Genomic DNA, 230,686 nt, shown 5'->3' on the forward strand with positions numbered 1-230,686 from the left:
TAAACCATGAACTTTTTCATCAATATTCTCTAAATAAGCAGCCTCTCCTCGTCCCATTACACTGGAATAGACTGAACTATATTTACAAGGAATATCTCCACCTGAAACGAGAGCCTCATCATCACCATGAATTTCGATAAATACATGGGGGTTCACTTTAATCAAACTAAACTTCTTCCCCTCATGATGTCCATGCACAAAAATATGAAGTACATCATCTATAAATTCATAGCCGAAATGCAAAGGTACCACGTAAGGGTAATCACCATCCATCATCCCTAAGTGAATGATGCGAGTGCTATTTAAAATACCTTTAATTTCATCTATATTTGTAACCATACGATCTTGACGTCTCATAATAGCCTCCACAAGAATCGGAAAATTGATATACCTTACGCTTCATGTAATCTGCCAAGAAGATGTTTAAATTGAGCCTCATCACTATTCAGCTTTCCGAAAAAAACTTCATCAATTTGTTCAACTAATGGAACTGCTTTTTGTAATATTTCACTGCCCTTTTCATTTAAAAGAACCGCTTTCGCACGTGTATCTCTAGAGTGCTCTTTTCGCTCTACAAAACCACGTTTTTCCAATAAGCTCAATATTTGAGATACCGTCATAACATCTATCCCTGAAAGTTTTGAAATCATAACTTGTGTAACTTCGTTATCATGTTGTGATAGATAAGCGAGAGACGCTAAAACAACAAATTGAGGATGTGTTAAGTTCAACTCTTTTAACGCTTGTTTTATAGTAAAATGCCATTTATTATACACCCTCATGAACAATAATCCTGTTGATTTTTCTGAATTGTCTTTATATTTTGATGTAAACAAACAGCAATCACCTTATCTTTCTAAACAATTTTTTAGAATAAATATAGATTGAGGAACATCCGAAAAAACTTGACTTAAAAATTCCAAATGTTGCTTATCTTCACTTTCTAAGCTTACCGTATGCTTTACATTTACACTTCCGTCATGATTATCAATTATTTGATGTCCGAAAAGTATAGCACCAAATGGAGTTTCAGTCTTATCCCAAAACTCTTCAAAAGGTTTTACAAGAGTAAGTTGATATTCCATAGGTGGCATACCTTCAAGCTCCATTGTACCACATGAACCGGTCTCAAATTTACCGTTTAATGTAATATTTTTTAGATCCTCTTCCCAATCATACCATTTTTCGATATTCGCATAATACGCCCACACAGCTTCTTTTGCCGCTTTTATGTTCAAACTAAAACTAAATTCCATTTTATATCCTCCTTTTATTATAAGTGTACTTATTATAAAATATTTTATATTATTCGTCAATTTACTTCAAGAAAAGGTTATTCTATGTTTTTGTCAATATAAGGGTATACTCTCATCAGAAAATCATCACGCCTTTTGTCCACTGTAAAAATACATTTGACTTTTTAGAATAGATACTGTATTATAAAAAAATAGTTTTAAAGATTCTATAGATTGTTAAAGCTATGGTAATCCATAGCCTTTATATTTATAGATAGTTTGTAGAAAAGAGGTCTTTATTATGTCTGATACGCATCAGTTAAAACGGGGTCTTAAGAACCGGCATGTACAGCTACTCGCCATCGGCGGTGCTATTGGTACAGGCCTATTCTTAGGCTCCGGTCGCGCCATTCACTTGGCTGGTCCATCCATCATATTCGCCTACCTAATAACAGGTGTTATGTGCTTCTTTATTATGAGAGCACTAGGCGAGTTATTGTTATCTAACCTAAATCACCACTCTTTTATCGACTTTGTAGAAGATTACTTAGGGGATCGAGCAGCCTTTATCACGGGATGGACATACTGGTTCTGCTGGCTTTCACTAGCCATGGCAGATTTGACAGCCGTAGGCCTCTACATGCAATACTGGATACCGTGGCTTCCTCAATGGATACCAGCCTTACTTGTTCTAGTCGCCTTGCTGTTAATGAACTTGACAGCTGTAAAATATTTTGGCGAAATGGAATTCTGGTTTGCCTTGATTAAGGTAATTGCTATTATCGCTCTTATCATTATCGGTATCATCATGATTGTTACTGGTTTCACCACAGATGCTGGCGTCGCCGCCTTTAGCAATATGTGGAATTACGGAGGATGGTTTCCGAATGGAACGATGGGCTTTATCCTATCATTCCAAATGGTTGTATTTGCTTTCACAGGCATAGAACTCGTAGGTTTAACGGCTGGCGAAACAGAAGATCCTGAAAAGGTTATTCCAATGGCCATAAACAATATCCCATTGCGTATTATTTTATTCTATGTAGGCTCTTTAGCTATCATCATGAGTATTTACCCTTGGACTGCCGTTAACCCTGCTGCTAGTCCATTTGTAGCCGTATTTACTGCCGTTGGTATTACAGCCGCTGCAGGCATCGTAAACTTCGTTGTTCTTACTTCTGCAGCCTCTGCTACAAACTCTGGTATCTTCAGTACAGGCCGTATGATTTATGCCTTGGCAAAACGCGGTCATGCACCAAGTTCAATGCGGCGCTTGACCCACAGCAGTGTACCATATCAAGCAACGATTTTCTCAGCTGCCGTATTATTGATTACTGTCGTACTCAATTATGTAATGCCTGAAGCTGTATTCGTTATGATTACATCAATCTCCACATTCTGCTTCATCTTTATTTGGGCCATGATGGTTATCTGTCACCTTAAATATCATAAGAAAAATCCTGAACTAGCGGCACAATCTAAATTCAAAATGCCTCTATACCCTGTAATGAATTACATTATCCTAGCTTTCTTTGTTTTCGTTCTAGCCATTCTAGCCTTAAATGAAGATACGCGAATTGCCCTCTTGTTCACACCAATATGGTTCATCATTCTTTGGGCCTTCTACTCCATGCTCAACACGGATGATGAAGATGCTCTTGGGGAAGAACTCATCGAAATGGCTGGTGTAAAAGAAATTTACAAAAAATCTAAAAAAGATGATTCCGATGATTACGTAATCTAACAAAACGCCCGTGCATGCACGGGCGTTTCTATTACTTCATAGTCGGGAAGTTTTCTTGTTCATATTGTTGTTGATACGCTGGTAGATTATTTATATTTTCATTGTAATTAAAGATAGTCTTAATGCGATAGCCTTCTTGAGTAATGATGATATCAATAGAGGATGGTACTTCTTGACCATTCTGTTGCAAATGGTTAACTAATTCTTGCAATGCCTCTATTTGACGTAAAGAACCAGCCATATATTTACCCTTGGATAGGCCTATATTTCTAACGACTTGTCCATTATATACTTGCCCTCTATTATCTTTGTAATAGAAGCGCACAGCATCCTTATCCCCCGCAGGAACGGCTTTAATATAAATAATCTTCCAATTCTTCTTAATCATCACTTTTGTAGCTTGTGCTAAATTATTAGACAAACGTCGTGTTTCTTGATTAGTAGATTTAGATACACCATTAACCTGTTGAATTTCATCATTCATAGGCATTTCAATAGGTGTCATTACTGGATCTTGTTCTACCTTTTTTGCATCTACAGGCTGAATCGCAAACACACCAACAACCGCCATTACAGCTAATGAGGTAAGAGCAATTTTTTTCATTCCATCTCTCCTTAGAGAATTTATCAACACAAATTACATTTTATAAAATTAGTTACTAAAATCCGTATCCACAATAGCGAATTGTGTATAGTCAGGGTACCGTTTTTGCATTTCTGCCTTGATTTTTTCCAATGTACCATGTGGATCTTCTTCGTCAAAGTCAAAGATAATATCGTAGTAAATAACCTTCTTTTCTTCTTGTACGTAGAAGGCATGTACTTGTACTACATGTGTATATAAACTAGTAACTTGATCAAGAGCTTTTCTAATTTCAAGTACTTCTACACTTGGTTTATTTTCAGCATATACACCAACGGTCATATTGATGCCAAACTTTTTATAAAGATGAACCGCAATGCCCTTTGTTAGAGGATGGACTTCTGCCATTGTCATAGAATCTGGTACAGAAATATGAACGGAACCGATTGTTTCTCCCGGACCATAGCTATTTAATACCAAATCATATACACCACCCACATTTGGATGCTGTGCAATAGTTTCTTTAATATTACGGATTAAATTATCATCTGCTCGAACACCGAGCAAATGGTTATACATTTCACGTAAAATATCATACGCTGCTTTTAAAATCAAAACAGAAATAACAGCGCCCACATAACCTTGAATATCAAAGTTAAAGAAAAATACTAAGCCTGCAGATACCAATGTAGCAAAGGTAATCACTGCATCAAAAAGGGCATCTATACCAGATGCTACGAGTGCATCGGATTTATATTTCTCACCTTGTGCCTTGATATAACGACCCATCACTACTTTCACAACGATGGCAACAGCAATGATAACAAGACCTGGAATATCAAATGTAGATACCTCAGGGTGGATAATTTTATCCACAGATTCCTTAAGGGATCCAATACCTGCACCGAGAATGATGAAAGCTATGGCCATGGTAGTCATATATTCTATACGACCGTGGCCAAATGGATGCTCCTTATCAGCCCCTTTAGCGGCTAATTTCGTACCCACAATAGTTAATACAGAGGACAATACATCTGTTAAGTTATTTACCGCATCAAGGATGATGGCGATGGAATTAGACGCAAGGCCCACAATCATTTTAAAAATAACGAGAACGACATTACCTATAATGCCTTTTATACTGGCAAGCGTAATCCCCCGATTACGTGCTGCACTATTATCTTGTAAAATCATACTACACCTCTTACATTCTGATTTATAGTTTTTAAATTGAACTATATCGATTTACTTATATTCCTATTATAGCTTATCGATTATCATTTGTCATTATTTTTCTTGAAAAATATTTTTAAACTTATTGATTTTGCTGAGTTATCAATAATTCTCATTTCTCAATTAGATTGTTTTAGGTATTGTGACTTCACAATATATAATACAGACCTATTATCAAACCAGTACTTAGGCTCGCGTAATGATTTAAGGAAATCAGATTATGCCGTAACCGTAATACGCTCGCCTGTGCGCATATGTGTAAATACTACCTTTTGAGCCCGTAATTGGAATGGCTGTCCCGTAGGTTGTGCACCGTATAAGATATCTCCTACAAGAGGGTGCCCTATATGGCTGAAAGCTACTCGAATTTGATGTGTTTTCCCTGTGTACAAACGAACTAAAACCTCAGAATATCCACATTTATTGGACTTATACACAGTTTTGTCCACATTTTGATTGCTTTTATCAACATCTCCCAAGTTTATATCCACATTTTTTGGTGCTATATCCACAGAATTTTTAGACTTATTCACAGAGTTATCCACAGTCTGCGAAGAATGTCTACATAGGACGGAAAAATCTGTACGTGTCCCTTTTCCCTTAGGATTCACTTCGTAATGAACCCCATCAGCACTGCGTTCCATAGGAAATACCAAAGAATCTTCATCGGCTTCTACAATGCCTTCTACAGTCGCCATATACCACTTTTCAAAGGTATTATCATCCATTTGCTGTTGATAAATACTTTGTGCTAAACCACTTTTTGCAATGACAATGCAGCCCGTCGTATCTCTGTCGAGACGGTTCAAGAAACGTACCTTTCGCTTGATACCATGATCTTTAAAATAATGCGCCACACCATTGGCAAGGGATATTTGATCTTTAGAGTTTACCGTTACACCACTTCGTTTATCCACAATAAGGAGATCAGTATCTTCATACAGAATGCGTAAGTCCATTTCGATAGGGTCATGATCTATTTTTTCCTTCGCCATAGCAATCCAAATCTCGTCGCCTTCATAGATTGCATCTTTTGGCGTAGCCTTATGACCATTAATGTGGATTAATTTCTCTTCAAAGAGTTTAACTAAGGACTTTCTAGGATATCTAGTATCTAACACTTCACCAAGTGAAATATTGCGTATTTCTCCAATATGCTCGGAACCACGACTTGATATGTCTTGATTACTACTCGATATATCTCGATTTTTACTTGATATGTCTTGACCATTACCTACTAGCTTTTGTCTTGCATTTTTCTTGCTAAGTACAGCTTCTATATCTACAGCTGTCACGGTCCACAGAATATCATCGGGGCGATGTGTTTTTCGCGCCATTAGTATCTCCTTTCTACGAGTTCAGGATCTCGTGGCATATAGTTGAGTAGCGAACTAGGTTGAACTGCTCTACCTCGTATATTCGTCTGTTCAAAGGTAATGGTCAATTCTCGCTTAGGTCGAGTGATGGCCACATAGAACAAACGCTTTTCCTCGTCTTCACGACCTTCTGCAAGGGCAAAGGGACTCGGGAAAGTTCCTTCATTTAGTCCGGCCAAGAATACATGGTCAAACTCGGTGCCCTTTGCTTGGTGAATGGTAATGATAGGAATGCGATCTTCATTTCGTACCTGTTGTGCTGGCTCACCCGCCGTAAGGGCCGCCATCTGTAAGATTTGGTTTAATCGAGCCAAGCCAGCAGGCCCTTCATAAGCCACATCTAGTTTTTCCATGATGCGATACAAATCGCGTATATGCTCTACCTTTGCCGCTTCTCCATGAGATTTGTAGTATTCTAGAACCCCCATTTGGTTCATGATATACACCAATAATTTCGTTGGCATCTCCGTATAGGCTTTTCTACGCAAGGTCGCCATTTGAGAGGCGATATCCGTGAAAGCTGCTTTATATTTATTAATCGCTACCATGCGCCCCGTTGTGGTCGGTACGATTTTTTCTTTTACCGCATAAATTAAAAGCTGTGCAGTGGCTAATATATCGTCCATCGCATTATGTGTTGGCTCATGGTGTATAGGGAACTTAGATGCTAGGAAACCCAATTTATGATTTGGCAAATTAGGATAGAAACGACGGTAGATATCGAGTGTATCGTAAATAGCCTTGAACTCAGGATTACCTAAGTTATGACGCGCCAATTCATTCGTAAAGATGGTCACATCATAGTTTACATTGTGACCTACGATAATAGCATCCTTAGAAAACTCCTTAAACGCTTTGAGTACTGTAGCCGGATCTTCGCCGTGCTCTTGTAAATACGCATCGGAGAAGCCGTGTACCTCTTCGGATTGACCAACAGGTATACCAGGATTGATAAAGCGTTCAAAGGCCTCTAAAACCTGTCCATTTTCATCGATGCGGATAGCTGCAATTTGAATGATGCGGTCTTGAGACGTATCTGTGCCGGTGCTCTCCACGTCATAAACAACTACTTCGTGCTGCTCTAAGCCACTGACAAGCTTTGCATAAGGCTCCGCCTCAAAGATAGGCATATCCATAAAATCTGTCAATTTTAAACCTACTTGGCGCGTCTCTGGGCTTTCAATCGCAGCGATACGAGCGTCACCAATACCAGCAACATATCGCTTGATAATGCGCTTCGCACTGACAGAGTCGTTTGGATTCATGAGCAGTTTGAAGTAGGCCATAACATCTTTAATTTCTTGACGTCTAAAGAATTTAAACTCGTCGATAATCATGAAGTGACGACGTTCCTCTTCAGGTCGTTCGCCGTTAAGACGTTCAAAAGAATCACTTAGCTGCTGTGCTTTTTTATTGTCTCTCACAAGAACGCCGATATTAGCATCCTTCGATAATGCACAGATAGCTTCGTAGATATATCGGCCCTCAAGGTAGCTATTTTTACAACCTTTAATGAGAACAGGCTTACCCTTGCTTTCACTATTGGCACGAGGCAATTCAGTGTAGATAGACCCAACTAGGTCAGGGAACATATTTTGTAAGGTTTTGAAAGCCATCGTAAAGAGCGTCCAATTAGAACGATAGTTTTCGTAGAAGATGATTTTTAAAGGCTTGAAATCCGCATCAAATTGCTTGAGTAAGCGGAACGGATTGGAGCCACGCCATTCGTAAATCGTTTGGAAATAGTCACCACATAGTAGCACGTGATTACCTTCCCACAGCATTTCTAGAACTTTGTACTCTAGTACGCCTGTATCTTGCATTTCATCTACAGAGATATAGCTATAACGACTGCGCCAGCGCTCACGAACTACAGGGTCTTGAAATAGGCGATGAACACCGCAGATGAGATCTGTAAAATCTAGGCCGTGCACGGAAGCTAAGCTTTCATCATACGCAGCAATCCATTCGTGACCATGGTTCAAGAAATCATGGAGTTCACTGTAGAGGACATTACCAAAGCTAGAAAAGAGCTGCTCAATGGCTTCGCGCTGTTCCTTCTGTAAGCGTTCGATTGTCCGCTTGTAGTCACCTACGAGATCATCAGAATAAAAGCCATATAAGGAACGATATTCTTTCACCATGGAGATAACATTAGCAAAGGACATTTCTCGCAATTTACCAGGACGGTACGGTTCAGATAGTTCCTTGCAATCTTCTTCGTCAAAAATGGTCACGTCCGTGTACAAAGTTTCGTTGCGCTTCCCCTCTTGTTGGAGCACGAAAAAGCAAAAGCTGTGGAATGTACTAACCTCCACAGCCTTTGCAGGACTGCCCACGAGCGATTGAATGCGGCCTTTCATCTCGTTTGCGGCCTTGTTCGTAAAGGTCATGCACAAGATATTCTCCGCCTTCGCATAGCCACCCTCGATGAGATGAGCCACCCGATAAGCAAGTGTATTCGTTTTTCCCGTCCCAGCGGACGCTAACAAGAGGATATTCTGTTCCACTTCATCAATAACGCGTTGTTGTTCACGATTGATAAGCATAAAAACCTCCTGTTATTTAATGCCGTAATATATAGCAGCTAAGACCATAGGAATAGGGCCTAAAATTGCTGTTAATGCCCAAATACCCACCCCAATATCCATTGGAATATTAAGTATATGAACGCATACCCAGTAGGTTAACCCACCAATCACAACATTCATAGCCACCCGTTTAATGGTGAAAAATGCTACTTTGAAAGCAATGTAGGCTACAGCAATGGAAATAACCGCCGATATAATCGGTGATGCTAATAAAGCTCCCATACTATTATCCTTTCATTTCTTGACGGTTCACTACGGCACCGCCTAGCGTTAATTCATCGGCATATTCGATATCGCCGCCCACAGGAACACCGCGGGCAATGCGCGTTACCTTGATGCCACTTGGACTTAATAAGCGCGCCAAATACAGAGCTGTTGCTTCCCCTTCGACATCTGGGTCTGTCGCGAGGATAACCTCTTGTACAACACCATCACGAAGGCGTGCAATCAACTCTTTTACGCGAATATCGTCAGCACCAATGCCCTCCATAGGGGATAAAGCGCCTTCCAATACATGATACAAGCCCTTATAATCACCACTGCGCTCGATAGCAATCACATCACGAGATGTTTCAACAACCATAATCGTCGTTTGGTCGCGATTTGGATTGCTACAAAATTCACAAGGATCTTGAGCTGATAAATTAAAGCAAATAGAACAGTGACGCGTAGCCCCCTTCGCTTCTACGATGGTTTCCACGAGGCGGTCTACCTCTTCCTTCGGCATTTCTACCAAATGATAAGCCAAGCGTCTAGCCGACTTGGAGCCGATGCCAGGCAAGCGGCGCAGCTGTTCTACGAGCCGTTCTAAAGCGTTTGTCATTTAGAATAAACCTGTTGGCAAGTTTAGACCACCAGTCACTTTGCCCATTTCTTGAGCCAAGAGGTCGTCTACTTTTTTGCTAGCTTCGTTTACCGCAGCCATTACTAGATCCTCTAACATTTCTACATCTTCAGGATCAACAGCTGTAGGATTCAATTTCAAAGATTCGATGATTTTTTCACCGTTCATCACAACGGTTACTGCACCGCCACCTACGGAAGCTTCTACAGTACGAGTTTTTAACTCTTCTTGCATTTTCTTCATGTCTTCTTGCATCTTTTGAACTTTTTTCATCATGCCAGCCATGTTGCCCATACCTTTACCAAACATTATATTTCCTCCTTTTAAGACATCGTCCTATACTAACATTCTAAGTCCACATCATTAACAATATATGACATAGATTTATAACATATGTGTCACCTAATAGCCCCAAGGCCAAAGGTTATTATCTAACAATTAATTTTTTATCTATTCTTCGATAACCTCGACTATGATGTCATGGTCTTCAGATAATTTTTCTAACGTTTCCGCCAAGAGAGGATTGTTTCGTTCCTCTTCTGTCATATGCTCTGGATCCCAAGCGTATTCTCGAGCAACCGTAACACTATCGATAGCCTCTACTTCAATAGGTGCTGCTGAAAGCATATCAATATCATCACCTTGATGCGGGGTTACCTCACGAGGTTCACCCCCATCAGACTTTGGGACAGCTTCAACCTCGATATGCGCACCGTTATCCATAGGGCGCTCTAACACTTCGCCATCCTCGCTGATAACAGTCACACTATCTAATGGATGTGGCGGCATATCATCTAAGGATGATACATAAGAATCCTCCATATCATCTACAGGCACATCATCAAAGGAATGAACTGGAATATCATCCCCTTCTATAGAACCTGCTAGAGACTCAATAGGAATTTCACCATCTGGCACCTGTGTCGCAGGACTACCATCAAAGGATGTAATTGGCACATCACCACCAAATGTTGGCTCTGTCTCTACACCAGCTCCTAATGCAGTTTCTGATGCAGCTATTGTAGTTGTATTCTCACTATCACTAACTACCGTATTTGCAACGGTACCGCCGGTTTTCTTAGCTAAGAATGCCATCGCCGCAGCCTTAGCCGCGTCCACGGCTGCAGAATCAGGCTTACTCTCTTGCGGATTATTGGTTAAATCCATTTGTGTCGGTTCCGCACCGGAGGTCGTCTTTACGTCAACCATCGGTTCTTGTGGTCGTTGGGGTGCTTTTACTTGGCGTTGTGTGGTGCTACCAGCAGCCTTTTTATAGTCTTTATAAACTTGCGTGAGAGCATCCACGATTTCTACATGTACTGCATAGCCCAGTGTATAGGTGAAAGCATCAGCCGCCTCCGCCAAGTTCACTTCATTGGTCATTACATTGAGATGCAATGTATTTTTAAAGGCCATGACCGCCTTGCTTTGGTCTACGTACACCAGCTGACCTTGACCGATAACGGTAGAGGTCATATTGCGATTACTATCCTTCAAGTATTTAATCACATTGGATTGTACATTGCGATACTCTTGAGCAGACAAGATTTGGTCACTAATGATGGCCTGTGTACTAATGCCTTTTTTACCGCGACCTTTAGCTTGGTTTTTTGTAGGTTTTCGGGAAGCCGTATCCCCATTGTTTGGCGGTGGCACCATGCCAACGCCACCCATTGGTGGCAGAGCCATACCCACTCCATTCATCGGAGGAGGTGTACTACCTGGTGCTCCCATCGATGGTGGAGTCATACCTACACTCGCAGTCGGTGGAGTCATACCCACATTCGCAGGCGGTGGTGTCATGCCTACGCTGCTTGGAGGTGGCACAGTGCCAACAGCAGTATTTTGAATACTACTTATGGAAGTATTCTGTACAGCAGCATTATCTACAGAAACAAAGCTGTTCGCATAGCCGCTAGGTGGACCAAATGCATTAGCACTATAAGCTGGTGTAGGAGCCGCTGGGCCTCGTTGTTCCAATTGAGCCATGCGGTTCAATAAATCATTTCGTTCAGATCGCTCAGCACTTTCTAGAGCATATACACGATCTTCTAAGCTTTCATCAATAGAGCCTAATTTAGCACAAAGCACTAGTAGACCCATTTCGATGATGGTTCGTGGATTGTCCACTTGTTTCGCATCATTCATGATGGATTGAGCACTGCGTACATATTGGTTAAGTTCATTGAAATCAACACTATTGGCCTGAGCTAGGAACTCATTCTTAAAGGCATCGTATACCTTGAGCTCATCCGCATCAGGAGCCACCTTACCAACGAGCAAAGCACGCACATGTTGAATGAGGGCTTCCATAATCTGCGTCGCATCGCGACCTTCCGCCAATGCATCGTGAACGTAGGATAATACTTTAGGCCCATCGCCGTTGCGCAAAGCATCTAGGAAGTGAATAATCCATTCCTTACTTACGAGACCGATTAACTCTTCCACCACTTGCGGTGTAATAGAGCCCGTTGCCATACCTGCACATTGGTCTAGAATACTCAAGGCATCACGCAAACCACCATCTGCATGAACAGCAATGAGCTGCGCCGCTGCAGAATCAAGGCCAAAGCCTTCTTTTTCTGCTACATAGGATAAACGCTGAGCGATATCATCAGATGTAATGCGTCTAAAAGTGTACCGCTGACAACGAGACACGATAGTAACAGGCAATTTTTCAATTTCTGTAGTAGCAAAGATAAACATCACATGAGCAGGAGGTTCTTCTATGGTTTTTAAAAGCGCATTCCACGCCTCTGTAGTAAGCATGTGGGCTTCGTCTATGATGAACACCTTTTTACGCCCCTCAACAGGCATAAATTTGACGCTTTCACGAAGAGCACGAACCTCATCGATACCGCGATTTGATGCGGCGTCAATTTCAAGAACGTCCATGGACTGTCCACTCAAAATCGATTTACAAGCACTACATTCGTTGCAAGGGTGATCCGTTGGGCCCTGCTCACAGTTAATAGCGCGCGCAAAAATCTTCGCCATACTCGTCTTACCAGTCCCCCGAGGACCGGCAAATAAATAAGCATGAGCTACCTTATCCTCCCGGATAGCGCGCATCAACGTATCAGACACCTGATGCTGACCAACTACATCAGTAAATGTCTGCGGACGATACTTACGATATAGCGCAATATATGCCATTGGAACACCCCCTTTTTTCCGAAACTTACAATACTTTATTATACCATATTCAAGAAAATCTGACTCATTTTATAGAGTTTTATCAGTAATTTACACTAGTCATTTGAGCCCATCAATTAGACATAAAAAAAGCGGCCCCACAGGCCGCCTTGCAATATTCGATCACGACAGCCCCCGGGGTCCCCGTGGCACATGAAGGTTACCGCTTAGTGCTGCTACCTCTCAGTCCTGACACGATTCACAGGCCCCCATTGCACAGGCCCGAGAACTGCCATGATCCAATATTGCAATACAAATATTATACATGAAAAAGCCTCTATAGTCAAAGCTATAGAGGCTTTTCATATATCCTATCCAAACGATATTCAATCAAATTAAAAATTATTTTGCATATTTCTCTTTAAATGCAGCCAATTGTGCTTCTTCCAAGGACAATCCTTGTTCTTTGAAGCGTTCAATAGCAGCTTGCATTTCTTCATAGGCTACAGGCACAACTTTTGTAAATCTATTTACAAAGTTATTCCAGTTTTCTAAGATGTGACGGCCTTTAGCGGAGTTAGTATGCAATACATGTTGTTCTATCAGTTCTTTAATGCGTTTAAGGTCATCATTATTAGCAGTACGTAATTCTACGAGACCTGTGTTAACATAGCGTTCATCGCAATCAAGGATATACGCATAGCCACCAGACATACCTGCTCCAAAGTTACGACCAATTTTACCAAGCACGAGCACTTCGCCACCAGTCATGTATTCACAGCCATGATCGCCTACACCTTCTACAACAGCAGTGATACCACTGTTACGTACGGCGAAACGTTCACCGGCCACACCATTGATGTAGGATGTACCAGAGGTTGCACCATAAAATGCAACGTTACCGATAAGGATATTTTCATCCGCTTCAAAGATGGATTTCTTAGGTGGGTATACAGTGATGGTGCCACCGGACAAGCCTTTACCGAGGTAATCATTCGCATCACCTTCAAGTTCTAGTGTCATGCCTTTAGGGATGAAAGCGCCGAAGGATTGACCAGCAGAGCCTTCGAAATTCAATTTGATTGTATTGTCTGGCAAGCCGCTTTCACCATAACGACGAGTCACCTCAGAACCGACCAAGGTACCTACAACACGGTTAATGTTAGTGATAGCCAATTTAGCGCGAATCGGTTTTTGGTCCTCAATAGCAGGACGGCACATACGCAAAAGCTTGGACATATCCAAGGTGCGTTCCAACTCGTGATCTTGGTCAATCGTGTGCATATGGCCTACAGAGGCATCGATGTACGGACGGAACAATATACGTTTAAGGTCAACACGGGACAATTTGAAGTTATCGTCTTGCGATTTTTGACGAACAAGGTCGATACGCCCAACGAGTTCTGCTACGGAGCGAATACCTAGGCGAGCCATGATTTCACGCAATTCACGCGCGATAAAAAGCATCAAGTTTTCAACATATTCGGGTTTACCTGTGAAACGAGCACGCAATTTTTCATCTTGTGTAGCTACGCCGTAAGGGCATGTATTAAGATTACATACACGAGCCATTTTACAGCCCACCGCAACGAGTGGCAATGTGCCAAAGCCGAATAGCTCAGCACCGAGCATAGCTGCTACAGCCACATCGAAACCAGTCATCAACTTAGAGTCTACTTCTAATTGAACACGGTCACGCAATCTATTGAGCATCAATGTTTGATGAGTTTCAGACAAACCTAATTCCCAAGGCACACCAGCGTGTTTAACAGATGTACGACCTGCCGCACCAGTACCACCATCGTATCCGGAAATCAAGATATTATCCGCTTTCGCTTTCGCAACACCAGCAGCAATCGTGCCAACGCCTGCCTCAGATGTCAATTTAACGGAAATACGCGCATCTTTGTTGACGCATTTCAAATCGTAAATCAACTCAGCCAAGTCTTCGATGGAGTAAATATCGTGATGTGGTGGTGGAGATACAAGCTCAACGCCAGGAGTGGAGTGACGAGCTTTCGCGATTTCAGGATATACCTTTTTGCCTGGTAATTGACCACCTTCACCTGGTTTTGCGCCTTGAGCACATTTAATTTGCAACTCTTTTGCATTAATCAAATAATTCGCTGTTACCCCGAAACGACCAGATGCAATCTGTTTTACTTCGGAGTTCATGCTGTCGCCGTTTGGCAATGGTTTGAAACGAGCTACGTCTTCACCACCTTCCCCAGAGTTAGATGTAGAGCCTAAACGATTCATAGCGATAGCAATGGCTTCATGTGCTTCTTTACTGATGGCACCGTAACTCATAGCGCCCGCTTTAAAGCGTTTTACGATAGACTCTTCCGGTTCAACCTCTTCGATAGGAATACCACCACCTACAGGATAATTCAATTCCATCAAGGAACGCAATGTAACGTGGTAATCATTGCGAATCGCTTTGGAGTATTCTTTATATTTTGTATAATCCTTTTCGATAAGGGATTCTTGTAACAGATCGATAGTCTTAGGGTTGAATAGATGCTCTTCCCCATCTTTTACAGGACCATACCAACCGCCTGGTTCGAGTACAGTTTCATCGGATTTGAAAGCCCGTTCATAACGAGCCAAGGCTTCGTGTGCTACACCGCCAAGACCAATGCCGCCGATACGCGTTGGCGTATTTACAAAAAACTTATTAATGAAGTTAGTATTCAAGCCCAAAGCTTCAAAGATTTGTGCACCGTGGTAAGAACGAACTGTGGAAATACCCATTTTGGACATAACCTTCATGATGCCACCCACAGCGGCTTTAATATAGTTCTTTTCTGCTTGTTCTGGTGTAATATCACCAAGACGTTTACGAACTTGCAAATCGCGAACTGTTTCAAGCGCCAAATATGGATTGATAGCCGTTACGCCATAGCCAATTAATGTACAGAAGTGATGTACTTCGCGAGGTTCACCAGATTCAAGAATGAGGCCGATTTCTGTACGCAATACTTTATTAATCAAGTGATTATGAACAGCTGCTACAGCCAACAATGCAGGAATTGGAGCGTGGTTTTCATCGACGCCGCGGTCGGATAAAATCAACACATTTTGATCTGTACGAGCAGCTTCTTCTGCCTTTTCGCATAAATCATTTAGTGCATCTCGCAAACCTTCAGCACCCTTAGTAGGATCGAAGAGAATTGGCAAGGTTACGGATTTCATGCGACGACAATCAAGAGCCTTGATGGACGCCAACTCTTGGTTCGTAAGGATTGGTGTACGCATGGACAACGCATAGGTTCCTGCTTTGTTAGGATCTGTTAGATTACCAGAGTTACCAAGCATAACCCGTGTAGATGTAACCATCTCCTCACGTATAGAGTCGATAGGAGGATTTGTTACTTGCGCAAACATTTGCTTGAAGTAGCTATATAGCAATTGTGGTTTATCAGACAAGATAGCTAAAGGCGCATCGGCACCCATGGCACCTACAGGGTCTTTACCATCTTTTGCCATAGGCACAATCATGCGAACAAGGTCTTCTTGGGTATAACCAAAAGCTTGTTGTTCTTTGAATAAATCATCTACTGTTGGAATTGTACTTTCATCGGCTTGCGTAATTTCAGATAAATGAATAACGTGTTCCTTTACCCATTCATCATATGGTAATTCAGTAGCGACGCGATGTTTGATTTCTTCATCAGAGATGATACGTTGTTCATCAGTATCGATGAGAAGCATTTTACCTGGTTCTAAACGACCTTTAGCGCGGATGTTTTCAGCGTTTTCGTTTACAACACCAACCTCAGAAGCCATGATAACGCGGTCATCTGTTGTCACATAGTAACGAGCAGGACGCAAGCCATTACGATCAAGAACGCCACCGATAACAGTACCATCGGTAAAGCCCATAGCCGCAGGACCATCCCAAGGTTCCATCATAAAGCTATTGAACTCATAGAAATCATGTTTTTCTTGGCTCATGAGATTATTGCGTTCCCAAGGCTCAGGAATCATCATCATGATCGCATGAGGCAAGGAACGACCTGTCATGTGCAAGAATTCCAATGTGTTATCAAACATAGCCGAGTCAGAACCGCTATCATCTACTACGGGGAATACCTTTTTGATATCTGGGAACAATGGAGATTCCGCTTTACCTTCACGAGCATTGATCCAGTTTACATTACCGCGAATTGTATTAATTTCACCATTATGAACTAAGAAACGGTTAGGATGTGCCCGAGCCCAACTTGGAAATGTATTCGTACTGAAACGAGAGTGAACCATTGCCAACGCAGATGTAAAATCAAGGTCGCTCAAATCAAGGTAGAAATCACGCAATTGACCAGGTGTTAGCATACCTTTATATACGATTGTTTTAGAAGACAAAGATGCGATATAAAAATCGCTAGATAATTCCTTGCTTAATGGAATGATGCGTTTTTCCGCCAATTTACGGATGATATATAATTTGCGTTCAAATTCCCTATTGTTCGTTACATCGGGGCCTTTGCCGATGAGGATTTGAATCATCCAAGGGCGAATCGCCGCTGCCTCTTTACCGACCTTTGTACCATCAACCGGTACTTCACGCCAGCCGAGGACAACTTGCCCCTCTTCGCGCACAACCTCTTCGAGAATTCGTTTTTGCTCGTTACGGAGACTTTCATATTTATGGGCAAAGACCATACCTACGCCATATTCGCCAGCTGCAGGCAGATTAATGCCAAGCACTTCACACTCACGCTTGAAAAACTCGTGCGGAATTTGCACCAAAATACCAGCACCATCCCCTGTGTCCTTATCGGCACCGGCACCGCCACGATGTTCAAGGCGCTCCAAAATGCGCAAACCATCGTCGATAATATCATGGGATTTTTTTCCCTTAATATTAACAACGAAGCCCATGCCACACGCATCCTTTTCAAATTGGCTGCTATACATGCCATTGGCCTCGAGTCTAGCTTGATCTAGACGTTGTTGCTCTATTGTGCTTTGCTTCATATCCATAACGTGCACTCCTTCATATCACTTGATTATTCCAAGCACTGCGGCATCGTTCCGTTCGGTCTTGGTAAAAGTATAACTAACAAACTATTTCTCTATAAAATTATCAATTTAATATTCTATAGAATTTTATGTCTATACACAGTATACTCCTGTCCACTGTGAATTGAAAATATAAAAAAAACATAGTCTATGCTTTTCATGCATAGACTATGAGTTTTTATCACTATTGTTTTTTGTATACAAGGATACAGAAAAAATAAGCATCTCGTCCGATAGATATGATAGGCTTATTATTTAGAGTAGTAAAATCTACAGTTATTATTCTCGACCAAAATTATCCCCTAATTCACAAGTAATCGTGATAGCTTCGTCCTTACCATACGGCACGAAGGTTAGCTCCGATGCATGTAAACATTGGCGTGTATAGGGCTTATTGCGCATACCATACATAGCATCACCAATAATAGGATGTCCAATATGTTTCATATGTACGCGAATTTGATGAGTTCTACCAGTCAACAACTTAAAACGTAACAGAGTATTGTCACCTTCATAACCGAGAACGGTATATTCCGTTTGAGCCGGCTGACCCAATTCATCGATAACACGGCGATTATCAAATACTGGATCTACCCCAATAGGCGCATCTACCATGCCATCCGCATCAATATGACCTTCTACAAGACCTGTATAAATACGGTCGATACGACCTGCTTGTAGCTCATCCGTATAGTATTGTTGTGCTTCTTTTGTTTTACCAAAGAGAATGCACCCCGATGTATCTCGGTCGAGGCGGTGCACAGGTCGAACCTTATGAACTACGTTTTTCTTCGCATAATACCCTGCCACATAGTTACTCAATGTACAAGACTTCGTTTGCCCTGCAGGATGAACGAGCATAAAGGGATCCTTATTTACAACTAACGTATGCGCATCTTCATAGAGAACTGTAATCGGTCCCTTTTCTACATCAATCCCATAATCCTTATCTTGTGGTAACTCCAAGGTTAATACATCACCCTTTTTAAGTGCTCGCTGCGAATGAGCCACACGGCTATTAACTTTTACCCGTTTCTTGCGAAATACCATTTGGATATCCCGAGAGGATAGGGAAAATCGTTCCTTTACATATTTAGAAACCGTCAACTCAGTAGGTTCTTTCACCGTATACGTTTTCCAGCTCATATTACCACCATTCGTTAATATATGTTTTTTGTTCAGGATAGAGAATATCGAAATAGTCCAACCATTCTTCGCTTACTGATAGTTTCCCTTCAAAAGCAAGGTCTCGAGCCGTAAGTGTGCCCATTAATAACTGGCTCAATGCACCAACTTCAACGGTAACATCCGCTTCGCCATCCAATGTATCAGAAATCTTTTTAACGGATGGAGTTAATGCACCGCCATATTGTACTTCATAGCGACCTTCGTTCCAACTGCAAAGTTTATCTTTTACAGCAAAGGTCATTGTTATAGGCATCATCAATGCCTCTTGATTAACAGGAATTGCTTCAAAAGCAGCTTTTACATCTACAATACGACTCATCATATATGGCATGGTAGCGTGACCAGTTCTACCATCAGGATAGAAGCGATAGTATGTATCATGAAGACCTTCATTCCAACGGATAGACGTACCTTGAGAACGGTGATTATAGAAGTAGTTCAATAATGCACGTTGTGCACGGCGTGTCATGTAAACCAATTCAGAAACAGGAATTTCAGGCTGACCTAAACGATACACTGCATAGCCTTCAATGACGTTATCATCGTTGCGCACTACAGCAATGTTTACACCTTCTGCAAAGAAGCTGCCTAATAATCGTTTCCATTCCTTTTCACCGCGCTCTGCGTAGCCGGAAAGACGAGCCGTATATGTTTTATATACTGGATCTAACAAAGTCCATTGATCTACGCTATTTAGCAAGCCAAAGCTCAATGTTTTATCTGTCATAGGGCGCAAGTCTTCTAGCGACATGGTGTTCACCCATTGATGAGCATAAAGTTCCCAACCATATTGTTGATAGAATGCCGCCTTGGATGGCATCAAAATCGTCATAGCTTGGCCGCGTTTACGAAGCTCATCTAGTGCAGAGGTCAATAATGCACCGCCTACTCCACCACGGCGAGCCGCAGGATGCGTTGCAACGCCTACCATATAACTCGTAGGTAATACAGCCCCGCGAACGTTAAGATTGTATTGACGCAAATGAACGGTACTCAACAATTGATCCTGTTCTAGGCCGACCATTGTATTCTCTGGTTCATAGCAATTTGTAAAATAATATTGGAAGAATGGATCTTCCTTTGGTTCAAAGCAGTACGCCCATAGATTTTCCACATGAGGCGTATCTTGAACCGTCGCAATTCTAAATTCCATGTTTATATCCTCGTTATATCATAAGAGCCGTTATCTATCTATTGCGTCACAGCGTATAATATCTAATCTAAGCACATCGCATCGCCATATCGCCATATCGCCATATCGCTATGATGATACGATAGTTACATTCAAATAGATAGGCTAACAATTCTATTATAACAAAATGAGCTATGAAGCACATCGACTTCATAGCTCAGATTTTATTTACCACCTGTCGCATTATCTGCTTCGTTAGCATATACTGCGTCATATTTTTCAGCAAAATGATCTGGGTTATAAGATTCTTTTGCTTGACGAAGACCAGGCAAGCCCATATCTTCTTCACGGTTGATGAATTCTACTTCGCTAAATTCATGACGAATGAATTCATTATTGATAGCTTGATACAAACCACGAATATCTGGATTTGCTTTTTCAATGTGAATCAAAGCAATTCTGTCATTGAGAAGCTCACCGATACTAAAGGCCTCGACACGGCCGAATAATTTAATGGCACCGCCTTTAAGACCCAACACATCCCAGTTATCAAATAATAAATTGATGGCTACCAATTCATCTTCGATACCTTCTTCATGATGCGTTTCTACCCAAGATGCTGCCGTTTCACGACATAATGGGATGATATCATCTGTAATTGGCACATATTCATAGTTAGAATATTGCATGCGGAATTGATTTAAATGGTTTTTCTTTTGACGGAATTTCTTACCAGACAAGTTGATAAGATCTTCGGACTTGTAAATGTATTCGTAGTTGTCGCGGTCAGGTGTAAATGCATAGCGACCAGGACATAGGTCTTCCATGCGTTCTTTTACATCTTTGCTAACGCCTTTAAAACGGAACGGCAATTTATTTTCTACGAACCATTCTTTAGCACGCAACAAACCATCAAGGAACTTTGCATCTTTACCAGCAAATGGAGGCAATAGGAATGGCTCACGCTTGCCGCCACCTTGGATATACAATACGCCATTCTCTTCAGCCCAGCGAATACCGTATGGATCTTGCCACATAAACAATGTAGTAAAGCAATTATCGGATGCTTCATAATGATGTTGTTCAAAATATTTGTCGATTAATGGTTTATCTCTCAATTCAAAACGTTTAAATTCTAAAATAATAATCCCTCCTATCAGATTCCTCTTTTGAGGTTACTTTCACAATCTGTAAAAGTTTTGATTCCATCACATTTAAACATAATGCTAACAATCTAGTACTAAAATCTTAGGTCTCATAATTACAATTTTACAAATTCACCTAACACAAAGGTGCCATCCGTCGTAATAACCTTATCACCTTCGTTTAAGCCAGAAATAATAGCTACATCATCGCCTTCAGTGATGCCTACCTCAACAACACGTACATCAACTGTATTATTCTCAGTCAATACATATACATATTTCCCATCTTGATTTTCCCGAACCGCCTTAGTTGGAACGGTCAGCATCTTGGCTTTCACATTAGATTCAATAACGAGTGTATAGAATTCACCAGCCTTGATTAGGCCTTTCTCATTATTGAAAGTGGCTTTCACAAGAACACTTGGCACATTTTCAGGTTGAGTAATATCTACGTAAGTCAATTCACCTGGTAATTCTTGGTCACCTACCTTGAGAAGTACCTTCATGCCATTCTTCGCTTCAGGTGTACCTAATTTCATAGCCGCATCACGAGGAATGCTGAGGGATGCAACCATCGGCGTAGATTGCTGAATCATCATAAATGGACGGTCTGCAATCGCCATTTGACGGTCTTCGTTATAGATAGATGTTACAGTACCTGCTATAGGAGCCACGATTGTAGATGCCGCCATCTGAGCCGATACTTGTGCGATTTGTGCCTCAATGGCCGCCGTATTGATGCCTCCGCCACCACCGGTTGTAACTGTTGTAGTTTGTGGTTGAGATCGTTCCAAAATACGATCATATTCTTTTTGTGTGATTATGCCCGCTTCACGCATGCGTTGAGCCTGTTCCAGTTGAGTACTGTCTATAGATGCTGCAGTCGTAGTCGTCACAGCTGAGGCATATGATTGTGATTGGGCTTGCGCTAATTGTCCTTGCAAGGATGCTAGCTGTTGTTGTAAAGCCGATGTATCTACAGTTGCCACAGTTTGACCTTGCTGTACTTGATCGCCTACTTTCACGGCATACACGACCTGCCCCGTCAAGGTCGGCGTTATCGTCGCCTTATTAAGGGCCGTTACATTGGCATCATTATGAATCTGCAACGGCATATCCTTGTACGTTACCTCTGCGACGGATACGGTTTTCGTACCACATCCCGCAATAGCGAGTGTCATAATCATAACACCAAGGATAGCAATTACAGAGCAAAAACGATTTATTTGCATTCTGTCACTTCCTATCATATTGATTTTTATCAATACCTTAGTATATCATAAAATCAGTTAGAATTGTATGAAAGCTAATTTCTCTAATTTATGGATATAACGGAGGTTCTCATGGAAGAACGGATGGACTTTAGGATTTTAAATAATGGTAGCTTCATTCCCTCCATCGGTTATGGTACCTATAAAACAGGTACCGAAGGAGAGACTGAACAAGCTGTTGCCAATGCACTTGGCGTAGGCTATCGTTTACTCGATACGGCCGCCTATTATGGCAATGAAGAAGCCGTGGCTAAAGGAATCAGAGCATCTGGTATCAAACGAACAGATATAATCATCACTACTAAAATTTGGCACACTGATGCAGGCTACGATAATACGATGCGTGCTATTGAAAGTTCCTTAAAGAAATTAAATACCAACTATATTGACATCATGCTGGTGCATCAACCACTGGGTGATTACTACGGTTCTTGGCGCGCCATGGAAGAATTATACGATCAAAATGTACTTCGTGGGTTAGGCCTATGTAACTTCTACGAGGATCGCCTCATTGACTTGTTGTACCACTGCAATGTAAAACCGGTGGTCAACCAAATCGAATGCCACCCGTTCAACCAACGTCACTCCCTCTTACAATTGATGAGAAAGCATCAAGTTGTAGGTATGGCATGGTCTCCATTTACCCGTGACCGCCAACCAATTTTTGACCATCCAATCATCAAAAGCTTGTCGGAAAAATACGGTGTTTCAAAACATCAAATCATCTTGCGTTGGCACATCCAACGGGGCATCATTCCATTGCCAAAGGCAAATAACGTGAGCCATATGGAAGCTAACTTTGATGTATTCGATTTCAAATTAACTAACATCGACATGGACGTTATGGAATTATTAGACCAACAAGACTTCTTGGAAGACCATCATACTGCACCAGGTCTTGAAAGACTATTACAACTTAAATAGAATATACTAACATTTATTTATAATTGGCAATAGTTAAAATAAATATTACAACTATGCTGTCTCAATAAATAAAACAGTACATAAATAACAAAACCACTTATATCTAATTTAGGAATAGATATAAGTGGTTTATTTTAGTGTGCTTTATTCTATTTAGGTACATTAAATACGGCTTGAACAAGTATCATATATACTACAGTGCCTGCTCCAATAGACATGAACATATTTCGTTTCCATACATGCATGGCAACGGTCACTAATAAAGCGATAAGTTCCGGTACTCCATATGGATAAGAAAGCACAATTGTATCTTTAAAGGTATACACAACAAGCATCCCCATAACAGCTGCAGGTAATGCCTTGCCTAAATACTGTACAAAATCTGGGGCCTTCCTACCAGGTGGGAAAATAAGAAAAGCAGAGAAACGTGTAAGTAATGTGCCCGCTACAACAATGGCAACGGTAATGACTATTTCAAAACTAGTCAAGATGTACACCTCCCCACTTATACGCTATATAACATACTACGAGCATACACCCCATAGAAGCAAGCATAAATAAGGATTTTCCCGTTAATAAAAGCATTGCTAGGGCTACAACGGCTCCAACAGCACCTAAGCCTCGAATATTATTACTTTTAGCATTAAATAACATTTCAAGGAATATAACAATAAATAAGCCAGGTAATACAAAACCAATACCTCGCAAATCTACAGATGCTAATAAATCGCCGAACAATCCCCCTACAAGAGTACTCACAACCCAGAAGATATAATTAAGCCACGATACATGGAAGTAGAACCATTTTTCATCTACATCATCGGGTAACTTCGTAGATACATTAATTGCAAAACTTTCATCACACATCCACGCAACTGTAGGAAACCACTTCCATCCCATATGCACATATCGCTGTAGTGCAGATAGACCATAGAAGAAATGACGCCCATTGACAAACAAGGTCAACATAAAAGTATTCACTGGATCAAAGCCTGCCATTAACAGCCCAATAGTTACGAACTCCATGGAGCCTGCAAATATGGTACTAGCTAAAACAGGAGCGGTCCACCAAGGAAACCCTTGACTGGTAGCATACAAACCAAAGCCTACTCCAAGAAAGAGGAAACTAAGCCCCATGGGAATCATAATAGGAAGTGCAAAAGAAAATGCACTTCTATTTTTTATTTTATTTATAGGGAGCGCCTCCTTTCCATATCATACAAGTTTACACTGTTAATCCCCTTAATTATAAGGCACGCATTAAAATCTCGCGAGCTACTTCTGGTGTTACATCACCATTTTCACCAAGTTGTGTCATGCCATGGTCCTCTAATTGTTTCACAATTTTATCAACTGCTTCTTCACCAAGACCATAGTCTTTCAAATGCGTAGATACGCCAAGGGACTCGAAGAATTCACGAGTTTTAGCGATAGCCTTGTCCGCTTTTTCTTCGTTTGTACCTTCTGTAATATGCCATACCCGTGTAGCATATTGTGCCAATTTTTCAAGTTTGTCTGCTTTTTTCACTTCTAACAATGCAGGTAATACGATAGCCAATGTAATACCATGGTCAAGATGGTACGCCGCAGTTAACTCATGGCCAATCAGATGAGTTGCCCAGTCTTGTGGCACGCCGGCACCAATTAAACCATTTAATGCCAATGTAGAGGCCCACACGTGGTTAGCACGAATATCGTAGTTTTCTGGATTTTCTACTGTTTCTTTGCCGATTTCAATCATAGTTTTTAAAATACCTTCGCTGAAACGATCTTGAATACGACCTTCTACAGGGTATGTTAAATACTGCTCTGTGGTATGCACAAAGGTATCGATAACGCCATTCTTAACTTGTCTTTCAGGCAAGGTGAAAGTCAATGTTGGATCAAGCATGGAGAACTTAGGGAATACTAAGCTACTGAATACAGGGTATTTACCGTCACCATAAGTAATAACTGCACCATTGTTCATTTCGGAACCAGTTGCAGGTAGTGTCATAACTGTGCCAAATGGTAATGGATTTGGTACCATGTCTACCGGAACCTCTGGCACACCAGCTTTCATTACCTCAATAACGGGACCATCATAGGTAGCACCCATAACGATAAGTTTTGTAGCATCTACTACAGAACCGCCGCCTACAGCGAGAACGAAATCTACGCCATGTTCTTTAATGAAAGCTACCGCACGTTCACAAGTTTCAAGAGATGGGTTTGGCTCAATACCACCAAACTGCTCAACCTTGCGGTTACCAAGAGCTTTCACAATGCGATCAATAAGACCACTGTGCACAGCGGAGCCACCACCATAAGTAATGAGCACCTTTGCATCCTTTGGTACCAATGTATCTAATTCATCTAAACGGTCTTTACCAAATACGATATGTGTAGGGTTATAAAAATCAAAATTATACATACATCCTCCATTAATCCGACATATAGATATATGAATCCATATTAGAATTATACAAAAATATTTAAAATATAAATTTACTACCTAGCGATCACACATTCAATATAACACATTAATCAATATATTATATTGAATTGTATTATAAATGAGCTAGAATTTCACCATAGTTTTAATCTATAGCTAACTGATATGCTTTTATCATATACAAATCCCCTTCATCCATGATAGGATATAACCATTATAAGACTTGAAAGGGATGATTATATGAAATTAAAAACATTGTTAGCACCATTACTTATCGGTGCTCTTGCATTTGCTATCGCTGGTTGTGGTAGTACATCAAATCAATCAACACAAACACAAAAAGAAATCAAAATAGGTGCTACATCTGGTCCTCATGCACAAGTAGCTGAAGCTGTAGCAAAAGAAGCTAAAAAACAAGGAATCGATCTTAAAGTAGTTGAATTCTCAGACTATGTAACACCTGATAAAGCCCTTGCAGATGGCGATATTCAACTGAATGCTTATCAACATGTACCATTTATGGAAAACTTTAACAAACAAAATGGTTCCAACTTAGTAGCAATCGGTAAAACAATTTTGGTGCGTATGGGCTTATATAGTAATAGCGTACACAGCGTACAAGATGTACCTGAAGGCGCTACTGTTTCTATCCCAAATGACCCTACTAATGGTGGTCGTGCATTAGCATTATTAGCTAAAGCTGGATTAATTACGTTAAAAGATGGTGTCGGCTTCAAAGCAACAGTTGCAGATATCACATCTAACCCGAAGAATATAAAGATTCAAGAACTAGAAGCAGCTCAATTACCTCGTAGTCTAGATGATGTAACAATTGCAGTTATTCCAATGAACTATGTGCAAAGTGCTGGTCTTAGTGTAGAAAAACAAGGTTTCTTCTTCGAATCTAAAGATGAACCACTAACAGTTATCGTACTTGCAGTTCGTAGTGAAGACAAAGACAACGAAACATACAAAAAAATTGCAGATATTTACAAATCTGATGCTATTAAACAATACATCGACGAAACATTCAAAGGCACTATTACAACTGCCAACTAATAAAGTTTATATCGTCACTATATAACTAAAAAGAGATGCCCCAATGATTACAATCATTGGGGCATCTCTTTTTTACTCTTCTGTATCAAATGTAACATCTAATGGTTGACGCTCTACAATATTGCGATATCGTACTTTAGGATATCCCATAAGAATGCCACCAGCTACAATTTTATCATCAGGTACACCTAATTCATCTAATAATGGTTGGTATTCAGCTTCTCCAGCATGTTCAAAGAAACCAGCCCAACAAGTACCAAGGCCTAAAGTCGGCGCATATAGCTCAGCATAAGACAAGCAAGAGTGACCACTATCATGGGTACGATGAATATCTTTTTTAGAGCCAATTGCCACTACGAGAGCCGGCGCATCGCGCAAGATATACTCCTTGCCTTTATCTACCTCTGCTTGAGCAGCACGAGCATAGAGACGCATAATCGGTACTGTTTTTGCAGCCAGATGCATCCACTCTAGAACAAGATCAGCAATACGGCGCAACGTTTGTTTATCTCGGATTACTATATACGAAATACCTTGTGTGTTAGTCGCTGTTGGCGCCATTCTTGCAACGTTTAGCACTTTGCGAATGAGCTCTACAGGGACTGGTCTATTTTGATAGTTACGAATAGAGCGACGACTACGCATGAATAGCTCAGCTTGCTCAGGCGTTAACTTAGGTTCCTTTGTAATATCGATTTGCTCCTTACGCGGTGTCATATCGCTATCAAGAGCAAGCGTTGGGCATACGGAAATACAATGCCCACAGGAGATACAACCTCCCCTGCCAGTTACAGGTCCAGCATCGGACATCACCAGCAATCCGGTCGGACAGTCAGCAACGCAAAGGCCGCATCGTGTACAGACTTCTGTATTGACGGTAAATAACATCTGAATATCCTCCAAATACTACTATAAAGCCTATTATAACATACAAAATCAAGTCATATCTAGTTTTAAACAATTATTCTAATTGTAATGGAGCTAATCCCTGTTCCTATATTTGCCTTTTGGATGGGGCCCCGTTTCATTAATACAACTTGGTAAAAAAAGTAAGAATACGCTTGCTTGCTCCGTTCTTCGCAAAGTCGTTGCACAAGCGTATTCTTACTTTTTTATCACTGTATTTATAAAGATGCCCCATCCAAAAGCGTAAATAATCTAGCTAATACTTATATAGAGTCATTACAATTACACCTTGAAATAAATCATAGAAAACACTATCATTTTACACATTATAATAAACTTTATAGTAGTGGCGCCATGCCCACCGTATGGGAAGGACTAGCCAGAGGCTAATCTACTGGCTTGTCTTGATGCAAATTCAGTCAAAACTACTTAACCGCTCTCGCCTCTCCGCTCCTCTAATTATAAAAGCATATTGAGTAAATATCGAATGTAGCTTGTCATGGGGCCGCTCCGTATATTAGTAGGGTAAGTCGCTTTGCTATGGGACTAATTTACATCAGGTGTTATAAAAATGAAACTGGATACCCCTGCAGCGACTTTACGAAGGACGGAGCAAAGAGGTACCCAGTTTTATTTTTAATTAAGTTGTCGCAATGAAACGGGTCCACATAGCAATCGACGTAGAAACTACTTATATGCTAGGGCCCCATGACAAGCGGAAACCACATTTACTCAAATGCTTTTATAAGTTCCATGTATTGCGCTTTGTGTGTCATTCTCCATGTCCCAAAGTCTGGTTCTGGAGATTCGTTTAGAATATTTGCCAAAGATTCCAAAAATTCTGGAATTTTTGTAGCTACAATATTGCCAGCCATTTTACCGAAGTTTTCAGAACCCATGTGTTCTGATCCACCATCTACAAGGATGAATGCTACCATAGGTTTTTTATCTACTAATTTTACAGCACCATGGAATCCAATTTCACCGATTTGGTGTGTACCACAAGAATGTGGACAGCCGGATATATGTAAACGAGGTAGTTTTCTTGTGTCTACACCCTTTTTTTCAAGGTATGCGAAGATATCTTTTAACAGACCGTTAGAGTCTTGCATACCAATCTGACATATAGTAGAACCAACACAAGATACGGAACGGCGGAAATCATTTTCGGCACTATCATCAGTTATTTCCGCAATTTTGCGTGCTTCATCAGCTGTAAGATTAATGAAGAACAATGCTTGGTCTGGCGCAATACGTGCTTCTACTTGGTCAAGTGTCACTGCATAGTCAAGGGCAGCCAACAAGTGTTCTACGTTCGCATCACCACCTGCTGGATGGTATTCTACGTAATATAAACCTTCTTGTTTTTGACGGTGAATACGATAATTTTCCACAGAATCATCACGCTTACCAGTTTTTGTAATTTCATAAGCATAATCAGCTGGATTAATAGTTAGGTGTTCTACTTCTTTTACCATAGCTAGAGTTTCTTCATAGATCTTGATGAAAGCTTCCGCCCCACCCATTTCAGCAGGCATATAACGGGTACGAGCCTTACCGCGGTTTTTGAAGTTACCATGGTTAGCAAAAACCATAAGCATAGCTTTCACATGGTACAAAACATCCTCAGGCGCTACATCATGTGCCACCGGAATACCAATGCGAGGATTAGGACCAATACCACCACAAGCATACACATCAAAAGTATTGTGTTTTGTTAAGTTAAAACCTAGGTCCTTGAACGTAGAATGTGGGGTACTATCAAAACCATTATCTATACCCATTTTAAATTTGCGAGGGATCTTGATATAGAACATTTGCTCCATAAGAAATACGCTAATAGCTGTTGCATATGGCGTAATATCTAAAGTTTCACGAGGATCAATGCCACGTAAAATACTAGCCACCACATTGGGATTGTCACCGCCAGCGCCACGGTTATAGATACCGTGGTCATAACATTCCTTATAGAGACTCAATATAGTATCACCATCAAGGCCATGCATTTGTAAGCATTGGCCGGTAGTGAAATGTACGTGTTGCAGGTTATATTTACGAATGGAGTCCGCTAAAAACTGCATGTGCTCGCGCGTCATGCGACCACCGTTGAAGCGCCAACGGCTCATGCCAGTATTTGCACCGCGCTCAGCGTAACTACCATAAGCACCAGATTGTCCTTTATAGTCTGCAATGGATAGTTCTTTCTTATAGAACTTATGTGTCATATCCTCAAACTTTGGATAATCTGCAATTAATCGATCTTTCAATTCTTGTGTAATCATACTATTACCCTCTTGGCTTATATTTATTAAGCATAATTCGTAACTTTATAACGCTTAGTATACCATATATGCATAAGTATGTTAGTAGCTAAGCTCACAATTTCAATATCGATTATTAATAATATAGTTTACAATCTGTAATAATTATCACTTTTAAAAAGCAAAAGAAGCTGTAACCAAATGTGGTTTTACCACATTCAGCTACAGCCCCTTTTTATAATAATTATATGATTAAGTGTTGCTAGTTTTTATACGCGACCTTCGTTAGGATTATTGTATGCATCCTTATCGATGGTTCCCATAATTTTGTCTACTACCAAAGCATTTGTTAAGGACCCAGATACGTTCAAACATGTACGTCCCATGTCAATCAATGGATCGATAGCTAGAATTGGGCTAATGGAGGTGAAGTACGCTCCAAGGCCTGTACCACTAAGGGATACAGATGCCGCCATTGTAGCCGTACCTGGCACGCCTGCGATACCAACAGAACCAATAGCAATAACGATAACACTCATGATATACATAGTCATATCGAATGGAATATTGGCTACATTAGAGATGTACACCACAACAAGTGCTGGGAACACGCCCGCACAACCTTGCATGCCCGCAGTAGTACCGAAGGAAGCTACTGTATTAGCAGTTGTAGCATTTACACCAAGACGTTTTGTCAAGGTCTCTACAGTTAATGGCAATACCCCCATCGAAGAACGAGAAGTGAACGCCAATAAGAGTGGTGCTTTCGCTTTCTTGAAGTATGTAATCGGATTGTAACCAAAGCTAGTAATCAAGATCGCTTGTACAACAAACATAATCAAAAGACCAACGTAAAGTAATACTACGAACAAGCCCATATCAAGAATAGCTTGTACACCGCGTGTTGCCAATGTAGAAGCTAATAAGGCAACTACACCATATGGCATAAGACCAATAATGAAATCAGCTACCCAGGAAATCAACTGATGAAGTTCATCAAATAGTTTTGTGAATACCTCCATAGAGTTTGTCCCTGTTTGTTTTAATAGACGAGCTACGCTACCCAAGATAATTGCAAACACAACAATGCCGATAACATTTGTTTCAGCAGCCGCTTGAATTGGATTACTTGGAATTAGTGCTCGGAATGTATCAACCATAGGTTTGATTTCACGAATCTTCTTACCAGATTCAACAATATCAAAACCTTGCCCTAAACCGAAGGCATTCCCCAAAATTAGACCGACTATAGCAGCAACGGCTACCATGCCAAGATTCGTAGAAATCATAGCAACTACTAACTTTTTAAGATTAGCACCTGCCTCCATGTGCAAAATAACGTGAACAATAGAGATAAAAACGATAGGAATAACAAGCATGCGGATTAAGTCGATGAAACCGCCCCCTACGAGAGAGAACCACTTTGTACTTTCCTTAATATAAACCACTTTGGATGGATCATCAGGGAAGCCTGCAATAATTTGGACCGCTATACCAAGTACGGCACCGGCAATAGTACCAATAATAACGAGATTACCGAAGGATGTGCCCTTGCGTTGCAATACATAAATACCTATTAACACGAGCACGAACACCGCGATAATACCAATACTTAATGGATTGCTTAACATGAGGTAATCTGTAAAGAATGGAATATTCATAATACACCTCTTTAATTCATATCACAACAATAGGTTATGAATTTAGTATAGCATATATCGAAAAAAATACAAGTATAATATTTAATTTTTGGTAACATTTAATGTATTCTGTAATATATGCACCAAAAAGGCGATTTTCCAAAAGAAAATCGCCTTTAGTAAATCTAGTTATTATATTATCTATTAACTAAGATATAGGTTACTTGGATAGGACCATGAGCACCATCTACAGTTACCAATTCGATATCCGCCGTACGGGATGGACCAGAAATCAAGCAGATATTTGTAGGGAACTTAGCTGGATCGTTATGATACCGTTCAGCCAAATGTTCCATTGTTTGTGTCATGCGAGGATTAATTGTGTCAGTATACAACACCGCAATATGTGTTGTAGGCAGCAAGCTAATCACACGGCCAGAATCCTCACCAGAAGCTTGCACTACAGTAGCAGTTTCAGCAATACCGCAGTATGGGAATGTAATACCAATATCAGCATTAGCAGTATTAGAAATACATTCTTCACGACCTTTAGCTGGATCCCATTGGAAGTATGTACGAGTGCCGCCATTATTAGCTGCATCTTGTTCGAACAATTCTTTTAATTTATATTCTTCTACTTCAGGAGAGCTTGGGAATACAATTTTACCGTTTCCCCAGTCGTCGATAACTGCAAAAATTGTTTCACCTAGTTTGTCAGGTGTAGTTTCAACGAATTTTGTACCAACACGTTGACATTGTTCCTTAAACATTGTCAAAATTTGATCGCGGTTCAAATCTTGGAACATAGTTTCTTGAGGACCATGGCTATAATCAAAGCCTTCTACAAAAGCAGGGCACATTTCTTGATCACGGCCTAATGCACGAGATAAACGTGCAATAAATTGATTACGTTTAGCTACATCCATTATTTTTTCTCCTTCTTCTTGTTCTTTTCATGTTCAGCATACAAATCACGGAATTTCTTGAATTTCAAGGAACCCAATTCTTTAGATTTAGTCCAGCCATTCATAACTGGAATAGCTTGAGTCCATTCAGGCATGTTACCCTCTTTATTACTAATTAAGTTCATACCGATAGCACCAGCTTTTGTGCCAAGATCAAATAATGTTGCATTACCGAACATCTTAGCAGCTGCTGTGAAGATAGCTTCTTCTGCTTTTGGACGAGTCTTTTCAATATCAGCCATGATATGACGGTGCTCCATCAACAATTCATGCAATGGAATAGCTACTGGACAGTTCTCTGTACATGCACCGCATAATGTAGAAGCATATGGAAGATCGCCGGCTACATCGTAACCTTTGAATAATGGAGTCAATACAGCACCCATTGGACCTGGATATACAGAACCATATCCATGACCGGAAACGTGACGGTATACAGGACAAATATTCATGCATGCGCCACAACGGATACAACGTAGCATTTCTTGGAATGTCCCACCCAAGATGCCAGAGCGTCCGTTATCGATAATAATGATATGAGTTTCTTCAGGACCATCAGCTTCACCAGGACGCGCAGGGCCAGTCATCATGGAGAAGTAGTTAGAAATTTTAGAACCTACTGCAGAACGGTTCAACATTTCCATCATAACATCAAGAGCTTTAAAATCAGGAACAATACGTTCTGTACCTAAGAAGATCAATTGAGTCTTAGGAATAGAACTAGCCATACGACCGTTACCTTCGTTGGAAACGATTGTACATGTACCAGATTCAGCAACTGCAAAGTTACAGCCGTTAACACCTACATCAGCTTTTAAGAAGCGCTCACGTACATAACCGCGTACAAAGTGAGTCATTTCCGTAGGGTTTTCAGTTCCTGTATAACCTAATTTTTCAGCGAAAATTTCGCGGATTTTGTTACGTTCAAAGTGAAGACCTGGTACTACGATGTGAGATGGAGGACTTACTGCAGTTTGCAAAATAAATTCAGCCAAGTCAGTTTCGTTAACTTCAATACCAGCTTCTTCTAACACTTCGTTCAAACCAATTTCTTCAGTTAAGATAGTTTTGGATTTAACGATCATTTTTGCTTCGCGTTGGCGAAGGATATCTAATGCAATTTGAGTTGCTTCTTTGTCATCGAACGCAAAGTGAACTTTAGAACCGGCTTTTTCAGCGTTGTCAGCAAATTGACTTACATAGTAATCCAAGTTGTTAAGTACGTGATCGCGAATTTTAGCCGCTTCAGCGCGGAAATCTAACCATTCAGGAACATCCGCAACTACTGTATTACGTTTATCATAAAACACGTCTTGTGCTTTTTTAATAGCTGCAACTTTGAAATCGTCAGCCAAACATTCTTTTATACGTGTTTTATAGGGGCGATTGTCATATATAAGTGCCATGTCGTCTCCTCCTTAACGGCAGTTTAAGATTTCAGCAATATGCATAACTTTGATACGGCGATCAATTTCGCCTTCTTTATGAAGACGATCAAGCATACCAGCGATGTTCATCAAGCACGCTTGGTCAGAACCGGAGATAACGTTGGCACCTGTGCCAGCAATTTCCAATGCTTTTTCGCGTGTCATAACTTCACTGATTTCAGGGTTTTTAACTGAGAAAGTACCGCCGAAACCACAGCAACGATCTGCACGTGGTAATTCAATCAAGTTGATATCTTTAACGTTTTTAAGGAGTTTGAAAGGAGGCTCTTTAATGCCCATCAAACGAGTTACGTGGCAAGATGTATGGTATGTTACGGATTCGTTGAAACGAGCCCCTACATCTTCAACACCTAATACGTCAGTAATAAATTGAGTGAATTCGTAAATTTTACCACTCAATTTTTCTGCGCGCGCCAACCACTCTGGTTGATCTTTTAAGAAATGATGATATTCATCACGGATTGCAAAAGCGCAAGAACCGGACATGCTGACTACATATTCAGCGTTCTCAAAGCATTCGATTGTATTCTTAATTGCATCCATAGCTGCGTCATTGTAACCGGAGTTAGTAAACATTTGTCCACAGCATACTTGTTTCTTAGGTACTACAAGCTCACAACCTAATCTTTCAAGTACTTCTACACCAGCCATACCTACATGAGGGTAGAACATGTCAATCAAACACTGTTGGAAAAGATGAATTTTCATATTAACTTCCTCGTCTTTTCTAGTACTTAACCTAATAAAAAATTTTGATATGTATGTGTTATGGCAATTTTTAGTAGTGAATTTTTCAACTAAATTTCTGCCCTGAACATTACTTATGCTTTCAAATAAATATTCAAAAGCTCATCGCTATAATTATAAATTAATCATGTAGATATTGTCCAAAGAATTGCTATATTCGTATGTACCCTTTTATTTCTTATATCGTTATGACTTTTTGTAATAGCAAACATTGAATTTTATCACATCTATTATTTCATTTATCATTTTTTCTTGTAAAAGCCCCATAGAATCTAGATTTTGCGAATATTTATCATTTTGCATTTTTAACTACTAGAAAATCAACTTTTATCTATATTTCATTCTATATTTATATAATCAAACTTAATTTTTCAAATTCATGTAAGTTTTATCCTTATATATTACATTTTCTTATAGTAGTGTATAAATTTAAAAAGTGTTATAATTTATTTTATATAAGTATAGTTTGAAAGGAGCCCTTTTCATGAAACTAAATAAATTATCTTTGTCTTTAGCAATTACATTGGCCCTTGGCTCTACATTCAGCATGGCTCACGCTGAAACAACTGCGACTCATATAAAATCAGAAGTATCTAATGTGGCTACTAGAGCTGAAGTTTCTGCTAAAGCGGATGAACACCGTGTTGATACATCTGTTAAAAACGATACTAAACGTATTGATACATCCGTAAAAAATGATGCTAAACATGGTAGCACAGTTGTAAAACGTGATGCAAAACATGCTGATGCATCTGCAAAAAACGCTGTTAAACGCACTGATACATCCGTAAAAAACGATACTAAACGCGTTAACACTTCTGTAAAAAATGACGTTAAACGCATTGATACTTCTGTAAAAAATGATGTAAAAGAAGATGCTGTAAAAGTAGAAGGTAAAAAAGCTGTAAAAGCTAAAGAAAACTTACCTGCTGGTATATACCCTGACACAAAAGATAACTGGGCTCGCGATGCTATCCAAGCAATGACACAAGCCGGTTACCTTTCTGGTTATGCTGATAATACATTCAAACCTAGTGCACAAATTACTCGTGAGCAAGCAGCTGCTATTTATGGCAAAGTGCTACAACACAACTTAAACGAACAAGAATTAGCGGAGATTGCAACAAAAGAATCCTCTACCTCCTACTCTGACGTGGAAGCAGATCGTTGGTCTAGCTCTGCTATCAAATTAGTTAGTGCTGCAGGCGTAATGGAAGGCACATCTAAAACAGCTTTCACACCTAGCAAAACTATGGACCGCGAACAATTCGTTGCATCCGCCGCTAGTCTAGCTAAAAAATTAAATCTTTCTACACCTGTAAAAGCAGAAAAAGTAACATTTAAAGACGAAGCTAGCATCTCCTCTGCTTACTTGGCAGATATCCAATACATGGCTCAACGTGGCATCGTAGCATCTGGGGCAACAGAAAACTTTAACCCTAAACAACCTGTAACAAGAGCACAAGCGGCAACAATCTTGAACCGCATGCTTAATGGTGCTGGCCTTGCAACACCGAAACACAGTACAACTGAAGCTAAAGCTGAAACAACTGTAAAAGAAGATATAAAAAAAGCTGATACAGCAATCGAAAAAGAGGCCTCCAAAGTAAATAAAGATGCAAAAAAAGATATGTCCAAAACTGATAAAGACATGAAAAAAGAGGCAGAAAAGGCAGATAAAGTAGCCAAAGCTGAGGCAAAAAAAGCTGACAAAGACTTAAAGGGCAACAAAAATGCTACAGTAGCGGAAAAAGCTGAACCTACTCGCACAGTTCGCCCTGTTCGTCGTAGCACACTAAAAGCACTTGATCAAAAGCAACAAGCTGCATTAGAAGACAAAGTATTTTCTGAATTAAATAAAACTTATAAAACAGAAGATGCATTCCAAAATTACGGCGTAATGTACTGGCGTGACAACCAATTACACGTAGCTTTGAAAACAGACAGCGATATTTCCACTGTAAAAGCTAACCTTGCAAACCGTGGTGATTCCACTGTAAATAACTATGTTATAGTTGAATCTTCCCAGTACAGCCAAGCTGAATACGATGCAATTGATACAAACTTCCGCAACTACTACAACAAAAATGAAAAAGCAGGTACAATTCTAGCTACATTCCCTGATGTAGAGAATAACCAACTTTACGCAGTTGTATCTACAGCATCTAAAGAAACACAACAAGGGATCTCTAAATTATTCGGTTCCAAAGTAAAAATGACAGTAAAACGCTAATCGGCGTTACACTTAACCAGCCAAGGCAGCGTATACTCAATAGTACTACGCTGCTTTGTTGTATATCACAATGCATGCCAACTAATTGACTATGATGCGACGGATATAGCTTTTTATGCTGGTGAAAGTTTATATTCTACGGCTATCGCGCATTAGCCTTTACCATGATTAGGAAGGATTTTTATGTACAAGAATACCCCTTACGCATTACGTGCCCTCGTGCTCGGCACATTATTGACTACAACAGGCCTTGGTTTTGCTTCTGCAAACACAACCACTACAACTCATGCTCCTGCAACCACTGTTAAATCCACTAAAATGGAAACTACTAGAGCAGATGTAGCTAAAACAGAAGTAGCTAAAATGGATGTCGATAAAACGGAAGCAACCAAAATCGAAACAGCTAAAATTAAATCTACTAATACTGCATCACCTGCAATTGTAAATACCTCTATTGGTACACCTCAAGATATTCAAAAAATCCGCGCCCACATCTTTACAGATGTGCCTAGTGATTTTTGGGCAGCTAACTCGATTAGCACTGTAACAAAAGCTAACCTAATGAAGGGGTATTCCGATGGTACATTCCGACCTAACCAACCTATGACACGTGAAGAAGTAGCAGCGCTCTTCAACAATATCACGGATGATGGTACGGCCGCCTTTTTATCAAGTAAATTTAAAGATATTACATCTGACCGTTGGTCTGCTCTTGCTATTGAATCTGTAGCGCGCAAGAATATCATCAGCGGATATGGCGATGACACATATAAACCAGAAAAATATATGTCTCGCCAAGAGTTTGCTGTAGTAGCAGATAACTATATCCATTATTTAGGATATATCACTGAAGACCCAACAGTTCTTGATAATATATCCTATGGAGACCAAAAATTCGTGGCTCCTTGGGCACAAGATGCCGTTCGCGAGCTTGCCTATCTTGGGTTCACAAACTACGCTCCAGGTACATTGTTTAATCCTGAAAAATATGTAACTCGTGCAGAAGCTGCGGAAATTGCGTACCGCATGACACAAACAGAACAAGCACTTGCCTTCCATAACACATTGTTCAAGCAACAAGTAGAAAATAAAACAGCTAATATCATCGACAAAGCATTAGGCTATGGCAATGATTTCACCAAATTTCGTCAAGACGGGGCCCTCTTCTGGGAGGCAGGCCAATTACATGCATCTTTAACGGATCAAAAGAAAACTGACCTCGTCTCCAAAGCAATTACAGAAGCTCATGATCCACAGCTAGATAGAACTGTAGTCGTATCAAAAGGTAAATTAAATCAGGCCCAACTAGAGGAGTATCAATCTGATGCCATCGCCCTTTACCAACAAAAAGAACCTCAAGGAAAGATTCTTTCCATCTCCCCAAATACTGATACGAGTGCCCTTCTCATTACCGTTGACTCTATTCAAAAATCGACGTTGAAAGCATTTAAAAAGAAATTCCATGATAATGTATTCTTACAATTACCACCGGAACCACTTACAAACTCAGATGGAAACATTCAATTCCCATTACCGCCACGCGTAAACTATTATAACGACAAACAATAAGTAGATAAAAAAGAACCGCCCCCTTAGGAGCGGTTCTTTTCACAATTAAACAGCTGTTACTATACACACATAATCGAATTTACACAGTTCGATTATTTTTTTGTTACATCATTTTCGCGGTCACGCAAGATACCAACTGGTACATATATAGTACCTGCGCTATGGATTGCATCTACGTCTTGTTGCAAGATCATTACAACGGAATAATCATCTGTTGTGTAGAATTCAGTAGGCATTTTATCGATATTTACATCGCCACCTAATTTATCTTTCACATCTTGATTATTATTAATCGCATTCACCAATTCTTTTTTATTAAGACCACCAAGATCGTACAAGGACAATTGGCGACCTGTTGTGGTGTTAAATGTGAAACCTTTTACATAGTTTACACCATTGGCATCATGATCACGCATTGTATATGTGTGAATCAATACGCTGAAAATACCGTTTTTATCTGTTTTAACATCATAGTACATAACTACATTTGTTTTATCAGATTCTTTAGCATTTAACTTTTCTACATCATTTTGTATTTTAGAAACATACTTTTTGATGGTCGTATTAATTGCTTTTTCTACCGCAGGGCTAACAGATTTAACCTCTGGGAATACTAAATCCAAATGATCTGTAGTAGATTCCACAGGTGATACAGCAACCTCTTTGCGATCCATATAACGGTCCGCATTTGGAGCTACCACTTCAACTGCATTACGATCTACTTTAGACGCTTTAGAGCGCAACGCACGGTTCTGCTCAGGTGTAGCAGTGCTAGAAATACGATATGTTAAATCATTACGATTTACACGTTTCGCATTTGTTTGATTTGCTTGTACATTTACAGTATCTTGCGTTACAGGTATTACTTCGCTTGCTGCGAAGGAGACTACTGGCAATGCAGCAGCCATAATGATGAGTACAGACTGTTTTAATTTCATTGTTTAACCTCTTATTGTTCTTGCTCAGCTTTCATAGCAAGAGCTTCTTCTTTATTGAACTTGTGTGTAACAACACGGCGAACAAGATAGAGACCAGCGAATATGAATGCAAGCAATCCTAACCATTGTGCTGTGCTTTCAAATTCAGGACCTACTAATTCAAGTGGGGATTCCCCACCACCAGTTGTAACAGACAATACAATAATAACAGCTATGATTACACCAATCAAGCTTTCACCAACGATCAGACCAGAAGCAAAGAGAACACCGCGGCGATTGGATTGCTCTACATCGTAGTCAGCAAGCTCACCGGCACGCATTTTAGCACGAGCTACAAGATAACGACCTACGAAATAGCTGATGAAAGAACCAATAATAAGTGGTACTTCTAAAGTAGGTGGTAAATAAATACCCATACCAACAGCCAACGGAGGCAATGTTAAGGTAGCAGTTGTGCTCTTGAGAATCAAATTGACGATAATCGCCACAACACCAACGCCAACGCCGATTAAGATATAATCCCAATCCATGCTAGAGTTGAAGATACCTTGCGCAATGGTAGTCATCAAAGTCGCTTGAGGAGCAGATAATGCAGCGTTTGGATCCATTTCAGCACGTGGTAACGCACCTGTGAAACCATATGCTTGGTAAAGCAAGTTAAGAACTGGAGCAATTGCAATGGCACCGGCTACAGAACCAAGTAACAAGGCAATTTGTTGACGCCAAGGTGTAGCACCAACGAGTTGGCCAGTTTTCAAATCTTGTAAATTATCATTAGAAATAGATGCAATCGCAATAACTACGGATGTCATAAAGATAGCCATAGCGGTAGCGAACTGAACACCTTCTTGTGTAGCAAATAAATTATTTTCCGCTGCGATAAAGTATACAACCAAGGAAGAAATAATAGTCGCTAAAATACCGATACCAGAAATTGGAGAAGCAGATGTACCGATAAGGCCTGCCATATAGCCACATGCTGCAGCTACGAAGAAGCCAATCAATAAAGCTACTACGATACCTACTACAACGAGTGTCCACATTAAACCTGCACTAATAGGTACGACAGATACGAAATCCCAGAATGTAAATACTAATCCAATAAGAATAAGTATGAATACACCTAAAACGGATTTTGTACTCATATCTGTATCCATGCGATGCAATTCACGTTCTGTGGAACTGCTATTCATGGATTTAACAGAAATTTTCATACCTTCGATGATAGGTTTGATTAAGGTAATCAAAGTCCAAATCGCAGCAATACCGATAGCACCAGCACCGATAAAACGAACTTTAGATTTCCAAACAGCCATTGCAAACTTGGCAGTAGCACCGCCATCTGGAGCAAACATATTAGTGAAGTAAGGTACGAAGCCAGCCCACGCGATGAGTACACCAACGAGGATAGCGATACCAGAGGCGATACCAATAAGATAACCAGCACCTAACAACGCTGTAGAGAAGCCCAAAGGAATTTGAGTAATCCCTTTGCTACCTACAGGAATCCAGAAGCTCATGCTATCGCCAAGCACTTTGAAACCATTTGCACAAAGGCTAATAAGGCCAGCTACAAAGCCACCGGACACAATGTCTGTCATACCGGAGCTAGATTGAGGGCCTTGTTCACCATTGTGAGAGCCAACCTTTAAAATTTCTGCTGCTGCACGGCCTTCAGGATATGGTAGATCACTATTCACTACCATGGCACGACGCAATGGGATGGTGAATAATACACCTAGAGAACCACCACAGGCACAGAGCAAAAATGTTTGCCAGAATGGAAAGCCATTCCAATACCCAAGCATGAGTAAACCTGGCAAGATAAAGATAATAGCGGACAATGTACCAGCGGCAGAAGCCTGCGTTTGTACCATGTTATTTTCAAGAACGTTAGAATCCTTGAAAAAACGCAAAATCGCCATTGAAATAATAGCAGCCGGAATGGATGACGAGAACGTCAAACCAACCTTCAAACCAAGATATACGTTAGATGCTGTAAAAATAACAGTAATCAATGCACCAAGTAGCATCCCACGTAACGTCAGTTCCGGCAGATGAAGGTCATGGCTCGTAAAGTCATGTTTCATAAGTACTTACCTCCTCTGTGAAATCATAAACTTAAAACAATATACTAAGCTACTTTCATTTTATCGTGTTAAAGCGATGATTTCAATATATATGCGATATTTATAATGTATACATATTTTCTCCAACCCTTGAGCTATGGGAAAGGCAATAGCCCAAAAGCCTCCAAAGCCACCCACCCCGCTTCGCGGGGCCGCTAAGTCGTTTTTGGGCTATCGCCTTCTCCCTCTCAGATCAGCATTATATAAAACATATATACAAATTAAATATAAATCATCACATATATATTGTAGGGAGGAGATAGGTGTATATGCGCATTATGCATATACACCTATCAATTATATGAAAATAGAAATCATTCTCTTTTATTCTGTACAAATATACAGGATTTTATATAATTAAAGTACCGACAATAGAGTCGGCATGTCTTTTAAGGAGGTTGTAAACATTATGGAAACAAGAATTGAATACGATTCAATGGGACCAGTCGAAGTCGACGCTAGACGAATTTACGGACCTCAAACGCAACGCTCGTTCAATAACTTTAAGATCGGTGACCACCGCATCCCTATTGAACAAATCAAAGCGCTTGCGCTTGTAAAAAAAGCATGTGCTTTAACCAATGCAAAGTGTGGCGCAGTAACTGAGGAAAAAGCGAAACTCATCGCTCAAGTAGTAGATGAGATTGTAGACGGCAAATGGGATGAAGAATTCCCGTTAACTGTATTCCAAACAGGTTCTGGCACACAAACGAATATGAATGTGAACGAGGTAATCGCTCACCGGGCTAAACAGTTAGATGAAAGCAATCCGCTTCATCCTAACGACGATGTAAACCGCGGTCAAAGTACAAACGATACATTTCCTACGGCAATGCATATCTGTGCGTACTTTGAAATTACAAAACGCGTAATTCCTGCATTGGACGGCCTTATCGGATCCTTTGAAAAATTGCAGAAAAAAGGAAAAGGATTGCAAAAAGTTGGTCGTACGCATCTACAAGATGCTACTTTTATCATGGTAGACCAAGAAATTAGCGCCTTTGTGGACGGCCTAAAAACTGCCAAAACTATGCTCCTTCAAAATGCTGACCACCTACTCGACGTAGCACTCGGTGGTACTGCGGTCGGTACAGGTGTGAACACACCTAAGGGCTATCTAGACGTTATGGAAACTGTATTGCCAGAGGTAACAGGCGCTCCATTCCGTGTTAAGAATAACAAATTCCAAGGCCTATCTTTGAAAGATGCATTTATGATGGCTCACGGTGCACTTAACACATTAGCGACTACCCTATTCAAAATCGCTAACGATGTGCGCTTCTTAGGCTCTGGCCCTCGCTGTGGCTATGGCGAATGGCATCTTCCTGAAAACGAACCGGGCTCCTCCATCATGCCAGGCAAGGTAAATCCTACACAATGTGAAGCCTTGACCATGGTATGCGCCCAAGTATTCGGCCATAATACGACTATGACACTTTGTGCAGGTAGCGGTGCATTCCAATTGAACGTGTACATGCCTATCATGATCTATGACTTTGTTGAAAGCTGTCGCCTCCTTGCAGATGCTATGAATTCGTTCACAACACACTGTATCGACGGTGTAGAATTCGTACCTGAAAAACTCAACTTCTTTGTAGAACAATCCCTCATGATTGCTACATCCTTAACACCATATATCGGCTACGATAAGAGCGCTAAGGTGGTAAAAGAAGCGTACAAACGTGGTTGCTCTATTAAAGAAATCATCTTGGAAGAAAAACTCATGACCGAAGACGAATTTGCTGAAGCAGTTCGCATGAAATAAAATCTCTCACATCTCTATGATATATCTGTAACATCCTCTCATACCTCAAATGAACGGAAAAAGCCCCGATACATTATGTATCGGGGTTTTCTATTTATTACGCCACTCCATCAAAGAATGTAATGACTGTAATTTCTCGTGGGCAGTTGATACGGATTGGGAACCAGTGTCCTGTACCATTATTAACATAGCACACGCTTTGTTCTTGTACATAGCGACCTTTTGTATATGGTGTGCCCGTTGGTACTAATGGCATGCCCATGAATACGATTTGACCTCCGTGTGTATGACCAGATAGAGTCAATGGAATTTTACGTTCAATAGATTCTTCGAAGAATTCAGGGTGATGGGCCAATAGGATAACAAAGGCATAGTCTGGAATTCCAGATAAAGCTTTGTTAATCATGGCTTCTCGGTTATCCTTTTTACGATCGTTATCGTACGCAACGCCCGCAATATATACAGGTTGTTTACCACCCATGATTTGAATATTACTATTCACGAGAATATTCATAGGTGTATTTCGTTTAAGTGAATCCAGTACCTTATTTACATCGTGATGATACTCGTGATTTCCCAAGATAAAGTCAACACCATCAGGGATTTGTTTTGCGAAGGTTGTCAGTCTTTCACAGACTTGCGGCAACCATGCAAGCTTATCAATAAGGTCGCCAGTGATAACAACGCGATTAGGTTTTTGTAAAAGTGCAAGTTTCAGGATTTCATCAAAGTCATCTAAGTCGATACTCGGTCCTATATGAATATCACTAAGTTGTACAATTTTATAGTTTTTCAAACCAGGTGGTAGGTTCGTGTAGCCAAAACTTTCATGAGTTACTACTACCTCTTGTTGACCTGCAAAGGCAGCATAGCTAGAACCACCGATAGTAGCCAACGGCACTATAGTTGCAGCAGTTCTAAAAAAAGTACGACGGCCTGTTCTATTTTCCTCTGGTGTTTTGCTCCAAATCTTATTGATTGTCCAATATAATAGACTAAGTATGATAAATACAGGAATCGCTAGAAATACGCCAAAAAGGAATCCGTAGCTTTCGGTACGGAACATATTCATCAAAGGATAGTACATCGTACCATATAAATCCACTTGATTGAGTATATAGTATCGGATAGCAGCAAACCACGCACCGATAATGATTATATAGCCCACCCAGGCAGGCCATTTCTTTTTGGGCTTCCACAAGTTGAGGAATAGAGCCCAAAATCCTACCAACCCTATTAGGAGGATGGCAGAAAAAGTAATATTAAATAGAATTCTCATTCATTACTCCTACAAATTATTTTGCGATTTCCGTCAATTTACCATGAGGACCCGCCCAAGCATAGTCGGAGAACTCATCACGCTTGATGAGCATCCAGTCCTTTGGCAATTGCTGTTGGATATCTGCAATCGATATATTATTCGCATTCCCTGTGTACGTTAAATCACCGCGGAATGCTTTCATAAACCATTTTCGGTGAGAGAAAATATGTGTTATTTCTTTCACAAGTACTGGTTGCAAAGATAACTCAAAGCCAAGGGGCTGAACTAATTCCTCAAGGCCTCGTTCTCCGTCCTCAAAGGCAGATACCATTTCCACAGATGGAAATTCCCACATGGACCGTAAAAGTCCACGATTCGGCCGTTTATGCAACAAATAATAGCCTTTATAATTCAAGATGCTCACGAATAAAGGCACCTCTACTACCTTTGTTTTCTTGATGCGCACAGGCAGTTTATCTGTATCTTCATGTTGATAGGCAGCGCACATATTTACAATAGGACATTCCCCACAACGCGGCGTTTTTGGAATGCACACAGCAGAGCCAAAGTCCATCAAGGCTTGGTTAAAATCACCAGGTCGATCGTGAGGCAAAGTCTCCTCCACGATGGCTGTAATAGTCTTTTTACCCTTAGTGCTTAAAATATCGTCAAAGATGCGATATAGACGAGCATAGATGCGCAATACATTGCCATCTACAGCCGCTTCTGGTTCGTTGTACGCCATAGATAGTACAGCCCCAGCCGTATAAGAACCTACGCCCTTTAGGGACTCCATGGTTTTACGATCGTGAGGCACGATACCGCCGTAATTTTCAACTACGTCCTTTACACCGAGGCGCAAGTTACGAGCACGGCTATAATAACCAAGCCCTTGCCAAGCATGAACCACCTCATCTTCGGAAGCCTTTGCCAAGTCTTCCAAAGTTGGGAATAGACGCATCCAGTTGTCGTAATAAGGCTTCATCGCCTCAATGCGCGTCTGCTGGCTCATCACCTCGGAAACCCAAATCTTATAAGGGTCCCCACAATCGCGCCACGGCAACTCCCGTTTATGCACATCATACCACGCCAATAGCTGTGGTACCCACTTTGGGTTCTTTTTATCAGTCATATTACCTCAAAATAGTATAAATTATGGAGCATATTACCACTCTCATGGTCATATAGCCCCTTTTTACATTTTAAAATCCACCAAACCATCATCTTGATGTTAGTAAATTTATGTTAATAATTAAATAGGTATACACTAAAATTCGTCGGCATAGTATAAAGAATACCTATATTCGACAATATAACGCAAATAATCTATACGTATCAGCCATTAATATACAAATCAATGCGCGCCAAGTGTTCGCTTTCAAGAACAGTATCAACAGTGGTCAAATCCATCTTATCCACCATATTATTATCTCGTCCAAACACAATAGGTCCTTTTAATTTCTTACCTTCTAACAACATCGGCAACCATCTGCGGTCACCATCCCACATATGTTCATAAGGAATTTGATTTGGTTCTAGCCAATGAGGCTCCATTTCGTCTGTTTCCTCTACATCGCCTGTGAAAGCACGCAAGAAATACACATAACTCACGTGCGTTAAGCTTTCATCAAAAGGAAATTGAAAATCAAAAGCCGCGACACATTCTAAGTCTTCAAGATTTCCCTGAAGGCCAGATTCCTCATAGAGTTCGCGAATGGCACACTCTCGGAAGCTTTCACCATCATCAAGTTTACCACCGAAACCATTATATTTATCGGCCCCAAAACCACGCTTCTTACGCCCTAACAATATACGATTTTGTTCATCAATGGGAAATACGAGCGTCGTTGGTTTCATAGGGCCTCCTTAGTCACAAAAATAACACACTATTATTATACCATTATTTCATGTACGAATGCGCTAGTTGTGGTATGATTAAGAGTATAGAGTTTCTTACAAGGAAGGAGGCACATGATGAACAAACCACTTAGATTTAATATCGAATTAGGACGAACAAAGCCCGTCAATATTCGCAATGAACAAGTGCGTTGTCCCTTCTGTGATCGTTCCAAATTAACGGATATTCTCGATACATCAGGTCATATTATATGGCTCATGAACAAGTATCCTGTATTAGAAAAAACTTGGCCTACCGTCATTATCGAAACGGAAACTGACGAAGGCGAATTTTCTACCTTACCTACAGACGAAGCCGCCCACATTCTCCAATTTGGTCTCGATAAATGGCGCGAAACTCGTCAACGTAAAGAGTTTAAATCCGTACTCTTCTTCAAAAATTATGGCTATATGTCCGGTGGCTCTATTCGCCATCCTCACAGCCAAATCATAGGGCTTGAGAATTACGATTACCATAAAGATATTACGGCCCAAAATATGGAGGGTTGGCTCTTGCACGAGGATCAAGATGTACGCATCACCTTGTCTACCCATCCAATTATCGGGTTCTTTGAGTACAACATTCGCTTCAAACCAGATGCACCGGTTCGTACTGTAGCCCTTCGACTACAGCAAATTTTGCGCTATGTATTGCATAGTGTAGCAAACTTTAGCCAGTCCTATAATTACTTCGTATATAATCTTGAGGACGGCTATGATTACATCAAGGTAGTGGCGCGTTATGTAACGACGCCCCTCTATGTAGGCTACAAAATTCCTCAAACTTGTGATGAGGGACGAGCTGCTAAAATCAAGCACGATATTACGCCTTATTTTCAAGCTACTAAATAGCTCTAACCATATACCGTATATAATTTGATATATTATTTTATATGGTTTTAACCATACATAATTGAAAGGATTTTTATGAAAGTATTTGCCATCGGCGACCTCCATCTATCTGGCAATCCTCCGACAAAGCCGATGGATATTTTTGGCCCGCACTGGAATGATCACTGGTCCCGCATCAAAGAGCATTGGAATGCCAATGTAAGCGATGAAGACATCGTCTTTCTCGTAGGTGACATGAGCTGGGCGCTCCGTCTCAATGAAGCTGCCTGCGATTTACAAGAAATTGCATCTTTACCTGGTAAAAAATATATGATTCGTGGCAACCATGATTATTGGTGGGCATCAGCAAACAAGATGCATAATCTCATGAGTGACGCTATTACCTTTATACAAGGTCACGGCACCGCAGAAGTTATCCAAACCGAAGAAGGGCCGCGCCTTATTGCATTCGGTGGAACGCGCGCCTACCTCTGTCCTGGAGACTCCCACTTCTCCCCAGAAACGGACCAATCCATTTACGATAGAGAACTGATGCGTACCGAAGCAGCACTACAGGAAATGGATAAGGCAATACATAAAGTACTTGAGGAACTCAGGACGGAAACAAAGGTCTGTATAACAGAATCATCCGGTTCTAAAAAGTCCTATTCACCAACACCTGATTCAATTAGAGATATAGAGAATATTCCTGTAACAAAGTTATTGTTGCTACATTACCCTCCATTTAACGAGTCCAACGCACCTTCGGGCTTTACGGATCTCATGGAGCAATATAACGTAGATATCTGCATTTTTGGCCACTTACACGATCAAATTTCTTTTAACCGGATTCCAAAAGAATTTGGTACGACAAAACTAGAGTTGGTATCTGCAGACTATCTAGATTTTAAGCTAAAGCAAATTATCTAAGGAGAGACCATGAGTCGTATTCATAAAGAACATTTACAAGCTGGCTATATCTTTGGTGACAATGTTAACCAAGAATATATTTACTTGCCTTCTGGTGAGGTAGGCACGGAGCATCCGTTAGCAGTCCTAGAAACACCAACGAAGCGCGAAGATATTACATTGGACGAAGCAGTCCATATGATTGATACCCTAACACTAAAACGTTGTAGCCACCCTACACTAGGTAAAAAATCATTTTAATAACGCCATCAATAATGTAATTAATTGAACAAAATAATAAAATAGCGGATAGTTGACTATAATCTGCACTCCAGAAAAGGATCATAATTTCTGATTTCTGAAAGTGCAGATTGTTATTAACTCAACTATCCGCTAGATGAAAAGAGGCTGTTTATCACGACTTCTTTTGTTTTTTCTTTAGTTTATAAAAGAACTATTTTGTTGTCTTCCTTTTAGTTTAAAAGGTTATTTCAAGACAAGTAATTACTTCGCATTACGCTCGATATGACTACCGTAAACATCTCTGTAATCATTAGTTTGCTTATTGTCTTTATTGTTTACACGAAGTCGTTCTACCTTATGACGGTCATTGTCTTTACCCGAGATTCGATCTACACGAGTGCGATCCAAGTCACGAAGACGAGCCAATTCAGGATTAAATTCGTTAATTGCACGTCCCATTTTGCCATCAATTGGAGCCCCCAATTGTAAAGCACGGTAAATAATCGCAGCATATTCATAACGAGTCATTGCGCGATCGCCTTTAAATTCGCCATCAGGATAGCCTTCAACAAGACCTTTATCAGCCAAGTCTTTTACATATTCATAAGCCCAGTGATTAGCTGGTACATCAGGGAAGTTCACATCTTTCATTTCATACTGAGGTGCCATTCCCATGGATGCTTTCATTTGTTGAATTTCTACATTTTGTGCTTTTACAATGGCCTTTAAGTCTTGAACCTCTTTAGCCAAAGCTACTCTAGATGTAGATACACCATTTTTTTGACCTAATTTCAATGAAACGCCAGCATTGACCATGTTTTCACCGTTACCCATGGATCCAGCTACGCTGAACATAGTGTCTTCATTTGGTCTGTAGAAAGCACCTAATGCCATCGCATTTTCACCGGCATAGTTACCGTAACCAGCCGCAAAATTCCACTTATCATCTGGATCAAAATCCAACGGATGAATGGCCGCTAATGCAGCTGCACCGGCACCAACTTTTCCTATTTTACTATTTAATAGGTTCACACCATTACTAATACCGCTAGTAGCTTGATACAATTGGCTACCGTTAACGGCATCTTTAGATGTAGCGGATACTTCACCATCGGCTACATTAGTGATTTTATTGCCACCATTATTTAGACCTTTATTGTCCAAAGAAACATTACCAAATTTAACTTTATCTACAGATACTTTGTAATCAGTACCACCAGCAGCATTTGTGCTTGTAGTTACAGTTACATTATTACCTGCAGAAATGCTAGTATGTTTTTTAGCTTCTTTTAATGCTTCTGTGGCTAAAGTCTTATTATATTCAATACGACGTTCATGACTTTCGATACGCTCACTATGATTTTCAATTCGAGCATCATGATTATCAACACGATTATCTAAATAATCTAAACGCTTATCTTGATTGTCAATACGTTTTTCTTGATTATTCATACGTTCAGTTTGATTTTTTAATTGAATGTCATGATTTTGAATTTGATCTTCATGACGAAGTAAATCAGCATCTTGACGAAGATTTTCTTTAGTTAAACGAGTAATTTGATTATCATGATTTACAATTAATTTATTATGTTTTTCTAATTCTTGACTATGTCCATTTAAAATATCTTCATGTTTTTGTAAGACATCTGTATGATCTTTTAATTTTCGTTCATTGTCGGCAATTTTTTCTTTATTTTTATCGATTTCATTAATATTATTTTGAATTAATGTATTGTGATTATTAAGAATTCCGCCCACTGTATTTGCTACTGCATATAATTGACTACCATTTATAGCATCCGTGCTATCGGAAGACACTTTCCCAGATGCTACATTAATCACCTGACGTTCTTTACCAGATGCACCAACACTCGTAACGCCGTTACGAGCTGACCCTACCCCAGCAAAGCCGGAATAGTTAATACCATTTATATTAGCTTGTGTTTCTGTTGTGGCAGCTCTATCGGTAGATGCATTGCCTAAGAGAACACTATTTCCTTGTGTTGACGTCACATTACTGCCCAGTACATATGTATTTGCTTGCGCTACGTTATTTCTAACCCCAAAAGCGCCAGAATCAATGCCAGAGACAGAATTACTGCTACCAATTCCAACTCCACCACGTGCAGTAATCGTATTACCTGAACCTAGTGCAACAGCATTTGCAGCACCAGCATTAGCATTATTACCTACAGCAGTTGCACTCTCTTCAGCTTTTGCATTATATCCAACAGCTACTGAACGATTTCCCTTTGCTCTAGCATCATTACCATATGCTGAAGAGAAATTACCAGATGCCTCAGCATTAAAGCCAGTAGCGGTACTTGAAATACCACTAGCCTTTGTGCTATTGCCAACCGCTGTAGAAGCTTCAGCAGATGCTTTAGCGGATGAACCAAAGGCATTTGAATTACGCCCTGAAGAAACTGATCCATGACCTATTGCAGTAGCATTTTCACCTTCTGCCCGTGCACTCCGACCAATAGCATTAGTATTATTAGCAGTTGCCTGTGCACTTCGTCCGATAGCTAGTGAAGTCTCACCAGATGCGGTAGAAGACTGTCCTACAGCAGTTGAATATGAACCGGATACCGTATTTCTGAAACCTACTGCTGAACTATGGTCACTGGTAACCGTATTTTCATCACCAAAGTGACGTGAATACTCTGTCGGATTTCCTTGTGCTTCTACATGTAATACAGTTCCCGTACCTAACGCAAGTAGTATTGCCAATGATAATGCAACTTGTTTGCTTTTCATCGTTTACTATTCCTCCCTACATCTAAAATTATAAATACAACGGATAATATATTATCATTTATAATATATATTCAACAAAACTCAGCATAAAATATGTCCATTATTAAATAATGTATTATCATTATCCTTAACTATTATTGTACTTTAAATATTAAATGAAGTAAACGAAATTTTTAATAAAATCGATAAAAATATCAATTTTATCGATAAATAAAAATTCTACCAAATTCATCATACTATAAATTAATAGCATAATAACAATATAAGGAGATAAGATTTATCTTATCTCCTTATATTGGCTATATTAACTATATTCATTATACTAGCTATACTAATTATTCTAGTTATATTATTTGCTTTAGCTATATTACTTAAAATAGCTATATTGGTTATTCTAGCTAATCTTATTATACTAGCCTATTAGCCCAAGAATCCTCCATGACCCATAGCTATACAATCTTCTTTGGTGATTTCATCATCTGCGATGAGGCGTGGCACAATTTCATCAAAAGCAGTCGGTTTGCTGAACAATACACCACCTGGTACACCAAGAATTGGTGTGCCATCTGCACAGTAAGCAATGCAAACCATGGACCCTGGTAACACAGGTAATCCATAAGTAACTACGCGATCTGCATAGCGTTTAATCGCTCCTGGAGTGAGATCATCTGGGTCAACGCTCATACCGCCAGTGCAGAAAATGATATCTGCGCCTGCTGCTTTCACCTTGTCGATAGCCGCCACGATATCGTCTGTATTATCCGTTACAATTTCGTGAGCTACCTTTGTAACACCAAATTCAGCACAACGTTCTTCAATGATTGGTGTGAAAGCATCTTTAATACGACCTTCAAATACTTCAGAACCAGTCGTAACAATCCCCATTGTTTTGCGCACGAACGGCTTTACATGTAACAAAGGCTTACCATCAGCAATTTTTTTTGCATCTTCTACTTGTTGTTCTTCTAACAATAATGGAATACAACGCATACCTGCTAGTTTATCACCAGCTTTCACAGGTGTGTTATTAAATCTCGTTACAATAGTCAGTTCGCCAATGCTGTTGATAGCGTGTAAACGTTCCACATCGACCTTGAAAAGACCATCTACATCTGCAATGGCTTCAATTTTACCTTGCGCCATAGGGCCATCGTGCATGTTTTCGCCGCCTGCCATATGGTACAAAGCACGAGCTACATCCTCTTCGTGCAAGAAACCTTCATCTTCCGGTTCCATCACAAAGATATGTTCCTTACCAAGGTCTAACAATTTTGGAATATCCTCTTCTGTGATAACATGACCACGGCGGAAGGGCGTGTCTTTCACCTCACCTATGACGATTCTTACGAGATCGTGTAATAATATTTGCCCTACGGCATCTTGTGTTCTAATAGATTTCATAATATCTCCCAAGTCATTAATAACAAAATACGTTACTGTATAACATCAAAATGTATTTAATACTATTATTCAATATTAATATGTTTAAATAGTACAGAGTAGACGCACTAATAGCATACCAACCCAACAGAGGATTAAGCCCCCTACGACTTGTACTGCACCGTACCATAATGCTTGTACATAGGATTCAGCCATCATAAGCTGTAGCATTTCAAAGGCAAAGGTTGAGAAGGTGGTAAATGCACCTAGCCCACCTACAACGAGGAAGAATCTCGCCCATTGAGGTAGATCTGGCTTTTGCATATAAAGGCCTAAGACTAGACCGATAATGAGGCAACCAACGAGGTTTACTACTACCGTACCATACGGAAACGAGCTGACCTTTGTCATAACCCATTCACCGAGAGCCATACGGCATAAGGCCCCAGTGGCGCCACCGAGGGCAACGGCTATATATTTTTCCATATTGCCTCCTCTACTTAAGATAACATACTAGATGGTATGCTCACATTACTATAGCATACATGTAATACTACTTTCACAATTCGTGTAATTATCTGTAATAACCGATAATTATCTAGTTTTCTATATTAGTCAGATGCTAACAATCTCAGTATACTATATTTAGAGAGTAGGGAAAAGGAAGGAGTCCCTATGAACCCCTCGTCTACACCACTCACCGAACTGCGGATCAACACGTACGAAGACCCATTTTTACAACATCAATATGTGTGTTTAGGTCATAAAATCGCCATTATTCGCGTATCCCTAAATATGTCTCAGCAAGAGTTAGCTCGTCACATTGGTATCAGTCGCAGTTATTTAAGTAAATTAGAATGTGGTACAGGCATCTCCGGCATGTCTTTGGAAATTCTTTTTAAAATCGCTCAAGCCTTTCAAATCAACGTAGGTCAGCTCGTAAGACTGCGTGTTGTAGACTATAAAAACTGTAATGCTCACCTAACATCACACTATAAACGACTAGAGTTTCTAAACCACACCAAAAGGACGTCTCAAAACAAAACAAGAACAAACTAATCCGATAGGCTAAAATAGCGGTTAATTAAATACAACAAATGATACCTAATTTATATCAAGATACGCTAAATACTCTAAATGAAAGTTGAATTAACTATTCAAAATAACAATCAAAAAAGCTCCGTCAATAGCGGAGCTTTTCATATGTCATTATGCCTATTACAGCATCAGCAGGCATTATACTTCATTAAGTTTTTTATGTTGTACTTCTGCATTTGCTTTTTTGAAGATAAATGCATTGTTAATATGCTGACGCATAGCTGTTTCTGCAGCAACTTCGTCGTGACGTTCAATAGCGTCTACGATTTGATCATGTTCGTCATCACAGTCATGTGTACGTACAGCATTGAAAGAACTGATGTACATGTCGCGATTAACGCGTTCACGGAAACCTGCTAGATAATCTACAATGCGTTCATTGCCAGAGTAATGAGCAATCATTGTATGGAATCGGCTATTCACATCAACACGTTCTGTGGCATCTTCAATTTCATGCATTTCTTTACAAAGGGTTCTTAGCTCTTGTACTTGCTCAGGTGTAGCATGACGAGCACATAATCTAGCACCAAGTCCTTCCATTACTTCACGAACTTGGTAAAGTGCTACGATTTCTTCTGGCGTGTCAGCTTTTACAGTAACGCCTTTCCAAGGAACGATAACTACGAGATTATCTTTAGCCAATTTGCGGAATGCCTCACGTACAGGTGTAGCACTCACTTGTAATTGTTCTGCAATCTTTACTTCGTTAAGCTTCTCTTGAGGCATCAATTCGCCTGTTAAGATAGCTGTTTTTAATGTTAAATATACTTGTTCACTGAGAGGTAATCTTTCGATAGAATCCACTGCGGACAATTTGTATTTATCTTTTGAACTTTGTCTTCCCATTACTAGCCCCTAAACCTTACTAACCATTCATGCTTTCAGACTTTCAAAGAACGGTTAAAATGAGTATAATATAGTATACAACATATCTTAGACAGTATGTTGTGCGAAATTAAGTGCATACATTACAATTATAGAACTCATCATTAAGACTGTCAATTTAACTATAGATAATAGCTATATCTCATTTTTGAAAGTAAGGAAGTATACTATGAGCCGTTGTTTGATTATCATCAACCCTGTCTCAGGAGGCGGTGCAGCGCGCCGTTACGCCCTCGATTTACAATGGAAATTGAGTACCTTGTTCGAAACGATTGAGGTCAAATTCACCAGAGGCGAAGGCGATGCTACACGTTTCGCTAAGAACGCTTGTGAACGTGGGTTTGATGCCGTATTTTGCATGGGTGGTGACGGCACTGTTAACGAAACCGTTAATGGTATTGCCCAAGGTGGATTCTCCTGTACCTTTGGATTTATCCCCGTTGGTACAGTAAATGATATGTCTCGTGCGCTCGGCATTCACCAAAATCCAACACAAGCTATCAGGCGTATCGATATCAATGAAACTCGAACCATTGATATCGGCCGTTGTAATGATCGGTATTTCTGCAATAACATTGCAGCTGGCGTTATTCCTAAAGTTGTAGATGAGGTTACACCAAAGGAAAAAAGCATACTCGGCCCTCTTGCGTATTTCTTGCGAGCAGGCCAAGCGTTGTTCACTACAAAGGACTACACGTACCGCATCAAAACAGAGAACGACGATTTCATCTGCAAATCCCCTCTCGTTTTAGCCCTACTTACCAATGTAGTGTCTAGCTTTGAACGTTTTATGCCAGAAGCCTCTGTAGATGATGGTTATATGCGTATTATCATCTTCAAGGAATATTTTATCCTCGATATTCTCAGCGTATTACCACTCATTATCAGTGGTGCCATTTATAATTCTCGTTATACAACGACATTAACGGTGAAAAAAGCTCATATCGAACTTCTATCTGACGTCGATGATTTATCGACTAATATGGATGGTGATGCAGGTCCGGATATGCCTGTGGATATTGAAGTATTGCCACGCGTACTCAAAGTATTTGCACCTGCAAAGCACAAAAAGAAAAAAGCCTTAAATCTGCCTAAACTACCACATATATAATAAGTAATTGGTAACACAAAAGCTCTCTATCAAAAGATAGAGAGCTTTTGTGTTTATTAATTTATAAGAATCTATGCGCATTAGTCCACAATGATTGCATCATGCAAGCGGAAGCTATAAATATAGCATGCTTTCACGGGCATCCCCGTCAATCGCTGCAAGGCCTCTTTATAGAGGTCCATTTGGATTTTATAGCGCTTAATGAGTTCTTCTCCGGATGTAACGCGATCCGTTTTATAATCTACGAGAACCCATTCACCGTCCTCTTCAAAGGCCGTATCAATAATACCTTGAAGGAACAGATTTTCCCCGTCCTCTAAAGTATCATATACGCGTTTTCCTTCAAAGAGCATGCTAAACGGCAACTCTCGCTCGATACGTTTTGCATTGATAAGGCGCTTACCAAGATCAGAGCTGAAAAATTTATACAAACTTGTATCGCTTAATAAATTTCGTTCTTCCTCTGTGAAAGTCCCTTTAACCACTAGTGCATCAAGCTCTTTTGTCAAAGAAGCTTGGGTATACTTCACAAGAGGTAGCCATTGCATAGCCTCATGCATCAAGGTCCCCCATTGAGCACCGGTCAATACATCTTCTTCAAACTGTAATGCTTTTGGTTTTCGACCGAATACGGAATTTGCTAGGTCATCTGCTGAAACTTCTACCGTTGCAATCGGTTCATTTAGAGTATCAATAGTTCCTGCTTCAAGTTCTCGTTCTTGGAATCGTCGTTTCAATTCACTAACGGAGATTTTTGCGGTTCGGCGAGTAGCATCATTGTACGGATAGCTATAGTTAAATCGGTCCACGATTTCCTGAGGTAATTCTACGGAATTAACAGCTTTTAACTCCCGTACCTTGTTGATCGTTGTCTCATCGATATCCGCTTTGTAATCGAGATCACCATAGAGCGAACCATCATAGATTTCAACCTTTAAACGGCACTGTTTATCCGGCAAATCAAAATAAGTTGGCCCCTCATACTCGATGGCTACGCGCAATGGATTGCCACCATCTAAATGACGAGCAAAGCCCATGATTATCCAATCTAGATAGGTATTAGCTTGTGTAATAATATCTGTCGGTAACTGTTGAGTTTCTACAGAAGCCGCATTTTTAATAAGCTCACCTATGGTGCTTAACACACCTTTAGAATTTTTAAAGCCCTTAATAAAGCCTGTCATAAACAGCTTATCTCGTGCCCGTGTCAAGGCAACATAGAGAATGCGCTGCTCCTCCGCCTTGAGGGCTGCTTCTTTTACGTCTTTCACATAAAACCAAGGCATGGTCGGGAAGGACACTCGAATATCTGGAAAATACCCTTTCAAACCAAGGCCTGCATTTTTATCGATAAGAAGCTCTGAACGCAAGTCCATCATGTTGAATCGCTTTTGTACACCAGATAGGAATACTACAGGGAATTCAAGGCCCTTGCTCTTATGGATGGTCATGAGGCGCACCACATTATCCGCCTCGCTCACCACATTGGCAAGAGGCATATCTTGGTTGCTGTCGCGCAAGCTTTCCACAAAGCGCAAGAACCTAAAGAGCCCACGGAAGCCAGAGGCTTCATAGCCCTTGGCTCTATCGTATAATGCGAGCACATTGGCACGACGAACGAGGCCATTCGGCATAGCTCCCACATAGTTTACATAGTCTTGAGATTCGTAAATATCCCACAGCAAATCGGTCACGCCGTGACGACGCGATAAGGTGCGCCACCTTTCCATATGCCCAATAAAGGCCAATAAACGCTCATCTTGAGCCTCTTGTGCATAGGCTGGCATAAGAGACCATAAGGATCCCTCACCAGACAGGCGCAATGCACCTAGTTCGTTGGCATCAAGGCCTACCAGGCCAGAGTGCAACACGGCAGCCATCGGCAAATCTTGTTCAGGATTATCTATGATGGATAACAACGCCAATAAGAGTTGAATCTCTTGGGCTTCAAAGTAACCGTCTCGCTCATTTACCACCGCAGGAATCCCCGCTTGACGCATGGCTTCTACGGCACGCGTGCCCCAGCCCGCCAAGGATCTGCGCAAGATAGCAAAGTCTCGCCACTCGATTTGACGGAATGTACCATCTGGATTTTGCACCTGCTTCTTAGTAGCATGGATTTCTTTGATTTTTTGAATGATAAAATCTAGCTCACGCTCGTTGTTTTCAGGATCATCCCCTTCATCTTCGTCACTTTCACTAGCACCAAGGGTATCCTTACTCACATCTAAGAGCTGTAATTCCACGTCACCACCGACCCAATCCTCTGGCGCATCCTCTACGATACGGCCAGGAATGAGCGATTCAGCCTCTGTGTAATTGAGCTCTGCCGCGTCTTCCGTCATGATTTGATAAAACAAAAAATTCGTTGCAGCCAAGATATTTTCGTGAGATCGGAAATTCTTCGCTAGGTCGATACGACGTTCTACCGCATCATTGCCGCCGTACGTATTATATTTCTCCATGAACAGAGAACTATCGGCCATACGGAAACTATAAATAGCCTGCTTCACGTCCCCCACGTAGAACCTATTATCGATACGAGAAATCAAGTTGATAATCGTCTCTTGCACGCCGTTCGTATCTTGGTATTCATCGACCATGATTTCTTTGAACGTATCTTGGAGCTCCTTCGCCACATCGGACGGCTGAGGGTCATCCTCTGTACCAGGTTCAACGAGAAGGGCCAAGCATAAATGCTCAAGGTCGCTGAAATCCATGATGCCTTGCTCTTGTTTCATATCCCGATACGCTTGGTGGAATGCAATCGTTAGCTCTACAAGGCCTTCTATGATTGGATATTGAGCCTTAAACTGTTCTTGCAAGGTGGCTTCCGGAACGGTGAATATAGCGGCTTGCATAGCTTTAAGGTCATCTTTATTTTGACCGCCCAAAGATTTAAACTCTGCCACCAATATAGGATCATAGGCTTGCGCCTCTTTGGAGCCCATGCGGAACTGATCCTTAATAAAGGTATCCATATGTTTACAAGCTTCCCCCATGTCGTCCCAAGTTTGAGCCGCTGAAAGCATGCCTAGTGCAGCCAGTTGATTATCGTATATATTTTGCCATTTATGAGGCCCTGTCGGATCGAGCAAGATTTGTTCCATCCGCTCTAAGCGCTCGCGAATGCGATCGATGACAGCCATGTGATTCGACCACATATATTCACCCCACAACGTATCGCTAGGGTTTATGGTCATCGCCTCTTTATAAGGCTCTAACGCTTTTCGTAGCCATCCATCTGGATTGGCGAGGGACATGGCGTAGTTATACAGGGACATAATCTTCGCCGTTAAGCCTGCATCGGATTTATCATCGCTGAAGAAATCCGCTAGCTCATAGATATTATAAAGGCCCTCTTCATAGGATTTAGTTAATAAATCGGCTAATACCTCTTGTTGTAGCAATGCCATTTCTGCTTCATTGCCGATGCGCGCTGTCGGATTAATGTCGAGCTTATAGAAATAGGAACGAATCACCCATTGGCAAAAGGAGTGCAATGTAGAAATATGAGCCGAGGGCAACAGATTGAGCTGTCGTTCAAGGCGCGCTTGTAGTGCAGCATCATCTGTAGATTCCATGGCTTTAGCCAAGGCAAGGCCAATACGAGCGCTCATCTCTTGGGCCGCAGCCTTTGTGAAAGTTACAACCATGAGTGCTTGAACAGATAAGGGATTATCCATGTCCTTAAGGCGCGTAATAATGCGTTCTACTAGGACCGCTGTCTTACCTGAACCGGCAGCGGCCGCAACAAGTAAGGTCTGATTATCTAAAGAGGAGTCCTTAGGCGCTATGATGGCAGACTCCTGCTCTGGCGTCCATTTAACACCCATGGTTTTCACCTCCTTTGCTACTATTATTTCCGTCGTTTAAGACCTCTTTCATCCGTTCTAATGCATCATCTTCGGACAATTTAGACAAATAATTATATCGATTACGGCTAGAGTCAAAGCGACATACCGTTCTGTAGTCGCAGAATGTACAAGGTCTAAGGCCATTCAATTGATATGGCTTAATCGGGAACTGCCCTTCCCCAATGTGACGACCCGTCTCAGCCATCACGTGATTTGTATAGCGGCACATTATGTCAAATTCACCTGTAGACTTAACCTTCCGCAAATCTCTGCTAGAAATGGTTTGATCTTTTTTCGTAGCAATCGGCACATAAGGCCCTCGCTTAGATCCATAGGACAAGAACTTATTGTCAATATGCGTCAACAACTCTATATCATCGGAGAAGTACCCACTGTTTTGCCAAGCATCGCTTTCATTAGCCAACGAAACGGCATCTTCATAAGATATAGGCGCATCAGCAGGGATTTTAGGGTTCTTCACGTAAGAGTAAACCACCGCCGCAGGGGACATAGATCCGCCATGTGTTTTACCATAAGCGGACTCCAAAGCCAACAGATAGGTCATGAGTTGCAGTTTAAGTCCATAATAGACATCTTGGGCCGTCACATGAGCACCACCCGACTTGTAGTCGATAACCATGCCATAGGTTTGATCATTTTTTGTATATTCGTCGATGCGGTCAATTTGACCGATGAGTCGCAAGTAACGGTTTTCACCAAGAGGGACTCGAATAGGATCCCAGCCACCTTGACGACCAAAGTCTTGCTCTAAATACTTCGTATCAAAATCGCTGCGCTTAGACCACTCTATGAGGCGGTCTACCGTCACATGTAATGTTCTCTGTACACGCTGTTCAATGGCCTTTTGGTAGGCATCGCTCGTTTCTTCACCTAGCTGATTTTCTTGCAAGATTTCGTCTGCCACAGTACGGCATAGATTTTCTTGTTCCTCTTCGTCGAGGTCACGCCATTGTTTGTTATTTTCTAATAGATAATTACCTAAGCGCTCTAAATTAGCATGTAAGAACGTACCGATTTCAGGAGCTCCAAAGGAGCGTACTGGACGTGGTTCTAGTTTCAAACCATATTGGGCATAGAACTTAAACGGGCATTGTTGGTATCGTTCAAGGCGTGTCACAGAACCAGACATGTAGCCTTTAGACAAGAATAGACCATTCACTAAATCCTGCGTTATGACAGGCACATCGTTGTTATCTCGAATGCCACGTGACACCTCCGCTAAACGAGGACGATAGGTTTCGCTTTCACGAGCCCAGTTATAGAGTCCCCACCAAAGAGGATTGACCTCATAACCACTAAAGAGAGCCCCCCAACGCTCAGATAGCAATGACAGACTTTGGAGTGGGCGCCACACGTAATCTGCCTCTGTATCAGGTGCAATGGAGAGAGGAATATCTACTGCCTGATCTATGTACCCAAGAGATTCTAATCGTTTCACAACGAGGGATGGCTCAAGACCTGTTCCATCCTCACCAGAGCCCGCATAGGACAAGGTCAACGAATCAGACGCCCGTGTCATGGCGAGATATAATAGGAAATTCTCGTTGAAAGCCTTCGGCAAGGCCCCTTCTGCTAAGGTAATTCCTGCATCGGCCAATTCTTGACGCTCCTTATCCTTAATGAGCCCTTCATCGCCCATACTTTGAGGGAATACACCTTGGTTGAGACCCATTACAAACACCTTAGGCCACCACTGGCTGTAGCCACGTTCGATGGTAGTAATCACCACATGATCTAAAGAAGGTGGAATCATAGAGTAGTTTACATCGCTAAGGCCTTCTTCGAGGAGGAGCATCATCTCATCCAGAGTCAATATTTCATCCTTCATGACCATAGAAATTTCGTCTATAAAGGAAAGAACCGCATTATACATCTGTTCATGACTAGCTTTGGATTCTTGATCACCTATAGTTTCTGCGTCCTTCGCCCATTCATAGAGCCGCTCTGGCACTTGTAAGATTTCTAATAAACCATAAAGTTGTGTACCCCACTCAGCCCCTGTATGACCCTCCGCATTAGCAGCAAAGTCAAACCATGGAGATAATATATCCATAATGGTTTCTCTTGCTTTGTTAACACGTGCTCTGCGTGGTGCATCTACGTGGCTCTCTTCATCTTGCCCCTCATGAAAGCCTCGTAGGTACGGCCAGCTTTCACGTTCCCATTTATAATGGTCGATACCAAACTCGAGAACGTAGTTCTCTAACTCATCTACAGCCTCACGAGTAAGCGGCATCAAGTCCGTCTTGAGCAATAGAAACATGCTGTCCCGACTATAGTTATGACGCACGATATCAAATAGAGCCGTCAATAGCTCGCCTAATGGATGGTTTTTCATAGGCCGCTGACGGTCAATAAAGTGCGGAATGCCGTAGCGAGCAAAAACCTTTTCTAAAGTGTCACCATAGCTTTCAGACTCGCGGAGCATAATACATACATCTCGGTAACGAGCCTCTTCAGATGAGTCTATATAGGCTAAAATACGACGAGCCACCGCATCGGCTTCGCGTTCCCTGTTATAGCCTCGAATAAGCGGAATCATTGCATCTGTAGTATTTTTCTTACTAGGGCTAGCAAAATAATTAGCCTCTAGCGCTTGAACGATTTGAGGTCCTCGTTTCCCATCAAAGCCAACCCAGTTGATACTAGAGCCATAACGAGCAACTAAGGTGTCGTAAATCTCTAAAGGGCGGCTGAAGAGATGCTCCCCTCGACGAACTAGATTTAACGCCTTTGGGGCCATCGGTAAATCGATAGTAATAACGGCTTCCTTTGCCAAGTCAAACAAGGTATAAATCAACTCGTAGTGTGTGGGCGTAAACCAATGAAAACCATCGATAAAGACGTGGCTATTCTCCATGAGAGGAGATTGTGGCAAAGCCTCTACGATTTCCATGATAGGATCGATGTCGCGCTCCCCATGACGACTGAGTTCCTCTTCATAGGCGGACATACAGATAGCTAGCTCGCGCAATTTCTTTTGTAATACATTATTTTTAACAGATTCTGCCCCTCGTTCTAGATCAGCAGGGCCTACACGGAAGGCGCGGAATTCAGAAAAGAGCTGTTGCAATACGGAGGAAAACTCAGGCCGCTTTGTAGCCTGTTCTAACAGCCCCAGTTCCTTTTGCTTTCGTTTCATTACAAGGCGCAACAACATAGACCGGCCAAAGCTTGATAAACTTGATTGACCAGCCCCTTTTGAGCCTATAGATTGATATACCTGATAACCCAAACGCCCAAAGCCTACGACACGAACCGTAGTAAAGCCTTTTTCAGGCATAAATTCAGCTAGCTCCCGTTCTACCCGATAGGTGGCAGGTTCAGGAACAAGTAAAATTATTGGTTCCCCTGGACAATCTGTCATGACCTGACGTATGCGCTCATATACGGCACGTGTCTTGCCTGATCCAGCCCGTCCATAATAGACGCTAATACTCATGAGACCTCCCTAGTGAAACTTTCACCATCTCAATTGATGTAATTCACAAATGTATGTTGCTCATATCATTTAACGCATTAGATATAGCACTACACAAATTAGTTGTAGCACTATACGAATTAGATATAGCATTAAACGAAGTTTTTCGATATAATAAATTACTATACTGATTATTATTATATAGTAATATGACATTCTATGGCTAATTGTACAATATTTGACTCATCTGATTATATTTATTTATAATTAAGATAATATTTTATATTTTATTTACAATTAGCATGAATTCCTATATAATACAATTTAGTATCTGTGTTATTTGTAAAATCATGTATTTAGGAGTAAATTATTATGAACAAAAAACATTTAGCAACTGCTTTTGCAGTATTTGCAGCGACAACAATGTCTTTCTCTGCTTTTGCTGCAACTATCGATGCTAATGCACGCGCTTATGAACGTGCTTCAGCAGAGCAATATTCTTATCCTGCACCACAAGCGGCTACGCCAGCTTACCAAACTAGTTATGCCACAAGTGCACCGCGCCCTGGTTACAAACCATTGCCAGCAGTGCCTTATACAGCAGGCGATATGGCTCAACAAATGCCTGTATCTAAAGAATTAGGTGATCCAATCTTTGTGGCACCACAAACAACAGCTGTAGGTCTTCAAATCATGGATCCTATCCCTACTGAAGCCCAACCGGTATACCAAGAAACTGTAAACTCCGTAACAGCTAATGGCAACGGCAGCTCCTACATTTCTCGCTACAAAGCTAACCAATTAAATGCGTTTGACTTATTGTTAAATGGCAAAACTTACACATATGACTTGCCTGCATACACTAATGGCTACCAAGTTAAAACTGCTAGCTCTTACAACCGTGCTGGCAACGGTGTTGCGAATGTATTCTCTACAAACGTAATCACTGAAGCAGTTGTAAATAACAACTCTTTGCGCATCACTGTAAACATGACTCAACCAACAGCTATAGCAGCTGCTAAATTGCGTTCCATGCAACAAACTGGTCAAGTAGCAAATGGTGAAGTAGCTGCATTGTTCGCTTACAATGAAAGCTATGATGGTGTAAAACAAGCGGCTCATTACGATATTTTCAACAATAACGGTCGTTACATCGTTGTTAAATCCGGTGCTGTAACTGTACCAAATGGTGCGCAACATCCTTACGCAACTGCATTATTCGCAGTAACTGAAGACACTGTAGCAGCTGTAACCGTATCTGGCAACACTGCTGAAGCTTCTGATTTAGTAAAAGGCACTGCATACGCAATTGCACAATCTGCTAAGGTGTCCAATAACAAAGTATCTACTAAATCTAAAAAATAATTCGTTACGAATTTAATTTTATCTGGTGAAAGCCCCCAACTTTCACTAGCACAAAAGACTATAAATCACTAACTCCCCCAATGAGGCAACTCATTAGGGGAGTTTTTATGTTCTTTATATTACGTTGTATTATAGTCCCGTTCCAGTTCTATTATAGCTCCGTTATAATCGCGTAAAGACCTCTAATGCCTTATACGCCATTAATCGATAACCACGCTCGTTGGGATGAACCTCTCCGGCAAAGACAATTTGTCCAATTTGATCTGCTTCAAACAAGGTAGTATAGAAATCTATAACTTTAATATTATGCGCCTCTGCGTAAGCTTTTAGCTGTTCATTAACCTCTCGTACAACCAGATCCAATCCGTCCATATCGCTATCAATTTGAGTTTCTAAACCGATGATTACCTTCCCTTTTGTACTAGCCAGCTCAATAGCTTTCACCAAAGCCTTGTACACATAGGTACTATCTCGACCTTGTAAAATATCGTTAGTGCCACACATCAAGAAAATATAACGTGTTGGATCGGATACAGCAGTAACCGCCCAATTTTCAATATTATATATCATCCCCTGTACGGAGCAGCCATCTTCACCATAATTTGTAAAATTAACACCCTCTATGGATGCATCACAGATTTCGACCCAACCCCGTCCATAAGGCACATCATAGCCACGCGTAATGCTATCGCCAAAACAGATGATTTCCATTTACATCCCTCCTGTACTATGACTCAATCATATAATAAAAGAACACCATACACAATATACATATTAATTACAAAAAGGACCCGTTTTGAACTGCCCTCCAATTAGATACAATTTTTAGAAAGGCAGTTCATTTACGGATCCTTTTATATTATTTAAGACGAATGAAGAACAATGCACATGCACCGATAATAGGCGCTATAGCGATAGACATCAAAGACATTTGGTAGCTACCCGTCATGACAAGGACATTGCCCAAGAGAAGTGGTGCCAAGAGTGCACCAATTTGGTTAAACAAATTTACAAAGCCCGCTGTTGTGCCGCGTAAATGAGGCGCTGCAGATTGAACTACAAGGGCATTGGTCAACGCACTATGCATAAAGGCACCTATACCGAGGATTGGACCTGTTACAAAGAGCATATTTGGATTTGCCGTACTTGCAAACAAGATTAAAGCTGGCGCAAATAAGAACATAACGAGCGCCGCTAAATGGTTCTTCTTAATTGGCAAAATATCAGATAAAATACCGATCGTTGGTTTTGCAATTAGCGCAGCCGTACCGAACACGCTCATGACTTGGCCTGCATAGATAGCCGTTACACCTAATTGTTTAACCATGTACAAGTTCGCCCATTGCGTTACGCCCCAAGTCGTACCTGTTGCGAAGAAGCCAGCAATCGCTAAGCAACGAATATTGCGGTTAGAAACGATGTGCTTCAAGTTTTCTACTAAAGACGTTTGTCCTACGCCAAGCTTAGCAGCCGCTTCAGAAGCCTCTGCCTCTCGTTGTGCGAGAACTTCTGCACTAGGCTTACGCACCGTGAAGTAACATAACACGAGTACTACCAATGGCAAGATTGCTGTAGCAAGGAATGCAGTTTGCCAACCGTAATGTGTAGCCACATACGGTGCGTAAAGGTTTACCGTAGTAATACCAAAGGAAGTACAACTCATGAAGATACCTACGGCCGCACCGCGTTGGTTCGGACCGAAGTGATCGCCGATAGCACTCAAGCAAGAAGCTTGTACAGGGCCAGACATAACACCTAGCAAGAAGCGCAAGCCCCAAGCCATGTTATAGTCTGTAATGGTACTCATCAAAGCCGTTACAGCAGCCATACCAATCAAACTAAACAAGATAGTACGTCTATAACCGATTTTATCGGCTAAGATGCCACCTGGTAATACCGTTAACGCATACCCAAAGTAAAAGGCCGAAATGTGTTGAGCCCCCATCTTAGCTGTAAAATGCAACGCCTCATTGAGGATAGGCATAACAGATGCCCAAGACAAGCGCATAACAAAGCTCAACAAGAACGTGAGCCACACGCTAGCGAGAATTAAAATCTGAGTTCGCGAGAAACTAAGTCGATTCATACGAGCTCCTTTCTACAGAAAACCTAATAAATATATCGATAGCATATCATAGTGGACAAATATTGAAAAGGACATCTATTATTAGATGTCCTAAACTATTGATTATGCTATTATATTTTTGAGGGCGTAGAAAGGTCTATTTATGGCTAACAAGAAGTCAAAAAAAATTTTCATCGAAGAAAGCACTAATATAAATAAATTAATAGAGACTAGAGGCGGTAACCTTCAAAATATAAATAAACCGCCAATAAGTGCAGCAGATGAACTATCTAACTATATAAATAAATTACCTAAAAAGAAAAAATAATTACTCATCTTGGGTTACTGGTATTCTGACATCGTATTCTTTAATCATAATACCTAGTCTTCCATCATAGTAAATATGCTTATACGGAATTTTCCCTAATCGTTCTTCTAATTCAATAAACTGATCCTCACAGGGTTCAATTCCTAATTCCTTATATTTTTCTACACAGTTATTTAAACGCCCTCTACATATAAGCTTGTCATCTTTATAAAGTTCGATATAATGACGATATTTCCTATCATTAAAATATGTATCAAATATACTTTGATTTAGCGTGACCGCAGTTTTCTGCGAACCTCTAGCTTTATTTATCCAATATGTATACCACTCATTCAAGCGATACGTGATTAAACCTAGTATAGTAGCTACTATTAAAACTAATCCAATATACTTGGCAATAAATTCTAAATTATTTGCATATACTTGTACATCAGTAGCTTGTAGAGTTGAGTAATTAAAACAAAGCCCATGAATAGATACAAGCATAATAGATACTGCAACAATTGAAATAATTCCACTAAACATCAAGCAATATAATGTTTCCTCGAACGTGCTTAAATCATCACGTACGTCATTTGTATGCTTATAGATTTTTCTAGCAATATAACCTGGAACAATAAGTAATAAAATAGCTAACTGATTTTCCATAGTCTCACCTCTTTCAATTCCACTATATCATGATTATCTTTATTTCGCATCAGAGAACATTTAGTATTATGTAATATATAAAAAACTGTATCACATTTGATCTGCACCCATTCTCTTGGACAGCTATAATTAAGCTACTTTTGAGAATGAGTTCGGTATTCTACCGGGGACTCATTCCGTTTAATTGTATGCCTATTCGGCATAAAAAACGCCCCCATTACATACTGCATGCAATGGGGGCAAATCATTTTATTCTTTTGGGGGCAAAATGATGGCAAAATTGTGTTATAATTCGTTACAATTCGTTATAATTGTAATCTTACAATACCGTTATAAACTCTTATTCTTACTATATTTGTTATAGTCCGTTACAATTTGTTATAATCTGTGGTAATTGTATGTATTGGTGGCGGAGATAGTAGGTATTGAACCTATTTTACTGATAGTAACTGGCTTTATAATCATGTCTTGTATTTAGGGGGGCAAAAAAGGGGGCAAGTATTCTCTTATGCTTTTCGTTGGTTTAATTTTTCTATTACATCATCTTGCATTGATTTTGTAACATGAGTATAAATACTAAGCGTTGTATTAGGGTCATTATGTCCTACACGTTGCATAATTGATTTGAGCGGTACTCCTAATTCTGCTAACATACTAATATGAGTATGTCTAAAAATATGAGTAGTTAAATGTTTCCCCTTTATATGTACTGCTTTCAATTTCCTATTTAAGAATTGAATGTCATAAGGGTTACCACGGCTAGCAGTAAATATATAACCATGGTCTATATATCCCTCAAACCATAAAGACCGCCGTTTATTCTCTAACATGATACTATTAAGAATACTAACCGCCCTATCAGATAAGGAAACATCACGAACAGAATATATATTTTTAGGTGTTCCTCGCTTAACCTCGCTACTATTTTTATAATCGTACTGGATTGTACCATTGATATTAATAGTAGCGTTTTCTTTATCATAATCACAATACCGCAAGGCTAATAACTCACCTATGCGTAAACCTGTTAAGCTGATAAACTCAAACAATAAAGAGATACGGCTATCTTCCTTTGATAGTTGATATAAAGCATCTTTCAATTCAACCGCATCAAGAAATTTACCTTGCCTTTTAGCTATTTCCGTATGGCTGAAAGGCTTTTTCTTTATCTCAATATCATCATAGTCAATCAAGTTAGGTATTAATCGTTTCCGTTTAGCATGCTTACAGATTGCCCTCATTGTTGTAAAAGTAGCCCTAACATACGAATATGAAAGATTTTCAACATAATAGACCTTATGTAATACATCTTCCAATATAACCGCCGTTAAATCTGCTATAGGTAAACTCTTATCAATGTATGTAAAAATCTTATTTACATAAATTGTATGGTTGATATGTGTAGACCTCTTTACAGTAGGTTCCGTATGTTCAAGCCATGATATGGCCACATCATAGAATGTTACTACCTTATTTATATCTAAGTCTTTTACCGCCTGTTCATACTTCCGTTGTAACTCTATTGTTGCCTGCTTTCTTGCATGACTACTATTAGTATTAAAAATTACAGATACTTTTCGTATCTCGCCATTAGGTAATTCAAAGCGTTCACAATATTTATATCGTGTACCCTTTTTACTTTGTCTTTCTTCTATCCACATAGTACCGCCTTTAATAGCGACTATATGGGGGATATCTATTTCTTACTATCTAAATATCTTATTAATAACTCAAAATAAGCATCTTGTTTTTCGCTAATTTTTTTCAACTCTTCACTTATAGAAATATTGCTTTGAACTTGATATTTATCATCATTTTCTAATTCGTTAGGATATCTAGCAAATATAGGATAAGTATCAAAAGTTTTACCTATATATGATGCAAAAAAATGAAAAATCCACCCTTTTAAGTGTTTTAAAGAATTAACAGGAATATTTTCACTAAACGATAAATCATTAAATATTACTTCAAAGCCTAATAAAACACTATCATGGAATTTATCTTCTTCTTGTATCAATTTATATGTAACATCAACATAGTACTTTATTTTCTCAATTTCTATTAACAATTCAATCTTAGGCTTATCAATATTCAAATCATTTACATAAAGAGAAAAATCAAAATCTATATTTCCTTTACTTCTTAGCTCGTAAACAATCTTTTCTAGCTCAATATGACCCTCTTTTTTATTATTTATATAAATTTCTACTGGTTCAAATATTAGTAAATCATTTAAAGAAGTTATCCCTAAATAATGACAAAGTGTATTTAAACTTTTAGAAGAAAGGCGTTCAAAGTCATTACTCATCAAGCTATCTATAAACGTCCTAGATAATTTACTCTCTCGAGATAAAGGATACGGTTTTATCCCCTTTTCCTCCATAATAGTCGCTAATTTTGAAAATATCATATAATCACCTCTATACACAAAATTATAAGTTACAGAAGTGTTTTTGTAAATTACAAAATTGTATGTTTACAAAGCAGTCTTAAAAGTGTATTATGAAATTACAAAATTGTTGTATAGGACATCAAAGGCGGTGAAAAAATGAGATATATAGCAAAACAAGATGCTTTAAAAAATGCGTTTTTAGAAAATGCAATGACTTACAAAGAAATTTGTACAAAAGCCCAAGTATCAACATCGACAATTGCCAACGTTTTAAATGGAAAGTCGATAACGGCAAAAACCTGTAACAAAATAGCCGATGCACTCTCTAAACCTGTTACAGAATTATTTGAATAGAAAGGAAGTGAATATATGCAATTAATGGCAACGCAACACTACGGCGGAAATGACTTTTCATTTTATAGTGCTAAACGGAAAGACATTTTCATGACTATTAATGAATTGGCGGTAGGCTTTGGGTATAAAAGCAAGAAAGGTATTGAGGAAATACTAAGACGTAAACCATATCTAAAAGAAAACAAGTACTCTTTTATTTCAAAGGTTCCTGTACGTAATTATGGTACCCCTCAAAGCGTGGGTACCACAAAATCAAAAGTACAGTATCAAGAGGTCAGATTATTTACAGAAAGAGGAATATTTGAAATTGGGTGTATATCTCATACCGCAAAAGCTGAACAATTTAGAGATTGGGTGTTCAATCAGTTAAAGAAACTAAGAACCTCATTTACTAAAGGTATGATAGCCCATAACGGAAGTAAAGATTTACAAAAGATGCTACATGATGCGGTATTCAATAGCCCTATATATAAAGAGAAAACCGAAGATAAAAGGCGGTTAGCTATTACAAACTTTAACAATCTACTTATAAAGACCGCATCAAAAAGCCGTGTTAAATACAAGGAAGATATGACGGCGGAAGAAATTCAGAAATTAGAGTATTTAGAACATAAAACAATAGCCCTATTACATGAGGGTAAATGTTATCAAGAAATTAAATTAGAATTATAAAATGAATAACAATGAAAGAAATTACTAAAGCATTTCATATCAAATCATATAATTACCTCACCTGCTTTAGTAATATTTCATACATTGATACTCACAGATATTCAGTAATAATCACATAAAAAACCACTAAGAATATAGATAATTACTGCATATATCACACTTTAATATTTTTGATTTGCCTAGCCTAATTCATTTCAAACGAGCGTTTTAATATTGTTAGGTACAATCATCAAGCCGTGTACAAAAACGAGCATACAGGCTAAATAAATGAATTTTATTTTTACAGAAAGGATAATTTTTATGAAAACTGGTTTTTCTACTCCTCAAACTGGAACATTCTCACCTATCATGGTTCAACCTAAAGACATTGTAACCATGTTTAGTATTAGTCGGAGTACAGTAACACGGCTTATAGGGAAGATGCTACTTGATGATAAATACAAGAGTTGCGTTACTAGATTAAATAGAAACCTTGTACTAATTGATGTACAAATGTTTACCGACTACCTTAAAGAACAAGATTTGAAAGGCCTAAAAGCATAATGAAACAAGCTAAACATAATATCACAATTAAACAAAATACAGAAAATAAAATAGTTATCGGTCTTGATGATTGCGGACTTGATGCGGTTATCACCTTTGATAGTAAATTCAATTACAAAACATCAGAAAATATCACCGATGTTAAATGTTATTTAGAACCAACTAACAACGAGGAGAATTAAAATGAGTAACAATATGAAAGATTTAATGACTGATAAAGTACATTTTGAAATATGTCAAATTGGAAGAGATTACATTGATAAATTCGAAAACGGAAGATTAGATATATATATGAAATGGTAGCTATTCTGAGTTTAAAACTTTTTGATAAAGGTGTTGAATGTATGGCGGAATATATGGAACAAAAACAATGCGTACACAAATAAAAAAGCCCATGATGCGGTAACATCACAGGCTAAAAGAAAGGTTATGTCTAGGCTAATAGAACCACCTTTCTTTTATATTAGCATACATTCTATTTCTAGTGAATACAAAGAGAGGTGATTATATGGGCTTATGTGAAACAGATACTATAAAAGAGATTGCAACTGCTGAATTTAATAAAAGAATACAAAGCGGAGAAAAATGCAGTTTTGACGAAATACATAATAAATTAAGAAAAGAAAAAGGCTATCCCCCATTAAAAACAGAGGAACAAGATATAGAAGAGATTATAGACCCTATCAACGATAAACAACATTACTTTTGGGTAAAATTGCATCATGATTTTTTTGATACATTAATAATCAAAAAGTTGAGAAAAAAACCTAAAGGCGATACCCTCGCCCTCTTATATCAAAGAGTTATCTTGTTAAGCCTTAAACATAATGGATATATCTGTTATGAGGGTATGGGTGATGATATTACCGAAGAAATATCTATTACAACTGGTGAAAACATCGATGATTGTAGGGTACTAGTTGATTTCCTAGTAGACAATGGCCAAGCTACCCTATCAGATGACAAAACCTATATTTATATTCATGGCTACGAAGATTGTACAGGTGCTGACAAACCAAAAACACGCATGAAACACTCACGCATAAGAAAAAAACAACAAGAGCAATACAACCAGTTAAGCTAGGTAATTACTGGTTTAATCGATTACCCCCCCTCTTATCTGTTACAAAACGTAACTACATTGTTACGATACAGTTACGAAAAGTAATGAAAGCGTTATAGAATAAGAATAAGAGTAAGAATAGAATAGAATAAATCAGAATAAAAAAAGAAAAGAAAAAAATTAAAATAAAAAAAAAGAACAAGAGAAAGAGGGAGAGATAGAGGGGAGATTATAAGAGGGGAGAAAAACGGCGAGCGTTTCACCTCGCCTTTTCTATTTTTAGGAGCCGATACAATTCATGATATTTAGAATATTAATTATCAAGCATTGTCTATTTATCCGTGATTAAACAGAGAGTATATCAAACCAAACCACGAACAAACAACGAGAATTTACTAAATTAGGTATACCAAATGGCAACCAACTGGCAACCACGTATACAATATGGATACAATGCGTATACATGTATTGATGATAAGGTAGGAATGAATGAACGCAAGCGATTATAGAGCATATAGAGATGAGCAAGTTATACGAAAGGAATTAAACAAGCCTAAAACCACTAAAGAAAGCCATACTAATAACTACTCATACACGGTTACTCAATCATCTAAAACTATAATAACTACCAAAGAGCAGGCCATAAAAGATACTTTGTTAAGTTATAAGCGACTTAATAACAAGTATCTTGAATTGAATGAAATGATTAATCACTATACCCCTACTGCTAATATTGCTAAATATGGCGATATAGCATCACGCACCAACAAGAAACACGATATATCAGATGAAATAGTTAAGCATGAAAAGATAGCTATACAACTTATCAATACATCTATGATGCGGTTACATATTAAAGACTGCTTGTACAGTACTACCGCCCTAACCCATTCAGAAATTCTATACTTGATAAATGCTTATGTAGACGAAAGAGAAAAAATCAGTTATGCTAAATCTAAGCGGATAATTAAAAAGATTGTTAGTCTTAATATTAAAATTCCTACGATTGAACAAGCTAAAAAATATCTAAATGAGAAGTACAATGAAAACCCATGACTATATAAGAGCATCTATTTTGATTAAACATACAATATGAATAGTATAAATTAATCAAGATATACACTTTTCAAAGGTCAATTATACATGACTTACAGTAATAATCTATAAAGCCAGTAATGATGCGGTTTTTCTAAAAAATAACTTCCGTTTTTACTTCCACTAAGTATATATTATCGGAAGTAAATATTTTTCTATAACACAAGAGCATAACTAAATTAAGCAACAAATGAGAACCCCCATTATAAAAAAAATGGGGGCTTTTTATATATTAGATGCTTTCAAAAAACTAAACATTTCAGATACCCTAAAAACTAATAAACCGAATACCCTAAAAAAGGGCTAAAGAAAACTAAGGTTTACTATTAATAGAATGTAATAGCGTTACAAACCTGTTACATCAATGTTACATTACTGTTACATCAAAACATACCGCATTAAGCAGTTAAGAAAAGTTAAGGTTATCTATTAATAAAGCATACAAAAAAGCAGTACTACTAGTCGCCCAACTCAGAATGGCAATAGCCAAGCGGCCGGTCAAATGACTAGTAATACTGCTTTTGATACTATAAGTATAATAGACATATCAAACATCGTCAATAATAGAACCTATAGCTAATTTCATACAAAGCTATTAAACATATATTAACATTTGTTAACATACTCTAATATATAATAAGAACCCTCTACCGATTAGATAAAGGGTTCTCTATAGTACTATACAAGGAACGGGCTCCAATTGCCTTACCAAGTATAGTACTATATCAAAAGAAACGAGCAACAGGCAACAAATGGCCCAACTGGTCTCTAAAGATTTATATTATACGAATAGTATAGCACAAGTACGAGATTAAAGCTATATATAAAACCCTCTAGGCGATAACCTAAAGGGCTTTTTAGAGATGATTATATGATTTTGAAAACATTATATTTACTGCTTTCCCCTCTATTCTACCACATAAATTTTAGGGGGCAAAAAAGGGGGCAAATTATACTTAACTTATAGACTACTTATGAATATCTAAGAGTATCAATAAAGCAGGTTTTATCTAGTTTTATTTACTCTTTCATATTCTTTGATAGTCATTGAAATTCATAAAATTGAATGGCGGAGAGGGTGGGATTCGAACCCACGGCCCCTTGCGGAGTCACTGGTTTTCAAGACCAGCTCCTTAAACCACTCGGACACCTCTCCATAACGGTACTATTATATCAAATTGGTCTAATAATAAGCAACAACGTAATACGTAAATAAGCAATAATATAATACATAAGCAAGCAAAAAAAGCTGACTTACAGCCAGCTTTTTCATTTATATTTAACATTTAGTATTGCCCTAATCTATTAGTTATTTGTCATATATGTTAGAATAGGTCTTTTTTCCACATGCCTATGATAGCAATGATGGAACACACCACGGAAATACCTACTACTTCGTAAAATCCATTTGGATCATCCTGGAATGGCAACGCCACATTCGTTCCCCACAGGCTGAATATGATTGTGGGCACCGCCAAAGTAATCGTAAGGGCCGCCAACATTTTCATAACCATGTTGAGGTTATTAGAGATGATAGATGTGAAGGCATTCATCATGTTCATCAAGATATTGGAATACATTTCAACCATCTCAATGGCCTGTTTATTCTCGATGATAACGTCCTCTAGTAAGTCCTCATCCTCTTCGTACATCTTGAGCAAATGTCTATAAGTGCTGTGACCACGCAAGCGCAATAGGCGTTCCATAACAGTTCCATTCGTACGCAATGCAGAGGTAAAGTATGTCATGGATTTCTGTAATTCCAATAGTTGGAAGAAGTCTTTATTCTTCGTTGTATGACGCAACTGAACTTCAATATCGTCGGTACGGCGGTTAATTTGTTGTAAGTAACGTAAGAACAATGTGGCTGTACGGTACAAAATTTGGAACAGGAATCGCGTCTTTTTATATGTATAGAATGTAGACAGTTGGTTTGAAATGAACGGATACAACACCTCGGATTCTTCAAGACATACAGTAATGAAGAAGTCAGGCGTCAAAAAGATGCCAAGTGGCACCGTATCGTACATATCATTACCGCGAATCGCAGGAATGTTGATAACCACGAAAATATAGTTGTCCTCTAATTCCACGTGAGAACGTTCTTCCATATCGAGAGCGGTCTTTAAAACGTCCGTTGGAATTTCCGTCAAAATATTGATGAGGGACAACTCATCGGGGTCTGGGTTCACCAAATTTACCCAAGAACCTTTTGTGGCATCTGATACAGTGCAGTCTGAAACCAACTCTTCTTCTATGTGTTTGTACACCGTGATCATGCTATCCCTCCTTCCAACGAACATATAGTAATCATCTAATAAATTATATACTATTTTATAGCTATTATTCAATTCAATTGTGAAAGTTTTGTTTATGTAGTATATACATAAACCGCTTTATGTCTATTAACAATGCACAATTGTATATGTTAAAAGCATCTCAAAACATCCTTTTATCAAATCTACCAAAAAATCTAACGAGCACATAGATTAATAAGGCTGCTAAACTAAAAAATCCACCAAAAGATTAAACCACTAAAACTTACAGTCAGTAAGTATGTAAACATATAATCAGCAATATATCATTAGGTTAAAGCTTATAAAAATAACCTCTATACTGGCTTGTCGCTAATATAGAGGTTATTTGTTTTATCCCAATCTGTCAGATCAGAATAATGTCATTTGTTATATTTCTGTACTGATCTATAAGATTACTTTCACCAAATTAACGGCGCAAGATACGAATAGAGTTCAAGATACAAAGAATGGATACGCCAGTATCACCGAATACCGCCCACCACATGGATGCATAGCCCATAAGACCTAGTGCCATGATAAGAATTTTAACGGCAATAGCGAATACTACGTTTTGCCATGCTACGCGCAAAGTCGCTTTGGACAAGTCAAGGATATGTGCAATGGCAGTCAAGGATGGACGCATGAATACAACGTCTGCCGCTTCGATAGCCGCATCGGCACCGCTACCCATCGCGCCACCTACATCAGCACCAGCAAGCACTGGTGCATCGTTGATGCCGTCGCCTACGAACATAGTTGGACCATATTCAGAGCGAATATCTTGTACAACAGACAATTTATCTTGTGGCAACAATTGAGCACGAACGGCACTTACGCCAGTTTCTTTGGCAATATAATTAGCACTTGCTTCAGCATCACCTGTAAGCATGACTGTTTTAATATCTTGACCATTAAGATCTGCAATCGCTTCTGCGGAATCTGGACGAGCTTCATCAGCGATAATAATGCGACCAAGGTATACATTACCTTCTGCTACAAGAACTTCTGTACCGTATGCAACAGGTTCTGTTGGATAGCCTTGAACAGCATAGCGTTCCATGAGACGACGATTACCAACGAGGACTTGTTGACCATCAACGGTGCCAACCATACCTTCGCCTGCTAATTCTTGAACAAAGTCAGACGCTTCTACAACGATACCTTGTGCCTTTGCTTCGGAAACGATGCTTGTTGCGATTGGATGTGTAGATACTGCTTCAATAGCAGCCGCCATAGATAATAATTGAGCATTGCTCACATGGGAGCCTACAGTTTCTACGTTTTGTACTTTAAATTCACCAGATGTGATAGTACCAGTTTTATCAAGAGCTACTGCTTTCACATTAGCCAACGCCTCGATAACGCGACCACCTTTAAGCAAGATACCGTGTTTAGACGCATTGCCGATACCGGAGAAGAATGCGAGTGGCACGCTAAGCACCAATGCACATGGGCAAGAAATAACGAGGAATGTTAAGGCTGTGTAGATCCATTTATGCCATTCACCTGTAATAAGGGACGGAATGATAGCTACAGCCAATGCAAAAGCTACAACGATTGGTGTGTATACGCGAGCGAAACGCGTGATAAAACGGTCGATTTTAGGTTTAGAAGATGCTGCATTTTCCACGGCATCAAGAATTTTAGTAACCATGGATTCTTCAAGAACCTTGTCCACACGCATCGTAATGCGGCCAGATTCGTTGATGCAACCAGACATGAGTTGAGTGCCAGGTACAGCGCGAACCGGTACAGGCTCACCTGTTACAGGAGCTGTGTTAACGCGAGTTTCACCTTCAAGAACTGTACCGTCTAGAGGGATTAAATCACCAGGACGAACTTCGATAGTCCAGCCTACTTCAACCTTTTCAGGAGCCATAACTACGATTTCACCACCACAGCCTGTGTCTACAACGCGCACCTCTTGAGGACGCATGTCGACAGCGTTCATGATTTCTGTACGACTACGATCAGTTGCTTTTTCTTCGAAGAACTCACCAATACGGTAAAACAAGATAACGCCTACTGCTTCAGGCAATGCATCGATTGCAATGGCGCCCAATGTAGCGATAGACATCAAGAAGTTTTCATCGAATACTTGACCTTTTAAGATATTGCGACCTGCGATACGCAATACGGGGAACGCAAGTAAGATATAGGCAATATAATAAATTGGAGTTTCAATACTCTCTGGCAAGCCGATGGATGGGACAAAGGATGACAAAACTTCATAAATCATGAATAACAAACCTGCTACGATGACTACAATTGTTACAGCATCACTACCACGATCCTGGTCAGGACCATGATCATCCATAGCCGCTTTAGATTTACGCTCGTAATCCGCTACTGTAACGCCCTCTTCGATGGCATCACAAATATCTTGAATGTCACGTTTAAGCGCTTCACGGTCTTCCCAAGAGCCGGTTAATTTTAATTGATGTGTAGCAATTGTGAAATTTGCAGTCTCTACAACATCCATTTTACGGATACGATCTTCAATTTTTGCTGCGCAGTTCGGACAGTTCAAATCCTTCAACAATAATGTTTCTTCCATGATATCTCCTTTGATAATAGTGAAAGTTTCTATCCTGTATTGTAAGTTAATTTATTGTCTATGTCTAATACTTATTAGACATATCTTGTTCCATATCTTTTTAGATATGTTCCTAAACATTTTTCATCAGATATTTTATTTATATGAATATCTGTTCATATGTTTATATTATATTGAAGGAGATTAAATGTCAATACAAAATTATATTCACTATATATTAAATTTTATTTACTTTAGTTCGAACTATATTCATCTTATATCAAATTTCGTTCTACTAGGAATTTATGTGCCACATCAGCTGGCAATTGATGTTCCGTTTCAACGGCGTAATTCATCTTCGCCATCTCTTGATCTGTAATCGTATGATTCAAACTTTCTAATACAGGCCGCAGTTCAGGATGAGCAATCAACACTTCGCTACGCACCACATTACCAGACATATAGGATGGATATAAATGTTTATCATCTTGTAACACCGTAATCGGTGCAATACTTAATTGACCATCAGTCGTGAATATCGGCATTGCATCCACCTCTCCACGACTAATAGCCGTATATTTTAGACCTATATCCATATCTTTAGTCGCTTTAAAGCTCATGCCATACACCCGTTGTAATCCAGGATAGCCATCCTCACGACCAAAGAAATCATATTCCCCTCCTAATGTTAGGGATGGTGCTATACGAGCAAGATCAGAATACGTTTTTACGCCATAACTCTGAGCGATTTCATTACGCACCCCTATGCCATAGGTATTATTAAAGCCGTACATGCCGACCCACTCAAAATTATATTTCTCTTTATAAGCCTGTGAAAGCTCATTAAATAAGCTTTCATCATAAGCATCTGTACGTTTTAACACAGCAGACCAAGCCGTCCCCGTATATTCAGGATATATATCAAATTGGCCGGAAAGCATAGCTGGTTGAATATTTGATGTACCACCACCTACACCTTCTGTAACCTCTACGGTTAGATCAGTCTTCTTCTCGATTAATTCTTTTAAAACATTCCCCAAAATAAGCTGTTCCGTCATAGGTTTCGTTGCAATATGAATAACATCGGTCTTCACATGACGGCAATACATGGCCCAGCCACCTATACCCATCGCAATTATCGTCATAATCGAAACAAATATAATCGTATAACGCTTCATATGGGGGCTAATATGCGTTACTCTTTCACCTAGAGAAAAGAGAGCATCAACGGTAATGGCTAATAGGGCAATCAGTAGACTACCGGCAATCGTCAAAGCACTTTGATTCGTTGTAATCCCCCTATAAATCGCCACACCTAAGCCACCAGCACCAATAAAGGATGCAATACCTGTCAAGGCAATGGTCATAACGAGCATGGTCCGTATACCAGCCATAATCGTCGGCATAGCCAAGGGAATCTCTATATTCCACAAACGTTGAATCCGCGTGAGTCCTAATGCAATTCCCGCTTCACACATGGCTTGATCAATCTGGTTAAGACCAGTAAATGTATTTCGTACCATTGGTAATAAAGCATATATAACCAATGCAATAATAGCCGTCGTATTACCAACACCCGATACATACAACAAAAGGCCTAACATCGATATAGATGGAATCGTATATAGGAAATTAACCCCTACCATAACTGGCGTAGCTAGCCGTTTATATTCATATATAAATACACCCAATAATCCACCGATGATGGTAGCAATAACAGAAGCTAATACTGAAATTTCTATATGCTCCCATAATAACTGGAGAAAAAAATCATAGCGATTGATAAGTAATGATATGACATCATGCATTACATACACCGCCTTTCTAAGTTAAGAAATAAAAAACTATATAGGTATACTACAGCTAACCGAATTCAAGAATTTATTATCAAGCTATAATAACCCATAATATCATTGTATACCTAATTATTCCTTAACTCTAGTCTATTTACCATACACAGCAAAAACCGTTATATTTATATTTACATATCATACATATTCAGCTCTTTAATATGTCTGAAAGGAATAACAGTCCCTTGTACAGAGAGAATTTGTAATTGCTCACTAATCATATCAACCGCACCTATAAGTTCCGTATATTTTCGTTTGTTATAGTAAACAATTCGTACCCACTCCCCACAACGTACAGATTGTAAAACTGTATTTAATTCATCTATTTGATCCTCTGACAACTCTGCCCGATCTTCTTTTGGCCTTGCTATAGCGGTTAATAAAGCTTCAAAGCCCCTCAATGCCGCAAAGGGCATAAATTGTTTTGCTCGCTGTAAACGAGACATGCGATGTTTCATTAATGTATACCTCCCCTTACGCGACTAATGTATCCATTATAATATCTATTCCCCATTATGACCGCCTACCAAGGTATTTCTAAAGCGCATGGTTCCTTCCTCTTGTAAGCTCGATGCACGCAAAATAGAATTCTTACCAAACTGTTCCTTAATGGATAGCATAGCCTCTTGTACCTGTCGTTCCTTTTCCTCTGCATTTGTAGTAAGAGTACTAAATAGGTCCACCTCTTGAGGTATGGCAGATCGATTGACTAAATCCTCAAAGCTGATTCCTATGCGACGGATGAGCTCATTTTTACGGCAATACTGCTCGTATAATTTAATAACTGAGGCCGTCAACGTTTGTAGAGAATCTGTGTACTGCTTAAGCTTTTTAGAACCCCCTGTAGAGCGCACCATTTCATCAGCATAGCCGATATGGACATGAATATGATTTGTGACCCCTTTGATTTGTAAAAGCTCTAACACCAAGGACTCTACCATTTCGCGCATAGGCACGTATACCTCTTCATAGGTATAATTACGCAACAAAATCTGACTGTGCGAGATAGAGTGCTTAATAGGTCGATACGCATGGATATCCGCAATCGTACAAGGCTCACGGCCCCAAGCATGATCGATTATGAGCTCTGCATTAACGCCGAACTCCTTATACAACTTCGCCTCAGGCACTAAGGTAACTCCATGCAAATCATAGGCACCATATTTATGTAGTCGATTAGCTATGCCCTTACCAATCTGCCATATATCGGTCAAGGGCTGGTGATACCAGATTTTCTCTTTAAATAAGCTTTCATCAAGATAGCCTATAAAATCAGGCGCATGTTTCGCCAAAATATCGAGGGCAATCTTGGCGAGAAACAGATTCGTTCCAATCCCAACGGTAGCATAAATCTTCGTTGCCGCTAGCACCACATCGAGCAACATCTGCGCCAACTGACGAGGCGTCTTTTTATATAGTGGTAAATAGGGCGTGATATCGATGAAATACTCGTCGATAGAGTACACATGTACATCCTCAGGCGCCACATACTTGAGCAAGGTTCCATAAATCTCAGCAGACACCTGCATATACCGCTTCATATGTGGCTTCACCGTCAAATACTCAATATGCGGTGGAATCTGAAATAATCGACTGCGATTTTTAACACCTAACTTTTTTAAGGCAGGAGAAATAGCCAACGTAATAGCCCCCTTGCCACGAGAACCATCGGCCACCACCAGAGGTGTTGTAAACGGATCCAGTCCCAAATCGGCGCATTCTACAGACGCATAAAAACACTTCAAATCAATGCACATATACAACCGATCCGTATCAGCTGACCCCATACAAACACCTCCCCGAACCGCTAAAAAACTGGCTTTTACAAAAATTAGAACACAAAAATTTCTATGATTAGTATAACAAAAATATAGAATATTTTCAAACATATGTTTGTTTTTATATTTAAAAAGAAAGGACTATACTTATGCAGCGACATCAGGTCACGAGGAGCAAAGAAGTATAGTCCTTTCTTTTTAATTAAAATGTAGCTATGTCACGGGGTCCCATCAATATAGGGCATCCCACGGATAGTTTTCATTATTGTTCTGGCCCTAGGTCTCGGAATTCTACGTCTCTAAATTGTGTTAATTCTCCAACGAATTGGAGTTCCACGGTACCGACGGAACCGTTACGGTTTTTACGAATGAGGACTTCTGCATTGTCCCCTTTTTCAGAGTTTTCATCATAATATTTATCACGGTACAAGAAGATAACGATATCCGCATCTTGCTCGAGGGAACCAGATTCACGAAGGTCCGAAAGTACAGGCCGTTTATCTGGTCTGCTTTCAACACTACGAGACAACTGAGACAAAGCGATAACCGGTACGTTAAATTCACGAGCAATCAGTTTAAGATTACGAGAGATTTCGGACACCTCTTGTTGACGATTTTCACTGCCCTTACCAGCATTTCGACCTTGCATCAACTGAATATAATCGACGATAACGAGATCGAGACCATGTTCCACCTTGAGACGGCGCAATTTAGAGCGCATATCTTGTACGGTAAGACCCGGCGTATCATCGATAAAGAGCTTGGATTTACTCATGCGGTCCGCTGCGGCAATAACCTTTTCCCAGTCAGCAGGATCCATGTTCGCACGGCGCAATTTTTCAGAGCTCACACCTGCCACGGAGGACAAAATACGACCAACGAGCTGTTCCTTGCCCATTTCCAGGGAAAAGAACGCCACTGTCTTGTCGTACAACATCGTTACGTTTTGAGCGATGTTCAAGGTGAAAGCTGTTTTCCCCATCGCAGGACGAGCTGCTACGAGGATGAGGTCAGATTTTTGTAAGCCGTTGAAAATGTGATCCACATCTTTAAAGCCTGTTGGCACACCTGTAATAGCACCATCATGCTGTTGCAGTGCATTGAGTTTATCTAGATTAGATAAAACCACTTCACCAATGGCTGCAAAGGATGATTCAGCCTGAGTTTGACCGCTTACATCTAGCACCATTTGCTCTGCCTTATTGAGAATGGCCGTCGGCTCATCTTCGCCAGCATACGTCATGCCTACGATTTTATTCCCTGCATCGATGAGGCGGCGCAACTGAGCTTTCTCACTGATGATTTTCGCATGTTCCTCAACATTGTAGGAAACCGATTCATTCGCAAGAGATGTAATATAAGCAAGACCACCTACTGCATCAAGGCGCTTACGACGGTCTAGTTCTTCACCAACGGTGATAAAATCAGCCGTCTTATTGGCATGCACGATTTCTAAAATAGCATCGTAAATAATACGATGTGCATCGCGGTAAAAATCTTCAGATTTAAGAATACTCGTCACCGTATCTACAACGGCTCCCATATTGGATCCATTAGTTAATAAAGCCCCCAAAACGGCCTTTTCCGCATCTAGATTATGCGGTGGAATGCGTACATCCATGATAATCCCCTTCACACAACCACTATGGATAAAAGAATTCACCATACTCAAAGAGCATGGTGAATACTATTATTCGGCTACTACATTAACCTTGATAGTACTTGTAATTTCAGGATGAACACGAACTAGTACGTCATGTACGCCCAATGTTTTCAATGGTTCTTTAATTTCAATTTTCTTTTTATCAATATCTACTTTATATTGAGCTTTAGCAGCATCGGAAATATCTTTAGCAGTAACGGATCCGAATACACGGCCTTCTTCGCCCATGCGAACTTTTACAGTTACTTCAATCTTAGTCAATTGAGCTGCCAAAATCTTAGCTTCGTCATTTGCAACGGCTTTATTATGAGCAATAGATTCTTGTTTTTGTTTCGCATTATTTACGTTAGTTGCTGTACCTTCAAGGCCGAGGCCTTTTTTGATCAATACATTGCGACCATATGCATCGCTAACTTCAACGATTTCGCCTTTTTTACCAACTTTTTTAACATCTTCTAACAATACTACTTTCATTGTTGTTCCTCCTCTTGTTCTGCGGAATGAAGTGCCTCAAGAGCATGCTCCAAGATGGCCTGCTTCGCTTCCTCTATGGTCATACCTTGTAATTGAGCACCAGCCACAGTTCTGTGACCGCCACCACCCAAGGCTTCCATTACAACTTGTACGTTTACCTTGCCTTTGGATCGAGCGCTGACGCCGATACCGCCGTCATTCAAGGAATATAGTACAAAAGCTGCTTCAATATCTTCATTACTAATGAGCATGTCCGCACTTTGTGCAGCCAACGCCATCATATCCTTTAAACCTTCAGGCGCTACGGAAATAGCAATCCCTTCAGTACGACTTGCTTCAAATACCATTTTAGCACGCAATTGGATAGAATCGAAAGTTTCAATAAACAATTGTTTAACTCTGTCGATATCCGCTCCTGCACGGCGCAAAAATGCTGCAGCCTCAAAGGTACGCGCACCAGTTTGTTGAACAAAGTTCTTCGTATCTAATACGATACCTGCATAAATGCCTGTAGCTTCCGCTTTTGAAAGTTTCACAGGAACGCCTGCATATTGAACAAGCTCTGTTACGAGCTCAGATGTGGACGATGCAGTTGGTTCCAAATAGGTGAGCAATGGATTTTCTACAAAGTCCGCTGCACGACGGTGATGGTCGATAACGATGCGTCGTTCAGAAATTTCAAGCGCCTCTTGAGCCGCCACCATTTCTTGACGGTGCGTATCACACACGACAGTGAGCGTATTCGCATCTACCCATACTCTTGCAGCTTCTGCAGTAATAATATTCTCTTTCCAGAACTCTGACTCGTTAAGAACATTCACCATTTTATCGATGGCGCTAGTTTCTTTTGAAAGCGCAATGCGCACGTCTTTACCAAGTGCTCGAGCAATGGCTGCTACACCGATAATGCCACCTAAGGCATCATAGTCTTCGCGCTGATGCCCCATGATAAGGATCTTATCAGAATCAATCATAAGCTCATGTATCGCTTGAGATACAACACGAGCACGAACGCGCGTATTCTTCTCAACGCCTGCCGTATTACCGCCAAAGAAGCGCGTACTTTCACCATCCATAATACACACTTGGTCACCACCGCGACCTAATGCAATATCTAAGGCTGCACGAGCACGGCCAGATACATCTTTCACAGAGCCTACATTTTCACTAATACCAATGGAAATCGTAGCTGGTACTTGACGAGGAGATGGTACTTTCCGGATTCGTTCGAGCACTTTAAAACCATCTTCCTCCATCTCATGAAGTGCACCACGAGAAATGGCAAAGGTATACATATCATCTTGGAAGTTACGAATAAAACCTTCGTAGCGGTCAATTTCATCCATGATGATATTATTTATATCTGTCCAAATACTAGTATACTCACGATCACTAAGACCTTTTGTCAATTCTTCGAGATTATCAATCTGAATCATGCCCCATACAGGCTGGCCCTCTTCCGCTTTAATACGGGCTTTTTCTAAGTCTGTAATGTCCTTGAAATACAATGCCATCACTGCATGTTCCGCGAGTTCATCTTCACTATCAATATCTGATCGCGTATCCCGAGGATCGATAAATTTATAAATAATTTGGAAGTATCGATTTTCATATTTTTCCGTCATATATCCGGACTTACCCCAAATTTTATCGATACGGAAACCAGGTAACAACGCAGACATTTTTTGGAGCTTATTCCAGTCCACCTTAACCCAGTCAGCGAAAACACTATTATTCCACACCAAGGTGCCTTGCTTATTAACAAGAACAATCCCCATTGGCAAATTTTGTAAAGCAAAGTTAGAAGCTTGTGTGACGTTTTTCATCATCGCACTAAACTGTTCTCTTGCTAAACGACGCCGGTTATGAAGGGTATTATAATTAACCAAATACGCCGCTACTACAATGATTAATGCTAAAATTGCAATAGCCCAATTTAAATAGGCCAACAATAATAGCAATAATACGAGAACGGCAACAATGGTAATTTCTAAACCTTTCCATCTCCGTTGAAAGGATTTCATAACGGCCTCCTTTCTATTATGAGCTACGTTTTTCGAAACGTGCTCTCATATCTAAAAACATATCAAAAATACCATAGAAAACAAGACCATACGGACTCATTGTATATAAGAAGAAAAGAATTATAAATTGAAAGAATCCATTTACTCCATAGTTTTTCATAACTGCCATTAAACAGGTAATACCATTAACTAAGCAAATGAAAGCCCCCACAAAAGCAACATTCATTCCGATATCTTTAAGTAAACTATTATCATATCCAATATAGGATAAGCCATAAATAATAATAATCCCTATGGCTAGAACTCCAGCACCCCAAATCGGCATACGCCAAGTAGCCATGGGAGGTAATTCTCTATGAACTGTATTAGTTCGACGACCAATATAAGATACTAACTTAGCCATGATATACGTTATGATAGAGCATGCACAGAACCATAATGACAACATCATACGTTCTGCTTGAGCAAATGAATAATTAAGTTGCTGAATCATCGTATCAATCTGTTCTTGCGGTGCTGATTGCTGTCGTATAGACTCAATCATAGCTTCTTTTAACTCATTATTTACATTTTGTCCTAAGCTAATAAAATCTACAGATGCAAAACTATTAGCAACCACTAATTGTAAGAGGCCCATACCAAGCAATACAGCAGCAGGCACTAATATTAACTTTCTAAAAGACCAGTTTGCTCTAAAAGCTTCCCCCAAAAATATACTAGGCAATGAATATACTAAAATGGTAGACATAGCAATTAATGGTCCAAGAAAGAGTGTTACTAATATAAAGGCTACTATTGAGGAAGTACAGCTATATCTACTACCCCAACGGATACCAATGATAGAAATACCTGCTGGAGCTACCATAGTTGCTAGAAAAGCTGAAAACGGCATGACTGCCCCAATTATAGTCAACATAGCAACAATGGTCGATACAAAGGCAGTTTCTACCATCGCTCTTGTATTTGTTTGTTTCATAAATCACCATTCTTACATAAGAAGATATATTAATTGGTATCTTTTAATTATAACAGTTTAAAAGGGTAACTTCAAATACCCCATATAGTAGACGAATGCGATAGCAATGCTATTAATGGTAGTTTTTATTGCTCTTTTAGAATGTCAAAAGTACCACACCATGAGGTGCGGTACTTTTCTGTATTATATAAGATTATACGTCTTGAATAATCGGCAAGATCATAGGACGACGACGGGTTTTATCATAGAAGAATTTACCCAATGCGTCACGTACGTTTTGCTTAATGGTTGTCCAGTCTTTGATGCGTTGCATTTCGCAATCTTCAAGAACTTGTTCTACGCGGCGCTCCGCAGCAAGCATGAGTTCTTCTGCGTCACGAACGTATACGAAACCACGAGATACGAGATCTGGACCAGCTACGATAGTACCAGAAGCTTTGTCCATCGCCATAACAACGATAACCATACCTTCTTGTGCCAATTGTTGACGGTCACGGATAACGATATTACCTACGTCACCAACGCCAAGGCCATCAACGAAGATAGCGCCAGCTTGTACGCGGCCACCTTTGCGACCACCATCTTTATCAAATTCAAAGATTTGACCATTATCGCCGATAAGAACTTTCTTAGGATCTACGCCCATGGCCACACCAAGTTCACCATGACGACGCAACATACGGTACTCACCATGAACTGGGATAAAGTATTCTGGACGAACAAGGTTAAGCATTGTTTTAAGCTCTTCTTGGCTCGCATGACCAGATACGTGGATACCACGGTCTTTACCATATACCACATTACAACCTAAACGAAGTAAGTTATCGATAGTTCTACCTACAGCACCTTCGTTGCCTGGAATTGGTGTAGCAGAAATGATAACAGTATCATTCGGTGCCAATTCTACAGTGCGATGATTGCTTGTTGCCATACGGGACAAGCCTGCCATCGGTTCACCTTGAGAACCAGTCGTTAAGATCATGATTTGGTCATCTGTGTAGTTGTGCATTACATCTACGTCGATGATTGTATTTGGTGGAATATTCAAGTATCCGCGCTCTTGAGCAATTTCTGTAACATTGACCATGCTACGGCCCATAACTACAACCTTACGGTTGAACATAACCGCCGCATCAATAGCTTGTTGGATACGGGATACGTTGGATGCGAATGTTGCCAAAACAACGCGGCCTTTTGCTTCTCCAACGGCTTGTTTAATCGCAGGACCTACAGAACTTTCAGAACCGGTAGTACCTGGTTTTTCTACATTTGTAGAGTCCGACAATAGTGCTAATACGCCTTTGTTACCGAGCTCAGCAAATTTGTGCATATCCATCAAACGGCCATCAACTGGGGTTTGGTCAATTTTAAAGTCCCCTGTATGAAGAACCGTCCCGATTGGTGTATTAAAGTATACAGCGCAGGAGTCAGGAATGGAGTGATTTGTTTGGATGAAACCAACAGTCACTTGACCAATTTGAACTTCATCACCAGCAGCAATCGTACGTAGACATTTTGGAGATACCTTATGTTCTTTAAACTTGCCTTCGATTAATCCACAAACGAGGTTTGTTGCGTATACTGGGCAACTAATTTCTTTCATAAGGTACGCCAAAGAACCGATATGGTCCTCATGACCATGAGTAATTACGACAGCTTTCACGCGGTCTTTATTCTCGATAATATAGCTCATGTCAGGAATAACGATATCTACGCCAAGCATATCTTCACTAGGGAATGCAAGCCCTGAATCAAGAACGATGATTTCGTCCTCGTATTGGAAGATGGTCATATTTTTACCAATTTCACCAAGACCACCTAGTGGGATGATTTGGAATTTGCCCTTGTTGGCGCCATTTGGTGTACGACCAACTAATTCCACTTGTTCCTCTTGATTATTCCAACCTGTAGAACGGTTATTTGGGCGGTTATTATTGCGGTTCTGACCATTTTGACCATTGCGACCATTATTAGTACGCGTATTACGTGTATTTTCACCACGCGGTGCACGAGTTTGGCGAGTTTTGCGTTCTTGACCTTCACCTTGTTCGGCATTGCGACGTGTATTTGTACGGCGAGTCGTATTAGTACGGCCACCATTCGCACTTGTGCGAGTATTTGTAGAACGGCGTTGGCGTGTTGAACCTTCACCTTCACCAGCTGTTTGTTGGCGCGTACGACCTTCGCCAGCAGGGCGGCGTGTATTTGTACGGCGACGTGTTTGTTTTTGCTCGCCTTCAGCCGCAGCTGTAAGAGTAGCGTTTTTTGCTACTGTCGGTTCTGCTTTCACTTGCGCAGTAACCTGATTATCTGTTGTATTCACAGTTCCTCCTAAAATTTTGTTCATTAATTTATTTAACATAGTTTTTCTCACCTATCACTTGAATTGATCTATGCCACGAGGAAATGTCACACAAAGAAAAAGGCGCTATTATACTAGCGTCTCGTCAAATGGGCGCAAAAATGCGCTATCAAATTTTGCCGTTCCTAGTTTGTGTGCCATTTGCCGTAGCAAATGAGTATAGTGCACTATCAGATGCTTCAACCGCAAGAGACTTCTATTTTTATCTCAATCCGATACGCAGTGCAATATAGTCCGATCTGTTTTGATGAAAGCCTCACTTTCATACGTTGTGCTCATTATAACATAAAAACAACATAAACAAAAGAGTTCTACGCTTGATTCATCAAAAGTAACATAAAATTTTACTACTACTTAAAAGGGCGGCTCAAACCGAACCACCCCAAAGCATTTCATTATTTATCATCTGGCATACTTTTATAAAATCCTTCAATATGCCATTCGCCATTTTCTTCGACCAGAGATATGTAGCGTGTCATGTGCGCAGCCTCAACCGCGCCATCTCCGGGTTTAGTGACTTGCAGATCCGCTTCGTAAATGATGCGTTTCATGCTGTTTATACGAGTGATACGACTCGCACCTAAGGACCCGACAACCACCTTCGGCGCCGACTTCATAGATTCCATCCATTTTTGCTTTTCTACGGGATTCGTCTTAGTCTGATTGATAACATAGGTGAAAGCCTTATCATAGTTCTTTTCATTGACGGCATCAAAATAATCGTGTATCGCATCCCGTGCAGCTTCATCACTGCCTTGACCGACAATGATGTTCGTAAACCATCCGCCCAGCTCCAGTTCACTTTCCGGTCCCATATAACGAGCCGAAACACTGCATACGCAGATAGCACTCACCAGCAATGCAACGAGAATTCGAGTGGTGAAAGCACTGCTCGTAGGCGATACTTTCATAATAGATGCCAACCGTTTGTCAATGACGATGTTCCTTAACGCCTCACCATATTGATTGGCCTTCGGTTCACCCTTCTTACACAGTAGAGCAAATAGAATTATTGGCCCTATAAAAGGTATTAAAACAAAAAATAGATGTTCACTACTTTTACCGGTATCATGAAGGCGACGGATACATAGAGCCCCCAACGGAATTAGCAAGACTAGACCGATGATTGTCAGTAACATCCATGCCAACAGGATTAAATAAATACCCCTATGAAGCACCGCCGTAAGTCCATAAGCAAGCGCCAGAATTCCAACGATAACTAATAGCCACAACAAAAAGAACCGCAAAAATTCTCCTTTAGACGCGCGGCCATCTGAATTCATAAATTTGCGGCCTACCACATAAAGAAATGTATCCTTATAACTCAACTGATAATGCGCCAGCGGATAGATAATATCCCCTTCCGGTGCAATTCTCTCAACCTCCACCGCAGTCGTATACTGCCCGCAATGCGGACAGAACATGGCCGCCTCGTCACAATATTGACGGCAGGATTCACAATAACGTTTCATATGTAATACCTTCTATCTCAAAACTCTCTCTCTATATAGCTTCAACAAGATCTTTACGGTATAAATTGGCCTATAGCTTTAGCAAAACCTTCACGGTATAAATTAACCCCACCGTTAGCGGGATGTCTAAGACCGATGGCTGAAAGACCGAATCGCCCCATCGTGTCCGCCGATTTTTGACCGACAGCGAGCACGAGCGACTTCGGTCCACCTAATTCGGTATGCAATGCCAGCAGTCTTTTCGTATATTCCCAACCTAGCTGCTGCTCCGACTCGGTCGGTGTCCGATTAGTGAGCGGTTCGTCCGCCTTATGAGGATGAAAGGGAAATATATTCCACAACAGTGCATCGTACGGATCGATTCCCTGTTCAATGATGGCACTCCATACTACCGTATCCGTAGGTTCGTTGAACCCTTGTTCCTGTTGAGTCCGTTTCAGCATTGGACTCACAGGGGAGCTAGTTCTTTGTAATGTAACAGGCGTTATCTGATGCGCCCGAATTGTTTTATGCTTATCCAACAACATGCGCTCACAGGTAATGGCAATGCCCGAAAAACGCCCGCCTTGATATCCGACAGCCTCTGCCACTACAAAGATTTTGGAGCGTCCCAACCGCGGCAACAAATACGCCGTCAAATTGTTACGACGCACCTGCGCCGCATCAAAGTCAGACCGAACAATTTCGAGGTCGGAATTCACCTCACCCCACGGATTGTGAACAAGCTCGCCTCTATATTGACCGAGCCAGTCTACAAACTGCTGTACTTTTGCTACCCGATCCGCATCAAACGAGGCCATATATTCATCAAAAGACAGCGTTTTTTCTTCCTCTGGTGCAAATAAGGACATAGGATTTCCCCCAATTTATACTACCGAACCATATAATTAATAATGCTGTATATCATGATTATCAAGCTTTTATATACTGTATTTATACACTAAAACCTATAGTAATACAATCCATATATTACGATGCCCAATCATGATATGTGATACTATATCCGATAATCACGCACTACCTAAAATGTTGCTGTTACTATATTTATAATAGCACCCATTTCTGAAAGTTTGATGCAAAATTAATATTCAAAATATCCACATACAACGGAATATAAAAAACTGTAATTTCAAAGCGACTTAAGATTCTCTACCATCAAAGCCTCATATAACAACCTTGATGGTAATGAATGATTCTACTATCTTTGAAACTACAGTTTTTGTCAGACTTCTGTTGCTATTAATATATACAATATCACAATTATATATAAAACTCGATTTTGTCTTCTTTGGCGAGTTGGAATTGTTCAAATATGTGGTTTCGAATATTGACGAAGGACGCCGAGGTCCGGTCCGTCCTATCGATGAGATTGACGGGGATAATGGTTTGCACCCGTCCCGGATTAGCAGCGAGCACTACGACGCGATCCGCAAGAACCACCGCCTCTTCGATATCATGCGTAACGAATACGACCGTTTTACCCTCTTCACGGCAGATACGGGAGATTTCATCCTGTAAATTGATGCGTGTCAACGCATCGAGGGCCCCTAGCGGTTCATCCATGAAGATAATGTCCGGATCGACCGCCAACGCCCGCGCAATGGATACACGTTGCTGCATCCCACCGGACAACTCCGCCGGATAGCGATTGCGCGCATGGTCGAGCCCCACCATTTTCACGTATTTGTCGATGATAGCAGGTCGCTCTTCCTTAGGTACATTCTTGCTTTCAAGGCCCAGTTCAATATTGCTTTCCACCGTTCGCCACGGCAACAGTCCGTAATTTTGAAAGACCGTTACATACCGCAGTTGAGGTGCTTTCACCTCCGCGCCGTCGATGGTAATAGAGCCCGAAGTAACGAGCTCAAAGCCGGCCATAGCATTTAAAAGCGTGCTTTTACCGGACCCGGAAGGACCTAAAAGGCAAATAAATTCACCTCGTTCAATGTCCAGATTAATATTTTCAAGGATGGTGAGCGGTTCTCCATCTTTCATAAATTCCTTGTGTGCATTGCGCACCGAAATGTAACCCATGCGTCCACCTCCTATTTCTCAATGCCCCAACGTCTATAAATCCATTTTTCGATGAGGGACACGCCCCAATCGAGCAAAAGTCCTACAAAGCCAATCGTCAAAATCGCCACCATCAGAAGATCGTTACGCAAATTGTTCCGCATATCGATGATGAGGAATCCAAGACCCGTCTGAGAGCCTACCATTTCCCCCGTCACCAGGAAAATCCACGCCGTTCCGAGCGCGATGTGAAGTCCTGATGCGATGCCGGGAAACACGGCGGGCAATACGATTTTAAATAACAGTTCCGGCTGCTTGATACCAAAATTTCGGGCCACCTTGATGTATACGGGATCGATATTCTGAATCGCGGACACCGTGGATAAGAGAACCGGGAAAAACGCCGCAATAAAGATGATGACGATAGCCGGCGCCTGTCCGATACCGAAGAACAGTACGATAAACGGCAACCATGCCACCGGTGAAATGGGACGAATCACCTGAACGATAGGGTTAATATAGTTCCAAATACCCTTATACCAGCCTAAAATGAGTCCCAGGAATACGCCGGCTACGACGGAAATGATATAGCCTATGAAAAAGCGCACCAAACTGTCCGCAACATCCTTGAATAACACGCCGTCTCCGATGAGCTCCCCAAAGCCGAGCAACACTTTGTATGGCGTCGGCAGCAAGGCTTCGTTAAATCCGCCAAGGCGAACGATTAATTCCCAAATTAGCCACGCTGCGACAAATGAGCCTGGCACATATGTATATTTCTTCATGGTCCCCCTCCTATGGTAACAATGTTTGATCTACAAACTCTGAATAGCTCGGCACGTTTTTGATTAAATCAATATGTGTCATGTGATGCACGAGCGCATTGTAACGCTCCTCTGTAAGGGCTAAATCTTTAAACCCAATCACTTTGAGGGAATGTTCAATAACAGGATCCTTAAACTTCATGTATTTTAAGGAAATCTCCTTTTGCGCCTCCGGATGCTCGTCTAAATATGTACCTGCATCGAGATAAGCTTTTGTGAAAGCCCTCGCCAAATCGTGGTGTTCATCGACGAATTGACCGTTGAACACGAGGGCGCAACAGATATTGTCATGCCATAAGTGATCAGGGTCTTCAAAGACCTTCCCAGCTCCCATTTCTATAGCAAGAGAACCAAATGGCTCCGCCACGCTATAGCCAGCGATTTGACCGACCGACAATGCGGACGGCATTTCAGGAGGACTCATCTCCACTATCTGTACATCCTTCTCGCTAAGACCTGCCTGTTCAAGCATGAGGTCTACGAGAATCTTTTGAGTTGATTGCTTATGAGGGATAGCAAAGGATTTACCTTTCAAGTCCTGTACAGAGTTAATATCGTTATTTACAACAATAATGTTACCTTCCGTATGGCCTAATGCCGCTGCGCGCACATCAATGCCCTGTTCACGAGCCTTTACGCCGAGCTCAACGAGAACAGCTGCAGCATCTACTTTACCGGTGTTGAGCGCATCCATAAGTTCCGGCCAGGAACCGTATTTTACAAGCTCTACATGAACTGGACCATCTGCTGTCTCCAGTTCCTTCATAGCAAATACGGGTAGCGCATGCGTAATCGGTAAATACGCAACGCGCACGGTTTTTAATTCTTGGGCGGTCTTTGGTTTACTGTGTTCATGATAACCATACGCTAGCCCACTTACTATCAACAGCACGATAGCAATGAATAGATACCAAAATTTCTTCATAATGTCCCCTCTTTCTACCTCACAACAAGGGGCGTTTATGACTCATATCAATTTTCGCATTTTTCTAAACCTTAGATGAAATCAGGCTTTAGAACACCTCGTCTTCTAAACTTAATATAACCTACTATATCAATATGTATTAATTATGTCAATAAATCATATTAATATTGTAGGTATTATTATTTATGTACGAAAAATATCAATATAGACAAGATCCTATTCATTTAAATAAGCATTTTAATATAAAAGGCAAATAAATAGATAGTATATAGAGGATCAACACCAGTAAACTTTCAGATAACATAAAGCCGCAAGATTTTAATTAACCAAAACAGCAAACAACTAATTAACAAAAAGTGGTAAGGTGCTAATTAACAAAAAACAGATAGTATTCGTTGTGATATGTACCCCCTTTACTAGACAACCAGTAAAGGGGATACATATCATTGGATACTACCTGTTTGTAATGTTTATTAACTTTTCACAATTATTTGAATAGAGTCTTTTTATTTAGTACGTAAACTTCAGATGTACCTGCTTCACTAGACTCAGATACATGTGGATAAATGGAGGACTGACGGAAATGCTTAATTTCCCCTTTAGGAACGATTAACATAAGTGGCTTACCAGATTCGATAATCTTGTTAAATTCCTCTTCACTTACTTGTTCCATAAGATATTTCTTCTGCCATTCAGCGCTACGTTTGTTTAATTTATCTCGATCATCCCAGCGGCTTTCATCACCATTAATCTTGATAACCTTATGGCCCGTATAATACACAACAGCCGTACTATAGCCATTATAGTAATAGACATCCCCTTCATAGGAATCCACTACTGGAACAACATCAATATTACTACGTTGCTTAACGAATGGCTCTAAACCTTCCATAACAACTATAGAAGATATAACCATAGTACCAAGGACAATAATTGTAACTAAACGATATCCTCTTTTCGTATACCATGTATAGAACATAGCCAATATTGCCATAGCAACCACGACATAGAGCAAACAATAAAAACCCCATGGTGCGAAGAAAGAGCCTGCTACATAAGCAATCCACAAAAGCAACGTCGGCCCCATAATAATCCATTTTAAGGCTCTAGATTTGCCTTTGCGAATAAGCTTCATAACGCCCAAAGCACCGATAGCACTAAATGGGACTAAGCTAACAAAGGTATATAGAGGGTATTTTGTTGCCATCAAGGTGTAGAATAGCACAATTCCAACACCCCAAGTCATATTATAGATAAACCCTGTATGACGTTGTTTAAAGCCATCGATTATGCCGTAAATAACAGCACCCGTCCACGGCATAGAAGCACCAAGGAAGATAGCGAGATAATACCACCACACATTATCTTCTGGATGCTCCGATTGAGTAGCGCGAGTCACATTGTGAAGCCCTAAGAAGCCATTGATAAAGTCTTGACCATGAACACTGTACATGTACACATACCACGGCAAACAAACTACACAAAAAGCTAAAATGCCACGCCAATCGAAGATGGCTTTCACCATAGACCAAGAACGATTAATACCTGCAAAAACAAGTAGAATCATACCAGGCAACACAATGGCTACCGGACCTTTAGTGAGTACGCCTAACGCAGCAAATACATAGGCTACAATCATGGCATACGGTTTCTGTTCTACCAGTCCCTTGTAGGAGTAAATCATGACCATCAACGTCGTATAGAGGAGCACCATATCCGTAATAACGCCATGTGCTACGGTCCAGAACATGAGAGATGTGCCTAGAACGGATGCCCCAATGAGACCAAGTGCCCACTTACCGCTCATGGTACGCGTAGATTGATACATGGTCGCCACCGACAAAGCACCAAAAATAGCACTCGGTAGGCGCACCACCCAATCAGCAATCCCAAAGATTTTAAAGCCAAGAGCAATGAGCCAATAAATCATGATGGGTTTATCGTACCAATAAGTACCATAAATCTGCGGAGATAGCCAATCACCCGAAAGAACCATTTCCTTTGCCGTTAACGCATAATTAGATTCAACGGGATCTGTAACAGGCAACATATTATTGCCAAACATATAAAACACTAGCCACACAATAAATACGACTGGTGTTAATCGAGAGAGTTTCATAAGGGCCTCCTTATCGACGATTACGATAGTATCTAAAGCCCAGTACTACAGCTATAATGACAAATACAACGATCATAACAATCAAGAACTCATGATTGTACTCGATAAGGTCTTGCCAATTTTCACCAAGTACCTTGCCTAAGTAAACGAGCAAAATCGTCCAAGGAATCGTACCAAGTACCGTCCAGATGATGAAATGCCACATGGGATAGCGTGCCATTCCTGCAGGGAAGGAGATAAAGGTACGAACACCAGGTAAAAGTCGACCAAAAAATACAGCTACACCGCCATATTTATTAAACATCTTTTCTGCCAGTTCAAATTTATGTTCATTAAAGAATATATATTTACCATATTTCAATAATAAAGGGCGCCCACCATGCTCACCCATCCAGTAGGATACTATAGAACCAACAATACCTGCTAAGATACCTACCACCATTGTTGTATGCATATCAAATATGCCTTGAGCTATCAAATACCCCGCAAAACCAAGTACGATTTCACTTGGAATAGGCACGTTAGCATTTTCTAGAACCATTGCAATAAACATGGCCGTATAGCCATATGTTTCCATAAACGAAATAATATATTCCACTATTTTACCTCATTAAAAATCCCCATCCGGGTTCTATAATGTACTTATGCTTGTACATCATTTCGTGAAAATTTCACCCAACCATTTAGTACACTATATATTTTACCATAATAAAGAGACCCTCACCACAGGTGGGGTCTCTTTAAGGTATAAACAGTATGCAATTTTCGAAATAGCTTTTTTGCTATTGTGTACATTTCAGTAAAAACAGCTAACAATTAACTGACTATACGGTACCTAAGCTCCTCTGTCTAAGCAAGACCATATGGTACACATATAGGACATGTTTCTTCACTGCGAGGGCTTTGTAAAATATCCGCTTTAATACCGAACCACTCTGCTAAATTCTCTGGAGTCATCATCATATGCGGAGTTCCATCACCTACAATAGCTCCCTCTTTAATAGCAATAATGCGGTCACTATAGCGCAAAGCTAGATTCAAATCATGGAGCACCATAACGACCATAATATTTCGTTCCCGCTGTGTGCGTTTAACTAGCTCCATCAACTCAATTTGATGGCGACTGTCAAGATAAGTAGTCGGTTCATCGAGAAGTAAAATATTCGGTTCTTGCACCAAACTTAATGAAAGCCATACGCGCTGCCGTTCACCGCCGGATAGTTCCCCTATTTGCTGATACCGATATTTCCATACATCTGTGCATTTCATCGCCTGCTCCACAGCAGCTAAATCCGCATCAGATAGTTCCTTAAAAATCGATACATACGGATTTCGTCCGGATCGAACCAACTGCTCAACTAACATTCCTTCAGGGGCGGTCGTAATTTGCGGTAACAAAGCTATATGGCGCGCTAATTCCTTCGTATTCCACGAATGTAAAGATTTTTCATCCAGCGATATGGTGCCTTGTTTTATCTTGATAAGCCGCGCCAAAGCTTTCAAAAATGTTGATTTTCCCGAACCATTTGGACCAATGATAGATATTATTTCCGGTTTATCAAAGACGATAGATTGATTCTCCAGTATCAATCGTTTTCCATAGCCTACCGTTATATTATCGACGGTTAACACACTCATCTTCGCCCCACCCCTTTCAATAGATACAAGAAGAATGGAGCACCTAAAAAGCTCATCAGTACGCCTACAGGAATTTCACCAGGCGCAATCATCATGCGCGCCAATGTATCTGCATAAACAATTAATATACCACCAAAGACCATAGACGTAGGAATCAAGTAACGATAATCCACACCTACGATGAGGCGCGCCACATGAGGCACTATAAGACCTACAAATCCCAACATCCCCGACACACTCACTGCTGATGCGGCTAACAAAGAGGCTAATACGAGCAACAAAAGTCGGCATCTTTCAACATGCACACCCAAGGTGCGTGCCGTATCATCGCCTAAACTAAGCAATGTAAGCCATCTGATAGATATCATAGATCCAATAATGCCTATAGCCGTATAAGGCCAGATCATCATCACATCGTCCCAACTGCGCCCTACAAAACCACCTGCCATCCAGCTCACCGTTCCTTGAACACGATCCGGATAAAAAACGGACAAAATCGTATTAAACCCGCCGAAGAAAGCCGCTACAGCCACACCGGCTAAGATAAGGCGCAACGGATTAAGTCCACCTTGCCAAGAAATACCGTAAACCAAAAACGATGCCACTAATGCACCAACAAAAGCACCAATAGGAACAAGCATAACGTAAGTAGGCATGAGAATCATGATGATCATAGCCGCCAAAGCACCACCAGAGGTAATGCCAATAATGCCAGGATCCGCCAAAGGATTTCGCAAGATACCTTGTAAAATCACGCCAGCTAAGGCAAGATTCATGCCCGCTAAGAATCCCACTACAACACGTGGTAAGCGTATAGTCATGATAATTTGACCAATTTTTGATGTATCGCCACCCGTTATGATTTGGTATAATTCGCCCCAAGTTAATGGAACGGCACCCAATTTCATACTCAGCAACACACCTGCTATTAACAGAATCAGCGCAGCCACAAAAACGCGTAAGCCACGACGTTCCTGCACATTAATGAGATTGTCCATATAACACCTTTTCCGCATATAATAACACTTGATCCATTCGGGCAGTCGGCACCGACGCAAACAACGGACCCGGCAAGACCTCTATATTCCCATTAGCAATAGCAGGTACATTCTGCCATGCCGGCGTTTTAAAAGCCTTTTTAAAAGCTGCTATATCTTTCTCACCGCTACTGCCATGATTAATCAAGATAACCTTGTCGCAATCAAGAACGGCCATCGTCTCCAGATTAAGCGGAATATATCCATCCAAAGCATTCTCCGATACATCCTGCGGCAAATATACATCAGCCACATTTTTTGCTCCTAATCTTTGGAAAATATCTCCCACATATGTTTTACTGGAGGCTAGTTGATAACTCGTAGGCGTCCCAAAAACGATGAGGACACGCGGCGCAGGCTCGTCTTTATGACGCTGTATGATTTCCGTTAGGATATCATTATATTTCTGGACCAATGCAGCCGCCTCCCTATCATGACCAGTCATAGCGCCCACATGCCGAATATGGTCCATGATGTCATCATAATTGGAGGATAGATGGTAAAAGCTAGGAATATGATTCGCATTAAATGCTTTGCGCAACGCCGTTTGAAACGGCATGGCAATGCCGATAACGAGATTCGGATCGGACATAATAATTCGTTCAATACTTGGAGATACAGCACTATTCATATTTGGATACTGTGCAATTTTAGCCTGCACCTCTACCGGTAACTCCCTTGAATTTACTACGCCTACCGGGCTAACGCCTAAAGCGATGAGTAATTCGCTATCCGCCGAAGAAATAGATACTACTCGACTTGCTGCACTCGGCAACGACACAATTTGCTTCGTATCATCTTCAATCTGAATAGCACCTGCCTCACTGAATACCTCTCGCTTGCCTTCAAAACTTATACCCGTAGTGAAAGCTCCCACAACGGCAACAATACCCAATAAACATAATAACGGTCTATTGATAATGATCACCTCGCAGATTACTTATGCAAGCTAAATCTCATACATTATAGTTTCAAATTAATACCACTATATTACATACGCAAGTTAAGACCTATGCGATATGTAGCGCCATGAATATCCCGTAAGTCTTGTTTTTCGCCAAATATATTTTCAACCCCTACATACATGGATGCATTATCATTCAACTGACGAGTCACCATAACATTCCAAGTTTGAATATTTTTCTTCTTCGGAATGCTGAGACGTGGGTTAACAACAATAGCATCAATGCCATCAAGGTAGTTAATGTAATAATTACCCCAGAACGCACCAGTCCAACGACCTTGATGATAATTAACACCACCACTGAATACATGGCGACCACGGTTTAACAGACGGTCGTGGGTCACGTCATTTTTCGCATCCAAATATGTATAGTTGCCGAATACATCCCATTTATCATTGAGTCTATGATTTACAGATAATTCCACACCTTGCAATACAGCACGAGGTAAATTGGAATACGAAACATAAATTCGGCGATTTGCCATATCAATACGATTAGCACCACTTTCAATATAATTTTTAATAACATTGTGGAAATAGGACGCCTTAACATTTGTCCGTTTCCAATCTTTTTCTACAGAGAAATCAAAGTTATAAGAGCTTTCAGGTTTCAAATTAGGATTACCTTGCAAATATATATCGAAAGTTCCTAATCGCCCTCTCGGCACATTAGATGCCATAAGCCAATGATGATACATTTCCGTCATACCAGGTGTGGAGTAGCCTGCACCGTAGTTCATTTTAAAGCGAAGACTATCATTTGCTTTATAGGTAACACCAATCTTAGGCGACCAATGGCTATCAAATGCATTTGACGTATCGTAGCGAACAGCAGGAATAATTACCCATTTACGACTAGGTTTCCATTGATGTTGCACAAAGTAACTACCGTAATTAATGGTTGCCTTACCCGCGGTATCTGTAATACCTTCTCGAGTTCTTGACCATGCTATGGAGCCATTATTAATACGCGTACTAATCGCTTCTTGACGGCGGAATTGAACGCCATACGTCAAGAGATTCTTCTTATCAATTGCCGTATTAACCTGTGCATCTGTAATCCACTCTTTATTATAATATTCATCCCAAATGGATAGTTTTTTTATGCCACCCGTGCGCTTATATTGATCATAAGTGTCTTTGTAATGATTGTAGTAAGACTGCACCATAAGCGATGACCGACCGCGACGGTCATTCCAACGAAGGCCTGTGCTTGTAGTCGTCGTATTTTTATCAACCGATTGAGTTAATGCGCTACCCTTTTTCGTATTCATATCCAAATCTTCAGTTTCTCGATCTATAAAGAAGGAAAATTTATCCCTTTTTCCCGCTTGATAAGATACGTCAAAATGAAGCGGTATCTGGTCACCATGATAGTTATTATCCGATCCAGAATCATTATTTCCCGCTATATTCCTACGAATTCCAGCACCAATCGATCCGTTCCACTTTCCTTGTTGTCCACTACGAGCCAATACATTGAAGTTATACCCTGTCGCACTCGATGCATCACGTCGGGAAATTTCAGTATTAACCTCTACACTTGGCTTTCTGGATTGTTTTGTAATAATATTAATAACCCCACCGTTCGCCTCGGAACCATAAAGGGCACTCGAAGGACCACGCGTTATTTCGATACGCTCCACATTATCCATGCCTTGACGAAGCCAGCCCATAGCATTAGCTCTTGTTTTCGTCAACTCTCCCGTAACACGTCGTCCATCAATAAGAATTAATGTATGACGAGATTCGGCACCACGCATCGTAATATTTTGTCCACCATGAGCATCGGTGCTGAAAGCAACGCCTGGCACACTTTGTAAGGCTTGCTCTAAATTACGATATTGGCGACTTTTAATTTCTTCTTGTGAAATAATCGTTGTCGCAATTGGTACATCCCGAACTAAAGCCTCCGTACGAGTAGCGGTAACCGTAATGTCTTTCATATGTCTTGACTGCTCATCACTCGTATTATTTTGAGATTTATTCACACTAACTACACTTGTAGAACTATTATTTTCTGCACCTACCACACCAGTAGCAGATGTTAGATATACAACACACAATAGTGCTGCCCATGATTTTTTCATCACACACCTCCAGAAAATATATTAGGGCTCTAATAGCATAAAACGATATCTAATCTCAATTATATATTCATTAAGAATAACTATCAATATTATTTTATGTTATCAAAGTAATATATATACATAAAAAAACTAGTATCTATAAAGATACTAGTTTTTCATTATACTTATAAATTATAGTGAATTGTGATATCTGCATATTGCTGTGTACCTGTAGAATTTTCAGCGCCACCCACACTATAAGCATATTCCCTAGCATGTTCTGATAACATAGGGTCATCAGAGTTAAGAACTTCCACACTAGCAACACTGCCACCTGGGGCAAAATAAATTCTTAGTGTTACATCACCTTGAATTCCCATAGTGTATGCATCTGTAGGGTAATTACTATTAATTGCACTTTGTAAATTACTCCAATACCCATCATAACTGAATGTGCCGCCACCACCGACATCAACTTCAGTACCTCCGGTACCTTCACGATCGCTAAGCCCTTCTCCGTTACCTGTTGATGCATACCCGATCCCAGAACCTTCAGCTCCGACAAGTCCACTCCCCGTATTGCTACCAACAGAAGATTGTTTAACCATTCCTATTTCACCAGCACTCGCTTGTTGACTAGACGGACTTACATCACTTTTTGTAGGAACAGCAGAGTTGCCATTTTGTCCTCCATGACCGGCTCCTCCGTTATCAAGTTGAACATTATTATTTTCCAATTCTTTTGAGTGTTGGATCTCATGAGCTTTTTCTTCTTTAATTTGCTCTTTAATTTCCTCTACTTGTTTCTCTGCTTCCTGTTCCGTTAAAAAATTAATTTGTAACGATCCAGCCATCTGAGATTCGATATAATCAGAAAAAGAAATAAAGGCAACACCAACCGTAATAATACTTATAATGGTAGCAATAACAAAGGCTTTTTTATAGGTCATATGTGGATATTTCCACACATCTACATATTGTTTCGCCATAGCATCACCTATTTATTAACAGTGGCAATACTAATACTTGCAGCGCCGGCTAATTTCATATCATCCATTAATTCCACGACCTTGCCATAACTCAAATCCTTGTCAGCACGAATAAGGAAGTTTTGATTTTTATTCTCTCCAATTTTGGCTTTCACAGAGCTAATAAGCTGTTCTTTCGTCACATATCCATCATCAATCATCAACTGCCCAGATTTTTCAAAATCAATTAAAACCGGGCGCAACTCTGCGGACTGCTGTGTTTTCGTTTTTGGTAGCATAATAGACAAGGATTGTTGTGGAATCGTATATATGGTGCTAATCATAAAAAATACGAGCAAGAAAAAGATGATATCAATCATAGGGATAATCATCAAAGTAGGCTTTTCTCCCTCCATACGGCTCATTCGTTTCATGCAGCATGCCCCCGATCATAAGAATCTAAGACACGAGAAAATGAATCTTCTAAACGAGATATTGTCATACGTACATGATGAGTAAACCCGGCATGAAAACACAATGCCACAATAGCCACGCAAAGACCAGAAGCAGTTGCGACAAGGGCTTCCCCCACACCACCGGTAATAGCAGTAGGTACCGCACCATCAGCACCGAACACCTGAAAGGCACCAATCATCCCCGTTACAGTACCAAGCAAGCCTAATAATGGTGCTATCGTAACAATGGTAGAGAGCCAATCAAGGCCACGTGAAGCGTGCGTATAAACATGGGCCACCATATCCTCCATTTTGGATTGCAATACATTGCGATCATGACACTGTCCAAGCACGCGAGTCAGATTATACGAAATATTAGCTGTATATTTAGATTCTAAGCTAGTTAATAAGGATTGCCAGTTTATTTCGCTCTCTTCTAATGCATCATTCAGAGCAAACATTTCCCGCTTCAATTGTCGATAATAAGCTATACGTTCTATCGCTATAGCTACGGTTATGATAAGTGCCACTAGTAGCGGCCACATAACAAATCCACCATGTAAGAATAAATCCCACGCCTCTTTCATCGTAAACCTCCTTTATAAGTAGCTTAATTCTATATACTAATTTCCTACACTAACAAACTGATTGCAAACAGACGATGCTATTGTAAATTGATAAATAAAATTACTTAATAAGTCTATCATATCATACTATATTTTCCAATCTTATATGTATAACAAGCACTTTATAGAACATTATAATCTATGAATCTGAAATAATTTTGAATTTATATCTCAATTAATGCGCAAAAAAAGCGACCAGGATTTCTCCATGATCGCTTTTATACTACCTTTAGATTATATTTGTACCTTTCTAGACTACATCATAGAAGCAGTACTATTGCAATTCAGTAGTTTGTGTCTTTACTTCACGAGCTGTAGTAAATGCTGCTAATTCTGCATCACCAGAACCAAGAATTACTTTATTAGCCACTAACGCATTAGCCGCTGTTTTAGCATCTTGTAAAGTAATTCCAGCACGAGGAGCACTAATTGTGACTGATGTGCTTTTACCACCGACCGTAGAAAATGTAAGATATACAACGCGTTTTTCCGCCATGTGGGCGCCTCCTTTCACGTTTCATAAACAAGTTCATCGAATCTAGATAAGCTGTAAACATGTTAGATTACAAATATACGTATCTTCGATTCATATCAATAAGGATGGGAATGTGTGGACTTGCTATTTCTACACCTCTTTACGACTATCTGAGAATGTACGAATCTAGCAATAAAATGTGTTTGGATCACCTAAAACAAGAATGAGTAGGAACTCTACCCTTAATGCCCTAAGGATACTTCATTGACGCGGACCACGTCGGACAAGCTGTGGTCATACAAGGCTGCCAACGCATTACCAACGGTTTTCACATTATCGTCAGACGCTTCTTCTGCAACACGAGTATAAGTTACGTCTTTGTACTTCGGCGCATCTTCGGTACCGATGTTAAAACGCAACACCAATTTAGTGCGTTTAATGTTAGCCATCGTATCACCTCCTTTCACCCTCTTATATTCCTGAGGGCCTTGTTCGACAACCCCCTTGCCGTTATTTAAGGTACTTATGGTGAAAGTAGCTGAACTCTGACTGTAATACTATAAATTGAAATAGAAAAAGACCTCTACCTAATGGTATCTAGAAGTTCATCAATCTAGATAACACCGGTAAAGGTCTATAAAGTGCTCTTATTACGAGTACTATTCAAATCCATATTATTCGGTTTTCAACGCCAATATAAAGTCATATGCTTTAACAGCAGCTTCAGTGTCCACAAAATGTAGAGGATTTAACATACGACAGAATTTAAAAAGATACTCATGTTTACGTAAAATTTCTTTTATATGTAGCACTGTCTCACGGGCTGTACAAGCTGAGCTATAGCCATTCATCATAGCATATAGATACGAAATGGATAAATTATCCTCCCGAAGGAAGCTGTGAACGAAGACGAGTAAATCCCAGCCTTGCGGTGTTAACTCAGGCCAACGACGGCTATTCTCCCAATCGAGCAATGTAATCTTATCTAGTTCAGGCTCATAGGTAATGTCGCGCATAGCAGGACGGCCATGACTCAAGCCATAATCATGCAACTGACCTAATGTCTTGCCAAACATATAAAAAATATGACTTAACATATCCTGCAAACTATCATCCTCTGGATGTTGAGCGGGCAATTGGCTATAATATGTTAACGTTTTACCACAAGCTTCTGTAACAAAATAATGTTCTCTAAAACCAGCAATAACAGGAGCTACTGGCAATTGCGTATTCACAAAAGAAATCTTGTAAAACTCATAATCAAAAGAAGCTCTAGGTGCGGGCTTAATCCAACTAGAGCGATGGTTACTTATATCCTGTTTTACAAAGTACTGTTTGTTGTTAAAATCCACAGAAAAAACACGATGTTCTGTCTCTTGATCAATCATTCGATCGATATATTCTAATAGCATATCATTCATTATTTCCCCCCGTATATACACTCTATAATGCTAATCGCCCTCTCAAAGCATAATAACTAGCATTTCCAATATAATATCTCCCAAATTTATATTGTATAATCTAGTATATATAACATTATAATAATTTATGAATTACAACATATTAGCTATTACTCATATAAGTGTATACAATTTGTGTACTTATTATACTGCAATTATCAATCGATATCAAAATCAAATTTATTTATAAAGTTAGTATTTTACTGTATTTATTTTACATTTATCGATTTATATATATTTCACGATTTATAATTCAGTACACTTAAATCCAAATCTATTACCATTAACATTACTGGAGCTCTATTTATAAAAAAGAAAAATCCCCTAGCCTAAGCTAGGGGATTCTTCTGGTAATTATGATAATAGGTTTAGATTCAGACTACTATATAGACCAACTCTGATCATGTCTAAATCAAACGAATTAACCTACAAATTTTGTCACTGCTGCAGTATCAGTTAAGTGACGTTTAGGCATACCCATTTCAGCAGGGGAAATGCCAAGAGCAAGACCTACTAATTGGGACATGTGCAAGATTGGCATATCTTTACCACCGCCTACAACTTCTTTAGCTTCTTTTTGGAACATATCAAGTTGCATTTGGCAAAGTGGGCAAGGAGTAACTACGCAATCTGCGCCTTCTGTAGCCGCATCTTTATTGATGGAGCCAGTCATTTGCATTACGGAATCATGTGCAGGGTATACTGCATGGAAACCGCAGCAGTCAAGTTTACGGGAGAAGTCGATTGGTGTAGCACCGATAGCGGAGATCAAATCTGCTAAGGATGTAGGCATTTGATAATCTTCGAAGCCCATTTCAGTTTGAGGGCGAAGAATATGGCAACCATAATATTCAGCTACACGTAAACCAGTTAAAGGTTTAACAACTTTAGCTTTCAATTTATCCAAACCGTAATCGCGGATCAATACCCATAAGAAATGAGTAATATCAGTTGTACCGCGGTATTGTTTACCGATTTGAGCTAATTTTTTATTAACTTCGTTCTTTTCTTTTTCGTTTGCATCAAGTTCATTTTTAGCTTCACGAAGCATCAAAGTACAAGTGTTACATACAGTTAAAAGGTTCAAACCTTTTTCTTCTGCCAATGCAATGTTACGAGCATTTGTAGCAAGTGTAATTTCTGGAGCGATGTCTTGAACGTGGGACGCGCCACAGCAAGTCCAACCGTCAAGTTCTTCCAACTCGATGCCTAATTTTTTAGCTACAGCAACTGTTGCTAAGTAGTCTTCTTTGGCAGCGCTTTCAAGAACGCAACCTGGGAAAAATGCGTATTTCATTATTTGCTTACCTCCTCAGCTGCTTTCATAAGTCTGCGAACACCATCAATACCATTTACAGGTTTTTGAGGTACTACAAGTTCGAATGGGTTGATTTTGCTGTGTTTCCACAAACGTAAAGCATAGAATGCTTGTTTAGCGGAATCAACAACACCATCAGATTTCAAGCTCATAGAAACTTCTTTCAAGCGACCAGTTTTGTAAAGGTCCTCTTTGAAAGCAACTGCATGGCGAACGCCTTTGCTGTTAGTAAGACCAGCTTTTGTAGCTTCTTTACGCAAGTTGGAAATATCTTGAGCAGGTTTTAAGTGTTTAGGGCAACGGGAGATACAGTTCATGCAATGAACGCATTTCCAAAGGCCATTGTCGAATGCAGGTTGAATGTGAGCCATAGGTGCATCATCACGGCTATCCAATACGAAACGGTTAGCTTTTGTGAATACATATGGTTCTAAGAAGTCATCTTGACGTGCAGTCAATTTGTTACATTCAGATGCGCAACAACCGCAAAGAATACATTCTGTACCAGCAACGAATTTTTTGAAGTCAGCTGGAGTTTGGCGAACGATTTTGTCCCCTTCGTTGAATTCAGCTTTAAGGAAAATCCAAGGAGCAACTGTTTTCAAGCGATCAACTTTGGATTCCCAGTCAACAACTAAGTCACGGATAACACGGAAGTTGCCGATTGGAGCGATTGTCAATTCGTCTGTGCCATAACGTTCTGTTAATTCATCGATTTTAGATTCACAGCCGAGCATCGCTTCGCCGTTTACACGAATGGAGCAAGCGCCGCAAACTGCGGAACGGCAAGCTGCCAAGAATGTCAATGTTGGATCCTGTGTATCTTTAATTTTTTGAAGGCCCCAGAGGATTGTACGGTCAGGTTCGTAATCAAATTTGAAAGTCTGTACAAACGCGCGACCTTGTTGGTAACGGTGAATATGGTAGGTGATTTGTCTCATCTTAGTACTTCCTTTCTTGTGGTTCGTATTTAGTGAACACTACGTCGCGTTCTGTTAATTCGTATTGACCGTCAGCACCTAATTTGATCAAAGAATGTTTTAAGTATTTTTCATCATTACGTTTAGGATGGTCTTCACGAATATGAGCACCACGAGATTCACGGCGGTGTAAAGCGCCCATAGCAATAGCTTTTGCTACTGTTAACATGGAGCCGATTTCACAATAGTTTACGAATGCCATGTTGTAAGTACGTTCAGGGTCACCTACATAGCAAGTTTTATAATCTTCAATCAATTGTTCGATTTCTTTTAAGGCTTCAGTAATACCTTCTTCATTACGGAAGATACCTACTTTATTCCACATTGCATCAGCCAATGCATCGCGGATTTCTACAACCGGACGACCGCCTTCACGGGATGTTACTTCTGTGAAACGAGCTTCCCAAGCTTTTGCAGCTGCAGCAAGTTCCGCATCTACGTTAGGTTGTTCATGTGTTTCAGCATAATCAGCTGCGCCAGCACCGGATACTTTACCGAATACTACACCGTCTGCCAAGGAGTTACCACCCAAGCGGTTCGCACCGTGGATGGAGATACAAGATGCTTCGCCAGAAGCGAACAAACCAGGCAATTCACATGCACAAGTTTTGTAATCCACCACGTCGATACCGCCCATTGTATAGTGACATGTAGGACGAATAGGTACCGGTTGAGTCAATGGATCGCAATGTTCGAAGCACATAGCTAAGTCGCGGATACCATGAAGTTTTTCGATAATAACTTCAGGGCCCAAGTGACGAAGGTCAGCTACTACATATGCGTTAAGGCCAGAACCGAAACCACGACCTGCAGCGATTTCATCTTCGATCGCTTTCGCTACAACGTCACGAGATGCCAATTCCATTTTGTTAGGCGCATATTTTTTCATGAAACGTTCGCCTTCAGCGTTAAGAAGGTAACCACCTTCACCACGAACCGCTTCGGACATCAAGATACCAGTACGACCAAGACCAGTTGGATGGAATTGGATCATTTCCATATCTTTCAAGCCGTTACCAGCGCGGAATGCTGCTGCCATACCATCGCCTGTGGAAAGGAATGGGTTTGTAGTACGAGTCCAGAAGATACGGCCTGCACCACCAGTAGACAAGATAATAGCTTTCGCTTTAATTTGTTCTACTTTACCTTCTTTCATGTTCCAAACTACAGCGCCACCAACGTGACCTTCTGCAGATTTAACAAGATCTAAAAGATACCATTCTTGTAAGAAGTGTACGCCTTCTTTCAAGCATTGTTCGTAAGTTGTGTGCAAAATAACGTGACCAGTTTTATCCGCAGAGTAGCAAGTACGTGGATAGGATTGACCACCGAAGTTACGTTGCGCAATTTTATTCTCTTCAGTACGGGAGAATGGAGCACCCATGTGGTCCATTTCAAGTACGCCTTCTGGACAACGAGAGCAGAAGAATTCGATTGCATCTTGGTCGCCAAGATAGTCAGAACCTTTTACAGTATCGAAAGTATGAGTTTCAACTGTATCTTCAGCTGCAACGTTGTTCAAACATGCATTTACACCGCCTTGCGCCATTGCTGTTGCAGAGCGAGTTGGGAAAATTTTAGTAATAAGAGCTACTTTTAAGCCTTTGCGACGACCTACTTCAAGAGCCGCACGCATGCCGGCGCCACCGCTACCTACTACTAGAACATCAAACTGTTCCATAATGACCTCCTCATAACTACCTATTAATAAGAAACCTGTTAGACTATCTCATTTCAAAAACTTATAAAAATTTTTGATAACCTAATCATTTTTCTTTCAAGAAAAACCCCATACTTATGCGATTTTTCTTATTTCTTTACCTATAATTATAGAGAGCATTTCAGGTCATGTCTAAACCCTATTATGCATAATTAATTTTGATTAATCTAATTGATAATTTATTTCACTTAGCATTTTTAAGGTAAAAAGAGGAGTCAAAAAATTACCTATATGAATAATTTTTACAAGAAGTTAAGGATTTTACGAAAGTAGTTCGGTTCCGAAATTTTTCTATGTTTTTATTTCCTTTGGTATCTATAGAATTCGCATAAACACTAGCTTTTTAATTATTGCTAACCATTCCTAATAATTAATATCCATTAAATTCCTACTAAATTTACCTCGAATTTAATCATCGAAAATTATCGTATTTCTCCGTTCATAACAAGCATTTATTTCTGTGATAATAATTATCATAAGTTTTTTTAGTGATTTATCGCACATCATCTAAAATCGATAAAATCACCCTCATCTATGCGCATACGGCAATCTTCGATATAGTTAGATTTTATTCATTAGCAGAATTCATTAAGTTTCAGTCTTTCACCATTTTTAAGGCTTTCAAAAATGAAGAAAAGTCTTGTAAACTCGCATGTACATTCATCTTTTGCTCATTACTATTGTATAAGGTATGATAATAGATAAATAAGTTATATAATATTATATATATAGTCACCTTATATGGTGTTGTGGCTTTCAAAAAAAGAAAGTTTATATATATATAATGACTATAATTAATGTAGTTGGAGAGCTATATTTTTAAATCATACATAAGGAGAACAGAGAATGAAAATTTTACTTGTAGAAGACGAAGAAATGCTGAATGGTATCACGGCTAAATATTTACGTGCAGAAAATATGACAGTTGATACATGCTTCAACGGGCAACAAGCGATCGATTACGTTAACACATCTAGCTATGACGTTATCGTAATGGATATTATGATGCCAATCCTTGATGGTATCAGTGCTCTTGCACAAATGCGTAACGACGGTAATACAACACCTGTATTGCTTTTAACAGCAAAGGATTCCTTACAAGATAAAGTTACAGGCCTTAACACTGGTGCAGATGATTATCTTGTAAAGCCTTTCGATCTTGAAGAGTTAACCGCTCGTATTTATGCATTGGCTCGTCGTAATGCGCGTCATGCACAAAACGATATCCATGTAGGTCCACTTACCATCAATGTTCCTCAACGTACTGTTAAACGCGACGGCGAAACAATTACATTGACTGCAAAAGAATTCGACCTATTATTCTATTTAGCAAGTAACGAAAATATCGTATTATCTCGTCAACAAATCCTTGACCATGTTTGGGAATACGATTATGAAAGCTACTCTAACCTTATCGACGTATACATTAAAGATTTGCGCAAGAAAATTGATACTGATGAGAATGTAAAACTCATTCAAACGGTTCGTGGAGTAGGGTATGTCCTCAAAACAGAAAACTAATGATCCTCACCGAGATCTAGATACCATGTCTGGGGCAGCCACCGATTTATTTAATCGGCTGCCCCTAACCTTTAAAATTATGTCTTGGTATACCATCTTTTTGCTTATCATTTTGATGGTTGCATCCGCATGGATTTACGCATATACACATGAATCCGATAACAAAGAAGTGCGCGAACGCTTACAACAACAAGCGATGATTATGGCTACGGATATCCGCAAGTTTAAACCGTACCAAGATAATACATTCTTCTTTGTATCAACTCAAGACGGCTATATTATTAAAGGCGCCTTGCCAGATGGGTTTCCAAACCAAACAATCCTTTCCTTAGGCCAAGTTGGTGAAATTGCTGCTGGTGATGATACATTCTACTACTACGATACTCCGGTCAACGAACCGAACTATCGTGGTATTTTGCGTGCTGTTACAAAAGTAAAAACAGCCTCTAAAAAGACGGAAAACCTTTTATACAGCTTACTGTTAGGGAATATCATTTTCTTACTAATTTCCTCCCTAGGCGGTTATCTTTTCATCAAAAAAGGACTTAAACCGGTCCGAACCTTGACGAAAACAGCTAAAGTCATCGGTAAGAACAACGACTTGAGCCGTCGTATCGACATTCCGGCTCGCACAGCGAGAGATGAAATCTACGAACTAACTACAACATTTAACCGTATGATTTCAGGTCTTGAGGATTCTTCCAATCGTGAAAGACAGTTTAGTTCTGACGTATCTCACGAGCTACGTACACCAATTGCCGTTATTAAAGCAGAAAGTGAATTTGCTCTAAAATACGGTCGTACAGAAGCAGATCTACGGGAAGGTTTAACACATATCTTAGAGCAAGCTAAGTTCATGACTAACCTCGTAAGCCAACTGCTTGATGTAGCCCGCCTTGAAAATGCACAAGGTCTAAGCTTTGCACCTGTCAATGTATCATTGATGTTATCCAATATGGTCCACGACTATACAAGACTCTGTACAGAAAATACAGATAAACAGATTACGATTACATCTCATATTGAGCCTAATTTACATATGAATGCTCACGAAGTATCATTACGTCGAGCTATCACAAACCTAGTGGACAATGCCATTAAGTTTACAAACTCTACTATTGATATTTCGGCTAAACTAGTAGGCAGAGACTTAGTCATTACCGTAACAGATAATGGTATTGGCATCGAACCTGAAGCTCTGGATCATATTTGGGATCGGATGTATCAGACGGAACAATCGCGAAATAAAAAGTCTAATCACGGCATCGGCCTAGGCCTATACTTTGTAAATAAAGTTATTAACTTACACCATGGTACAGTAACGGCCACGAGTGAACCACAAGTAAAAACTACATTTACCGTGCGATTGCCGTACAATACAAGGGAAGAATAACATAAAAGGGACTGACCAATGGTCAGTCCCTTTTCTATATCCATTTTAATTCAAAAAGCCCATAATGTAGAATTAATTAAACCATAAAAAACTAGCATATAGAAGCTCCTTCTATATGCTAGTTTTTGTGTATTTAATTTTAAAGCAACTTATTATAGATAATTAACTTTAGCCTACAAATTGTTGCCAAAACGGCATATATACATATTCTAAGAAGGTCCATACAAGCAGACCCGCTACAGCACCAACGATAGCACCATTAATGCGGATCCAGCTGAGATCGTCCTCCACCTTAGATTCAATAAAGTAAATAAATTTATCTGTACTGAGGCCACCTAATACTTGACGTATGATAGTTTCAATGAGGTCATACCCTTGTTCAAGTACGTAGTCGCCAATATCGTGTAAGGTTTTTTCAATACGATTTCTAAGATCGTCCGATTGACCGTATACATTCCATAATTCAAGAGCAATATTAACTAAAACCTGAGCCGGAGTTTCTCCGTTTTCATCCCCTACGAGCAATAGTTCTTCTATATAAGGGCATAAATGGTTTTCGATAACAGATTCCCAATCTTGTTCGCGAATCCAGCGTTCCCACGCTTCATTAAGAGCATCGCAGACTTCATGGTTCTCTTCAATATTACGAATTGGTTCTACCCATTGTCGCAACCAAGCTGTTCGTTCGGGGCTATTGGGCCGTTTCCAGCTTTCCAGCATCGCATAGGCCTCTTGGACAATAGCCTCTGCCATTTCTTGATAGTTTACTACATCGGTAGCTTCGGACATAGAAATAAAGAAGTCAGACCAGAAGCCTTTTCGCTTTTTCTTATGTGCCTCTTCTGCTACGACAGCGGTAAGCCAGGTAACCATAGCTGGATGATTAATCCGTTCTTGAATCACGTTTAGAACTTGCACAACCATACTTTCATAGCGATTATGCTCACATAAATCGAGTAATACGTGTTTCAAAACGGGCACGAGAGAATGTTGTTGAAGCAATCCACGAATGCGTTTTGCCCCCCATTGTGCCCATTCTTCATTAGTTTGAGATTTCCATAAAAGGTGTAGACCTTGATGAATCACAAGACGTGCTGCTCGCTGCCCCTCAGGAGACAACAAGAACTTTTCAAACAATGGCACAAATTGCACATTTTTCAATAATACTTTACAACGCTCCTTGGTAAGCATCTTCGTCTCTACAAGTTTAATAACACCATTAATGAGGCGATCTTTATTGCGAGGAATTAGCGCTGTATGATATGGGAAACCTAGTGGCTTACGGAATAATGCCGTTACAGCAAACCAGTCGGCCACACTACCGATGAGGGCAGATTGAACAGCCCAGTACAACGGTTGATACCAACTTTCATAGCCAAAGAAAAATTGTCCTACAAAAGCAAAACAATACAATACGGCAGTCAAGCCTAAAATGCCATTAGCACGCTGTTTCAAGGTAAGGGATTTCAAATAACTAATCATTTGAGCACCCCCTCTACAATGATGGTCAAACCGTATAAGATGCCGCCAAGGACAGCCCCTATAAGGGAACCATTAATACGCACCATTTGAAGGTCATAGTACATTTTGCCGCGAACAATTTGAGTGATTTCATCAGGCGAATAGCGGGATAATTCTTGACCTACCACACTGTCGATGAGGGGGTTCAATTTCTGCAACCACGGAATACTACGCAACAAGAAGAACCGCTCAAAAGGCGCCTGCTTGTCTGGATTCAACAAAATTTCGGTACCGAGCACATTAAAGCGCTCCATAACGATGTCCATGAGGCGTTTCCAATCCAATGTATCCCCATCGATAAGTTTGCCTTCCCATTCTTCAAGAACCATTCTAATCCACTGATTTTTATGTTCTTCGATGAAAGCTTGCCACTCTGTATTAGTTTCCAAATTATTAAAAAAGCGAATGGCTTGGCCCCATACATAGCGCCCCAATGCAGAGTCAATAGATTCATTTTCCTTCAAGAATTGAACGGCTTTTTTCTGTACCGTTTCTACCAATCGTTCTGGTGAAAGCCCATCTCCGCCAAAGGCGATGGCCAATTCACGAAAGAAAGAATCCTTTGTATAAGTTTTCATAATGTCTAGCATGACGCGATACAAATACGGATATACCTGATTTGATGCGATAACACGCTGACATGTGCGGTTAAAATAAAGCCAAAACACGCTTGCTGTGTGACGTTCTAACATACAACGGCCAAAGAGAATAACAAGGGGTGTTGCTTTCCAGTTTGTAACCCCCTTATAAATGGCCTTATTAATCTCTTGGCGCATCGGTTCAATATCCATATGAGATAAAACTTGATTGCCCACACCGTACAAGAGATTTCGAATTTGAACTTGTCCCACATCGCTCATGCCGTATTCAACGATACGGACCATAACGCGTTCTTTTTTGATAGCATAATACATCTGCGGCACGCGCAACAGCTCTTCGCTGAGCATAGTGCGGCCTATCTGAATTAATCGTTCCTTACTGCGCGGCAAAATTGCCGTTTTGAAAGGAATGCCTAAAGGCTTCGTAAAGAGAGCCGTTACTGCATACCAGTCCGCAAGGCCGCCTATCATAGCTGCCCCAGAGATATGCATGATAAAGGCCCAAAATGTATCATGTCGCTGCGGATATGAAATTAAAAATATAATAGCCATGACAACCAACAGGGTGGTTGCCACTGGTCTGGTTTTCATCATCACTTGATCCTAACTTACTCAATTACGCTTATAGACTGTTCCTATATAACGTAGTGACCTCGAGGTCTACGGACTTTCACAATTATATCTACAATCTAAAATGTAGCCTCATCGCCATCTTTTTGAGGTTCCCAAATCGGCACCTCCCCAAAGAGAGCTTTAAAGTATACAGACGGTGTCCATAATGGACCATTCAAATGCATTGGAATAAAGGCTTTATTCACCTGTACACGGCGCAAAAATTCAATACTGCCCCATTCCATAGCGTCTTCCAAACGATTGTCTACAGGGAACATCGCTACATCTACGGACAAGCCCTCTAAATCCTTGAACTCACGCCAAGCCATACGCTTTGCATCCGCATTGTTTTCTGGCGTATCACCAAGCCAATGCCACCAGTTAAGGTCTCCTGCATGGAAGATAGAGTCAGAGTCGATATTCGCCGTATTTGTCTTTATGTAAAAAGAGCCACCTTCATCGGTGCTGCCATACATATGGATGCCTACATCATCTAATAGTGCATCTTGGCCAGGGCGCATGGTAATACATTTTTTTACCTTGCCCTCTAACGGCACATCTTGATGACAAATATAGCGCGTTTGAGGACCATCAAACTCCGTAATGGATGGGTTAAAGTGATCTCCATGAGTGTGACTTACGAAGAACCAAAGTTCACGACCTCGTTTAGCCAACTGCCAAACAATATTATTAGGATCCTTATAATAATCAAACACATAGCAACGCTTACCATCCTCTACGAGAAATCCGCTATGCGCTAAAAAAGTAACATGTAACATTATTATCAATACCTCTAATTTATTGAGAATTTATATCATTCGTATTTTTTATTATACCATATTTTTCTAAATACATGGCATAAACAAATGGCTATTCATGACACATATAAAGGACTTTTTTAAAGTCTTATCAAATATATAGTGCCCCATATGTATCATAATAAGGGCAGAAATGCCGCTGGCATTTCTTAGATACGGCCAGCGGCTTTCATATAGTCGATATATTGGTTACCCCAGTTTTCAAGGGAAGCTAATACAGTTTTAAAACCAGCTCCCACTTCGGTAAGGCTATATTCAACCTTAGGTGGAATGGTTCCATATACTTCACGATGTACAAGGCCATCATCTTCCATTTGGCGCAACGCTCTTGTAAGTGTAGCTTGTGTAATTGGATGTAATCTCCGTTCTAGTTCACGGAAGCGCACAGGACCTTCAGATAATTCATGCATAATCAACAAAGACCATTTGCCAGCCAATAACTTTTGACTCGTTGCAAAAGGACATCTGCCAACTAGATCATGAACATTTACGAGTTGCTCTGCCATTGTCATTCTCCTTATATATCTAGCTTAAGTAGCTTGTTATAACAAAATTAACATCTATAACTAAGCTACTCTTTATAGCTACACTACAATTTCTATTTCGGTATTAGAAATATTTCCACTTAATGTAGTTCAAATCATATCACAATTTTTTAGAATTGCAAGTATTTTATAGTATCATTTTTTAGGGTACAAAAATTTTTGAAAAATTTTTAATCAGTAAATATCACAATTCTATCATATTTGATAGTACCTATCTCAAATAATTCTACTATTCAAAATATTTGCACCAATATATAATAAACTTACTAACTAAATACAATTATCGGTTGGTGAATCAATAACTATTAAATTTAGTCATCAACATTTATAGCTAAACAATTGTATCAATTTTACAGCATTAAACAGATTACACATTATCAATTCAAGGATTAGGTGATATTATGAAACGCATGCCTACACTATTCGTCGGTCACGGCAGTCCTATGATGGCCTTAGAACATACAGAAACAACAAATACTTTCAAAAGTATAGGACAAAATATAATTAACAACTATGGCAAACCAAAAGCCATACTCGCCATCTCCGCCCATTGGTATGCAGATGGCACATACATTCAAAGTGCAGAGAAGCCAAAACAAATTTACGATATGTATGGATTCCCTCAAGAACTTTACAAAGTTGTGTATCCTGCAAAGGGTGACAGCAATTTAACAAAAAAAGTACAAAAATTACTGGGTAATTCCGTTTCTATAAATGACACTTGGGGTATCGATCACGGCTTGTGGACCGTGTTAGTTCACATGTTCCCTGATGCATCAATTCCAGTTGTCCAACTATCTATCAACAAATACCTAAGCCCAAAAGAAGCCTATCAACTAGGAACAAAGCTTCAGTCATTACGCGATGAAGGCTATCTTATCATGGGCAGCGGCAACATCGTTCATAATCTAAGACGCATAGAATGGGATAATCCATCTGGCACCTCCGCCACAATTGAGTTTGACCAATATATTTCTAAAGCAATCTTAGAAAATGATGTAGATACTGTTGTTAATTACACCCAACATCCTCAGGCTAGCTATGCTGCACCTACACCAGATCACTATCTGCCATTACTCTATATTATGGGTGCTAGTGAAAGTGCAAAACCGACTGTATTTAATCAAACCTATAATTCAGGTTCCCTATCGATGACAGGTTTTATATTTGAAGATGAGCCTCAAAACATACTTTAAGCCCATAATGATACAAAAAATCTCCTAGGAAATTTTGTTTCCTATTCACATAAAACTTTACATTAGTATGTATAAGCAAAAATAAATAAATATATATATATTTATTTATATTTATTTATGCAAAAGAACCGCTAGTTACAAAAACTAGCGGTTCTTTTCTTTACCATACTAATGACTCTACTAAATGAGTTTTTTAATGAAAGCTTCCATTTCCATCGGTTTTACAACAGGCTCGAAGCGCCCTACCACATTACCTTTACGATCTATAACAAACTTAGTGAAGTTCCACTTTACCTCATCGTCCTTTAAATAATTAGGATCGATACCATTGAGATAATTTAAATCCACATTTGCTCGCCGTATTAACAATGATAAGAACCTTACCTTCATAAGTTTGTAAGGATTGTAATTCACCAAACTTAGTAGGGAGGGAAAATTGATATACAGACATGGAATCTCCTAATTTAAATTAAAAATCTTTATTACACTAATAATGTTTTCACATCATAATTAAATTTTGCCGTTGTTTCCGCCGCAGTTTTTTGCCATTCTGTTGTTGCTGTACCATCTTTTTCAAGGAAGAATCCAGAATCAAGATAGCGAATGATAATATAATTGGAATCTTTTTGATCAAAGCCATTACCACGAGTGAAATCGATACCATGACCTGTATTGCGCGTTACGATAGCTTCCAACAAAGGCAACGTAATGGCATTCAACGTAATTTTCATATCACATTTGTCGAAAATCTTTTTAAAGAAAGAACTAGGTTTTTCTTCTTTATATACTAATAGTTTACTAATTGTACCATTAGATGCACACACTACGCGACGAATTTCATTAATAGGAATATCTACCTTACCATTCGAGATAACACCGTTTTTAATGGTAATTTCTCGTTTACCCATGTAGGAGTAATCTAGTGGTAATTGAAGAGTGTCTAAATTTGCAGGGAAGTCCGCTGTCAATTTATGGCGAGCAAAGGCAGCAATGATTGCTTTAGTTTCACGAATATTATGACCAGCATTAGATTCTGTACGGTCCGTATCTAAATCTTGACCTTCTATATTTTTCCAATTATGGTCTCTAAATATAATCGAATAATTACTATTTGAATTTAAATATCTTGTAAGATGAAGCTCATTTACATCATCAAAATCAATGTCAGTTATCACCTGACCATTTGCATCTTTGCAGAGTACACCATTGTAACTAACCGTCAATATACGATCCGTACTTTCAAAAACAACAGGATTTGTGTCGAATACAGAAATCATAGCCCTCTCCTTTTCACGACTTCAAACATAACTACACCTGTATATATCAAGTGCATTTACTCAATATATTGATTAAATATATTAATCAAATATAGTTAATTTAATCATACACCTTCTATATGTATTTACGCAAATGAGATATTTTCACCATATATAGTTACAAACTCATAATTTTTAAGATAACAAAAGACACCAACCATTCGATTGGTGTCTTTACTACATACAAGGAGCCATTTTGCAATAGCTCCTTGTCATTATACAGATGATATTATAATCTATTTCATGTCAAACAAAACAGAGTTTTCTAAGAAAATATGTTCATGCAGGCCTTCTTCTAAGGCTTTCATGGTCTTAAATACATACACATAAGTAGCACAGCCATCTGCTGGTGCTGTGTACTGGTTGGTCAATGCACTTAAGGATTCCAAAAGTACACCTGCAGCTTCGTGTTCAGCCCGAAGTTCTTCAAAGTCTACGGGTTTACCCGCTTTAAACTCAGGGAAGTCTACATGCTCTTCATGCCGGAAATGAGGTACAAGAGCGGATTTGAGTTGCAAAAAGGTTTGATAAATCTTTGTCAATTCCTCACCATGATGGTCATAATGTACATTTAGCAGTTTTGCCAACCCTTGGTCAATTTCATCAATCATATTTAATTGTTCTCTATGATAGGTATGAACAATGTAATCAATCAATTGGTCTTTAGAATAGCTAAGCACCTCTGCACGAGAAGATTTCTGAGCAACTTGTACATCATTTAGCATAGCAATGTATGCATCCACATCTTTACCTTTTTCTGCAATAGCCTCCGCTAAAGGATGTCCACCACCACAGCAAAAATCAATTCCATCTTTTGCTAATACATCCATTAACTCTGGATTTACTTTAACCGCATCAGCTACGGTCATGGATTTATTAATAGTCCCAAAACTCATAAGATACACCTCCAATGGTTTACGCCGATCTATTTTCTTATAGTTATACTATACGGCCAACCATGGATTCTGTCTGTCGCAGTGGCTACGAATTTGAAAGTAACATGACAATAATGGTAACGCTGTAAGAAATAACATAGCGTGATGAATATAAAAATATATGGATATATGTTGAACATACAAAAAGCTGGCCTTATAGAGCCAGCTTTCAGCATATCAAAACATATATAACATATGTGTATATATAATTGTTTAGGCAGCTATTAAATGCTTTCAACAGCAGCGATAGCAGCAACGTCTACAACATCTTGAGCAGAGCAGCCACGAGAAAGGTCATGAACTGGTTTAGCCAAGCCTTGAATCAATGGGCCAAGAGCATCAGCGCCGGAGAAGCGTTGTACCAATTTGTAACCAATGTTAGCAGCTTGAAGATCAGGGAAGATCAAGATGTTAGCTTTACCAGCTACGTTGGAGCCAGGAGCTTTCTTTTCTGCTACGGAAGGAACGATGGAAGCGTCCAATTGTAATTCGCCGTCAAATTTGAAATCAACGTTGCGTTCTTTCAAGATGTTAACAGCTTCAACCACTTTATCTACTTCTGGAGTGGAAGCGGAACCTTTTGTGGAGAAGGACAACATGGATACGCGAGGGTCAGCCATACCAACAACTTTGCGAGCTTTTTCTACAGTGGATTCTGCAATATCAGCCAATTGTTCGCTAGTTGGATTAGGCAATACGCCGCAGTCAGAGAATACTAGCATACCGTCGTCGCCATATTCTTTTTTGCTTGTGAACATGAACATGGAAGAAGATACAGTTTTAAGACCTGGTTTAGTACCTACAACTTGCAATGCAGCGCGCAATACGTTTGCTGTTGGGCAAGCGGAACCAGCAACCATGCCATCTACTGCGCCAAGGCGAACAAGCATAGCGCCGAAGAACAAGCAATCGCCTTTCATAGTTGCGTCAGCTTTTTCAGGAGTCATACCTTTTTTAGCGCGCAATTCTACGAATGTATCAACCATTTCTTGGTAACGATCGTAGTTAGCAGGATCGATGATTTCAGCACCTTCGATGGATACACCAACAGCTTTAACAGCCTCAGCGATTTCAGCAGGATTACCAACGAGTACAGGTGTTACAAAACCTTCTTTCAAAATAATTTCAGTTGCTTTCAATACGCGTTCATCTTTGTATTCTGGCAACACGATTTTTTTACCTAATGGTTTTACTTGGTCTTTTAATTTTTGAATTAAATCCACGATTTTTGCCTCCTTAACATTGGCTTTACGCCATATCAATACTATTATTATAGCAAATTCAACCTATTGGTAAAAGTAAAAATTATTTCTTAACATATCATTCCTAGTATTATACTCTTTTTGTGAAAGTTGAAACTCATTCCAACTTTTCTCAATTTTAATTATCAACTTGGATTTCATTCCAACTTTTTATCATTTTAAATATAAGATTGGATTAGATTCCTAATTTTTTAATTTAAAACCTAACGCCTCAAATAAGTTTTATCTACGAACTACATAGCAATAATTGAACTCTTTACACATACACGCTACAATAATAGAAATAAAATACGGATAGCAAAATGCCAATTTATATTCCTTATACACTTATTTAGGAGGGCTTATGGCAAATACTGAGACAACAATCAACGCCGTTATAAATCCAGAAATTAACGAAACGCCTATAGACATAGAGAAAACGATTAAAGCCTTGGAGCGAAATAAATTTGTAGTTCATTATTTTGAAACAGGCGCAGAAGCTATTTCCTATTTAAAAGGTCGTATTCAAAATAAACGTGTAGCCATCGGTGATTCTCACACCTTATTGGAGCTCAAGGTTCATGATGTCTTAGCCCAGGTCAACGATGATATAACAGATATTCAACGTCCCCTTCCTGGTGAAAGTTTCGGCGACACCGCATTGCGTACCATGGGGCGTGATGTATTCCTTACCTCTGTAAACGCTCTTGCTCAAACGGGAGAGATGGTTAATATTGATGGTACGGGTAATCGTGTTGCAGCCTCTTTATTCGGCTCTCAAGAGGTATTCTTTGTGCTAGGCATCAACAAAATCACGCCAGATTTAGCTTCCGCCATCTATCGCGCACGCAATGTAGCCGCTCCGCTCAACAGTAAAAAGAATAAAAAGAGCTCTCTCAATCCATGTGCCAAATTAGAAGAAAAATGTTACGACTGTGGTTCTCCGGACCGTATATGCAATGCATTAACGATTTACTATAAAAAGATGCGCAATATGCAAACCATGGAAGTCATCATCATTAATGAATCTTTAGGCTTCTAATTGTTTGCGGCCCATTCAAAAAATCTTGTATGTTCATTTCTCCAAGTCCATATATGACTCTATAAATTGTAGACCACCGAGGATCTACGGCACCACTTTCAAGGTCACTAATATAAGATTGGGCTAAACCCGATTTATCTGCCAATTGATATTGAGTCATTCCCAATTGTCTACGCCAAAGTAAAATCAATACACCAAGCTTGTGAACTTCTTGTCGAACTTGTAGATCTTGACAACATACGATAGGATTCATGGCAACCTCTATCTACTTTCTCCCTCAACACATATTTATGCCTTTACTATAAATCTAGGCTCAATCATTGCCTAGTAATGGTTGAAAAGCGATAACACAAAAGCCTTAACAAAACCAATGTACAAATCGGTTTAGTTAAGGCCTTTTTTCTTATGTGTATTATATTGCGTAGAGTTTCATCATTTCGTGGAATTTTAGTATATATAAAAGTTATTATCATTAAAAATACAGATAGTAAATCAGAAATACAGGTATTATCTATATATTGCAATTTTTATATAGTATTCATACATTATGCATACACTTGATTTATAAAATTACCTGGCGCTATTTAGCACTATTAATACTACAAGAAGACTATACGATATATAGTAAATACGCAATATTGTTAAAATACATTTAGGAATAATAAGTCTATTCATAATACAAAAGGACTATACAGTTCAACTGTATAGTCCTTTCTATGTCTTTATGTAAAATTATTGATTTGCGCTTTCTTGTGCTTTTTTGATTTCCATGTATTTAACCATGCCATCAACAGCTTTTTTAGCTTCACGCATAGCCAATACTACGGTAGCAGGTTTGTGAACAACGTCACCACCTGCAAATACGCCTTCACGACTAGTCATACCATATGGATCTTCAGATGTAATAATATAACCTTTTTCATCTACTTTTAAGTTATTACCTTCACCTACAAGACGAGCATTTGGTTTATGACCTGCGGCGATAATGATTTTATCAACAGGCATTACTTGGAAGTTACCAGTGCCGTGGATACCTGCACCATCTTCGTTAAGTGCCATCACTTCGTATTTGAAGCCTTCTACCTTATCTGTACCTTCTACGCCTACTGGAGAAGCGAACCATTGGAATTGAACGCCTTCAGCACGAGCTTCTTCGTATTCAGACAACAAGGCTGGCATTTGTTCTTGACTACGACGATATGCTACAGTTACCGCTTCGCAGCCTAAACGGACGCATGTACGAGCCGCATCCATCGCTACGTTGCCACCACCGATGATGATAACACGATCGCCTTTTTTAACAGGGATTTGAGCTTCATCAAGCTCGCCATTTTCTACCAATTGTACATTCGTCAACAAGTACATCGCTTGGAATACACCATGCACTTCATCGTTTTCCATGCGCACTTCTTGAGGAATATGTGTACCAGTACCGATAAAAATAGAGTCAAAACCTTCAGCAAAAAGATCATCCAAAGTTTTATCTTGACCAATAAATGTATTACATACGAATTTAACACCTAAACCTTCAAGACGAGCGATTTCACGACGTACAACGGCTTTGGACAAGCGGAATTCTGGAATACCGAATAAGAGTACGCCACCTGGTTCAGATTGGCCTTCAAATACAGTTACCTCATAACCGAGTTTAGCCACATCACCAGCTACGGACAAACCTGCAGGCCCAGAACCTACTACAGCTACCTTACCGAGATCTTGTTTGATTTTCTTAGGCTTGCGAAGTTCATTGATGCTTTCAAAGTCAGCCGCGAAGCGTTCCAATTTACCAATGTTAATAGGCGGTTTTTTCGCCTTATTCATGATACAGTTGCCTTCGCATTGATTTTCTCGTGGGCATACGCGACCGCAGATAGACGGTAAATTTGTTCGTTCCGCCAAGATATCATTAGCTTCACCAAAATTACCACGTGCGATAGCTTGGATGAAACGAGGTATTTCGTTTTCAATAGGACAGCCCATACGGCACAAAGGCTTTGGACAATTTAAACAACGTTTTGCCTCTGCGAGCGCTTCCTCCATCGTATAATCCGCATCAAAATGTAGTGGTTTTAATTCGTTACTCATGGCACATGCCTCCTAACAAGGATCCAGTACTATACTTACAGCGTTGCATGCACCTAAGCATTCCGATGAGCCCTCTCACATAGGGACGCCGCCACATGCTGCTAACATTTATCTTTTGTAACCATTTGATAGACGTGTGGTCACTGGTCAGACTCACACTATTCTATAGTATATTCTAAATTGTGAAAGTCCCAACAGTCAAGCAATTATCACACCTTTGGTATGCCAATATAGCCCCTATACTTGCAAGGATTGCATAGAAAAAGAGGCACCAGTAGGCCTCCCCCCCTTTCATAGCGATATATAGCTCAAGGTTTGGTTTAGGATTGTTTTTTAAGATTAAATATGTGTGCGAATAAAACCTTCTGTGTGTTTTGTTTGAGATTTAAGAAAATGATTATGACATCGCTAATGTAATACTGATTTAGCACTACCTTAGCAAAACAATTATGTAATTAATAACATAATTGCTTTAGTACTATATGCAAGATTAAACTATGTTAATATTTACATATAACTTGATACATATATATTGATATAATATAAACAGAGATTTACGACTTTTGTACGCTAATCACAGCCAAATCTATCCTGAATTTTGACCAATGTGAGGCTCCCTATGAACACAGCAGAGTTTACCAAAAAATACTATATTGATCGCCGAGGATCTCATTCCAGAAAATGGAACGGACAACAGTTAAAATTCAATCGAACTGACCTATTACCACTATGGGTTGCGGATATGGATTTTATGCCGCCTCAGTGCATCCAAGAGGCGATTTGCAACTATGTAAAAGCCAATCCTTTAGGTTATACCATGACAAATCCCGATTACCTAAAGGCTGTCATTAGTTGGTATAAGCGCCGCCATCGTTGCATAATTGATGGTAGTTGGCTCACCAGCGCACCTAATGTCATTACGGGCATTATGTGGTGCATAGCAGCTTTCACAAAAACAAATGATGCCATCGCAGTGTTAAGCCCTGTGTACGGCGCATTCGACAGTAGCGCCAGCGATGCGAAGCGGCAAATCATCGCCGTTCCCATGACACACAACGAAGATAACCGCTATGCTGTTGATTACGCGGCCTTTGAAGCGGCTATCGTCAAACACGATGTTAAGTTATTCATTCACTGTAATCCGCACAATCCAGTAGGCCACGTATGGACTTTAGAAGAAATGGATCGACTATTTAGTATCTGCCAGCAACATAAGGTCCTTATCATTAGTGATGAAATCCATCAGGACCTCATCACGGGACTTAAACCATTTACATCTGCATTAACTGTGTCTAACGGAGCGTATACAGACAGGCTCATCGCCATGTCCTCGTTGTCAAAATCGTTTAATATGGCTAGCCTGCACCACGCAGAGGTCATTATCCCTAACGAAGAGTTGCGAAATCATTACAACGCCTTTAAAGCCCTTGTATATCATACAGATTCGGACGTCATTGCCGAGGCAGCCATCACAGCTGCCTACACGCATCCAGAAGCAGAAGCATGGCTAACGGACCTACTCGCTGTAGTGAAAGAAAACTATGATTATATGTACAATAAACTACTTGCCAACTTGCCTGAACTTCGCATTAGCCCTATGGACGGCACCTATTTGGCTTGGATCGATTTTAGCGCTTATCTTAAACCAGAGGAAATACATGATTTCTTTGAAAATAAATGCGGTATTGCACCAAGCTTTGGTGAATGGTTTGGTGGTGAAAGCTACGCAACCTTTGTGCGCTTGAACTTGGCCACAAGCCTTGAGAACATCAAAATTGCTACGGATGCTATCCTACAAAACATTTAAATATTTCAGGTTTAAAATAATAGTTAACTTTCAATATCACTATATAATCAAAAGAGGCAGTCACAGCTGTTTATAACACGTCTATGACTGCCTCTTATTATATTTAAACCTACTTTTAGCTAATCATACGTTACTATTAACGACATCTAAAGTCTTTATTAGGAGTATTAAAGCAATTATTTATCAGGAGTATTTGAAATAATCGATTATTCGGAACGTTTGAAAAGCCTTTTAGCAGGGATATTTAAATAGCTTTTACTAAGAATGTTTAAAATGGCCTTTTAGTAAAGATATTTAAAATAAAATTTACTAAGAACGTTTGAAATGGTCTTTTGCAAATTGCATGTCTTGTACTAATTCTAATGTACCAAGGTAATTATTGTTTTGGTCGCGCACCGCCATATAGTTTACATAGAATGGACGACCTACCTTTTCAAGCCATACCGCCACATTATCGCGTTCCCCTTTGCGGAAGGATTCAATAATACCGCGTACGATAGGCTCTATCTTTGGAGGATGGCAAGAGTATACATCGCGACCGATAGCTGTAGTAGGGCGTTTAAAGACCTTTTCACCATCGTTGAAGTAACGGTTAATGTCTTCGTGGTCAACGAAGGTTACTTCCATTGGCATTGTATTAAGCATGGCATTTAATTGATCTACAGTTAAGCTACCACCTATTAGAGCAATAGTATTATCATCGCCACTTGCTTTTGTTGTTTGTGTAGCTAATGCGGCTTCAGCCTCTGTCCAAACAGTGCGTTTTACCCCAAAGATTTCTTCATACTGCGCTGTATCTTTGTAGATTTGATACCACTCTTCAGTACTAAAGTTCTCTGCACAAATTGGGAACAAGATATTTTGCTCTTTATAGATCATCTCTTGAACACGTGTGAGAAGACCATCAAACTCTTCGTACCAAGCATCATCAATAGACTTAGCACGAGCTAGACGACCAAAGCCATCGCGAATATCGTCATCAACCGTCCACATAACCATGGATGGGCCAGAAATATCATAGGCTACTTTCAAATGTGGATATAAAAGGTCGCCCTTCTTAGCGTAGTGAATAGACACTTGGCGCACTTCGTTCACATCATCTACCGTAGCAGTTTTATCGGCCACCTTAACCTTTGTAGCTTCAATCAACGCATCAAGAGCTTTGTTTTCTTCTGTTAATCGATTGAGTGGATGACCTACTGTTTCGACTAGCGTTACTACGCTTTGACTTTTTTCTTGTGCTTCTAGTACAGCCTCAACCTTAGCGTGTTCAGACTCCATTTGTTCATGGATAGTGGAGCCGTGGAACAAGGCAGAGTGAAGGTCACATAATTGTTGAACCTCTGCTAGTGGTGTGCCTTCACGCATAAGGCCTTGTTCAGCTTTCATGATTTCACTAGCCTCAACATGGGCGAATTGACTAGCAAAGTCTTCACGAACCGCACCAAGGTCTTCACCTGTGCCTAAACGTTTCAAGAAGCCTTTGAGCTGCTCTACTCGTTCGCTATCTTGAACAGTATCTTCAGCCTTAGTTTCGGAATCTTCATCAGTATTAGCTGTCGCTGTAGTAGATACTGGTTCACTGTTTTCTACTGCATTTGCTGCAACTGTACTAGATGCTACGTTAGCAGATGTGTCCGTAACATTAGACTTTGTAGCCGTTGCAGTAGGCGCTACGCCAGGATGACCCGCAGTTTCCGCATCATCACCAGATAAATTTGGCATTTCACCTTCTAAGGTAAAGCCAGCTTTCATGAAAGCGCCCACGATATCGATCATGGATACGCCTTTCATCTTAGCCCCTTTCGGGATGGTCATGATTTTGCCAACAGAGTTCAACATCACCTTGTTTGTGATTTCGCTGAACCCTAATTCTTTCATAATATCTGCTACTTCAGGATATTCTTTTACCAAATCATATACAGATTTGGATAGATCTAATTTCTTTTCCATTTTGAGCCCCTCATGTCAAAATCTTTATAAAATACTTACTAATATTAATGAGCCCCTATACGTAAAAATCTCGCATATAAGGCTATCTATTTACTGTGAAAGGTCTATATATAATGACCTATGAATCTATGATAAACGATATCGATTAGAAAATCTGTATCCGTGGCAATACTTTTGAAAGTAATTCAAAAATTTTCAAAATATCATGTAACGCTTTACCAATAGTAACTCTTTACCAATAAAATAAATTATACACTTAAAAACAGTAAAAAGAGATAAAAATAACGGATAGATGATTATCCATCCCAGCTCATACATGAAGGGAGACACATCAACTATCCGTTATATATTTAAATTACTTGTCTATTACTATTACTGTTATTGTTTCTGTTTCTGTTTCTGTTTCTGTTTCTGTTTCTGTTTCTGTTTCTGTTTCTGTTTCTAACAAGTATACCACTTAATCATGATGTGGTTTCAATGCTTTTTCGTAATTTTCAGAAACTTTGTCCCAGTTAATAACGCGGAAGAATTCCTTGATATAGTCTGGGCGACGGTTTTGGTAGTGCAAATAGTATGCATGTTCCCAAACGTCCAAACATAAAATTGCTTTTTTACCTTCCAATAGAGGGTTGTCTTGGTTCGCAGAGGATGTCACTTCTAGCTTGCCATCTTTGTTAACTACAAGCCAAGCCCAACCGGAACCAAAGCGTGTAGCTGCCGCAGTAGAGAAGCTTTCAACAAAAGCATCGTAGCCACCAAGTTCAGCATCGATAGCCTCTTTCAAAGGACCTTGCAATTTAGAAGTATCTGGTTTTGTCATGATGTCCCAGAACATGGTGTGGTTCTTGTGACCGCCACCATTGTTGATAACTGCTTGACGGATATCTTCAGGCACATTAGCAATATCGCCGAGAATACAGTCTACACAACCATACGGAAGATCAGGATATTTCGCGATAGCAGCGTTCAAATTATTAACATAGGCTTGATGATGCTTGTCATGATGCAATTTCATTGTTTCAGCATCGATAACAGGTTCAAGGTAATCATATGCATACGGTAATGGTGCGAGTTCGAAAGGTTTCATAGTAGTCCTCCTTAAATTTAGGGCATAGAACAATGCTAACTATTTCGTATCATCGTTCTTGTGAAAGCGATTCGATGCACCTGCATCGGTAATATAGAATCAATCTACTAGCATAGCATATATACTTCAAGAAGAGACTGATTATCCTAACGTAACCAGAAGTTAGGATATAATATTTTAGCTAACAAATTGATATGAATTATCATTTTTTATCTAATTGTACACATTATATAGAAAAACGTCAATATAAAAGGCGAACATAAAAGGCCATAGGAACTCCTACAGCCTTTCATTAGTTGATTATTATGTGACTTTTGATCAGCAATATCACATAACTTTATATAAATTTGATCCACAAGTTAGTCAATGATGCACTGACACATTTTCATGGTTGTTAATGCCGCTTGATGGGACTCCTCTGTTACGCCAGCACAACAGCTCGAATCGACGTGAATTGGAATCTCTGGCAAGCCTGCTTTCAGCATAATCGCATTGGACACAACACAAATATCTGTACATAAGCCGATGAGCGTAATCGATTCAATAGAATTTACCTTATCCATACCCTCTAACCGAGTGAGCAACTCAAAAGAGGCAAAGTTTGGTTTATCTACAAAGGATACAGGACTCATAATTGATCGACCTTCTGCAGCCTCAATCAATCCATCCACAATATGCCAGCCCTCGGTATTTTTAACGCAGTGTGGCACTGGTAAAAGTTTCCCTTCTTGACGCTCCAAGTAATCCCTATCATGCGTGTCACGAGTAAAGATAATAGGACCATCAAAGCTTTCAATTTTCTTACGCACATTATCTACGATTAACTGTGCTTGCGATGAACCAAGTGCACCATCTACAAAATCATTTTGCATATCGATTACTACCAGAACCTTTTGCATAGCTCCTCCTGTATATAGCTACAAAACAAAGTACTTATTTCCAATCAATATTATTTATACTCTTTATTCTTTATAACATCAATAGTATCTACCAACTCTATAAATTGTTATCAAGTTGTTGTGAAAGTGTCATCAAATTGTTATGAAAGTGTTATCAATGAGTCATCGAAACCCACCTCATACTTTATCGACAAGTAGATATATGACGGACTTCTATTCTTCTACTATAGCATGTTGCACGCGATTTGGTTCATTATGTGCCAGTTTTCCTGCCGCTGCTGCCGCTACAGCACCTACCAAATCATCGAGAAATGTATTACAATGCCCGCCCTCTTCACTATCTAATTTTCTGATAATACCTGGCTTCACCTTATCTAAATATCCATAATTTGTAAAACCAATGGATCCATACAAATTAACGATGGAAAAAGCCAAAATTTCATCAATACCATATAGGCTTTCATCATTAGCAACAATGCGTTGCAATGGCTGAGATAATTTATTCTGCTCTGTCAACTTATCAAGCTCTATGCCCGTAATAATTGCATTATGTACCTCCCGTTTAGATAGTACAGACGCCACGCTATCTCTACACTCTTCAAGTTTTAAATTCGGCATATATGGTTTTTGTACATAAAAAACAAGCTCTGCAATGTCCTCTATTGTGACACCCCGTTCAGCGAGAAGTTCGTAAGTATATCTCTCTAAATCTTTTGTAGCCTCCATAAGTCCTCCTTTATCATTTCTTTAGATTGTTATCAGATAACATGACAATACTAACGGGAATCGTTACAACGAGCGCTTCATCAGTATCAACATGCTTAGTATTCCAAGCCGCCTCTTTAGCAGCTTCCTCAAAAATTGGGTACGCTTCACGATCTAGCTTCCAATTATTAGGACCCGCTTCAACAGCTACAATATTACCCTTATCGTCCGTCTTTATCTCTATAGGAACGATTAATGTTCCGTCTGCACTCGTTTCAAAAGCCTCTGGTGGAATGATTACGTTATAAGAAATCTGTTGTTGCAATTCATAATTACGCCTGTCCGCAGGCTTTACATCTGCAGCTAGAGAACTAATAGGACTCATCATAGATACTAATAAGGCCAATAAAATAACACGGTTAACCATAGTTTCCTCTCATCTAAAAACTCTCTTACTATATGCATTATAAGTTGATTATACCACGAAAAAATCCCTACCGAATTTTTATCGGTAGGGATTCCTTAGATTAGATTTTCTTAACCATTTCAGATTTCAATGCCATCGCACCGAAGCCATCGATTTTACAATCGATATCGTGACCGTCGCTTGCATCGGTGATGAGACGAATATTTTTTACGCGCGTACCTTGTTTTAATACGCCCGCACCTTTTACTTTGAGGTCTTTTACAACAACAACTGTATCGCCATCAGCGAGCTCGTTGCCGTTAGTATCGCGAATGATACCCGCTTCAGCTGCAGCTTGTGCGTCAGCCGCTGTCCATTCGTTGCCACACATAGGACAGATAAACATATGACCGTCTTCGTATGTGTACTCATCGCCACACTTAGGGCAGTTAGGTAAATTTGCCATTTAGATCTCCTTTTTCACTACATAATGAAAGTATTATACCATATGATAACTATGATTATAAAAGTCTTATAGATGCTTCCATGATGATACATTTAAGCATTCCCAAACGCTATTGTAAGCCAAATTCAAAATTCACCATTACAGTTGTCGCTTTCTCAACACCAATATTACCTACATTCCATACTATATTTTTAGCAACCTGAACTAATTCCAAATAAGCCGTGTCATCAGATAGGTCTTGATTAGGCGTCAATTCAACAGAAATAACATTTCCTTGAACATCTGTATTAATAATCAATGGAACACTATACGGTCTATCACCCATCTTTTTCATTATCTCAACTGGAATGAATTTCTGTTCTTCTATTTTACCCACAAACGAAGAAAGATCATTGCTATCTAGTTCCATGTCATCTGCAAAAACATGTAAAGGACTTAAAACAACTAACAATAAAAACAAACATATAACTCTAAACATAAACGTTTACCAACCATAACACACAACACAATAACTTCTATTAAGATATATTCTAGAGACTGTCAATTTACATCGTCCTTAGAGGATATTATAAAATTAAATGGAATATAAATAACAAGCTCTTCTTTAACATCAATATCCCCTATATTCCAAACTGTATCTTTTGCAGTCTGTACTAATTTTGAATATATCTCATCATTAGATATATACTCATTTGGATCTAACTCAACAGAAGTAATACGTCCTTGAGAATCCGTTCTTACCTGTAATGCAAAACTATAATCTTTATCAATCTTCGTTCTAAGGACTTCAGCCGGAATCTTTAACTGAGACTGTATCTGCTCATTAAGAGAGAGTTCTATATCAAGCGTGTCCCTCTGATAATCAGCAAAAGCATTAATAGGACTCAAAACAACTAGCAATAAAAATAAATATAAAACTCTAACCATAAAATTTCACCAATCATAACACACAACATAAAATTATTATTGAATTTTATATTAACAAAACAAATAAAATATGTCCATTTATCTAAGCCTCAATACGCTAAGGTAAATAATGACAATTAAAAGTTCATGGATAATTATAATAAAAACAAAGAAAGCACAGCGCTACTAGCGCTGTACTTTCTTGAGTGTCATCATTAACTATACTAACATCTTTTTCTACATCGTATACCAATAAGTATACTATTACGCAAGTCGTCTCCGTAATATAGCATATAAAATCATACTAATAATAACGCTCATAACAGCTTGAATAGTATTAGTTAAAATACTTGCAATGGCTACGCCTGGATCAAATACAAAGTATTCGGCGATAAAGTAGCCTGCTACGATAACAATACCGCCTACGATAGTTGCTACCAAGGCAGAGGTAGTTGTCTTATTGTTATAGACAGTACCGACAAGATAGCCTTCAATGCCTTTCACCACGAAGGTGATGGGTACAAAGACTGCATAGCCGAGGAATAAATCAGCTAGCGCCGGGCCGATAGCACCAATATAGGCGCCATATTTTCGACCTAATAATAGAGCTGACGTCATAATAACGACATCTCCTACATTGAAATAGCCGCGAATGCCAGGTACTGGGATTTTCGTGTACATGGTAAACAATGTTGCGAGGGCAATCAATACGGCTGTGAGTACTAACGCGGACGTAGTACTGCGGGTTTGAACGTGTTGCATAGCGTCCTCCTTATAAAAAATAGACATGTGACTATATCCATCACATGTCTATACTATATACCTTTATAGTAACACCTGCAAATAAAAGAAATTAACAATATTTCCTTAGCAAATTCTATCGCCATTTACTTTCAGAATAAATACTCTTCACTAGACTTTAACTTAATATAGATACCATTTTATTATCCAGATTCCCTCAAGCAGCGATGATTAATCAGAAAGGAACTAGCCATGAACATTTTAATCATTTACACCTATCCTAATCATCAAAGTTTTAATAATGCTATTCTGAAAGTAGTGCAACAGAATCTTTCAAAGGATCACAATGTGAACACCTTGGATCTATATGAGGAGCAATTCGATCCTATATTGCGATTTGATGATACGCACAAACGTCGAGATTTAAGTACTGTGCCAGGCATGGAAAAGTATCGCAATATGATTACTTGGGCAGACCATATCATCTTTATCTACCCAATTTGGTGGAGCGGTATGCCCGCAATGCTCAAAGGCTTTATCGATCGCGTATTTACAGCAGGCTTTGCCTATTCATACGGTAAAAGAGGCCTTATAGGTCATTTACAAGGAAAATCAGCCTGGATTATCACCACACATAACACTCCCGCCTTTTTAACGCCGTTTATCCAAGACTATGGCAAGGTATTAAAAAATCAGATTCTGAAATCCTGCGGCATCAAACCGGTTACACATACCCAGTTGGCGGGCACGGAAAACAGCTCAGACGAAAAACTCCGGCGCTTCTTAGACAAAATCGCTAATATCGCCGGAAGTATATAAAATTTCTAGTATACTATGATTTTTTACCAAAGATTACTTGGTTGCCAAAATCAAAAATAAATTTACATTAGACTGCTTACAGTTTGCTCTAAGTCAAAAACAAGCTGTATACGAAAATCTCCCCAATTATATAGATATTACTCTTCAAATCTCTCTTCTACATTGTAGAGAACCTCACAATCACACCCGCCACCTTCGTTAATAATCCAGGCTAGTACACTTTCAACATCTACGCTCTGCTTTTCCAAAAATTCTCTTGTGAAAGTCAAACTATGATCGCAACCATCATTTGTCTCTAATTTCTCATCTACATAGTCAAAGAGATTCCAAAATAGCTCTTCATCCATAGGCAGATTATCTTTAAACGATTGCCTTTGCTCATCAGCATAAGCCTTTAGCAATTCCTTTTTACGCGCTTTGTCCATTATAACCACCTTTTTAACAAATCGAAACTACTGCGTGGCCCTTCGCTTCTAGCACTTTTTTATAGAACACCTTCATCTGCTCGAAGTCATGGAGAAGCTCATCTATGATTTCCTCCTCTTCTTCGTCATAGTCCCAAATATTTGGGTATAACTCAGCCTCTTTACAGGCTTTCATATCGAAAGATTCGAGTGCTTGATCATATCAAACTGCTCTAGAGCCGCTACGATATCAGCTATTTGAGAATGTTCCGTATAGGCCATATAGTCTGATAAATCCTCTATAGACGTTACACCAAGCACAGCTTGACTAAGTGGATTATCATCTATTCTATGATCAGTACTCACACCAGTAAGCACGAAGTGAAGGACATCCCACATCTTATCGATGTCGAGCAATAACTCGTCCTCATCGCTCCACTCTTCAACGGTTTCAAAAAGATCCTTCTTTGATGAGCCTAACCCTTTGAGTTCTTTTAAGCTTTCATCACTTATACAATTATAATTTGCAATGAGTCCCATACTCTAAAACCTCCCTAGATACTCAGTAATCTAAAACTTACATAGTTACTTAGGAATCTATAATCTCCATAAATGCCGAATAATTCGAAGCCTCCACTGATAGTTAGTTCTCTATCTCTGTCAACAATTCTAGCAACGTAACCTCATATTTGTTATTTTTGTCTAACAATGGCTTACATAATAGAAGCACTTGTAAAGAATAGTAGTAGAAGCTAAAGAACAGATCATCCGGAAATACCTCTTCTTCCTCATATCTAAGAACATCTTCATCTTCATCATATTCTTCAGGCCAAAGATACTCTTCGTTGAGCATATCCTCAAAGTTCGATAATTGATCTACATGTTCTAGCATAAGACCATCTCTAATACACTCAGCAATAATGATGAATAATTCAGCTAATTCTTTTACTAAATATCTTGCGATCTCATTATGGCCTTGTTCTTCAACGGCTTTTTTAAAAATACGTAATAAAAAAATCAACGCAAAGGGCGTAGCATGCCATAAAGTCGATTGATGCTCAATGTTTTGGGCCAGCTCTTCACCTGCCGCATCAATGGCATCAACGTCCTTCATATCCCACAACACCTCAAGATGAGCAGGAAAATCTGTAGCACGGCCGTAAGTTGTGGTCAAACGATGCCAGGGTATATCACTGACTTTCACAGTTTCTATATATGTTTGAGTTGTTGCATTCATCGCATCTACTCCCTTTTTTAGCGCAATAATTATTGGTGAACAATATCTTTCACCAATTCATTAGTATCTATCAGGCGAATTCTACCTCTTCTAGGCTCATCTGTAATCTCGGTGTAGATATCGTCCAATGTGCCTGCCGGTGCTAGTTTCCACAGCTTGCACGGATACAGTTCAACAGCCCCAATGATTTCTAAATGGTCTAGCAATAGGCCTAGATCTTTATGATTAAACCAACAGTCGGTATCGATACCGAAATTTGTATTATCTTTACGACAGGAAATTTGACTATTTAAAAAATCATCCATACTAGGTTTGTGCGCTTGTAAAAGTCTTGTACAGGCCAAATGGTACTCGATTTTCCGCGGTGATTGATCCACGTCAGATACAAAAATAGCTCCATACTCGTTTTCAAACTTAACAGCTAATACGTCACCTACCTTAAAATGAGGTTCTCGCTTTGTTTTAGATTTACGAACCTTTAGAGGCTTTGGATTTTCACTTTGTAGTTGTACGGCTAATGTATCTAACACCTTTTGCCGTTGTTTGAGCGCCTTACTATCAATTTCTAGCCAAAACTCATGAGCGCCCTTCGCGATTATGTCTAATGCTTTCTCTTTGATATCCTGCGGCAGATGACCTATCTTCCACAGCGAATAGGCTACGGCAGTCCAATAAATTTCTGTATAGAATTCGTCAGTACAAAAATTCTGCTCTTCAGCCAGAATTTCTGAAACAATGGTATCAATACTGATACCATCTCTATAGCGCTCAACAATCAAATTATAAATATCATGGCCATCATCACTATCTATGATTTTTACTCCATCAATAGCCATATAATTCTCCTTTTAAACAATACGTCTAGAAAAACAGATTATGTGATTCTGTAACGGTTCCATCATCTTCATGGAAATAACAAATATATAAAGGAGCTCGATGTGCAGCGTCATAGAATTTTTGTAATTCAGCAGCCACATTTGCTTCTAAAGGCATGCCTAGCACCTGAACAACGGTTTCCCATACATCCATTTCTGTATAAGAAGCGATTTGATCATGTCGCTCATTGGCATAGGCTTCAAGAGTAGATATGTCCGTATATTGGCTGGCGTCACAATAATCATGCCAGCAAATGCTATACACCAACAAATGGATTAAATCATCTACACTTTCAGCTATACGACCACATTCCCCTTCGCTACTCATATATCCGATAGAGCCATCCTCTAATTGATGATATTCGCCACCGGCACCATCACGAGCAAAAGCTACTCCGTCCACGGAAAAGGTACATCGCCCCTCTACCTCATCACGTTTTGTAGGTTCATCGAGTAAAAAGAAATCAAATAGAGCATCAAAATTTGCTGCCAAGCTAGAATCTTCACACAATAGTTTTAAATAATCCATATTCTTCCCTCTTATTGATTCTCTCATCTCTCTATTTCATCTATTATTTTCTCGTAATTCTAATAATGCAGAAACTTCATCCATGTCGAGATTAAACATATTACTTTCAAGATCAATTGGCTCAAAATAGTAGCGAACCGTATCCGCCCCAAATTCGTCGTTTAATTTGGTCCATTCTGTCCCTGAAAGCACGGTAAATCCGAGCGTATCATCGCCAAGGCTTTCAGCAAACCAGCGCACCTCATAATCAGGTTTAACGAAGTCGTTGAAATATTTGATGGTAACATCCCGATTTTTCTCATCACCGTAAGGAATTAAGAGTTCTTTATCACCCTTTTGTAGCACAATATCATCACCATAGGGCTTGTCATTGCTAACGGTTTGAATATCAATAGGCTCATCCATCATATCATTGAAATAGCGTACCACATCTTCGTCATTCTCGCGCCAGTCAATCCAGATGATAGCTTCGGAATCAAATAAATCATCTAAATCCATATCATGACTGAAGAAATCTTTGACTAATTTATATATATCTTCCATAGTCTCTCTCCTGCATATCACTTATATTTTTAGGTAGAATACAACACCAGTATCACCACTTTAAAACAACCCTATAAGGTTTCGTATATCACATCTTGTTGAGCCGTGAAGTTTTCATCAAAAGGAACCAAAACATATAGATGTCCTGCTGAGGATTCTCCCACATCATAGCCTAGTGCAAATACATCGTAACAACCTGATTTATCCAGCATTATATCCGTTAGCGTTAGTACAACAGACTCTTCTTTCGGTATTTCCTTTTGTATGAGCCCCTTCGCCAGTTGGTCTAATTCATCTAATTGAACATATAATTGCTCCCATATTGATAGTGAAAGTACATCATCTTCAGTATAACCGGTACAACTAATATTAAGTTTTTTAAAGGCTTGTCCTACATTCTCTAAACGATTAATGCCCAATCGGCGAGATACAAAGTAAACGCCATACGGTTCTTCAGACCAGCTTTCAACATTCCATAATGTCATTAATTCCGATTTTCTCATTAGGACGCTCCATTAGTTAATCAGCCTGCAATATCTGCATCAACAGGGTTCCCATCCGCATCAATATGAGCTATGATACAGTGCCCCCAGAAAATATCATCATCGTCATAATAGACCTCTATGGAGCCATCGTTACGAAACGCCAATTCACCCATCGTAATACGCTTAGCAAATACGTCAGCCGTAATCGGGTCCTGGTCATCATTGTCGAGCCAATCATTAGCGAGTTCTAGCAATTTTTCACTAATATATGCGCTAATTCGTTGTTCAAATGCTTTGAAATTATCGATTGTATTGAAAGCAGACAATGCTACGGTACAGCTTTCATCAGAGCCCTCATCTACATCAAGGGTGAAAGCATAATCATCAATTCTGGCTGTGTAATATTGATACTCTCGATTTAAGAGGAAGTCGCCCCTATCGGTATGAAGGTATTTAGGGGTTTTCAAATAAGCTGACAACGCCTCCAACTCGCTATGTTTAGCATGTTCCTCTAACACCTCAAGCACATAATAGCGATTATTCCAAGAAGGGCGCATATAGCCCAAGTCCTCTAAGGGTTTTGCTTTCTTAACTAACAATTTATAGACACCATGAGGCTCAAAAGAATACCCCCATCTATCTTCAAGACCATCAATAATCCACGTCAAAATACCTTCGCTGCGGTCAAGCACGCCAGTTCGAGTATCTAAGATAGCATCGGTGGACACTAATGGTCTATGGTACTTCTCTAAATAAGGACTTGCCCCATTCGCATCACTGCGCGGCAATGCATAGATTTCAAATACTTCCGGCTCAAACTCTGCTTCATATTCTGGTACACGTACAACACTCATATGACTCTCTCCTATTCATCACATTTATACAGTGCAAATTGTTTACAGTTAAGAATTACGACCTTTTATAGATACTGCCACATTATAATCACGCTACTCATCATAATTTCTGTTATATCACGAGCGTTCAGCTACATCGATTCTATGTAATAATTCTTTCGCTAGCTCTTGGGCTGTTTTAAATTCCTCATTTGAAAGTACCATGAGCACCAAACTATCTGTGCCGATGTCCATGCCTACTAACTTATGGGCTTCCCATGTGGCATTAAGATCCGCACTCCAGTCCGTAATGCATTGGTCTTCATCTAATGCTGCTGTATCAATAGTTAGATTTTCGCTAGTATCTAAAGACTTGTCACGTATTAATTTCTGCACATTATGAACAAAATCCTCTAGTTCACACTTACAGCTTAGCTCTACGGCATATCCTTTAGATACTAGTTTCTCATAAAGGTTCCACCAACTATCTTCTAAAGCTTCCATGGAACGTAGCTTTGCCTTGGACATAAATGATTTAGCTTGTTTAGCATCGCCTAGTAATAACGTTACTAGCTCTGTAAATGTTGGTTTCATCTGCTCTATATCTAGATTTGCTACTTCTACACACAAACTACAATCAGGTACTCTGCGTTTTTTCACAAAAGCCCGCATCATCTTCACCGCATCAGGATAACTTACATCTGCCATACGATAGGTCTTACCATCTATGTCTAAGAATATATCCACTGCATCCTGCGTTTTCCCTACACGGGCTTTCATCGCAGTACAACCATTGATCGCATGAGGTGGGTATAACTCTATGTACATGAAAAATCCATCATGCATGGCCTTTAATGTATTATCTATTCCAACTATGTTAAAACCGTTTCGATTATAATCAGGGCTCTTCATATACCACTCCTCGTAGTTATCGAAGAGCTTTTCTTGAATCCAATTGTAAATACTCATATATACTCACTCTATTTACTATATTTTAAAATTCAACTTATTTACTAAAAAATAAATCACTAATTTCTTTATAATCTGTTTCAAATAGACTACGATTAAACAAGCTTTGTATAAACCGATGCTCCTTCTCCATTAAATTTATAGAGCCACGCTCCTCCATCAATAAAGCCTCAATTTCATCGTAATCATCCATTCCCCATATTTGATTATCTTTAACTATATGATAGCATAAGGGCTTCTCATATATATTAGTAATAGCACTAGATTGCGTATAAACTATAGCATTATCAATATTTGAGCCTTTTTTATTAAGATAGTCTAACAAAGAGTGAAATTCTTCTGTTGATAAGCCTTGTTCAGGTAAATCTAATAGGAGTAGCTTCTTCTTTCCTATATCTAGTTCAGCAAACAAATCTACCAGCATATATTTCAAGTCATACTGCGATCGTTCATCAAACGTACCATATACTTCTATATCATTAGATAGTACATCTATAATCTTACTAAAACTCCAAAAATCATTCATATTACTCTCGCATATTAAATTATAACGAGATAATAATTCATTAATTGGCGAAAGTATTACAGAATTCAACTGATTAAAGCATTTTTCCCGTTCAGATATTGAAACTTCTTTATAGATTTTCTCTGTTATCTTACCTAACAAACTCTTTTTTGCAATCTTAAAAAGTTCTGTTGAATCTACTCTTGAAGGAATATACAAAATTTCAAACTCATCATCTCTACATACACTATTATTAAGATTCAATATATTAAATGGGTATTGTTGGGAGAATCTCCTTTTATCAAAATATCGTTCTATAAAATCAAATATAACCGGTATGGTCCTGAAATCATCTTGTGGTACCACAATTGTTATAGCTTGTAAGTTAATATGGACTGGTTCTAAAAGTCTATACCCTGATAATACCAATTCACCATTCATAGACGCCTCCTAGAAAATGATAGTTTTATCAATCGTTAACTTCTCTTCGATAATTTGTTTCTTCCCAGTTAATAGTTTCATACCTTGATACTGCTTCTCCGTAACTTGCAAAACATATACGGCTCCATCTGGAGGCAAATAGCGCTTAATATATTCAATATGAGACTTTACACCATCCCGATTAGGCATAATCTTACAATAAATAGAATACTGAATCATAAAATACCCTTGCCGTATTAAAAACTTCCTAAACTGGGTGTAATGACGAACTGCAACAGTATCATCCATAGGTAAATCAAACATTATTAATACTCTCACCATTCTGTACCTATTCATTTCACACACCAACGTCATATAGCTAATAATGGTAAATCTAATACTTCATTATCATCAGTCATACATCTAACGAGACTATCTGCAAATCTATTCATTGAATCTGCTATTGAGTAAGATATATTTTGATGATGTACTGTACGCTCAGAAAGCATAGTAATTAAATTAAGTTTTATATCTCTTGAAAATAAAACTTCAGGCACATAAATACAAGAATAGACCCAATCATCTATGATGGGCCTATATATTTCCATGCAATCATCAACGAGATTAAAGTGATTATATATATTATGATGTTTTATCCCTATTGATAATATAAGTCCTTTAGCAGCTAATGCTCTTGCCATAAGGGCTCTAATAATAGAGTATCCATAATTCAAAGCATTATTGATGGGATCTCCCTCTTCTCTATCACGTATAAAATCAATACCAAATAAAGCTTTAAAATAAACTTTTGCAGCAATACCTTCATGATTTTCCGTATCAAACGGCTGAATTGTATCTCTTAAAGATTCCATTATCTCAATTGTATCTAATGACAATGAATAATGATCTAAAACAAACATTTGATTATTTATCTTACATTCAATAATTGCTTTCCACAAAGCACCTGGTCTAGATGAATTCATATTCAGTTGTATTTCTTGATTTTTAAATGTTACATAATTTCCTGCTATAGGATTCATAACAACAGACGGTAATCCATTCTTTTCACAAATGATTACACAAATTTGATAGCGACTCATCTTACATAATAATTGCGTTGTAACATTTAATTTATAGTTATTAAAAATAACTATACTAATATCTTGTAAGGGGACTAAATAGTCCCCTTCAAGCATTTTTATTTTTAAGTTGTCTAAATGTAATAAAACTTGCTGACTCTGTTCAATAATAATTGTTCGCCAACCCATAATGTGCGCTCCCTGCAACATTAAATCGTAACATCAAACTCTAATTTTTCATCTGTAACTTTATATTTATTACCTAATACATCAACATTATATTTGGTCAAGTTTTTAATACTGGTCTTTATAGCCTTCATAACCTGTTTATCGGTTGGCCGATTCACATAAGAGATCTCTATTCTATGAGTCTTCTCATTATTAATACATTTAAAAATACATTCTACTGTTTCGCCATTTTCTTCATAAGTTATATAATCCCCTCGATATAAAGATGTTACAAAGGTAGCAGACTCAGGAATTTTTTGAACCTGTTTTGATTTATAATATTTGTCTTGATCAATTATATATCTACCATTAACAAAGCTAACCATATCATATGGCACATTAAGCACTAAGTAATTTTCTCCATCTTGGTACACATCAGTACGTAAGCTTTTTATTTTCAAATATACCGATTTGTTATGTCCATCTTGTTTTACATTAACACGATGCGCCCCTAACTGCTTTTCTCGAAACTTAACCGACTCAATAATTGGACCATTGCCTTTTTTTGAATATTTACGGATTGGTCCATGATCTTCTTTATAAGCGGCAAAAGGATTACTTTCTTCTCCATATTGTTCTACAATCTTTAGAAAAATCTCAAAAGTTTTAGGATCATGATGATACACTAACAATTTATCAGGAGACTCTAAAATCATTTTTTTAAGTTTGCTTCCAGCATTACCAGTTCCTGTATTATAAATATCACTATACTTAGTGATAATATAGGTTACCTCTTTATTATCTTCAACAAAGCTTCGAGTTGCTTTTATCTGTTGATCATACAAAGCTCTATTAGGTTTGCGATCCACCTTATGAGAATATAACGGTTCTATACGTTCAATACGTTTTAAGAACTGAATATAGTTAGATACATTCTCTGATTTATCAAATAACTCTTGCTCCAGTACCTCGCCTGTTTCAGAATTTATAATATTGCCATCTATCTCTACAATAGATTCCTTATTATTTAAACTTTCAGAAAAGGCACCTATTTTCGAGAAAAATTTCATCAGTTTCGTATTAGCAAAACCAGCAATAATCATAGCATCTTGTGCATGATGAGCATATGTTTCTTCTCTATTTTTTGATAGATACGCTTTTTTTCTAAAATAACTTGTTGCAGAACCGTTTATAACTTTAACCTTGGTATTTATATTATGGTAATCAAAAAAGGATTTTAATAAATTATAGGTTTCACGTGATGCATACCGTGTATCGACCAAATTGCGATCAATAAAACCTTTCATATCTTCAACTGGATTTCCAAGATATAGTAAATTTCTCTTTTTAGTATTACTAAAATTCGAGTTTCTAGTAACATATTCTTTAAATCTTTCAAAAACTATTTTTGCTTTCCCACTACTGAAATATTGGAATGGTGACCGTTGGCCTTTCGCTTGATTTTCTACTTGATAGACGAGTACTTTATTAGACTGAGCATCACTTAGAGATATGGATAAAGGAATAATATGATCAACTTCTAAAAGACCTGGTTTAAATACATCAGCCAATTCTATAGGCGCTAAAGAATATGCACATTTAAAATCCTGTTCTAACAATAAACTAATACGCTCAAACTCTGCACGCGTAAGCGTCCTGTTTTCAACAAGTTCCATGATTTTATAGCGTTTTTCCTCATTGGCCTTCTGAATTTTCTTAATCAGATCTTTCTTTTCCTGACTATTTTTTTCTCGTGCTAATTCAACTACTACATCACTAAATTCGGCGTCATCTCCATTTTGGGTTTTAAGATATTTACGCAGTGCATTAAACACCTTAATAGTCTCATTAATAGAGCGTTTAACAACAGGTGATACAATCCAGTCAGATAAATTAGCACATAACTGATTGTTCTGTGAAAAGTTATGGTTATATGGCTTTATACCTACTTCAGTATATAATTCCATTTGGTTCTTACTAGTTCTCAATAAATCATCTAAGATTAAATTAATAGCCTTAAATGATAAAGAATGATATGTAGTAAAGCCCCCCGATTTTGCAATTTCTTTAGCTAAACTAGTAGATAATTTTAAATCATCTACTAATTTTCTTTCACGAACTTCTATACTTTTTTCTTTAGTTAGAATTTCAGATATATCATCTACTAATTGTTTATTACCTTCAATTGTAGCTTCTTCGTTTACAAATTTTGCAATTTTTAATAACTCGTTGTAACCTTCAAATTTTGTAAAAATTGGTTTTTCCGACTTATCTATTCTAAAGCCAAAAATATCTTCCTTTTTAACACCGCATACTTTTGCAATAGCAGGAATTGTTACTGATTTACCCTTATTTACATACTCACTAATCAGCTCTTGTTTCTGAGCTTCAGCTATCTTCCCCCCTTGAATCGTTAAATTATTTAGATCATTTAACAAATTAAATAAGCATGCACTATAGCTCCATTTAGGTGCTCTTAATTCATTAGGAAAATATGTACACGTGCCACGCATTTTATCAATCAGATTAATCTTAATAACATTACCATTTTCATCTAATTGGTAACTCCCATAGGGTGTGGGACTTTTATAACTACCAGGCCCCTCATAATATTCACGTTTAGAATCATATATACATAAAATCTCATCTATTATCTCTTTTAATTCTGGATAAAATGCTGATTGAACTTCAAGAAGCTTAATTAATTCATTACGATATGATTCATGGGTAAACTTATTTTCAATGCCTCGTACTGTTCCTGTAGTTTTCAACTTCTCTAACTGAACATGACAAGGATAAATTCCATCCTTAAGTTTATTCTCATTATTTCGAATAATGTCTGCTGAACTTCGATTACTTCCGTCCTCAGCAGCAAGATCCTCTGGGCTCAAATAGAAAACACCTCTATGTTTAGCCAATTGAATTATAGCAGCTATCAATTCATCAGGTGAAAGCTTATTAGCAAGCCCTCTAACTCTAATTTCATAGAGATTTGTATAAGATTGATCTCCACTTACCCCTAGTACATTTGATAAGAGTTCTTTTAATCGCTCTAATCTATGATGACTCCGCCTCACACCTCTACGACTACTTCTGAACCCTCTACGTGCTACATTCTCTTCTGCCGTCCTTTCTCGAAATAATCTTACCCCACTAATTAGAACATTATAGTTTTCATCAATAATTGCATAACCAACAGAAGCAACCCCGATATCTAATCCCAGTATATATCCCATATATACCCTCCCCTGATATTCATTAATTGTATTAATACATAAAATCATAATAATCAGAAAATCATTATTTTTTACTCTAGATTTATCATAAGCAACGATCACAAAGTATTAAAACTAGGTGTTTTTTTTGCAGGCTTTTAGACAAGTTTTATCATAGCGAAAAATTACAGAGTACTAAAACGTGCAAGATCTTCTGTGTCATTGAATTTAAGTTTTATCATAGCGAAAAATTACAGAGTACTAAAACGTATGACATAACAAGGGGTGAAGCATTTGCGTTTTATCATAGCGAAAAATTACAGAGTACTAAAACGCCATTCATGAGTTAGTTTAGATAATTTATGTTTTATCATAGCGAAAAATTACAGAGTACTAAAACATTCTAATAGTAAACTACAGAACTCTACGCGTTTTATCATAGCGAAAAATTACAGAGTACTAAAACTGCAGCAGATACAACCTGTTAATGGAAAAGGTTTTATCATAGCGAAAAATTACAGAGTACTAAAACTTCCAACTGGTAATAGTACTGCTGGTACAAGTTTTATCATAGCGAAAAATTACAGAGTACTAAAACATCGGCGACACGCTGCGAGGTGGTAAGTTAGTTTTATCATAGCGAAAAATTACAGAGTACTAAAACTGTACGAGTATCTGCTAAATCTCTAGAAGAGTTTTATCATAGCGAAAAATTACAGAGTACTAAAACCCCTGCTGGTGCTGTTTCCTTTCCAGCAATGTTTTATCATAGCGAAAAATTACAGAGTACTAAAACAGTGGTCATTATTTAATCTCCTTATTCATAGTTTTATCATAGCGAAAAATTACAGAGTACTAAAACTACAAAAGTAAAAGGAATGGAGTCGCAAATGTTTTATCATAGCGAAAAATTACAGAGTACTAAAACACACTAGATATAACTCATGTTCTAAATATGTTTTATCATAGCGAAAAATTACAGAGTACTAAAACTACCTGTATAGGTAGCTTGAAGTGTTTCAAGTTTTATCATAGCGAAAAATTACAGAGTACTAAAACTCCTAAAGCAACTGCTGAAGGGATTAAACAGTTTTATCATAGCGAAAAATTACAGAGTACTAAAACTGTGTGTGTACAGATGTATGTTATTGATGTGTTTTATCATAGCGAAAAATTACAGAGTACTAAAACAATCGTGACACCTTCTTTATTCTGGATGTTGTTTTATCATAGCGAAAAATTACAGAGTACTAAAACAGTCCGTAGCCGTCAACGTACCAGCTAAAGTTTTATCATAGCGAAAAATTACAGAGTACTAAAACTCCTACAAGGCCATTGGCAATTGCCGCAGGGTTTTATCATAGCGAAAAATTACAGAGTACTAAAACGCATTGCCATCAAATCTTGTTAGGATTGAAGTTTTATCATAGCGAAAAATTACAGAGTACTAAAACTGGTACCGACCATACCTAGACCGGTATGGTGTTTTATCATAGCGAAAAATTACAGAGTACTAAAACTGGTACATGGGACACTATGCTCCGTTATGTGTTTTATCATAGCGAAAAATTACAGAGTACTAAAACCCAATCAAGTAATTGATTGCGGCTGTTAGGGTTTTATCATAGCGAAAAATTACAGAGTACTAAAACACGGCCCCAACCGCCTTTACGTGCTGATAGTTTTATCATAGCGAAAAATTACAGAGTACTAAAACAGAATGGGATTCCATCTTTGATCTAAGTTTGTTTTATCATAGCGAAAAATTACAGAGTACTAAAACCTCAACAACGAAGTTAAGCACTTTTGTAGCCTTTCGCTATAATAAATCAATAAACAAAAAGAGCACAGATCATAAGACCCGTGCTCAAAATTTCACACAAAAAACATTAGTAATATGTACTACTAACTCAATTTACATATACTATTGTTAATAACTACTTAAAAGTAGTGATTTCGACATAAAGTCTTATTTTAGTAGATTCTGTAACCTTTCGCTATGGTAAAATCTAATTACATAATATATCAGCATTACTTATATGTCAAGCTTTTCTAATTTTTATTCATCAATCAGTTTTAATTTTTACTAAATAAACATAATTACTCAACTATTATCTTGATAAAAAGATAGTTTTAATATGATTAAAATAGGAAAAGGACACAATAAATTGTGTCCTTTGATTTCGGCATAAAGCCCTACCTTAATAGATTCTCACGAGTATTAAGGCGAAACTGCAGCTCTATCCTTCTGGTGCGCCTAGAGGGAATCGAACCCCCAACCTACAGTTTAGGAAACTGACGCTCTCTCCGGTTGAGCTATAGACGCATGTATACTTTATTATATCGTTTTTAATAAAGTATACGCAAGGCGTCCTTATTGTTGTAGGTATTGGTTATTTACTTGTTTTTGTTCTTCTGAGCTGAGGTTTTGGTAGCCTTTAGCTAATGCACTTACCCAAGATCCGTAAGCAGGGTTTGGGAATACCACAAAGGTAGTACCAAAGTCCTCTTTATGATTGTCGATGATGGCATTTCTTTCAGCTAGTGTCTTGCCTTTTGTGCCGATTAGGAAATCACCGGCGTTATCGCCCATATATACAATGACATAATATTTCTTAGCAATCATATCAAAGCGAGGTTGTTTATCAGAGTCTTTTTCGAATAGTAGTACATGGTCTTTATCGACAGAGGGGAATCCTAGTTCTTTAAAGTTCTGTATCGTTACATCAAGGTTTACAGGTGCGTAGCGGTTTGAAACATAGAAGATTTCTACCCCTTGTTTATGTACTTCATTTAGAAATTCAACAGCGCCAGGCATAGCTTGCGATTTGCCTTGATGCACGGCTTGACGCCACCAAGGAGCATCAAAACGGCCATTACCATTTACAATGCTTTCACCCATCAACTTGGTATTATCCACTACGGTTTCGTCCGCATCAAGAACGATAGCTAAAGGTTTTCTTTGATGAGATGGATCAGTAACGGCCATCTTAACCGCATTCATTGCCACATTATACCCTTGATACGCCAACGCTCTGTACTCTGCAGAGGTACGCATCCATAGCAAGCCCATCGTTTCAGTTTCGGCTTGGTACTGTTGCTTTTGCTTAAGGGCTTCCTGTGCCGCTACATCATTATTAGTTACTGTATTATTTGTTGTAGCACTAACTCCATCATTCTTAACTGCTGTAACAGTAACAGGCTGAACTGGTTGAGCCTGCGTTACAACAGCAGCAGAAACAGGGCTATTTGTTTTTACCTTAGTCGGAGAATCCGCTTGTACCACAGGCCCCATACAAAGGCTTCCTCCAATACAAGCCACCGCCACATACCATGCCAAACTACTAGATTTCATAACTGCCTCCTATTCACATGTAACATTTCGTGTAAATTCAACACATCATATAATTCTACATAGTTATACTAAAATCCTTTTAAAATTTGTATATTTCTAAAAGCAAAAAAAGATCCTATGCACCATACCATAAATCGATTCAGATAGTTGCTTAGGCTCTTTTAGAAGTTAATAAATACGGTTTTAAATTTATCTATGTAAAAACTATGCTATAATACAGCTATCGATGGTATTAGAGATTTCTTACTAAAGAGAGGTATATGTAATGAAACTATGTAAACGATCAATTATTGTCAGTTCACTATTAGCTGTATTAGCTATATCATCTGCATATGCAGTTGCCCCTGTGCAATCTACCGAAAACACAGATACTGCTATGGTTGATATGGATTACTCCAATCTTCCAGAGCTAAAAAAATCTATCGAAAGTGCAACACCGGCTATGGTCCAATCTACTCTTGCTGCTTCTAAGGGAAAGCCTACTAAAGATAAGCCCGTCTATTCGACAGTCACTATGACCGGTAACCGTGTTGTATCCGTAAAGACCTACAAAACTAAAGAAGAACAAGAAAAGGCCATGTTAAAGGAGCGTGAACGCTTAGACAAGGTCAGTGCGGAACGTCGTGCTAAACGAAAAAATGAAACTCGCGCGGATATGCTAAAAGGTTTAAAAGCAATACCTATGTATCCACCTGTTAATGAAACACGAGCATTACAAAGCGAAATGTTCTCTCAACCATTTGGGAGACAACTCGATTTGCGTTTAGTAGAGGCCTACACACAAGATTATGACAAGGCCAAACCTGGCGATATTTATGTCTATGCAGATTATGTGGACTATACATCTAAGCAGCTATTAGGTGAAAAAAATGATACTACTGCTATTTCAGCTATGATTCTACGTACAATCATGAGAAAAGACGAAAATAAAGCTTTCAGCATCGATGTAAATGCGTACTTCATAAACCCAACAACGCATACCATTTCTATAAGTCGTTCTGAAGATGTAAAAGGTATCGATATCAAGAAAAGTGAAATAGCTGAAACTGTATTTAAACTACCGACACACCAGCTACAACCGGGTGATCCACAATATGAAATTGCTAAGCTTATGTATCAAGATCTAACAAGTAAAAAATTTGATTAGTAATATTTAAATACACTCTCCACAACAAAAGCCCCTCCTTACTATGAGCTACATAGCAAGGAGGGGCTTCGTGTTAGTTTAAGGAAGTTCTTTTATCGCATTAGTGTTGTGTAGATAAACTATTTTAATATTGTTTAAATAGTATCATTAATCTTATTTTACATCGCTGAAATCGATGTTCATGCCCAAGGCTTTAGCAACGCCTTCACCATAAGCGGGATCGCATTGGTAGCAATGTTTTGCATGACGTTCTTTGATAAAATCAGGTACGCCATTCATAGCTGCTGCGGTGTTATCAAATAAGACTTGTTGTTGTTCAGGGCTCATGAGGCGGAACAGTTTACCTGGTTGTGTAAAGAAGTCAGAGTCGTCTTCATAGAAGTCATATTGGTAGGCTGGGCCAGATACGTCGAGAGGAGGATTTTTGAATTCCGGTTGTTCAGCCCATTCACCAAAGCTATTTGGTGCGTAGCCAATTGTAGACCCATGGTTTCCATCTATACGTCCTTGACCATCGCGATGATAGATATTTACAGGACATTTAGCGGCATTAACAGGGATTTGATAATAATTTGCCCCTAGACGATAGCGTTGCGCATCCGCATAGGAGAACAAACGACCTTGTAGCATTCTGTCAGGAGAGAAAGAGATACCAGGAACGATAGTTGTTGGTGCAAATGCAGCTTGTTCTACATCTTGGAAATAATTTTCTGGGTTGCGATTAAGTTCCATTACACCAACTTCAATCAATGGGAATTCATCGTGATACCATACTTTAGTTAAATCGAATGGATTGTACGGCATATTGTTAGCTTGTTCTTCGGTCATCACTTGGATGCATAATTTCCATTTAGGGAAATCGCCTCTTTCAATAGCCTCAAAGAGGTCACGTTGGTGACTTTCACGGTCACTAGCTACCACATTAGCCGCCTCAGCATCGGAAAGATTTTCAATCGGCTGTTGGCAAACCCAATGGAATTTAACCCATACGCGCTCATCGTTTTCGTTGATAAGACTGTATGTATGACTGCCGAAACCATGCATTGTACGGTAAGATTTAGGAATACCACGGTCACTCATGACGATTGTTACTTGGTGGATCGCCTCTGGCAAGCTGGACCAGAAATCCCAGTTTGCTGTCGCATCGCGAAGATTTGTTTTCGGATTCCGTTTTACAGCGCGGTTCAAATCAGGGAATTGCAATGGATCGCGGATAAAGAATACCGGTGTATTGTTACCTACGAGGTCCCAGTTTCCTTCTTCCGTATAAAATTTTACGGCAAAGCCACGAATGTCGCGTTCTGCATCGGCCGCACCACGCTCACCGGCAACGGTGGAGAAACGCACGAATAACGGCGTTTGCTTGCCTACTTCAGAGAAAATTTTTGCTTTCGTATATTTTGTAATATCGTTAGTGACTGTGAAAGTACCAAATGCACCGGATCCTTTAGCATGCATGCGGCGTTCAGGAATCACTTCACGCTCAAAATGAGCTAATTTCTCCATGAGCCAAACATCTTGCATCAATACAGGACCACGTTTACCTGCTGTAGCAGAATTGCGATTATCTGGTACGGGAGCGCCAAAGGCGGTTGTTAGTTTCTTTTCATTATTCATGTTACAAACTCCTACTTAGAAATCAAAATGAAAGTAATTTACTTTACATAATTTTTTAGATTATACATCTCAATTAAGATAAATATTATTAACGGATAATTATTATCCATTACTCTATAATTAGAATAGCATAAATTTTTTAACATAACAACCCTAAACTTTTACAAATCTTGTATACACAATATCATTTATAATTCTAAAATGAGAATTTCAGTACTATATATTTAAAACCTATTAAGATATACCTACAAAAATACGCAAAACAAAAAACACCTTGTTTCTACCAACGTGTAGATCACAAGGTGTTTTCATTCAATTTATGCTGGACGACTCCAATCGACTTGTACGTCGATAGCTTCCCACATGCGTGTTAAAGCTAATTTAAAGTTATCCAAAGATTCCAATGGTTTTACGTTCAACCGTTCATACGTATCAAGACCTGTAGCATGCTCGATAGCATGTTCATTATTCAAATAAGCGAGAACCTTATCAACCCACTCTTGTTCAGGCAAGTCTACGGACACTGTTTTTGCTTCTGTGTCATAGGACAAGAAGCCATTACTGTTTACGCCATAATGGATGGCCACACGAAATAAACTCATATCTATACCTCTCTTGCGGTAATTTATTAACACTACACCCATATTGTAACATGAACAATTATATTAGTGAAAGTATTCAATATAAACTTTATAAGTCCTTTTTGACGGTCTTTTTAGGTCCTTCAATAGATGCGTATGTATCTGTAACTGTAGACCGATCAGCCTCTTTAGTCGAAACTACATCAACTTTAGTAGATGCTCCATCCTCTTGACCAAGCTGTGCATCCACGGCCGCTTTCAACTCTGACCGTTTTCTGCGTATTCCATTGTCTCCGTGAAAGCGTTGCCATAATGCGCCACTCATAACAGCAGTCTCACCAAATTTAGACTCTAAGGAGTCTAACACGCTAGCAAGCTTATCCTCTGTTTCATCCTGTTGGGAATCAAAGAGACTATCCTGCATAGGAACCTCCTCATCGAGACCACTCACAGTGAGACCTAATAGTCGTATAGGGCCAGGCGGATCCATACAGGTAATCCCTTTAGAACTACTACATTTAAAATTCGTAGACTTTACCTTTGTAGTGGCTCCTAACGGTTCCGTATCTTTCTTAGCCTCTTTAGGCCGCTTACTCGTCTTATCCTGCATCAATTTATTCCACAGGGTCAATGCTGTTTCGAAAAATACATGTTCCTGGTCTGATGGTGTATCTAGCCGCTTCTGCCGTGATACAGTAGTAAAATCATCATACCGAACCTTGATAGATACAGTATGGCCATGAAGACTACGCCTCCGAAGCCGTTTCGATAAACGGTTCGCAAAGTACCTAAACTCTAATTCAATAGCACGGCCATCGGTGAGGTCTTCTTCGTAAGTTTCCTCCGCTCCAATCGATTGTATCTTGCGATCTGTTTCAACAGGTCTATCATCGATACCATTCGCTAGTTCCCATATGCGTCTCGCTTGGTTTCCAACGAGGGAAATTAAACTACTTTCATCAGGCAAAGCTTGAATATGGCGCATCAAATGAAAGCCGCCATTTCTCAAAATTTTCTCTGTACGAGGGCCGACGCCCCAAATACGTTTAACAGGCAAAGGAGCTAGCACCTCTTTTTCACGACCATATGGGATGACCACAAGACCATCTGGTTTATCTAAATCAGAAGCCAATTTAGCAAGAAATTTATTAGGCGCTAAACCTGCAGAGATAATAAGTCCTGTTTCCTCGAACACACGATCTTTAATGGCTCGACCTAGTGCTTTAGGCCCACTATACATGGTAGACATGCCACTTACTTCAAGAAAGGCCTCATCTACTGATAAAGGCTCAATGTAAGGGGTAAATTCTTTCATAATGGAAAAAATTTGGTTCGACACCTCTTTATACCGCTCCATCCGAGGGTATACATAAATGCCATCAGGACAGAGTTTCTTAGCCCTCGAGATTGGCATCGCAGAGTGAACACCAAATTTTCGGGCCTCATAGGAACAGGTAGCTACGACACCACGTGAAGAAAGACCACCCACGATTACGGGGTGGCCTTTATACTCTGGATGATCCAGTTGTTCTATGGACGCGAAGAATGCATCCATATCAACATGCATAATCCAACGTCTCATTGTTACGCTTCTTTTTCGTGCTCAGAAATGCGGCAGTATTTAATTTGCGCGCAAATGCACTCATCTTTAGTTTTGTATAATTGAGGGAGAATATCTAAAATATCCGCAAATGTAGCTTCATTAATGGAGTAACGCGTCCATAAACCATTACGTTGAGAGTTAACTACACCTGCATCAATTAAGATTTTCATGTGGTAACTCAACGTAGATTGAGACAAATTGAAGCTCGCTAAAATATCGGCTGCACATAATTCATTGCAAGACAACATATCGATGATGTGTAATCTTGTTTCATCGCTTAATGCCTTAAAAATCGTCGCTAAACGTTCGTAAGAAACTTCAACCATATCTTTAACTCCTCAGATCCTTATCAAAAAATATCAATCTACTTCTTGGTACTATTATATACTATTTCTTAATGTAAATCTATTTTTTTCTTTATATTTGTATCTTAATAATTTATTATGAATACAAAAAAATTATAGATAAGTAAATTTTTCCTTATTGTAAACTAATTTAAGCACGTGGCTATTTGTATAAAATGAATATTTTAAACAAATTTTCATTTTATAGATTTATCAGAATATACATTTTTCTGTATATATAACAATTATGCTCTATTATTTGTTATATATTTCTCGATATGCTCACGCTTTAATAACTATAAAGCATACTTCGATATACCGCACTACTGTAGCAACCTAAAGGATTAGATATAGAGGATCCACGTTTGTATTCTGCATCCATTCAATACAAAAGACCCCTCTGTGAGGGGTCTAATCTGTATAATTCTATAAATCGATTGCATAGCGAGAAATGTTAAAATATATAACACTCTATCAATGCTACCAAATGCAAATTCTCTATTATATCAAATTAGTATAGCTTAGAATACATTTACTAAGTCGATAGTTTGGCTACGGTTAGGGCCAACGGATACGATACCCAAAGGTACACCTGTTACTTCAGCAATGCGTTCTACATATTTACGAGCATTTTCAGGCAATTTATCGTATTCACGAATACCAGAAATATCAGTTTCCCAACCTGGCAATGTTTCGTACACGGCTTCGCATGCTTCAAGATCTTTCAAATTAGCTGGGAATCCTTCTACGTCTTTACCATTCAATTTGTAACCTACACAGATCTTCAATTCTTTAAAGGTATCAAGAATATCCAAACGTGTAATAGCTAAGTAATCAAGACTATTAAGACCTGCTGCGTATTTTACAACCATGAGATCTAACCAACCACAACGACGAGGACGACCCGTTACAGTGCCGAACTCATGACCAAGTTCACGAAGGTTATCGCCAGTTTCGTTAAGAAGCTCTGTAGGGAATGGGCCTGCACCAACACGTGTAGCATATGCTTTTACAACACCAAAAATATTTTTTAAGTAGTTAGGACCCACACCAGCGCCTGTGGAAGCGCCACCTGCAATTGGATGAGAGGATGTTACGAATGGATAGGTACCATGATCAAGGTCGAGCATAGTAGCTTGAGCACCTTCGAACAATACCTTTTTATCCTCTTTTACAGCTTTAAGAACAGCCGCATTAGTATCTGTTACATAAGGTTTCAAGGCTTCAGCGTATTTGATGTAATCCGCTAAGATTTCATCGTAGCTAACAGGTTCAGCATCGTATACCTTAGTAAGCATTTTATTTTTGAACTCTACATTGTACGCTAATTTTTGTTTAAATGTTTCCATATCATACAAATCGCAGATACGGATACCAATACGATTGATTTTATCAGCGTAGCAAGGACCAATACCATTTTTAGTAGTACCGATTTTAGCATCCCCTTTAGATGCTTCTTCCGCAGTATCTAGAGCGATATGGTATGGCATGATTACATGTGCACGATTGGAAACTTGAAGGGATTTAGCAGATCTGCCTTGCTTTTCAAGACCTTCAATTTCTTGTAGCAGAACTTTAGGGTCGATAACAACACCAGTACCCACGATATTTTGTTTGTTATCGTATAAGATACCACTTGGTAAAAGGCGAAGTGCAAACGCTTTATCATCAACTACAACAGTATGACCCGCGTTATTACCACCTTGACTGCGCACCACAACATCCGCACGTTCTGCGATCCAGTCAACAATTTTACCTTTCCCCTCGTCACCCCATTGAGTGCCGATAACCATACTAGTTGCCATATCTATATCCTCCATATGAAAGTCTAAATAATTCAATATCATTATACAACAATGTTCGGATTCTGTGAAAGTATTTATACAAATTCAATCTTTAGTTTCTTTCCAAATGCATGGGCTATTTTGGTTCTTTTAACCAAAAACTCATCAATAAGCCTATAACACCTACCGGTATCAAGGTCATCAATGCCGTTTGTACGTCATAGATATCTGCTAGATGTCCTACATAAGGAGCCACAAGGCCCCCTAAGGTAATCCCAAGACCTAGCGTAATACCTGATGCAAAGCCTGCATTTTTTGCAAGGTATTTTTGACCTAGTACCGTAATTGGTCCGTATTGGGAGAATACGCCAAAGGCCATTGGAATCATGGCTCCAAAGAAGCCCCACATATTAGGCACAAAAATAAATACTAAAACGGATGGCAAGAAAATCAGATTACCTAAGCGCACAGTTTTAAGAAATCCAAGTCGGTCAGATAAGGCACCACCCATATAGGTAAGGACTGCCCCCATCGTGAAGTACGCAGTAAGGGCCAAACTAGATGCACTGGCTTCACCATTAATAACAGTAATATACAAAATAGGAATAAAGATAGCCAATACAGAGAAGAGTATAGATCGAGAAGCAATCACAAAAAATAACTTACCGAAACTCACCCAATCATTTGTACCGGTACTAAGAACCTTAGCACGGCTTTCACGGTTACCAGTATCAGCAGAATCAGCAATATCAGTATCATCGGTATCAGCTTCACCCTCACCCATAAAGGCATAAAGATATAGCAATACACCAAGTAGAGCGATAAGCGTAAATACCCAAAGGAATTGTCCCCCAAAGACGTAAACACCACCAGCAATAAAGGGTCCCAACGCAAAGCCTGCACTACCACCGACTGCAAAGCGGCCCATGGCGTTACCAATTTCATGAGATTGCGTACGATTTACCAGCAGAGCCGCCTCGGGATGAAATAACGCGGCCCCTACCCCGGCCAAGAGCGACAAAGCAAGAATCATCTCGTAACTCGTAGCCAATGCCATAGTGCTAATCGACACAAGAGTCACCGTAAACCCAACGGGAATAAACCAGGGTACGCGCCACCGATCTGCCACATAGCCCAATACGGGCTGTGCCACGGAAGCCACCACGGTATTACAGAAAATGATGGAAGCCGATTGATAATAATTAAGGCCAAAGTTAGCGATAAAAAACGGTATGAGGGCCGCCAGCGAACCTTGACCAAAGTCATTAATACAGTGAAAAATAGGTGGTCCGTACTTCCGTATAATACGTTTCATATAACCTCCTAAAACAAATAGATGGTTTCCTAATGTAAGACGAGTATATAAAAGCCTGCTAGAAAACTAATTTATAATTATCTGTTAAAATAATATACTTCTATCTAAAATGGTATATTGCTTTCAAAACAAAAAAGGTAGATATAGCCAACACCTAATGCATGTACCATAGGCTTGTTGATCTATACCTACCCTAGTCTTTCATATGTTATGTGGGAAGTACCCTACAATTATAGGCCAAAGCGAGCCATGATTGTATCTACATGTCTTAGCAATTTATATGGATCAAAGCATGCATCAATTTCCTCATCAGTCATGTACTTCTTAATATTTTCATCAGCTTTTAAACCTGTTGCGAAATCTTTGCCTTCAAGCCAGCGTTCCATAGCATGTTTTTGAACCCAACGATATGCTTCGTCACGTACCGCACCTTTGTCGACAAGATGTGTCAAAATTGTTTGGCTGAATACGAGGCCCCCTGTAAGGTTAAGGTTTTTAAGCATAGTTTCAGGGTATACCAACAACTTATCAATGGTGCGAATTGTTAGGTGTAGCATATAATTTAACGAGATTGTCGCATCCGGCAAGATCACGCGTTCTACAGAGCTATGAGAAATATCGCGTTCATGCCACAACGCTTGATCTTCGTAAGCAGATTGTGCATAGCCACGAAGTAAGCGAGCCATACCGCAAATTCTTTCACATGTGATAGGGTTGCGTTTATGAGGCATCGCAGAGGAGCCCTTTTGTTTAGGGCTGAAATATTCTTCTGCTTCGCGCACCTCTGTACGTTGTAAGTGACGAATTTCTAAAGCGATTTTATCCAATGTGCCACCTACAACAGCGATGGTAGACAACAATTCAGCGTGACGGTCACGTTGTACTACTTGTGTAGCGATTTTAACAGGTTCAAGGCCTAATTTTTCACACACATATTGTTCTACGAATGGATCGATATTGGAGTATGTACCAACAGCGCCAGACAATTTGCCAACAGCAACGCTTTTACGAGCATGTTCCATACGTTCAATATCACGTTCTACCTCTGCCATCCACAACGCCAATTTCAAGCCAAATGTAGTTGGTTCGCCGTGGATACCATGGGTACGGCCAATCATAGGAGTATATTTGAACTCCGCTGCACGACGACGCAATACTTCGTGCAAACGCTTTAAGTCATCAATTAAGATATCGCAGGCTTGTTTCATCATATACCCAAGCGCCGTATCTTTCACGTCTGTAGAGGTAAGGCCAAGATGGATGTATTTAGCCGCTTCAGGTCCTACGTATTCGCCCACTGCTGTTACGAAGGAAATGATATCATGATTCGTTTCCTTTTCGATCTCATGAATGCGCTCAACGTCGAAATTGCCCTTTTCCCGAATTGTTTTCGCCGCTTCTTTAGGAATAACACCCAACTCAGCTTGTGCCTCAGATGCGAGGGTCTCCACCAATAACATTGTGTCGAATTCGTTGCGTTCGCTCCAAATATGGCCCATTTCTTCTCGTGTATAACGTGGTATCATGATGTCTCCTTTGCATGATAAAAGCTAGATTTATAGGATTATTGTACCATATGTGAAAGCTCCATTCAACGAACAGAGCCAAATTTTCCGAATGATAATTATATTAATTTTACTTATCGTTCGACTTTAGTTATCAAATCTTAGTTGTTCAATCCTAGAAAAAGGATACCCATATTTAACTACAGAGTCTAAAACAGAAAAAAGACAAACACAATCATACCATTAATAACATAGATAACAATAACCTGAACTATACTCTCTCTTTAATTTCTCATATAGAATTCCACATATAGTTATATAGTAATAAATTAATCAATACTATATCATAGCTATACATTGTGATATATAATAAACATACAGACTAAATGTACTGCGAATAATTGCTCAATCTATACACGAGCTTTATACTAATAGTAACAAACATTTCTACTATGGGGAGGCTTTCATGGCAACTTTAAATCGTAAGGAACGCCGCGCACAGCGCAACGAATCTAATACTATAGGTATTCTATTACGTCTATTCTTTGGGCTTAGCTTTATCGGCTTGGCAGTAGTCCTTTTAGGTGAGTTTGATTATAACTTGATCTTCTCCATCTTTACGTCAGACATCGTCGTATCATTAATTTACGTAATGATGAATAAATCCCACATTACCACATCGTTAGCGGTACATACTAACGTACGCGTTATCATTGCATTTCTCATCATGTTGATTACCATGTTCTTCTATGCTTTCGCATTGTGGCGAGCCGATCAATTCAGCACACCTATGCAAGTCACATTATTCATCGGCGGCGCCATCGTATACCTAGCGGTCTTCAACTCTACGAAAACGATGCTTACCAATCAAAATTAATACAATACATATAATTAATCCTTGAAATATAACTCAGCATGACTCAGATAGAATAAGTATTTCATAGTAATACTTATTACCAATTAATACAATCATTTATTACAACCATAACAAAGAGGCATATCTTACATACATAGTATGTGATATGCCTCTTTATTGTCCTAATACAACAGGAACTGCTAGATATACAGGTTCCCCTCTTCGATTGACAATAGAACCACTGCTTTTAACGATGCGCATTGCTTCCTCTTTGACTGGTTGCGGTACATCCTCTGCGATGAGCGGTGTATGTTCTCCTACGATGACATGTCCATTAACATCAAAGTTAACACGCACTACAGCCTTACCTGTTACGATTGACCTCTTTCCCTGTTCTTGTACAGTTCGTAAATATTCTTGGGGGTTGATATCCGACTTCTGTAAAAGTGCTTGCTGCCCTGGTGTTAGGAGCCCCCACGCAAGATCAGATAGGAAGGATAAATCACTAGCTTCGGCAAAGCCGTTTCCATTGGCATTCGGATCAGATGTTATATCCTTACCCATAGGAGCATTATCAGGCTTAGAGGATTTCCCGTCTTTGGAATCATTTCCACCCGTAACTACAGCTTGTTCATTATTAGTCGTTTCCGATTCTATGGCCTTTGGAACGGACCATTCGCGACGAGCATTAGATGTAGTCTTATTGGCATTTAAATTATGAACACTTTCATCACCTGTATTTTCCGTTACAAGAGGATCCGCCTTAGGCGCAGGCCCTTCTGGAGTCGGAGATTCAACCGGTAGCTTATCCTTAGGTATAGGCTCAATAATGGCAGTCTCTGCATCGCTTTCACTATCCTCAGGCAGATGAAAGCTAACCTCTGCTGCATCATAAGCCACACCTGTTCCAACGATGCCACGTAAGGAAAGCCCCATACCAGAAATAAGCATGACGGTAATGCCTAAAGACACAATAAAAGGTTTCAGATAATGTGATTCAAACATGGAATCACTTCCGTTCCGTAGCGACGCTAATATATTTAGCACCGTTCACCTTGAGCATGTCCAAAAGCTCAATAACCTCGTTATAATACACATCTTTTGAAGCGCGAATCACAAAGGCCTGTTGAGGTGCTTGTGTAACAATAGATTTGACCTCTTGCGCTAAATGATCCGAAGAAATTTCCTGATTATCGATATACAGCGTGTGCGTTGTGGTCAAGGTGATGGTGATAGGTTCGATAGATTTCGCCGTAGACGTCGATGCAGATGGTAAATTAAGCGGAATTTGTTGCTCTGTATTCATGTACAGCGTGCCTACCATGAAAAATACTAATAAAAAGAATACGATATCAATCATAGGAATAATCATGATGGTAGGCTCTTTTTTAACCCCTAACGTGCGTCGTCTCATATATCATGTTCCTCGTTGTACGCATCAAGGATGTTGCCGCACTCATGTTCTAATGTCGCCACAGAATCATTGACCTTTGCTGCACAGTAACTGTGAAAGCCAAGGGCAATAATGGCCACGGTCAAACCTGTAGCCGTTGCCACTAAGGCTTCAGAAACACCACCTGTAATAATGGTCGGAGCCCCAATATCGCCGCCTACCACAGCAAACGCACGAATCATGCCGAGGACCGTCCCTAGCAACCCCAATAACGGAGCCATTGTTACAACCATGCTGAGCCAACTAAGGCCGCGTTTTAAACGTTCATCAGCGTACGACACCACATCTTGAAGGCGATTTTCCAAGCCATTATAATTCTTTGCATTGCGGATAGCACGGGCAAATAAAGAACCAAGTTCCTCTGTATCCCGTTCTAAAACACTTGGTAACAGAATCCAAGATTGGTTCTTCTCTAAGACCTTATTAAAACGGCGCAAGTCCTTTGTAAACTTGCGATATAGAAAGATACGTTCAATGCCAATCATCAAGGTAAACAGTAAAAAAATCACCAGCGGATACATAACAAATCCACCAGCTACAAATAAATGCGCTATACTACTCATACTAACCTCCAAAAGCCACATACCGTTAGGCTCTATCCGGGTTAATTATACCACGTTTTATCCCCTCTAAAACAGATATAGAGCGTAAAACCACAACATTAATAGATATAGGATGATTTGCAAGATAAATATAGACTAATTCGCTAGATAGACATAGGGTAGCTAACGTCCACAGGATAAAATTAGGGTTATAGGGCAAGACCAACACGTTTTGTCCTATAACCCTAAAATTAAAATACAAAAAGGCTGCACTAGAAACGATATATATTCTAGTACAGCCTTTTATGCGTTCCTAAATAGATTAGTCTTTTTTAATAAAGCCTACAATGAAGCCACCTACTGACAGTGCAATGCCTAAACCGCTACAGAACATACCAATAGAATACCACAATGTGTAAGATTGGTTATTCTCAGAAATCGCCTTTGCTGCCGCTTGAGCATTTGTAGCGTTTCTCGCAATTTCCAAATTAGCCGCCCCTGGATCTGGATTTAATAATAGAATCGCAATACCAATAATTAGAACGACTACACCTACAGGTAATAATAATTTTTTGTTCATTTAAATATTCCTCTCCTAACAGTTCATAACATGGCATATACGATTAGGTATTATTTATCGAGTTTGTTCATATCCAAGCGATTTACACTGCCAATAAAGCTATTGTAGGATTCAATCATATCATTGTAATGATCAGCTGTTTGGTCACCTAAGAATGTACGAATTCTACCAATAGTTGTATTTAAATGAGATTTAGCAGAGTTATAGTCTGGACTAGTAATGCTGCTGGACACATCCATGATAGCTTGCAACTCTTGGTTCGCCGCATTTACATCGATTTGCTTGCCTTCTTCAAAGCTATCCAATAATGCAGTTAAACGTAAATGAACTTCTTGAGCAGCAGCTGCATTTTTCTTACCGGAATCTTTAAGTTCTTTCAACTGTTCTTGTTGATTTTCCGTATTATGTTTGTGAATTACAGCATCTAACTGATTATATGCTGCATAGAATTGATCATATAGTTGAACGTATTTAGGTCCTAATTGTTGTTCCTTAGCATAATTATCTGCTTGATATGAATTAGTTTGATAGTACGTATCCAATTCACTTGCTACTGGTACAATGTCCTTTAATACAGCTAATACGTTATCAAGAGGTTCCTTCATATCATCATATGGTATACCAGCATCTTTAGCGGCTTGTAATTTTTGTTGTAAACTATCAAATTTTGGTGCCATAAAGCTTGATAAATGTTGACCCTCTCTTAGTTTTTGAATGGAAGGATTAATAGCATATCCAAAGCGTACGGTGCCACTGTTAAAATTACCAACTGCTTCGATATACTGATTAAACACTTGAATGTCTTTTTGCGATGCCTTTTGAGCGCCTTGCTGCACCCCATTGGCAATCTTAGAAAAACTACATCCACTCATGAATAATGGTGCTGTTAGAGTAGATGCACACAATACGGCTGTTAACATTTTCTTTACTAGTGGTTTCATAATGACCCTCTCTTTTTAATCACACACAAGTAACAGTTTATGATTAAATTATATATCATATATGTTTTTTATGAAAGTATCAACCGTATTTTTTATGAAATTTGTTTCATGAATATACTTTCACAGGCACATAAAAAGGCATAGTATCTGACTACTACAAGTTTTAACCAATAATAGTTTCCATACTATGCCTTTTATGGATACATTTTATAGATCTAAATAAGCATGATAGCTAATCGGAATGTCTTAATAGATAAGTTACGCCAGCTTATCAAATAGGTATGTAGCTATCTACTTATTGTAAAGACTTATCGAAAACGCCAATAAGTTCTTCAACGGCTTGAGATTCGCTCATTTCACCGTCTAAGACAGCAGCTTCGACTTCGCCCATGCGACCTTGAATGACTACATTGTTAAAGAATAGGTTGTGCAAGTGTTCGTCAATCATATCGCGTACCCAACGGAGGGATTGTTCTTGACGGCGTTTTAAGAATACGCCATTCTCTTTACCTTGTTCAGTAAATTCTTGGATTACATCCCACAATTCATCGAGGCCATCCTTTGTGACAGCTGAACATGTATAGGCTTGAGTCTTCCATTTTTCCGTAGCCGGACGGATGTAATGCAACATCCGGTCATAATCGCTACGAGCAATGAGAGCTCGTTTGAGGTTATCCCCATCAGCCTTGTTGACCACAATAGCATCAGCAAGTTCCATAACGCCTTTTTTGATGCCTTGCAATTCATCGCCTGCCCCCGTTAAAACGATGAGCATAAAGAAGTCAACCATGGAGCGCACGGTAACTTCGCTTTGCCCAACCCCAACGGTTTCAACGAGAATGATATCGTACCCAGCAGCCTCGCAAAGTAGCATAGTTTCTCTACTTTTACGAGCCACACCGCCTAGCGTACCACCAGCTGGCGATGGACGAATATAAGCCTCTGGGTGTTTCGTCAACGTTTCCATCCGTGTTTTATCACCCAAAATACTGCCTTTTGTGACTTGACTCGTAGGGTCTACAGCCAGTACGGCAACCTTGTAACCCGCTTCAATGAGCATGTTACCGAAAGCTTCAATAAACGTACTTTTACCGGCCCCAGGCACACCAGTAATACCGATGCGTAATGCCTTGCCCGTACGAGGCAATACAGCTTGCAACACTTGTTGAGCTAGTTTGAAATGGTCCTTATTATTACTTTCTACCAATGTGATAGCCCGTGAAAGTATAACGCGGTCCCCCTGCTCGATACCGCGTACATAATCAGCGACAGTTAATTTCTTTCGCCGCTGTACGGGACGTACCGCTGGAGCCAGATGAGCAGAGCTGGATAAGAGGCCGTCATGCATTTCCTTGACGCCTTTCATTACGTGACACGCGTAAGTGTCATCTTTCTTCGCTTCTTCTGGCACCCAGTCGGGACGATAGGTACTACCCTCGGTGCTTGCGTTTTTTACACCTAATTCAGGGGCTTTGCCTTCACCAGTGGTGAAAGTTGCGTCCTGTGTATTGCGCAATTCATCCGGAGTAGGCCGTTTGTTATCAGTCATGAGACTCGTCTTGAACGTGACTAGTCAATGTTTCTAGTAATTTTTTCGCCGCTACTGGCAAAACTGTACCAGGGCCAAAGATAGCCACTGCGCCATGTTCGCGTAGGAATTCATAGTCCTGAGCAGGGATTACGCCGCCGATGGCAACTAAAATATCTCCACGGCCCCGCTTGTTGAGTTCCTCTACAAGTTGAGGCAATAATGTCTTATGCCCCGCCGCAAGAGAACTAAATCCGACAATATGAACGTCATTATCCACCGCATCTTGTGCTGTTTCTTCTGGAGTTTGGAACAAAGGTCCGATATCCACGTCAAAGCCCATATCCGCGAAGGATGTAGCGATAACTTTGGCACCACGGTCATGACCGTCTTGGCCCATCTTCGCAATCATGATACGAGGACGACGACCTTCGAGTTCTTCAAAGTTATCTGCCATTTGGCGTACTTCTTTAATTACATCGTCATCTTCAAATTCGCTGGAGTATACACCGGAAATAGAGCGAATAACCGCTTTATGACGACCGCATACCTTTTCAACAGCAAAGGAAATTTCACCCAAGGATGCACGAGCACGAGCCGCTTCAAGTGCAAGGGCAAGCAAGTTGCCTTCGCCCGATTCGGTAGCTTTTGTGATCGCTTCAAGACAGGATTGAACCTTTTCTTCATCCCGGTTAGCGCGCAATTGTTCGAGACGACGAATTTGCGCTTCCCGTACAGCCGTGTTATCTACGTCGAGGATATCCAATGGATCTTCTTTATCTAGACGATATTTATTGATACCGATAATCGCTTCACGACCAGAGTCGATACGAGCTTGGCGACGTGCAGCAGCTTCTTCGATACGCATCTTAGGAAGCCCTGTATCGATAGCTTTCGCCATACCGCCAAGGGATTCGATTTCTTGAATATGACCCCAAGCGCGACGAATCAATTCATCAGTCAACGCTTCTACATAGTAGGAACCGCCCCATGGGTCGATAACCTTACATACCTTAGTTTCGTCTTGGATGTAAAGCTGAGTATTACGCGCAATACGTGCGGAGAAGTCCGTAGGCAACGCGATCGCTTCGTCAAGCGCATTCGTATGTAGAGATTGAGTATGGCCCAAAGCCGCGCCCATCGCTTCCATACATGTACGAGCCACGTTGTTGAACGGATCTTGTTCTGTAAGAGACCAACCAGATGTTTGGCTGTGCGTACGAAGTGCCATGGATTTAGGATTTTCAGAGCCGAAACTATTGATAATCTTAGCCCATAACATACGAGCCGCACGCATTTTTGCCACTTCCATGAAGTAGTTTTTACCGATTGCCCAGAAGAAGGACAACCGTGGTGCGAACTGGTCAACGTGAAGGCCTGCATTAACACCGGTACGGATATATTCAAGACCATCGGCCAACGTATACCCTAGTTCGATGTCCGCAGTAGCGCCCGCTTCTTGCATATGGTAGCCAGAAATGGAGATACTGTTGAACTTAGGCATGTACTGGGATGTGTACGCGAAGATATCGCCGATAATACGCATGGACGTAGCTGGAGGGTAAATATAGGTATTACGTACCATGAACTCTTTCAAGATATCATTTTGAATTGTACCAGCCATAACCTTTTTATCTACACCTTGTTCTTCACCAGCCAAGATGTAGAACGCCATTACTGGCAATACGGCACCGTTCATAGTCATGGATACGGACATTTGATCAAGAGGGATACCGGAGAATAGAATTTCCATGTCGAGGATGGAGTCTACCGCAACGCCCGCTTTACCAACGTCACCTACTACACGAGGATGATCGGAGTCATAACCGCGGTGAGTAGCAAGGTCAAAGGCGATAGACAAACCTTTTTGGCCCGCTGCCAAGTTACGACGATAGAACGCATTGGATTCTTCCGCTGTGGAGAAACCAGCGTACTGACGTACTGTCCAAGGACGAGTAACATACATTGTGGAATAAGGTCCACGCAAGAATGGAGGTACACCAGCCATATAGTCAAGGTGTGTCATCCCTTCATAATCCATCTCTGTATAGAGAGGTTTTAGTTGGATTTGCTCCATTGTTGTATTATATAAATCTTCAAAGCTTTTTCCTGTTTCTTTTTGAAGTTCAGCAAGCCATGCATCGCGAGATGTTGCTTTCTGAGATTCCAAGCCAAGAGAGGAGAAGTCTGGATTTTTGAACATGAGCTCACATCCCTTTCTTATCTTGTAACGTATTCAAGATTTCGTAACAATTTGCACGAACAGAAATGAAGTCGTCCACGCCAGCTTCACGGTACACAGGTTCTAAGTCCTTAGGCGGTGCCCCTGCTAAAATAACCGTTACATGCGGCATAGTTTCTTTCAATTCCTTAGCGAGTGGTGGCACCAATTCTGGATAGGTATCATCTGTAGAACAGATAACGACAACATCAGCACCACTTTCACGAGCAGCTTTCGCAGCATCAGCCGTTGTTTCATGGCCATCATTTTTGATAACTTCAAAAGCACCTACTTCGAAGAAGCCTGTGGAGAAGTCCGCACGAGGTTTATGTTGAGGGATTGGGCCCATATTAGCCAAGAATACCTTCACATTATCTTTCGTACGTTGTTTATAATTCTCGGTGCGCATGCGAAGTGCTTCAAACCGTTCAGTCCAACGATGAGCTGAAATGGATTCAATCGTTTCAGAAGCAATATCACCAGCGTCTAAAGCCTTCCGGATTTGACGTATTGTTAATTTATGTAATGCACCGAGTTCAATAAGGCCAATCAAAGCGCCTGGTTCCGTAGTACCTGCTTCTAGGGTAGCCTGTGCTTTCACAACCGCATCTGGCTCCGCACTCGCCAAGTACTCTTCGATTTGAGCAACCCGTTTTTGACGCAATGTTTCTTGATTTTCTGGTTTTGGATCAAGCAATTCTTCAGTCATGTTCGCATACATGTTGTTACCTACAGCCACATCTTTGCGGAATGCAAGGTTTTTGAAGCGTTCATCAAGAACTGCTTTAACTTGAGCTTGTGGATAGCCTTCTTTCAAAGCTGCTATGATGCCACCTTTAGACTCAATAGTTTGGAACTCAGCCCAAATTTTTTCGCATAATTCAGCTGCCAATGTTTCCACATACCAGGAACCGCCTACAGGGTCCACCGGTTGACGCAACTCGAACTCAGTTTGCAACATAACTTGGATGTTACGGGCAATACGACGAGAAAAATCGTCAGCCTTGCGAATTGGTTGGTCGAATGGGGACACTTCAAGACTGTTCAAACCGCCTACAACACCAGAGAATGCTTGTGTTGTATTACGCAACAAGTTTACATATGGGTCGTATACAGTTTTTGTGAAAGCCGATGTTCTGCCGTGTACATGAACGGCACGGTCAGCTTCTTCAGCACCGAACGCTTCCATGATGCGCGCCCAAAGTACGCGCAATGCACGCAATTTAGCAATTTCCATAAAGAAGTTTGCACCCAAGGAGAATGTAAACATCATGCTGTTAGCAATAGTATGAATATCGATGTTCCGTTGTGCTAATTGACGCACGTAGCAAACGGCTGTTGCCAATGTATACGCAACCTCTTGCACATCATTAGCGCCACCATTAGCATATACATCGCCAGATACGAGTACAGTTTTAAGCTCTGGAGCTTGTTCTTTAGCCCATACAACAGTATGTGCCATTTCATCAAAGGCTGTATCTAAAGACATATGCAATGTGCCATCTTTAGCCCAAACACCAATAGGGTCTGCACCAACGAGACCTTTCAAGTCAGAAGTCTGTTTTTTAGAGCCTTTCACCGTAGCCGCTAACATACCGAGCAAGATAGCTGCAGAAGCACCTGTTTCAATGTATAAAGGATTTTCCTTCAAATTAAAACGCTCAATCAATTGTCTACAATCATCCATAGTAGACAGAGATGTACCGCCGATACCAACAGCTGCGCCTACTTGCACATCTTGATCATGGCGTGTTGCTTCATCAAGGCGAATATTGTGAATGGTGCCACCTTTTACAATTTCGTATAAACTTGCATGGTTAGCATCCTTAGGAAAGGATTCGTCTACATATTGGGATACGCCCCAAGAGTCTTTAATATAACCACTTGCCTTTGTGCCACGTAGGAACTCACCTGCTCCAGGGTATACACCCTTTGGAATTTTTTCTCCATGCAATGCAGGCGTGTAAATTGGTTGTAACGTAATTCCCTCATAGGTTTTAGTGAACATCTTCTTATGGAAGTCGCCACCTTTTAACGCTTTTTCAACCTCGGCCTGCCATTGTTCATACGTAGGTTTCTTAAACTCATCAAAGGATACAGGTGCTAATAAATCGCGTTCAGCATCCTTTGAAGTCTTTTTGTCAGACATATATGTGCCTCCTTTTCAACTCGAAACCATACCGAGAAACAGCGCACCGTACCTGCGAATTGTTAGATATATGAATCACTCGAGTTTTATCTTATTGGACCACATCAACCTCAAAATGTGTCCATCTGTTTAATATCTATAAAACCTGATTCCTATACTCAACATCCACTCTAAGGGCAATAAAAAACGTGCCACCTAAAAGTGACACGTAAGGTTTCTTATTGAAAGGTACACTAAAAAATACTGTAGCCAGCATACCCCAATCCCCTTCCTATCGCTCGTAGGTACATAACGGTGATTATCAAATAGGCAGTTCTCCTGGCTCGGGATCGTCACCTCGCTTTCGCCTTCCCAGATTACTCCAGTGACATGTATAAAAGCAGGCTCATCCTTACAGTGGCGGGACCGCATCGGCTTATACCGATTTCTCTATTAAGTCTTGCGACACCTATTCTCTATATTCGTTGTTCTAAGTCCAATATAGTGTAACAATATGCACAAAGTCAATGAACATAACATTTAATCATAAGTACCAAAACTAAAGTTATAACTGAAAATCATATGCAATAACTAAAACGCATGATTTGAGAATTAGTGATATAATAAATACTATCACGAGGAGGCATTATGGAACATACAAGTAAAAAAGGGTTAATCACAGCCCTTAGTTGTTATATCATTTGGGGCTTACTCCCTCTATATTGGGCATTATTAAACCATGTTTCACCGTATAATATACTGGCACAGCGCATTATCTGGTCAGGTGTTTGTATGGCTATCGTTGTATTTGGTCTACATTTTAAGCAATTCAAAAAGGACTTTCAATTACTAAAAGAACAACGTTCACAACTATTCCTACTTTTAGTGGCGGCAGTCATCATCAGTGTAAACTGGTTCACCTACATTTGGGCCATCGCCAATAATCAAGTTATGAACACGAGCCTTGGTTATTACATCAATCCACTCTTTAATGTAGTATTAGGTGTCATCCTATTTAAAGAGGTTCTATCTATACCGAAAAAGCTAAGTGTCCTCATCGCTACCATCGGTATCGCCTTGCTCACCTATCAAGTGGGATCCTTACCGTTAGTATCGATGATCCTCGCCGTTTCCTTCGGTCTCTATGGAGCCGTAAAAAAGAAACTACTCATCTCTCCCTTTACGAGCATCGCCTTTGAGGCCTGGCTATTAACACCGCTAGCCTTACTATATACAACCATGGTCGATAATACCGTGTGGTCCTATTTCGGCACAGACTGGTATACAACCATGTTGCTCATAGCCTGCGGTCTAACTACATCTGTCCCATTGGTGCTATTCTCCTATGGGGCGCAACTATTGCCGCTCAATCTACTAGGCTTCTTGCAATATGTATCCCCTACCATTGCCTTGTTGCTTGCCATCTTTTACTTTGGTGAAAGCTTTGGCACACCACAGATGATTGCCTTCGGTTGTATCTGGATAGCCTTAATATTATTCTCCTTATCGAGCCAAATTACAACGCGCATTAGCCTTAAAAAGTAATACATCTACTAATCAACTAAAAAGCTATATCAAATGATATCCTCATTTGATACAGCTTTCTTTTTTATAGACGTATTAATCTAACTTATTTTAATCTAACTCATTCATATTGGTTGTATTCATATTAGAAATGTAATGGTTATAGGCCTCAATCATACGATTATAGTCATTATCTTGTTTTGATCCCATATAGGTACGAATTGCACCAATCGTAGAGTTTACAGAGGTCTTAACAGAATCATACTTAGGACTAGCAATACCATTTGATACATCGCCAATAGCTTGTAGCTCTTGATTGATAGCATTTACATCTAATTGTTTTTCACTATCGATCTTTTCTAAGACCGCAGTAAGTCGCAAATGAACCTCTTGTGCTGCAGCAGCATTTTTCTTGCCCGCATCGCGCAATTGTTGTAACCGTTGTTGCAAGCGGTCCGTATTGATTTTATGCATAACATTATCAAAGTCAGCATAAATAGGAACAAATTGTTCATACAATTGAACATATTTAGGGCCTAATTGTTGTTCCTTAGCATAGTTATCTGTGGTATACCCTTTAGATTTATAATATGCATCGAGCTCTTCCGCTACCGGTGTAATTTCGTTCAATTTTGAAAGTAGCTTATCTAAAGGCTCCTTCATTTCATCATAAGGAATACCAGCTTGCTTAGCCTCTTCTAATTCTTTTTGTAGCTGCTTAAAGTTCGGTGCACTAAATACAGTTAAATGCTGCCCTGCTTTTAACTCATTAAGAGTTGGCGTATTCGCATAATCAAACATGACAGCCATGCGATTGTATCGACTTACAGCTTTCACATATTGATTAAATAACTGCACCTGATCCTGCTCAGACCGCTGCGCAATTTCCTTGCGGCTCTGTTCAGTACCCTGCCATAGCTCTGACATACTACAACCGCTCAAAAAAAATGGGGATGTCAATGTCGCCGCACACAATACAGCCATTGCTACCCTTTTACCGAATGGTTTCATGATGAATCCTCTCCTTCCATCAATACACAACCTAATTTATACATATTAATTATATACTAATATGATTTTTATGAATAGGATTAATAACCAATGCACAAGAGGCTATGGAACTCTATATATTAGGCGCTTTAGAAGATGGACAAACTCTACCTACCCCCACATCTATTCGCAGCTTACCATGTACCGACACAACATATCCTACATTAGTGCAAACAGATATTGATTTAGCTAAAAATAGTAAGTCCGTAAAGAAAACCCTAACGATTCCTGCCTGGCTAAACGACAGAGCATTAGCTAAAGGAATTAACTTTTCTCAACTTTTACAAGAAACATTAGTAGAGAAAACAATGTAATTTACATCATCAATTGCTCAGTAAAATTAGAACTATTGTCCATGCAATAGATGCTAAGGTTAGTAATAGTATACAGATCATCCACAAGATTATTACAAAATAGAGCAGTAGCTTGAGTACATATAGTACATCAAACCATATACTATGTTGGTCCTCTAGACGGTCCATATAGGCACTAAGACATCGCACCAAATAGGGCGGTTTAACATTAGGATTCAGTTTTTTCAAATAAAACACCAAATAAGGCATAACAATACACCCTACCACCACTATATAGCTAAGGAAAATTGGTGTTTCAATATTGTACCGAGTCATAAACCCTGACCAGTCTACGACCACTAGACCACCAAGGTATAGAAAAACAAGCCAATATAAAAATCCTATCACCTTTATAATAAGGCGAATCATCTGTTTCACATCCATATCTATAATCCGACCAATGTTTTAAATCGCCTATTATTGTGAAAGCGTTCAAAATGGTCTTGTTCAGCTGCAACAGCTTTTACAGAAGGATCAATTTTTATAGCCTTTTCTAGCCAATCAAGGGCCTTAGTATCATCCCCTTGGTCTGCATAAATGGTAGCAATACCATACACAGACCAGGTGTTACTAGGGTCCTTTTCCAATACCTTTTCAAACCATTGTTTAGAATCATTTAACTGACCTTGCAATTTATAGACCATGGCCATGTTATAGTAATTAGCCACATTGCTAGGATCTAAATCATAAGCCTTTTTAGTATCTGTCAACCCTTTAGCCGCATCACCATTTAATGCTGTTGCAAAGCCGCGTACAGAATAGGCTTCTCCGTTGTTAGCATCTTGTTTAATAGACGCAGTGGCTTCTTCTATGGCTTTCGGATACTCACCAGCAGATAAGGCTTGCTTTGCTGTAATTAGATGGTCATCTTGCTTGGTAGTCGCTTGGCTGTTTCCCGCGGCAGATGTAGCGGAACCAGTAGCAGAACTAGTTGCATTTGATTCTGTTTTATTACTATTCGTGTTTTGATTCAATCCACATCCCGTAAGGGCTGTTATTAAAAGGAAAAAAAGCACAACCTTCTTCATTAGAAATTCTCCGATCATTAATTATATACAAGACTCTATAGCATGATGATATAATATAAAATACCTCCCGAAAGGAGGTGGTATATTGCAGGAGCTGTTTTATGCACTCTGGGGCACCTTGCTTGCCCCTATTATTGTTGCCTTAGTTGTAACTACCTACAGCTACTGGCTTAACAATAAAAACAAAAAATAAGCAAGAAAAAGGACGAGCTGCCACTCGTCCTTTTTTTTGGCTATATTGCAGGTAATTTCATACACTCTACTACCTACGTTTAGTATACCACATTTCTTAGAAAAATAAAGAATTAGCAATAAATCTCATAAAACTCCTAAAAACTATTAGTAGTTTTAACATAATTTACGAGCAATATTAAAGCAACATTAACATAAACTACCAGTTACTTTAACCCAACCTACTAGTAACCTTAGTGTAAACTACTAGCAACATTAACGTAAATAGCAATAGCTATACAAGACTTATTTCTTAGCCTTAGAGCAACGGTCCAATAGGAATGCAACGCCAATGAATGGGATGCCGCCGTTTTCACCAAGGCCGATTTCACAGGTAGAGCTGGAGCTTACGCCTAGTGTTGCACCGTATTCAGCGATTTCAGCTGCAAAGTCTTTGGTAGCACATTTGTTGAGTTCTGGTGTGAAGAACCCTTTTTGACCAGCAAAGCCATCACATGCAAAGGATTTAATGTTGAATACATGGTCTGTGCATAGACGAGCCAAATCTTCAATATATTGAGATTTATTCAAGGATTTGATCTTACATTGTTTGTGTACAATTACGCGTTCATCGCATTTTTCAATGTCGAGATGAGGCACAACGTATTTGCACAAGAATTCAGAAATATCGTTGATTTCTAAGTCTGGCATATGTTTGAAAGCATGATTAAAGCATGCACTATGGTCAATCACGATTGGGTATTTACCATTTTGAGATGCTTTCATCAACGCATCGTGTAAGTCTTTTACAGCACGCTCATGAACGTCATCGTAGTTTTCAAAGCTCAAGCCACAGCAGAGGTTTTCGATATGTTCAGGGTAGATAATATCGATATGGGCCTTGTTGCAAAGGCTTTCCACTACTTGTTGCAAGCTACGTTCATCGTCGTAACCTTGATTAGGTTTGAACGCACGATTCGCACAAGTACTGAAGTATACAACCTTTTCAAAGTTAGTCGGTTTAATGCGACTTCTCAATCTGTAGCGATTAGCCTTAGGAGTTGTTTTAGGTACATATGGTGTAACACCTGTTACGCCATGTAAGCCTTCAGTAATCTTGGAGATCGCTTTTTGTGTAATGATAGATCCTGCAATGCCTTCAAGACTTACACCAGCACGGCACATTTGAAGTGTTGTGGAGAAGTTATCGTAGATTTTCTTAGCTAATTCTGGTGCAGGCGGATCGATGCGACGCATGGATAATGCAATTTGAGCAGTATCGATGCTGAGCGGGCAAAGGCCTTTACACATGGAGCACGCAGCACAGGTATCTACACCAAAGTATTCATAGCCTTTTTTAAGCTCCGCAGCCAATGTGAAATTGCCTTCGTTTTCAAGGCGTTTCGTTTCGCGCAACAATGCGATACGTTGGCGTGGAGTCAATGTTAAATTGCGGCTTGGACAATGTTTTTCACAGAAACCACATTCCATACAGATTGTGAAAGCATCATCGATAACACATTGAGCTTTAAGGTTTTTCTTATACACATCTGGGTCATCAGTAATAATAACATCAGGATTCAAGATGCGTTCAGGGTCAAAGATAGCTTTGATGCGACGGTTGATTTCATACGCTTTACGGCCCCATTCCATTTCTATAAATGGTGCCACCATGCGACCTGTACCATGTTCGGCTTTCAAAGAACCACCGAAGCCAGAGACGCGTTCGGACATTTCTTTTACCAAATCGCCAAAGTTCTTAGTATCTTTAGGATCACTGAAATCAGGCGTAATGTTAAAGTGAACATTACCAGATAACGCATGGCCGAAGATTACGCCACCGTCTACGAAATCGTATTTGTGGAATAATTCGGTAAGCATTTCGATACCCTTCGTGAAATCTTCGATTTGGAAGCATACGTCTTCTGTAATAACAGTGGTGCCTTTTCTACGTTGACCACCAACGATTGGCAAGATACCTTTACGGATTGCCCACCAAGAATCGTATTCTTTAGGATCTTGAGAGTAAAGACTTGGGATAGCCGTTGGAATATCTTTCAATTTGTCTTTAATGAAAGCTAAGTTTTCATCGACAATTTCTTTAGAGTAGCTTTCAGTTTGGAACAAGATAGCACTTGTACCTTCAGGAACTTCACGAACAAATTCAGGCACATTATCTAGCGATTGAACGGCCTTAAGGGATTGATAGTCCATCATTTCAGCAGCTACAACCTTATCGCGACCCATATTAGCCAATGCTACAACCGCAAGAGATGCATCGTTCAATGTTTTAAAGAACATGAGACCGCAACCTTTGTAAGGTACGTCTTCAACAGTGTTGTACACGATTTCAGATACGAAACCCAATGTACCTTCGGAGCCGATAAACAAGTGGTTGATGATATCGATAATATCTTCAAAATCAACAAGGGAGTTCAAGCCGTAGCCTGTGGTATTTTTGATTTTGTACTTGTGATGAATCAAGTGTGTCAGTTCTTCATCGGCCAAAATATCCTTGCGCAATTGCAAGATATCCTCTACCATTTGAGGTTTTTCTTTAAGGAATTGATCAATGCTCTTTTGGTCAGACGTATCAAGGATGGAGCCATCTAGTAATACAACGCGAATAGACCGAATTGTTTTATAAGAGTTTTGCGCCGTACCACAGCACATACCAGAGGAGTTATTATTCAAAATACCGCCTACTAATGCAGTGGCAAGCGTTGCAGGATCTGGACCGATTTTACGATTGTACGGTTTCAATAAATCATTCGCATCGGAACCGATAACACCACATTCGCATTTTAAAGCCTTGCCATCATCGATAACTTCCATCTTCTTGAAGCCATCATTACATACGATGAGTACATCTTCACTGGAGCATTGACCAGACAAGGAGGAGCCGGCCGCACGGAATGTAAATGGTGTACCACATTGTTGGCATAAACGAATGAGCCGTCTTACTTCCCGTTCATCCTCTGCCTTTACAACAACCTTTGGTAAATAGCTATAGCAAGACGCATCAACGCCATATGCATAACGACGTAAATGATCGGTATATACGCGACCTTTACAAATCTCATTTGCCTCTTTGGCAAAACGTTCATAATCTCTAATAAGTGTACTCACTTGTATTTCCTCCTATCCTTTCTTAAGGAATCTATTACTTTTAGTATACGCCGTTCTCATTCTCCTCACTATAATTATGCATAATTTATATCTCTTCTAACAAAAATCGATATGCATTACCCTTTTATTCCCTCAGTTGAAAGTACATCTCATTAGCATTATCATGTACCCATTTTTCCTCATGTGCAATCGAGAATCCTTATTTATTAAGCATGTATAGATATAGTCAGTAATTATCTACTAAAACCTCTCTAAATAACGATTCGTACTACCTATAATTCTATAGTAAATACATTACTAACATTATGCATAAAAATAGTATGATTTATATATTTTAAATTTTTCATTCTCATTTATAGTTCTCTATGACTTTTAGTTATACCCTTTTATAAAATGCTGAAAATACAGAAAGCCCTCTAATGGTAACATGCTTACGAATCACCATTAGAGGGCTTATATTAAATTATATCATCCCAAGATACCAGATTTAAGAATGAGGCGTACCGCCAATGCAAAGACAGCTACGCTCATGAGAGCGAGGATAGCTTTTGCTTTGAGACGTTTTGCAATACGGGCCCCCGCTTGAGCGCCAAAGATAGCGCCAATACTAGTAGGGATAGCAATGCTAAATACGATGTGACTTTCAATTAAATGTGTAATAACCCCCACCGTTGTTGATACGGCGAGAATAGATTGACTTGTAGCTGTTGCCATATGGGTAGGAAATCCCATGAGATAAATTAAAGCCGGCACATGAATAAGTCCTCCACCGATACCAAAGATACTGGAGATGAAACCTACAAAGAAACTAATGCTAATACCGATAGGTTTGCTATAGCTCAACTGCTCAAGAGTCAGAGACTCTTCCTTTCGCTCCCCTTTTCTAAAATTTTTAAAACCAATCAATACAGATGCACACAGCATAAAGCATCCAAAGGCAAACATAAATCCTTTACCGGAGAACCATCCAGACATTTGGGCCCCTAAAATGGCGCCTGGAAAGGTAGCTAAACTAAAGACAATAGCAGCGTTAATGTATACCTTTTTTTGTTTCAGATACGCTATAGATCCAGAAATAGCATTACACATAACAGAAAAAAGTGACGTCCCTACAATCATGGATGGAGACCACTCAGGGAACCAATACATAAAGAGAGGCACGAATACGAGACCCCCACCGGCACCGATGATGGTGCCCAGCATAGCCGCTAAAAAGCCAACTATAGTAAAGAATATATAGAATACCACTATATTATCAAGCACATTAAAACCTCCCATGCCGTTTGAATTATTGTTTCTCCATATATACAAAGGATAATCCCGTGTCATCCTGTATTTCTCTAACGGCTTTATACCCCATTTTTGTATATAACTTTATATTGATCCAGCTTTTCGTACATGTATATAATACGCGCCGATCTTGGCTGCATTGTTCATCTACAAAGGCTAATAATTTCCGAGCCAACCCTTGTTGCCGATAGTCTGGATGCACCATCAAGCGACCGACCTCTACCACTCCATCGTCATATTGATAGCGAATGCCTCCGATTACTCTTCCCGTATCATCTACCATTTTATAGGTATGCCACTGGTTGAAAGCATCGTTATAATCCTCTTCCGACTCCATCAATGCAGGAACCATTCGACTACCAATCATTTCCGCTTCGCTTTCAAAAGAAAGTAGTTGTAAACGGTACAGATCCAATATATCTGACTCAGTAGCTTTCACAATTTTCATAAACTACTCCTAATATATACCACGAATCAACGATTAGCTTTACATAAAATAGCTAATTTGATTGGAAGAATTCCTTAGCCGCCTTCAATCGGCCACGTTCACAAGAGACTTGTAATTCATCCCCCGGTTCGAGTTTCACGTCTCCTAGTGGCACAATGTAGGTACCGTTACGCCGAATGCTTACGATGAGTGTACCATCTGGTAATGCCAAGTCTTGTAGTTGTACATCTGTATAGTTTGCCACTACAGGCACCTTAGTTTGGAAGAATGTTTGTACAGATTCTAGATTATTTTGACCACTCATGGCTTGTAATAAAGAATCGTAAATCGGTGGTTCTTTTAAAAGCTCCGCCACAAGGTATGCTACGAGCGTAACAATCCCGATGGCATAAATATTAGAGAAACTATTCGTCATTTCAAGAACCAGCAAAATCGCCAAAATAGGCGTCCGCATAGCGGCTGCTAGCATGCCACCCATAGCACAGATAACAAATTGCGGTACAAAATCAGGAGAAATGAGTCCTAATGTTGAAAGTAAGCTTTCACAAAAAGCACCTGCAGAGGCCCCTATAACAAGCATAGGCAAAAATATACCGCCTTGAGCACCACTGCCATAGCAAAAGGTGGTGAGCAAAATCTTGCCTAGCACAATGCCTGCCAAGAGCAATACACCGTGAGATTGAAAGGCAAGCTGACCCACGAGGTCATTGCCTCCGCCCAAGAGGAGCTGCGAATCAAAGCCAATGGCCGCCACCGCCACGAAGGTAAGGGCCAATTTCAAGAATCGAGAACATTTGAGCCAATCAAAGAACCTCTTGAAAGCAAAAATCATACGGCAAAATAACACGCCACATAGCCCCATGATAACACCCACCATGAGCAGTATTGGAAAATATTCAAGAGGAACCCCTGAGGTCACTGTAAAGCCCAGTGCTGGTGTAAGACCAAAGATACTAACCGTAATATAGTTAGAAATCAAGGTTGCCACAAAGGTGGGCACAACGAGATACGGATAAAAGCTTTTATGTACCTCTTCAAAGACGAACATCGCCCCCGATACGGGCGCACTAAAGGCGGCTGTTAAGCCTGCCCCTGCACCTGCAGATGTCAAAATACGCTGTTCTCGTAGCCCCGAATTCATCCAGTAAGATACGATCTTCCCAGCAGAGCCGCCAATCTGTACGGCTGGGCCTTCACGACCTACGGAAAATCCTGCAAAGCCGGTCAGTACGCCACCAATCATTTTAGATACTAGTGTCCGATAGGGCTTCATATCAAAGAGGCCTAACATCTCCCCTTCTATTTGAGGAATCCCTGAACCACCGGACAATGGGGCCCACACGAGCAATCGATCTACGATAAACGCAAAAATGACCATGGCCACAAGCCAACCTATGGCCCATTCCATAGTAATACCATCCATCAGACGCCACCTAATATGCTCTGATTCAAGTATCAAATAACGGTATGATGCCCCAAAAAAGCCTGCAATTACCCCAACAAGGGCCCCCTTTGCAATGAGCTCCGTTAAAAGTACGCGATTCATGGACATATCTGCCAAGGTAGAACTACGCTTATTAAATTTCCATAGCTTCATAAGACTCTCCTTAGCATTACTATCTAACACCTATCTAAACATCATATGTAAGCATCTCAGTGATTTAACGGGTTGAACTAAGCACCTAGTCATTGAATACCATCTACAAAAATCGCTCAGCGCTCAGTCAAACTATCTATTCATATCATTAGTATACTTATGTAAACCACCATTTTCAAGAAAGGATCATGTATAAAAATAGCTTTCTTACTGAACACGAGGTCAAAGGTCCGAATCACAAAACAATAGATAGCACTTTAAACACAAAGCTAGCCACCTCTAAAAAGAGATGGCTAGTTTTGTTAAGTAAGTGTGTAAATATATTTACTTTACATATTCGGAGGCATTTGAAATATGTAAAGACACTAATTAGAATATGGATTCATAGATAGCGATGATTTCTTCTAAGGATGCATCTCGTGGGTTGCCAGGTGTACATGCGTCATTGAAAGCAGATTCAGCGAGGAATGGAATATCTTCCCGTTTTACACCTGCTTCGCTAAGAGATTTAGGAATACCTACGTCATCAGCTAATTTTTGGATTACATCGATTGCTGCTTGACGATAGGTTTCTTGATCCATGCTATCTACATCAGGAACGCCCATAACACGAGCGATTTCACGATATTTTTCACCTGTAGCAGGGGCATTGAATTTCAATACCGCTGTTAACAGCATGGCACAAGCCTTACCATGAGGAATATCGTACACGGCACTCAATGGATGCGCCATAGAGTGAACGATGCCAAGGCCTACGTTGGAGAAGCCCATGCCCGCAATGTATTGACCTAAGGACATGGCTTCACGGCCTGCATAATCACCAGCCACGGCGCTACGCAAGGAGCGGCCGATAATTTCGATAGCTTTCAAATGAAGCATATCCGTTAGTTCCCACGCCCCTTTTGTGATATAACCTTCTACGGCGTGTACGAGGGCATCCATACCTGTGGCAGCGCAAAGACCTGTTGGCATCGATGCGGACATGTCAGGGTCTACGATAGCTACGATTGGGATGTCATGAGGATCAACACAAACGAATTTGCGATTCTTTTCAACATCTGTAATAACGTAGTTAATAGTAACCTCTGCAGCCGTACCAGATGTAGTAGACACAGCGATAATCGGTAAGCATGGATGTTTAGTAGGTGCTAAGCCTTCAAGACTGCGTACATCGCCAAATTCAGGGTTCGTCATAATCGTAGCAATAGCCTTACTTGTATCGATAGCACTGCCACCGCCTACAGCAACGATAGCTTCAGCGCCTGCCGCCTTACAAGCAGCCACACCAGATGTTACGTTTTCAATGGTTGGATTTGGCTTAATATTATCATACACTTCGTAAGCAATGCCTGCCGCATCAAGTAAATCTGTTACCTTTGTAGCTACCTTAAACTCGAATAAATCAGGTGTAGACGTAACGAGAACCTTTTTAAAATGGCGATTCTTAATTTCGTTTACAATCTCCTGAATCGCGCCTTGCCCAAAATAAGACGTACCGTTCAACATTATTCTCCGAGCCATATACCTCACTCCTAACGAAAAACAAACCGATAGAGAATCACTTTACCTATTAATTCTCTATCGGTTTAATAAACTCCTTGATAGCTCGTTATGTATACACTATATATTTTTCTATTGTAATGATTCTAAAGTTTTTCTCCCTTGAGTGTCAACTCAGATACGATTTCAATGAATAGTACTTCCACTTTCTATATTCGTGATATGTTTAGTTAATTCCTGCCAATACAATTAAATATTCTAAGAAATTTTACTAATTTTCATAAGCAAAATCCGTTTCACCGATTCATCGAGTCGTTCTTTTGAGATGCGACCGTCTTTCACGGCTTTCATAAGGCCATTGTAAGCCTCTTGCATGTGTTCGTATTCGTGGCACACAAGCAAGATGTCGCTACCTGCGAAAATGGATTGCACAGCCATATCACCAAAGGTATAGTGTTTCGCGAGGGCCCCCATGTCCATATCATCTGTTACGACGACGCCATTGTAACCCATATCCTTGCGTAACCAATCAGTAATAATCGCCTTCGATAAACTAGCCGGATGGTCTGGATCGATTTGTGGGTACATCGCATGAGACACCATGATTGTATAGGTATTCGGTTTAGACTGTTTAATGAGGTCTACGAATACCTTTGTGTCCTCTGAAAGCAATGCTTCTTTAGATACAGGAACAATGCTTGTGTCCGCGTGCAAGTCTACGTCAGTCTTGCCAATGCCGGGAAAGTGTTTATAGGAATACCACAAGCCCGCTTCATCGTAAGCCTTACCAACGGCACCTGCATAGCGCACAACCTCATCAGGGTTCGTACTATAAGAACGACCATAGGTTAATCCCAAGTCCACCACAGGAGCAAAGTTAATGTTAAAGCCCAAATCTTTTAGTTCCGCACCAGACTGTTTTGCCAAGGATGCAGCCTGTTCAATAGGTGCCTTACCTAGCTCCTCAGCAGGAGGAACCTTGATGAGCTGATCATCCATGCGCGCTACCGCACCACCCTCTTGGTCAATGCCGAGGAACAATGGAGTTAAACCCGCACTTTTACCAGCCTTATTAATGTCTGCAATGAGCGTTTTAACTTGATCCTTGGACTCCATATTGCGATCAAACAAAATAATGCCGCCCACACGATACTCGTTGAGCATAAACTTTGCGTCATCGTTCAACGTCTTGCCGTGAATGCCAATCATCAACAATTGGCCCACCTTGTCTGCATCGGACATATTCGCCACTAACTTGTCCACCTTTTGCTCTGGTGAAAGCTCGCTTTGTACTACGGACTCATAGGTCACAGGCTCTGCCTTTGAAGTAAATGGATTATGTAAACCACAACCCGTTGTAAGCGCTAAGGCGCCAATCATCGTAGTTGCCACGAAACGTCGAAACATATATACCTCCAAAATCTCTAAAAAGTATTATGTATAGTATATCAAAAAATAAAGACCACCCCAACAACACAAAAAGATTGTTACCCAACCCCTGCGGATACGTCCGATAGCGGGATTAAGCAACAATCTTTATGTATTTAATCTAATCTTTGAAGTTTACTATTTACAGCTTATAGATTCAACTTTTAAATTTATATTATATTGCTTACAGTTCTTAGCTTTGACTTTGTAATTTGAAATTTCGTAATTTACATTTCATAGTTTGGATTTTTTAATTTAAATTTTGCCTTGTTCTTTCATTTCAGCTAAGAGTTTTACGATGCGAGGCCCACAGCCTTTACCACCGCAAGCGCCCGTACCAGCACGAGTTACTTCTTTTACTTGTGGAAATGTACGAGCACCATTTAAAATAGCTTCTTTAATCGTTTTGCGCGTAATACTACGGCAAGTACACACCTTTGTAAGCTTGTCCAGAATCGCCTCTGGCACTTGATTTTCTTCAAAATTCATATGTAATTCCTCTTCTATTCACTTGAATATCTATATACAGTATCAATTTAGTATATCGATTTAGTATATTGATTTACTATATCAATAGTATCTAATAAAACACTATAATATTGCTATATCGAAAATTTACGATTTCCGTACTTATTATAACACAATCGAGGAACTATATCGATAGTTTTTAATATAAAATCTAAAGAACAATCAAAAGTTAATCTGCTACTATAAAAAACAGTAGAATGTACAAATACATAAAATATACGGATAGGCTAAATATATAGATAAGCTAAATATACAGATAAACTAAATCTAGCTAAAAAAATCTACCATAAAGATATTCCTTTATGGTAGAGACTTTCACAAAATATAATTATAGTATGAGCTCAATAATGGCAAAGTAGATTTTAAATATCGTTTGTTGTAATGGACGAATAACCATAGAAATAATGGGTGTGTTAATAAGGATGATAAAGAATAGTAAATTAAGCATCCCTAATTGGTAATATCTCATCTGCCACTCTGTAGGCAACCACGGCAAGATGATATTAAATCCAGGCAATGGTGGGAACGGAATCAAACAGAAGATTGATAAGCCAATACTATATAAAATAATATATTGCATAACCATGGCAAGACCTTGAGACTCCATGAGGCCTAATTTTCCAAGAAGCATATATATAAAGGTGAATATGAAGCCTGCTATAAGACCTGCCACAGGACCTGCAAAGGCAAGCAAGCTTATATCACGTCGTGGATCTTTAAAGTAAGATGGATTAATTGACATAGGTTTTGCCCAACCGAAGCCAACAAGAATAATACAGATGGTACCAATTAGATCAAGGTGCGCCATTGGTGACAATGTGAGGCGTCCCGCCAGACGCGGCGTTGGATCACCAAACCAAGTTGCTACCTTCGCCTCTGCATATCCAAAGATAGAAAAAACGATCATAATAGCAGGAATACTTGCTAATATCTGAACCGGATTTAAATCAAACATAGAACTCCTTTATTGTTTAGCTTCCCATGCGGTGTAGCCTTCTTGAATGCAACGAAGGGCATTCAAGGTGCGAGGATAGCCGATATACGGCACGCATTGGGATGCGATGTTAATCAAATATTGTTTACTGTTCCCTACGTTCAAATTACCTTCTATATGGGCCTTGAGTTGAGCTTCACAGCCACCTTGAGCCGCAAGGAAGCAAAAGGTAATCATTTCACGATGAGCCACGCTAAGGCCTTTACGTGTATAGTAATCGCCGAACATATTGGCAAGCCATTTATTGATATGACGAATATCTTCTGGCCCTTCTTGGTAAGAATTACGCATAGACTCGCCAAAGATTTCCACTTGTTTTTCTACGCCTTTTTCAAGACGAGACTCGCCAGTAATCGTGCTACGAGATGGATCAACAATAGCTTCTCCTCGATAGTCAAAAATCTTATTGGTCACCTTAAAGAATGGGCGTACTCGACCGATGCCAAGATAGGGCACCGCTTGATAAATGAGCTCTACTACTTCATCAGGAATAAGACCAAAATTTAATGCTGCCGGTAGCATTAATGCATATTCATCAACAGCAGAGGCGCCTACTAATATTGCAAGAATGGCTAAGAAGCGATCCTTTGCAGGTACATTACGGCCTTCTTCGGTGATGACTTCATCAAAGGCAAAATTATCAAACAATACTTCAAACTCTGGATCAATATAACCTGCTGGGGCTGCAATATCAGGGAACATACGCTCCGTGTAGGCTTGAGCAAATTCAGATTTAGACATAAAAAACCTCCATAAACAACACTGGTGAAAGCCCAAAAGGAGCTTTCACCAGCAATAGTTATGTAATTATTACGATACGGGCCATCAAATTATAACGCTGGGAATTCGAAAGTTGTGCCGTATACTTCTTTCCAAGCAGCCATGAACATATTGAACTCATTTGTTCCAGGTTGAATTTGGTAAACTTGACCATCTGGAGCGTAACGATATACAGTATGTAAGCTTGGATGAACAAGATATTTGAATAATGTAGCTTCCCCGTATTGGTTATTATGCATATTAATTACATTAACGCCAAATACATGGTTACGGCTGCTATCGATACCTTTAAACTCAGATGCTTTATCAAAGAAATACGTTTCTGTACCATTTGCACTATTTGGAACCTCTGGGTAGTTAGCTAACCCATTCCAGTTTGCTGCGTTTGCAACACCACCTACTAATAATGTACCGGCTAATACAAATGCACCTAATAAATTTTTATTCATAATGCTCTCCTTTGTGCCACGAGGGCAAATCACGAATCAGTCATACTCTCACATGACTTGAATACAATACGCTATAGGTATAGTATATCACATTTTTAATAAAATTTTTAGATTTCCAAGGTTACAGAATATATGCATATGAGGTTGTATCAAATTAGCCCTTCATGTTCTCTGCTGTTTTTGCGTTTGCGTTATCGATTGCTTCTAGTAATTTATTGAGCAACATACGCAATTGACGTGTTTCTTCTACGTCAAAAATAGGGCCTGACGCTTCAGCCAAGCGGCGTGGTATATGAACAGCTACATCACGTAATGCTTTACCCGTATCGGTAAGAGTTACCATAACTACGCGTTCATCTTGACGACTGCGTTTGCGTTTCAAGAATGCTTTGGCTTCTAATTTCTTTAAAAGCGGTGTTAATGTACCGGAATCAAGGCGCAATACTTGGCCCAATTCCTTAACGGATAAATCACCATATTGCCACAATGCCATCATTACGATGTATTGAGTATATGTCAAATTTAAAGGATCTAAGTGATTACGATATGCATTAACAATTTCCTTCGCCACTACATAAAGTGGAAAGCTCAATTGATTTTCCAATCTTAAATATTCTGAATCAGGAACATCTTCTTTATGTTTGTACCCTTCGAGTACACCAATTTCTGCCATATTCTACCTCCATATGCACACAATTATCTACTAATTAATTGTACACAATTTTACGGTAAACAGTCAACGCAAAAAGCCTACTTTGAACAGATATTTTTAAATTTGTCAATTAATTAATATTTATTTTCTTATTCGTTAAGAATTAGGCAATTCTATAGAATTTATGGGTAAAAATCATACCATAAAATTGTTACTTTATTTATAAATTATTTTAATATTAAATTAGAAAGTTATAACTTCTGTTTTCAATGAAATCTTTTTTCGTTGCAGGACCGTCTCCTAATAAATGACTTAGTAAAAATACGCCCCTCTACTAGGTCCTTCCTTGTAGTATAATAAAAGAAATTCTATATCAAAGCTAACTTATAATAGGAGGCCTATATGAACACCTTAGAGTGCATCAAAACTCGTCATAGTACGCGTAAATTTAAAGCAGATCAAGTATCTCGAGAACTTATCGATCAAGTCCTCGACGCTGGGCGTCGTGCTCCATCTGGCGGTAATACGCAATTAACACATTTCATGGTCATTACGAACCAAGATGTGCTTCAAGAACTAGTAACACTCATTCAAGAAGAATACGGCAAAATGCCGATTACAGAAAATACTTTACCTTACATAGTGAATATCATTAAGATGTCCGCCGAAGGCAAATTTATATTCCACTATAATGCACCTGTACTCATCGTATTAGCTAGTAAAGCAAACTATGCTAATAACTTTGCTGATGTATCTTGTGCTATGCAAAATATGATGCTTGCTTGCAATGAACTCGACCTTGGCAGTTGCTGGGTTAATCAAATTCGACACCTCCAAGATAACGAACGTATTCAAGCCAAAATGCGCGAACTAGGTCTTAGCGAAGACGAAAAAGTCTACGCTAGCCTCGCTATCGGCTACCCAGATCTACCAAATGGTCTTAACCGTCGTGAAATCGAAGCAAAAGGCTATCCTGTAACATATATTGATTAATCAACACTAGAAACCATCGATTTCATACTATAAGTAAAACAAAAGTGCTATCTATCCTACAACTCTATTTGAGTTTCGTTAGGAATAGATAGCACTTTTTATTGACTATATTATTTTTTAACGCTCACCGATTTAGTAATCAAATCGATGCACACTCCATACTTATATGTATAATAAACTAATATTAAGCCTCAAACAGGCGTTTACGAGCTGCTTTCACGAGGACGGAATCATCGTCTTCTCCTGCGTGGTTAGATTTGTAAGCCCAGCGCAACAATAGTGCAGAGTTTGCAACTACGAGGAGGCTACCGCCGTTGTGAACAAGGGCGCCCCACACGATAGGAAGGCCACACAATACTATTGTGAACCAAGCCCAGTCGAAAGGCAAACCTAAACGAACACCTAATAAACTAAATACTACGCCGATACCGCCGGCTACTAATGTAATCTTTTCACGATTCAAATCAAACCATTCTGCTATTTTGCTCCACCGTTCCATACGTACCTCCTGTGAAAGCTTATATATAATGATATGTACACATTGATTGTGGTCTATATACATGCGTCCATGTATATAACACCTTAAGGGCAAACATGTTATTTATCGTTCTGTTTACCATTTTTATTGTTTATATACCCATAGGGGTATACCTTATGATTATGTTATACCCATATGGGTATATTTGTGTCAACAATAAAATATGTACGAATTTTCATATATAAGCAGAAACACAGGTAAATACTGGACCTATTGAGATTATATTATTCACGCATGATCATATTACACAAATGCATGAGCAGTTATTCATATATGTATTTGCAAATCTAATAATTTTTACATAGAAAATATTTTGATGATTTTCAACCTATTCAATACTATTTCACCCCGATAAATGCTATCCATAATTCAATTTTCCAATAACTATTTATTATAATAAAAAATTAAGTATAGTCGACTACATACCCTACATGGTATTATTACAAATGACATGTTGTAGAAAGGATGTGTAACGATGTCGATTTTCTCTCCTGCTCCTCATATTGAACGTTTACCAGAGGCGCAAATCGATTCCACCTACAAACGTCTTCGACGCGAAGTCTTTGCAGGTACATTTATTGGTTATGCTACATTCTATTTGATCCGCCAAAACTTTAGTTTGGCTGTTCCGTACATGATTGCTGAGTACGGCTACACTAAAGCGGATCTCGGTATAGTTATGACCATCTTATCCGTAGCTTACGGCGTAAGTAAATTTGTTATGGGTAATGCGTCTGACCGCTCTAACCCCAAATATTTCTCCACAGTAGGTCTATTGCTGAGTGCTTTAGTTATGTTATTATTCGGCACCTTACCAGGTGTTATGAGCAGTATTCCTATCATGTGCGTTCTTGCCTTATTAAACGGTTGGTTCCAAGGTATGGGCTACCCTCCATATGCAAAAAACATGGTAACTTGGTTCTCCCGTTCCGAACGCGGTGCTTGGTGGTCTTGGTGGAACGTTTCCCACAACCTAGGTGGCGGCATTATCGCTCCTCTTGCTACGCTTGGTATCTACCTATTCGGTACATGGCATAGTATCTTCTTCTTCCCTGCCCTTATTTCTATCGTGTTAGCGATTATTACCTTTGTATTGTTGAAAGATACGCCTCAATCCTGTGGCTTACCGCCTATCGAAGAATACAAACACGAAGTCGTTCATACACATACAGAAAATGAAGAAAAAAGTACTTTCAAAGAAATCTTCTACAAATATATTTTGCATAATAAATACTTATGGTATCTTGCGATTGCGAATATCTTTGTATACTTCATCCGTTACGGCGTAGTTAGCTGGGCACCGACCTATTTAACCGCTGTGAAAGGCTTCACAAAAGAAGGTTCCCGTTGGGCTTACTTCTTATACGAATGGGCTGGTATTCCAGGCATGCTTGTAAGTGGTTACTTAAGTGACCGCGTATTCCGCGGCCGTCGCGCTCCAGCTACGATTTGCTTTATGTTATTCGTTATCTTGGCAATCCTCGTATACTGGTTTAACCCTGCCGGTAATATCCTCATCGATAACTTAGCACTCATTGCTATCGGCTTCCTCATCTACGGTCCTGTTATGATGATTGGCCTTCAAGCTGCAGACATGGTACCACGCGTAGCAACAGGTGGCGCTACCGGTCTTACAGGCCTTCTTGGTTACCTCATCGGTTCCGCTGGTGCTGGTGCTTTCATGGGTCTCATGGTTGACCTCTACGGTTGGGATGGTGGTTTCATTGCCCTCGTTGGTGCATGTATCCTATCCATCGTATTCCTACTCCTCACCCTCGGAGATAAAGGACAACAATAGAATACGTACTATATAAATAGATTACGTACCATATGTAAAATACAAAATGTGCAACCCACTGTTGTATATACAAAACTCCCCTAGTAATACCTATGATTACTAGGGGAGTTTAATTATTTATGCGATGCACAAAGAGCCGTTTAATACTTTCAAATTATACACGAGAGCGAGTCGCGCCAAGCCGTGCAATGCTGCGGCTGTTACAGGATTGATAGATCCTAACACACCAGCACCAATGATGGCAACGTGGAACATTATGGACACGATGAGTAGCCCCAAATGGCATTGTTTCGCCTCTTTTGAAAGCCCCGCCGTCGGAGAATTTTCATCTACAAGTGATCCCATCATGAGTGCCACAAGAACGAGCTCCAACGAGCACGGACAAAGGATAACTAGCAATGTAATGGTATGCATAAAGTTCTGTGTCAATGCATAGGAACCCATGGAAAGTAACATGACAGCCACAACGATAACAGATGAATAATTGTTGATGCCCTGACGTAATGCAACAAGCTGTGTAGGCATGGTCGGCAACATGTCATCATCCAATGTATAGTGCACGTCGCCCGTGATAAGCTGCTCTAAGAAGAAGCCACCATGTACGATGAGGCCCACATAAGCCGCCGTATGGTAATCTCCAATGGCAATGAGCGCCACCATGGCTATCACGATGAGAAAATTAGCATGAATCTCTAAATGATCCCAAATACTTTGCACGCTGTTGATGAGCAATGGCAAGCCACAAATGATGACTGTCACCCACGCCAAATCAATAGCTGGGTTCATAGGCTCCGTAAGCGCATCTAATATAATAAATAACAAGCCGAGTGCCAAAATAGCCCCCTGCGTGCGCAGAGACACCTGCGCTGATAAAGACTGTAACAACTTCATATAGACCTCTCTATAAATCATATACCGGCCTTACTTAATCCGGAAATACCTTTTACTTCTATAAATAATACTATTAACACTTATATTGCTAACGCCTAAAATACCCATAGGGGTATTTCTATGTGTAATTATTATACAAAACATAAAAGAAATATACAAATCAAATTTTTTAATAAATGAAAACCCCTATCTTTAAAAATGGCTTAGCCGTAAAGAGGTCTTAGTTGTGAGCTCTAATTTCTTTATTAAAACGTAGAAAGAACAGGTCCCTAAAAATGACTTAGCTCGCTATGGAGGCTTTTAGGGACCTGTTCTTTCGGTTAACTAATATGAAATTAGAGCTTCAACGCCTCAATCCATTCTGCTTCTTTAAATCCAACGAGTACTTTGTCTTCAAGAACCAAAATAGGACGTTTTACAAGCATGCCATTAGATGCTAATAAAGCTAGTTTTTCTTCTTCACTAAGGTTCGGCAATTTATCCTTTAATTGTTGTTCACGGTAAATCATACCAGAAGTATTAAAGAATGCTTTCAAATCCTTCCCAGATTGTGGATACCAAGCAGCGATTTCCTCTGCTGTAGGGTTTTCGGACTTGATGTCACGATCTGTGTACTTGATGTTATGATCATCTAAGAATTTCTTTGCTTTTTTGCATGTTGTGCATTTAGGATATTCAACGAATAACATAGGTTCTCCTTATATCAATATTCAATGTTGTAACAACTTACTAATATAAGATAATTGTACCAAATACATCGAAAATTATCAATCTCTTATTGACAATCTACGGGTTCTAATGAAGCACAATGTGCAATAGAGGATAATACTTCATCCATCCCCTCACTAAGTTTTGCTGTACGCAAATCAACATCCATCTGTAAACGCAAGAAATACCCTTCCGAAACATCAAAGTATTTCGCTAAACGCAACGATGTATCTGCTGAAATAGATCGTGTACCATTCAATATTTCTTGAATCCGTGAAACAGGCACATGTATATCCTTAGCCAATCGATATGCAGATAGTCCTAATGGATCCATAAACTCTTCTTTTAATATTTCACTAATGGTAGGTGTAGGAATAAACTTTTCCATATTAATTTCCTCTCTATTAATGATAATCTACAATTTCTACATCATAAAAACTACTACTATCTTTCACTTTAAAACACAGTCTATATTGACCATTAATCCGCAAACTATACTGACCAAATCGATCTCCTTGCAACAACTCCAAGCGATTACCTGGTGGCCAGCGTAAATCTTGTAATGATTCAGCATTATCTAACAATAGTAATTTACGAAGAGCTAACCTTTGTATAAACGGAGAAAAGCGTTTAGAAAAGCTTTGATAGTAAACTTTTTCTGTTTCCTTATCCTTAAATCCGATAATCATAGAATCTCTCTTTCAATTATACCTGTCAAACAGGTATAATTCAATAACATATACTTGATGAAAAACTATACATAGAATTAAAATTATTCTACAAATAATTTTAATAAAGAGATTCTATAAAACATCATCTAATTCCTACACTTGAGATGACTCTATTGGCCACCTATTTCGGAATGTAATCAATTTACCCTATCGTCATAATTGAATTAAAACTATCATTAATTCCCACTTCAACTAAATTAATTTTAAAAAGTAAAAAGACCTACATCCTCGACCGTATCATGTATAAAATACATATTAAAAGTTGAGAGAATATAGGTCTCTTATGAAAATCTATGTATTATTTATAATACTAGTTATAGCAAAAATGTAAGTCCCATTGCCACGAAGATGGCTGGCAAAAGGTTTGCAATACGTACTTTGCCAGGCCAGATGAGGTCAATACCAACGCAGAAAATTAGAATAGATCCGACGTAGGATAAATTATCGATAGCACTGGGTGTCATCAACGGCGCCGCAATATGTGCCATAGCCGTAATAAGCCATTGCGTAATACCTACTGGAATAAAGGAGAACAGCGCCCCTTTCCCCATAGAGGATACCATAACCATAACGATGATGCCGTCGAGGATACCTTTTAAAAGTAATGTCTGATAATTTCCAGTAAGGCCATCTTGAATGGAACCAAGTACACCCATAGCACCTACGGTAAACGTTAAAGATGCAGTGATAAAAGCATGGGTAAACTTTGGATCCCCAGCGTTGCCAGTGCGAGCTTTCACCCAATCACCAAATACAGTAATCCAATGATTAAGGTCGATAATTTCGCCAATAACGGCACCTATAACCATGCTAATAATCATCAATAGAGGGCCCGTTGTTTGTAGAGATCCATTGACAATGACGAGCATATACTGCATGGCCCCGCTCATACCGAGGAGGAGCACGATAATACCGCTCACAATCATGAGCGTTTGCTTTAAATTTTCTTTCATAAAGCGACCAAACGCGAGGCCACATAGGCTGCCAGCTATGATGAGACCAATGTTAATGGCCGTTCCCAAACCAATCATATATTTCCCTTCTTTAATTGTGAAAGTAACAATATCAATTTACTTCAGTATAGCAATCATATCGAAATAAATCAATTTATATAGCATAAAATATACAGCAAAAAGCCTCTACCCAATAAGGGTAGAGGCTCTGTATAGTTTATAGCGTTGAGAGAGAACTAATGATAGACCCGCTTAGGAGAGAGAGAGTATATGTGTTTATATATAAAGCGGGCCGACATGAGATGAGTCGCTATCGCCTCATCGACTTTAGTGTACACCCAATTCCACATAACCACAAATTCAATTATGTAAACACAAGTATGCGCAAAAACTATAGTTAACTAATCTATACCTCTCGCCCTTACGCTTCATCGTCTATAGGTAACCGTACGATATCTGTTGTTTTATTAATCTCTTCAAAGCAAGGGCAGTCTTTACCGTGATCATTGATGAGGCCACTAGCTTGTAGATGCGAATAAATCGTAACAGGACCTACAAACTTAAAGCCCCGCTGCTTTAGGTCTTTGCTAATCCGTGTAGATAAACCATTCTTTGTAGGAAAATGACCTTCTGGATGGTTTTCATAAATAATCGTTTTATAATTTGTAAATCCCCAAATATAGTTACAAAACGAACCAAATTCAGATTGAATACGTTTAAAGGCAGCAGCATTATTAATAATGGCTTCAATTTTAGGACGATACTTAAGCATCCCCTCCGTCTGCATGATGCGTTCAATGTCGCTTTCACCATAAGCAGCCACCGCATCAATATCAAAATGATCAAAGCATGCTCGAATGATGTTTCGTTTATTCAAAATCGTAAGCCAACTGAGACCACATTGGAGACTTTCAAGACAAAGATGTTCAAACTGAAGTTGATCATCATGAATTGGTCGGCCCCACTCATAATCGTGGTATTCATGATATAAAGGCGTCGTCGGCCATTCACAAGTAATCTTTTTCATTATACACCTCCATGTGCCCATACAAGGACATCATACATGAGCGCTACTACGAGGCCCATTACGAGATGACCACCCACGTAAAATGGCACTAAATAATAAATGAATAAAAGTAAGGAATGCAAGGCTTTGCGGAGCCATACAATCGGCGTAGATGTGTCGCCACCCACCTTACTATCAAGCCAATTATGGACGGTGTAAATAGGCATTCCTAAACGGCGAATCCAGTCTGAAACACGTACCCCAGGATTCAAACCAGGGCAATAGAAGATCACCAAGGGCAACGCCACCACATCAATGACGAGCAATAGGGTTAACATAAAAGCAAACCAATCTAATTCGCCTTCCCACGTGAAGGGTTGTGCCATGAAACGGGCACCCCACAAATAGGCTTTGTATACGATATACGGTTCTAATAGCCATAATAAGGGCTTCACTACACTCATGGGACTACCTACACCAAACAAAAAATAATAAAAACTACGCATTTGCGTAGTCATTTCATATATACAACATTCCGATTATATCGACTAAATACCAAGGATATAGCGATTTTCTAGGCTAGAAAATCACTTCATACACACCATTTTTAGTTCTTACATACATCGATTTTCATATTAATATTATATCAGATTTTGTAGTTCTTGTGGGATTATATTTTATAAAAATTTTATCAATTTACACTATTTATAGTACTGATTAACAAAAGAAGTCACTATATAAGCCATTTTCTGTAGTCAGCTCTTGTATATTCATTTTTCATCAAAGTCATGACCGCTCTTAATCATGGGCTCTAAAAAATATAGGATTCAAATCAAATAGATTTATTCCAATAATATGTGGCATTTTATACTCATTAACTATGTTATTATAAATGCAGGTAGTAAATACCGTCTCACTTTCTCCTTTTGATAAAAATAGCAAAAAAGGCAGACCCTAAGGTAAACTATACTTCCCAAAAATTGTGTCCAATTTTTGGGACTATAGTTCAGGGCTGCCTTTTTTGTTTATCGTTTATTTATCTGTATTTATTTTATCTATCGTCTACACAATCATATGTTATATAGGACTTATCTATTATGGATTCTGCCCTATCTTGCTAAGTAGCTATTAACTAAACAACTATTATTCTATATTTCTATTGTTCTATAGCCTCTACTACTTCGCCAATGTACATATAATGTGGTTCCCAACGATCATGCCCAGCTTGTGTATATACAGCAGGATTAGATGCGTAATAATCTTTTACCTTTTCTGCCAAATAGGCTTCATCGAATTGGTGTTCATATAGCTTTTTACATACAAATGTTAACTCTGCTTCTTTGAAAGTCACCCCATCGCCTGCCGCAACTGGCGTTAGTCCAGAATTTGCCACCTTATTTTCGTCGCGGCCAGAATGAGAACCTAAATAACCAAGAGCCTTGCGATAACTTTCAGGGAAAAAACTAACTGTAAAGGTATCGTATTTCGCCATAAACTCTTGAGTGTAACGCGCCGGATGGATGTACACCGTCACAGTGGATATATCGCCACCATTAGGGCCCCATATATTGCCCATACTACCCCAACTAACCGTACATGTATTAAAATCATCAAGCATTCCAGCCGTAACAAGAGCCCAACGATTCTCAAACATGGTAAAAGCTTTATAATCCTTTGTTTCAAATGGTTTCATAAGAACCTCCAGTTTATCTCAATTTGACGATATAAATCTTTATCCCTATAATATAGGTAGATAGTCAGACGAGTAGTGCCGTCAGGCTCATCTCTGAAAACAAAAAAGCTTGAGAAATGGCCTTTCAGTTATCGAATCATCTAAGATAACGAAGGGCTATTTGTCTTTTGTGAGACAAATAAGCGCTATTAAAGCTCCAAAAGCAATAACCACAGTTATCACCTGTAATAAGAGCATGATTATTTCATAATCACTCATAGGCTTATCCCTCCCTTCGATGACGAAGAGAGGCCCAACCTCGTCTAACTATCCTATGATTATTATATAGCGAACTAATATGCGATACAATAAGCATTATATTATACAAATATATGAATACAGTAATAAAAGCCGAGCTAATTCTATGAATTAAAAGCTCGGCTTTTTTTATAGATATGGTAAGAATATAATCATTTATAAATCAAAATCTTACTGACTTTATCTCCTTTGTGTTCAAATAGTATGCCGTTCATCATATCAGTTCTATATTGTAATAATCCATAAAACCAACGATCATCATAATCAATGTAATCTGGGCGCCCATAAACTTTTAAGACTTTTCTCATAGAGTCTCCCATAGCTATTCCTCTATAAGTTACCGCATCACGATTCGTAATCGATATATACGTAACAGTATTATCCATACCTCCCAATATAGTATTACCAAAAGTTACCCCACCATAGGATAAGCCATATCTAGTTTCCTTTGTTGGTTGGCCTAGACTGGCTTTCACCGCATCAAAAGTACTACCTAATGGAACTCCAAGCACCATAAGTTCTTCTTGTGGCAATCTCTCACCTACATACTGACCAATACTATAATGTCTATATTGTTCGGCTTTCGGCCAATCATAAGACTGCTTCGCTGCATTCGTTTCTAGACGATCCCAAGTTTTACTAAGCCAACTTGCCTCTGTCACATAGTTATAGCCACTTACCAATTGTAGGCCTATAACAAGCCCCATAATCAAATATTTTCTTTTCATGATTTCTCTCCTGAACTATTTTATGAACAACTCAAACCACTTATTTTATACATAATCTTATTGAGTTAATATTTTAATCCATTCTATATACCATGGATTAAAGATTGGATCCGCATCAAGCTTCTTTTTATGGCTATCACTTATACGCCATTGAGGTGCCTTTCGTAAACTTTCAACATTATCAAAATCTACATACTCAACCATATCGCGCAATTGTTTATGCTTATACGAAGATTTGCTTTCATCATAGTCAATGCGATAACTATAATAATATTCAGAATCCTTTGTAAAATGGCGTAAATAGGATCCCCCATTAGATTTATAGCGATCAACTAGGAAGCCTGGAAGACCATTATTCCAAACTGTTGCATACTGTGTAGGCGCCTCAAGGTCACCATATTTATTCAAAAATGCAAAAATTTGTTTTTTTGCCAAACTTTTATCAACAACATTAGGGTCTATTTGAAAGCGTAACACACGGATCTTAATGCCTGCATCTTCATAAGTACGAACCTCATATTTGTTATCTTCCATAACCTCGCTCACTAGCTTAGCCTTTTTAGGAATACGATATCTGAAATTGTCCCAATGTTTAACATGGCTATACTTATCTAGCCTAGATAGAGACTCAATAGATGGAATAATATAATTACTCATTACCACTTCAGCTATTTTATCTTGGTAGGGTTCCTTTACATCACCACCTCCAAGATATGTAATGCCATAGGTAGTATTCGTGTTCTTAGGCGTAAACTCTGTGTACATTACATGTGTCTTCGCTTTAAGAATTTTCCAAGATGCATTTTCTAAGCCCGGATATGTATAGACACCTTCATTGTGCATACGTTTACTAAATTCTTTCCCATGTGGTGGCCCCACCATTAAGATACTTGTAAAACCACGAACCACAAATAAAGGACTGCCACTCGATTTAGATTCAATCGTGTCACCACGCAAGCTAATATTTGGTACAGATAAACGGATATTCTTCTTATCTTCATGAAGTAAGATGACAGTAGATTGTGAGTATTCCCCCATCTTAACCGCTTGAGCCAATCCAGATTTCTCTTTGAAAACCTTTTCTATCGCAATGCTAGGTTTCTCTACGGTCTTCTGTACTTTGGCACTAAATGCCTCTGCTTCTTGTATCGCCTTTTCATTAATATGGGAATAATTTTCATAGACATTGGCAGGAATGCTCGCGTCCGCCCCAGGTACAGGCGGCTGCCCAGCTGGTACTTCAATCTGTACAGCACTTACATTTATGGTGAAAGCAGTTGCTAGTGCCAGCATAATTACACTTTTACGTAACATAAAATCCTCTCTTTTTCTCTCACATTACAACAAAATAAGCACAACCTTATTAGCATAAGTATACTATGCAAATAAGACTATGCCTATGATTAATAATTTTATATTTAGTATATTGGTTTCATATATATTTAGCATTTATAAGGTTTATCTCAATTTGACGATATATACCTTTATCCCTATAATATAAGTAGATAGTCAGACGAGTCGAAACGTCAGGCGCATCTCTAGTTACACAAAAGCATGAAGAAATGGCCTTTCAGTTATTTAGTTACACTAAGTAACGGAGGGCTATTTGTTTTTGTGAGACAAATAAAAACGAGCTACTAATCAAATAGTAGCTCATTTTTTTTAGTGTATTTAAAGTATGAAATAGACTAATAGTTTACCAGTGGAATGCTTAACACAGTGGAGACGACAATTAAGATATACACCACAAGACATAGTTTTAACAAAAACGCTAAACTGACAAACAGGACTTTATAGATAGGTGCTTCTTCTTTTTTTGAGCGTATCCAGTCTTTAACCCTATAATATATGCTTGGTTTATTAAAGGCTGGAGATAATCGCTTACACCATAAAACAAGCCACAGAATACAGCATATATTACCAAATAGAAAGAATAAAAACAGGCCAAAATGCTCCACTGAATATACTTTTAATACATAGATGTCATAGAGTAGCTGAGTAAACGTCTCTACAAAGTTAATCCATAGATAGACAAGATAAGCCTTAAACAAAAGCACTAATATAGTTTTGATGTATTTGAGTTTACTCATTGGCTCTCTCCTATCTAATACCATAAAAACTTTAAAACTAAATTCTTATTGATTCAACAGTTTAACCCACTCCATATACCAAGGAATAAATATAGGCCCACTTTCTAGTTTCTCTTTATAGGTTCCATCTTCTCTCCATTGTGGACCTTTTCTGAGTTTGACCGCATCATCAAAGCCTACATATTCAATCATATCTCTCCATTGTTTATGTGTATAAGAGGTCTTACTTTCATCATAATTAATACGATAACTGTAAAAGTACACAGAATCTTTCACCACATGACGGAGATAAGACTCTCCATTAGGCTTGTAAGAATCGATCAAAGAGCCTGCGATTCCATTATTCCATACGACTGCATATTGTGTAGGTGTTTCTAAATCATTATACTTTCTCAAAAAAGATAATATTGAACTCTTGATGACCGTTCCATCTCGTTTTTCACCCAATATGGAAGTACGTACTACACGTATCTTGGAACCTGTATCCTCATAGGTTCTCACATCATATTGACTATTCTCTACAGTCTCACTCACTAGCTTTGCAGTCTTAGGAACGCGATAACTAAAATTACCCCAATGCTCAACACGACTATAAGTATCTAATCCAGACAAGGATTCTATGGATGGAATAATATAATTACTCATCACAACTTCCGGTGATTTATCTTGATACGGATCTTCCGTATTAACCCAACCGCCATAAGTAATCCCATAGGTAGTCTTTGAATCATTCGGTGTAAATTCCGTATACATTACACGGGCATTGTTTGACATTAGTTTCCAAGATGTATCGTGCAAACCTGGATATGTATATTTTCCTTCTTCTTCAGCATATTTATTAAGCTCTTTACCATGTGGCGACCCTACCACTAAAAATGAACTAAGGCTTCGCACCGCATATAACGGCCCTTTTCCAGACTTAGACTCTACAGTATCTCCACGGAAGCTAACATTTGGCACGGATAATCGAATATTCTTATTCCCTTCATGAATTAGTACTACCGTAGATTGAGAGTAATCTGCTAACTCCAACGCCTTAGCCAAGCCAGGGCGTTCCCGATATAGCTTATCCATCCCTGACTTAGGATTCATAGGCTGTGATTTTATAAACTCGCTATATGACTCAGCATTCTGCTCTGCTACTTCATTAACATGACGATAATTTTCATACGCATTGGCAGGAATGCTCGCATCTGACCCAGGCATAGCCGGTTGTCCGGCTGGCACTTCGATCTGAATAGCACTTACATTCATGGTGAAAGTAACTGCTAATGCCATCATCATCATTACACTTTTACGTAACATAAAAACCTCTCTTTTTCTCTCACATTTACAACATAAATAAGCACAACCTTATTAGCATAAGTATACTATGCAAATAAGACTGTGCCTATTATTAATAATTTTATATTTTAGTATGTATAAGTTTTGTGTATATATTTAGTATTTATAAGGTTTATCTCAATTTGACGATATATACTTTTATCCCTATAATATAAGTAGATAGTCAGACGAGTAGTGACGTCAGGCTCATCTCACAAACTTAATAATATGTAGAAATGGCCTTTTCGTTTTATCTAATTTCCGAAGAAACGAAGGGCTATTTTGCTATTTCTAGACAAATAAGCGCCACAAGTGCTCCAAAGGATATCATGACTGATAAAATCCCAAGGATAATCATAATGATTTTATAACCACTCATAAGCAACCCTCCCTTCAAAAACGAAGAGAGGCCCAACCTCGTCCAACTATCCTAAGTCTATTATAGAACGAACTAATATACGATACAATAAGCATTATATTATATAAATATACGAATTAACTAATAAAAGCCCAAAAACAAGTTTAATTATTCCTCTGATTGTATTCACTGTTTCAACCATTCCAGTGCTATTCATAAGCTATCACGGCTCATCATCGTAGGCTACGCCATAGGCCTTCTGATAGATTATATTTGCTATTGTATACCGTTCCATTCCAAATTGAGGTGGTAATATCATCGCTTCTATATGTTCTTTTTGAAGTCGTTGACGGCGGGTTTTACCTTCATTATTAAAAGCAATGCCACCGTTAACGGTCCCTATAACACCGGAATTTTCCTGTTTTGCACGCCAAATAGAGATATACGGCGTATTAGCTCCTTGTTGTAATCCTCTGTTATGAATAGTAATCAAATGACGTAAGGATCGCTCCAAGTCGTAATCATATTGCAGTTGAATGCCTTGAATGAGATTTGATGCAGGCATTAAAACGTAAATAGTCGCCTCCACACGTCGATGATCATCGGGTGCATCCACAGCTTTAATGGAACTAAGGTCCAAATACTTGCCATCCCCACGGCCAGAATCAACGGTTGAGTCGATATGCTGATAATGCTGCGGATTTAGTAACTCAGCTTGTGATACGGCTTGACCTTGTATCGGTAATACGAGGCAGGCTAATAACCATAGCGAAAGTAAATATATGCGTTTCATCGTCCACCTCACTGTACCACAATATCATCAAAATGCTGCTGATACGCAGACATAAACATAGCATCAGCTAAATTATACATAATAATATTCTTGCGATTGAGCGGAAGATTCCTAGTACCTTCCGAAGATGGGTTCTTCTTAAGCGCACCATCCAGTGTATAAATCGCACTATCTGAATCAGACATAAATAAGCCCGACTTACTTTCACTAGCCTCAATCAAAGCCAGCATAGATGGACTAGGATTCATCATATTAGATGATTTAATCAAAGTCGCCAATGAATAGTTTGCATCATAATTAACAGTAAGCTTATTTTCCATAATCTCAGCCTGATAGTGCGACGTGTGTACCACATAATAAATAGCACTTAATGTATACTGTGGTGGCGCATACTTTTGAACCTCCACAGAATAGGTATTTAAATACACATACATACCACCACCATCATTAACAATAGCACTCGGTTTCTCATACTCATGCTGATGAACCAACTTAAACTGTGGTGATGTCTTCAGCTCCTGAAATGTAATTGCCTCTGTAGGCATGGTGAAAGCCAGCAACACAAGAGCTAGCATCAAAATACGTTGAATCATAAAAACCTCTCTCAAAAAATGAATCTTGTCTCTCAATAAAATAAGCACAGTCTTATTAGCATAAGTATACTATGTAAATAAGGCTGTGCCTATGATTAATAATTTTATATTTTAGTTCCTAATGTATATATATTCTCCAACGAGCAGTAAAACTCCTCTTTGTATTTTCCCCAGTTTTTATGGATAATTAAACTATACTTGATATATGCACCGCAAGTAGTAAGGGTGATTTAGTATGAATCTCTAGATCGTGTAAATTTTTGGAGGTGTCATATGGATTCTCTGACTATTATTTGGGTTATTGTTTGCGCCTATTTATTACTGAATTTATTAGTTGGCGTGTATTGTCATATTCGTGTAAAAGATAGTACTGACTATCTACTCGCAGGTCGTCGTATTGGGGTTCTTATGACGGCAGGCACATTAGCGGCTACAGAAATCGGTGGTGGGAGCACCGTAGGTGTAGCAGCGAAAGCGTATGGTTCTTGGGGTTTATCTGCAGGTTGGTACGTCGTATCTGCAGGGATTGGTGTTATTCTCGTTGCTTTCATCGCACCACTCTTGCGGCGTGCCATGGCAACAACTGTACCGGAGATCATCGGCCGTCGTTTCGGCGCGTCTAGCCATCTCATTACTTCCATTCTGTCCATGCTGGCAACGATTACACTGGCAGGCGTACAGATTACAGCAACTGCAACCATTATTAGCGTTCTCACAGGACTTTCAACAGAGCTCGCCATCCTCATCTGCGGTGCGGTACTCGTAATTTACACCATGTCCGGCGGCATGTGGAGCGTAACGATGACGGACGTTATCCACTTCTTCGTTCTCGTTGGGGGCTTCTCCCTCGCGGTGCCGTTTGTGTTGCACAATGTAGGTGGCTGGGAATCAGTTGTAGCTAAATTACCACCTGAACAGCTGGGCTTCACAAAGGTGGGTTGGAAAACCATCATCGGCCTTGTCATCATGTACTTCATGACCTTCTCCACCGGCCAAGAATCCGTTCAACGGTACTTTGCGGCGAAAAATGAAAGAACGGCCGTTCTCGGCTCCATCATTTGTGGTATTATCATGGCTCTATTCGCCTTTGTTCCTTCCGTATTAGGCCTTGTAGCATTAGCTGAGTTTCCCGGAATTGAAGCCAATAATGCAGTGGCAACGGTAGCGCTTAACCTTATGCCTCCAGTAATGGCAGGCTTCGTTATGGCCGCCGTCGTATCGGCCACACTTTCATCAGGCGCAGGCGACCTATTAGGCGCTGCAACGGTATTTACCAAGGATATTGTGGAACATCATTTTGGTAAAAGCCTCACTGATGCTCAGCTCACTAGATATAGCCGTCTATGCGTACTATTCCTCGGCATCATCTCTATCATAATCTCCCTCGTAAGCAAAGCCATCATTCCGATGCTCGTATTTGCTTTCACAATGAGATCCGCTGGCCCATTCGCCGCATTCCTACTAGGCCTCACATGGAAAAATGCAACAGCTGGCGCTGGCATTTGGTCCATCGTGCTCGGCTCCATCGCAGGCGTATACTGGGAATTCGTGGGCAACCCATATGGCATTATGTCCATCATCTTCGGTTCCATCGTCAGCCTCATCGTCTTTGTAGCTGTCGTATGCATTGAAAGAGCCATGGGTAAACCACCGGCTCCTCCGGCTATACCTGATGATGTAAAAGAAATATAATCAATTTGTTATAATCTGTAACTTAATAATAGACTTAAAAGTGCTATACAATTACAATTATAAAACCAAAAACTCCTATCGGTGAAAGCCAATAGGAGTTTTCTCATTTTACAATACCCTCATCAAACTGTATGCCATACACGTGTTCATCATAATTTGACGATATATAATAACCTTACTATAATATAAATAGATAGTCAGACGAGTCGTAACGTCAGGCGCATCTCGAAATTGAAAAAAGATTAGGAAATGGCCTTTCAGTTATCTAGTTACACTAGGCAACGGAGGGCTATTTGTCTTTTGTGAAACAAATAAGCGCTATTAATGTCCCAAAGGCAATAACAACCGTTATTACCTGTAATAAGAGCATGATTATTTCATAATCACTCATAGGCTTATCCCTCCCTTCGATGACGAAGAGAGGTCCAACCTCGTCTAACTATCCTAAACCTATTATAGAGCGAACTGATATACGATACAATAAGGAACGAATAATAGGGATATATAAATAAATATAAGAAAAACTCCTAGAGAATTAAACCAATGAACTGCACCCCAAAATTGGACACAATTTTTGGGGTGCGGTTCAAAATAAGGTAGAGCCTTTATCTATTTTCTTATTTATTTATAAATTACCAACTTCAAATTAGTGAATAATCCAGATAGCAATTGTACTTGTAATGAAGGTAACGATTACAGGCACACTTGTACGTTTTACAAGGTCGAAGCTAGAGATATTTGCAATACCAGCTACAGCAATCATAACAGCACTAATTGGGCTGAGTAGGCGGCCTACGCTCGCTGCATTTTGCATACCGAGAAGGATTGTTGTCGCATTACCACCTAGGTCAGCTGCAAAGTTTGGAACCAATGGAGCAAATGCAAACATAGATGCAACGCCAGAGCCCATTACGATACTTAAACCTGTAATAATTGTAGATACAATAACACCTACTACATCAGCAGAAATAGCAAGGCCTTGAATAGCAGCAACGAATTCTTTTACGATGCCCAAAGAAGTTAATCCGAAAGCAAACGTTTCACCTGCAACGATCAATGTTACAGTGTTAGCAAATTGGTCGCCCATACCTTTGAAGAAGGTTTGGATGCTAGCCGCCATTTTACGGAAGTCGCGATGACGGATAAGTTCACAACCCATAGCGATAAACAAACTAAGGAACATCGCAAGGTTTACATTCATCTTAACACCTTGAATACCATATTCACTGAAGCCAAGGATAAAGATTAATGGCAACAATGGTAAGAATATATATGGTAATGGACCAACTTCGAGGTCATCAGATTTATGAGCCTCCACATATTCCGTAGGAACATGGCCAGACTTTTTATCCAAGTATTTTTGCCATACGAAATGAGCAATAGCAGCCATTAAACCACAGATAATATATACTTTCAACTGATAATCTACAAAGTACTCATGAACAGGCATGTTTACTGTTTTGGATACGAGCAATGTAGTGGCAGAGGCAGGACCGATGTCGAGCAAGTGACCTGTAGCAACAGCCGCTGCAGCACCTACAGGACTAACACCTAAGCGTACAAGAATTGGGAAGATTGTCACCATCATAAGCATTGCAAGGCCAGAAGCACTTGGAATTACAAGGGACATGAACATATTTAGAATAAATGTAAGCGCCATTACTAGATATGCAGATTTCATTTTACCGAGTGGTTTAATGGCGGTTACAACGAGGCGAGAGCTAGCACCGATGTGGTCCATGTACTTTGCGAAACCAGTACAAGTCATGATCATGAGGCCAAGGTTCGCCGCATCTTTAGCAGTAGTAATATTAATAAATTCAAAAGCATCAAAAAAAAGAACACCTGTGGCCTTCTTCGCTTCTACAAAGGATGTTGTGTATCCAAGCAAGTACGCGGCAAACATCATAATGAGACCGCCCAATAATAATACAGTTTGTGCTTTAAACTTCTTAATAACCAGTGTTCCCGTTATGGCTATAACCAATAAACAAACTAACAAATTCATACATGTTCCCTCCATTCACAACACAATACTTAGAAGTTTTCCTTTGCGTGTTTGAAATCTTCTTTAATTTTTTCTAACAAGCCCGGTGTTTCAAGGATTTCCTCCACAGATAAAGCAATGCCCTTCGCGCCATACATGATAGCATCCTCTGCGAGTTGGCTTTTACCATTGTCTAGCCATTCCTGAGAATGACTCGTCACACCCTTGCCTACGAATTTCACGCGTAAACATGCACCTGGCACGCGAAACGTAACACTAGAAAAATCGGTAGATCCCGTCACCTTACGAGGCTCGGAAATCTCTGGGGCACCTACCTTTTCTGCATTTTTTAAAAGTTTATCGTTTAAGGTCTGTACATTGACTTTGTTGTCGTACGCCTTAACCTCTTCCCATTCCATCGTAGCGCCCACCTGTAAAGCCGCACCTTGCGCCACGTCTTTCACACGAGCCACAACCTCGTCGAGACGAATGCGACTAGAGGAACGAATATACCATTGGGTACACGCATAATCAGGTACGATGTTCGCGGCTTTGCCACCGTCAGTGATAATGCCATGCATGCGAACCTCAGTCGGTACGTGCTCGCGCAAGTACTCCATGCCGTTAAAGAACAACAATACCGCATCTAATGCGCTGATACCCTTCTCTGGGGCAATCGCCGCGTGAGCAGACTTGCCGTGGAACTTGATATTAACGAGATTTAGCGCCAAAGACTTGCCGTCTACCGTGGTCGTATCGCTGCCATGCATCATGAAAGCGAGATCTAAATCGTCAAACACGCCTTCACGAGCCATAACAAGCTTGCCGCTCGCCGTTTCCTCTGCAGGCGTACCGTACACAACTAACGTGCAAGGTGCTTGTAACGTGCGTTTCAAAGCGATTGCCGCCGTGCAAATAGATGGACCTTGCAAATTATGACCACACGCATGCCCCAAACCTTCAAGGGCATCGTACTCACAAAGCAAGCCGATCTTAGGTCCTCCACCGTTTACATGGTATACCGCTCTAAACGCAGTCTTAAGACCACTCACCTCACGGTCTACTATGAACCCTTCCTTCTCTAATAAATTTGTCAACAACTCATGAGCTTTAAACTCTTCATTTCCGAGCTCAGGATGATCAAAAATGAAATCGTTTAACTCCTTCATGGGCTTTCTTAATGCTTCAATCTCTTGTAAAAGCTGACTCATTTCTACCTCCAACATACACACTATAAAAACATAAATTCATATAACTACAAATACAAGCCTCAAAAAACCTGTATCTAATAACCTATTTTTTATCTATCTTTCTATTATTAGTCTATTAATACGCTAATATTTGTTCCGCATAACGGAACGTCATTCCATAAATCAAGTAAAAAATAAATTTATAAGGTCGCTCCCATTTGTTTGGAAATGGTTTGACCTAATTCCATCATGACTGATAGATACTCTTTGACATGCTCTTCCGTGTAGTCCCCTATAGGACCAGAGATAGTCATCACCGCTTCAAGCTTATTACCAAAGGAGAAGATAGGCACTGCGACGGATGCCGCATCAGGTACTCGATTGCCGCGAGTCACCACATACCCATCATGACGAATTTGGGCGCTTTCACCAGCACTCATATCAGTATCCTTGAAGTCCGCCATATAGGCACCAAAAATCTTGCCTGCCGCCCCTTTAAAGATAGAATACACCGTACCGATCTTGATGTCGTGACGCAATGGCTTGTCCGCCGCAACACGCTCGATACAAATGCGATAATCACCCTGCGCCAAGAACAAATTCACGGACTGCTGCAACTGATCGCGGATTGCTACCATATAGGGCTGCGCAATAGCTCGCACATCCAAAGACGCAAGGAAAGACTTTGCCATCGGCAAAATGCCCCAAGACAACTGATACTTCTTGGCCCTATTAAACTCAACCCAATGATGAGCTTCAAATGTCTTGAGCAATCGATGCACAGTGGCCTTGGGCAACGCCGTCGCATTCGCCAACTCGGTCACACCAAGCGGGCCTGCCTCTAATAACTTGAGTATCTCTATACCACGCTCTATTGATTGAACCATATTCATATCCAAAGAAACATACTAGATTATTACCATTTAATACGTTTCTATATTCTAATAAAACTAATGATAAATTTAACAATATACATAATCTGTTAGATCACTTTTGATGCCTCTGAAAAACATATAGTGCAACTAAGTCATTACAAACATAACAATAACACATTCATGAAAAATTTAAAAATAACTAAGATGCATAAGTCGTAATTTCACTACCACCAAAAAGAACCATTAACACAATCCACCGTATTGTGTTAATGGCTCTTTTAATATAACTAAAATTTTATAGAAAGATTGCAGTATAGCCAAGCTTTAAGTATTATCCCTACAACAGAATTAAACCCCATGTGTTTCTCCAAGTTTAGCAATAAACACTTATTCTCCTAATAGCCGTTCTACTAAATCGATCCAAATAGAAACACCATCTTCTAAGGCACTTGTATCAAAACTCATGTCAGGATGATGCAAACCTGGACGCAAATTACACCCAAGCCCAAAGAAACCTGCTTTCAAGCTTGGCTTTTCCACAGTGTAGAAGAAGAAATCTTCCCCACCTGGTGTGTAAATTGGATCAATGCAGTTGCTTTTACCAAGAATAGAAGATATAGAGTCAGCTAATAGAGCCGTTGCCTCGTCATTTAACTCAGCCGCAGGAATACGGAAGGAATCCAAAACCTCAACAGTCGCACCGATAGAAGCAGCTGCCCCTTCAATAGCTGGTAAAAACTTAGCACAAAGCTCATCCATCGTTTTATTATATTGTGCACGTAAATCCCATGTAACAACCGCTTTCGCTGGAATCGCATTCGTTACGCCAGAGTCACAAAGGAAACGAGTCGCCTTAACACTATAATTATCAGTTGGTTTTAAATGGATAGCATTAACTGCATTAACCGCTTGAGCCGCTGCATCCAAAGCATTAATCCCTAAATGAGGGCGAGCACCATGAGCTGGCTTGCCATGAAAAGCAATGACCATACGGCAAGAGGATGCATAATGAATCGCAGGGCTAGCCTGCCCATTTTCTGCTTCTTCAAATGGACGCACATGCGCACCAAAGATGTATTCTACATCATCAATAGCTCCACCCCTAATCATGCTATTCGCACCAGAACCTAGCTCTTCCGCGGGTTGAAATAAAATCTTTAACTTACCACGTTTTACTAATTGCTTTTCTTTAATAATTTGAGCCGCAGCCAACAGCATTGACATATGTCCATCATGACCACAAGTATGACGAGATACATGTTTGCCATCGATAATATGACCAAGCGCATCCATATCGGCACGAAGCGCTACCACAGGACCAGATCTACCGCTATCATAGATACCGATAATGCCCGTTTCTCCGCCCACATTACGTGTTACATCGTAGTCGTAACTTTCCAATTTTTCTGCTAAAAATACGGAAGTCTTGAACTCTTGAAAACCTTCTTCAGGAATTGTATGTAAATAATTATAGAAATTTAATACTTCACTCATCGCCAACACCTCTTTCTATAGAATAGCGTCTAACACATTAATTATACTACACAAATATCTGCTTTTAAATCAGTTGAAATAAAAACTTTTAATAATATATATAACTTTTATAAATGATATTCTTGCACTATTTATTATCTCTACTATATAATTATAAATCATATAACTCTATATGTTTTATGTAGGAGGTTGAAAATCATGAGTGACCCTAACAATGAGAAAAACTATACTCAATTTACTAAGAAGGTGACTGTCGGTTGCTATATTGCATTAGCTGTAGCAGTCCTATTCTTCTCAGGATTACTTAACAATGTAGAAGGTTTTAAATGGCTCTCTGCATTAGACTTTGCGACTGTTTCTGGTAAATTTGGTACCATGGTCAACCCTGCAAAAAATACCTTTATTGGGGAAGGCGGCGTCAGCGCTCGCGCAGGTTTCCTCTTTGCCTTGGGCTTAACACCAACAGTTATGTTGGCATTGGGTGTACTTGAGATTTTAGAACATTACGGTGCAATCCGTGCAGCCCATAAATTAATGACTCCATTATTGAAACCTATTTTAGGTATCCCTGGATTAACTGGCCTTGCAATGATTACGGACTTACAAAGTACAGATGCAGGTGCAGCGATTACCAAAGACCTTTATGACAACAATCTAGTTAACCGTAAAGAATTAACAATTATGACGGCATGGCAGTATAGCGGTGCGGGCATGATTAACAACTACGTAGCCATTGGATCTGCTATTTTTGCGTACTTAACAGTACCAATTATCCTTCCACTCATCGTAGTATTTGTTATGAAGTTCTTTGGTGGTGCCGTATGTCGAATCGCACTTAATACAGTATTCAAGGGAGATTTCAAAGATGAGCAACAATAAAGAAACAAACAATCCATTTGATATATTTATTCGTGGTGCACGAAAAGGCTTTACGCTAGCCACTCAAAACTTATTACCAAACGTATTGATGGCATACACACTTGCCGAGCTATTACGCATCTTAGGTATCATGGCATTTTTAGGTAACCTATTTGCTCCTGCAATGGCTCTATTTGGTCTTCCAGGTGAAAGCGTAACAATCTTGTTAACAGCGTGGTTATCCTACTCTGCTGGTATCGGCGTTGCAGTTAACTTGCTTTCTAACAATACGATTGATATGATACAAGTGACTATTTTGGCTCCAGCTCTACTCTTAATGGGCTCCCAAATCCAATACATGGGCCGATTACTAGGTGTAGTTGAAGTACCTAAAAAATATTGGCCAATGCTTATGACTATCAGCGTTGTAAATGCATTGATTTCCATGGTTATTATGAAAGCATTTGTATAATATCAAGACAATAGAATACTTTAACTAATACAATAACTGAAACAAACCAAAAGGCAGTACTAATATGAAATATAATAGTACTGCCTTTATTCTTTTAACAAAATACCAAATATCTATATCACTATTAAAATATAGAATATGTCTTATTCTCAACATTGCTCAATATGCATAATATACATATTGAATATTCATTCCCCGTATGTTTTAATGAAGACAAATACCATTCGTTTATGACAAATTAAATATCTATCCTTTATTAGAAGAATTCACTATATTTACGCTACATAATAGGTCTTTACTACCATGCTTATATAAATTTTAAAACACATCATGGTAGCTTTTTTTATTACGTAAAGGAGTATAGATGTATGAGTAAGGAGAAATTAGAGTTTGTAGAACCAGTTGATACAAACACAGATAATGAGTACTCTAGAGAGCCTGTCCCATTAGAGGCAAGAAAGTCCTGTTTTTCTCTCACCATCGTTTGGACTGGTTTCGTGTTTCTTGTTACTAGTATGATGGCTGGTGGCGGATTAGCTGCGGGGCTGACTTTCAACGAATTACTATTAGCCATGATTCTAGGGAATATTTTCTTATGTATCATCGCAGGTCTAGTGAGTGTAATCGCCTATAAAACAGGCCTCACCTTTGCCCTTTTGACGCGATACAGCTTCGGTCAGGAAGGATCTAGAATTGCCTCTCTCTTCGTACCTATCGTCAATCTAGGTTGGTACACTATTCAAGCGGCTTTATATGGACATTTTATTGCTCAAGTATTCAATCTTTCCTATACGGGCGAAGTCATTGCTATGATGCTCAGCGCCGTTATCATGGGTATCTTTGCAGTTCTCGGCATTAAATCCCTCGCCGTATTCGGCTACATTGCAATTCCGTCCATCGTATTCCTCTCCCTAGGAACGGCGGCTCGTTCGGTTCAAACAATCGGTGGCTGGCAAGAATTATTTAACTATGTGCCATTACAACCTATCGATTTACTTTCAGGTATTACCATCGTTATCGGCACGTGGATTTTATCTACTGCTACCTGTATCGCTGATATTATGCGCTATGGTAAAAGCAAGAAAGACGTTATTACAGCGAGCACAATTGGTTTATTAGGCGGCAATACCTTGATGATCAGCTGCGGTGCTATCGCAGGCATTGCTATGAATGATGGTGACTTAATCAACGTACTATTAAGCTTTGGCCTCGTGTTCCCAAGCTTACTATTGTTGACTACAAATATCTTCACCACAAATGGTGCGAACCTCTATTCCACATCATTGAACCTAGCAAACTCTTTCAAACTGAACCGAAATATTATGCTAGCCGCGCTCATTGCTATCTCTGCATTAGCAACAATGACACAACCATATAAAATCGACTCCCTCTTTGTATTCTTAAGTACATTAGGCATCATCGTTCCGCCACTATGCGGTATTATCTTAGCGGACTTTTACCTAGTTCATCGCGGAAAATATATCGATTACAACAAAGCGACTTTCAAAAAATGGAATCTAGTTCCATGGATCACATGGGCTATCGCATTAGTCTGTGTTAAATTCATACCATTCGGACTGGCTTCGCTGAACGGAATTGTAATCGGTGCCCTACTGTACGCACTCATTACGTATATTGTTAAACCTAATGTTGTTAGTGAAAGCAAAGGGTGATTATCATGGCAATTCATAAACTATCTGCTATACTAGGCACAATCATTATGGGCATCGGATCCTTTATTACCTGTCTAGCCACAAGTGAAAGCGCCATTACCCTTGGTAACGGCATGCTTGTAGTGAGCATTATTATGATGGGATTTGGATATTCGAAATGGCAGCCTTAAAAAATTAATATTTATATAAAATAAGAAAAAAGCACTATCTAGAAATAATAAGATAGTGCTTTTCTAATCCCATTAAGGATTATTTAACTTAACTCTAAGTCGGAATGGGTGCCCGCAAAGGTTGAGAGTATCATATTTCCGTCCCCTAATAAGGATTATTTAATTTAACGCAACACGATAATAAATATAGCCCATACAAAAGGTGGGATAGCATTTCCGTCCCTTATTAAGAGTAATTTAACTTTATCACTAATTTATGAATTTACTATGTACTAAGCACCTAAACCCATAGGGAGATTATTTAATTTAACGCCATAAAATGGTAAAACCGTATATCAGTAAACCAAAATTAAGATTTCCGTCTCCATCAGGGGATTATTTAATTTAACAAGAAGTCCGCTAGGTGTAATGGTAGTAATACCTGCACCACATGTGTTTCCGTCCCCATTAGGAGATTATTTAATTTAACAGGTGATCGCATGGCAGCAAAAACATTGCAACAAAAATTGATTGAGTTTCCGTCCCCATTAGGGGATTATTTAATTTAACTGGCAGATGCAGAACTACGATACACAAAAACAGGAAAGCAAGATCGTTTCCGTCCCCTAATGGGGATTATTTAATTTAACGAACATGAGTTCATCTCCTAAGCATTTAGAGTACCAAACGCGTTTCCGTCCCCTAATGGGGGATTATTTAATTTAACTTGAAGCAAAGCTCGACTTCTCTCGTTGGGTGCCAGAGGGGTTTCCGTCCCCATCAAGGGATTATTTAATTTAATACTTTTAATTAATTTATTCAAATCCGTAGAAGCTGACATGAGTTTCCGTCCCCATCAGGGGATCATTTAATTTAACATGGGAAACGTTTAATAAAACATTATTGGTTCTTCCGACTGGATTTCCGTCCCCTAATGGGGATCAATTAATTTAACAAAAGCGATGTTCCCTGATGAACAATCACCCTATGCTGCGGAGTTTCCGTCCCCATTAGGGGATTATTTAATTTAACGCCATACCGCAGCATGAATAATGCAGCACGTATTAATGTAGGGTTTCCGTCCCCATCGGGGGATTATTTAATTTAACAGTTGGTGATTACGATGTTTCATTCTTAGAAATTAAAGACATGTTCCCGTCCCCATCAGGGGATCATTTAATTTAACACTAGCGGGCTAGGTAAAAACCTAAGGTAATTATACCACGGAGGAGCTTCCGTCCCCATCAGGGGATTATTTAATTTAACCAGAAGAAAAAGCTAAACATATCTGGCCAGAAGCACTTAGTTTCCGTCCCCTAATGGGGATTATTTAATTTAACAAGAGTTAGACAGAATTGTTAATGGTGTAGCAAGAAAGTATGTTTCCGTCCCCTAATGGGGATTATTTAATTTAACATGCCACAACTGACGGCAGAACTTCCAGTCTCTGATGGAGCTAGTTTCCGTCCCCTAATGGGGATTATTTAATTTAACTGTGAAGAAGAACTTTGAATTCTTGGAAGAATTTAAAATTGTTTCCGTCCCCTAATGGGGATTATTTAATTTAACCCTGTCTTTGAAACAACAGATATTTACTGGTTCTAAAATGCAAAAACCGGCGGAGATTGCAAATTGATCCTAAAAGGCACTTTAGCAAGCTAAAATAACGCCGTTAAACCGCACCACTATCACAACGGCGCAGATTTAATTTATCAGAAGTTAAATTCTAGACCCATTATATCATATAAGAAAATAGATAATACAATAATAGAATCATCAATATAAAACATCAAGTCTTGAAATACTTTTACCAATATTAATGATTCTATTATTATTAATTACACCTCTACATCGTAACAGTATTAATCGAGAGTAACTATTTATATTTAAAGTACGATACAGTCTTGTTCCTTACGTTCTCCAATACCCCAAGTATAGATATTTATAATGTCATCAAGGACATAGACTCGTAAGGAGTCCTCTATAGGATTAATCATCTTACTAGCTCGCCGCATCATAGCATCATATTGTTTCCTATTAAGCAATGCTTCAAACGCAGACTTTTGGACACGAACGCCATAACGTTCCAGGCATTTAACAAGACGGTTACGCGTTTTATTTTCCACCACATCATAGATAACTAGGACGATAAACTTTTTCATATCAGTGAATCTCCAATGGCGTATACAAATCTACATCTTCGTGTATAATTGCACTAGCAAATTGCTTGCACTGTTTATAGATAGATTCACGATAGCTTTTACGATCATCAATATATTGATTTTCAGAACGAATTTTCTTATTATAGGCCATTAGAAATGCCTTACGCCCCTCTGCTGTCAGGTAGCAACCTTTATCAGAATTATCAAATTCGGATAAATCTACCATATTACGGCTCACCATAGATAGCACCATAGAATCTATAATTGGCGCCCGCCATTCTTCAATTAAGTCAGATGCGAGGGCTGGATGACCTTTAGCTAGGCTATGCATGACTCCTACGAATGGATGGAGACCTGCATTAATAACACCAGCTAAGATTTCATTAAACAGCATGCTGTAACCTAATCCGAGCATGGCATTAAACGGATCTCGAGGCGGTTGTTTTGTACGTTTTGTAAAAGCAAAGGCAGATGGCACAATTTTACCGAGTGCTTCAAAATAAAGACGACTTATCAGCCCTTCATACCCCATGAGTTCAGATACACGCATACATTCACCAATATGACTACGTACAGATTTAATATTTGCAATCTGTACATCTATATTGATATCCTCTTCCAAATTACGTGCGTAGCGGCGAAGAATAGTCAGCTGATTACGCACCTTTGCCCGAATAATTTTACGTGACATAGCCACTCTAAATGCATTATCATCTAACAGATCAAATTGCTTCTTATGTTTGTTAATGTCAATAGTATTAGTATTGATTATAGTACCAAAATACTTGCCATAACCAGATAGCCATGTAATAGGTACTCCACGTTCAATAAAATCAGTTACCAATGAGCTTGTTATAGATACTGAATCAAAGACAGTAATATCTTCGATTCGCTCTAAAGGAACCTCGAACAATACCTCATTATTACGACCAACTACAACATGACCACCGTCACGCTTGATAAACGATCCTGCTTCTGTAACATATAAGGATGACATATAGTCGCCTCCTTTTATACAAATGAATACGCTAAGGAATCAATTTGGGTCTAAAGATGATAATCTATGAAATTATTCAGTTTAATGAGTTTTCACACTATTGAATTTGTTCTAATACATATGTATTGATGGTGTCGTAGATTAATTCATTTTGTTTTGATGGTTTCATTATAGTTGAAAATACAGTTTGAATTAACTCTAAAAAAGACTGCAAAGATTTAATACTAACAGACTTACAAATTTCTACTTCTGTCAACACAACAACTTCATGAGCAATTTTATTACGTATTTTTCTTTCGATATGACGAATATCATTTAACTGCTTTAGCAATAAAGGATTAACATTTGGCTGATCCTCTAACATATGTAACATATGATTCAATGAGAGTTGAATCTCATTAAATTGTGGTGTTTTAGTATGTGCATACCATGACGAATAAAGCTGTGGGTGTTTTTCCTTAAAACTTACCATATCAGTACGAGGGCCTCCAGGAGTCCATTTTTCAAATTCATCCCACTTCACATGATACGTCGTGGAAAAATAGTACAACATTAACTCATACATAAAAGGAGTAATTTTTAAAATAAAGTCTTCAATCTGCCCCTGTTTTAAACGAACCTCCATAAGCATTAAAAACTCATGTAATTTTATCCGTTTCCAATCAGTAAATACAGATTTTAACGATAAGTCACCTACCCTATTGATTTTCTCTAAAGCTAATTTATATTCTAACTCTAATCGCAACTTTCCATGTTCAAGTAATGCTAAAATATCGTTATCTAATTCATCGGTAAATGTTTTTTTATAATGCTCATAAAGACTTATAGCCTCTTTATATTTATAGCTATTAATAAGAGTATGGAGAGATTGTTTAAGATTGTTACGCTTAATATATCCCATCTGAGGTTCATGGCATCGATTTTCAGTGTCTTCTTGATCATCAAAGTTATTTTCAATAACGATTTCAATATCTTCGTCATCATTAACTGCTGGCTCAGAACGATTAGAGCCACCTTGAGGACTATCGACTTGTATACCTCGTCCCGCATCATGCTCCACGCTAAGATAAGACATAATTAACTTCATTTGAGGTGTACCAGAGCTTAAGTTAATCAATATCTCTGCATCAGGATATTCTGAAAGCATCTCATAGAAATGGTCAACAAACGGTTGTAAAGTATCAATACGATGTACATCTTCAAGACCTGTGTATATAAGCTTAATATCTAAATCAGCTTTCACATGTTTTAAAGCCTTAGAAAATCGGCTATCAGATGCTTCCTTTTGCTCCATATCCTTACTCAATACGAGGATTGCCATATCAGGGTTATAATGCCTTACGATATGAAGCATCCCTCCATCATAGCAACCACGAATAGGATCTGTATCTCCTACTGGGGTATAAAGAATTCTCATTGTACTACCTCACTTTGTACGCCACCCATACCTAATGCGGTCTTAATTCCAAGCCCTGTGAATTGGCTATAGTAGGTCAATAGAGATAAGATGCGTTGCATCACTAAATTTCGCTTAAATTGCATAACAATCTCTCCACGGAAACCACGGATTTTAACCCCTTCTAAACCATACATGCCCATTCGCAAATTATAGTCGCGAATGAAAGCAGCTGATTCAAGTGCAGCTAATAAATCTTCAGAGTCCATCATTTCAAACGTAGTGAACTGGTTCCATTGACGCAATAAATAGCGATAGATACGAAAGGCTTCAGGGAAGATTGTATATTGTTGATCTACTTTAAAGCTTGTTGTAGTCACACACCGCAATTTAGCCTGCGCATATTCTGCTTCACCACTCCAAAACTTAGCCATTAACGCTTCATAAGAGGTTTCCTCTAAAATGGTTCTATCTTGAATATAAATATGCCCTCGTTTTTGTTTCAAAAAAATCTTTTCAGGCATATCTAGTGCTAGTCGTAATATACGCTCAACAGCCTCTGCTGTTACAGCAGAAAGACGCCAAATATATTGACCTTTTTCTTTATCAAAATAGATATATTGGCTATAAGGACGCAGGCCCGTTTCATGCAACTGACCTGCGTATTCTGTCCCAACTAACTCCATTAAGACACCATGTAGCACGCTACCTATGGACTGCACAATTTTAATAGATGGATCTGCTGCTATTCCTAACTCTATGTCCATAATCTCAATATTATCTGCCAATATGAATGCCTCCCATCTCATAATAATTGCCATTCCACTTCACTAACTTGATTGCACGTGGTGCCATAACTGTATCTTTACGATCATGTTCAGCCTTTTGGAAATTAACATCTAAAATGGCTTTAATAATATCAATTCCTGTTTTTTCATCATCTGTGAAAGCAGCCATAATAATAGTTTTTTGAACAAAGCCTGTATTACTGCCAATATAAGCATTAGCTGGCTCTAGAGCTTTAAAAATAGATGGACTTACTTTCTTAAATTTAGAGGCTAATAACTTATGAGTAGCATCAAAATCTTCCTGTAAAATATCTAACACTTGATCGATACTAGTAATCCCTATTTCTTTAGTCATAGCCGTATCAAGAGTTACTGTAAAGGAGAACTTCTGATTTGGTAAAATGCACTCACGATGTACCGAAATAGCGTGAGTGCCATCTTCATCAATACAAGAGTCCTCTTTCTTTAGTACCTCTGTTTGAATCGCACCCATAGGCATGGCATCAGAAACAGAAACACCTCGAAAAGCACTAGCTAAAATACCATTAACTCTCTTTTCTGAATTCCTGAATAGTACTTGTATATTACGATCAATCAACTTATTCACTTCTCGTAATACAGAACTAAATTCACGTTTACAACGCCTCTTATCATATTGGAAATCTCTATATTTATATAAAATTTCTTTCAGCTTTTGTTGTACCGTAGATCTAAATCTAGTATCTCTACGAAGCATATGTGAAATAATAGCACTATCAATAACACCCTTAATCGAGCTACCTGGAATATATACATCCCCATTTGCTCCACGAATTTGAGGAGTAATGTCATTCAATGAGTTTTTACGCCCTTTATTATATATCGATGATTTCATGATTGAGCCAATAGCAGAACCTAATGTATCTTTTGTTAATTGAGATGCACCAATAGTATTTTTTGCCCAATCATACATAGTCCGACCATTTGGTCTCACCATTTCATCCTGCATATATTCTTCAAATTCAGCTAATTTATTAAGCTGTGCTAAAAAGCGAAACCACTCGTAGTTATTAAGAAGATATACTTCACCAGCATCGTAATTATACATATAATCCTTAGTCGTTAACTTTTCAGGGCCACCAATATTGGTAGGGCTCACAACAGTGAGCAATAGTTGTGCATGATCTATACGATTACTCATAATCCACCCCAATCCATAAGCCCATACCATTACGATATACAGGATGAGGTAAAGTATCCCCCGTAATAGTAAGCATTTGTCCTATTAATGCTTTTGGACAAACAGAGCCTTCTTTAACAACATAATAGGAATTACGTTTCACTTGAGTTGTACTTCCCGCAGATCCTACAAAACCGCCACGCTTTTGTAATTTATAGGAACCTTGTTTTAAAGTCGCCACTTCATCACAAGTTGGAACACAGGCACTAATGCACATCATGTTCCCTTGCTTATTATGAATCAATGCATATAAAGCAGAAATATCTTTATAGATACCTTGAGCCTCTAGTTCAATAGGATTATCAGCTAATTCAAATTTCCCATAACCACCACTTCGTTTACCACCAATACCAGATAGGCCTAAAACTTCAAGTATACATTCAAATAACGCTCGGCTTGTATCGTCATTAAATCCTGCAATAAGATATAGTCCCGCATGTGACATAAATTGATAGCTGCCCACATAATATGGTCGACTCTTCTCTCCACGCATATTTACCTGTGCAGATGTTTGTTTTGCACCAAAGCTAGGCATATATTTTTGTGAAATATCGGCCTCTATATACTGACTAAAATTTTGTAACTGTGATGCTCGGATATACTCAATTTTCTTAATCTTCTTTTGCTCTGTAGCTATCCGTTTTGTCTCTGCAAAACTTGTAATAGGCAGCTCTTTTGAATCAATTTGCATGATAGGTGTAGGTACATACAATTGATACTCGCCATTATCTATGCAGTATGGAAACAAACTAGATAATACAATATGTTGGTCTTTTACAGAGTCGATAAAAGATTGTAATAAACCTGTATCATGGCTGATTTCATGACAGCATGCACCGAATAGTGCATCAGATCCTAATGTAAGGGAGATAGTTTCTAAGTTACCGCCTTCTGAGGTATCCCCGAAATGTACCGGTGTAAGAAAACGCAATGGATATAGATAGTAGTTCATAATAACAACCTACTTTCTTAATATATCTAATAAATCCTGCGTATTAATAGCACTATTACCTACTGGCTTCACATCATCAATAGAAATATTTACACGACCGTAGCCACGAGACCCATGACCACCCAAATAGTCGATACCTAGTAATGCAAGACCTTCTTGTAAAATCTTCATATCTTCAGTAACTTCGGCTTCATTTTCAATGTTATATGCAACTTTAAATGTAAATACAGTACCTGCTGGAACACGTTCAATTTGACGAGGGTTAGCACTACCATCAACACGATTAATGGTGTTTTCAAACTTGATTTCACCCATATAAGTATCTGTCTCTATATTAGCAAACAGTTGACGAGTTTCATCTGTGATAAATAAATCATAAAACTGTAAACGAGCTGGTTTTACAGGATTTACGGAGCCAAATAAACGTTTAATTTCTTCTTTATCCTCTTTAATATCATTCATTATATAGTCGTTACAATGACTTTTAGCTAGTAGGGTACGTAATTTGCCTTTAATAGAACTACCAGGAATAATTGGCTCTTGAGTAACTACATCACGAATGAATGGTGTATCAACAGAGCCAATAGGTGCAAAATCATTACTAGCCCCAATATGCATACCTGTTTCTAGTTTAATAGTACCTGTAATTAGTAATTTACCACGTAAGGATTTTAAATTATCATTATTCTCCATGTTATACCCCTCCTATCGGCGATTTCCATTTGATTGATTGTAATTTTGATTACTAAATGGTTTATTTTTGTTCCATGCTTCATTAGCAGCTGCAATAACACTGACAGCTCTATATTTATAAAAAGCGACTAATGCTTCTACATATTTACAGAACATATCAAATTTTTTAACATCAGTACCAATGCATTCAACCATCTCTACCAATTGACTATCTTCAATAAAGTTTTTTACTGGGTATTTATTATCTTTATCTCGACCAGCTTGATATAAGAATGTAGTTTTTAGAAAACGAACCTCCATCGCTATATTTTCAGGTAGCTTATCAAAGGATTTGCTTTTACGTTGTTCCACACCCAATTTATTTTTAATAGCCACTACACTAGATAAAATTTTACGCACTTGTGCATACTTTACGTCAAATACTTCATCTGTTTTTCTGCATTTTGGATTATATCTTAAACGACCGATAGTTTCTTCTGCCTTATTGACAATATCTATATCCCAATTAAATTTACCTTGTATCATATACTATTCCTCACTTTGTATCACGCATATAGTAAACAATGAGGTTGCAAGCTGTTAATAACGCTTTGCAATCTTCTTCTGATTGAATCCATCTATGAATAGCTGTAACAAAGTTTTTATATGATTCATAGGTAGGATTATCTTTCTTAGGCTCTAATCTAGCCAATAAATAGAGTATACGAGCCACATTAATATGTTTACCTAAGGCTCTATCATTTAATACACCTTGTAGTAACTCCATTAGCTTATAAATTAAACCTTTACCCAATTTCATTTTGGATTTTTGATTCTCATTAATACCTGGGATAACAAATAATTGATTTAGTGTATAAATTTTATCTTCTATTACATTATCAATGAGTACATCCCATTTATATACATGACGACATATACGTTCTTCGCCACTCGCATTTTTATTTGTTTCAAATCCAAACAAGGCAATACTATCTTTGCCCTCATTATCTTTAGCTACACTTTCAAGTAAACCTGTAATTGCAGCCATTTGGCTAATTGGATAGGATGGAGAAAATAAAGCTAATCCAGCAGACATAGTAATTTTATTATCTGTAACCTCTGCCAGTTTTTCACGAATATCAATTGCTAATTCTAACAATTCGTCCCATGCACCAACAAGGAATACATCGTCACCACCGGAGTAAATAACGTGAATTTTTCTAGTCGTAACTTTTTTATTAGCCCAAATAGTAAATGGTGTAACAGATCTACCAAAACCTTGCACATCACCTTGAGCCATTTTATTAACGGCAACCTTAAAGAACATTGCCAAATCACGAGATAAGTCAGCATATCGTGATAAAGTACCATATTTAAATTTATCAGAGCCCTCAGAAATAAAGCCTCCGATAAAGGCAGCACCAAGGTTATCTACGTCTGCTCGTAATACACCAAGTCGCTTAATACCTTTATCATCCCCTAAGCCACTAGATGCGGCAAGTTCTTCGAATTCATAAACTTGACCATTATCCTTGCGTGCTACATAATCTGCTAACCAAATACGATTAAATACATTATGCCCTGTTTTAGCTGTATTCTTAGAGTAAATTCTAAAAATCTCATGACTAGATTCAAACTTCTGTAATGATGCTTCAGGGACCACATAAAGATATAACCTCAAATTATCCGCATCACTATTCAAATTATTAACATATACTTCAACCTTAGGGATACTTTCACTATCATCACTCGTATTAGGGCTGGCTAATACAAAGACCGTATCTCGACTGTCAACAATCTGTTCCCCTAAGCGATACAAGCCATTACAAATTGGACACGCCTCAGCATCTGTATCCTTACCATAAGGCGATAATATTGCTGTTGAAGTATGGCAAATGGAACATTCTCGCTCACCATGAAGAACTGTATTATACGTACTATTTGGATTAAATAGATCTGTTAGGTGCCGTTCAGAATATCGTTTAGCCTTAGCCTCACCAACAGATTGGCTCACCTTACGGAATAATGTACGTTGCGATTGAATTAACTCGGCAGCTGTTGCTGTAGCGGAACCAAGTGCTAAATACAATTTAGTATCAAATACGGTTAAGAACCATTCGTTAATAGATTTTTCCATAGATTCAATAGCAGTACAAGTTTTTGTTGTATTAGGAGCCAATACATAAAAATGACCGCCACCATTGTAAATAAGGTTTGTCCGAGTTAACTGCAATGCATCTAATAGCTCATCTACAATTTGTTCCATCAAAATTTCTAAATAGAATGAGCGACCACGTAATGATTTCAATGCACCTTTAGACGGAATCGTATAAATAAAATTCTGAATGCCAGAAATATCTCCAGATATTAATCGAAACGCTGACATTTCACGGAACTTTTTAGAATTCTGATAACAGTATTCTTTATAATCAGTAATGCCTTGTTCCTCAAAATAATGCACCATACTATGTGCCACAGCGGCTGTTATCTTTGAGTGCATATACAAAGAGATATCATTGGCTTGATCTGTTGCCGTACTAGATGGCATATAGGATACAGTGTCTTCATAAATTCTCAACAACTCATTAACGGACATCTTATCTATTGGTTGTTGCTGAAAGTTCTGTACTAACACATCATATAGTGCCTTATATTTATCACTCGATGCACGTATCGTTTTATCACTTTCAGGATAATTAAAATGGTCAGACACATCAATGCCACGTAGATAATACTGTAAGGGTTGAGTACTAGTTTTACCGCCAAATACACGAAAGATTGATTGGAGCGGTAACTCTTTATCAAACTTCTGTGTAGAGGTATTCTCATCACCTTCCTCAAGATCTCGACGGTCTACAGCAGCAGCAATATTATCCGCTTCGTACACAATGTATGCATAATCATCACTTTTTAGTTGAGCCGCACTAAGCTCTTTTCCATGATGATACTTCAAACAATGAGTAATACTTTGCTTTAAGCCCATATCGGAAAAATAGGGCTCAATGAAAGCAGCGCCGCGCTTAGAATGTGCATCGGTTCCCTGATTAGCTCGATACACGACTTTGCCGATATCATGAAGCAATGCACCCTTTACCAGTGCATCCCATTTACCCATCACATCGCCTCCAAACTCTACTTAAGAAATAAAAAACCTATTGACTTCATTATATATTCATTTCTGATTAAAACCAATAGAAAAACCATCCGATTTATACAAAAAAGCCAGTATATTCACTAAAAAGAATATACTGGCTATATTTTTGTACTTATATGAGTTTTTAACATAAGAACCGGCCCCATAAGGGGATTGTTTAATTTAACCTAAATACATGAGGGAAAAATACCCGCAAGCCTACTATTTTTTGTTTCCGTCCCCACCAGGGGATTATTTAATTTAACTCCAGAAATCTTCGAAAGTGAAGAACCCTTTTTGAATATGGGTGTTTCCATCCCCATCAGGGGATCATTTAATTTAACCAGACTATACCTAAGAACTTGAATATTGAAGTTTGTGGTAAGATGTTTCCGTCCCCATCAGGGGATTATTTAGTTTAACCGCTATGCAAACACAAAATGAAATGCTTATGGCTATTTTAGCAGTTTCCGTCCCCATCAGAGGATTACTTAATTTAACATATTTATGACATCAAAGAAGAATGTTCTATCTATTTATTACCGTTTCCGTCCCTACCAGGGGATTATTTAATTTAACTCATTCCTAAAATCCATCCAATGCAAAAGCCTGTATCAGTGTTTCCGTCCCCATCAGGGGGTTATTTAATTTAACATAGTAGCAATTGTTAGACAGAATGTCTATGATTCTGTAACAGGGTTTCCGTCCCCATCAGGGGATCATTTAATTTAACAATGGGTATTTAGCACTAATATTGAAAATCCAGAAGTAAAGCTTCCGTCCCCATCAAGGGATGATTTAATTTAACACAATATCTGACGAATATTTGAATCAGTTCGCAAAGTACATGCAGTTTTCGTCCCCATTAAGGGATTATTTAATTTAACTATTACTCTATTATTCTACGTAGATTATATCACAAAAAGGATATCTTATAGGTTTCCGTCACCTAATGAGGATCAATTAATTTAACAAAAGCGATGTTCCCTGATGAACAATCACCCTATGCTGCGGAGTTTCCGTCCCCTAATGGGGATTATTTAATTTAACTCTATTTATCTCAAAATTGTTAGAAACAAAAGACCTAGGTTTCCGTCCCCTAATGGAGATTATTTAATTTAACAACAATGAAACTCTTTATTAATTATGCTCTAATTAAAGAATTGTTTCCGTCCCCATCAGGGGATTATTTAGTTTAACCTGACTTTATTCTTGTTAATAGCCAAACAATTAAATTGATCGTGTTTTCGTCCCCATTAGGGGATTATTTAATTTAACGACTTTTACAATAGCCCTCAAAACCTAGCAGATTTTGAGGAAGTTTCTGTCTCTACGTAGTAGAACACGGTGAATGTTGGTCACAGAAGCAAGGCACTCAAAACCTAGCAGATTTTGAGGAAGTTTCTGTCCCCATCAGGGGATTATTTAATTTAACCTAGTACGTTTAGATGATTGTAATGTATGGGAGTCCGAAAGTGATTTCCGTCCCCTAATGGGGATTATTTAATTTAACCAAGGAGTACCAAAAATTAGTATTCCACGACACAAAAGGTAATGAATTTCCGTCCCCTAATGGGGATTATTTAATTTAACTACCATATATTATCGGTGGTAGGGTAGAAAAGATTGTTAGTCGATTTCCGTCCCCTAATGGGGATTATTTAATTTAACCATTGGTTATGGATGCATATCTTCATTATAAAATTAGGTCTGGTATTTCCGTCCCCTAATGGGGATTATTTAATTTAACCCCTCAGTAGACTCAATAACAGTCTGAGAAGGATTAGCCACAGATTTCCGTCCCCTAATGGGGATTATTTAATTTAACCTAAGAAATCTACTACTATCAATGGCGAATATATCGCTAGATTTCCGTCCCCTAATGGGGATTATTTAATTTAACATGGTAGCTAGTATATTGTTATTTTCATCTATTAACTCTCTTATTTCCGTCCCCTAATGGGGATTATTTAATTTAACTGGACAAAGCCAGCTGAGGAAGATGGAAACCGATTTACATACTTATTTCCGTCCCCTAATGGGGATTATTTAATTTAACCTCCATTCTTCAAATTCTTCTAATATCCCGGGCCGGCTATATTTCCGTCCCCTAATGGGGATTATTTAATTTAACGATCACTATGCTTAATGCATATCGATGTATCAGTTGAATAGTTATTTCCGTCCCCTAATGGGGATTATTTAATTTAACTACAAGGGAACCCTAGCAGTGACGATCTAACGCCTGAAATTGATTTCCGTCCCCTAATGGGGATTATTTAATTTAACAAGTTAAGCTATCTAATGGGCTAGTTGTTACACGTAGTGGTATTTCCGTCCCCTAATGGGGATTATTTAATTTAACCAACTTAAGAGAACGGGGTGTACTCCATGAAGTAAAAGGGATTTCCGTCCCCTAATGGGGATTATTTAATTTAACCTAGAAAGTGCAAAACAATTTAAACGCTGGGTAACAAGATTTCCGTCCCCTAATGGGGATTATTTAATTTAACCCTGTCTTTGAAACAACAGATATTTACTGGTTCTAAAATGCAAAAAACGGCGGAGATTGTAAATCCACCCCAAAAGGCACTTTAGCGAGCTAAAATAATGCCGTTTAACCGCGCCACTATCACAACGGCGCAGATTTATTTTTCCAAAGATTAAATCTAGGTCTATTATAGCACATCACTAGCATTAATGAAAAATATATGAAAATAGAGCCACCTTATATAAGGTAGCTCTATTGAGGTGTCATATATAACTTGTTTTTAATAGTTCATCTGATTCCGCAGTTTCGTTTATTTTCTTATACGCCTATCCTCCTTTTCCAAATTTCTCTCCACCCTCCTACTTCTACTTTCACCGTCCAACGAGTTATCTCGTTAGGTCTCTCCAGGCGATAAATAGTTCGGCCACGACTTGAGGGTTTTGGCTGAGTTTGATGCGGGCTAGCATTTTTCGCACGTAGTTGCAGTGTTCTAGCATCGCTTCGTTCAGTTTGTGTTTGACATGACGCGGGGATTGGTACACCAAGATGGGTGCAAAGTCCGCCACATGAATATAGCTCGTATCGGGTTCCGGACCTTCCGTAACGATATATTCATAGGGTATAGCCACGTTAAAGAGGCCATACACCACGTCCTTGCCGATAGGGCGGCGACATTTAATATGCGCAAAGGTTAGATGCGGACCATAGGTCTTAGGCGCGGTATAGCTGCTGCGTCGACCATCGCTGGTCATAATGTAGTTGGGTCTCAGCCCTTCCTGCATCGCCAGCTCTCTCGTAATCATTCGCATTGGCAGATGGACCATTTCTTCGCGTCCATCCACAAAATAACACTTCGTACTGTCCCCACCACTAGGTTGATAGGTAGGAATAAAACAAACAATGTGATTCTTTGGATTCGTGTAGATCAAATCCAAATCCTCTCCCTTAGATAGCCGAGCGGCCATCAAATCTGTTGGTTTATCATCTATTGCCATGGAATCCTCTCCAATCTGATCAGGAACATTCCTTTCAACAATACAATGAACACGTGTTCTGTGAAAGCAGATTAGCATGCTTTAATCTGCTACTGACCTTATTGTATATCAGCCTGTATAATTTGTAAATATATATACAAAACTATAGAAGTTTACGTATAATTAAAGACTTTATGATCTTGTAAAAGTTATATATATCTTGATGTGTCATTATTTTCTCATTTAAATTGAGAATTGCATATTTTATGTATATTCGTTAATCGAGATTAAAAGAAATATGCAATATATAGGATATAAATAAGAAATTAAATTATAATAACTAATGTATATGCAAGTCTTCAAAGTCCGTACTCAAATATCTACGCAGCTTTCGAATAGCTCGTTCGTGACGCCGTTGTATGGCTTGGCGGCTGCAGTTCAACTCTTCACTAACCGATACCAAGCTTTGACACTCACCATAGACACGGCGCAGTAAGTCCCGTTGATCAGGAGATAGTCTCCCTAAAGCCCACACTAGACGAGCTCGCAGTCTATGCTCTTCGTCGGCACTCATTACCATATCCGCCACATTCTCGCCAGATGCGAAGATATCCATACCAAAGGCGACTTCTCCATCATCGGTGGTGCGATCTGGGATGTGAATTTCACGGCGATAACGCAATCGCTCTCGCTTCCAGTACCTCATGTAACCGTACATGATGCCAGCTTTCACAAAGCCTGGAAACGGTACGGGTCCTTCCAAATCAAAGCTATAAATCGATTCTATGAGGATCGCCCAAAGATAGCTCTCTACGTCCTCGCGGAACTCGCGATTTCCCATGCGATTCGTATAGTGCAAGATGAGCGGTCGATACCTGCGACAGAGCTCGATTTGTGCTGCATCATGACGAAGCTCATCAACGGACCATGGTTGATACCCTACCGTCTGAATCCTCATATTTGGCTTTTGACAAATGGACACGAGACTCTTGTCCGACAAGGACGATAAAACTTGATGACCACAGACGAGGGTCTGTAATTTCAGTTTCTCTGGAATACTTCGGCTAGACTCATCAGCTTTCGATAATAAAGAATGAGATGGTAATGCCTGTGTTTCTAATTTTTCTGACTGATAGTTGTCATGTTGTAAGTTTGCAGTTTTAATACATGTTCTTTGTACTAAAGGTTCTTCGTTGGTATATAACATAAATCCCCTTTCCTGCCATGGCATAGCGCTTATGTACACAATACCGCGGAAAGAGTGTTTTGACAAATCCGCAATTCCTCGGAATTTCCCTATATTCTGTTATATTTGAGTCTTAATTTCTAACCAAAGTACAACATAAGTATGCGATTCAAAGGGTAATTGCTGAAAATATATAATTACTAAAAATGACACCACATACGTAATGTGGTGTCATTTTTTAGAGGAAATATATACTATCATTGGGTAATCGTATTCAATCTTTAGGTAGTAGTATTCAATCTGAAATTGTCTGATTAAATCGCAATACACGCGGCTTGAACAAAGTCGTTTAGCTGCGGTTTTACATGATTATAATATACATCAGCGCCATAACCGCGCACGATGTCGCCCCAGTATTTATATACATAGCGGTACCAGAAATGGAACATACTGTTCGTGAAATGGTAATCCGCGTACTTCGCGTTCCCACGACTACTTGCCTGAATGCGACCTACGAGCCCCATGGACATAAGATCGTTCAAACGAGATGTGAACGTGCCACTTTTAATTTGGCTTTCTTGTAAAAGCTCCACATAGTACGGTCTTTCCAAGCTAGCAAGACCCGTTAAAATGGCATTGGCACCCGTTATATTTTTCATATCTCGATGCAAGATATACTGTGTTTCTTCAAAGAGAGCTCCCGTTACTGAGAAGAACAAGTTAATAATATTCGTATCGATGCTTTCACCATTATCAAAGTATTGCACATAGGCAGGTAACCCACCTGTTACGGCAAAGACGGTGCGCAAATCGTCCTTTGCATAGTGAAGGCCCAAGGATTTCATATCCACCAAGGAAAATGGTTTCACCTCAAGATATTCGGACACGAAAGGTCCGATAAGGCTGCGATTGCCAATGATGCGACCATCGAGCTGTTCCATGCCATTCGCCATCAAAATGATGTTCAAACGACTCGTATCTTTATAAGTATCTAATAAATCGCGCAAGTGAATGGGAAACTGAGGAACTGCTTCCACTAAAGATGGATAATCATCAATCACCACAGTTTGAGGTGTTTTCACACTGCTTTCAAAAAGCCTTACAAAGGCCTGCTGCAAACTCTCTACAGGCTCGAATGTATCTTGAGCATCAGCAGGAACAAAACGTGCCTCAAGAGCTCTATTTATATCAGCCACATGGACTGATTCATTAGCCATGCGCCCCGCCAAGTATACCGCCTTATGACGGCGTACAAGCTGCGAAGCCACATAGGATTTACCACTGCGATGAGGGCCATATACAACACATAAACTCATTCGGCCCAATGCAATACGGGACTGGATACTCTCTATAATCTCAGCACGTCCCACAAAATTCATATACTCACCTCCAACTATTTACGGAAATTATTATATCATAATTTTAAATCATTATTAAACTTTTTTTCATATAGTTAACATAGCTTTTTATTATGTTAATTTTTTTACCCATCAAATCAGAGCTTTCATGTGATACGTATTTCCTTACTATCATAAAAGGCCTTATGATTACGTTATTCCCAGATATGTTTGATATCAACATATCCTATAAGGCATGGTTATATAAGTTATACATTATAAGATATACATATTAAACTATATATTTTATATTTTAATCTATATATATTAAAAATGACGTGCTTACCAAAAGGTATAGCACGTCATTTGCATATAAAGTATATTAAATTGTTACTGAATGTTCTTATACTAAACTTCTTAATAGTAAATATCTAATTCGTAAATTTCTGATTACAAAAT

196 protein-coding genes, 2 tRNA genes, 1 other RNA gene, 3 pseudogenes, 3 CRISPR repeat arrays and 1 riboswitch (1 of these 206 running past the window's edge) are annotated in these 230,686 nt (G+C 39.3%); of the genes and pseudogenes, 37 read left to right on the forward strand and 165 right to left on the reverse strand.

The features are described 5' to 3' along the window. The 3 genes in view from DW000_RS02850 to DW000_RS02860 are tightly spaced (at most 35 nt apart) and all read right to left on the reverse strand, a layout consistent with a single transcriptional unit that may run on beyond the window. Positions 1–357: the 5' portion of a pyridoxamine 5'-phosphate oxidase family protein gene (locus tag DW000_RS02850; protein WP_120054915.1), read on the reverse strand. The gene continues 156 nt to the left of window position 1, outside the view; only the first 357 of its 513 coding nucleotides appear in the window; it begins with the start codon at positions 355–357; its stop codon lies beyond the left edge, outside the window. Between the two features lie 35 nt (positions 358–392). Continuing rightward, complete coding sequence (locus DW000_RS02855) at positions 393–836, reverse strand: MarR family transcriptional regulator (protein ID WP_042976012.1); 444 nt, start codon at positions 834–836, stop codon at positions 393–395. 12 nt (positions 837–848) lie between these two features. Beyond that, positions 849–1,256: a polyketide cyclase gene (locus tag DW000_RS02860; protein ID WP_120054917.1), complete on the reverse strand. Its 408-nt coding sequence runs from the start codon at positions 1,254–1,256 to the stop codon at positions 849–851. A gap of 280 nt (positions 1,257–1,536) precedes the next feature. Between DW000_RS02860 and DW000_RS02865 the strand changes: the two genes are divergently transcribed. Beyond that, positions 1,537–2,979: an amino acid permease gene (locus DW000_RS02865; protein ID WP_120054919.1), complete on the forward strand. Its 1,443-nt coding sequence runs from the start codon at positions 1,537–1,539 to the stop codon at positions 2,977–2,979. 31 nt (positions 2,980–3,010) lie between these two features. On the opposite strand, the gene DW000_RS02870 is transcribed toward DW000_RS02865, so the two are convergent. From DW000_RS02870 to DW000_RS02935, 14 genes are all read right to left on the reverse strand, one after another. Then, a complete protein-coding gene (locus DW000_RS02870) occupies positions 3,011–3,583 on the reverse strand; it encodes an immunity protein YezG family protein (RefSeq protein WP_120054921.1) in 573 nt (190 codons plus the stop codon). 48 nt (positions 3,584–3,631) lie between these two features. Continuing rightward, a complete protein-coding gene (locus DW000_RS02875; RefSeq protein WP_120054923.1) occupies positions 3,632–4,756 on the reverse strand; it encodes a cation diffusion facilitator family transporter in 1,125 nt (374 codons plus the stop codon). A 257-nt stretch (positions 4,757–5,013) separates the two neighbouring features. Further along, complete coding sequence (locus DW000_RS02880) at positions 5,014–6,132, reverse strand: RluA family pseudouridine synthase (RefSeq protein WP_120054925.1); 1,119 nt, start codon at positions 6,130–6,132, stop codon at positions 5,014–5,016. Further along, on the reverse strand, positions 6,132–8,720 hold the full coding sequence (locus DW000_RS02885) for a 3'-5' exonuclease (protein ID WP_120054927.1): 2,589 nt from the start codon (positions 8,718–8,720) through the stop codon (positions 6,132–6,134). The genes DW000_RS02880 and DW000_RS02885 overlap by 1 nt, the downstream gene beginning before the upstream one ends. Before the next feature lie 12 nt (positions 8,721–8,732). Further along, on the reverse strand, positions 8,733–8,984 hold the full coding sequence (locus DW000_RS02890; protein ID WP_004694917.1) for a hypothetical protein: 252 nt from the start codon (positions 8,982–8,984) through the stop codon (positions 8,733–8,735). Between the two features lie 4 nt (positions 8,985–8,988). Continuing rightward, positions 8,989–9,585 carry a recombination mediator RecR gene (gene recR / locus DW000_RS02895; protein ID WP_004694915.1) on the reverse strand — a complete coding sequence of 199 codons (597 nt, stop codon included), beginning with the start codon at positions 9,583–9,585 and terminating at the stop codon, positions 8,989–8,991. Beyond that, positions 9,586–9,915 carry a YbaB/EbfC family nucleoid-associated protein gene (locus tag DW000_RS02900; RefSeq protein WP_004694913.1) on the reverse strand — a complete coding sequence of 110 codons (330 nt, stop codon included), beginning with the start codon at positions 9,913–9,915 and terminating at the stop codon, positions 9,586–9,588. It lies immediately after the preceding gene. A gap of 141 nt (positions 9,916–10,056) precedes the next feature. Beyond that, positions 10,057–12,762, reverse strand: coding sequence for a DNA polymerase III subunit gamma/tau (dnaX, locus tag DW000_RS02905; RefSeq protein ID WP_120054929.1), 2,706 nt, complete (start codon positions 12,760–12,762; stop codon positions 10,057–10,059). 139 nt (positions 12,763–12,901) lie between these two features. Next, an RNA gene (ffs, locus tag DW000_RS02910) (signal recognition particle sRNA large type) lies at positions 12,902–13,116 on the reverse strand. A 27-nt stretch (positions 13,117–13,143) separates the two neighbouring features. Continuing rightward, positions 13,144–17,727 carry a glutamate synthase large subunit gene (gene gltB / locus DW000_RS02915; RefSeq protein WP_120054931.1) on the reverse strand — a complete coding sequence of 1,528 codons (4,584 nt, stop codon included), beginning with the start codon at positions 17,725–17,727 and terminating at the stop codon, positions 13,144–13,146. A gap of 318 nt (positions 17,728–18,045) precedes the next feature. Continuing rightward, positions 18,046–18,912, reverse strand: a complete 867-nt coding sequence (locus DW000_RS02920; RefSeq protein WP_120054933.1) for an RluA family pseudouridine synthase — start codon at positions 18,910–18,912, stop codon at positions 18,046–18,048. Between the two features lies 1 nt (position 18,913). After that, positions 18,914–20,107: a GNAT family N-acetyltransferase gene (locus tag DW000_RS02925; protein WP_120054935.1), complete on the reverse strand. Its 1,194-nt coding sequence runs from the start codon at positions 20,105–20,107 to the stop codon at positions 18,914–18,916. A 203-nt stretch (positions 20,108–20,310) separates the two neighbouring features. Then, positions 20,311–21,246 carry a phosphatidylglycerol lysyltransferase domain-containing protein gene (locus DW000_RS02930; protein ID WP_316062400.1) on the reverse strand — a complete coding sequence of 312 codons (936 nt, stop codon included), beginning with the start codon at positions 21,244–21,246 and terminating at the stop codon, positions 20,311–20,313. Between the two features lie 101 nt (positions 21,247–21,347). Beyond that, positions 21,348–22,463 (reverse strand): efflux RND transporter periplasmic adaptor subunit, encoded by a 1,116-nt coding sequence (locus tag DW000_RS02935; RefSeq protein ID WP_004694901.1) that lies wholly within the window; start codon positions 22,461–22,463, stop codon positions 21,348–21,350. Between the two features lie 111 nt (positions 22,464–22,574). On the opposite strand from DW000_RS02935, the gene DW000_RS02940 reads away from it, so the two are divergent. After that, positions 22,575–23,426 carry an aldo/keto reductase gene (locus DW000_RS02940; protein WP_120054937.1) on the forward strand — a complete coding sequence of 284 codons (852 nt, stop codon included), beginning with the start codon at positions 22,575–22,577 and terminating at the stop codon, positions 23,424–23,426. A gap of 149 nt (positions 23,427–23,575) precedes the next feature. Here the strand turns inward: DW000_RS02940 and DW000_RS02945 are convergent, their stop codons facing one another. The 3 genes from DW000_RS02945 to DW000_RS02955 all read right to left on the reverse strand — a co-directional run bounded on the left by DW000_RS02945 (position 23,576) and on the right by DW000_RS02955 (position 25,839). Further along, a complete protein-coding gene (locus DW000_RS02945) occupies positions 23,576–23,914 on the reverse strand; it encodes a branched-chain amino acid transporter permease (RefSeq protein ID WP_004694897.1) in 339 nt (112 codons plus the stop codon). Further along, on the reverse strand, positions 23,907–24,572 hold the full coding sequence (locus DW000_RS02950; protein ID WP_004694895.1) for an AzlC family ABC transporter permease: 666 nt from the start codon (positions 24,570–24,572) through the stop codon (positions 23,907–23,909). The genes DW000_RS02945 and DW000_RS02950 overlap by 8 nt, the downstream gene beginning before the upstream one ends. A 100-nt stretch (positions 24,573–24,672) precedes the next feature. Then, on the reverse strand, positions 24,673–25,839 hold the full coding sequence (locus DW000_RS02955; RefSeq protein ID WP_120054939.1) for an iron-containing alcohol dehydrogenase: 1,167 nt from the start codon (positions 25,837–25,839) through the stop codon (positions 24,673–24,675). Between the two features lie 261 nt (positions 25,840–26,100). On the opposite strand from DW000_RS02955, the gene DW000_RS02960 reads away from it, so the two are divergent. Further along, entirely contained in the window at positions 26,101–26,919 is an 819-nt protein-coding gene (locus tag DW000_RS02960; protein WP_004694891.1) for a MetQ/NlpA family ABC transporter substrate-binding protein, read from the forward strand. 72 nt (positions 26,920–26,991) lie between these two features. Here the strand turns inward: DW000_RS02960 and DW000_RS02965 are convergent, their stop codons facing one another. From DW000_RS02965 to DW000_RS02990, 6 genes are all read right to left on the reverse strand, one after another. Next, a complete protein-coding gene (locus DW000_RS02965) occupies positions 26,992–27,807 on the reverse strand; it encodes a nitroreductase family protein (RefSeq protein ID WP_004694890.1) in 816 nt (271 codons plus the stop codon). Positions 27,808–28,553: 746 nt separating this feature from the next. Then, positions 28,554–30,107, reverse strand: a complete 1,554-nt coding sequence (locus DW000_RS02970) for a nitrite/sulfite reductase (RefSeq protein ID WP_120054941.1) — start codon at positions 30,105–30,107, stop codon at positions 28,554–28,556. Positions 30,108–30,355: 248 nt separating this feature from the next. Further along, positions 30,356–31,747, reverse strand: a complete 1,392-nt coding sequence (locus DW000_RS02975) for a cation:dicarboxylase symporter family transporter (protein WP_008602231.1) — start codon at positions 31,745–31,747, stop codon at positions 30,356–30,358. 176 nt (positions 31,748–31,923) lie between these two features. Continuing rightward, positions 31,924–32,652, reverse strand: coding sequence for a lactate utilization protein C (locus DW000_RS02980; protein WP_120054943.1), 729 nt, complete (start codon positions 32,650–32,652; stop codon positions 31,924–31,926). Next, positions 32,652–34,097, reverse strand: a complete 1,446-nt coding sequence (locus DW000_RS02985) for a LutB/LldF family L-lactate oxidation iron-sulfur protein (RefSeq protein WP_004694882.1) — start codon at positions 34,095–34,097, stop codon at positions 32,652–32,654. Before DW000_RS02985 ends, DW000_RS02980 begins: the two co-directional genes overlap by 1 nt. 12 nt (positions 34,098–34,109) lie before the next feature. Further along, positions 34,110–34,847 carry a (Fe-S)-binding protein gene (locus DW000_RS02990; RefSeq protein ID WP_004694880.1) on the reverse strand — a complete coding sequence of 246 codons (738 nt, stop codon included), beginning with the start codon at positions 34,845–34,847 and terminating at the stop codon, positions 34,110–34,112. 523 nt (positions 34,848–35,370) lie between these two features. Here DW000_RS02990 and DW000_RS02995 point away from each other — a divergent pair. Together DW000_RS02995 and DW000_RS03000 are read left to right on the forward strand one after the other, a co-directional pair. After that, the gene (locus tag DW000_RS02995; protein WP_120054945.1) at positions 35,371–37,119 is read left to right on the forward strand and encodes an S-layer homology domain-containing protein; all 1,749 of its coding nucleotides are present in this window, start codon (positions 35,371–35,373) and stop codon (positions 37,117–37,119) included. 183 nt (positions 37,120–37,302) lie between these two features. Then, positions 37,303–38,688, forward strand: coding sequence for an S-layer homology domain-containing protein (locus DW000_RS03000; RefSeq protein WP_120054947.1), 1,386 nt, complete (start codon positions 37,303–37,305; stop codon positions 38,686–38,688). 92 nt (positions 38,689–38,780) lie between these two features. Here the strand turns inward: DW000_RS03000 and DW000_RS03005 are convergent, their stop codons facing one another. Together DW000_RS03005 and DW000_RS03010 are read right to left on the reverse strand one after the other, a co-directional pair. Further along, on the reverse strand, positions 38,781–39,626 hold the full coding sequence (locus DW000_RS03005) for a hypothetical protein (RefSeq protein WP_120054949.1): 846 nt from the start codon (positions 39,624–39,626) through the stop codon (positions 38,781–38,783). An 11-nt stretch (positions 39,627–39,637) separates the two neighbouring features. Then, positions 39,638–41,716 carry an oligopeptide transporter, OPT family gene (locus DW000_RS03010; protein ID WP_120054951.1) on the reverse strand — a complete coding sequence of 693 codons (2,079 nt, stop codon included), beginning with the start codon at positions 41,714–41,716 and terminating at the stop codon, positions 39,638–39,640. A gap of 448 nt (positions 41,717–42,164) precedes the next feature. Between DW000_RS03010 and DW000_RS03015 the strand changes: the two genes are divergently transcribed. Continuing rightward, on the forward strand, positions 42,165–43,520 hold the full coding sequence (locus tag DW000_RS03015; protein WP_120054953.1) for a class II fumarate hydratase: 1,356 nt from the start codon (positions 42,165–42,167) through the stop codon (positions 43,518–43,520). A gap of 97 nt (positions 43,521–43,617) precedes the next feature. Here the strand turns inward: DW000_RS03015 and DW000_RS03020 are convergent, their stop codons facing one another. From DW000_RS03020 to DW000_RS03030, 3 genes are all read right to left on the reverse strand, one after another. Beyond that, positions 43,618–44,799 carry a metallophosphoesterase gene (locus DW000_RS03020; RefSeq protein ID WP_120054955.1) on the reverse strand — a complete coding sequence of 394 codons (1,182 nt, stop codon included), beginning with the start codon at positions 44,797–44,799 and terminating at the stop codon, positions 43,618–43,620. Positions 44,800–44,815: 16 nt separating this feature from the next. Next, a complete protein-coding gene (gene mutY, locus DW000_RS03025) occupies positions 44,816–45,913 on the reverse strand; it encodes an A/G-specific adenine glycosylase (protein WP_120054957.1) in 1,098 nt (365 codons plus the stop codon). Between the two features lie 203 nt (positions 45,914–46,116). Continuing rightward, entirely contained in the window at positions 46,117–46,638 is a 522-nt protein-coding gene (locus DW000_RS03030; protein WP_004698142.1) for an 8-oxo-dGTP diphosphatase, read from the reverse strand. A 117-nt stretch (positions 46,639–46,755) separates the two neighbouring features. Between DW000_RS03030 and DW000_RS03035 the strand changes: the two genes are divergently transcribed. From DW000_RS03035 to DW000_RS03045, 3 genes are all read left to right on the forward strand, one after another. Next, a complete protein-coding gene (locus DW000_RS03035; RefSeq protein WP_004698244.1) occupies positions 46,756–47,529 on the forward strand; it encodes a DUF4931 domain-containing protein in 774 nt (257 codons plus the stop codon). Between the two features lie 75 nt (positions 47,530–47,604). Beyond that, a complete protein-coding gene (locus DW000_RS03040; RefSeq protein WP_004698105.1) occupies positions 47,605–48,438 on the forward strand; it encodes a metallophosphoesterase in 834 nt (277 codons plus the stop codon). 9 nt (positions 48,439–48,447) lie between these two features. Beyond that, positions 48,448–48,678, forward strand: a complete 231-nt coding sequence (locus tag DW000_RS03045) for a hypothetical protein (protein ID WP_004698256.1) — start codon at positions 48,448–48,450, stop codon at positions 48,676–48,678. 243 nt (positions 48,679–48,921) lie between these two features. Here the strand turns inward: DW000_RS03045 and DW000_RS03050 are convergent, their stop codons facing one another. From DW000_RS03050 to crcB, 3 genes are all read right to left on the reverse strand, one after another. Continuing rightward, complete coding sequence (locus DW000_RS03050) at positions 48,922–51,420, reverse strand: S-layer homology domain-containing protein (RefSeq protein WP_004698239.1); 2,499 nt, start codon at positions 51,418–51,420, stop codon at positions 48,922–48,924. Between the two features lie 420 nt (positions 51,421–51,840). Beyond that, on the reverse strand, positions 51,841–52,821 hold the full coding sequence (locus DW000_RS03055; RefSeq protein ID WP_004698147.1) for a molybdopterin-binding protein: 981 nt from the start codon (positions 52,819–52,821) through the stop codon (positions 51,841–51,843). A gap of 84 nt (positions 52,822–52,905) precedes the next feature. Then, the gene (crcB, locus tag DW000_RS03060; RefSeq protein ID WP_004698140.1) at positions 52,906–53,286 is read right to left on the reverse strand and encodes a fluoride efflux transporter CrcB; all 381 of its coding nucleotides are present in this window, start codon (positions 53,284–53,286) and stop codon (positions 52,906–52,908) included. Positions 53,287–53,475: 189 nt separating this feature from the next. On the opposite strand from crcB, the gene DW000_RS03065 reads away from it, so the two are divergent. Next, positions 53,476–53,859, forward strand: coding sequence for a helix-turn-helix transcriptional regulator (locus DW000_RS03065; RefSeq protein WP_038150489.1), 384 nt, complete (start codon positions 53,476–53,478; stop codon positions 53,857–53,859). Between the two features lie 177 nt (positions 53,860–54,036). Here DW000_RS03065 and DW000_RS03070 read toward each other — a convergent pair whose 3' ends face one another. Then, on the reverse strand, positions 54,037–54,744 hold the full coding sequence (locus DW000_RS03070; protein WP_004694848.1) for a GntR family transcriptional regulator: 708 nt from the start codon (positions 54,742–54,744) through the stop codon (positions 54,037–54,039). A gap of 208 nt (positions 54,745–54,952) precedes the next feature. On the opposite strand from DW000_RS03070, the gene DW000_RS03075 reads away from it, so the two are divergent. Next, complete coding sequence (locus DW000_RS03075; RefSeq protein WP_008602199.1) at positions 54,953–55,894, forward strand: diacylglycerol kinase family protein; 942 nt, start codon at positions 54,953–54,955, stop codon at positions 55,892–55,894. An 80-nt stretch (positions 55,895–55,974) separates the two neighbouring features. Here DW000_RS03075 and addA read toward each other — a convergent pair whose 3' ends face one another. Continuing rightward, positions 55,975–59,730, reverse strand: a complete 3,756-nt coding sequence (addA, locus tag DW000_RS03080) for a helicase-exonuclease AddAB subunit AddA (protein WP_004698261.1) — start codon at positions 59,728–59,730, stop codon at positions 55,975–55,977. Then, entirely contained in the window at positions 59,720–63,214 is a 3,495-nt protein-coding gene (locus DW000_RS03085) for a PD-(D/E)XK nuclease family protein (protein WP_120054959.1), read from the reverse strand. Before DW000_RS03085 ends, addA begins: the two co-directional genes overlap by 11 nt. A gap of 351 nt (positions 63,215–63,565) precedes the next feature. On the opposite strand from DW000_RS03085, the gene DW000_RS03090 reads away from it, so the two are divergent. After that, a complete protein-coding gene (locus DW000_RS03090) occupies positions 63,566–64,558 on the forward strand; it encodes a hypothetical protein (RefSeq protein ID WP_021148621.1) in 993 nt (330 codons plus the stop codon). A 162-nt stretch (positions 64,559–64,720) separates the two neighbouring features. Here DW000_RS03090 and DW000_RS03095 read toward each other — a convergent pair whose 3' ends face one another. After that, entirely contained in the window at positions 64,721–65,269 is a 549-nt protein-coding gene (locus DW000_RS03095) for a GDSL-type esterase/lipase family protein (protein WP_120054961.1), read from the reverse strand. A gap of 148 nt (positions 65,270–65,417) precedes the next feature. Then, complete coding sequence (locus DW000_RS03100) at positions 65,418–66,644, reverse strand: MFS transporter (RefSeq protein WP_008602189.1); 1,227 nt, start codon at positions 66,642–66,644, stop codon at positions 65,418–65,420. Between the two features lie 142 nt (positions 66,645–66,786). On the opposite strand from DW000_RS03100, the gene DW000_RS09800 reads away from it, so the two are divergent. Next, entirely contained in the window at positions 66,787–66,951 is a 165-nt protein-coding gene (locus tag DW000_RS09800) for a hypothetical protein (RefSeq protein ID WP_165850977.1), read from the forward strand. Here the strand turns inward: DW000_RS09800 and DW000_RS03105 are convergent, their stop codons facing one another. The 3 genes from DW000_RS03105 to DW000_RS03115 all read right to left on the reverse strand — a co-directional run bounded on the left by DW000_RS03105 (position 66,952) and on the right by DW000_RS03115 (position 70,009). Further along, a complete protein-coding gene (locus tag DW000_RS03105) occupies positions 66,952–67,599 on the reverse strand; it encodes a DUF6338 family protein (RefSeq protein ID WP_120054963.1) in 648 nt (215 codons plus the stop codon). Between the two features lie 506 nt (positions 67,600–68,105). Continuing rightward, positions 68,106–69,260 (reverse strand): site-specific integrase, encoded by a 1,155-nt coding sequence (locus DW000_RS03110; RefSeq protein ID WP_120054965.1) that lies wholly within the window; start codon positions 69,258–69,260, stop codon positions 68,106–68,108. Between the two features lie 35 nt (positions 69,261–69,295). Continuing rightward, positions 69,296–70,009, reverse strand: a complete 714-nt coding sequence (locus DW000_RS03115) for a helix-turn-helix transcriptional regulator (protein WP_120054967.1) — start codon at positions 70,007–70,009, stop codon at positions 69,296–69,298. 138 nt (positions 70,010–70,147) lie between these two features. On the opposite strand from DW000_RS03115, the gene DW000_RS03120 reads away from it, so the two are divergent. The 6 genes from DW000_RS03120 to DW000_RS03145 all read left to right on the forward strand — a co-directional run bounded on the left by DW000_RS03120 (position 70,148) and on the right by DW000_RS03145 (position 73,679). Continuing rightward, positions 70,148–70,345, forward strand: a complete 198-nt coding sequence (locus tag DW000_RS03120; protein WP_120054969.1) for a helix-turn-helix transcriptional regulator — start codon at positions 70,148–70,150, stop codon at positions 70,343–70,345. Positions 70,346–70,360: 15 nt separating this feature from the next. Then, positions 70,361–71,017 carry a BRO family protein gene (locus DW000_RS03125; protein ID WP_120054971.1) on the forward strand — a complete coding sequence of 219 codons (657 nt, stop codon included), beginning with the start codon at positions 70,361–70,363 and terminating at the stop codon, positions 71,015–71,017. Positions 71,018–71,317: 300 nt separating this feature from the next. Further along, positions 71,318–71,560, forward strand: a complete 243-nt coding sequence (locus DW000_RS03130) for a hypothetical protein (RefSeq protein ID WP_120054973.1) — start codon at positions 71,318–71,320, stop codon at positions 71,558–71,560. Further along, positions 71,560–71,742, forward strand: coding sequence for a hypothetical protein (locus tag DW000_RS03135; protein ID WP_120054975.1), 183 nt, complete (start codon positions 71,560–71,562; stop codon positions 71,740–71,742). Before DW000_RS03130 ends, DW000_RS03135 begins: the two co-directional genes overlap by 1 nt. A 326-nt stretch (positions 71,743–72,068) precedes the next feature. Continuing rightward, the gene (locus DW000_RS03140) at positions 72,069–72,644 is read left to right on the forward strand and encodes a phage replisome organizer N-terminal domain-containing protein (RefSeq protein ID WP_120054977.1); all 576 of its coding nucleotides are present in this window, start codon (positions 72,069–72,071) and stop codon (positions 72,642–72,644) included. A gap of 468 nt (positions 72,645–73,112) precedes the next feature. Continuing rightward, positions 73,113–73,679, forward strand: coding sequence for a hypothetical protein (locus DW000_RS03145; protein WP_120054979.1), 567 nt, complete (start codon positions 73,113–73,115; stop codon positions 73,677–73,679). 1,106 nt (positions 73,680–74,785) lie between these two features. Here DW000_RS03145 and DW000_RS03150 read toward each other — a convergent pair. The 31 genes from DW000_RS03150 to DW000_RS03305 all read right to left on the reverse strand — a co-directional run bounded on the left by DW000_RS03150 (position 74,786) and on the right by DW000_RS03305 (position 110,702). Beyond that, positions 74,786–74,874 (reverse strand) — tRNA-Ser (locus tag DW000_RS03150). A 169-nt stretch (positions 74,875–75,043) separates the two neighbouring features. Beyond that, positions 75,044–75,997: a magnesium transporter CorA family protein gene (locus tag DW000_RS03155; RefSeq protein ID WP_004694714.1), complete on the reverse strand. Its 954-nt coding sequence runs from the start codon at positions 75,995–75,997 to the stop codon at positions 75,044–75,046. Positions 75,998–76,442: 445 nt separating this feature from the next. Further along, on the reverse strand, positions 76,443–78,572 hold the full coding sequence (locus DW000_RS03160) for a heavy metal translocating P-type ATPase (RefSeq protein ID WP_120054981.1): 2,130 nt from the start codon (positions 78,570–78,572) through the stop codon (positions 76,443–76,445). A gap of 254 nt (positions 78,573–78,826) precedes the next feature. Further along, positions 78,827–80,359 carry a glycine betaine ABC transporter substrate-binding protein gene (locus DW000_RS03165; RefSeq protein WP_120054983.1) on the reverse strand — a complete coding sequence of 511 codons (1,533 nt, stop codon included), beginning with the start codon at positions 80,357–80,359 and terminating at the stop codon, positions 78,827–78,829. A gap of 173 nt (positions 80,360–80,532) precedes the next feature. Continuing rightward, a complete protein-coding gene (locus tag DW000_RS03170; protein WP_118091242.1) occupies positions 80,533–80,859 on the reverse strand; it encodes a YolD-like family protein in 327 nt (108 codons plus the stop codon). A 45-nt stretch (positions 80,860–80,904) separates the two neighbouring features. Continuing rightward, positions 80,905–82,188: a DNA repair protein gene (locus tag DW000_RS03175; RefSeq protein WP_120054985.1), complete on the reverse strand. Its 1,284-nt coding sequence runs from the start codon at positions 82,186–82,188 to the stop codon at positions 80,905–80,907. Between the two features lie 253 nt (positions 82,189–82,441). After that, the gene (gene dnaB, locus DW000_RS03180; RefSeq protein ID WP_120054987.1) at positions 82,442–83,800 is read right to left on the reverse strand and encodes a replicative DNA helicase; all 1,359 of its coding nucleotides are present in this window, start codon (positions 83,798–83,800) and stop codon (positions 82,442–82,444) included. Positions 83,801–83,869: 69 nt separating this feature from the next. Further along, positions 83,870–84,316 (reverse strand): 50S ribosomal protein L9, encoded by a 447-nt coding sequence (rplI, locus tag DW000_RS03185; RefSeq protein ID WP_008602173.1) that lies wholly within the window; start codon positions 84,314–84,316, stop codon positions 83,870–83,872. Further along, complete coding sequence (locus DW000_RS03190; RefSeq protein WP_120054989.1) at positions 84,313–86,340, reverse strand: DHH family phosphoesterase; 2,028 nt, start codon at positions 86,338–86,340, stop codon at positions 84,313–84,315. The genes rplI and DW000_RS03190 overlap by 4 nt, the downstream gene beginning before the upstream one ends. A 16-nt stretch (positions 86,341–86,356) precedes the next feature. Next, positions 86,357–87,316: a DUF2232 domain-containing protein gene (locus DW000_RS03195; RefSeq protein WP_120054991.1), complete on the reverse strand. Its 960-nt coding sequence runs from the start codon at positions 87,314–87,316 to the stop codon at positions 86,357–86,359. 193 nt (positions 87,317–87,509) lie between these two features. Then, positions 87,510–89,678, reverse strand: a complete 2,169-nt coding sequence (locus tag DW000_RS03200) for a ribonuclease J (RefSeq protein ID WP_120054993.1) — start codon at positions 89,676–89,678, stop codon at positions 87,510–87,512. A 395-nt stretch (positions 89,679–90,073) separates the two neighbouring features. Next, on the reverse strand, positions 90,074–91,150 hold the full coding sequence (locus DW000_RS03210) for a DUF805 domain-containing protein (RefSeq protein WP_120054995.1): 1,077 nt from the start codon (positions 91,148–91,150) through the stop codon (positions 90,074–90,076). 53 nt (positions 91,151–91,203) lie between these two features. Further along, positions 91,204–92,001, reverse strand: a complete 798-nt coding sequence (locus DW000_RS03215) for a uracil-DNA glycosylase (RefSeq protein WP_120054997.1) — start codon at positions 91,999–92,001, stop codon at positions 91,204–91,206. A 409-nt stretch (positions 92,002–92,410) separates the two neighbouring features. After that, the gene (locus tag DW000_RS03220) at positions 92,411–93,184 is read right to left on the reverse strand and encodes an ABC transporter ATP-binding protein (RefSeq protein ID WP_004698211.1); all 774 of its coding nucleotides are present in this window, start codon (positions 93,182–93,184) and stop codon (positions 92,411–92,413) included. Between the two features lie 11 nt (positions 93,185–93,195). After that, positions 93,196–93,948, reverse strand: coding sequence for an ABC transporter permease (locus DW000_RS03225; RefSeq protein ID WP_120054999.1), 753 nt, complete (start codon positions 93,946–93,948; stop codon positions 93,196–93,198). A 10-nt stretch (positions 93,949–93,958) separates the two neighbouring features. Further along, positions 93,959–94,912 carry an ABC transporter substrate-binding protein gene (locus DW000_RS03230; RefSeq protein WP_008602163.1) on the reverse strand — a complete coding sequence of 318 codons (954 nt, stop codon included), beginning with the start codon at positions 94,910–94,912 and terminating at the stop codon, positions 93,959–93,961. Positions 94,913–95,399: 487 nt separating this feature from the next. Further along, positions 95,400–97,031 (reverse strand): glycosyltransferase family 39 protein, encoded by a 1,632-nt coding sequence (locus tag DW000_RS03235; RefSeq protein WP_008602161.1) that lies wholly within the window; start codon positions 97,029–97,031, stop codon positions 95,400–95,402. A gap of 10 nt (positions 97,032–97,041) precedes the next feature. Further along, positions 97,042–97,629 (reverse strand): DedA family protein, encoded by a 588-nt coding sequence (locus tag DW000_RS03240; RefSeq protein WP_008602158.1) that lies wholly within the window; start codon positions 97,627–97,629, stop codon positions 97,042–97,044. Positions 97,630–97,880: 251 nt separating this feature from the next. After that, entirely contained in the window at positions 97,881–98,669 is a 789-nt protein-coding gene (locus tag DW000_RS03245; RefSeq protein ID WP_120055001.1) for an ABC transporter ATP-binding protein, read from the reverse strand. Beyond that, positions 98,666–99,667 (reverse strand): iron ABC transporter permease, encoded by a 1,002-nt coding sequence (locus DW000_RS03250; protein WP_004694675.1) that lies wholly within the window; start codon positions 99,665–99,667, stop codon positions 98,666–98,668. The genes DW000_RS03245 and DW000_RS03250 overlap by 4 nt, the downstream gene beginning before the upstream one ends. Then, the gene (locus tag DW000_RS03255) at positions 99,651–100,634 is read right to left on the reverse strand and encodes an ABC transporter substrate-binding protein (RefSeq protein ID WP_120055003.1); all 984 of its coding nucleotides are present in this window, start codon (positions 100,632–100,634) and stop codon (positions 99,651–99,653) included. The genes DW000_RS03250 and DW000_RS03255 overlap by 17 nt, the downstream gene beginning before the upstream one ends. Before the next feature lie 62 nt (positions 100,635–100,696). After that, positions 100,697–102,760 (reverse strand): TonB-dependent receptor, encoded by a 2,064-nt coding sequence (locus DW000_RS03260; RefSeq protein ID WP_120055005.1) that lies wholly within the window; start codon positions 102,758–102,760, stop codon positions 100,697–100,699. Between the two features lie 164 nt (positions 102,761–102,924). Further along, positions 102,925–103,728, reverse strand: a complete 804-nt coding sequence (locus tag DW000_RS03265) for a TonB family protein (RefSeq protein ID WP_120055007.1) — start codon at positions 103,726–103,728, stop codon at positions 102,925–102,927. A gap of 8 nt (positions 103,729–103,736) precedes the next feature. Next, entirely contained in the window at positions 103,737–104,141 is a 405-nt protein-coding gene (locus DW000_RS03270) for a biopolymer transporter ExbD (RefSeq protein WP_021148712.1), read from the reverse strand. Next, a complete protein-coding gene (locus DW000_RS03275; RefSeq protein WP_120055009.1) occupies positions 104,138–104,749 on the reverse strand; it encodes a MotA/TolQ/ExbB proton channel family protein in 612 nt (203 codons plus the stop codon). Before DW000_RS03275 ends, DW000_RS03270 begins: the two co-directional genes overlap by 4 nt. A gap of 313 nt (positions 104,750–105,062) precedes the next feature. Beyond that, positions 105,063–105,284 carry a DUF2922 domain-containing protein gene (locus DW000_RS03280; protein WP_021148713.1) on the reverse strand — a complete coding sequence of 74 codons (222 nt, stop codon included), beginning with the start codon at positions 105,282–105,284 and terminating at the stop codon, positions 105,063–105,065. A 221-nt stretch (positions 105,285–105,505) separates the two neighbouring features. Continuing rightward, positions 105,506–105,712 carry a DUF1659 domain-containing protein gene (locus DW000_RS03285; protein ID WP_009352393.1) on the reverse strand — a complete coding sequence of 69 codons (207 nt, stop codon included), beginning with the start codon at positions 105,710–105,712 and terminating at the stop codon, positions 105,506–105,508. A gap of 225 nt (positions 105,713–105,937) precedes the next feature. After that, positions 105,938–106,684, reverse strand: coding sequence for a hypothetical protein (locus DW000_RS03290; protein ID WP_008602139.1), 747 nt, complete (start codon positions 106,682–106,684; stop codon positions 105,938–105,940). Between the two features lie 460 nt (positions 106,685–107,144). Beyond that, on the reverse strand, positions 107,145–108,020 hold the full coding sequence (locus DW000_RS03295) for a CoB--CoM heterodisulfide reductase iron-sulfur subunit B family protein (RefSeq protein WP_058948263.1): 876 nt from the start codon (positions 108,018–108,020) through the stop codon (positions 107,145–107,147). Then, on the reverse strand, positions 108,020–108,982 hold the full coding sequence (locus DW000_RS03300) for a succinate dehydrogenase/fumarate reductase iron-sulfur subunit (RefSeq protein WP_004698188.1): 963 nt from the start codon (positions 108,980–108,982) through the stop codon (positions 108,020–108,022). Before DW000_RS03300 ends, DW000_RS03295 begins: the two co-directional genes overlap by 1 nt. A gap of 1 nt (position 108,983) precedes the next feature. Next, positions 108,984–110,702, reverse strand: a complete 1,719-nt coding sequence (locus DW000_RS03305) for an FAD-binding protein (RefSeq protein WP_105087227.1) — start codon at positions 110,700–110,702, stop codon at positions 108,984–108,986. A gap of 885 nt (positions 110,703–111,587) precedes the next feature. On the opposite strand from DW000_RS03305, the gene DW000_RS03310 reads away from it, so the two are divergent. Then, the gene (locus tag DW000_RS03310; RefSeq protein WP_004698139.1) at positions 111,588–112,262 is read left to right on the forward strand and encodes a response regulator transcription factor; all 675 of its coding nucleotides are present in this window, start codon (positions 111,588–111,590) and stop codon (positions 112,260–112,262) included. Beyond that, positions 112,240–113,655, forward strand: a complete 1,416-nt coding sequence (locus DW000_RS03315) for a HAMP domain-containing sensor histidine kinase (RefSeq protein ID WP_004694649.1) — start codon at positions 112,240–112,242, stop codon at positions 113,653–113,655. The genes DW000_RS03310 and DW000_RS03315 overlap by 23 nt, the downstream gene beginning before the upstream one ends. 168 nt (positions 113,656–113,823) lie before the next feature. Here DW000_RS03315 and DW000_RS03320 read toward each other — a convergent pair whose 3' ends face one another. The 4 genes from DW000_RS03320 to DW000_RS03335 all read right to left on the reverse strand — a co-directional run bounded on the left by DW000_RS03320 (position 113,824) and on the right by DW000_RS03335 (position 117,711). Then, entirely contained in the window at positions 113,824–115,137 is a 1,314-nt protein-coding gene (locus DW000_RS03320; RefSeq protein WP_120055011.1) for a DUF445 domain-containing protein, read from the reverse strand. After that, positions 115,134–116,369 (reverse strand): DUF445 family protein, encoded by a 1,236-nt coding sequence (locus DW000_RS03325; RefSeq protein WP_120055013.1) that lies wholly within the window; start codon positions 116,367–116,369, stop codon positions 115,134–115,136. The genes DW000_RS03320 and DW000_RS03325 overlap by 4 nt, the downstream gene beginning before the upstream one ends. A gap of 95 nt (positions 116,370–116,464) precedes the next feature. Next, the gene (locus DW000_RS03330; RefSeq protein WP_120055015.1) at positions 116,465–117,166 is read right to left on the reverse strand and encodes an MBL fold metallo-hydrolase; all 702 of its coding nucleotides are present in this window, start codon (positions 117,164–117,166) and stop codon (positions 116,465–116,467) included. Between the two features lie 188 nt (positions 117,167–117,354). Continuing rightward, complete coding sequence (locus DW000_RS03335; RefSeq protein ID WP_004694640.1) at positions 117,355–117,711, reverse strand: helix-turn-helix domain-containing protein; 357 nt, start codon at positions 117,709–117,711, stop codon at positions 117,355–117,357. Positions 117,712–118,151: 440 nt separating this feature from the next. Here DW000_RS03335 and ygiD point away from each other — a divergent pair, with 440 nt between their 5' ends. Next, a complete protein-coding gene (ygiD, locus tag DW000_RS03340) occupies positions 118,152–118,946 on the forward strand; it encodes a 4,5-DOPA dioxygenase extradiol (RefSeq protein WP_120055017.1) in 795 nt (264 codons plus the stop codon). Positions 118,947–119,126: 180 nt separating this feature from the next. On the opposite strand, the pseudogene DW000_RS03345 reads toward ygiD, so the two are convergent. From DW000_RS03345 to pta, 4 genes and pseudogenes are all read right to left on the reverse strand, one after another. Next, a pseudogene (locus tag DW000_RS03345) lies at positions 119,127–119,397 on the reverse strand (hypothetical protein). Positions 119,398–119,428: 31 nt separating this feature from the next. Next, the gene (locus DW000_RS03350) at positions 119,429–120,223 is read right to left on the reverse strand and encodes a hypothetical protein (protein ID WP_120055019.1); all 795 of its coding nucleotides are present in this window, start codon (positions 120,221–120,223) and stop codon (positions 119,429–119,431) included. A 275-nt stretch (positions 120,224–120,498) separates the two neighbouring features. Then, entirely contained in the window at positions 120,499–121,158 is a 660-nt protein-coding gene (locus tag DW000_RS03355) for a DUF542 domain-containing protein (RefSeq protein WP_004694630.1), read from the reverse strand. A 263-nt stretch (positions 121,159–121,421) separates the two neighbouring features. Then, positions 121,422–122,420: a phosphate acetyltransferase gene (pta, locus tag DW000_RS03360; protein WP_120055021.1), complete on the reverse strand. Its 999-nt coding sequence runs from the start codon at positions 122,418–122,420 to the stop codon at positions 121,422–121,424. A 382-nt stretch (positions 122,421–122,802) separates the two neighbouring features. On the opposite strand from pta, the gene DW000_RS03365 reads away from it, so the two are divergent. Beyond that, positions 122,803–123,480 (forward strand): lactate utilization protein, encoded by a 678-nt coding sequence (locus DW000_RS03365; RefSeq protein ID WP_120055023.1) that lies wholly within the window; start codon positions 122,803–122,805, stop codon positions 123,478–123,480. Here DW000_RS03365 and DW000_RS03370 read toward each other — a convergent pair. Together DW000_RS03370 and DW000_RS03375 are read right to left on the reverse strand one after the other, a co-directional pair. After that, positions 123,458–123,733 (reverse strand): helix-turn-helix domain-containing protein, encoded by a 276-nt coding sequence (locus DW000_RS03370; protein WP_120055025.1) that lies wholly within the window; start codon positions 123,731–123,733, stop codon positions 123,458–123,460. The two genes, DW000_RS03365 and DW000_RS03370, sit on opposite strands and share 23 nt — an antisense overlap. A 479-nt stretch (positions 123,734–124,212) precedes the next feature. Continuing rightward, positions 124,213–125,565 carry an NAD(P)-dependent oxidoreductase gene (locus DW000_RS03375; protein WP_120055027.1) on the reverse strand — a complete coding sequence of 451 codons (1,353 nt, stop codon included), beginning with the start codon at positions 125,563–125,565 and terminating at the stop codon, positions 124,213–124,215. 619 nt (positions 125,566–126,184) lie between these two features. Between DW000_RS03375 and DW000_RS03380 the strand changes: the two genes are divergently transcribed. Beyond that, positions 126,185–127,372 (forward strand): aminotransferase class I/II-fold pyridoxal phosphate-dependent enzyme, encoded by a 1,188-nt coding sequence (locus DW000_RS03380; protein WP_120055029.1) that lies wholly within the window; start codon positions 126,185–126,187, stop codon positions 127,370–127,372. 309 nt (positions 127,373–127,681) lie between these two features. On the opposite strand, the gene DW000_RS03385 is transcribed toward DW000_RS03380, so the two are convergent. The 9 genes from DW000_RS03385 to DW000_RS03425 all read right to left on the reverse strand — a co-directional run bounded on the left by DW000_RS03385 (position 127,682) and on the right by DW000_RS03425 (position 134,556). Next, a complete protein-coding gene (locus DW000_RS03385) occupies positions 127,682–129,325 on the reverse strand; it encodes a DUF438 domain-containing protein (protein ID WP_120055031.1) in 1,644 nt (547 codons plus the stop codon). Between the two features lie 457 nt (positions 129,326–129,782). Then, on the reverse strand, positions 129,783–130,412 hold the full coding sequence (locus DW000_RS03390; protein ID WP_120055033.1) for a superoxide dismutase: 630 nt from the start codon (positions 130,410–130,412) through the stop codon (positions 129,783–129,785). Between the two features lie 359 nt (positions 130,413–130,771). Next, positions 130,772–131,311 carry an isochorismatase family cysteine hydrolase gene (locus tag DW000_RS03395; RefSeq protein ID WP_120055035.1) on the reverse strand — a complete coding sequence of 180 codons (540 nt, stop codon included), beginning with the start codon at positions 131,309–131,311 and terminating at the stop codon, positions 130,772–130,774. A 213-nt stretch (positions 131,312–131,524) separates the two neighbouring features. Beyond that, positions 131,525–132,037 carry a phosphatidylglycerophosphatase A gene (locus DW000_RS03400; protein ID WP_120055037.1) on the reverse strand — a complete coding sequence of 171 codons (513 nt, stop codon included), beginning with the start codon at positions 132,035–132,037 and terminating at the stop codon, positions 131,525–131,527. A gap of 13 nt (positions 132,038–132,050) precedes the next feature. Then, positions 132,051–132,443 carry a hypothetical protein gene (locus DW000_RS03405; protein WP_120055039.1) on the reverse strand — a complete coding sequence of 131 codons (393 nt, stop codon included), beginning with the start codon at positions 132,441–132,443 and terminating at the stop codon, positions 132,051–132,053. 100 nt (positions 132,444–132,543) lie between these two features. Beyond that, positions 132,544–132,888: a zinc ribbon domain-containing protein YjdM gene (locus tag DW000_RS03410; protein WP_120055041.1), complete on the reverse strand. Its 345-nt coding sequence runs from the start codon at positions 132,886–132,888 to the stop codon at positions 132,544–132,546. 109 nt (positions 132,889–132,997) lie between these two features. After that, positions 132,998–133,297, reverse strand: coding sequence for a succinylarginine dihydrolase (locus tag DW000_RS03415; RefSeq protein ID WP_165850979.1), 300 nt, complete (start codon positions 133,295–133,297; stop codon positions 132,998–133,000). A 131-nt stretch (positions 133,298–133,428) separates the two neighbouring features. After that, entirely contained in the window at positions 133,429–133,815 is a 387-nt protein-coding gene (locus DW000_RS03420; protein ID WP_120055045.1) for a succinylarginine dihydrolase, read from the reverse strand. 243 nt (positions 133,816–134,058) lie between these two features. Further along, the gene (locus DW000_RS03425; protein WP_120055047.1) at positions 134,059–134,556 is read right to left on the reverse strand and encodes an ECF transporter S component; all 498 of its coding nucleotides are present in this window, start codon (positions 134,554–134,556) and stop codon (positions 134,059–134,061) included. Positions 134,557–134,787: 231 nt separating this feature from the next. Between DW000_RS03425 and DW000_RS03430 the strand changes: the two genes are divergently transcribed. Beyond that, on the forward strand, positions 134,788–135,354 hold the full coding sequence (locus DW000_RS03430) for an NAD(P)H-dependent oxidoreductase (RefSeq protein WP_120055049.1): 567 nt from the start codon (positions 134,788–134,790) through the stop codon (positions 135,352–135,354). A gap of 137 nt (positions 135,355–135,491) precedes the next feature. Here DW000_RS03430 and DW000_RS03435 read toward each other — a convergent pair whose 3' ends face one another. The 15 genes and pseudogenes from DW000_RS03435 to DW000_RS03505 form a co-directional block, all read right to left on the reverse strand. Further along, positions 135,492–135,779, reverse strand: coding sequence for a DUF2695 domain-containing protein (locus tag DW000_RS03435; protein ID WP_077707788.1), 288 nt, complete (start codon positions 135,777–135,779; stop codon positions 135,492–135,494). Between the two features lie 72 nt (positions 135,780–135,851). Beyond that, a pseudogene (locus DW000_RS03440) lies at positions 135,852–136,298 on the reverse strand (DUF1877 family protein). Positions 136,299–136,401: 103 nt separating this feature from the next. Further along, a complete protein-coding gene (locus tag DW000_RS03445; protein WP_120055051.1) occupies positions 136,402–136,995 on the reverse strand; it encodes a hypothetical protein in 594 nt (197 codons plus the stop codon). Between the two features lie 29 nt (positions 136,996–137,024). Beyond that, complete coding sequence (locus tag DW000_RS03450) at positions 137,025–137,831, reverse strand: hypothetical protein (protein ID WP_120055053.1); 807 nt, start codon at positions 137,829–137,831, stop codon at positions 137,025–137,027. A 25-nt stretch (positions 137,832–137,856) separates the two neighbouring features. After that, positions 137,857–138,399: a hypothetical protein gene (locus DW000_RS03455; RefSeq protein WP_120055055.1), complete on the reverse strand. Its 543-nt coding sequence runs from the start codon at positions 138,397–138,399 to the stop codon at positions 137,857–137,859. 36 nt (positions 138,400–138,435) lie between these two features. Beyond that, positions 138,436–138,942 carry a hypothetical protein gene (locus tag DW000_RS03460; RefSeq protein ID WP_120055057.1) on the reverse strand — a complete coding sequence of 169 codons (507 nt, stop codon included), beginning with the start codon at positions 138,940–138,942 and terminating at the stop codon, positions 138,436–138,438. A gap of 71 nt (positions 138,943–139,013) precedes the next feature. Beyond that, positions 139,014–139,445, reverse strand: a complete 432-nt coding sequence (locus DW000_RS03465) for a hypothetical protein (protein WP_120055059.1) — start codon at positions 139,443–139,445, stop codon at positions 139,014–139,016. A gap of 20 nt (positions 139,446–139,465) precedes the next feature. Continuing rightward, entirely contained in the window at positions 139,466–140,281 is an 816-nt protein-coding gene (locus tag DW000_RS03470) for a DUF2262 domain-containing protein (protein ID WP_120055061.1), read from the reverse strand. A 117-nt stretch (positions 140,282–140,398) separates the two neighbouring features. Continuing rightward, on the reverse strand, positions 140,399–141,229 hold the full coding sequence (locus tag DW000_RS03475) for a DUF6630 family protein (protein WP_120055063.1): 831 nt from the start codon (positions 141,227–141,229) through the stop codon (positions 140,399–140,401). Between the two features lie 37 nt (positions 141,230–141,266). Next, a complete protein-coding gene (locus DW000_RS03480; protein ID WP_120055065.1) occupies positions 141,267–142,175 on the reverse strand; it encodes a hypothetical protein in 909 nt (302 codons plus the stop codon). Positions 142,176–142,184: 9 nt separating this feature from the next. Continuing rightward, positions 142,185–142,478 carry a CRISPR-associated endonuclease Cas2 gene (gene cas2, locus DW000_RS03485; RefSeq protein ID WP_207798783.1) on the reverse strand — a complete coding sequence of 98 codons (294 nt, stop codon included), beginning with the start codon at positions 142,476–142,478 and terminating at the stop codon, positions 142,185–142,187. Between the two features lie 47 nt (positions 142,479–142,525). Continuing rightward, a complete protein-coding gene (cas1, locus tag DW000_RS03490) occupies positions 142,526–143,422 on the reverse strand; it encodes a type II CRISPR-associated endonuclease Cas1 (RefSeq protein WP_165850981.1) in 897 nt (298 codons plus the stop codon). Positions 143,423–143,442: 20 nt separating this feature from the next. Continuing rightward, positions 143,443–146,637, reverse strand: a complete 3,195-nt coding sequence (gene cas9 / locus DW000_RS03495; RefSeq protein WP_165850983.1) for a type II CRISPR RNA-guided endonuclease Cas9 — start codon at positions 146,635–146,637, stop codon at positions 143,443–143,445. A gap of 79 nt (positions 146,638–146,716) precedes the next feature. Then, a CRISPR array of direct repeats spans positions 146,717–148,399; the repeat unit is 36 nt; unit sequence GTTTTATCATAGCGAAAAATTACAGAGTACTAAAAC. Positions 148,400–148,865: 466 nt separating this feature from the next. Further along, a tRNA-Arg gene (locus DW000_RS03500) sits at positions 148,866–148,942 on the reverse strand. Between the two features lie 48 nt (positions 148,943–148,990). Further along, positions 148,991–149,971 (reverse strand): 5'-nucleotidase, lipoprotein e(P4) family, encoded by a 981-nt coding sequence (locus DW000_RS03505; RefSeq protein ID WP_120055069.1) that lies wholly within the window; start codon positions 149,969–149,971, stop codon positions 148,991–148,993. A 265-nt stretch (positions 149,972–150,236) separates the two neighbouring features. On the opposite strand from DW000_RS03505, the gene DW000_RS03510 reads away from it, so the two are divergent. After that, positions 150,237–151,118 carry a hypothetical protein gene (locus DW000_RS03510; protein WP_120055071.1) on the forward strand — a complete coding sequence of 294 codons (882 nt, stop codon included), beginning with the start codon at positions 150,237–150,239 and terminating at the stop codon, positions 151,116–151,118. A 153-nt stretch (positions 151,119–151,271) separates the two neighbouring features. Here DW000_RS03510 and DW000_RS03515 read toward each other — a convergent pair whose 3' ends face one another. From DW000_RS03515 to purB, 7 genes are all read right to left on the reverse strand, one after another. Then, on the reverse strand, positions 151,272–152,735 hold the full coding sequence (locus DW000_RS03515) for a catalase (RefSeq protein WP_120055073.1): 1,464 nt from the start codon (positions 152,733–152,735) through the stop codon (positions 151,272–151,274). A 317-nt stretch (positions 152,736–153,052) separates the two neighbouring features. Further along, complete coding sequence (locus tag DW000_RS03520) at positions 153,053–153,337, reverse strand: hypothetical protein (RefSeq protein WP_120055075.1); 285 nt, start codon at positions 153,335–153,337, stop codon at positions 153,053–153,055. 88 nt (positions 153,338–153,425) lie between these two features. Beyond that, the gene (gene dinB, locus DW000_RS03525) at positions 153,426–154,898 is read right to left on the reverse strand and encodes a DNA polymerase IV (RefSeq protein WP_120055077.1); all 1,473 of its coding nucleotides are present in this window, start codon (positions 154,896–154,898) and stop codon (positions 153,426–153,428) included. Positions 154,899–154,900: 2 nt separating this feature from the next. Further along, positions 154,901–155,245 (reverse strand): metalloregulator ArsR/SmtB family transcription factor, encoded by a 345-nt coding sequence (locus DW000_RS03530; protein WP_004694570.1) that lies wholly within the window; start codon positions 155,243–155,245, stop codon positions 154,901–154,903. Between the two features lie 539 nt (positions 155,246–155,784). Beyond that, complete coding sequence (locus tag DW000_RS03535) at positions 155,785–157,068, reverse strand: adenylosuccinate synthase (protein ID WP_008602060.1); 1,284 nt, start codon at positions 157,066–157,068, stop codon at positions 155,785–155,787. A gap of 115 nt (positions 157,069–157,183) precedes the next feature. After that, on the reverse strand, positions 157,184–158,362 hold the full coding sequence (locus DW000_RS03540) for an MFS transporter (RefSeq protein ID WP_120055079.1): 1,179 nt from the start codon (positions 158,360–158,362) through the stop codon (positions 157,184–157,186). Positions 158,363–158,592: 230 nt separating this feature from the next. Further along, positions 158,593–159,888, reverse strand: coding sequence for an adenylosuccinate lyase (purB, locus tag DW000_RS03545; RefSeq protein WP_008714679.1), 1,296 nt, complete (start codon positions 159,886–159,888; stop codon positions 158,593–158,595). A 445-nt stretch (positions 159,889–160,333) separates the two neighbouring features. Between purB and DW000_RS03550 the strand changes: the two genes are divergently transcribed. Beyond that, positions 160,334–160,744: a CAAX protease gene (locus DW000_RS03550; RefSeq protein WP_120055081.1), complete on the forward strand. Its 411-nt coding sequence runs from the start codon at positions 160,334–160,336 to the stop codon at positions 160,742–160,744. Between the two features lie 153 nt (positions 160,745–160,897). On the opposite strand, the gene DW000_RS03555 is transcribed toward DW000_RS03550, so the two are convergent. The 8 genes from DW000_RS03555 to DW000_RS03590 all read right to left on the reverse strand — a co-directional run bounded on the left by DW000_RS03555 (position 160,898) and on the right by DW000_RS03590 (position 170,137). Beyond that, the gene (locus DW000_RS03555; RefSeq protein WP_060919465.1) at positions 160,898–161,728 is read right to left on the reverse strand and encodes a hypothetical protein; all 831 of its coding nucleotides are present in this window, start codon (positions 161,726–161,728) and stop codon (positions 160,898–160,900) included. A 4-nt stretch (positions 161,729–161,732) separates the two neighbouring features. Beyond that, complete coding sequence (locus DW000_RS03560; RefSeq protein WP_060919466.1) at positions 161,733–162,137, reverse strand: biopolymer transporter ExbD; 405 nt, start codon at positions 162,135–162,137, stop codon at positions 161,733–161,735. Continuing rightward, positions 162,134–162,739 (reverse strand): MotA/TolQ/ExbB proton channel family protein, encoded by a 606-nt coding sequence (locus tag DW000_RS03565; protein WP_060919467.1) that lies wholly within the window; start codon positions 162,737–162,739, stop codon positions 162,134–162,136. Before DW000_RS03565 ends, DW000_RS03560 begins: the two co-directional genes overlap by 4 nt. 301 nt (positions 162,740–163,040) lie before the next feature. Continuing rightward, positions 163,041–163,298 carry a hypothetical protein gene (locus DW000_RS03570; RefSeq protein WP_004698152.1) on the reverse strand — a complete coding sequence of 86 codons (258 nt, stop codon included), beginning with the start codon at positions 163,296–163,298 and terminating at the stop codon, positions 163,041–163,043. A 50-nt stretch (positions 163,299–163,348) separates the two neighbouring features. Beyond that, entirely contained in the window at positions 163,349–164,239 is an 891-nt protein-coding gene (locus DW000_RS03575) for a DUF3829 domain-containing protein (protein WP_120055083.1), read from the reverse strand. A 295-nt stretch (positions 164,240–164,534) separates the two neighbouring features. Continuing rightward, positions 164,535–165,788, reverse strand: a complete 1,254-nt coding sequence (meaB, locus tag DW000_RS03580; RefSeq protein WP_004694551.1) for a methylmalonyl Co-A mutase-associated GTPase MeaB — start codon at positions 165,786–165,788, stop codon at positions 164,535–164,537. Further along, positions 165,781–167,970, reverse strand: coding sequence for a methylmalonyl-CoA mutase (gene scpA, locus DW000_RS03585; RefSeq protein ID WP_060919469.1), 2,190 nt, complete (start codon positions 167,968–167,970; stop codon positions 165,781–165,783). Before scpA ends, meaB begins: the two co-directional genes overlap by 8 nt. A gap of 4 nt (positions 167,971–167,974) precedes the next feature. After that, the gene (locus tag DW000_RS03590; protein ID WP_120055085.1) at positions 167,975–170,137 is read right to left on the reverse strand and encodes a methylmalonyl-CoA mutase family protein; all 2,163 of its coding nucleotides are present in this window, start codon (positions 170,135–170,137) and stop codon (positions 167,975–167,977) included. A 290-nt stretch (positions 170,138–170,427) separates the two neighbouring features. Continuing rightward, positions 170,428–170,604: riboswitch (cobalamin riboswitch) on the reverse strand. Positions 170,605–170,764: 160 nt separating this feature from the next. On the opposite strand from DW000_RS03590, the gene rarD reads away from it, so the two are divergent. Next, complete coding sequence (rarD, locus tag DW000_RS03595) at positions 170,765–171,661, forward strand: EamA family transporter RarD (protein ID WP_060919471.1); 897 nt, start codon at positions 170,765–170,767, stop codon at positions 171,659–171,661. Between the two features lie 90 nt (positions 171,662–171,751). Here rarD and DW000_RS03600 read toward each other — a convergent pair whose 3' ends face one another. Continuing rightward, the gene (locus DW000_RS03600) at positions 171,752–172,651 is read right to left on the reverse strand and encodes a DUF3829 domain-containing protein (protein ID WP_120055087.1); all 900 of its coding nucleotides are present in this window, start codon (positions 172,649–172,651) and stop codon (positions 171,752–171,754) included. Positions 172,652–172,731: 80 nt separating this feature from the next. On the opposite strand from DW000_RS03600, the pseudogene DW000_RS03605 reads away from it, so the two are divergent. Then, positions 172,732–173,004 (forward strand): annotated as a pseudogene (locus DW000_RS03605) (type II toxin-antitoxin system HicB family antitoxin); the annotation flags it as partial. A 425-nt stretch (positions 173,005–173,429) separates the two neighbouring features. On the opposite strand, the gene DW000_RS03615 reads toward DW000_RS03605, so the two are convergent. Next, the gene (locus tag DW000_RS03615) at positions 173,430–174,071 is read right to left on the reverse strand and encodes a tetratricopeptide repeat protein (protein ID WP_120055091.1); all 642 of its coding nucleotides are present in this window, start codon (positions 174,069–174,071) and stop codon (positions 173,430–173,432) included. Between the two features lie 118 nt (positions 174,072–174,189). Here DW000_RS03615 and DW000_RS03620 point away from each other — a divergent pair, with 118 nt between their 5' ends. Beyond that, on the forward strand, positions 174,190–174,264 hold the full coding sequence (locus DW000_RS03620; protein WP_229039624.1) for a type I toxin-antitoxin system Fst family toxin: 75 nt from the start codon (positions 174,190–174,192) through the stop codon (positions 174,262–174,264). A 284-nt stretch (positions 174,265–174,548) separates the two neighbouring features. Here DW000_RS03620 and DW000_RS03625 read toward each other — a convergent pair whose 3' ends face one another. The 11 genes from DW000_RS03625 to DW000_RS03675 form a co-directional block, all read right to left on the reverse strand. Further along, a complete protein-coding gene (locus tag DW000_RS03625) occupies positions 174,549–177,371 on the reverse strand; it encodes an FAD-binding and (Fe-S)-binding domain-containing protein (protein WP_120055093.1) in 2,823 nt (940 codons plus the stop codon). A gap of 468 nt (positions 177,372–177,839) precedes the next feature. Next, positions 177,840–178,634 carry a sulfite exporter TauE/SafE family protein gene (locus DW000_RS03630; RefSeq protein ID WP_077707813.1) on the reverse strand — a complete coding sequence of 265 codons (795 nt, stop codon included), beginning with the start codon at positions 178,632–178,634 and terminating at the stop codon, positions 177,840–177,842. 25 nt (positions 178,635–178,659) lie between these two features. After that, positions 178,660–179,109, reverse strand: coding sequence for a GNAT family N-acetyltransferase (locus DW000_RS03635; RefSeq protein WP_120055095.1), 450 nt, complete (start codon positions 179,107–179,109; stop codon positions 178,660–178,662). Positions 179,110–179,161: 52 nt separating this feature from the next. Continuing rightward, positions 179,162–180,706 carry a ClC family H(+)/Cl(-) exchange transporter gene (locus DW000_RS03640; protein WP_120055097.1) on the reverse strand — a complete coding sequence of 515 codons (1,545 nt, stop codon included), beginning with the start codon at positions 180,704–180,706 and terminating at the stop codon, positions 179,162–179,164. A gap of 369 nt (positions 180,707–181,075) precedes the next feature. Beyond that, complete coding sequence (gene fucO, locus DW000_RS03645; protein ID WP_120055099.1) at positions 181,076–182,227, reverse strand: lactaldehyde reductase; 1,152 nt, start codon at positions 182,225–182,227, stop codon at positions 181,076–181,078. A gap of 237 nt (positions 182,228–182,464) precedes the next feature. Then, positions 182,465–183,613, reverse strand: a complete 1,149-nt coding sequence (locus DW000_RS03650; protein ID WP_120055101.1) for a glycoside hydrolase family 3 protein — start codon at positions 183,611–183,613, stop codon at positions 182,465–182,467. A gap of 276 nt (positions 183,614–183,889) precedes the next feature. Continuing rightward, positions 183,890–184,123 (reverse strand): (2Fe-2S)-binding protein, encoded by a 234-nt coding sequence (locus tag DW000_RS03655; RefSeq protein ID WP_120055103.1) that lies wholly within the window; start codon positions 184,121–184,123, stop codon positions 183,890–183,892. 367 nt (positions 184,124–184,490) lie between these two features. Beyond that, the gene (locus DW000_RS03660) at positions 184,491–185,117 is read right to left on the reverse strand and encodes a site-2 protease family protein (protein ID WP_120055105.1); all 627 of its coding nucleotides are present in this window, start codon (positions 185,115–185,117) and stop codon (positions 184,491–184,493) included. A gap of 9 nt (positions 185,118–185,126) precedes the next feature. Next, positions 185,127–185,897 (reverse strand): carboxymuconolactone decarboxylase family protein, encoded by a 771-nt coding sequence (locus tag DW000_RS03665; protein WP_120055107.1) that lies wholly within the window; start codon positions 185,895–185,897, stop codon positions 185,127–185,129. Positions 185,898–185,986: 89 nt separating this feature from the next. After that, positions 185,987–186,385, reverse strand: a complete 399-nt coding sequence (locus DW000_RS03670) for a hypothetical protein (protein WP_021148759.1) — start codon at positions 186,383–186,385, stop codon at positions 185,987–185,989. 154 nt (positions 186,386–186,539) lie between these two features. Continuing rightward, complete coding sequence (locus tag DW000_RS03675) at positions 186,540–187,058, reverse strand: MarR family transcriptional regulator (protein ID WP_058948301.1); 519 nt, start codon at positions 187,056–187,058, stop codon at positions 186,540–186,542. A gap of 381 nt (positions 187,059–187,439) precedes the next feature. Here DW000_RS03675 and DW000_RS03680 point away from each other — a divergent pair, with 381 nt between their 5' ends. After that, positions 187,440–188,030 carry a nitroreductase gene (locus DW000_RS03680; RefSeq protein ID WP_120055109.1) on the forward strand — a complete coding sequence of 197 codons (591 nt, stop codon included), beginning with the start codon at positions 187,440–187,442 and terminating at the stop codon, positions 188,028–188,030. 184 nt (positions 188,031–188,214) lie between these two features. Here DW000_RS03680 and DW000_RS09860 read toward each other — a convergent pair whose 3' ends face one another. After that, positions 188,215–188,529, reverse strand: a complete 315-nt coding sequence (locus DW000_RS09860) for a hypothetical protein (RefSeq protein WP_120055111.1) — start codon at positions 188,527–188,529, stop codon at positions 188,215–188,217. A gap of 514 nt (positions 188,530–189,043) precedes the next feature. On the opposite strand from DW000_RS09860, the gene pgtP reads away from it, so the two are divergent. Further along, entirely contained in the window at positions 189,044–190,366 is a 1,323-nt protein-coding gene (gene pgtP / locus DW000_RS03690) for a phosphoglycerate transporter protein PgtP (protein ID WP_004694513.1), read from the forward strand. Positions 190,367–190,483: 117 nt separating this feature from the next. Here pgtP and DW000_RS03695 read toward each other — a convergent pair whose 3' ends face one another. The 13 genes from DW000_RS03695 to DW000_RS03760 form a co-directional block, all read right to left on the reverse strand. Beyond that, positions 190,484–191,257: a hypothetical protein gene (locus tag DW000_RS03695; RefSeq protein WP_120055113.1), complete on the reverse strand. Its 774-nt coding sequence runs from the start codon at positions 191,255–191,257 to the stop codon at positions 190,484–190,486. Positions 191,258–191,592: 335 nt separating this feature from the next. Next, positions 191,593–191,946, reverse strand: coding sequence for a Spx/MgsR family RNA polymerase-binding regulatory protein (locus tag DW000_RS03700; protein ID WP_005384960.1), 354 nt, complete (start codon positions 191,944–191,946; stop codon positions 191,593–191,595). Positions 191,947–192,032: 86 nt separating this feature from the next. Next, positions 192,033–192,353 carry a HigA family addiction module antitoxin gene (locus tag DW000_RS03705; RefSeq protein ID WP_058948305.1) on the reverse strand — a complete coding sequence of 107 codons (321 nt, stop codon included), beginning with the start codon at positions 192,351–192,353 and terminating at the stop codon, positions 192,033–192,035. Between the two features lie 16 nt (positions 192,354–192,369). Continuing rightward, positions 192,370–192,654 carry a type II toxin-antitoxin system RelE/ParE family toxin gene (locus tag DW000_RS03710; RefSeq protein ID WP_004694505.1) on the reverse strand — a complete coding sequence of 95 codons (285 nt, stop codon included), beginning with the start codon at positions 192,652–192,654 and terminating at the stop codon, positions 192,370–192,372. Positions 192,655–193,010: 356 nt separating this feature from the next. Beyond that, entirely contained in the window at positions 193,011–193,727 is a 717-nt protein-coding gene (locus DW000_RS03715; protein ID WP_120055115.1) for a DUF554 domain-containing protein, read from the reverse strand. A gap of 343 nt (positions 193,728–194,070) precedes the next feature. Beyond that, positions 194,071–194,676, reverse strand: coding sequence for a DNA-3-methyladenine glycosylase I (locus DW000_RS03720; RefSeq protein ID WP_120055117.1), 606 nt, complete (start codon positions 194,674–194,676; stop codon positions 194,071–194,073). After that, complete coding sequence (locus tag DW000_RS03725; protein WP_165850985.1) at positions 194,676–195,119, reverse strand: hypothetical protein; 444 nt, start codon at positions 195,117–195,119, stop codon at positions 194,676–194,678. The genes DW000_RS03720 and DW000_RS03725 overlap by 1 nt, the downstream gene beginning before the upstream one ends. A 692-nt stretch (positions 195,120–195,811) precedes the next feature. After that, positions 195,812–196,348: a flavin reductase gene (locus DW000_RS03730; protein WP_120055121.1), complete on the reverse strand. Its 537-nt coding sequence runs from the start codon at positions 196,346–196,348 to the stop codon at positions 195,812–195,814. Positions 196,349–196,797: 449 nt separating this feature from the next. Further along, the gene (locus DW000_RS03735; protein WP_060919489.1) at positions 196,798–197,373 is read right to left on the reverse strand and encodes a hypothetical protein; all 576 of its coding nucleotides are present in this window, start codon (positions 197,371–197,373) and stop codon (positions 196,798–196,800) included. 57 nt (positions 197,374–197,430) lie between these two features. Next, positions 197,431–198,687, reverse strand: a complete 1,257-nt coding sequence (locus DW000_RS03740; protein ID WP_120055123.1) for a hypothetical protein — start codon at positions 198,685–198,687, stop codon at positions 197,431–197,433. Between the two features lie 821 nt (positions 198,688–199,508). Continuing rightward, positions 199,509–200,768, reverse strand: coding sequence for a hypothetical protein (locus tag DW000_RS03750; RefSeq protein ID WP_120055127.1), 1,260 nt, complete (start codon positions 200,766–200,768; stop codon positions 199,509–199,511). Between the two features lie 599 nt (positions 200,769–201,367). Next, complete coding sequence (locus DW000_RS03755) at positions 201,368–201,937, reverse strand: hypothetical protein (protein WP_120055129.1); 570 nt, start codon at positions 201,935–201,937, stop codon at positions 201,368–201,370. An 8-nt stretch (positions 201,938–201,945) separates the two neighbouring features. Continuing rightward, positions 201,946–202,530 (reverse strand): hypothetical protein, encoded by a 585-nt coding sequence (locus tag DW000_RS03760; RefSeq protein ID WP_120055131.1) that lies wholly within the window; start codon positions 202,528–202,530, stop codon positions 201,946–201,948. 273 nt (positions 202,531–202,803) lie between these two features. Here DW000_RS03760 and DW000_RS03765 point away from each other — a divergent pair, with 273 nt between their 5' ends. After that, positions 202,804–204,222, forward strand: coding sequence for a sodium:solute symporter family protein (locus DW000_RS03765; protein WP_120055133.1), 1,419 nt, complete (start codon positions 202,804–202,806; stop codon positions 204,220–204,222). Positions 204,223–204,868: 646 nt separating this feature from the next. On the opposite strand, the gene dcuC is transcribed toward DW000_RS03765, so the two are convergent. The 4 genes from dcuC to DW000_RS03785 form a co-directional block, all read right to left on the reverse strand. After that, positions 204,869–206,230: a C4-dicarboxylate transporter DcuC gene (gene dcuC, locus DW000_RS03770; protein WP_120055135.1), complete on the reverse strand. Its 1,362-nt coding sequence runs from the start codon at positions 206,228–206,230 to the stop codon at positions 204,869–204,871. A 29-nt stretch (positions 206,231–206,259) separates the two neighbouring features. Beyond that, a complete protein-coding gene (locus DW000_RS03775) occupies positions 206,260–207,420 on the reverse strand; it encodes a M20 family metallopeptidase (protein WP_243624520.1) in 1,161 nt (386 codons plus the stop codon). A gap of 179 nt (positions 207,421–207,599) precedes the next feature. Then, positions 207,600–208,292 carry an IclR family transcriptional regulator gene (locus DW000_RS03780; protein ID WP_120055139.1) on the reverse strand — a complete coding sequence of 231 codons (693 nt, stop codon included), beginning with the start codon at positions 208,290–208,292 and terminating at the stop codon, positions 207,600–207,602. A gap of 369 nt (positions 208,293–208,661) precedes the next feature. Next, positions 208,662–209,768 (reverse strand): amidohydrolase, encoded by a 1,107-nt coding sequence (locus DW000_RS03785; RefSeq protein ID WP_120055141.1) that lies wholly within the window; start codon positions 209,766–209,768, stop codon positions 208,662–208,664. 198 nt (positions 209,769–209,966) lie between these two features. Here DW000_RS03785 and DW000_RS03790 point away from each other — a divergent pair, with 198 nt between their 5' ends. The 4 genes from DW000_RS03790 (at position 209,967) to DW000_RS09805 (ending at position 212,941) form a co-directional block, all read left to right on the forward strand. Next, positions 209,967–210,647: a nucleoside recognition domain-containing protein gene (locus tag DW000_RS03790; RefSeq protein WP_120055143.1), complete on the forward strand. Its 681-nt coding sequence runs from the start codon at positions 209,967–209,969 to the stop codon at positions 210,645–210,647. Continuing rightward, positions 210,634–211,098, forward strand: a complete 465-nt coding sequence (locus DW000_RS03795; RefSeq protein ID WP_120055145.1) for a YjiG family protein — start codon at positions 210,634–210,636, stop codon at positions 211,096–211,098. The genes DW000_RS03790 and DW000_RS03795 overlap by 14 nt, the downstream gene beginning before the upstream one ends. 368 nt (positions 211,099–211,466) lie before the next feature. Then, positions 211,467–212,771 carry a cytosine permease gene (locus DW000_RS03800; protein WP_120055147.1) on the forward strand — a complete coding sequence of 435 codons (1,305 nt, stop codon included), beginning with the start codon at positions 211,467–211,469 and terminating at the stop codon, positions 212,769–212,771. 5 nt (positions 212,772–212,776) lie between these two features. Continuing rightward, positions 212,777–212,941 carry a hypothetical protein gene (locus DW000_RS09805; protein ID WP_165850987.1) on the forward strand — a complete coding sequence of 55 codons (165 nt, stop codon included), beginning with the start codon at positions 212,777–212,779 and terminating at the stop codon, positions 212,939–212,941. Positions 212,942–213,233: 292 nt separating this feature from the next. Beyond that, positions 213,234–214,489: direct repeats of the CRISPR family, unit length 19 nt; unit sequence GGGGATTATTTAATTTAAC. Between the two features lie 317 nt (positions 214,490–214,806). Here the strand turns inward: DW000_RS09805 and cas2 (DW000_RS03805) are convergent. The 12 genes from cas2 (DW000_RS03805) to DW000_RS03860 form a co-directional block, all read right to left on the reverse strand. Then, a complete protein-coding gene (cas2, locus tag DW000_RS03805) occupies positions 214,807–215,082 on the reverse strand; it encodes a CRISPR-associated endonuclease Cas2 (RefSeq protein ID WP_120055149.1) in 276 nt (91 codons plus the stop codon). Between the two features lies 1 nt (position 215,083). Further along, complete coding sequence (gene cas1, locus DW000_RS03810) at positions 215,084–216,079, reverse strand: CRISPR-associated endonuclease Cas1 (protein WP_008714629.1); 996 nt, start codon at positions 216,077–216,079, stop codon at positions 215,084–215,086. Positions 216,080–216,176: 97 nt separating this feature from the next. Beyond that, entirely contained in the window at positions 216,177–217,496 is a 1,320-nt protein-coding gene (locus tag DW000_RS03815) for a CRISPR-associated protein Csm6 (protein WP_120055151.1), read from the reverse strand. Then, positions 217,493–218,263, reverse strand: coding sequence for a CRISPR system precrRNA processing endoribonuclease RAMP protein Cas6 (cas6, locus tag DW000_RS03820; protein WP_120055153.1), 771 nt, complete (start codon positions 218,261–218,263; stop codon positions 217,493–217,495). The genes DW000_RS03815 and cas6 overlap by 4 nt, the downstream gene beginning before the upstream one ends. Further along, positions 218,253–219,443, reverse strand: a complete 1,191-nt coding sequence (gene csm5 / locus DW000_RS03825; protein WP_120055155.1) for a type III-A CRISPR-associated RAMP protein Csm5 — start codon at positions 219,441–219,443, stop codon at positions 218,253–218,255. The genes cas6 and csm5 overlap by 11 nt, the downstream gene beginning before the upstream one ends. Beyond that, positions 219,436–220,434, reverse strand: a complete 999-nt coding sequence (csm4, locus tag DW000_RS03830; RefSeq protein ID WP_120055157.1) for a type III-A CRISPR-associated RAMP protein Csm4 — start codon at positions 220,432–220,434, stop codon at positions 219,436–219,438. The genes csm5 and csm4 overlap by 8 nt, the downstream gene beginning before the upstream one ends. A gap of 9 nt (positions 220,435–220,443) precedes the next feature. After that, positions 220,444–221,127: a type III-A CRISPR-associated RAMP protein Csm3 gene (csm3, locus tag DW000_RS03835; protein WP_004698080.1), complete on the reverse strand. Its 684-nt coding sequence runs from the start codon at positions 221,125–221,127 to the stop codon at positions 220,444–220,446. 12 nt (positions 221,128–221,139) lie between these two features. Continuing rightward, complete coding sequence (gene csm2, locus DW000_RS03840; RefSeq protein ID WP_120055159.1) at positions 221,140–221,652, reverse strand: type III-A CRISPR-associated protein Csm2; 513 nt, start codon at positions 221,650–221,652, stop codon at positions 221,140–221,142. Positions 221,653–221,662: 10 nt separating this feature from the next. Next, positions 221,663–224,221, reverse strand: a complete 2,559-nt coding sequence (gene cas10, locus DW000_RS03845; protein ID WP_120055161.1) for a type III-A CRISPR-associated protein Cas10/Csm1 — start codon at positions 224,219–224,221, stop codon at positions 221,663–221,665. A gap of 1,418 nt (positions 224,222–225,639) precedes the next feature. Next, positions 225,640–226,752: direct repeats of the CRISPR family, unit length 35 nt; unit sequence ATTTCCGTCCCCTAATGGGGATTATTTAATTTAAC. Between the two features lie 364 nt (positions 226,753–227,116). Next, positions 227,117–227,725, reverse strand: coding sequence for a hypothetical protein (locus DW000_RS03850; RefSeq protein ID WP_120055163.1), 609 nt, complete (start codon positions 227,723–227,725; stop codon positions 227,117–227,119). A gap of 319 nt (positions 227,726–228,044) precedes the next feature. Then, positions 228,045–228,911 carry a sigma-70 family RNA polymerase sigma factor gene (locus DW000_RS03855; protein ID WP_120055165.1) on the reverse strand — a complete coding sequence of 289 codons (867 nt, stop codon included), beginning with the start codon at positions 228,909–228,911 and terminating at the stop codon, positions 228,045–228,047. A gap of 293 nt (positions 228,912–229,204) precedes the next feature. Next, a complete protein-coding gene (locus DW000_RS03860) occupies positions 229,205–230,269 on the reverse strand; it encodes an ATP-binding protein (protein ID WP_012865022.1) in 1,065 nt (354 codons plus the stop codon). Between the last annotated feature and the right edge of the window lie 417 nt (positions 230,270–230,686).

Origin of the sequence: Veillonella sp. AF36-20BH (assembly GCF_003602765.1) — a bacterium.
Taxonomy (GTDB): Bacteria; Bacillota; Negativicutes; order Veillonellales; family Veillonellaceae; genus Veillonella; species Veillonella hominis.

Coding starts and splice junctions, on each gene's coding strand:
- DW000_RS03075 (WP_008602199.1), top strand. CDS start 54,953: ATGAGCCGTTGTTTGATTATCATCAACCCTGTCTCAGGAGGCGGTGCA.
- DW000_RS03765 (WP_120055133.1), top strand. CDS start 202,804: ATGGATTCTCTGACTATTATTTGGGTTATTGTTTGCGCCTATTTATTA.
- DW000_RS03245 (WP_120055001.1), bottom strand. CDS start 98,669: ATGAGTGTGTTAACCGTCGATAATATAACGGTAGGCTATGGAAAACGA.
- DW000_RS03100 (WP_008602189.1), bottom strand. CDS start 66,644: ATGAATCGACTTAGTTTCTCGCGAACTCAGATTTTAATTCTCGCTAGC.
- crcB (WP_004698140.1), bottom strand. CDS start 53,286: ATGGAAAAATATATAGCCGTTGCCCTCGGTGGCGCCACTGGGGCCTTA.
- DW000_RS03675 (WP_058948301.1), bottom strand. CDS start 187,058: ATGGCAGAAATTGGTGTACTCGAAGGGTACAAACATAAAGAAGATGTT.
- csm5 (WP_120055155.1), bottom strand. CDS start 219,443: ATGAGTAATCGTATAGATCATGCACAACTATTGCTCACTGTTGTGAGC.
- DW000_RS02995 (WP_120054945.1), top strand. CDS start 35,371: ATGAAACTAAATAAATTATCTTTGTCTTTAGCAATTACATTGGCCCTT.
- DW000_RS02985 (WP_004694882.1), bottom strand. CDS start 34,097: ATGGCACTTATATATGACAATCGCCCCTATAAAACACGTATAAAAGAA.
- dinB (WP_120055077.1), bottom strand. CDS start 154,898: ATGAGACGTTGGATTATGCATGTTGATATGGATGCATTCTTCGCGTCC.
- DW000_RS03730 (WP_120055121.1), bottom strand. CDS start 196,348: ATGAAACCATTTGAAACAAAGGATTATAAAGCTTTTACCATGTTTGAG.
- gltB (WP_120054931.1), bottom strand. CDS start 17,727: ATGGATATGAAGCAAAGCACAATAGAGCAACAACGTCTAGATCAAGCT.
- recR (WP_004694915.1), bottom strand. CDS start 9,585: ATGACAAACGCTTTAGAACGGCTCGTAGAACAGCTGCGCCGCTTGCCT.
- DW000_RS02970 (WP_120054941.1), bottom strand. CDS start 30,107: ATGATTACACAAGAATTGAAAGATCGATTAATTGCAGATTATCCAAAG.
- DW000_RS02900 (WP_004694913.1), bottom strand. CDS start 9,915: ATGTTTGGTAAAGGTATGGGCAACATGGCTGGCATGATGAAAAAAGTT.
- DW000_RS09800 (WP_165850977.1), top strand. CDS start 66,787: ATGGCTAACAAGAAGTCAAAAAAAATTTTCATCGAAGAAAGCACTAAT.
- DW000_RS03190 (WP_120054989.1), bottom strand. CDS start 86,340: ATGAAATCCTTTCAACGGAGATGGAAAGGTTTAGAAATTACCATTGTT.
- DW000_RS03325 (WP_120055013.1), bottom strand. CDS start 116,369: ATGATGAAAACCAGACCAGTGGCAACCACCCTGTTGGTTGTCATGGCT.
- DW000_RS02980 (WP_120054943.1), bottom strand. CDS start 32,652: ATGGATGTAGCTAAACGTAATCAATTTATTGCACGTTTATCTCGTGCA.
- DW000_RS03405 (WP_120055039.1), bottom strand. CDS start 132,443: ATGGTTAACCGTGTTATTTTATTGGCCTTATTAGTATCTATGATGAGT.
- DW000_RS03750 (WP_120055127.1), bottom strand. CDS start 200,768: ATGTTACGTAAAAGTGTAATGATGATGATGGCATTAGCAGTTACTTTC.
- DW000_RS03365 (WP_120055023.1), top strand. CDS start 122,803: ATGGCAAATACTGAGACAACAATCAACGCCGTTATAAATCCAGAAATT.
- DW000_RS03090 (WP_021148621.1), top strand. CDS start 63,566: ATGAACAAAAAACATTTAGCAACTGCTTTTGCAGTATTTGCAGCGACA.
- DW000_RS03215 (WP_120054997.1), bottom strand. CDS start 92,001: ATGTCCTTATTTGCACCAGAGGAAGAAAAAACGCTGTCTTTTGATGAA.
- DW000_RS03680 (WP_120055109.1), top strand. CDS start 187,440: ATGAACACCTTAGAGTGCATCAAAACTCGTCATAGTACGCGTAAATTT.
- DW000_RS03715 (WP_120055115.1), bottom strand. CDS start 193,727: ATGATTGGTTTGGGAACGGCCATTAACATTGGTCTCATCATAGCTGGC.
- DW000_RS03050 (WP_004698239.1), bottom strand. CDS start 51,420: ATGAAAAGCAAACAAGTTGCATTATCATTGGCAATACTACTTGCGTTA.
- DW000_RS03535 (WP_008602060.1), bottom strand. CDS start 157,068: ATGGCAACTAGTATGGTTATCGGCACTCAATGGGGTGACGAGGGGAAA.
- DW000_RS03155 (WP_004694714.1), bottom strand. CDS start 75,997: ATGATCACGGTGTACAAACACATAGAAGAAGAGTTGGTTTCAGACTGC.
- DW000_RS03295 (WP_058948263.1), bottom strand. CDS start 108,020: ATGAAATACGCATTTTTCCCAGGTTGCGTTCTTGAAAGCGCTGCCAAA.
- DW000_RS03000 (WP_120054947.1), top strand. CDS start 37,303: ATGTACAAGAATACCCCTTACGCATTACGTGCCCTCGTGCTCGGCACA.
- DW000_RS03655 (WP_120055103.1), bottom strand. CDS start 184,123: ATGAATTTTGAAGAAAATCAAGTGCCAGAGGCGATTCTGGACAAGCTT.
- DW000_RS03210 (WP_120054995.1), bottom strand. CDS start 91,150: ATGAAACGTTATTGTGAATCCTGCCGTCAATATTGTGACGAGGCGGCC.
- DW000_RS03355 (WP_004694630.1), bottom strand. CDS start 121,158: ATGAGTTTTGGGACTATTAATAAATCCATGACCGTAGCTGATGCGGTT.
- DW000_RS03705 (WP_058948305.1), bottom strand. CDS start 192,353: ATGGAAAAGTTTATTCCTACACCTACCATTAGTGAAATATTAAAAGAA.
- dcuC (WP_120055135.1), bottom strand. CDS start 206,230: ATGAATTTGTTAGTTTGTTTATTGGTTATAGCCATAACGGGAACACTG.
- DW000_RS03015 (WP_120054953.1), top strand. CDS start 42,165: ATGGAAACAAGAATTGAATACGATTCAATGGGACCAGTCGAAGTCGAC.
- DW000_RS03460 (WP_120055057.1), bottom strand. CDS start 138,942: ATGGAAGATATATATAAATTAGTCAAAGATTTCTTCAGTCATGATATG.
- DW000_RS03140 (WP_120054977.1), top strand. CDS start 72,069: ATGGGCTTATGTGAAACAGATACTATAAAAGAGATTGCAACTGCTGAA.
- DW000_RS02870 (WP_120054921.1), bottom strand. CDS start 3,583: ATGAAAAAAATTGCTCTTACCTCATTAGCTGTAATGGCGGTTGTTGGT.
- DW000_RS03400 (WP_120055037.1), bottom strand. CDS start 132,037: ATGGAGGCTACAAAAGATTTAGAGAGATATACTTACGAACTTCTCGCT.
- DW000_RS03305 (WP_105087227.1), bottom strand. CDS start 110,702: ATGGAACAGTTTGATGTTCTAGTAGTAGGTAGCGGTGGCGCCGGCATG.
- DW000_RS03700 (WP_005384960.1), bottom strand. CDS start 191,946: ATGTTATTCGTTGAATATCCTAAATGCACAACATGCAAAAAAGCAAAG.
- DW000_RS02990 (WP_004694880.1), bottom strand. CDS start 34,847: ATGAAAATTCATCTTTTCCAACAGTGTTTGATTGACATGTTCTACCCT.
- DW000_RS02955 (WP_120054939.1), bottom strand. CDS start 25,839: ATGTATAATTTTGATTTTTATAACCCTACACATATCGTATTTGGTAAA.
- DW000_RS03755 (WP_120055129.1), bottom strand. CDS start 201,937: ATGAAACGCATATATTTACTTTCGCTATGGTTATTAGCCTGCCTCGTA.
- DW000_RS03300 (WP_004698188.1), bottom strand. CDS start 108,982: ATGAGACAAATCACCTACCATATTCACCGTTACCAACAAGGTCGCGCG.
- DW000_RS03640 (WP_120055097.1), bottom strand. CDS start 180,706: ATGAAGCTATGGAAATTTAATAAGCGTAGTTCTACCTTGGCAGATATG.
- DW000_RS03270 (WP_021148712.1), bottom strand. CDS start 104,141: ATGAAACGAATGAGCCGTATGGAGGGAGAAAAGCCTACTTTGATGATT.
- DW000_RS03570 (WP_004698152.1), bottom strand. CDS start 163,298: ATGAACAAAAAATTATTATTACCTGTAGGTGTAGTCGTTCTAATTATT.
- dnaB (WP_120054987.1), bottom strand. CDS start 83,800: ATGGATGTACGCATTCCACCGCATAATCTAGATGCGGAAAAGGCCGTT.
- DW000_RS03455 (WP_120055055.1), bottom strand. CDS start 138,399: ATGGATTATTTAAAACTATTGTGTGAAGATTCTAGCTTGGCAGCAAAT.
- DW000_RS03170 (WP_118091242.1), bottom strand. CDS start 80,859: ATGAAACATCGCATGTCTCGTTTACAGCGAGCAAAACAATTTATGCCC.
- DW000_RS03145 (WP_120054979.1), top strand. CDS start 73,113: ATGAACGCAAGCGATTATAGAGCATATAGAGATGAGCAAGTTATACGA.
- DW000_RS03385 (WP_120055031.1), bottom strand. CDS start 129,325: ATGGAAAAGAAATTAGATCTATCCAAATCTGTATATGATTTGGTAAAA.
- DW000_RS03615 (WP_120055091.1), bottom strand. CDS start 174,071: ATGAAGAAGGTTGTGCTTTTTTTCCTTTTAATAACAGCCCTTACGGGA.
- DW000_RS03795 (WP_120055145.1), top strand. CDS start 210,634: ATGAGCAACAATAAAGAAACAAACAATCCATTTGATATATTTATTCGT.
- DW000_RS03560 (WP_060919466.1), bottom strand. CDS start 162,137: ATGAGACGACGCACGTTAGGGGTTAAAAAAGAGCCTACCATCATGATT.
- DW000_RS03320 (WP_120055011.1), bottom strand. CDS start 115,137: ATGATTAGTTATTTGAAATCCCTTACCTTGAAACAGCGTGCTAATGGC.
- DW000_RS03380 (WP_120055029.1), top strand. CDS start 126,185: ATGAACACAGCAGAGTTTACCAAAAAATACTATATTGATCGCCGAGGA.
- DW000_RS03425 (WP_120055047.1), bottom strand. CDS start 134,556: ATGCAACACGTTCAAACCCGCAGTACTACGTCCGCGTTAGTACTCACA.
- DW000_RS03505 (WP_120055069.1), bottom strand. CDS start 149,971: ATGAAATCTAGTAGTTTGGCATGGTATGTGGCGGTGGCTTGTATTGGA.
- DW000_RS03445 (WP_120055051.1), bottom strand. CDS start 136,995: ATGAATGCAACAACTCAAACATATATAGAAACTGTGAAAGTCAGTGAT.
- DW000_RS03225 (WP_120054999.1), bottom strand. CDS start 93,948: ATGAAGAAATATACATATGTGCCAGGCTCATTTGTCGCAGCGTGGCTA.
- DW000_RS03650 (WP_120055101.1), bottom strand. CDS start 183,613: ATGTTTCGACGTTTCGTGGCAACTACGATGATTGGCGCCTTAGCGCTT.
- DW000_RS03660 (WP_120055105.1), bottom strand. CDS start 185,117: ATGTTTGATTTAAATCCGGTTCAGATATTAGCAAGTATTCCTGCTATT.
- DW000_RS03815 (WP_120055151.1), bottom strand. CDS start 217,496: ATGAGAATTCTTTATACCCCAGTAGGAGATACAGATCCTATTCGTGGT.
- cas2 (WP_207798783.1), bottom strand. CDS start 142,478: ATGTTTGATTTACCTATGGATGATACTGTTGCAGTTCGTCATTACACC.
- purB (WP_008714679.1), bottom strand. CDS start 159,888: ATGATACCACGTTATACACGAGAAGAAATGGGCCATATTTGGAGCGAA.
- DW000_RS02880 (WP_120054925.1), bottom strand. CDS start 6,132: ATGGCGCGAAAAACACATCGCCCCGATGATATTCTGTGGACCGTGACA.
- DW000_RS03510 (WP_120055071.1), top strand. CDS start 150,237: ATGAAACTATGTAAACGATCAATTATTGTCAGTTCACTATTAGCTGTA.
- DW000_RS03115 (WP_120054967.1), bottom strand. CDS start 70,009: ATGATATTTTCAAAATTAGCGACTATTATGGAGGAAAAGGGGATAAAA.
- DW000_RS03695 (WP_120055113.1), bottom strand. CDS start 191,257: ATGAAGTTGTTACAGTCTTTATCAGCGCAGGTGTCTCTGCGCACGCAG.
- DW000_RS03520 (WP_120055075.1), bottom strand. CDS start 153,337: ATGAGTTTATTTCGTGTGGCCATCCATTATGGCGTAAACAGTAATGGC.
- fucO (WP_120055099.1), bottom strand. CDS start 182,227: ATGGCTCGGAGAATAATGTTGAACGGTACGTCTTATTTTGGGCAAGGC.
- DW000_RS03635 (WP_120055095.1), bottom strand. CDS start 179,109: ATGAAAATTGTGAAAGCTACTGAGTCAGATATATTGGATCTGTACCGT.
- DW000_RS03030 (WP_004698142.1), bottom strand. CDS start 46,638: ATGAAACCAACGACGCTCGTATTTCCCATTGATGAACAAAATCGTATA.
- scpA (WP_060919469.1), bottom strand. CDS start 167,970: ATGTTCAAAAATCCAGACTTCTCCTCTCTTGGCTTGGAATCTCAGAAA.
- DW000_RS03720 (WP_120055117.1), bottom strand. CDS start 194,676: ATGAAAAAGATTACTTGTGAATGGCCGACGACGCCTTTATATCATGAA.
- DW000_RS03710 (WP_004694505.1), bottom strand. CDS start 192,654: ATGATTATCGGATTTAAGGATAAGGAAACAGAAAAAGTTTACTATCAA.
- DW000_RS02920 (WP_120054933.1), bottom strand. CDS start 18,912: ATGAGCTGGAAAACGTATACGGTGAAAGAACCTACTGAGTTGACGGTT.
- DW000_RS03725 (WP_165850985.1), bottom strand. CDS start 195,119: ATGAGTGTAGTGAAGCCCTTATTATGGCTATTAGAACCGTATATCGTA.
- DW000_RS03005 (WP_120054949.1), bottom strand. CDS start 39,626: ATGAAATTAAAACAGTCTGTACTCATCATTATGGCTGCTGCATTGCCA.
- DW000_RS03335 (WP_004694640.1), bottom strand. CDS start 117,711: ATGGCAGAGCAACTCGTAAATGTTCATGATCTAGTTGGCAGATGTCCT.
- DW000_RS03315 (WP_004694649.1), top strand. CDS start 112,240: ATGTCCTCAAAACAGAAAACTAATGATCCTCACCGAGATCTAGATACC.
- pgtP (WP_004694513.1), top strand. CDS start 189,044: ATGTCGATTTTCTCTCCTGCTCCTCATATTGAACGTTTACCAGAGGCG.
- DW000_RS03370 (WP_120055025.1), bottom strand. CDS start 123,733: ATGAATCCTATCGTATGTTGTCAAGATCTACAAGTTCGACAAGAAGTT.
- DW000_RS02865 (WP_120054919.1), top strand. CDS start 1,537: ATGTCTGATACGCATCAGTTAAAACGGGGTCTTAAGAACCGGCATGTA.
- cas2 (WP_120055149.1), bottom strand. CDS start 215,082: ATGAAAAAGTTTATCGTCCTAGTTATCTATGATGTGGTGGAAAATAAA.
- DW000_RS03540 (WP_120055079.1), bottom strand. CDS start 158,362: ATGAAACGTATTATACGGAAGTACGGACCACCTATTTTTCACTGTATT.
- DW000_RS03775 (WP_243624520.1), bottom strand. CDS start 207,420: ATGAGTCAGCTTTTACAAGAGATTGAAGCATTAAGAAAGCCCATGAAG.
- DW000_RS03390 (WP_120055033.1), bottom strand. CDS start 130,412: ATGAAACCTTTCGAACTCGCACCATTACCGTATGCATATGATTACCTT.
- DW000_RS03065 (WP_038150489.1), top strand. CDS start 53,476: ATGAACCCCTCGTCTACACCACTCACCGAACTGCGGATCAACACGTAC.
- DW000_RS03165 (WP_120054983.1), bottom strand. CDS start 80,359: ATGCATGATGTCATATCATTACTTATCAATCGCTATGATTTTTTTCTC.
- DW000_RS03785 (WP_120055141.1), bottom strand. CDS start 209,768: ATGAGTGAAGTATTAAATTTCTATAATTATTTACATACAATTCCTGAA.
- DW000_RS03275 (WP_120055009.1), bottom strand. CDS start 104,749: ATGAAAGAGGCGTGGGATTTATTCTTACATGGTGGATTTGTTATGTGG.
- meaB (WP_004694551.1), bottom strand. CDS start 165,788: ATGACTGATAACAAACGGCCTACTCCGGATGAATTGCGCAATACACAG.
- DW000_RS03250 (WP_004694675.1), bottom strand. CDS start 99,667: ATGGACAATCTCATTAATGTGCAGGAACGTCGTGGCTTACGCGTTTTT.
- DW000_RS03110 (WP_120054965.1), bottom strand. CDS start 69,260: ATGTGGATAGAAGAAAGACAAAGTAAAAAGGGTACACGATATAAATAT.
- DW000_RS02890 (WP_004694917.1), bottom strand. CDS start 8,984: ATGGGAGCTTTATTAGCATCACCGATTATATCGGCGGTTATTTCCATT.
- DW000_RS02950 (WP_004694895.1), bottom strand. CDS start 24,572: ATGATTCCCATGGGGCTTAGTTTCCTCTTTCTTGGAGTAGGCTTTGGT.
- DW000_RS02935 (WP_004694901.1), bottom strand. CDS start 22,463: ATGCAAATAAATCGTTTTTGCTCTGTAATTGCTATCCTTGGTGTTATG.
- DW000_RS03575 (WP_120055083.1), bottom strand. CDS start 164,239: ATGAAACCACTAGTAAAGAAAATGTTAACAGCCGTATTGTGTGCATCT.
- DW000_RS02965 (WP_004694890.1), bottom strand. CDS start 27,807: ATGTTATTTACCGTCAATACAGAAGTCTGTACACGATGCGGCCTTTGC.
- DW000_RS02860 (WP_120054917.1), bottom strand. CDS start 1,256: ATGGAATTTAGTTTTAGTTTGAACATAAAAGCGGCAAAAGAAGCTGTG.
- DW000_RS03085 (WP_120054959.1), bottom strand. CDS start 63,214: ATGAGTATTAGCGTCTATTATGGACGGGCTGGATCAGGCAAGACACGT.
- DW000_RS02940 (WP_120054937.1), top strand. CDS start 22,575: ATGGAAGAACGGATGGACTTTAGGATTTTAAATAATGGTAGCTTCATT.
- DW000_RS03330 (WP_120055015.1), bottom strand. CDS start 117,166: ATGTTACATGTTACTTTTTTAGCGCATAGCGGATTTCTCGTAGAGGAT.
- rarD (WP_060919471.1), top strand. CDS start 170,765: ATGGAACATACAAGTAAAAAAGGGTTAATCACAGCCCTTAGTTGTTAT.
- DW000_RS03290 (WP_008602139.1), bottom strand. CDS start 106,684: ATGAATGATATGCTATTAGAATATATCGATCGAATGATTGATCAAGAG.
- DW000_RS03420 (WP_120055045.1), bottom strand. CDS start 133,815: ATGGTTAGAGTTTTATATTTATTTTTATTGCTAGTTGTTTTGAGTCCT.
- DW000_RS03120 (WP_120054969.1), top strand. CDS start 70,148: ATGAGATATATAGCAAAACAAGATGCTTTAAAAAATGCGTTTTTAGAA.
- DW000_RS03070 (WP_004694848.1), bottom strand. CDS start 54,744: ATGGGAAGACAAAGTTCAAAAGATAAATACAAATTGTCCGCAGTGGAT.
- cas9 (WP_165850983.1), bottom strand. CDS start 146,637: ATGGGATATATACTGGGATTAGATATCGGGGTTGCTTCTGTTGGTTAT.
- DW000_RS03430 (WP_120055049.1), top strand. CDS start 134,788: ATGAACATTTTAATCATTTACACCTATCCTAATCATCAAAGTTTTAAT.
- DW000_RS03790 (WP_120055143.1), top strand. CDS start 209,967: ATGAGTGACCCTAACAATGAGAAAAACTATACTCAATTTACTAAGAAG.
- csm4 (WP_120055157.1), bottom strand. CDS start 220,434: ATGAACTACTATCTATATCCATTGCGTTTTCTTACACCGGTACATTTC.
- DW000_RS03310 (WP_004698139.1), top strand. CDS start 111,588: ATGAAAATTTTACTTGTAGAAGACGAAGAAATGCTGAATGGTATCACG.
- DW000_RS03600 (WP_120055087.1), bottom strand. CDS start 172,651: ATGAAACCATTCGGTAAAAGGGTAGCAATGGCTGTATTGTGTGCGGCG.
- DW000_RS02875 (WP_120054923.1), bottom strand. CDS start 4,756: ATGATTTTACAAGATAATAGTGCAGCACGTAATCGGGGGATTACGCTT.
- DW000_RS03465 (WP_120055059.1), bottom strand. CDS start 139,445: ATGAGAAAATCGGAATTAATGACATTATGGAATGTTGAAAGCTGGTCT.
- DW000_RS03550 (WP_120055081.1), top strand. CDS start 160,334: ATGGCAACTTTAAATCGTAAGGAACGCCGCGCACAGCGCAACGAATCT.
- DW000_RS09860 (WP_120055111.1), bottom strand. CDS start 188,529: ATGGAACGGTGGAGCAAAATAGCAGAATGGTTTGATTTGAATCGTGAA.
- ygiD (WP_120055017.1), top strand. CDS start 118,152: ATGAAACGCATGCCTACACTATTCGTCGGTCACGGCAGTCCTATGATG.
- DW000_RS09805 (WP_165850987.1), top strand. CDS start 212,777: ATGGCAATTCATAAACTATCTGCTATACTAGGCACAATCATTATGGGC.
- DW000_RS03130 (WP_120054973.1), top strand. CDS start 71,318: ATGAAAACTGGTTTTTCTACTCCTCAAACTGGAACATTCTCACCTATC.
- DW000_RS03590 (WP_120055085.1), bottom strand. CDS start 170,137: ATGTCTGACAAAAAGACTTCAAAGGATGCTGAACGCGATTTATTAGCA.
- csm3 (WP_004698080.1), bottom strand. CDS start 221,127: ATGGAGAATAATGATAATTTAAAATCCTTACGTGGTAAATTACTAATT.
- DW000_RS03565 (WP_060919467.1), bottom strand. CDS start 162,739: ATGAGTAGTATAGCGCATTTATTTGTAGCTGGTGGATTTGTTATGTAT.
- DW000_RS03555 (WP_060919465.1), bottom strand. CDS start 161,728: ATGTTTGAATCACATTATCTGAAACCTTTTATTGTGTCTTTAGGCATT.
- DW000_RS03285 (WP_009352393.1), bottom strand. CDS start 105,712: ATGGCTAACATTAAACGCACTAAATTGGTGTTGCGTTTTAACATCGGT.
- DW000_RS03780 (WP_120055139.1), bottom strand. CDS start 208,292: ATGAATATGGTTCAATCAATAGAGCGTGGTATAGAGATACTCAAGTTA.
- DW000_RS03665 (WP_120055107.1), bottom strand. CDS start 185,897: ATGTCTAAATCTGAATTTGCTCAAGCCTACACGGAGCGTATGTTCCCT.
- csm2 (WP_120055159.1), bottom strand. CDS start 221,652: ATGATACAAGGTAAATTTAATTGGGATATAGATATTGTCAATAAGGCA.
- DW000_RS03095 (WP_120054961.1), bottom strand. CDS start 65,269: ATGGAAATCATCTGTTTTGGCGATAGCATTACGCGTGGCTATGATGTG.
- DW000_RS02885 (WP_120054927.1), bottom strand. CDS start 8,720: ATGCTTATCAATCGTGAACAACAACGCGTTATTGATGAAGTGGAACAG.
- DW000_RS03235 (WP_008602161.1), bottom strand. CDS start 97,031: ATGAAACTCTCTCGATTAACACCAGTCGTATTTATTGTGTGGCTAGTG.
- DW000_RS03220 (WP_004698211.1), bottom strand. CDS start 93,184: ATGGGTTACATTTCGGTGCGCAATGCACACAAGGAATTTATGAAAGAT.
- DW000_RS03475 (WP_120055063.1), bottom strand. CDS start 141,229: ATGAGTATTTACAATTGGATTCAAGAAAAGCTCTTCGATAACTACGAG.
- rplI (WP_008602173.1), bottom strand. CDS start 84,316: ATGAAAGTAGTATTGTTAGAAGATGTTAAAAAAGTTGGTAAAAAAGGC.
- mutY (WP_120054957.1), bottom strand. CDS start 45,913: ATGACTGATAAAAAGAACCCAAAGTGGGTACCACAGCTATTGGCGTGG.
- DW000_RS03045 (WP_004698256.1), top strand. CDS start 48,448: ATGAGTCGTATTCATAAAGAACATTTACAAGCTGGCTATATCTTTGGT.
- DW000_RS03855 (WP_120055165.1), bottom strand. CDS start 228,911: ATGTTATATACCAACGAAGAACCTTTAGTACAAAGAACATGTATTAAA.
- DW000_RS03020 (WP_120054955.1), bottom strand. CDS start 44,799: ATGAGAATTCTATTTAATATTACTTTTTCTGCCATCCTCCTAATAGGG.
- DW000_RS03670 (WP_021148759.1), bottom strand. CDS start 186,385: ATGAATAAAAATTTATTAGGTGCATTTGTATTAGCCGGTACATTATTA.
- DW000_RS03470 (WP_120055061.1), bottom strand. CDS start 140,281: ATGAGTGTTGTACGTGTACCAGAATATGAAGCAGAGTTTGAGCCGGAA.
- DW000_RS03395 (WP_120055035.1), bottom strand. CDS start 131,311: ATGCAAAAGGTTCTGGTAGTAATCGATATGCAAAATGATTTTGTAGAT.
- DW000_RS03200 (WP_120054993.1), bottom strand. CDS start 89,678: ATGTTAAATAAATTAATGAACAAAATTTTAGGAGGAACTGTGAATACA.
- DW000_RS03260 (WP_120055005.1), bottom strand. CDS start 102,760: ATGAAAAAATCATGGGCAGCACTATTGTGTGTTGTATATCTAACATCT.
- DW000_RS03175 (WP_120054985.1), bottom strand. CDS start 82,188: ATGGGGTCAGCTGATACGGATCGGTTGTATATGTGCATTGATTTGAAG.
- DW000_RS03265 (WP_120055007.1), bottom strand. CDS start 103,728: ATGGCGAAACAATATGTAGATGTGTGGAAATATCCACATATGACCTAT.
- DW000_RS03280 (WP_021148713.1), bottom strand. CDS start 105,284: ATGGCGGAAAAACGCGTTGTATATCTTACATTTTCTACGGTCGGTGGT.
- cas10 (WP_120055161.1), bottom strand. CDS start 224,221: ATGGGTAAATGGGATGCACTGGTAAAGGGTGCATTGCTTCATGATATC.
- DW000_RS03135 (WP_120054975.1), top strand. CDS start 71,560: ATGAAACAAGCTAAACATAATATCACAATTAAACAAAATACAGAAAAT.
- DW000_RS03010 (WP_120054951.1), bottom strand. CDS start 41,716: ATGAAACATGACTTTACGAGCCATGACCTTCATCTGCCGGAACTGACG.
- DW000_RS03435 (WP_077707788.1), bottom strand. CDS start 135,779: ATGGACAAAGCGCGTAAAAAGGAATTGCTAAAGGCTTATGCTGATGAG.
- DW000_RS03850 (WP_120055163.1), bottom strand. CDS start 227,725: ATGGCAATAGATGATAAACCAACAGATTTGATGGCCGCTCGGCTATCT.
- DW000_RS03040 (WP_004698105.1), top strand. CDS start 47,605: ATGAAAGTATTTGCCATCGGCGACCTCCATCTATCTGGCAATCCTCCG.
- cas1 (WP_165850981.1), bottom strand. CDS start 143,422: ATGGGTTGGCGAACAATTATTATTGAACAGAGTCAGCAAGTTTTATTA.
- DW000_RS03860 (WP_012865022.1), bottom strand. CDS start 230,269: ATGAATTTTGTGGGACGTGCTGAGATTATAGAGAGTATCCAGTCCCGT.
- DW000_RS03740 (WP_120055123.1), bottom strand. CDS start 198,687: ATGTTACGTAAAAGTGTAATTATGCTGGCACTAGCAACTGCTTTCACC.
- DW000_RS03035 (WP_004698244.1), top strand. CDS start 46,756: ATGAACAAACCACTTAGATTTAATATCGAATTAGGACGAACAAAGCCC.
- DW000_RS03160 (WP_120054981.1), bottom strand. CDS start 78,572: ATGGAAGAAACATTATTGTTGAAGGATTTGAACTGTCCGAACTGCGCA.
- DW000_RS03480 (WP_120055065.1), bottom strand. CDS start 142,175: ATGAATGGTGAATTGGTATTATCAGGGTATAGACTTTTAGAACCAGTC.
- DW000_RS03530 (WP_004694570.1), bottom strand. CDS start 155,245: ATGGTTGAAGTTTCTTACGAACGTTTAGCGACGATTTTTAAGGCATTA.
- DW000_RS03450 (WP_120055053.1), bottom strand. CDS start 137,831: ATGGCTATTGATGGAGTAAAAATCATAGATAGTGATGATGGCCATGAT.
- DW000_RS03350 (WP_120055019.1), bottom strand. CDS start 120,223: ATGATTTCTGTATTCGACACAAATCCTGTTGTTTTTGAAAGTACGGAT.
- DW000_RS02960 (WP_004694891.1), top strand. CDS start 26,101: ATGAAATTAAAAACATTGTTAGCACCATTACTTATCGGTGCTCTTGCA.
- DW000_RS03515 (WP_120055073.1), bottom strand. CDS start 152,735: ATGAATAATGAAAAGAAACTAACAACCGCCTTTGGCGCTCCCGTACCA.
- dnaX (WP_120054929.1), bottom strand. CDS start 12,762: ATGGCATATATTGCGCTATATCGTAAGTATCGTCCGCAGACATTTACT.
- DW000_RS03195 (WP_120054991.1), bottom strand. CDS start 87,316: ATGAAACAAACAAATACAAGAGCGATGGTAGAAACTGCCTTTGTATCG.
- DW000_RS03125 (WP_120054971.1), top strand. CDS start 70,361: ATGCAATTAATGGCAACGCAACACTACGGCGGAAATGACTTTTCATTT.
- DW000_RS02975 (WP_008602231.1), bottom strand. CDS start 31,747: ATGAATATTCCATTCTTTACAGATTACCTCATGTTAAGCAATCCATTA.
- cas1 (WP_008714629.1), bottom strand. CDS start 216,079: ATGTCATCCTTATATGTTACAGAAGCAGGATCGTTTATCAAGCGTGAC.
- DW000_RS03410 (WP_120055041.1), bottom strand. CDS start 132,888: ATGGCAAATTTACCTAACTGCCCTAAGTGTGGCGATGAGTACACATAC.
- DW000_RS03415 (WP_165850979.1), bottom strand. CDS start 133,297: ATGGAACTAGATAGCAATGATCTTTCTTCGTTTGTGGGTAAAATAGAA.
- DW000_RS02925 (WP_120054935.1), bottom strand. CDS start 20,107: ATGGAATTTAGAATTGCGACGGTTCAAGATACGCCTCATGTGGAAAAT.
- DW000_RS03055 (WP_004698147.1), bottom strand. CDS start 52,821: ATGAAATCTATTAGAACACAAGATGCCGTAGGGCAAATATTATTACAC.
- DW000_RS03105 (WP_120054963.1), bottom strand. CDS start 67,599: ATGGAAAATCAGTTAGCTATTTTATTACTTATTGTTCCAGGTTATATT.
- DW000_RS03230 (WP_008602163.1), bottom strand. CDS start 94,912: ATGAAGAAATTTTGGTATCTATTCATTGCTATCGTGCTGTTGATAGTA.
- DW000_RS03800 (WP_120055147.1), top strand. CDS start 211,467: ATGAGTAAGGAGAAATTAGAGTTTGTAGAACCAGTTGATACAAACACA.
- addA (WP_004698261.1), bottom strand. CDS start 59,730: ATGGGTGTTAAATGGACGCCAGAGCAGGAGTCTGCCATCATAGCGCCT.
- DW000_RS03375 (WP_120055027.1), bottom strand. CDS start 125,565: ATGAGTAACGAATTAAAACCACTACATTTTGATGCGGATTATACGATG.
- DW000_RS03735 (WP_060919489.1), bottom strand. CDS start 197,373: ATGAAAAGAAAATATTTGATTATGGGGCTTGTTATAGGCCTACAATTG.
- DW000_RS03760 (WP_120055131.1), bottom strand. CDS start 202,530: ATGATTCAACGTATTTTGATGCTAGCTCTTGTGTTGCTGGCTTTCACC.